The sequence below is a fragment of the Dactylosporangium maewongense genome (assembly GCF_039531485.1).
GTDB lineage: Bacteria > Actinomycetota > Actinomycetes > Mycobacteriales > Micromonosporaceae > Dactylosporangium > Dactylosporangium maewongense.
Genome location: NZ_BAAAQD010000016.1, coordinates 1 through 230,686, shown reverse-complemented (window position 1 = coordinate 230,686; position 230,686 = coordinate 1). Strand labels below are relative to the sequence as shown.

Annotated in this window: 184 protein-coding genes and 5 pseudogenes; 110 read left to right on the top strand and 79 right to left on the bottom strand. The window is 73.8% G+C overall.

Annotation, left to right across the window (positions count from 1 at the left end; all coding sequences use genetic code 11):
• The first annotated feature begins 9 nt into the window (after positions 1 to 9).
• From ABD332_RS35515 to ABD332_RS35505, 3 genes are all read left to right on the top strand, one after another.
• Positions 10 to 996: an ArsR/SmtB family transcription factor gene (locus tag ABD332_RS35515; protein ID WP_344507038.1), complete on the top strand. Its 987-nt coding sequence runs from the start codon at positions 10 to 12 to the stop codon at positions 994 to 996.
• A 7-nt stretch (positions 997 to 1,003) separates the two neighbouring features.
• The gene (locus ABD332_RS35510) at positions 1,004 to 1,654 is read left to right on the top strand and encodes a hypothetical protein (protein WP_344507037.1); all 651 of its coding nucleotides are present in this window, start codon (positions 1,004 to 1,006) and stop codon (positions 1,652 to 1,654) included.
• Between the two features lie 103 nt (positions 1,655 to 1,757).
• Positions 1,758 to 1,940, top strand: coding sequence for an antitoxin (locus ABD332_RS35505; RefSeq protein WP_344507035.1), 183 nt, complete (start codon positions 1,758 to 1,760; stop codon positions 1,938 to 1,940).
• A 314-nt stretch (positions 1,941 to 2,254) separates the two neighbouring features.
• Here ABD332_RS35505 and ABD332_RS35500 read toward each other — a convergent pair whose 3' ends face one another.
• Entirely contained in the window at positions 2,255 to 3,088 is an 834-nt protein-coding gene (locus ABD332_RS35500; protein ID WP_344507033.1) for a hypothetical protein, read from the bottom strand.
• Positions 3,089 to 3,197: 109 nt separating this feature from the next.
• Positions 3,198 to 3,941, bottom strand: coding sequence for a FadR/GntR family transcriptional regulator (locus ABD332_RS35495; RefSeq protein ID WP_344507031.1), 744 nt, complete (start codon positions 3,939 to 3,941; stop codon positions 3,198 to 3,200).
• Positions 3,942 to 4,070: 129 nt separating this feature from the next.
• Between ABD332_RS35495 and ABD332_RS35490 the strand changes: the two genes are divergently transcribed.
• From ABD332_RS35490 to ABD332_RS35440, 11 genes are all read left to right on the top strand, one after another.
• On the top strand, positions 4,071 to 4,589 hold the full coding sequence (locus tag ABD332_RS35490) for a flavin reductase family protein (protein ID WP_344507029.1): 519 nt from the start codon (positions 4,071 to 4,073) through the stop codon (positions 4,587 to 4,589).
• Between the two features lie 106 nt (positions 4,590 to 4,695).
• Positions 4,696 to 5,892 (top strand): acyl-CoA dehydrogenase family protein, encoded by a 1,197-nt coding sequence (locus tag ABD332_RS35485; protein WP_344507027.1) that lies wholly within the window; start codon positions 4,696 to 4,698, stop codon positions 5,890 to 5,892.
• A gap of 19 nt (positions 5,893 to 5,911) precedes the next feature.
• On the top strand, positions 5,912 to 6,766 hold the full coding sequence (locus tag ABD332_RS35480; protein WP_344507025.1) for a fumarylacetoacetate hydrolase family protein: 855 nt from the start codon (positions 5,912 to 5,914) through the stop codon (positions 6,764 to 6,766).
• A gap of 11 nt (positions 6,767 to 6,777) precedes the next feature.
• Positions 6,778 to 7,701 (top strand): VOC family protein, encoded by a 924-nt coding sequence (locus ABD332_RS35475; protein ID WP_344507023.1) that lies wholly within the window; start codon positions 6,778 to 6,780, stop codon positions 7,699 to 7,701.
• The gene (locus ABD332_RS35470; protein ID WP_425552342.1) at positions 7,698 to 9,731 is read left to right on the top strand and encodes an acetoacetate--CoA ligase; all 2,034 of its coding nucleotides are present in this window, start codon (positions 7,698 to 7,700) and stop codon (positions 9,729 to 9,731) included. Before ABD332_RS35475 ends, ABD332_RS35470 begins: the two co-directional genes overlap by 4 nt.
• A 52-nt stretch (positions 9,732 to 9,783) precedes the next feature.
• Positions 9,784 to 11,016 (top strand): vanadium-dependent haloperoxidase, encoded by a 1,233-nt coding sequence (locus ABD332_RS35465; protein ID WP_344507019.1) that lies wholly within the window; start codon positions 9,784 to 9,786, stop codon positions 11,014 to 11,016.
• Positions 11,017 to 11,098: 82 nt separating this feature from the next.
• On the top strand, positions 11,099 to 11,377 hold the full coding sequence (locus ABD332_RS35460; RefSeq protein ID WP_344507017.1) for a hypothetical protein: 279 nt from the start codon (positions 11,099 to 11,101) through the stop codon (positions 11,375 to 11,377).
• A gap of 11 nt (positions 11,378 to 11,388) precedes the next feature.
• Positions 11,389 to 11,895 (top strand): GNAT family N-acetyltransferase, encoded by a 507-nt coding sequence (locus ABD332_RS35455; protein ID WP_344507015.1) that lies wholly within the window; start codon positions 11,389 to 11,391, stop codon positions 11,893 to 11,895.
• Positions 11,896 to 11,902: 7 nt separating this feature from the next.
• Positions 11,903 to 12,208 (top strand): antibiotic biosynthesis monooxygenase family protein, encoded by a 306-nt coding sequence (locus ABD332_RS35450; RefSeq protein ID WP_344507013.1) that lies wholly within the window; start codon positions 11,903 to 11,905, stop codon positions 12,206 to 12,208.
• A 321-nt stretch (positions 12,209 to 12,529) separates the two neighbouring features.
• Positions 12,530 to 13,045, top strand: coding sequence for an RNA polymerase sigma factor (locus tag ABD332_RS35445; protein WP_344507011.1), 516 nt, complete (start codon positions 12,530 to 12,532; stop codon positions 13,043 to 13,045).
• Positions 13,042 to 13,638, top strand: coding sequence for a peptidase inhibitor family I36 protein (locus ABD332_RS35440; RefSeq protein WP_344507009.1), 597 nt, complete (start codon positions 13,042 to 13,044; stop codon positions 13,636 to 13,638). Before ABD332_RS35445 ends, ABD332_RS35440 begins: the two co-directional genes overlap by 4 nt.
• Before the next feature lie 70 nt (positions 13,639 to 13,708).
• Here ABD332_RS35440 and ABD332_RS35435 read toward each other — a convergent pair.
• A pseudogene (locus ABD332_RS35435) lies at positions 13,709 to 13,906 on the bottom strand (hypothetical protein); the annotation flags it as partial.
• An 86-nt stretch (positions 13,907 to 13,992) separates the two neighbouring features.
• On the opposite strand from ABD332_RS35435, the gene ABD332_RS35430 reads away from it, so the two are divergent.
• The 5 genes from ABD332_RS35430 (at position 13,993) to ABD332_RS35410 (ending at position 17,748) form a co-directional block, all read left to right on the top strand.
• The gene (locus ABD332_RS35430; RefSeq protein ID WP_344507007.1) at positions 13,993 to 14,400 is read left to right on the top strand and encodes a GntR family transcriptional regulator; all 408 of its coding nucleotides are present in this window, start codon (positions 13,993 to 13,995) and stop codon (positions 14,398 to 14,400) included.
• Positions 14,401 to 14,411: 11 nt separating this feature from the next.
• On the top strand, positions 14,412 to 15,302 hold the full coding sequence (locus ABD332_RS35425) for an ABC transporter ATP-binding protein (protein ID WP_344507261.1): 891 nt from the start codon (positions 14,412 to 14,414) through the stop codon (positions 15,300 to 15,302).
• Entirely contained in the window at positions 15,299 to 16,240 is a 942-nt protein-coding gene (locus ABD332_RS35420) for a transporter (RefSeq protein ID WP_344507005.1), read from the top strand. The genes ABD332_RS35425 and ABD332_RS35420 overlap by 4 nt, the downstream gene beginning before the upstream one ends.
• A 144-nt stretch (positions 16,241 to 16,384) precedes the next feature.
• Positions 16,385 to 17,008, top strand: coding sequence for a maleylpyruvate isomerase family mycothiol-dependent enzyme (locus ABD332_RS35415; RefSeq protein WP_344507003.1), 624 nt, complete (start codon positions 16,385 to 16,387; stop codon positions 17,006 to 17,008).
• A gap of 212 nt (positions 17,009 to 17,220) precedes the next feature.
• On the top strand, positions 17,221 to 17,748 hold the full coding sequence (locus tag ABD332_RS35410; protein ID WP_344507001.1) for a DUF3592 domain-containing protein: 528 nt from the start codon (positions 17,221 to 17,223) through the stop codon (positions 17,746 to 17,748).
• Positions 17,749 to 17,903: 155 nt separating this feature from the next.
• Here the strand turns inward: ABD332_RS35410 and ABD332_RS35405 are convergent, their stop codons facing one another.
• On the bottom strand, positions 17,904 to 18,380 hold the full coding sequence (locus ABD332_RS35405) for a hypothetical protein (RefSeq protein ID WP_344506999.1): 477 nt from the start codon (positions 18,378 to 18,380) through the stop codon (positions 17,904 to 17,906).
• A 117-nt stretch (positions 18,381 to 18,497) separates the two neighbouring features.
• Positions 18,498 to 19,334: a peptidoglycan-binding protein gene (locus ABD332_RS35400; protein WP_344506997.1), complete on the bottom strand. Its 837-nt coding sequence runs from the start codon at positions 19,332 to 19,334 to the stop codon at positions 18,498 to 18,500.
• 58 nt (positions 19,335 to 19,392) lie between these two features.
• Between ABD332_RS35400 and ABD332_RS35395 the strand changes: the two genes are divergently transcribed.
• Both ABD332_RS35395 and ABD332_RS35390 read left to right on the top strand, forming a co-directional pair.
• Entirely contained in the window at positions 19,393 to 19,941 is a 549-nt protein-coding gene (locus ABD332_RS35395) for a DinB family protein (RefSeq protein WP_344506995.1), read from the top strand.
• Positions 19,942 to 20,102: 161 nt separating this feature from the next.
• Entirely contained in the window at positions 20,103 to 20,609 is a 507-nt protein-coding gene (locus ABD332_RS35390) for an NUDIX hydrolase (RefSeq protein ID WP_344506993.1), read from the top strand.
• Between the two features lie 56 nt (positions 20,610 to 20,665).
• On the opposite strand, the gene ABD332_RS35385 is transcribed toward ABD332_RS35390, so the two are convergent.
• Positions 20,666 to 21,463 (bottom strand): IclR family transcriptional regulator, encoded by a 798-nt coding sequence (locus tag ABD332_RS35385; protein ID WP_344506991.1) that lies wholly within the window; start codon positions 21,461 to 21,463, stop codon positions 20,666 to 20,668.
• A 98-nt stretch (positions 21,464 to 21,561) separates the two neighbouring features.
• On the opposite strand from ABD332_RS35385, the gene ABD332_RS35380 reads away from it, so the two are divergent.
• Genes ABD332_RS35380 through ABD332_RS35370 form a run of 3 tightly spaced genes read left to right on the top strand, consistent with a single transcriptional unit; the run spans position 21,562 to position 24,271 of the window.
• The gene (locus ABD332_RS35380) at positions 21,562 to 22,539 is read left to right on the top strand and encodes an amidohydrolase family protein (protein ID WP_344506989.1); all 978 of its coding nucleotides are present in this window, start codon (positions 21,562 to 21,564) and stop codon (positions 22,537 to 22,539) included.
• Positions 22,536 to 23,948, top strand: a complete 1,413-nt coding sequence (locus ABD332_RS35375; RefSeq protein ID WP_344506987.1) for an amidohydrolase family protein — start codon at positions 22,536 to 22,538, stop codon at positions 23,946 to 23,948. The genes ABD332_RS35380 and ABD332_RS35375 overlap by 4 nt, the downstream gene beginning before the upstream one ends.
• On the top strand, positions 23,945 to 24,271 hold the full coding sequence (locus ABD332_RS35370) for a nuclear transport factor 2 family protein (RefSeq protein ID WP_344506985.1): 327 nt from the start codon (positions 23,945 to 23,947) through the stop codon (positions 24,269 to 24,271). The genes ABD332_RS35375 and ABD332_RS35370 overlap by 4 nt, the downstream gene beginning before the upstream one ends.
• Before the next feature lie 14 nt (positions 24,272 to 24,285).
• Here ABD332_RS35370 and ABD332_RS35365 read toward each other — a convergent pair whose 3' ends face one another.
• Positions 24,286 to 26,634: a putative bifunctional diguanylate cyclase/phosphodiesterase gene (locus ABD332_RS35365; RefSeq protein ID WP_344506983.1), complete on the bottom strand. Its 2,349-nt coding sequence runs from the start codon at positions 26,632 to 26,634 to the stop codon at positions 24,286 to 24,288.
• Positions 26,635 to 26,884: 250 nt separating this feature from the next.
• Between ABD332_RS35365 and ABD332_RS35360 the strand changes: the two are divergent.
• The 5 genes and pseudogenes from ABD332_RS35360 to ABD332_RS35340 form a co-directional block, all read left to right on the top strand.
• Positions 26,885 to 27,190 (top strand): annotated as a pseudogene (locus ABD332_RS35360) (TerD family protein); the annotation flags it as partial.
• Positions 27,191 to 27,466: 276 nt separating this feature from the next.
• Positions 27,467 to 28,117, top strand: coding sequence for an HNH endonuclease (locus ABD332_RS35355; RefSeq protein WP_344507259.1), 651 nt, complete (start codon positions 27,467 to 27,469; stop codon positions 28,115 to 28,117).
• Positions 28,118 to 28,132: 15 nt separating this feature from the next.
• Positions 28,133 to 30,748, top strand: coding sequence for a hypothetical protein (locus ABD332_RS35350; RefSeq protein WP_344506981.1), 2,616 nt, complete (start codon positions 28,133 to 28,135; stop codon positions 30,746 to 30,748).
• Between the two features lie 146 nt (positions 30,749 to 30,894).
• On the top strand, positions 30,895 to 33,540 hold the full coding sequence (locus ABD332_RS35345; RefSeq protein WP_344506979.1) for an AfsR/SARP family transcriptional regulator: 2,646 nt from the start codon (positions 30,895 to 30,897) through the stop codon (positions 33,538 to 33,540).
• A 58-nt stretch (positions 33,541 to 33,598) separates the two neighbouring features.
• Complete coding sequence (locus ABD332_RS35340; protein WP_344507257.1) at positions 33,599 to 34,591, top strand: hypothetical protein; 993 nt, start codon at positions 33,599 to 33,601, stop codon at positions 34,589 to 34,591.
• On the opposite strand, the gene ABD332_RS35335 is transcribed toward ABD332_RS35340, so the two are convergent.
• A complete protein-coding gene (locus ABD332_RS35335) occupies positions 34,564 to 37,224 on the bottom strand; it encodes an AAA family ATPase (protein ID WP_344506977.1) in 2,661 nt (886 codons plus the stop codon). The genes ABD332_RS35340 and ABD332_RS35335 overlap by 28 nt on opposite strands.
• 44 nt (positions 37,225 to 37,268) lie before the next feature.
• On the opposite strand from ABD332_RS35335, the gene ABD332_RS35330 reads away from it, so the two are divergent.
• The 3 genes from ABD332_RS35330 to ABD332_RS35320 all read left to right on the top strand — a co-directional run bounded on the left by ABD332_RS35330 (position 37,269) and on the right by ABD332_RS35320 (position 42,036).
• Positions 37,269 to 37,832 (top strand): hypothetical protein, encoded by a 564-nt coding sequence (locus tag ABD332_RS35330; RefSeq protein WP_344506975.1) that lies wholly within the window; start codon positions 37,269 to 37,271, stop codon positions 37,830 to 37,832.
• Entirely contained in the window at positions 37,829 to 38,329 is a 501-nt protein-coding gene (locus ABD332_RS35325) for a YceI family protein (RefSeq protein ID WP_344506973.1), read from the top strand. The genes ABD332_RS35330 and ABD332_RS35325 overlap by 4 nt, the downstream gene beginning before the upstream one ends.
• 125 nt (positions 38,330 to 38,454) lie before the next feature.
• Positions 38,455 to 42,036: a hypothetical protein gene (locus tag ABD332_RS35320; protein ID WP_344506971.1), complete on the top strand. Its 3,582-nt coding sequence runs from the start codon at positions 38,455 to 38,457 to the stop codon at positions 42,034 to 42,036.
• Positions 42,037 to 42,052: 16 nt separating this feature from the next.
• Here ABD332_RS35320 and ABD332_RS35315 read toward each other — a convergent pair whose 3' ends face one another.
• From ABD332_RS35315 to ABD332_RS35305, 3 genes are all read right to left on the bottom strand, one after another.
• Positions 42,053 to 43,573, bottom strand: a complete 1,521-nt coding sequence (locus tag ABD332_RS35315) for a sulfatase family protein (protein ID WP_344506969.1) — start codon at positions 43,571 to 43,573, stop codon at positions 42,053 to 42,055.
• A 69-nt stretch (positions 43,574 to 43,642) separates the two neighbouring features.
• The gene (locus ABD332_RS35310) at positions 43,643 to 44,770 is read right to left on the bottom strand and encodes a sensor histidine kinase (RefSeq protein WP_344506967.1); all 1,128 of its coding nucleotides are present in this window, start codon (positions 44,768 to 44,770) and stop codon (positions 43,643 to 43,645) included.
• A 1-nt stretch (position 44,771) separates the two neighbouring features.
• Entirely contained in the window at positions 44,772 to 45,425 is a 654-nt protein-coding gene (locus tag ABD332_RS35305) for a response regulator transcription factor (protein ID WP_344506965.1), read from the bottom strand.
• 120 nt (positions 45,426 to 45,545) lie between these two features.
• On the opposite strand from ABD332_RS35305, the gene ABD332_RS35300 reads away from it, so the two are divergent.
• Genes ABD332_RS35300 through ABD332_RS35290 form a run of 3 tightly spaced genes read left to right on the top strand, consistent with a single transcriptional unit; the run spans position 45,546 to position 47,588 of the window.
• Positions 45,546 to 46,415, top strand: coding sequence for an ABC transporter ATP-binding protein (locus ABD332_RS35300; protein ID WP_344506963.1), 870 nt, complete (start codon positions 45,546 to 45,548; stop codon positions 46,413 to 46,415).
• Positions 46,412 to 47,410 carry a transmembrane transport protein gene (locus ABD332_RS35295; RefSeq protein ID WP_344506961.1) on the top strand — a complete coding sequence of 333 codons (999 nt, stop codon included), beginning with the start codon at positions 46,412 to 46,414 and terminating at the stop codon, positions 47,408 to 47,410. Before ABD332_RS35300 ends, ABD332_RS35295 begins: the two co-directional genes overlap by 4 nt.
• Positions 47,411 to 47,444: 34 nt before the next feature.
• Positions 47,445 to 47,588: a hypothetical protein gene (locus ABD332_RS35290; RefSeq protein WP_344506959.1), complete on the top strand. Its 144-nt coding sequence runs from the start codon at positions 47,445 to 47,447 to the stop codon at positions 47,586 to 47,588.
• Between the two features lie 48 nt (positions 47,589 to 47,636).
• On the opposite strand, the gene ABD332_RS35285 is transcribed toward ABD332_RS35290, so the two are convergent.
• Positions 47,637 to 49,124 carry an MFS transporter gene (locus ABD332_RS35285; RefSeq protein WP_344506958.1) on the bottom strand — a complete coding sequence of 496 codons (1,488 nt, stop codon included), beginning with the start codon at positions 49,122 to 49,124 and terminating at the stop codon, positions 47,637 to 47,639.
• Positions 49,125 to 49,285: 161 nt separating this feature from the next.
• Between ABD332_RS35285 and ABD332_RS35280 the strand changes: the two genes are divergently transcribed.
• Positions 49,286 to 49,702, top strand: a complete 417-nt coding sequence (locus ABD332_RS35280) for a Fur family transcriptional regulator (protein ID WP_344506956.1) — start codon at positions 49,286 to 49,288, stop codon at positions 49,700 to 49,702.
• Between the two features lie 35 nt (positions 49,703 to 49,737).
• Entirely contained in the window at positions 49,738 to 51,960 is a 2,223-nt protein-coding gene (gene katG, locus ABD332_RS35275; protein ID WP_344506954.1) for a catalase/peroxidase HPI, read from the top strand.
• A gap of 53 nt (positions 51,961 to 52,013) precedes the next feature.
• Here katG and ABD332_RS35270 read toward each other — a convergent pair whose 3' ends face one another.
• The 3 genes from ABD332_RS35270 to ABD332_RS35260 form a co-directional block, all read right to left on the bottom strand.
• On the bottom strand, positions 52,014 to 52,967 hold the full coding sequence (locus ABD332_RS35270) for a hypothetical protein (protein WP_344506953.1): 954 nt from the start codon (positions 52,965 to 52,967) through the stop codon (positions 52,014 to 52,016).
• 79 nt (positions 52,968 to 53,046) lie between these two features.
• Positions 53,047 to 54,366: a condensation domain-containing protein gene (locus ABD332_RS35265; RefSeq protein WP_344506951.1), complete on the bottom strand. Its 1,320-nt coding sequence runs from the start codon at positions 54,364 to 54,366 to the stop codon at positions 53,047 to 53,049.
• Positions 54,366 to 54,692: a PadR family transcriptional regulator gene (locus ABD332_RS35260; protein ID WP_344506949.1), complete on the bottom strand. Its 327-nt coding sequence runs from the start codon at positions 54,690 to 54,692 to the stop codon at positions 54,366 to 54,368. The genes ABD332_RS35265 and ABD332_RS35260 overlap by 1 nt, the downstream gene beginning before the upstream one ends.
• Before the next feature lie 197 nt (positions 54,693 to 54,889).
• On the opposite strand from ABD332_RS35260, the gene ABD332_RS35255 reads away from it, so the two are divergent.
• Together ABD332_RS35255 and ABD332_RS35250 are read left to right on the top strand one after the other, a co-directional pair.
• Complete coding sequence (locus ABD332_RS35255) at positions 54,890 to 57,193, top strand: cellulose binding domain-containing protein (RefSeq protein WP_344506947.1); 2,304 nt, start codon at positions 54,890 to 54,892, stop codon at positions 57,191 to 57,193.
• Between the two features lie 178 nt (positions 57,194 to 57,371).
• Positions 57,372 to 58,172, top strand: coding sequence for a leucine-rich repeat domain-containing protein (locus tag ABD332_RS35250; RefSeq protein WP_344506945.1), 801 nt, complete (start codon positions 57,372 to 57,374; stop codon positions 58,170 to 58,172).
• A gap of 52 nt (positions 58,173 to 58,224) precedes the next feature.
• Here the strand turns inward: ABD332_RS35250 and ABD332_RS35245 are convergent, their stop codons facing one another.
• From ABD332_RS35245 to ABD332_RS35235, 3 genes are all read right to left on the bottom strand, one after another.
• On the bottom strand, positions 58,225 to 60,030 hold the full coding sequence (locus tag ABD332_RS35245; RefSeq protein ID WP_344506943.1) for a caspase family protein: 1,806 nt from the start codon (positions 60,028 to 60,030) through the stop codon (positions 58,225 to 58,227).
• Between the two features lies 1 nt (position 60,031).
• Positions 60,032 to 60,199 carry a hypothetical protein gene (locus ABD332_RS35240; protein ID WP_344506941.1) on the bottom strand — a complete coding sequence of 56 codons (168 nt, stop codon included), beginning with the start codon at positions 60,197 to 60,199 and terminating at the stop codon, positions 60,032 to 60,034.
• 134 nt (positions 60,200 to 60,333) lie between these two features.
• Complete coding sequence (locus ABD332_RS35235) at positions 60,334 to 61,437, bottom strand: hypothetical protein (protein ID WP_344506939.1); 1,104 nt, start codon at positions 61,435 to 61,437, stop codon at positions 60,334 to 60,336.
• A gap of 363 nt (positions 61,438 to 61,800) precedes the next feature.
• Here ABD332_RS35235 and ABD332_RS35230 point away from each other — a divergent pair, with 363 nt between their 5' ends.
• A complete protein-coding gene (locus tag ABD332_RS35230) occupies positions 61,801 to 63,015 on the top strand; it encodes a pectate lyase (RefSeq protein ID WP_344506937.1) in 1,215 nt (404 codons plus the stop codon).
• A 410-nt stretch (positions 63,016 to 63,425) separates the two neighbouring features.
• Here the strand turns inward: ABD332_RS35230 and ABD332_RS35225 are convergent, their stop codons facing one another.
• The 10 genes from ABD332_RS35225 to ABD332_RS35180 form a co-directional block, all read right to left on the bottom strand.
• A complete protein-coding gene (locus tag ABD332_RS35225) occupies positions 63,426 to 63,866 on the bottom strand; it encodes a DUF3592 domain-containing protein (protein ID WP_425552339.1) in 441 nt (146 codons plus the stop codon).
• Between the two features lie 162 nt (positions 63,867 to 64,028).
• Complete coding sequence (locus ABD332_RS35220; protein WP_344506935.1) at positions 64,029 to 66,458, bottom strand: tetratricopeptide repeat protein; 2,430 nt, start codon at positions 66,456 to 66,458, stop codon at positions 64,029 to 64,031.
• Between the two features lie 132 nt (positions 66,459 to 66,590).
• The gene (locus ABD332_RS35215) at positions 66,591 to 69,182 is read right to left on the bottom strand and encodes a helix-turn-helix transcriptional regulator (protein WP_344506933.1); all 2,592 of its coding nucleotides are present in this window, start codon (positions 69,180 to 69,182) and stop codon (positions 66,591 to 66,593) included.
• Between the two features lie 4 nt (positions 69,183 to 69,186).
• The gene (locus ABD332_RS35210; protein WP_344506931.1) at positions 69,187 to 71,307 is read right to left on the bottom strand and encodes an MMPL family transporter; all 2,121 of its coding nucleotides are present in this window, start codon (positions 71,305 to 71,307) and stop codon (positions 69,187 to 69,189) included.
• Between the two features lie 60 nt (positions 71,308 to 71,367).
• Positions 71,368 to 72,042: a C40 family peptidase gene (locus ABD332_RS35205; RefSeq protein ID WP_344507253.1), complete on the bottom strand. Its 675-nt coding sequence runs from the start codon at positions 72,040 to 72,042 to the stop codon at positions 71,368 to 71,370.
• 2 nt (positions 72,043 to 72,044) lie between these two features.
• Positions 72,045 to 73,106, bottom strand: coding sequence for a mandelate racemase/muconate lactonizing enzyme family protein (locus ABD332_RS35200; RefSeq protein WP_344506929.1), 1,062 nt, complete (start codon positions 73,104 to 73,106; stop codon positions 72,045 to 72,047).
• Positions 73,103 to 73,846, bottom strand: a complete 744-nt coding sequence (locus tag ABD332_RS35195; protein ID WP_344506927.1) for a serine hydrolase — start codon at positions 73,844 to 73,846, stop codon at positions 73,103 to 73,105. Before ABD332_RS35195 ends, ABD332_RS35200 begins: the two co-directional genes overlap by 4 nt.
• Complete coding sequence (locus tag ABD332_RS35190; protein ID WP_344506926.1) at positions 73,843 to 75,591, bottom strand: ABC transporter substrate-binding protein; 1,749 nt, start codon at positions 75,589 to 75,591, stop codon at positions 73,843 to 73,845. Before ABD332_RS35190 ends, ABD332_RS35195 begins: the two co-directional genes overlap by 4 nt.
• A 19-nt stretch (positions 75,592 to 75,610) precedes the next feature.
• Positions 75,611 to 76,597 (bottom strand): ABC transporter permease, encoded by a 987-nt coding sequence (locus ABD332_RS35185; RefSeq protein WP_344506924.1) that lies wholly within the window; start codon positions 76,595 to 76,597, stop codon positions 75,611 to 75,613.
• A 7-nt stretch (positions 76,598 to 76,604) separates the two neighbouring features.
• Positions 76,605 to 77,600, bottom strand: a complete 996-nt coding sequence (locus tag ABD332_RS35180; protein WP_344506922.1) for an ABC transporter permease — start codon at positions 77,598 to 77,600, stop codon at positions 76,605 to 76,607.
• Between the two features lie 285 nt (positions 77,601 to 77,885).
• Between ABD332_RS35180 and ABD332_RS35175 the strand changes: the two genes are divergently transcribed.
• Genes ABD332_RS35175 through ABD332_RS35165 form a run of 3 tightly spaced genes read left to right on the top strand, consistent with a single transcriptional unit; the run spans position 77,886 to position 82,743 of the window.
• The gene (locus tag ABD332_RS35175) at positions 77,886 to 79,838 is read left to right on the top strand and encodes an N-acetylmuramoyl-L-alanine amidase (protein ID WP_344506920.1); all 1,953 of its coding nucleotides are present in this window, start codon (positions 77,886 to 77,888) and stop codon (positions 79,836 to 79,838) included.
• An 8-nt stretch (positions 79,839 to 79,846) separates the two neighbouring features.
• Positions 79,847 to 81,139, top strand: coding sequence for a C39 family peptidase (locus ABD332_RS35170; RefSeq protein WP_344506918.1), 1,293 nt, complete (start codon positions 79,847 to 79,849; stop codon positions 81,137 to 81,139).
• Positions 81,140 to 81,150: 11 nt separating this feature from the next.
• Positions 81,151 to 82,743: a glycoside hydrolase family 10-like protein gene (locus ABD332_RS35165; protein ID WP_344506916.1), complete on the top strand. Its 1,593-nt coding sequence runs from the start codon at positions 81,151 to 81,153 to the stop codon at positions 82,741 to 82,743.
• Here ABD332_RS35165 and ABD332_RS35160 read toward each other — a convergent pair.
• Complete coding sequence (locus tag ABD332_RS35160; RefSeq protein ID WP_344506914.1) at positions 82,671 to 83,246, bottom strand: hypothetical protein; 576 nt, start codon at positions 83,244 to 83,246, stop codon at positions 82,671 to 82,673. The genes ABD332_RS35165 and ABD332_RS35160 overlap by 73 nt on opposite strands.
• Before the next feature lie 41 nt (positions 83,247 to 83,287).
• Positions 83,288 to 84,445, bottom strand: a complete 1,158-nt coding sequence (locus ABD332_RS35155; protein ID WP_344506912.1) for a lysylphosphatidylglycerol synthase transmembrane domain-containing protein — start codon at positions 84,443 to 84,445, stop codon at positions 83,288 to 83,290.
• Positions 84,446 to 84,682: 237 nt separating this feature from the next.
• Between ABD332_RS35155 and ABD332_RS35150 the strand changes: the two genes are divergently transcribed.
• Both ABD332_RS35150 and ABD332_RS35145 read left to right on the top strand, forming a co-directional pair.
• Positions 84,683 to 84,901: a hypothetical protein gene (locus ABD332_RS35150; protein ID WP_344506910.1), complete on the top strand. Its 219-nt coding sequence runs from the start codon at positions 84,683 to 84,685 to the stop codon at positions 84,899 to 84,901.
• A gap of 71 nt (positions 84,902 to 84,972) precedes the next feature.
• On the top strand, positions 84,973 to 86,061 hold the full coding sequence (locus ABD332_RS35145) for a glycoside hydrolase family 18 protein (protein WP_344506908.1): 1,089 nt from the start codon (positions 84,973 to 84,975) through the stop codon (positions 86,059 to 86,061).
• Positions 86,062 to 86,283: 222 nt separating this feature from the next.
• Here ABD332_RS35145 and ABD332_RS35140 read toward each other — a convergent pair whose 3' ends face one another.
• The gene (locus ABD332_RS35140) at positions 86,284 to 86,820 is read right to left on the bottom strand and encodes an SMI1/KNR4 family protein (protein ID WP_344506906.1); all 537 of its coding nucleotides are present in this window, start codon (positions 86,818 to 86,820) and stop codon (positions 86,284 to 86,286) included.
• A gap of 13 nt (positions 86,821 to 86,833) precedes the next feature.
• On the opposite strand from ABD332_RS35140, the gene ABD332_RS35135 reads away from it, so the two are divergent.
• Positions 86,834 to 87,334, top strand: a complete 501-nt coding sequence (locus ABD332_RS35135; RefSeq protein ID WP_344506904.1) for a hypothetical protein — start codon at positions 86,834 to 86,836, stop codon at positions 87,332 to 87,334.
• A gap of 56 nt (positions 87,335 to 87,390) precedes the next feature.
• Here the strand turns inward: ABD332_RS35135 and ABD332_RS35130 are convergent, their stop codons facing one another.
• Positions 87,391 to 87,894, bottom strand: coding sequence for an SMI1/KNR4 family protein (locus tag ABD332_RS35130; RefSeq protein ID WP_344506902.1), 504 nt, complete (start codon positions 87,892 to 87,894; stop codon positions 87,391 to 87,393).
• Between the two features lie 137 nt (positions 87,895 to 88,031).
• Here ABD332_RS35130 and ABD332_RS35125 point away from each other — a divergent pair, with 137 nt between their 5' ends.
• The 15 genes from ABD332_RS35125 (at position 88,032) to ABD332_RS35055 (ending at position 101,098) form a co-directional block, all read left to right on the top strand.
• Positions 88,032 to 88,541: a hypothetical protein gene (locus ABD332_RS35125; protein ID WP_344506900.1), complete on the top strand. Its 510-nt coding sequence runs from the start codon at positions 88,032 to 88,034 to the stop codon at positions 88,539 to 88,541.
• An 804-nt stretch (positions 88,542 to 89,345) separates the two neighbouring features.
• Positions 89,346 to 91,652: a transglycosylase domain-containing protein gene (locus ABD332_RS35120; protein ID WP_344506898.1), complete on the top strand. Its 2,307-nt coding sequence runs from the start codon at positions 89,346 to 89,348 to the stop codon at positions 91,650 to 91,652.
• A gap of 71 nt (positions 91,653 to 91,723) precedes the next feature.
• Positions 91,724 to 92,281, top strand: coding sequence for a Pvc16 family protein (locus ABD332_RS35115; RefSeq protein ID WP_344506896.1), 558 nt, complete (start codon positions 91,724 to 91,726; stop codon positions 92,279 to 92,281).
• A gap of 1 nt (position 92,282) precedes the next feature.
• Positions 92,283 to 93,707, top strand: coding sequence for a phage tail sheath family protein (locus tag ABD332_RS35110; protein WP_344506894.1), 1,425 nt, complete (start codon positions 92,283 to 92,285; stop codon positions 93,705 to 93,707).
• A gap of 8 nt (positions 93,708 to 93,715) precedes the next feature.
• The gene (locus ABD332_RS35105) at positions 93,716 to 94,159 is read left to right on the top strand and encodes a phage tail protein (RefSeq protein ID WP_344506892.1); all 444 of its coding nucleotides are present in this window, start codon (positions 93,716 to 93,718) and stop codon (positions 94,157 to 94,159) included.
• Positions 94,156 to 94,542, top strand: a complete 387-nt coding sequence (locus tag ABD332_RS35100) for a hypothetical protein (protein WP_344506890.1) — start codon at positions 94,156 to 94,158, stop codon at positions 94,540 to 94,542. Before ABD332_RS35105 ends, ABD332_RS35100 begins: the two co-directional genes overlap by 4 nt.
• Entirely contained in the window at positions 94,539 to 94,703 is a 165-nt protein-coding gene (locus ABD332_RS35095; protein WP_344506889.1) for a DUF6760 family protein, read from the top strand. Before ABD332_RS35100 ends, ABD332_RS35095 begins: the two co-directional genes overlap by 4 nt.
• The gene (locus ABD332_RS35090; protein ID WP_344506888.1) at positions 94,700 to 95,155 is read left to right on the top strand and encodes a hypothetical protein; all 456 of its coding nucleotides are present in this window, start codon (positions 94,700 to 94,702) and stop codon (positions 95,153 to 95,155) included. Before ABD332_RS35095 ends, ABD332_RS35090 begins: the two co-directional genes overlap by 4 nt.
• The gene (locus ABD332_RS35085) at positions 95,152 to 95,586 is read left to right on the top strand and encodes a phage tail protein (RefSeq protein WP_344506887.1); all 435 of its coding nucleotides are present in this window, start codon (positions 95,152 to 95,154) and stop codon (positions 95,584 to 95,586) included. Before ABD332_RS35090 ends, ABD332_RS35085 begins: the two co-directional genes overlap by 4 nt.
• 27 nt (positions 95,587 to 95,613) lie before the next feature.
• Positions 95,614 to 96,363 carry a CIS tube protein gene (locus ABD332_RS35080; RefSeq protein WP_344506885.1) on the top strand — a complete coding sequence of 250 codons (750 nt, stop codon included), beginning with the start codon at positions 95,614 to 95,616 and terminating at the stop codon, positions 96,361 to 96,363.
• Entirely contained in the window at positions 96,360 to 97,925 is a 1,566-nt protein-coding gene (locus ABD332_RS35075; protein ID WP_344506883.1) for a VgrG-related protein, read from the top strand. Before ABD332_RS35080 ends, ABD332_RS35075 begins: the two co-directional genes overlap by 4 nt.
• A gap of 20 nt (positions 97,926 to 97,945) precedes the next feature.
• On the top strand, positions 97,946 to 98,221 hold the full coding sequence (locus ABD332_RS35070; RefSeq protein WP_344506881.1) for a PAAR domain-containing protein: 276 nt from the start codon (positions 97,946 to 97,948) through the stop codon (positions 98,219 to 98,221).
• A complete protein-coding gene (locus tag ABD332_RS35065) occupies positions 98,218 to 98,673 on the top strand; it encodes a GPW/gp25 family protein (protein WP_344506879.1) in 456 nt (151 codons plus the stop codon). The genes ABD332_RS35070 and ABD332_RS35065 overlap by 4 nt, the downstream gene beginning before the upstream one ends.
• Entirely contained in the window at positions 98,673 to 100,577 is a 1,905-nt protein-coding gene (locus tag ABD332_RS35060; protein WP_344506877.1) for a putative baseplate assembly protein, read from the top strand. Before ABD332_RS35065 ends, ABD332_RS35060 begins: the two co-directional genes overlap by 1 nt.
• The gene (locus ABD332_RS35055; protein ID WP_344506876.1) at positions 100,574 to 101,098 is read left to right on the top strand and encodes a phage tail protein; all 525 of its coding nucleotides are present in this window, start codon (positions 100,574 to 100,576) and stop codon (positions 101,096 to 101,098) included. Before ABD332_RS35060 ends, ABD332_RS35055 begins: the two co-directional genes overlap by 4 nt.
• 57 nt (positions 101,099 to 101,155) lie before the next feature.
• Here the strand turns inward: ABD332_RS35055 and ABD332_RS35050 are convergent, their stop codons facing one another.
• Complete coding sequence (locus ABD332_RS35050) at positions 101,156 to 104,059, bottom strand: AfsR/SARP family transcriptional regulator (protein ID WP_344507251.1); 2,904 nt, start codon at positions 104,057 to 104,059, stop codon at positions 101,156 to 101,158.
• Positions 104,060 to 104,170: 111 nt separating this feature from the next.
• On the opposite strand from ABD332_RS35050, the gene ABD332_RS35045 reads away from it, so the two are divergent.
• From ABD332_RS35045 to ABD332_RS35030, 4 genes are read left to right on the top strand one after another with little or no spacing between them, the layout of a single operon-like run.
• Complete coding sequence (locus tag ABD332_RS35045) at positions 104,171 to 105,514, top strand: hypothetical protein (RefSeq protein ID WP_344506874.1); 1,344 nt, start codon at positions 104,171 to 104,173, stop codon at positions 105,512 to 105,514.
• Positions 105,511 to 107,790 (top strand): CHAT domain-containing protein, encoded by a 2,280-nt coding sequence (locus ABD332_RS35040; RefSeq protein ID WP_344506872.1) that lies wholly within the window; start codon positions 105,511 to 105,513, stop codon positions 107,788 to 107,790. The genes ABD332_RS35045 and ABD332_RS35040 overlap by 4 nt, the downstream gene beginning before the upstream one ends.
• Positions 107,787 to 116,936: a hypothetical protein gene (locus ABD332_RS35035; protein WP_344506870.1), complete on the top strand. Its 9,150-nt coding sequence runs from the start codon at positions 107,787 to 107,789 to the stop codon at positions 116,934 to 116,936. Before ABD332_RS35040 ends, ABD332_RS35035 begins: the two co-directional genes overlap by 4 nt.
• Positions 116,936 to 117,952: a hypothetical protein gene (locus ABD332_RS35030; RefSeq protein ID WP_344506868.1), complete on the top strand. Its 1,017-nt coding sequence runs from the start codon at positions 116,936 to 116,938 to the stop codon at positions 117,950 to 117,952. Before ABD332_RS35035 ends, ABD332_RS35030 begins: the two co-directional genes overlap by 1 nt.
• Positions 117,953 to 118,135: 183 nt before the next feature.
• On the opposite strand, the gene ABD332_RS35025 is transcribed toward ABD332_RS35030, so the two are convergent.
• Complete coding sequence (locus ABD332_RS35025; protein ID WP_344506867.1) at positions 118,136 to 118,795, bottom strand: GntR family transcriptional regulator; 660 nt, start codon at positions 118,793 to 118,795, stop codon at positions 118,136 to 118,138.
• Between the two features lie 16 nt (positions 118,796 to 118,811).
• Between ABD332_RS35025 and ABD332_RS35020 the strand changes: the two genes are divergently transcribed.
• On the top strand, positions 118,812 to 121,586 hold the full coding sequence (locus ABD332_RS35020) for an FAD-binding and (Fe-S)-binding domain-containing protein (RefSeq protein ID WP_344506866.1): 2,775 nt from the start codon (positions 118,812 to 118,814) through the stop codon (positions 121,584 to 121,586).
• Positions 121,587 to 121,648: 62 nt separating this feature from the next.
• A complete protein-coding gene (locus ABD332_RS35015) occupies positions 121,649 to 122,371 on the top strand; it encodes a class I SAM-dependent methyltransferase (RefSeq protein ID WP_344506864.1) in 723 nt (240 codons plus the stop codon).
• Between the two features lie 15 nt (positions 122,372 to 122,386).
• Here the strand turns inward: ABD332_RS35015 and ABD332_RS35010 are convergent, their stop codons facing one another.
• Genes ABD332_RS35010 through ABD332_RS35000 form a run of 3 tightly spaced genes read right to left on the bottom strand, consistent with a single transcriptional unit; the run spans position 122,387 to position 125,315 of the window.
• Positions 122,387 to 122,698: a DUF4387 domain-containing protein gene (locus ABD332_RS35010; protein ID WP_344506862.1), complete on the bottom strand. Its 312-nt coding sequence runs from the start codon at positions 122,696 to 122,698 to the stop codon at positions 122,387 to 122,389.
• Positions 122,698 to 124,053: an acyclic terpene utilization AtuA family protein gene (locus ABD332_RS35005; RefSeq protein ID WP_344506860.1), complete on the bottom strand. Its 1,356-nt coding sequence runs from the start codon at positions 124,051 to 124,053 to the stop codon at positions 122,698 to 122,700. The genes ABD332_RS35010 and ABD332_RS35005 overlap by 1 nt, the downstream gene beginning before the upstream one ends.
• Entirely contained in the window at positions 124,050 to 125,315 is a 1,266-nt protein-coding gene (locus ABD332_RS35000; RefSeq protein WP_344506858.1) for an MFS transporter, read from the bottom strand. Before ABD332_RS35000 ends, ABD332_RS35005 begins: the two co-directional genes overlap by 4 nt.
• Positions 125,316 to 125,418: 103 nt before the next feature.
• On the opposite strand from ABD332_RS35000, the gene ABD332_RS34995 reads away from it, so the two are divergent.
• Complete coding sequence (locus ABD332_RS34995) at positions 125,419 to 126,105, top strand: GntR family transcriptional regulator (RefSeq protein WP_344506856.1); 687 nt, start codon at positions 125,419 to 125,421, stop codon at positions 126,103 to 126,105.
• A gap of 6 nt (positions 126,106 to 126,111) precedes the next feature.
• Here ABD332_RS34995 and ABD332_RS34990 read toward each other — a convergent pair whose 3' ends face one another.
• The 5 genes from ABD332_RS34990 to ABD332_RS34970 are packed head-to-tail and all read right to left on the bottom strand — an operon-like array spanning position 126,112 to position 134,360.
• Positions 126,112 to 126,951, bottom strand: coding sequence for a hypothetical protein (locus tag ABD332_RS34990; protein WP_344506854.1), 840 nt, complete (start codon positions 126,949 to 126,951; stop codon positions 126,112 to 126,114).
• On the bottom strand, positions 126,942 to 130,169 hold the full coding sequence (locus ABD332_RS34985; RefSeq protein ID WP_344506852.1) for a hypothetical protein: 3,228 nt from the start codon (positions 130,167 to 130,169) through the stop codon (positions 126,942 to 126,944). Before ABD332_RS34985 ends, ABD332_RS34990 begins: the two co-directional genes overlap by 10 nt.
• A complete protein-coding gene (locus ABD332_RS34980; RefSeq protein ID WP_344506850.1) occupies positions 130,169 to 131,380 on the bottom strand; it encodes a hypothetical protein in 1,212 nt (403 codons plus the stop codon). The genes ABD332_RS34985 and ABD332_RS34980 overlap by 1 nt, the downstream gene beginning before the upstream one ends.
• Positions 131,377 to 132,510, bottom strand: a complete 1,134-nt coding sequence (locus ABD332_RS34975; RefSeq protein WP_344506848.1) for a caspase family protein — start codon at positions 132,508 to 132,510, stop codon at positions 131,377 to 131,379. The genes ABD332_RS34980 and ABD332_RS34975 overlap by 4 nt, the downstream gene beginning before the upstream one ends.
• Positions 132,507 to 134,360: a hypothetical protein gene (locus ABD332_RS34970; RefSeq protein ID WP_344506846.1), complete on the bottom strand. Its 1,854-nt coding sequence runs from the start codon at positions 134,358 to 134,360 to the stop codon at positions 132,507 to 132,509. Before ABD332_RS34970 ends, ABD332_RS34975 begins: the two co-directional genes overlap by 4 nt.
• Before the next feature lie 184 nt (positions 134,361 to 134,544).
• On the opposite strand from ABD332_RS34970, the gene ABD332_RS34965 reads away from it, so the two are divergent.
• Positions 134,545 to 135,102, top strand: a complete 558-nt coding sequence (locus ABD332_RS34965; protein ID WP_344506844.1) for a TIGR03086 family metal-binding protein — start codon at positions 134,545 to 134,547, stop codon at positions 135,100 to 135,102.
• A 54-nt stretch (positions 135,103 to 135,156) separates the two neighbouring features.
• On the opposite strand, the gene ABD332_RS34960 is transcribed toward ABD332_RS34965, so the two are convergent.
• Genes ABD332_RS34960 through ABD332_RS34950 form a run of 3 tightly spaced genes read right to left on the bottom strand, consistent with a single transcriptional unit; the run spans position 135,157 to position 137,106 of the window.
• Positions 135,157 to 135,594, bottom strand: a complete 438-nt coding sequence (locus tag ABD332_RS34960; protein ID WP_344506842.1) for a hypothetical protein — start codon at positions 135,592 to 135,594, stop codon at positions 135,157 to 135,159.
• A 42-nt stretch (positions 135,595 to 135,636) separates the two neighbouring features.
• Positions 135,637 to 136,062, bottom strand: coding sequence for an RNA polymerase sigma factor (locus tag ABD332_RS34955; protein WP_344506840.1), 426 nt, complete (start codon positions 136,060 to 136,062; stop codon positions 135,637 to 135,639).
• Positions 136,063 to 136,104: 42 nt separating this feature from the next.
• Positions 136,105 to 137,106 (bottom strand): ArsR/SmtB family transcription factor, encoded by a 1,002-nt coding sequence (locus ABD332_RS34950; RefSeq protein WP_344506838.1) that lies wholly within the window; start codon positions 137,104 to 137,106, stop codon positions 136,105 to 136,107.
• A 67-nt stretch (positions 137,107 to 137,173) separates the two neighbouring features.
• Here ABD332_RS34950 and ABD332_RS34945 point away from each other — a divergent pair, with 67 nt between their 5' ends.
• From ABD332_RS34945 to ABD332_RS34935, 3 genes and pseudogenes are all read left to right on the top strand, one after another.
• Complete coding sequence (locus ABD332_RS34945; protein WP_344506836.1) at positions 137,174 to 138,412, top strand: MFS transporter; 1,239 nt, start codon at positions 137,174 to 137,176, stop codon at positions 138,410 to 138,412.
• A gap of 63 nt (positions 138,413 to 138,475) precedes the next feature.
• Positions 138,476 to 138,988 (top strand): DUF7919 family protein, encoded by a 513-nt coding sequence (locus tag ABD332_RS34940; RefSeq protein ID WP_486303846.1) that lies wholly within the window; start codon positions 138,476 to 138,478, stop codon positions 138,986 to 138,988.
• Between the two features lie 55 nt (positions 138,989 to 139,043).
• Positions 139,044 to 139,166, top strand: a pseudogene (locus ABD332_RS34935) (transposase); the annotation flags it as partial.
• Positions 139,167 to 139,226: 60 nt separating this feature from the next.
• On the opposite strand, the gene ABD332_RS34930 reads toward ABD332_RS34935, so the two are convergent.
• The gene (locus ABD332_RS34930) at positions 139,227 to 139,673 is read right to left on the bottom strand and encodes a GNAT family N-acetyltransferase (protein ID WP_344506832.1); all 447 of its coding nucleotides are present in this window, start codon (positions 139,671 to 139,673) and stop codon (positions 139,227 to 139,229) included.
• Between the two features lie 30 nt (positions 139,674 to 139,703).
• Between ABD332_RS34930 and ABD332_RS34925 the strand changes: the two genes are divergently transcribed.
• From ABD332_RS34925 to ABD332_RS34905, 5 genes are all read left to right on the top strand, one after another.
• Positions 139,704 to 139,871, top strand: coding sequence for a hypothetical protein (locus ABD332_RS34925; protein WP_344506830.1), 168 nt, complete (start codon positions 139,704 to 139,706; stop codon positions 139,869 to 139,871).
• A gap of 111 nt (positions 139,872 to 139,982) precedes the next feature.
• The gene (locus ABD332_RS34920) at positions 139,983 to 140,729 is read left to right on the top strand and encodes a hypothetical protein (protein WP_344506828.1); all 747 of its coding nucleotides are present in this window, start codon (positions 139,983 to 139,985) and stop codon (positions 140,727 to 140,729) included.
• Entirely contained in the window at positions 140,716 to 141,237 is a 522-nt protein-coding gene (locus tag ABD332_RS34915) for a chlorophyll a-b binding domain-containing protein (protein WP_344506826.1), read from the top strand. The genes ABD332_RS34920 and ABD332_RS34915 overlap by 14 nt, the downstream gene beginning before the upstream one ends.
• Before the next feature lie 106 nt (positions 141,238 to 141,343).
• The gene (locus tag ABD332_RS34910) at positions 141,344 to 142,504 is read left to right on the top strand and encodes a DUF1996 domain-containing protein (protein WP_344506824.1); all 1,161 of its coding nucleotides are present in this window, start codon (positions 141,344 to 141,346) and stop codon (positions 142,502 to 142,504) included.
• Between the two features lie 50 nt (positions 142,505 to 142,554).
• On the top strand, positions 142,555 to 143,361 hold the full coding sequence (locus tag ABD332_RS34905) for an alpha/beta fold hydrolase (protein WP_344506821.1): 807 nt from the start codon (positions 142,555 to 142,557) through the stop codon (positions 143,359 to 143,361).
• 10 nt (positions 143,362 to 143,371) lie between these two features.
• Here the strand turns inward: ABD332_RS34905 and ABD332_RS34900 are convergent, their stop codons facing one another.
• From ABD332_RS34900 to ABD332_RS34890, 3 genes are all read right to left on the bottom strand, one after another.
• The gene (locus ABD332_RS34900; RefSeq protein ID WP_344506819.1) at positions 143,372 to 143,770 is read right to left on the bottom strand and encodes a hypothetical protein; all 399 of its coding nucleotides are present in this window, start codon (positions 143,768 to 143,770) and stop codon (positions 143,372 to 143,374) included.
• Between the two features lie 128 nt (positions 143,771 to 143,898).
• The gene (locus ABD332_RS34895; protein ID WP_344506817.1) at positions 143,899 to 144,474 is read right to left on the bottom strand and encodes a copper resistance CopC family protein; all 576 of its coding nucleotides are present in this window, start codon (positions 144,472 to 144,474) and stop codon (positions 143,899 to 143,901) included.
• Between the two features lie 91 nt (positions 144,475 to 144,565).
• Positions 144,566 to 145,942, bottom strand: a complete 1,377-nt coding sequence (locus ABD332_RS34890) for a carbohydrate-binding protein (RefSeq protein ID WP_344506814.1) — start codon at positions 145,940 to 145,942, stop codon at positions 144,566 to 144,568.
• Between the two features lie 174 nt (positions 145,943 to 146,116).
• On the opposite strand from ABD332_RS34890, the pseudogene ABD332_RS60180 reads away from it, so the two are divergent.
• From ABD332_RS60180 to ABD332_RS34865, 4 genes and pseudogenes are all read left to right on the top strand, one after another.
• A pseudogene (locus ABD332_RS60180) lies at positions 146,117 to 146,899 on the top strand (substrate-binding domain-containing protein); the annotation flags it as partial.
• Between the two features lie 76 nt (positions 146,900 to 146,975).
• On the top strand, positions 146,976 to 147,908 hold the full coding sequence (locus ABD332_RS34875) for a GGDEF domain-containing protein (RefSeq protein WP_344506809.1): 933 nt from the start codon (positions 146,976 to 146,978) through the stop codon (positions 147,906 to 147,908).
• Positions 147,909 to 148,035: 127 nt separating this feature from the next.
• On the top strand, positions 148,036 to 148,479 hold the full coding sequence (locus ABD332_RS34870; protein ID WP_344506807.1) for a hypothetical protein: 444 nt from the start codon (positions 148,036 to 148,038) through the stop codon (positions 148,477 to 148,479).
• A gap of 44 nt (positions 148,480 to 148,523) precedes the next feature.
• Complete coding sequence (locus tag ABD332_RS34865) at positions 148,524 to 149,024, top strand: GNAT family N-acetyltransferase (protein ID WP_344507249.1); 501 nt, start codon at positions 148,524 to 148,526, stop codon at positions 149,022 to 149,024.
• A gap of 101 nt (positions 149,025 to 149,125) precedes the next feature.
• Here ABD332_RS34865 and ABD332_RS34860 read toward each other — a convergent pair whose 3' ends face one another.
• Both ABD332_RS34860 and ABD332_RS34855 read right to left on the bottom strand, forming a co-directional pair.
• A complete protein-coding gene (locus tag ABD332_RS34860) occupies positions 149,126 to 150,112 on the bottom strand; it encodes a zinc-dependent alcohol dehydrogenase family protein (protein WP_344506805.1) in 987 nt (328 codons plus the stop codon).
• Between the two features lie 202 nt (positions 150,113 to 150,314).
• Positions 150,315 to 150,515 (bottom strand): hypothetical protein, encoded by a 201-nt coding sequence (locus ABD332_RS34855; RefSeq protein ID WP_344506803.1) that lies wholly within the window; start codon positions 150,513 to 150,515, stop codon positions 150,315 to 150,317.
• A gap of 440 nt (positions 150,516 to 150,955) precedes the next feature.
• On the opposite strand from ABD332_RS34855, the gene ABD332_RS34850 reads away from it, so the two are divergent.
• The 6 genes and pseudogenes from ABD332_RS34850 to ABD332_RS34825 all read left to right on the top strand — a co-directional run bounded on the left by ABD332_RS34850 (position 150,956) and on the right by ABD332_RS34825 (position 159,919).
• Positions 150,956 to 151,714 (top strand): SDR family NAD(P)-dependent oxidoreductase, encoded by a 759-nt coding sequence (locus tag ABD332_RS34850; protein ID WP_344506801.1) that lies wholly within the window; start codon positions 150,956 to 150,958, stop codon positions 151,712 to 151,714.
• Between the two features lie 23 nt (positions 151,715 to 151,737).
• Positions 151,738 to 152,127, top strand: a complete 390-nt coding sequence (locus tag ABD332_RS34845) for a MerR family transcriptional regulator (RefSeq protein ID WP_344506799.1) — start codon at positions 151,738 to 151,740, stop codon at positions 152,125 to 152,127.
• Positions 152,128 to 152,554: 427 nt separating this feature from the next.
• The gene (locus tag ABD332_RS34840) at positions 152,555 to 153,553 is read left to right on the top strand and encodes a multicopper oxidase domain-containing protein (protein ID WP_425552337.1); all 999 of its coding nucleotides are present in this window, start codon (positions 152,555 to 152,557) and stop codon (positions 153,551 to 153,553) included.
• Positions 153,554 to 153,576: 23 nt separating this feature from the next.
• The gene (locus ABD332_RS34835) at positions 153,577 to 157,503 is read left to right on the top strand and encodes a ThuA domain-containing protein (RefSeq protein WP_344506795.1); all 3,927 of its coding nucleotides are present in this window, start codon (positions 153,577 to 153,579) and stop codon (positions 157,501 to 157,503) included.
• Positions 157,504 to 157,553: 50 nt separating this feature from the next.
• Positions 157,554 to 158,769, top strand: a pseudogene (locus ABD332_RS34830) (OmpL47-type beta-barrel domain-containing protein); the annotation flags it as partial.
• Between the two features lie 187 nt (positions 158,770 to 158,956).
• Positions 158,957 to 159,919, top strand: a complete 963-nt coding sequence (locus ABD332_RS34825; protein ID WP_344506791.1) for a hypothetical protein — start codon at positions 158,957 to 158,959, stop codon at positions 159,917 to 159,919.
• 42 nt (positions 159,920 to 159,961) lie between these two features.
• Here the strand turns inward: ABD332_RS34825 and ABD332_RS34820 are convergent, their stop codons facing one another.
• Positions 159,962 to 160,675, bottom strand: coding sequence for a hypothetical protein (locus ABD332_RS34820; RefSeq protein WP_344506789.1), 714 nt, complete (start codon positions 160,673 to 160,675; stop codon positions 159,962 to 159,964).
• Positions 160,672 to 164,631, bottom strand: coding sequence for a CHAT domain-containing protein (locus ABD332_RS34815; RefSeq protein WP_344506787.1), 3,960 nt, complete (start codon positions 164,629 to 164,631; stop codon positions 160,672 to 160,674). The genes ABD332_RS34820 and ABD332_RS34815 overlap by 4 nt, the downstream gene beginning before the upstream one ends.
• 89 nt (positions 164,632 to 164,720) lie before the next feature.
• Between ABD332_RS34815 and ABD332_RS34810 the strand changes: the two genes are divergently transcribed.
• A complete protein-coding gene (locus ABD332_RS34810; protein ID WP_344506785.1) occupies positions 164,721 to 165,542 on the top strand; it encodes an NAD-binding protein in 822 nt (273 codons plus the stop codon).
• Here the strand turns inward: ABD332_RS34810 and ABD332_RS34805 are convergent.
• The gene (locus tag ABD332_RS34805) at positions 165,533 to 167,866 is read right to left on the bottom strand and encodes a glycoside hydrolase family 3 C-terminal domain-containing protein (protein ID WP_344506783.1); all 2,334 of its coding nucleotides are present in this window, start codon (positions 167,864 to 167,866) and stop codon (positions 165,533 to 165,535) included. The genes ABD332_RS34810 and ABD332_RS34805 overlap by 10 nt on opposite strands.
• 324 nt (positions 167,867 to 168,190) lie before the next feature.
• Between ABD332_RS34805 and ABD332_RS34800 the strand changes: the two genes are divergently transcribed.
• Genes ABD332_RS34800 through ABD332_RS34780 form a run of 5 tightly spaced genes read left to right on the top strand, consistent with a single transcriptional unit; the run spans position 168,191 to position 175,917 of the window.
• Positions 168,191 to 169,858, top strand: a complete 1,668-nt coding sequence (locus ABD332_RS34800) for a type 2 periplasmic-binding domain-containing protein (RefSeq protein WP_344506781.1) — start codon at positions 168,191 to 168,193, stop codon at positions 169,856 to 169,858.
• A 13-nt stretch (positions 169,859 to 169,871) separates the two neighbouring features.
• Positions 169,872 to 170,834, top strand: a complete 963-nt coding sequence (locus tag ABD332_RS34795; RefSeq protein ID WP_344506779.1) for an ABC transporter permease — start codon at positions 169,872 to 169,874, stop codon at positions 170,832 to 170,834.
• Positions 170,831 to 171,757 carry a carbohydrate ABC transporter permease gene (locus tag ABD332_RS34790; RefSeq protein WP_344506777.1) on the top strand — a complete coding sequence of 309 codons (927 nt, stop codon included), beginning with the start codon at positions 170,831 to 170,833 and terminating at the stop codon, positions 171,755 to 171,757. Before ABD332_RS34795 ends, ABD332_RS34790 begins: the two co-directional genes overlap by 4 nt.
• A 3-nt stretch (positions 171,758 to 171,760) precedes the next feature.
• Positions 171,761 to 173,659 carry a beta-galactosidase gene (locus tag ABD332_RS34785; protein ID WP_344506775.1) on the top strand — a complete coding sequence of 633 codons (1,899 nt, stop codon included), beginning with the start codon at positions 171,761 to 171,763 and terminating at the stop codon, positions 173,657 to 173,659.
• Positions 173,656 to 175,917 (top strand): glycoside hydrolase family 95 protein, encoded by a 2,262-nt coding sequence (locus ABD332_RS34780; RefSeq protein ID WP_344506773.1) that lies wholly within the window; start codon positions 173,656 to 173,658, stop codon positions 175,915 to 175,917. Before ABD332_RS34785 ends, ABD332_RS34780 begins: the two co-directional genes overlap by 4 nt.
• Before the next feature lie 14 nt (positions 175,918 to 175,931).
• Here the strand turns inward: ABD332_RS34780 and ABD332_RS34775 are convergent, their stop codons facing one another.
• Positions 175,932 to 176,324: a hypothetical protein gene (locus tag ABD332_RS34775; protein ID WP_344506771.1), complete on the bottom strand. Its 393-nt coding sequence runs from the start codon at positions 176,322 to 176,324 to the stop codon at positions 175,932 to 175,934.
• A gap of 73 nt (positions 176,325 to 176,397) precedes the next feature.
• Positions 176,398 to 176,835, bottom strand: coding sequence for a MarR family winged helix-turn-helix transcriptional regulator (locus tag ABD332_RS34770; RefSeq protein ID WP_344506769.1), 438 nt, complete (start codon positions 176,833 to 176,835; stop codon positions 176,398 to 176,400).
• On the opposite strand from ABD332_RS34770, the gene ABD332_RS34765 reads away from it, so the two are divergent.
• Positions 176,774 to 177,415 (top strand): SDR family NAD(P)-dependent oxidoreductase, encoded by a 642-nt coding sequence (locus ABD332_RS34765; protein WP_344506767.1) that lies wholly within the window; start codon positions 176,774 to 176,776, stop codon positions 177,413 to 177,415. The genes ABD332_RS34770 and ABD332_RS34765 overlap by 62 nt on opposite strands.
• On the opposite strand, the gene ABD332_RS34760 is transcribed toward ABD332_RS34765, so the two are convergent.
• The gene (locus tag ABD332_RS34760; protein WP_344506765.1) at positions 177,363 to 177,911 is read right to left on the bottom strand and encodes a hypothetical protein; all 549 of its coding nucleotides are present in this window, start codon (positions 177,909 to 177,911) and stop codon (positions 177,363 to 177,365) included. The genes ABD332_RS34765 and ABD332_RS34760 overlap by 53 nt on opposite strands.
• Positions 177,912 to 177,988: 77 nt before the next feature.
• On the opposite strand from ABD332_RS34760, the gene ABD332_RS34755 reads away from it, so the two are divergent.
• Complete coding sequence (locus tag ABD332_RS34755) at positions 177,989 to 178,729, top strand: ArsR/SmtB family transcription factor (RefSeq protein WP_344506763.1); 741 nt, start codon at positions 177,989 to 177,991, stop codon at positions 178,727 to 178,729.
• On the opposite strand, the gene ABD332_RS34750 is transcribed toward ABD332_RS34755, so the two are convergent.
• The 4 genes from ABD332_RS34750 to ABD332_RS34735 form a co-directional block, all read right to left on the bottom strand.
• Complete coding sequence (locus tag ABD332_RS34750; protein ID WP_344506761.1) at positions 178,726 to 179,160, bottom strand: MerR family transcriptional regulator; 435 nt, start codon at positions 179,158 to 179,160, stop codon at positions 178,726 to 178,728. The genes ABD332_RS34755 and ABD332_RS34750 overlap by 4 nt on opposite strands.
• Before the next feature lie 284 nt (positions 179,161 to 179,444).
• Entirely contained in the window at positions 179,445 to 180,485 is a 1,041-nt protein-coding gene (locus ABD332_RS34745; RefSeq protein ID WP_344506759.1) for a GGDEF domain-containing protein, read from the bottom strand.
• Positions 180,486 to 180,507: 22 nt separating this feature from the next.
• A complete protein-coding gene (locus ABD332_RS34740; protein ID WP_344506757.1) occupies positions 180,508 to 181,668 on the bottom strand; it encodes a methyl-accepting chemotaxis protein in 1,161 nt (386 codons plus the stop codon).
• A gap of 45 nt (positions 181,669 to 181,713) precedes the next feature.
• Entirely contained in the window at positions 181,714 to 182,991 is a 1,278-nt protein-coding gene (locus tag ABD332_RS34735) for a DUF1479 domain-containing protein (protein ID WP_344506755.1), read from the bottom strand.
• Positions 182,992 to 183,081: 90 nt separating this feature from the next.
• Here ABD332_RS34735 and ABD332_RS34730 point away from each other — a divergent pair, with 90 nt between their 5' ends.
• Positions 183,082 to 184,335: an ROK family transcriptional regulator gene (locus ABD332_RS34730; protein WP_344506753.1), complete on the top strand. Its 1,254-nt coding sequence runs from the start codon at positions 183,082 to 183,084 to the stop codon at positions 184,333 to 184,335.
• Positions 184,336 to 184,508: 173 nt separating this feature from the next.
• On the opposite strand, the gene ABD332_RS34725 is transcribed toward ABD332_RS34730, so the two are convergent.
• Positions 184,509 to 185,321 (bottom strand): universal stress protein, encoded by an 813-nt coding sequence (locus tag ABD332_RS34725; protein ID WP_344506751.1) that lies wholly within the window; start codon positions 185,319 to 185,321, stop codon positions 184,509 to 184,511.
• A gap of 87 nt (positions 185,322 to 185,408) precedes the next feature.
• Positions 185,409 to 186,206: a hypothetical protein gene (locus ABD332_RS34720; RefSeq protein WP_344506749.1), complete on the bottom strand. Its 798-nt coding sequence runs from the start codon at positions 186,204 to 186,206 to the stop codon at positions 185,409 to 185,411.
• Between the two features lie 159 nt (positions 186,207 to 186,365).
• On the opposite strand from ABD332_RS34720, the gene ABD332_RS34715 reads away from it, so the two are divergent.
• The 3 genes from ABD332_RS34715 to ABD332_RS34705 are packed head-to-tail and all read left to right on the top strand — an operon-like array spanning position 186,366 to position 189,188.
• Positions 186,366 to 187,577: a sensor histidine kinase gene (locus ABD332_RS34715; protein ID WP_344506747.1), complete on the top strand. Its 1,212-nt coding sequence runs from the start codon at positions 186,366 to 186,368 to the stop codon at positions 187,575 to 187,577.
• Positions 187,574 to 188,218: a response regulator gene (locus ABD332_RS34710; protein WP_344506745.1), complete on the top strand. Its 645-nt coding sequence runs from the start codon at positions 187,574 to 187,576 to the stop codon at positions 188,216 to 188,218. The genes ABD332_RS34715 and ABD332_RS34710 overlap by 4 nt, the downstream gene beginning before the upstream one ends.
• 4 nt (positions 188,219 to 188,222) lie before the next feature.
• A complete protein-coding gene (locus tag ABD332_RS34705) occupies positions 188,223 to 189,188 on the top strand; it encodes a hypothetical protein (RefSeq protein WP_344506743.1) in 966 nt (321 codons plus the stop codon).
• A 72-nt stretch (positions 189,189 to 189,260) separates the two neighbouring features.
• On the opposite strand, the gene ABD332_RS34700 is transcribed toward ABD332_RS34705, so the two are convergent.
• Entirely contained in the window at positions 189,261 to 189,695 is a 435-nt protein-coding gene (locus tag ABD332_RS34700; RefSeq protein ID WP_344506741.1) for a VOC family protein, read from the bottom strand.
• A gap of 93 nt (positions 189,696 to 189,788) precedes the next feature.
• On the opposite strand from ABD332_RS34700, the gene ABD332_RS34695 reads away from it, so the two are divergent.
• Positions 189,789 to 190,424, top strand: a complete 636-nt coding sequence (locus tag ABD332_RS34695; RefSeq protein WP_344506740.1) for a 2'-5' RNA ligase family protein — start codon at positions 189,789 to 189,791, stop codon at positions 190,422 to 190,424.
• A 4-nt stretch (positions 190,425 to 190,428) separates the two neighbouring features.
• Here the strand turns inward: ABD332_RS34695 and ABD332_RS34690 are convergent, their stop codons facing one another.
• Both ABD332_RS34690 and eno read right to left on the bottom strand, forming a co-directional pair.
• Positions 190,429 to 191,475: a class I SAM-dependent methyltransferase gene (locus ABD332_RS34690; RefSeq protein WP_344506738.1), complete on the bottom strand. Its 1,047-nt coding sequence runs from the start codon at positions 191,473 to 191,475 to the stop codon at positions 190,429 to 190,431.
• 97 nt (positions 191,476 to 191,572) lie between these two features.
• Entirely contained in the window at positions 191,573 to 192,844 is a 1,272-nt protein-coding gene (gene eno / locus ABD332_RS34685; protein ID WP_344506736.1) for a phosphopyruvate hydratase, read from the bottom strand.
• 124 nt (positions 192,845 to 192,968) lie between these two features.
• Here eno and ABD332_RS34680 point away from each other — a divergent pair, with 124 nt between their 5' ends.
• Positions 192,969 to 193,886 (top strand): MerR family transcriptional regulator, encoded by a 918-nt coding sequence (locus ABD332_RS34680; protein ID WP_344506734.1) that lies wholly within the window; start codon positions 192,969 to 192,971, stop codon positions 193,884 to 193,886.
• Positions 193,876 to 194,916, top strand: a complete 1,041-nt coding sequence (locus tag ABD332_RS34675) for a trypsin-like peptidase domain-containing protein (RefSeq protein ID WP_344506732.1) — start codon at positions 193,876 to 193,878, stop codon at positions 194,914 to 194,916. Before ABD332_RS34680 ends, ABD332_RS34675 begins: the two co-directional genes overlap by 11 nt.
• Here ABD332_RS34675 and ABD332_RS34670 read toward each other — a convergent pair.
• The 3 genes from ABD332_RS34670 to ABD332_RS34660 form a co-directional block, all read right to left on the bottom strand.
• The gene (locus ABD332_RS34670; protein ID WP_344506730.1) at positions 194,893 to 195,819 is read right to left on the bottom strand and encodes a hypothetical protein; all 927 of its coding nucleotides are present in this window, start codon (positions 195,817 to 195,819) and stop codon (positions 194,893 to 194,895) included. The genes ABD332_RS34675 and ABD332_RS34670 overlap by 24 nt on opposite strands.
• A 10-nt stretch (positions 195,820 to 195,829) precedes the next feature.
• A complete protein-coding gene (locus tag ABD332_RS34665) occupies positions 195,830 to 199,855 on the bottom strand; it encodes an NACHT domain-containing protein (protein ID WP_344506728.1) in 4,026 nt (1,341 codons plus the stop codon).
• Between the two features lie 132 nt (positions 199,856 to 199,987).
• Complete coding sequence (locus tag ABD332_RS34660) at positions 199,988 to 200,455, bottom strand: hypothetical protein (protein WP_344506726.1); 468 nt, start codon at positions 200,453 to 200,455, stop codon at positions 199,988 to 199,990.
• 224 nt (positions 200,456 to 200,679) lie between these two features.
• Here ABD332_RS34660 and ABD332_RS34655 point away from each other — a divergent pair, with 224 nt between their 5' ends.
• The 3 genes from ABD332_RS34655 to ABD332_RS34645 are packed head-to-tail and all read left to right on the top strand — an operon-like array spanning position 200,680 to position 213,978.
• On the top strand, positions 200,680 to 205,479 hold the full coding sequence (locus tag ABD332_RS34655) for an amino acid adenylation domain-containing protein (protein WP_344506724.1): 4,800 nt from the start codon (positions 200,680 to 200,682) through the stop codon (positions 205,477 to 205,479).
• Positions 205,466 to 208,690, top strand: a complete 3,225-nt coding sequence (locus ABD332_RS34650) for a non-ribosomal peptide synthetase (RefSeq protein ID WP_344506722.1) — start codon at positions 205,466 to 205,468, stop codon at positions 208,688 to 208,690. The genes ABD332_RS34655 and ABD332_RS34650 overlap by 14 nt, the downstream gene beginning before the upstream one ends.
• The gene (locus ABD332_RS34645; RefSeq protein ID WP_344506720.1) at positions 208,687 to 213,978 is read left to right on the top strand and encodes a non-ribosomal peptide synthetase/MFS transporter; all 5,292 of its coding nucleotides are present in this window, start codon (positions 208,687 to 208,689) and stop codon (positions 213,976 to 213,978) included. The genes ABD332_RS34650 and ABD332_RS34645 overlap by 4 nt, the downstream gene beginning before the upstream one ends.
• Here ABD332_RS34645 and ABD332_RS34640 read toward each other — a convergent pair.
• A complete protein-coding gene (locus tag ABD332_RS34640; RefSeq protein WP_344506718.1) occupies positions 213,945 to 214,835 on the bottom strand; it encodes an NAD-dependent epimerase/dehydratase family protein in 891 nt (296 codons plus the stop codon). The genes ABD332_RS34645 and ABD332_RS34640 overlap by 34 nt on opposite strands.
• A 7-nt stretch (positions 214,836 to 214,842) precedes the next feature.
• Positions 214,843 to 215,670, bottom strand: coding sequence for a helix-turn-helix domain-containing protein (locus ABD332_RS34635; RefSeq protein WP_344506716.1), 828 nt, complete (start codon positions 215,668 to 215,670; stop codon positions 214,843 to 214,845).
• 64 nt (positions 215,671 to 215,734) lie between these two features.
• On the opposite strand from ABD332_RS34635, the gene ABD332_RS34630 reads away from it, so the two are divergent.
• The 3 genes from ABD332_RS34630 to ABD332_RS34620 all read left to right on the top strand — a co-directional run bounded on the left by ABD332_RS34630 (position 215,735) and on the right by ABD332_RS34620 (position 218,868).
• Entirely contained in the window at positions 215,735 to 217,375 is a 1,641-nt protein-coding gene (locus ABD332_RS34630) for an FAD-dependent oxidoreductase (RefSeq protein ID WP_344506714.1), read from the top strand.
• Between the two features lie 157 nt (positions 217,376 to 217,532).
• Positions 217,533 to 218,393, top strand: a complete 861-nt coding sequence (locus ABD332_RS34625) for an SGNH/GDSL hydrolase family protein (RefSeq protein WP_344506712.1) — start codon at positions 217,533 to 217,535, stop codon at positions 218,391 to 218,393.
• A 34-nt stretch (positions 218,394 to 218,427) separates the two neighbouring features.
• Positions 218,428 to 218,868: a VOC family protein gene (locus ABD332_RS34620; RefSeq protein ID WP_344506710.1), complete on the top strand. Its 441-nt coding sequence runs from the start codon at positions 218,428 to 218,430 to the stop codon at positions 218,866 to 218,868.
• Between the two features lie 51 nt (positions 218,869 to 218,919).
• Here the strand turns inward: ABD332_RS34620 and ABD332_RS34615 are convergent, their stop codons facing one another.
• The 5 genes from ABD332_RS34615 to ABD332_RS34595 are packed head-to-tail and all read right to left on the bottom strand — an operon-like array spanning position 218,920 to position 224,197.
• On the bottom strand, positions 218,920 to 219,321 hold the full coding sequence (locus tag ABD332_RS34615; RefSeq protein ID WP_344506708.1) for a PPOX class F420-dependent oxidoreductase: 402 nt from the start codon (positions 219,319 to 219,321) through the stop codon (positions 218,920 to 218,922).
• 52 nt (positions 219,322 to 219,373) lie between these two features.
• The gene (locus tag ABD332_RS34610) at positions 219,374 to 221,089 is read right to left on the bottom strand and encodes a substrate-binding domain-containing protein (protein ID WP_344506706.1); all 1,716 of its coding nucleotides are present in this window, start codon (positions 221,087 to 221,089) and stop codon (positions 219,374 to 219,376) included.
• Positions 221,090 to 221,094: 5 nt separating this feature from the next.
• Positions 221,095 to 221,955, bottom strand: coding sequence for a carbohydrate ABC transporter permease (locus ABD332_RS34605; protein WP_344506704.1), 861 nt, complete (start codon positions 221,953 to 221,955; stop codon positions 221,095 to 221,097).
• Positions 221,952 to 222,896, bottom strand: a complete 945-nt coding sequence (locus tag ABD332_RS34600; protein ID WP_344506702.1) for a carbohydrate ABC transporter permease — start codon at positions 222,894 to 222,896, stop codon at positions 221,952 to 221,954. The genes ABD332_RS34605 and ABD332_RS34600 overlap by 4 nt, the downstream gene beginning before the upstream one ends.
• Positions 222,893 to 224,197, bottom strand: a complete 1,305-nt coding sequence (locus ABD332_RS34595) for an ABC transporter substrate-binding protein (protein WP_344506700.1) — start codon at positions 224,195 to 224,197, stop codon at positions 222,893 to 222,895. The genes ABD332_RS34600 and ABD332_RS34595 overlap by 4 nt, the downstream gene beginning before the upstream one ends.
• A gap of 318 nt (positions 224,198 to 224,515) precedes the next feature.
• On the opposite strand from ABD332_RS34595, the gene ABD332_RS34590 reads away from it, so the two are divergent.
• Complete coding sequence (locus ABD332_RS34590; RefSeq protein ID WP_344506698.1) at positions 224,516 to 226,744, top strand: glycoside hydrolase family 97 N-terminal domain-containing protein; 2,229 nt, start codon at positions 224,516 to 224,518, stop codon at positions 226,742 to 226,744.
• A 73-nt stretch (positions 226,745 to 226,817) separates the two neighbouring features.
• Here ABD332_RS34590 and ABD332_RS34585 read toward each other — a convergent pair whose 3' ends face one another.
• The 3 genes from ABD332_RS34585 to ABD332_RS34575 all read right to left on the bottom strand — a co-directional run bounded on the left by ABD332_RS34585 (position 226,818) and on the right by ABD332_RS34575 (position 229,282).
• Entirely contained in the window at positions 226,818 to 227,786 is a 969-nt protein-coding gene (locus ABD332_RS34585) for an anti-sigma factor RsbA family regulatory protein (protein ID WP_344506696.1), read from the bottom strand.
• On the bottom strand, positions 227,783 to 228,592 hold the full coding sequence (locus ABD332_RS34580; protein WP_344506694.1) for an MEDS domain-containing protein: 810 nt from the start codon (positions 228,590 to 228,592) through the stop codon (positions 227,783 to 227,785). The genes ABD332_RS34585 and ABD332_RS34580 overlap by 4 nt, the downstream gene beginning before the upstream one ends.
• Before the next feature lie 171 nt (positions 228,593 to 228,763).
• The gene (locus tag ABD332_RS34575) at positions 228,764 to 229,282 is read right to left on the bottom strand and encodes a glycosyl hydrolase (RefSeq protein WP_344506692.1); all 519 of its coding nucleotides are present in this window, start codon (positions 229,280 to 229,282) and stop codon (positions 228,764 to 228,766) included.
• Between the two features lie 237 nt (positions 229,283 to 229,519).
• Here ABD332_RS34575 and ABD332_RS34570 point away from each other — a divergent pair, with 237 nt between their 5' ends.
• On the top strand, positions 229,520 to 230,587 hold the full coding sequence (locus tag ABD332_RS34570) for a lysylphosphatidylglycerol synthase domain-containing protein (RefSeq protein WP_344506691.1): 1,068 nt from the start codon (positions 229,520 to 229,522) through the stop codon (positions 230,585 to 230,587).
• Positions 230,588 to 230,686 lie beyond the last annotated feature (99 nt).

Here is a 230,686-nt window from a genome sequence, read left to right as displayed (position 1 = left end):
AGGCGAAACGTGGGGTTCTGGCAGATCGGCACGGACGTGCTCGCCGGCAGCCGGTTCGTCGTGTCGCCGCTCGCCGAGACGGTCGCGTGCCTGTCCGCGCTCGGCGGCCAGCACGCGGTGTCGGCGCCGCAGCGGGAGTGGCTCGCCGCGCACCGGCCGGCGTTCGACGCCCACTACGCCGGCGACCCGTTCGTGCGGCCGTTCCTGCGCGCCGCGATCCGCCCCGGCTGGATCGCCGACTTCCTGGTCACGCCGCCGCAGACGCCCGGCGAGACGTTCCAGACCGAGCTCGCCCGGCTGCGCGCCACCCCTCCCGCGCTCGCGCAGGAGCACCTCGGCCTCGGCGACGCCGTGCCGGACGTGCTGCGCGCCGGCGACATCGCAGACCGCGCCGCCGACCTCGTCGAGTTCGTGTGGTCGCAGCTGGTACTGCCGGGCTGGCCCCGCCTGCGCCGCGTCTTCGAGGCGGACATCGTGTCCCGCACCGACCGGCTCAGCACCGGCGGGTGGGCCGCCGTCCTGGACGGAATGCGGCCCGGCATGCGCTGGCTCGGCGACGGGCGCCTGCAGATCAACACGTACGACTACGCGCCGCTGGACGTCACCGACGCCGCGCTGCTGTTCATCCCCACGACCGCCGCCCGCGGCTGGGTCGGCTGGGACGAGGCGGCCACCTCGTACTCCGTCATCTACCCGTGCACCGGCTGGCTCGCCGACACCGGCGCGACACCCACCGACGCGCTCGCCCGCCTCCTCGGCCCGCTGCGCGCCACCGTACTGACGCTGCTGGCCGCACCGCTGAGCACCACCCAGCTGGTCGCCCTGACCGGCACCGCCCTCGGCTCCGTCGGCGGCCACCTCCGGGTCCTCCTCGACGCCGGCCTCGTCACCCGACGCCGCTCGGGCCGCTCCGTCCTCTACTACCGCACCCCCGCCGGCGACGCCCTCCTCGACGCCGCGAAAACCCCGGGCGGACGCTCGCACGCGTCTGGATGATGGTGCCGTGACATGGACCGAGGAGACGCGGATCGGCCTCGAGGTGGCGCTGAACGAGGCAGACGTGCTGGGACTGCGGGTCTCGCCCGTGGACGACGCGGCGGAGCTGCTGCTGCACGTGTGCGCGCAGTCGGAGCAGACCGCGCCCGATCCGGACCCGCGCCGGGTGCTCCGCCTGCTGGGCGCGACCCGGATCCGGGTGCTGCTGCGCGAGGACCCGCACGGCGGGTACGGCCCGATGATTCCCCTGGCCGGCCTGGACGACGTGGAGGCGTTCTACGCCGCGCTCGGCGGCTGGTACTCGATGTACGGCTGGGAGTTCCTCGACCGCCCGGCACGGACCGCCGGCTGGCCCGCCGAGCCGAGCCTCACCGCCGACCTGCGCCCGGGCCCGGCGCCGCACACGCTGTTCTGGTTCACCGAAGGCTGGAAGGCCGGCGAGGGCACCGGCTACTGCATCGAGGGCACCGTCGAGTTCGCCGGCCTCGAGGTGACCCGCGCCGACGGCACGCCCGTGCCCGTCGAGGAGTTCACCGCCGACGCGCGCCACTACTGGGACGTGCTGTTCGGCCGGCGCGGCGCGCCCCCGCAGGCGCAGGTGGCCCCGGCCGCCGCCCTTTCCTGGCGCCAGCCCGTCCCCTTCGACGACGAGGACTGAGCCCCTGGGTGTTTCGCCACCCGAAAACCTGGCCGCGGATGCATTCGCCCGGCAGGTGGCGGGTAGAGGTCCACTCCGAACCCGTACCGCCGAGGAGGATGCGATGGGCAGCTTCATGGACCGGGCCAAGGATCTCGTCGGCAAGCACGACGACAAGGTCGACGAGGGCATCGAGAAGGCCGGCGACCAGGCCGACCGGCGTACCGAGGGCAAGTACACCGAACAGATCGAGAAGGGCGTCGACGCCGCGAAGCAGCGTACCGGTCAGGGCGACACCCGGCAGTGAGCCGGGCGCCCTGATCGCGGGGCGGGCGCGGGAGTCACCGCGGCCGCCCGGCGCACGCCGTTGGACGAGCCGGGTTGCCCGGTCGGGATCCGGGTCCGGTGAGGTGCGTGGCACCGGTGCCGGCAGACACCGGTGCCACGCGCGCGTCATGCCGTCCGGGGTCCTGGCTCCGGGTGGCCCGCCGGAGGGGGACGGCGGTGACGGATCTCAGTGAACGCCACTGGACTTGTGAGCCGATTGCGGCAGGCTGTCGGCGATCCGTCACGGCGCGAAGGTCCGGCCACCACACCGCCCCGGACGCCGGTGGTGGTGCGTCAGAAGTCGAACACCTCGAACACCTCGTCCGCCGGGACTCCGGCCCGCCCGGCCAGCGCCGCAACGGCGTCGCCGACCTGCTCGCGCCGGAGTGTGTCCAGGGCGAGCAGCGACGCGTGGATGGTGTTGAAGCGGCCCACCATGGTGAGCAGGATCTGCCGTGGGTCTGCGTTGTTCGCCGCGATCGCCCGTACCGCATCGGCGTATGCCTTGCATGCGACGGTGGCGGCGCGCGGGTGGTCGTCGGCCCAGTCGCGGAACGGGTTGTCGAGGTTCGCCGCGAGCCACGTGTCGGACTTGGCCCCGCGCAGCGCCGGCCGCACGCCGCCGCGACGGTGCCGCCGCCGCAGCCCGGCCGCTGCCGAGGCGCGCAGCCCGTCGACGGTGAGCACCCGCAGTCCGGGTAGGTCCGGCAGCGTGTCGGCGTCCAACCCGTACGCGCCGGAGAGCTCGACGACGGTGAGCCCGTCGAGCCCGGCCAGACCGGCGGCCCCATGGAGCTCTCCTGGCGGTCGTTGCCACCGTACGCGCAGCGACCGCAGCCCGGGCGGCGCTTCGCGAAGCCCCGCCACCGACACCGTGCCCGCACCCCGGAGGTCCGCCACCGGCACCTGGTCGAGACCGCTCGGCAGCACCGTGCCGACGCCGGCACCGTCGACCGCGAGCCAGAACCGGCCCGGCGCGAGGATCCTGTCGGGCAGGCCCGCGCCGTCGAGCGTGAGGCGCTGCAGCGCGGCCGGAAGCCGCACCAGCGAGACTGCCGGGCCGGACACCCGCAGACCGGCCAGCGCGGTGCCGCTCAGGTCCACTGTGGACGGTGCGTCCGTCCACACGAGCGTGTCGATGCACGGCCTGGCGGCCAGCTGCGCGGCGGGCCTGCTGTCGGCGCCGGACCAGGTCAGCTCGGTGCACCTGGGGAAGCCGTCCAGTGCGGCGGCCGGGTCAGCCGGTCGGGTCCAGGGCGGCGGGGGCGGTCATGTTGTGTTCGCGGATGAGGGCGAGGGCGCGGTGCTCGTCGCGGGTGGCGATGGCGTCGACGAGGGCGGCGTGCAGGTCGTAGCGGCTCTGGATGTACTCGGGGAGGGGCTGGTCGCCCAGGGGCTGCACGGCGAGGGTGTGCGACTCGATGATCTCGAGCAGGCTGAGGTAGAACGAGCGGAGCATGGCGTTGGGGGTCACGTCGGCGATGCGGGCGTGCAGGGCCCAGTTGGCGTGGATGAAGGCGATGCCGTCCAGGTCGGCGGCGGCGGCGCGCATGCGGTCCAGCTCGCGGCGCATGGCGGTGACGTCGGTGGGGTCGGCGTGGCGCAGGGCGTCCTCGACGAGGAGGGGGTCGAGGGCGTCGCGGAGGCGGACGGCGTCGGCGACGGAGGCGGCGTCCTCGTCAAGGGCGAGGACCGAGTTGCCGAGGCGGACGAGCGGTGACTGCCGGTTGGCGAAGAGGCCGCCGGTGCGGCCCGGGCGGACGTCGATGACGCCGCGGGCCTGGACGAGGCGCAGCGCCTCGTTGAAGGTGCCGACGGAGACGCCGCAGTAGACGCGGAGCTCCTCCTTCGTGCCCAGGCGGGCGCCGGGCTCGGCGGCGGCGGCGAGGGCGGCGAGCCGCTCGGCGGCCTGCTCGGGCCGGCGCGGGGCCGCGGCACGCTCCCAGTCGGCGCGGCGCAAGGCGGGTGGATCGGCAACCATCAGCGCCTCCAGCGTCGGTCGGACCCGTCCCGAAAAAACTACCATGCTGATTTAGCCCGGAACACTTGACGGGCGACCGCACCCGAACCAAGCTGGCTAAACCAGCATGGTGGTTTGAAGGGAGCGGTCATGCGGGATCAGGACTTCCGGGACCTCATGGCCGGCGTGTGCGCGCCGGTCACCGTCGTGACCACCGCCGACGGTGACGGCCCGCACGGCGCGACGGTCAGCTCGTTCGCGTCGTTGTCGCTGCGCCCGCCGCTGGTGACCGTCGCGCTGGACCGCCGCTCCGCGCTGCTGGCACGGATCCTCGGCAGCCGCCGCTTCGGGGTGAACGTGCTCCGCGACACCGACGACGACCTGGCGCTGCTCTTCGCCCGCCGCGACGCGGACCGCTTCGGCCAGGCCGACTGGCGCCCCTCGCATGGGCTGCCGCGCCTGGAGACCGCGGCCGGCTGGGCGGTCTGCGAGCTGTCGCAGGTCGTGGAGGGCGGCGACCATCTCCTGCTCGTCGGGCTCGTCACCCACGCCGAGTCGAGTGGCCTGTCGCCGCTGATCTACGGGTACCGCACCTTCGGCACCCACTCCCGCTTCGCGGCCCGGCCGAGACCCCCGATCGCCGACAGCATCGCCGCCTGCGCCCGCTAGCCCGGCGCACACCAGACAAGCACACCGAACAAGAGCGGCCCCGGCACACGCCGTACACAAGCCGCCAACGCAAAGAGAAGCAACCAACACCCCACAAGGAGCTTCGATGACCGCCGTGCACACCGAACCCGTCAGTGCCGCCGAACTCGTCGCCCGCGCGAAGGAGCTGCGACCGCTGCTGGAGCGCAACGCCGCCGCCGGCGAGCGGGACCGGAGGGTGGTCGAGGAGAGCATCCAGGCGCTCACCGACGCTGGCCTGTTCAGGATCGCCGTGCCGAAGCGGTACGGCGGCTACGAGACCTCCCTGCGCACGATGCTCGACGTGTCCGCCGCGGTCGCCGAGGCCGACGGCGGGACCGCCTGGGTGCTCACCCTGACCAACGTGTGCAACTGGATGGTCGGCCTGCTGCCGCGGCGGGCGCAGGACGAGATCTTCGGCGCCGACCCTGACGCGAAGGTCTCCGGTGTACTGGCACCGACCGCCACCACCACGAAGGTGGACGGCGGCTGGCGGGTCACCGGCAAGTGGTTCTACAACTCCGGCTCCTGGCACGCCACCTGGGCCGGTCTCGGCATCCCGATCACCGACGAGTCCGGCGAGGTCGTCGACCAGGGCCTCGCGATGATCCCGCGCACCGACCTGGGCCTGGAGGACACCTGGTTCGTCGCCGGGATGAAGTCCTCGGGCAGCAACTGCCTCGTCGCCGAGGACGTGTTCGTGCCGGAGCACCGGGTGCTGCTGGTCCCGCCCGCCATCAACGGCGAGTACCCCAGCGAGCACCTGGACGCCGAGGCGTTCTACCGCTCCGCGCTGGTGCCCGTCCTCGCGCTGGTCCTCGTCGGCCCGCAGCTCGGTATGGGCCGGGCGGCGCTGGACTACGTGGTCGGCAAGGCGCCCAAGAAGCCGATCTCGTACACCTTCTACACCGCGCAGACCGAGTCGGTCGGCTTCCAGCTGCAGATCGCCGAGGCGGCGCGGCTGATCGACACCGCGCACCTGCACGCGTACCGCGCCGCCGCCGACGTCGACGAGGCCGCCGCGCGCGGCGCGTACCCGGACTTCACGACCCGCGCCCGGGTGCGCTCCGACACCGGGTACGTCGCCGAGTGCATCACCAAGGCGATCGACATCCTGCTGTTCGCGCACGGCGCCGGGTCGTTCGCCGACGTCAACCTGCTGCAGCGGATCTGGCGCGACTCGGCCACCGCGGCCCGGCACGCCGTCGTGTCCCCGCAGGTCAGCTACGAGCTGTACGGCAAGGCCCTGCTCGGGGTCGAGGAAACCATCACCCCGCTCATCTGAACAACCTGGAGCTTCCGACATGCGCATCGCCAATCTCAAGGGCCGCCTCGTGCTGGTCACCGCCGACGGCACCGGCGCCGTCGACGTGGAACGGGCCAGCGGCGGCCGATTCGGCCCCGACCCGCAGGCCGTCTACGAGCAGTGGGCCGGCTTCACCGCCTGGGCCACCGAACCGTTGCCGGCCGGTGAACCGTTCGCCGTCGAGGACCTCGGCGCGCCCGCGCCTCGGCCCCGGCAGGTCCTCGCCATCGGCCTCAACTACTCCAAGCACGCCGCCGAGTCCGGGTTCGCCGTCCCCGACGCGCCCACGGTCATGTTCACCAAGTGGCCGTCGTGCCTGACCGGGCCGGTCACCACCGTCGAGCTGCCCGCCGGCGGCAGCACCGACTGGGAGGTGGAGCTGGTCGTCGTCATCGGCGCCACCGCCCGCAACGTGCCGCAGGAGCGGGCGTGGGAGCACGTCGCCGGCCTGACGGTCGGCCAGGACCTGTCGGAGCGGGTGCGGCAGACGGCCGGGCCGTCCCCGCAGTTCAGCCTCGGCAAGTCGCTGCCGGGCTTCGGGCCGACGGGGCCGTGGCTGGTCACGCCGGACGAGCTCGACGACCGCGACGACCTCGAGCTCGGCTGCTCCGTCAACGGTGAGGAGGTGCAGAAGGGCCGTACCCGCGAGCTGATCTTCTCGGTGCCGGCGATGGTGTCGAAGCTGTCGGCGGCGCTGCCGTTGCTGCCCGGCGACGTGCTCTTCACCGGCACCCCGGCCGGCGTCGGCATGGGCCGCACCCCGCCCCGTTTCCTCGCGCCCGGCGACGAGCTCGTCAGCTATGTCACCGGGATCGGCGAGCTCCGCCAGCGTTTCGTCGCCGCCACGAACTGAGAGGACCGCACATGGCTCTGCACCGGCTGACCCAGATCGTGATGGGCGTGCCAGACGTCGCGGCCACCGCCGCGTACTACGAGGACTTCGGCCTGACCCCGACCGGTGGTCATGCCTTCGCCACCGCGGACGGCGGGGAGCAGCTGCGCGTCGTGCACAGCGAGCGCCGCCGGCTGCTGCGGCTCGGCGTCGGCGCCGACGACCCCGACGACCTCGACCGCGTCGCGTCGTCGCTGGCCGCGCTGGACGTCGCGGTCGAGCGCACCGCGACCGGGGTCCGTGCCTTCGACCCCGGTAGCGAGGTCACCGTCGAGATCGGGATCGCGCCACGGTACGAGCAGCCGCCCACGCCCGCACCGCCGTACAACACGCCGGGGGTGAACGCCCGCGTCGGCGAGCGCGCACCGGGCATCCTGCGCGACCACCCGGTCCGGCCGCGCAAGCTCGGCCACGTCGTGCTCGGCTCGACCGACCAGGCGTTCTCGCAGCGGTTCTTCACCGACGGCATCGGCTTCAAGGTCAGCGACACGGTCCCCGGCCTGGCGGCGTTCCTGCGCTGCTCCACCGACCACCACAACGTGCTCGTGCAGCAGGCGCCGGTCGCGTTCCTGCACCACACCTCGTGGCAGGTCGACGACGTCGACGAGGTCGGCCGCGGCGCCGCCGCGATGCTGGAGAAGGACCCGTCGCGGCACGTGTGGGGGCTGGGCCGGCACCACGTCGGGTCGAACTTCTTCTGGTACCTGCGGGACCCGGCCGGGAACTTCTCCGAGTACTACTCCGACCTGGACTGCATCGTCGACGACGCGCTGTGGACGCCGCAGGTCTGGGAGGGCGCGCGCGGCCTCTTCCGGTGGGGCCCGCCTCCGCCGCCGTCGTTCCTGGCTCCCGAGGACCTCGCGGAGCTGATGACCGGCGCCCACCAGCCCGGCTGATGGAGCCGATCTGGAAGCCCGCCCCGGCGACGGTCGAGGCCGCCACCATCACCCGGTTCGCCCGCCACCTGACCGGGCGGACCGGGGTCGAGTTCGGCGGCTACCGCGACCTGTGGGAGTTCTCCGTGCGGCGGCTGCCGGAGTTCTGGTCCGCCGTCTGGGACTTCTTCGACGTCCAGGCCGACGGCACCCCCGGCACGGTCCTCGCCGGCGACGCTGTGCCGGGCGCGACCTGGTCCGCCGGCACGGTCCTTGCGGGCGACGCTGTGCCGGGCGCGACCTGGTCCGCCGGCACGGTCCTTGCGGGCGAGGCGATGCCGGGCGCGACCTGGTTCCCCGGCACCCGCCTCAACTACGCCGAGCACGCGCTGCGGCACGGCCTCCCGGACGCGGTCGCCGTCACGGCGGTCGCGGAGGACGGCACGACGAGCACCCTCACCTGGGGCGAGCTGCGCGGTCAGGTCGCCGCGCTCGCGCAGTGGCTGCGGCGGGCCGGCGTGCGCCACGGCGACCGGGTCGTCGGCTACCTGCCGAACACGCCGCACGCCCTGGTGGCGTTCCTGGCCACCGCCAGCGTCGGCGCGGTCTGGTCGGCGTGCGCGCAGGACTACTCGGCGCGGGGCGCCGCGGCCCGCTTCGCGCAGCTGGAGCCGGTGGTCCTGATCGCCGCCGACGGCTACCGGTGGAACGGCACGGCGCACGACCGGCGCGCCGAGGTGGCCGCGCTGCGGGCGGCCCTGCCGACGGTCCGCGCCACGCTCTGCGTCGGCGATTTCGACGCGGCGGCCGGTGAATCCTGGGAAGCGGTGGTCTCGGCGCCGGCGGAGCCGCGCTTCGACCGGGTGGACTTCGACGCGCCGCTGTGGGTGCTGTTCTCCTCCGGCACCACGGGACTGCCGAAGGGCATCGTGCACGGCCACGGCGGCGTGCTGCTGGAGCACCTGAAGCTGCTCGGGCTGCACCTGGACGTCGGACCGGACCGGCCGCTGTTCTGGTACACCAGCACCAACTGGATGATGTGGAACATCGTCGCGTCGGCGCTGCTCGTCGGCGCGCCCGTGGTCCTGTACGACGGCAGCCCCACCCACCCGTCGCCGGACCGGCTGTGGCGGATCGCCGCCGCGTGCCGGGTCGCGGCGCTCGGCGTCAGCCCCGGCTATCTCCTGGCGAGCGCCCAGGCGGGGCTCGCGCCCGGCCGGGACCTGGACCTGGGCGCGCTGCGGACCGTCGGCGTGACCGGCGCACCGCTGTCGGCGGCGTCCTACCAGTGGGTCCACGACCACGTCGGGCCCGGGGTGCAGCTGGCGTCGGTCAGCGGCGGCACCGACGTGGTCAGCGGCTTCGCCGGCAGCGCGCCCACGACACCGGTGTGGCCGGGCGAGATCTCCGCGCCGCTGCTCGGCGTCGCCCTCGCGTCGTTCGACCACCGCGGCCGGCCGGTCGTCGGCGAGGTCGGGGAGCTCGTCGTGACCCGACCGATGCCGTCGATGCCGCTGTACTTCTGGCGGGACCCCGACGGGTCGCGGTACCGGGAGGCCTACTTCGACGCATTTCCGGGCGTGTGGCGGCACGGCGACTGGATGCTGACCACGCCGCGGGGCAGCGTCGTGGTGTCGGGGCGCTCCGACTCGACGCTCAATCGGCACGGCGTGCGTCTCGGCAGCGCCGACATCTACGCCGTCGTCGACGGTCTCCCGCAGATCCGGGACTCGCTCGTCATCGGCGCCGAGCTCGGCGACGGCGCCTACTGGCTCGTCCTGTTCGTCGTCCTCGCCGGCGACGCCCCGCTCACCGACGCGCTCGTCGCGCAGGTGAAGGCCGCGATCCGGGCCCAAGCGTCGCCGCGGCACGTCCCCGACGACGTCATCGCCGTGCCCGCCATCCCGCACACCCGCACCGGCAAGAAGCTCGAGGTGCCCGTCAAGCGGCTCATCCAGGGCCATCCGCTGGAGCAGGTCGCCGCCCGGGACGCGATCGACGACTTCGCCGCGCTCGCCCGGTTCGCCGTGTACGCCGGAGGGCCGCGCTGATCGCTGGATTGCATATTGATCCGATCGGATTAGGCGGGTTAAGGTCTGCGGCATGCAGACATCGATGCTCTCCCGCCGCCTGCTGCTCGCCTCCGCGGGCGCCGGCGCCGTCGGCGTCCTCACGCTCCCCGGGCGCGCCGAGGCCGCCGGCGGCCGCGTGGACACCCTGCTGGAGTGGTACGACCTGACCGCCGCGACCGTCGGCGTCATCACCGGCCCGCAGCAGGTCACCAACAGCCGCACCTGGGCGGTCGCCTGGATCGCCGCCGGCCGGGCGGTCGCCGCCACGCGCAGCGAGCTGGCGCTCGCCGCCGCCGTCCACCACGCGCTCGTGACGATCACGCCGGCCGCCGCCGCGACCCTCGACGCGGCACTCGCCGCCACCGTCGCCCGGATCGGCGACCGGCACGCCGATCGGGCCGTGCGGGCCGGCGTCGACGCCGCCACGGCCGTGCTCGCCGAACGCGCCGGCGACGGCCTCGACCTCGCCTCGGTCAACCGGCCGTTCACCGTGCCGCCGGTCGCGCCGGGCGTGTGGCAGCCGACGCCGCCCGCGTTCGCCGCGCCCGTCCAGGCCGGCCAGGGCGACGGCCGGCCGTTCCTGGTCCGCGACGTCGAGCCCCTGCAGCCCGGCCCGCCGCCGGCCCTGACCAGCGCCGTGCACCAGCGCGACCTGGCCGAGATCCGGGCGGTCGGCGCCGCGGCCAGCACCGTGCGCACCGCGCAGCAGGCCGCCGTCGCCAGGTTCTGGGCACAGACGTCGCTCAACGGATTCACCGGCGCGCTGCGCACCACGCTCGCGCCGCACGGCTCGCACAGCGCCGCACGCCGCTCCCTGGCCGACCGGATCGCGCTCGTCGCGGTCTTCCACGCCGCCACCATCGACGCGCAGATCACCACGTACCGCGCCAAGTACCGCTACCTGGCCTGGCGCCCGGTCACCGAGATCCGCACCGGCGCGGTCGCCCCCGATCCGGCGTGGACGCCGCTGCTCGCCACGCCCGCGCACCCCGAGTACCCGAGCGGCCACACCACCTACGCGGGTGCCGCGCAGGCCGTCCTCGACACCCTGGCCGGCCCGCCCCGCGCGGCGTTCGACCTGACCAGCACCGCCGCACCCGACGTGACGCTGCGCTACACCTCCTGGCACCAGCTCACCCGCGACAACATCGACGCCCGCGTCTGGGAAGGCGTCCACTACCGCACCACCGACGAGACCGGCGCCACCGTCGGCCGCCGCGCCGCCCTCGCCGCACTGTCCCGCTGGCACGGCCGCACCCTGTAGCCCTCACGGTGTGGGCGCCGCCTCGCGGTGCCCACACCAACCGGCCCGAAGCCGGATCGGGCAGGCGGTACGCTCCGTGGCCATGAGCCTCGATCGACTCGCCGCGGCCGGTGCGGAAGGTCGCTGCCGGGCGCTGTGGAAGTTCGAGGATTCGCCGGACGTCCGCCAGATGCTCAACGACGTGCGACGTCATGGCCCCGGCCGCCTGCGCCGCGCCGCCTTGGACGCGCTCGCCGCTGCGATCAGCCTGGACGTGGGCTGGCATCGCCCGGTCTCGGCCGACGTGAGCGGGTGGCCGCTCCTCGCCTCGGTGCCCGGCACGGGCCTGACGACGTTGCCGGCCGGCGTGTACGAGATTTGAGCACACGCAAGATGTCATCCGATCACGGCATTCTCAGCGGTCGCATGGTCCGGTTGCGCCCAGTTGCTGAGGACGACTTGGATCTTCTTGCCGGCTGGTTCGGCGATCCGGGCTTCATCGACCACTGGGGGGATACGCCCCTCACGCGTGAGCAGGTGGCCGCGAAGTACATCGGACGGCGCCGACCCGAGGTTGAGTCCTTCATCGTCCTGACCGGCGACGCGCCGATCGGATACGCCCAGTACTGGCACGCCGGCGAGTTCGAGGGCGGGATCGACCTGATCCTCGAACCGCACGGGCGTGGACGCGGCTACGGACCTGACGCCGCCGACACACTGGCGCGGCACCTCCTGCAGCACCTGCACTGGACCCGCGTCACCGCCGACCCCGTTGCGACCAACGCCCGCGCGATCCGCGCATGGGAGAAGGCCGGGTTCCGTCGCGTCGGCCAGCACGGCGAGGCGCTCATCATGGAACGCCAACGTCAGTGGACAAGCACCGACCACTTTGGAATGTAGGTACAGGATGATCGCACGGACATGGCGGGGCTGGGCTTCGCCGTCGACGGCCGATGACTACCAGCATCATTACGAGACCGATGTCGCTGAGCACCTGGGACAGGTGCCGGGATTCCGCGGTGCGCGGCTGTTGCGCCGTCGCGACGGCGGGGAAGTGCTGTTCACCTCCATCACGTTCTTCGCGAACATGGACGACGTGCGTGCGTTCGCGGGTGAGGAGCCCGAGCGGGCCGTGGTGGAGCAGGCCGCCCGCAGTGCTCTGACACGGTGGGACGAGTTCGTGACACACGACGAGGTCGCCGTCGTCGTCTGACCATCGCGCGCTCGCTTCTGCCGCGGCGAAGGACGTGCTGACGGCGAGGTGGTGCGTGGACGGTTTTCCGGCTGTCGCGCGAGTACGTTGCGGGCGCGCTCGTGGGAGCGCCGGCAGCGAGGACGGAGACCGGATGGCGCAGGTGTGGGCACTGCTTGTGGGGTTGGTTGCGGTCGGGGTGCGGGAGGCCTTCGTAACGGTGCGGCATGTCTCGGCGGTGCGGGCCGCCGAGCGGGTGGCGCGGCGATCGCGGGGGAGGTGCGCGGTCAGGTGGAGTTGTACGGCTCGGGGCGCTGAGGTGGTCGTGGCCAGGCCGGAGCGGTGAGCCGGTACGAGGGTTACGAGGCGTTCTACAAGGAGGCGTTCGCCCGGGTGCTGTTCCGGGCGCTGTGCATCACCGGCAACAAGGAGCTGGCCTGGGACGTCGCTCAAGAGGCCATGTTGGTGATGGTGGAGAAGTGGGACGAGCGTCGCGGGCGCACGTTCGACGACAACCTCAGGTACGCCGCCGGGGTTGCCGGGAAGCAGGCGCTGAGTGCTCGGCGGCGCATCGCTGTCCAGGTCAAGACTCTCATCCAGCTTGGCGGGCGGCGGGAGACGTCCGCGGTGCCCTTCGACGTCGAGGTGGAGTTCGCGCACGACCTGATGGCTGCGTTGGAGGGGATGAGCGTTCAGGAGCGGGCGGTGGCGGTGCTGAGCGCATCCGGGATGAGTACCGGCGACGTGGCGGACGCGCTCAGGATCACGCAGTCGACGGTGCGCAGTCATAAGCAGAGGATCCGGCGGGGGCTGCACCTGCCGTCGGTTGTGCTTGCCCTGGGGGAGGGGGACGCGTGAAGGAGTTCGGAAGGCTGGCCCGAGAGGCCGAGGATCGATTCGCTGAGGCGGCGTCCATCGACGCGGTGGCCGGGATCGCCGACGTCATGCGCCGGCGTGCCGCGCACCGGCGCGCTGACGCGTTCAAGAGGGTCGCGTGCCTGGTGATGCTCGCCGGCATGCTGCTCCTGCCGGGGACGCGCCCCGCCCCAGGCACTGCTGCCGATGTGCAGCGCAAGGTGGACCTGTACCTCGCCGCGAATCCCGGGGGACGGCAGACGGGTCCGGGACAGGTCAGCTACAACAATGGTGCGGTGGTGATCACCGTGGCCGGCGGCAGCGCGGCCGACTGCCCGCTGGGCTCGGTGTGCTTCTACGATCGGCCCAACTTCGGGTATCCCCGGGGCGAGGTCCACGATTGCGGATGGCAGGACCTGTCGACGTTCGGCTGGCAGGACCGGATCGAGTCCGCGGTGTTCAACCGCTCACACGGGCTCGCACAGTTCTTCGACTCGGGAACGGCCCTGTTCTCGGTGGGCGTCGGGTATCGATCGGTGCCCGATGCGGGTACCGAGGCCAGGAACAGGGCAGATCAGGTGTATGTCCACTGCTGATGCGGCCATGCGACTCACGAGGTGATCGGGCGGGCTCGTCGCCGGACCGTGTGCGCTTCCACATCTGGTAGCCGAGCCAGAGGGGCCGGGCGCCGGCCCGCCTGGCGGCGGGCGTGGGGTGCACGACGACGATGTTGGACCGCTCGCACGCGTCGAGGCACCCGCTGACCCGCACCCTGCCTGCCCGTTGCCGGGCCACCTGCCCGGCGTGGTCCACGTCCGAGTGCTTGCGGGGCGAGCCGCAGCAGCAGTCCCGGCACACGGTCACCAGCGGTTGATTCATTGCCGAGCCTATGCCAGCACTCCTGCTGTCCTATAGTCTTAGTGTCGTAGTACAACAGAGAGGCGGCCGGCGTGATCGAGTTCGTGCTGGACGGCCGGTCGAAGGTCAACACCTATGTGCAGCTCGTCCAGCAGGTCAAACAGGCCCTGCGGGTCGGGATGCTGGTGCCCGGCGACCGGCTGCCGAAGGTCCGCGACGTCGCGCAGTCCCTGGCCATCAACCCGAACACGGTGCTGAAGGCCTACCGGGAGCTGGAGCTCGAGGGGCTCGCCGAGGGGCGGCCGGGGGTCGGCACGTTCGTCACCGGCACCCTCGCCGGCGACTCCCTCGCCAACCAGGCCGACCTGCGCACCGAGCTGCTCGACTGGCTGCGCCGGGCCCAGGCGGCGGGCCTGAGCGACGAGGACGTCAGCGCGCTCGTCGACACCACGATCCGCGCCGCGCGGCAGGCCGACGCCCTGCTGGAGGAGCTGGCATGAGAGGACACGAGATGGAGCACGTGCTGGAGGCCGACGGGCTCGGCAAGCGGTACGGGGCACGCTGGGCGCTGCGGGACTGCACCCTGCGGCTGCCGGCCGGCCGGGTCGCCGCGCTGGTCGGGCCCAACGGATCCGGCAAGTCCACGCTGCTGCACCTGGCCGTCGGCCTGCTGCGCCCCGACGCCGGCGCGGTGCGGGTCTTCGGCAACACGCCGTATGAGAACACCGCCGCCTTCGCCGACATCGGCTTCGTCGCCCAGGACACCCCGCTCTACCGCGACTTCACCGCCGACGACCTCGTCACCATGGGCGGCAAGGTCAACCGGCGGTGGGACGCCACGCTCGCCCGGACCCGGCTCGCCCAGGCCGGCATCCCGCCCCGGATCCCGGTCGGCAAGCTCTCCGGCGGCCAGCGCGCCCAGGTCGCCCTGGCCCTGGCCCTCGCCAAGCGGCCCCGGCTGCTGCTGCTCGACGAGCCCGTCGCCAGCCTCGACCCCGTCGCGCGGCGCGAGTTCCTGCGGACCCTGATGGGCGGCGTCGCCGAGTCCGGCACGACCGTGCTGCTCTCCTCGCACATCCTCACCGACCTCGAGCACTCCTGCGACCACCTCGTCGTGCTCAGCTCCGGCGCCGTGCAGCTGTCCGGCGCCGTCGACGACATCGTCGGCGAGCACCGGCGGCTGGTCGGCCCGCGGCACCACGGCGAGCCGATCGGCGGCGTGGCCGTCGTCGTCCGGGCCCGCCACACCGACCGGCAGTCGACGCTGCTGGTGCGCGTCACCGGCCGGGTCACCGACCCGTCGTGGACGGTGCACGAGCTGACCCTGGAAGACCTGATCCTGGCCTACCTGTCCGACCGCGTCACGGAGGCCACCCACGAGGCATGGGGAGTCGCGGCATGATCTGGCTGACCTGGCGGCAGCACCGCAAGCAGGGCCTCTACACACTGCTCGGGCTGGCGGCCCTCGCCGCGTTCATCGTGCCGACCGGCCTGGCGATGCGCCGCGACCTCGACCGGCTCGTCGGGCAGCGCTGCGCGACCGGCGGCGAGCTGTGCGACCGCGGGCTCAAACAGTTCATCGACACCTACAGCCCACTGCTCTACGTCGCGGTGCTGCTCCTGGCCGTGCCGCTGCTCTTCGGCCTGTTCTGGGGCGCGCCGCTCGTCGCCCGCGAGATCGAGCAGGGCACCCACCGCATGATCTGGACCCAGGGCATCAGCCGCCGGCACTGGGCCTGGACCAAGGCCGGCCTCCTCGGCGGCGCGGTCGCCGTCCTCGCCGCCGGCTACGGCCTGGGCATCGCCTGGTGGTTCGAACCCCTGGAGTTCCGCGAGAGCCGCTTCACCGAGATCTTCTTCGACGTCCAGGGCGTCGTCCCGGTCGGCTACACGCTGTTCGCGGTCGCCCTCGGCCTGTACGCCGGCACCCTGCTGCCGAAGGTCATGTCCGCGATGGCGGTCACCCTGCCGGCCTACATCGCCGCGCGGGTCGCCGTCGGCCTCTACGCCCGGCCGCGCTTCATGGCGCCGCTCACCCGCAGCCTCAGCATCGACGACCACGTCGACCTGATGGCCGGCACCTGGCTGATGTCGACGGAGGTGCGCCAGGCGGACGGCACCCGCGTCACCGGCGGCATGATGCTCTGCCGGCCGGAGGGCGACGGTGGTCTATGCGCCGCGGCCCGGGAGATGGGCCTGCGCCCGGGGGCCTACAACTACCAGGTATATCAGCCCGAGGGCCGGTTCTGGACCTTCCAGTGGATCGAGACCGGCATCTTCGTCGCGGCCGCCGCGCTGCTCGTCTGGCTCGCGATCCGCCGCGTGCGCCGCATCGCCTGACCCAATGAGCCAAAAGCTGACGGAGTGCTTGTATGCGAAGCCGCTCGTCTTCCCGGGGTGATGATCTGGATCGTCCTCGGATATCCGATCTCGTTGACGGCTGCGAGCAGCCACCAGCTCGTCGCCTGTCGGTAGCATCGAGCTATGACGATCGAGGATCGCCTCACGACACTCGACACACTCTGGTCGGTCTGGGCAGAACACGGGCGGGCGTTCACCGACGAGCAATGGTGCCGGCCAACCCGGCTTGGCACCTGGGACGTGCGGAGCCTGTACGCGCACGCCGGGTCATGGCCGTTCGCGTTCACAAGCCTGGTGGACCGGGTCCGGGATGCCGAACCCACGCACCCCACAGCTGCCGCGCTCCTTCGGGACTTCAACACCCCGGACGGGGTCGCCAACCGCGGGCGGGACCGGACTGCGGCCGGTGCCCGCGAAGATGCGGCCACGTACAGTACTGCGCAGATGATCGAGCAGTTCGCCAGCGCCGGACCGCGGGCGATCGCGACCGCGCGCCAGCTCGGCCCCATTGCCGTGGACTACTTCGGGTATGCGATTCTGCGCCTCGACGAAGCCGTCAGCATCGGCATCATGGAGGCGACCGTGCACCTGCTCGACCTTCAACGCGCGCTTGGTCAGCCGCCGAACGTGCCCCCCGACGGCTTGGCGCATACGACGGAGCTGCTCGCCGGGATGGCGCCGCCGGTCGACTTCATCGAGGCCGCGACCGGTCGGAGCTCGGTCCAGCTGTTCCCGGTCTTGACCTGAGCGGAACGGGCCGGCACGGCGGAATGGGCGTGCGTGGCCGGAGCGGCATGGCGCGCCGCGGAAGGACGGTCAGCGACCGGTCTCCGCAGCGTCAGCCACGATCTCGCGAACGACCCGTCCAGCCGCCGGTGCGTGTACCGCTCCACGGGAGGTGGACGAACGGCTCCGCCGCGGGCGCACCCTGAGCGTGGCGCAGGTGTATACCTCAAGACATGCGCTGGTTGATGGGGATCTGGGGCGCGTTCCTGGCGGTCGTGTTGGGGATGGCGCTGTGGCAGACGTGGGAGGACGCCCACGGCGGCGAGGCCGTCGCCACCGCGCAGCGGGTCGAGCAGCAGCCGCTCACCGTCGGCTCGGTGACCGTCGACCAGCCGCCGCGGTACGCCGCGGTGTTCGTCCTGCCTGACGGCACCCGGTGTGAGGCCACCACCAAGGTCTTCCCGGACCTCGACAACATCGCGGCCGGCGACACCGTCACCGTGCACTACTCGCGTTGGCAGCCATGCGACAACGTCCGGCGGCCCGACCAGTGGCATCCGACGCTGGCCGGGGTGCTCACCGTGGGTATCGCCGTGCTGGTCTTCAGCGGGACGGTGTTCGCCGCGCTGATCAGCCGCGCCCGGGCCCGCGGCAACGACCCGGACGCCACCTCGGAGAACGACGGCCCAGGCTTCGAGACGGGACCCGAGGATCACGGGCAAGCCGGGTTCCTGCGGAAGCTCCCGGGTTGGCGCTCGTAGGGCCGGCCGGCGCCGATGTCCACGAACGGCGTCCTGCTCGGCGTCCTGCGCCAGGGCGGACGTCTGGCCGCCAAGGTCCTGCACGACCTCGGCATCAACCTGGCCGACCTCCGCTGCCGCACGCCGGCTGAAGGCGAGGCGCCGGCGGCGAGGGGTCAGCGGATCTTCGGGCAGTACCGCTGCGCGGCCTCGACGCCCTTCTCCAGGAGGGTGACGGCGTCCCCGGAGGAGGGCTTGGTGTACCACGTGTCGACCGCGTCCAGGTACTGCTCCAGGGCAGCCCGCTGGCCGGCGTCCGGTGACTTCGCGACCTCGGCGCGGGCCGCCTTGCTCAGCCGCGGGACCATCTCCTCGAGCTTCGCCTTCAGCTCGGCGGCCTTGGTCGTGTCGCCCTGGTTCGTGGCGGTGACGTACTGCCCCCACGTGCTCGTCAGGATCAGCCGCTCTGGCGCGTAGACGTCGTCGATCGCCTGGCACACCGACGCGACGGTGACGCTGGGCGCGGTGCTCGCGGCGGGCGCCGTGCTCGCGGCGGGTGAGGTGACGTCGGGGGTGCCCTCGCAGCCGGCGGCGAGCGTCGCCGCGGCGGCCAGGGTGAGAGCCAGGGCGGTCAGTCTTCGGCGCGTGTGCAAGGCGGACTCCCCGTGGTTGTGGATCTCGACAGGAGGAGGATGGCACACACGCCTCGATATGACCGCACCGAAACAACGGCCGACCCGGCGATGGGTCGGCCGTTGTTGTCGTGACGGCTACCGTCGTGACTTCTCCCACCACGTGAACGCCACTCGATAGGCGGACGGTGTGTCGTCCGCAGCGTGGTTGGCCAGGCCGTTCTTGCCGAAGTAGTAGTCGTGCACCTGGTTGGCCGCCCCCGTGGCCAGGTCGGTGTCGGAGATTGCGACGGCGTGGATGTGGTACGGCCAGTCTCCCTGCGACGGATTGCGCAGCCAGGCGGCGAACCCGACGGTCCGGAGCGCCTGGACGGTTTGCCATCGTTGCGTGGTGCTCAGGCTGGCGACCGAGATGTCCACCGCTCCGCCTGCGTCATGTGTACCGGCGGAGCTGGGGTTCGCCGACGTGTAGGACCCCTGGCTGAGCGTGATGCTCCAGGACAGCTTGGCATCGGCCGCGGCGAGCATGTCGCGGGTCCTGGCGTTGACCCGTTCGCCCCCGTACGAGCTGGTCCGTGAACCGGTGTTGATCGGCCTGGTGACCGTGTACCGGCCGCTGCCGAGCGTGGTCAGCGACGACGGCCCCGGATATCCGTTGGCGTCCAGGCCCGAGTATCCGAGTGAGCGCTGCCAGGCCGCATACGCCGCGACGGTCGAGGTGCCGTAGTGCCCATCGACCGAGGCTGAGGCCAGGAAGCCCTTCGCCGACAGCGCCCGTTCGACCTCCAGCACGCTCGCCGCCGCGCCAGGAGTCTGCCCGGTGCCGCTCTTCGGCGGGTCGACCTGCGCAGCGAGCATGACCTGCTCCATGTCGACGACCGGCAGCGCCGCGGCGGCCGGTCCGCCGAAGGGCACGACGACCCCGAGCAGCGCGAACACCACCGCCCCACGGGACAGCACGGCGGAAAGGTTCATGGCGAGCTCCGATCCAGGCATCGACGGCAAGTGATGAAAAGAAGCTACAGGATCATCGATGCGTATGGAAGAAACCTGCGGAGCGGCGAATGTCGATATTGTGTGCGACGTGGCGACCGACGCGTTCTCGACCGCGACCGAGCGAGATGCTCTGTGCGGCTTTCTCGACCAGGCGCGAGATGCGTTGATCCGTAAGGTCGACGGCCTGTCCGACCAGGATGCGCGCATGGCTGCGACCGTGAGTTCTCTGTCGTTGCTGGGTCTGCTGAAGCACTCGGCTGTCTGGGAGCGTAGATGGTTTCAGATCATCTTCGCGGGCCGAGACTTTCCGGACGAGTGGCCGACGGTGGCGGACGAAGGCCAGGACGCCACGTTTGCTCTCAGCGGCGATGACACGGTGGAGAGCGTTGTGGCGTACTACCTGGAGCAGATCGCGGTGTCCCGGGAGATCGTGGCCGGCGTCGACCTCGAAGCGCGATGCGCACGGTCGGACCTGGTTGACGAGAACCTGCGTTGGGTGGCAATGCACCTGATCCAGGAGACAGCGCGACACGCCGGCCACGCCGACATCATCCGCGAGGCCATCGACGGCAGTCGTGGACTCTGAGCCGCAGCCGACGCCGGCACGGTGCCAGCGAACTCGTCGACAACCGTGCCGTCGGCGCCGGCCGGTCGGCGCCGTGGTGGTGTAGCGGACTCGCTGGCCGTGTTCAGCTGTGTCTCTCGCCGATCATTGCGGTACCACGCGCACGGAATCAGGAGTCCGCCATGTCGCTGAACCTTCGAGCCTCCGCCCGCGCGATCATTCTCGACGAAGAGGACCGCGTGCTGCTTTGCCGGTTCGTCTTCCCCCACCCGGCGGTCCCGAACGGGGCGCAGGCCGTCTGGGCTGCTCCGGGTGGCGGCATAGAACCAGGTGAGGACGGGCTGTCCGCGCTGCGCCGCGAGCTGCGAGAGGAAACCGGCCTGGTCGCCGCCATCGATCCGCCGCACGTCTGGCATCAAGTAGTCGTCAGCGCAGATCATGCGCCCCGCTTCGACGGCGTCGTCAACGACTACTTCCTCGTCCGTGCCACCCACTTCGAGCCTCAGGGCCAGTTCACCGACGACCAACTCGCCGCTGATGAGCATCTCGCCGGCTTTCGTTGGTGGCGGCTCTCTGAGATCGCCGACTACACCGGGCCCGACCTGTTCTCGCCCCGTGACCTTGCCACACCGCTGACCGACCTGCTCACCTTCGGGACACCCTCCGCCCCGGTCGCACTCGGCTTATGAAGAGTCGTCGTAGCGCAGGGCGTCCAGGTGGGTGACCGGGAGCCCGGGGCCGGTGGTCAGGCGGCGAGCTGGCGGGAGATGGCGCGGGCGACGGCCTGGACGGCTGGGATGTAGGACGACGTCGTGAAGCCTGGGCTGGGGGCGACGACCGACACCGCGGCGACAACGCCTGACGGGCCGCGGACGGGGGCGGCGACGGTGCTCATCGGCCACGGGGAGCTCTGGCGGGCGTACGCGTAGCCGCCGCGGCGGATCTCGGCGAGGGCGCGGCGCAGGTCGGCGGGGGAGTGGATGTCGTCGCCGCCGTCGTCGGGCAGGAATGCGGCGATCGCGTCCTCCTGCACCTGCGGCGGGGCCTCGGCGAGCAGGACGAGGCCCACTCCGGTCGAGGTGAAGGGCAGGCGGCCGCCGATGCGGTACCGCACGGGGCTGGCGTCGCGGGCGGACAGGCGCTCCACGAGCAGCGCCTCGCCCTCGTCGCGGACGGCGAGCAGCACGTGCTGGCGGGTCACGTGGAACAGGTCTTCCAGGTAGGGCATGGCGACGGCGCGCAGCCCGTGCCCGCGCGGTGCCAGCGACGCGATCTCCAGCAGGCGCAGGCCCACGACGAAGCGGCCGTCGGCGAGCCGCTCCAGTGCCCCGACGTCGACCAGGGCGCGGGCCAGGCGCAGCGCGCTGCTGCGCGGGAGGCCGCTGCGACGGGCGAGGTCGGCGAGCGGCAGGGAGCGGTGGTCGGCGTCGAACGCGCCGAGCAGCGCGAACGCCCGCTCGATCACCGCATCCCCAGGCCTGGCGGCTGGTGACGCGGCCGGTGTTCCACTCACCGGCACGGCCGGTTCCGCTGGACGGGTCACCGACCTACCGTCGCACACGGCTCCGGCGAACGCGAAACCTCGCGAAACCTCGCGAAACCTCCGGACGCCGAACCGGACAGCGGAACGAGGACTACCAGATGGCATCCACCGGTCTGATCGACTTCCACGCCCACTTCGTGACCGGCGAATACGTCGCCGTCGCCCGCGCCGCCGGGGTCGAGCAACCCGACGGGATGCCCGGCTGGCCGGCCTGGAGCGCGGAGGCGCACCTGGAGCTCATGGACCGCGGCGGTATCGGCAGGTCGTACCTGTCGATCTCCTCGCCGGGCGTCCACTTCGGTGACGACGCCGCCGCGCGTGCCCTCGCCCGGGACGTCAACGAGTTCGGCGCGGCGGTGCGGTCGCGGCGGCCGGAGCGGTTCGGGCACTTCGCGGCGCTCCCGCTGCCGGATGTCGACGGCGCCCGGGCCGAGGCCGCGTACGCGCTGGACACGCTCGGCGCCGACGGCATCGTCGTGGAGAGCAACCACCACGGCATGTACCTGGGCGACGGCCGGCTCGAGCCGCTGTGGGAGGACCTCGACCGGCGCGGCGCGCTCGTCTTCGTGCACCCCACCTCGCCGCCGCACGCGGAGTCGGTCGCGCTGGGACGGCCGCGGCCGATGCTGGAGTTCCTGTTCGACACCGCCCGGACCGCCGCCGACCTCGTCTTCAACGGCGTACTGGTGCGGTATCCCCGGATCCGGTGGCTGCTGACGCACGGGGGAGGGGTGCTGCCGCTGCTCGCCGACCGCATGGACATGTTCCGCGCGGCGTTCCCGATGGGGGCCGCACCCGACGCGCCCACCGTGACGAGTCAGCTGCGGCGGCTCTGGTACGACATGGCCGGCACTCCGTTCCCGCGGCAGATCCCCGCCCTCGACGCGGCGTTCGGCACCGGTCGGCTCGTCTACGGCAGCGACTACTGCTGGACGCCCGCCGCCGCGGCTCTCGCCCAGATCGCCGCCGTCGACGCCGCACCGCCGCCGCCGGACGCGGACACAGACACGGACACGGACACCTGGCGCGACCTGACCACGCGCAACGCGCACGAGCTGACCGGCGGCGCGCGGTGACCGCGCCGCTGCTGCTGCGTCGCGGCACCGTCGTCGACACCCGCGACGGCTCGCTGCGGCCGGGCACCGACGTGCTCGCCGACGGCGGCGTCATCACCGCCGTCGGCGAGGACCTCGAGGCGCCCCGCGGCGCCACCGTGGTGGACGTCTCCGGCCGGTACGTGGTCCCCGGGTACAACGACATGCACGCCCACCCGCTGGGCCACGGCGATCCCGCCCCGACCCTGGAGCTGATGCTCGCGCACGGCATCACGGGCTTCCGCCAGATGCACGGCGACCTCGGCCTCCTGCGCGCCCGGGCCGCCGGTGAACTGCGCCTGCCCGCCGCGGCGCCGGCGCTGCTGGCGATGCCGGGGCCGCTGCTGACGATGCTCAACACCGGCACCGCCGAGCAGGCCGCCGCGACCGTCCGCGAGCAGGTCGCCGCCGGCGCCGACTTCGTGAAGTCCGCCGCGATGTCGAAGGAGCGCTTCTTCGACGCGCAGGCCGAGGCGCTGCGGCTCGGCGTGCCGATCGTCGGGCACCTGCCCGCCGGGATCGACGTGCTGCGCGCCTCCAGCATCGGGATGAAGTCCGTCGAGCACTTCGGCTCCGGCCTCGGCGTCCTCGCCTGCTGCTCCACCGACGAGCCGGCCCTGCGCGAGGCCTCCGGCGCCCGTTCGCGGCTGCGGCTGCCGCCGGCCAGGCTGCCGTTCATGGACCGGGTCGTCGCGGCGGTCATGCGGCGGGTCGTGCTCAACCCGGTGCTGCTCAACAAGGCCGAGGACGTCGAGATCCTGGACCGCGCCGTGCGCACCTTCGACGAGCACCACGCGCACGACCTCGCCGCGCGCTTCGCCGCCGACGGGACCTGGCACGTGCCGACCCTCATCCGGCAGAAGACCAGCAAGCTCTGCGACGACCCGTCGTTCGCCGCCGACGAGGACCTGCGCTACATGGCGGCCGCGACCCGCAGGACGTGGGACCGCGTCGCCGCGCGCTTCGGCAGGTTCACCCTGGCGCAGCGGACGACTCTCGCCGCCTCGCACCGCTACGAGTACCGCATGGCCCGCATCTTCGAGGAGGCCGACGTGCGGATGCTCGTCGGCACCGACTCCTCGGGCGCGGTCTGGGTCGTGCCCGGCGCGGCGTTGCACGACGAGATCGACCTGCTCGGCGAGGCCGGCATCGCGCCGCTGCGCCTGCTGCGGATGCTGACGCTGGACGCCGCGTCGTTCCTCGGTGCGACGGCGACGATGGGCACTGTCGAGCCGGGCCGTAACGCCGACCTCGTGCTCCTGGACGCGAACCCGGTCACCGACGCCGCGCACCTGCACCGCGTCACCGGCGTCGTGCGCGCCGGCACGCACCTGTCCGCGGCGCACCTGGCCGCGACGAAGGACCGCCTCGCCGGGACGGTGGTCACGTGAGCGACGTCGCCGCGGCCGGCCAGGTGGTGCTTCTGGAGCGGCAGGCCCGCGACCGCGGCTGGTGGGACCAGATGCGCGCCTGCTACTGGCCGGACTCGACGGCCGCCCTCAGCTGGTACACCGGAGACGGCCCGGGCTTCGTCGACGCCTCCCGGGCCATGGCCGCCGCCGGCAACGCCAGCGTGCACCGCCTGTCGCCGCCGGTCGTCCAGGTCGTCGGCGACCGGGCGTTCGCCGAGGTCCCCGCCGCGATCGAGGTTCGCACCGACGCCGGCCGGACCGTGGCCTTCTACGCCGACACCCTGCGCTGGCTGTCCGGCTGACCACCGGCGGCGGCTCAGCGGTCGGCGGCGGTGAGGGACTGCTGGCGGGCCAGCAGGGCGGACACGCTCTCGGCGGTCATCGGGCGGGCGAGGTGGTAACCCTGGCCGACGGTGTACCCGAGCTCGCGCAGCACAGCCGCCTGCTCGGCGCTCTCGATGCCCTCGGCGACCGTGTCGAGGCCGAGGGTGTGGGCGAGCTGGACGACGGCGCGGGCGACCGCCTGGCGGGCGTTGACGGCGGCGGGCTGGCCGTCGTCGATCTCGACGCCGTCGACGAAGGACTTGTCGAGCTTGACGATCGCGGCGGGGAACGCGCGCAGCAGGCTCAGCGACGACTCGCCCGTGCCGAAGTCGTCCAGCGCCAGGCGGATGCCCATGCGGTCGAGGTCGTACAGCGTCCGCGACACCTGCTGCCCGCGCAGCACCGCGGACTCCGTCACCTCGAGGACGAGCCGCTCGCAGGGCAGGCCGCTGTCGGCGAGGGCGGCGGTGACGTCGGCGACGAAGTCGGGGTCGTGCAGCTGCCGCGCGGAGACGTTGGCGGCGGCCCGCTGTGGCGCGTCCGGCCCGAACTCGGCCAGCCACTTCGCCGCCTGCCGGCAGGTCTCGCGCAGCACGAACCGGCCGAGCGGGACGATCAGCCCGGTCCGCTCCGCCGCCGGGATGAACTCGGCGGGGCTGATGACGCCCCGGGTCGGGTGGTGCCAGCGGACGAGGGCCTCGACGCCGACGAGCCGGCGGTCGTCGAGGCGCAGGATCGGCTGGTACAGCACCCGCAGCTCGCCGCCGTCGAGGGCCCGCCGCAGTTCGCCGCCGAGCTGCATGTGCGCGAGGACGGGCTCGCCCATGCCGTCGACGTAGCGCACGAAGCCGGCCTTGCCGCGTTGTTTCGCGGTGTACATGGCGACGTCGGCGTCGCGCAGCACCGCGTCGACGGTGGCACCGGGCCGTACGGCGGCGATGCCGATGCTGGCCTGCACCAGCAGCCGGTGTTCGCTGATCGGTTGGTCGAGCGCGGCCAGGATCCGGGCGGCGAGGTCCTCCGGGTCGGCGCCGGGGCCGGTGAGCAGCACCGCGAACTCGTCGCCGCCGACGCGCACCGGCAGGCCGGCGGTGCCGACCTCGGCCTGCAGCAGCTGCGCGACGGAGACCAGCAGCCGGTCGCCGACGCCGTGGCCGAGCAGGTCGTTGACGGCCTTGAAGTCGTCGAGGTCGACCAGCAGCACCCAGGCCGGGTCGGGGGAGGTCAGCGCCGTCGCGATCCGGCCCCGGAAGAGTGCCCGGTTGGCGAGGCCGCTCAGGGCGTCGTGGCTCACCTCGTACCGCAGGCGCTCCTCCTGGTCGCGCATGTCGGCGAGCAGCCGCGTGTTGTCCTGGAACGTGAGGTACTGCCGGGCCGTGACCAGCGCCGTCACCAGCACGGCGGCGATCACGACGACGCGGCCGGGCCACTCCAGCGGCGCGCCGAACGCCATCGCGACCAGGGGCAGGTCGACCGCGACCACCGCCAGGTAGGGCAGCCACTTGCCGCTGCGGGCGCTGTCGCGGCGCAGCCCCAGGTTGGCCCGCCACTGCGCCGCGACGCCCAGCGTGGCGAGCACCGGCGTCAGCGGCATCACGACCGCCTGCGCGGGCACGGCGGCGATGAGCCCGAACCGCACGGCGAGCACCGCGACGATCCCGGCGGTGACGCCGCCGCTGGCCGCGATGAGGCGGATCGCGGTCCGGTCGACGGGGCCGCCGGCGACGTAGGACACCTTCGTCGCGGCGCCGACCGCGGCCACGAACGCGAGCCCGACCAGCACCATCGCCTGCCGGCTCCACGGCTCCCGGGCCGACAGCATAGGCGCCAGCCCCGCGTACCAGAGGACCGCCGCGCAGCCGAGGAACCCGATCGTGCGGTCCAGCAGCATCCGCCACCACTCGACGCCGCCGGTCGGCATCACCGGCACCCGGGCCACCGCCCACAACGCGGCCAGGAACCCGATCCCGACGCTCACGGCCGCGAGGACCGGCATCGTGCGCGTGTGGGCCTCGTCGGCGTGCGTGAGCATGTCCAGCGCCAGCCATGCGTACCCGATGGTGATCAGCGCCATGGCGCCCCGCAGCCCGCGCCAGAACCGCCGTGCGACGGGGTCGAGGCCGCCGCCGAGCAGCATGTGGTGCACCGACGCGGTGGCCAGGACCCCACCGACCGGCACGAAGACGTAGGCGAACGCCTCGGAGTCGACCCAGCCGGCGAGGAACGCGGCCCACCAGACGGTCCCGAGCAGCAGGACGGCGACGGCCGCCTGCACGTACCGCCACGCGGCCACCCCCGCCACGGGACCGGCCGACGGAAGCGCCTCCCGCGTCACGGGCACGAGACTATCCTGACGGTTACGTACCTGATCTCACCCGAACGTTCGAGGTTCACCGATTTGCGCCCCCCGTCACGGTCAGCCGGTCGTCACTGTGCGACGGTGGATCCCCTGACGGACAGGTTGGCGGCCCGCCCAGTCCTTCCGCCTGGTCGTCCAGCCGTAGCACCCCGCCCCGGCGGGCCCGGCGTCACGGGACGCCGGACCCGCTGCCACCGGACCCGCACGATCGTCGGGCCCCGGCTCGGCCGTTCGGTGCCTGACGATGCACGCAACGGACGGGGGCCATCGCACGGCCACCATCGTGGTCGACCTCGGGCGGCTGCCGTCCGACGTGCACAAGGTGGTCATCGCCGGATCCATGGACGCGGGCACGTTCGACACCGTGCCGGGGCTGAAGGTCACCGTCACCGGGCAGCACGGCCGCGAGCTGGCGAGCTTCCCGATCCAGGACGTCGAACGGGTCGCGGCGGTCGTGTTCGGCGAGCTGTACCGGCGCGGCGACGGCTGGAAGTTCAGGGCGGTCGGCCAGGGCTGGGACTCCGGGCTGGCCGGGCTCGTGACGGGCTACGGCGTCACCGTCGACGAGGACGACGACGGTGACGCAGGTGCACCCGACAGCGTGGCTCTCCTCGCTGCATGGCGCACCAAAGCGGCCGAGGTCCTGGCCTCCTCCGGGCCGAGCGGGCCTGACTGGGACGCCCTGTGGGCGGAGCTGCGCCGGCACCGCATCCCGGAGAGCGACGGGCGGGAGGCCCTGCGGCCGGCGGCGCTGCACTACCTGCACCGAGTGCTGACGTTCGCGTTCGCCGACGACCTCATCGAGCAGCACGAGATGGACGAGTTCGAGGAGGCGGTCCGGGAGCTCGGCATCGCCGATCCCGCCGTCGTCGAGATGCGCCGGCGGATGCAGCGCGGGCTGGAGATCGGTCTCATCAGCAACGGCGAGGTGCCGAGGGTCGAGCACACCAGGCTCAACCTCGGAGACGGCGAGGTCCTGCACCTGGAGGAGCCGGCGGTGTATGTGCGGGAGGCGGAGACCGGGTTGCGGCGCAGCACCGGCAAGATCATTGCCACCAACGCGAAGTTCCGCTTCGTCGGCGGCGCCGGCGCCGACCTGCCCTGGTCGAGGATCGTGGAGGTCCGGCCCGAGTACACCAACATCGTGATCTCGACGACCGCCAGGCGGGGCTCTGGCATCTACGAGGTCAGCGACCCCGAGTACGTGGCGGCCGTGCTCACCGGCGCGATGCGGAAGGCGAGACGCACCGCCGTCACACCGGCCCAGCGCGACTCCCGGTCGGTGCCGGCCGCGGTGCGGACGGAGGTGTGGCAGCGCGACGGTGGCGCGTGCGTGGAGTGCCAGGCCACCGAGTACCTGGAGTTCGACCACGTCATCCCGTGGAGCCGCGGCGGCGCGACCAGTGCCGGCAACCTGCAGTTGCTGTGCCGCCGCTGCAACCTCAAGAAGGGCGCCCGCATCTGAGCGTAGGGTGTCGCAATGACTGCCGGGGAGCTGGCCGACGGCTCGCTCGAGGAAGCGGAATCGGCCTGGCGGCGGGCCGCTGCGGACACCGACACCGCCCTGGCCGGCGGTGGGGTGGCGCCGAGCCTCGTCGACGAGATCCGGCACGGCCTGGTCGTGTCCAGCCTGCTGAGCATGGCCGAGAACGTCCCGGCGCACCTGGTGGAGCGGCTCGTCGCCGCCGGCCTGTGGTCCGCCCCGCGCGGCGTCGCCCACGCCGACCGGCTGAGCTCGCCCGAAGGGCGGGCCGGCCTGCTCAACCGTCTGCTGCCGCACCTGGACCCCGGCGAGCGCCCCGCCGTCGCCGCCCGGATCCTCGACGGCCTGGCCGGCTCCGTCGGCAGCTACCGCGCGGACCAGTACACCGCGATGGCCGCCCACCTCGCCCCGGACGAGCTGGACCCGGTGGTCGCCGCCGCCCGCGCCATCGACCCGCCGGACTACCGGGTCCGGGCCCTCGCCGGCGTGGCGCCCCGCCTGCCGGAGCCACGGCGTGCCGAGGTCGTCGCCGAGGCGTTCGCTTCTGCCCTGCTGGCGCGGTACCCGTCGCAGCAGGCCGACGCGCTGTCCGCGGTCGCGCCGCACCTGTCTCCCGCGCAGCTCGCGAGCGCCCGCGCCGCCGCCGGCGCTGTCGAGGAGGGCGAGCACCGCGTCGGCGCCCTCGCAGGCGTCGCCGCCCACCTGCCCGAGCCCGACCGCACCGCCGTGCTGAGCGTGGCCTTCACCACCGCCGACGCGCTCGGCGACGCCGGCGCCAGGGCCAGGGCACTGAGCGCCCTCGGACCGTACGCGCTGGACGAGGCCCTGGACGAGGCATTGGACGCGGCGACGGCCGCGGCGTCCGCGACCGCGCTCGACCGGCTGGCGCCGCACCTCCGCGAGGACCAGATCGAGGTCGCCTTCGCCGCCACCCTCGCGCTCGGCTGGACCGACCGTGCGTTCGTGCTCCGCCGGCTGGCACCGCGCCTGTCGCCCGGGCAGCTCGACCGGGCGCTCGCCGCGGCCGACGCCATCACCTCGCCGAGTTCGCGATTCGACCTGTACTGCACGCTCGCGCCGAGCCTGCCGCCGGAGCGGGTGGCCCAGCTCCTGGAGGCCGCCGGCGAGCTGCGCGGCGACCACGACCGCCGCGACGCGTGGAGCGGGCTCGCGCCCTACGCGCCGGAGCCGGCCGGCCGCGACGCGCTGACCCGCGCCCTCGCGGTGACGACCGCCATCCACAGCCGGATCCACCATGCGCACGCGGTGGCGGCGCTTGTCCCGTTTCTGCCCGAGGAGCGGCGGTCGGCGGCCGTCCGGCGGCTGCTGGGCGGCGACGCTTCCGGCGACCGGTTCCGCGCCGCAGCGGCCGCTTCCCTCGCAGCGGCCTTCGCCGAGCCCGGGAGCTGGGCCGATGCGCTCGTCGCGCTCATCCCGCACCTACCGCCCGACCTGCGGGCCGGCACCGCCGCCGACGCGCTGCGCGAAGGCCGCCACCGGCCGGGCGTGGCGATCCGGCTCCTGCCGCACCTGACCGCGGACCTGCGGACCGCCGCGGTGGGCAAGGCGCTCACGCGGGCGCTGCACGCGGCGCAGGAGGAGTACGGCAGCGCCGAGTCCCTGCTTCTGCTCGCCCCGCACCTGACCGTCGGGCAGCTGCGCAGTACCGTCGACGCCGCCGCCGCGGTCAGGACCGAGCGCGTCAGGACCGAGGTCCTGGCGGGTCTCGCCCCGCACCTGCCCGCCGAGCTGCTGCTCGTCGCCGCCGCCACGGCCGGCCGGGTCCGGTCCGCGTCGCTGCGGGCGAAGGCCCTGACCGCGTTGGCGCCGCACCTGCCCGCCGGGGAACGCGCCGCCGCGCTGGAGCAGGCCCTCGCCGCCGCCCGGGGCGACCGTTCCGAGGTCGACCTGCTGGCCGGTATCGCGGCCCACCTGCCGCCCGAGCAGCGGCCGGCCGTCGCGGCGAGGGCCACGGAGCTGGCCCTCGCCCTCGCCGCGCCCGACAGCCGCGCGAAGGCCCTGGCCAGGGCCGTCCGGCACCTGCCGCCCGAGCGGCGGGAGGCGACGATCGCCGCCGTGCTGGCCGGGGACGGCCCACGGCCCCCGTCGGTGCTGCTGGCCGCCCTGGCCCCGTACCTGCCCGCCGACCTGCAGCGGCAGGCGGTCGCCGCGGTCGCCGCGATCCGCCACCCGGAGACCCGGGCACAACGGTTCGTCGAGCTGGTGCGGCGGCTGCCGGACGAGCTGCTGCCCGACGCCGCGGCGGCCGCCGGTGCCGATCCGAACCGGTTCTGGCGCGCCGAGCTCCTGGCCCGGCTCGCCGATCGGCTCACCCCGGAGCTGCTGGCCGCCGCCCTGCCGGCCGTGGGGCGCGGGCGCTTCCCGGCGCAGGCGTTCGCCGGGCGGGCGCAGGCGCTCGTCGACGCCGATCCGTCGCCGGAGCGCGTCCGGCTCGCGGTCGAGGTGCTGCGCCGCGCGCTGCCGGAGCACCGGACCTACGGCTCGCTCGCCGCGATCGGCGCGCTCGCCAGCACCATCGTCCGGGTGGGCGGGCCCGGCGCGGCGCAGGGGGTGCTCGACGCGATCGACGAGGTGCAGGCGCGGTGGCCGTAGCCGAGCCTGCGGCGACGAGGTCCGCATAGCGCATCGGCGCGGCCGGCGCAGGCGGACTTGCGACAGACCGCCGCCGCAACCGCGGGGCGGTGCTGGTCGTCTGACCCGACGTCCGTGTAAACGATCATTCGGGTAGGTGTACGACCATGGCAGATCCGCGGTTCGGGGTCCTGGGACGGCTGGAGGTGACGATCGCCGGCGACCAGGTGGACCTCGGCGGCCTGCGCCCGCGGATGCTGCTCGCGTTGCTGCTCAGCACCGGTGGGCAGGAGGTGCCGTTCCACCGGATCGTGGAGGTGCTGTGGGGCGCCGAGCCGCCCGCGACCGCGCTCGGCACCGTCCACAGCCACCTCGCCCGGCTCCGGCGCGCGCTCGAACCCGACCGGCCGCCGAGGTCGCCGTCGCGGGTCCTGGTGCGGGTCGGCGGCGGGTACGCGGTGCGTCCGGCACCCGGCGCGTTCGACGCCGACGTGTTCAGCGCGCTCGCCGCCGAGGGGCAGGACCTCATCGCGAACGGGCAGCTCGAGCCGGGGCGGGCCGCGCTGGACCAGGCCCTCGGGCTGTGGCGCGGTGGCGCGTACGCCGACTTTCCCGACGCGTCGTTCGCCCTGGTCGCCGGGCGCCGCCTCGAAGAGGTGCGGGTCCAGGCCCGGATCGGCCGGGTGACCGCCGACGTGGGTCTCGGGCGGCACGAGGCGGTGATCCCCGAGCTGTCGGGGCTGGCCCGCGAGCACCCCGGCCGGGAGCAGCTCTGGCAGCTGCTGGCGGTCGCGTTGTACCGGTCGGGACGCCAGGTCGACGCCCTCGACGTGCTGCGGGAGGCCCGCGAGACGCTCGCCGGCCGGTTCGGCGTCGACGCCGGGCCGGGGCTGCGCGGTCTGGAGACGGCGATCCTGCGGCACGAGCCGCTGGCCTCCGGCGGTCCGGTCATCGAGGTCACCTCCGACGTACCGCCGCAGGACACGGACTTCGTGGGGCGCGCCGCGGATCTGGTGGCCGTCGCCGACCTGCTGCGGTCGGCGCGGGTCGTCACCGTGACCGGCCCGCCGGGGGTCGGCAAGAGCCGCCTGGTGCTGGAGTACGGGCAGCGGCACGCCGACCTGACCGGGATCCCCACCGTGTGGTGGCCGGAGGAACCCGGCCCGGCGACCCGGCTGCTCGTGGTCGACGGCGCGCCCAGCCCGCGGGACGTCGCCGCCGCCCTGGAACGCGCCGCCGCCCCCGGGCTGCGGGTGCTCCTCGCCGCCCGGGAGCCGCTCGGCGTGCCCGGCGAGGCGCTGCTGGAGCTGGCGCCGCTGCCGGTCGGCGAAGCGGTCGACCTGTTCCTCACGCGGATGCCGGGCGCCGCCGCGCGGGCGCCGGGCACCGCGGACCGCCGGCTCGCCGCCGCGGTCTGCGCCGCGGTCGGGTGCCTTCCGGCGGCGGTCGAGCGGGCCGCGACGCTGTCCCGGGCGCTGCCGCTGGCCGTGCTCGCCGCGCACCTGCGGGAGGACCCCACCGCGCTGCTGGGGCCCGCCACCGACCCGCTCGGCGGGGCGCTCACACCGGCGGACGCGACGCTGCTCGGGCAGCTGTCGGTGTTCGAGGGCGGGTTCGACCTCGACGCGATGGACGCCGTCGCACCGGGCCGGCGCGGCCGGCTGCCGGGGCTCGTCGACCGGTCGCTGATCCAGGTCCACCGCGACGGCGGGACCGCGCACCGCTACCGCATGGGCCGGCCGCTGCGCCAGTACGCCAGACACCTCCTCGACGAGGACGAAGGCGCCCGCGCCGTCCGCCGGCACCGGGAGTGGGCACGGCGCATGGCCGCCGAGGCCGCGACCGGGCTGCGAACCGCCGCCGCTGACGACTGGCTGCGCCGCCTGCACGCCGAGCGCCGCAACGTGCGGGCCGCGCTGCGGAGCGCGCTCGCCGACGGGGACGGCGCCGCGGCCGTCGACATCGCCGGCGGGGTCGCCTGGTACTGGTTCCACGACGCCGCCACCGCGGAGGGCACCGCCTGGCTGCGGGCCGCGCTCGCCGCGGGCGGGCAGGACAGGTCGGCGACCGGCCAGTCGGCGCGCAGCCGGGCACTGCTCGGCCTGTCGGCGCTGCGGTCGATCGCCGGTGACGTGCCCGACGCCGTCGCCCAGGCGCACGAGGCGGTGTGGGACGCGGAACGCGCCGGCCACGACTACCTGCGCGCCGACGCGCTGTGCTGCCTGTCGTTCGTGGCGGCGGCGTCCGGCGACGCGACCTTCGCCGGCGAGGCCGCCACCCGGGCGCACCGGGCCGCGGAGCGGGTCGGCTGGCCGGACCTGCTCGCGCAGGGCCGGATGGTGTCCGGGCACGCCCGGTACCTGGCCGGCGACCTCACCGGCGCGGCGGAGCTGCTCACCGAGGCCCGCCACGCCGCCCGCGACTGCGGCTACGGCTGGGTGGTGACCGTGGCCAGCTGGCTCGGCGTCGAGGTCGCCCTCGACCAGGCCCGCTACGACGACGCCCGGCACGCCGCGCTGCGGCTCACCAGCCGCCTCGACGACGCCCCGACGGTGAGCTCGTGGCTGGTGACGTCGCTGTCGCTGGCCCGCGCCCTGACCCTCACCGGCGACGGCGAGGCGGGCGCGCTGCTGTGGGGCGCGGTCACCGGCATCGGCCGGCGCGTCGGCCTCACCGCCCAGGCCATCGGCCGCGCCAACGCCCACCGCAACCGCCACGGCGCCCCGGCCCCCCGCCACGCCGACGCCTACGTCCGCGGCCTGGACATGTCCCGCACCGAGGCCGGCGCCCTCATCGCCACCCTCACCCCATGACGGCGCGGCGCCGCCACCCCTTGGCATCTTGCGGGCGTCGCGGAGAGAATGGGTGGCGATGTTCGTGTGCGGGGGTTGCGGGGCCGAGCTGACCGTGCCTGTGTCGGAGGTCGCGCTGCCGGTCCAGGCCCACCAGCACATGTCGCATGAGCTGCTCGGTGTACTGATGGAGCCCGGCACGTTCGCCGTGGATCCGGGCTCGCCCGGACCGCCCTGGCCGAGCGGCGGGCACGTGCCGGCGGTGCTGCCAGGCGGGCCGCACGGCGCGGTCCTCCTCGCTCCCGGCGACGTCCGCGGGACCGTGTTCAGCGACGTTGCCGCCGACGGGGGGTGCTTCGGCCCCGACGGCCGGGACGGACCCAACCTGGAGTGCGAACGCTGCGGCCGGCTGGTCGCGACGCGCATCGACGACTGCGGCCACTGGCAGGCGGTGTGGCTCGACCCGCGGGCGGTGCGCCGCGTCAGCGGCGCCGATGCGGCGGTCCTCACCTGGGACGACCTGCGGGTGCGACGGCCCGGCGTCGGCCCGGTCGAGCAGCGCGGCTGGTGGAGTCCGCTGTGGTCGGCCGCGTTCGCGGCGGCGGTGGCCCGGCTGCTGGCGTTGTCAGGCGGTGTGCCGGTGGCGGTCCAGGACCCGACGGTGGCGGGGCTGTTGCGGCCGGTGCTCGCGGCGATGCTGCCGGACGGCGCGCCGGTGAGGACGCTGACGCTGGCGGGGCCGGGCCTGCCGACCGGCGCCGTGGACCTCGCGCTGGTGCCACGGCACCCGCAGACCGGCGCGGTGTGGCCGCTGCCCGGCGAGGGTGACGGTGTCCCGCTGGAATGGGATGTGTGGGCACACCTGGCGTACCGGCCGAGACGTGGACCGGTCGCGCTGCCCGCGGCGGAGCGCCGTGACGACCCGGCGCCGTTGCTGCCGCACACACCGTTCCACCTCGACCGGAGGGTGTTCGTGGCGACGCTGGGGCGGCTGCCAGAGGTGCGCGAGCCGTGGCTGCGGGCGGTGTACGACAAGGCCCTCGGTTACGGGCGTTTTCCGATGCTGTGGTGAGCGGGCCAGCGGGCGACGAACTCGGTCCGGTTGGTGCACTGGGTCTTGGCGAGGATGCTGCGCACGTGTGACTCGATGGTGCGCTCCGACAGTACGAGGCGGGCGGCGATCTGGCGGTTCGTGAGCGCCTCGGCGAGCAGGCCGGCGATCTCCCGCTCGCGGGCCGTCAGCGGATCGGCGCTCGTGGAAGACCCGGCGGCCGCGGCCGGGCCGGGCATGCCGAGGCGGGTGGCGAGGTCCGCCGCGTCCCGGGCGAGAGCCGCCGCCTCGGGCCCGGCGGGCAGGACCCGGGCCAGGGCCAGGCCGGTGAGCGCGAGGTCGGCGCGGGCGCCGATCGCCCGGTTGCGGGTCAGCGCCTCGCGCAGCAGCTCGACGGCGCCGGTGGTGTCGCCGGCCACCGCCGCCAGCTGGCCGAGGAAGCGGCTGACCGTGCCGTGGAAGAAGACCGTCGCCGTGCCCAGCGCGCCCGGGAACGGGCGGAACGGCAGCAGCTGGCGGTGGACGATCTCGGCGGCCTCGGCGTCGGCGAAGTGCTCGATCAGGCCGGTCAGCTGGGTCAGGACGGCGGGCCAGGCGGGATGGTCGGCGGGCAGCGGCAGCCGGGCGCGCAGCCGGTCGTACACCTCCCGGGCATCGGTGAGGGCGCCGGTCAGCAGCGCCACGTTGGCGCGCTGGACGTCGATGAGCGGATCGAGGGGCGCGCCCGCGAACGCCGCGTCGAGCCCCTCCGGCAGCGCCGACGGGTCACCGCGGAGCACGGCGACGTGCACGCCGTGGGCGAAGTGCATCACGTTGGCGCTCGGGTCGCCGGACGCGAGCGCGATCGCCGTCGCGTGGCGGCTGTGCGCGACCGCGTCGTCGAACCGGCCGGCGAGCGTCGCCCGGCTGGCCAGCATCCGGTTGCGGTGCCACTGCAGCACAGGCAGCGGCGATCGGCCCGCCAGGTCCTCGATTGCCGCGGCCGCGGACTCGACGACGTCGAGCCGGCCGGTGAGGTACCCGCACTGCATCCGCCACTCGTGGCCGATGAGCGCCGCCAGGGGCTGCCCGAGCGCCTCGGCCCGGTCGGCGACGAGGTCACCGAGGCGGAGCCGCTCCGGGGTGTCGGCCGGGTCGACGAGGGTCATCTCGCGGGCCCGGGCGGCCTCGATCTCCGCGTGCGGGTCGCCGCACGCCGACGCGAGCACGAGCGACTCCCGCGCGGGCGCCGCGGCCTGGCCCACCTGTCCGGCGTCCGCGGTCATCACGGCCAGCTGCGCCAGCACCCGGGCCCGCAGGCCGTCGCCGAGGTCCGGGTACGCGAGGGCCCGCTGGCACAGCCGCGTGACGACGCTGCCCGCGTGCGCGTACGTCACCCCTTGCAGCACCAGGGCGCCGGCCGCGACGAGGTCCCCACGGCCCGCCTCCGCCGCCGACCCGGCCGCGTCCACGCAGTGGTCCAGGCACCGGTCGTAGCGGCCGGCGAGGTACTCCGCCTGCGCCAGCTCGACGAGCAGCTCGGCCCGCTCCGCCGGCGGAAGCTCCACAGTGGACGCGGCGGACAGGTGGGCGGCCGCGTCGTCGTACGCGTGCGCGGCCCGGGCCTGCGCCGCCGCCCGCCGCGACCAGGCCGCCGCCGCACCGGGCACCCCGGCCTGCCGCCACAGCGCCGCGATCCGGGCGGCCGGCACCGCGCCCCGCCCGCCCGCCGCGGCCGGCGACGCGGTCGCCGACTCGAGCGCGACGGCCGCCGACCGGGCCAGCTCCCGCAGCGCGGCCGGCTCCAGGCCGGCGACGATCGTGTCGCGGACGAGCGCGTGCGCGAACCGGTACCGGTGCTCCGGCGGTGCGACGATCAGCAGGCCGGCGTGCCGGGCGGCGGTGAGGAACCCGTCCACCGGCGTACCGGCGACGACCGTGAGCAGCGAGTCGTCGACCTCCTCGCCCAGCACGGCCGCGGCCTGCACCGCGGCCCGCTCCTGCGGGCTCAGCGTGGCCAGCAGCGTCCGCACGACGGCGGGCAGGTCGCCCGGCCCCGACCCCGCCCCGACGGCCGCCACCAGCAGCGGCAACCCGCCGGTCCGGGCCAGCACGCCCGGCGCCGCCGCGGCGTCGACGAGCCGCGCCACCTCGTCGAGGGTGAAGGGTGACAGCGGCACCCGCACCGCACCGTACCGGGCGAGATCCGCCAGCCGGAGCGCCACCGCGTCGTGTGAGGGCGACCGGACCGTGCCGACGACCGTGACACCGGCACCCGCCGCGCCCTGCGCCACGTGCCGCAGCAGGTCCAGCGACGCCACGTCGGCCCAGTGCAGGTCCTCCAGGAGGATGAGGGGCGGACCACCGGCGAGGACCGTGTCGCTCAGCCGGGCGAGCGCCGCGAACCGGGCCGAGGCCGCGGCGGTGGGCTCGAAGGGCGCCTGAAGATCGGGAGCGACGGCGCCGGGCAGGACCGCCCGCCACGGCCACAGCGGCGGCGCCGGCTCGGCGGGGCAGTAGCCGCGCACCGCGGTCGCGCCGGCCTGCCGCAGCGCCCGGTCGACCAGCGTCGTCTTGCCGATGCCGGCCGGGCCGTCGACGAGCACGACCCCGCCCGCCTCGAAGGCGCCGGTGAGCGCGGCGAGCTCCCGGTCCCGGCCGACGAACGTGGACACCGGCACAGTATCGCGGTTCAGTGGCGGGTTCAGTGACGGTACGGATGTCCGCCACGCCGCCCGCCGCGATCCTCGACCGCATGAACATCACCGTGCAGACGGTCCCCGACCCGCACCCGGTCGACACCGCGTGGGTCGACGAGGCCCTGGCCACGACGGCGACCGCCGAGGCGATCATCGGACGCCCCGTCGGCGGCGGCGACGGCATCATGATCGCGGCGTCCGGCGAGGGTCGGTTCGAGATCGTCGAGGCCCGTCGCGGCAAGGGCCCGGCGCCCGCCAGGTACATGCAGGTCGTCGCGTTCGACGGGCCGCGGACGGCGCAGTGGGCCGCCGCCGAGGAACGCGCCGCCACCCGCCTGTGGCCCGCCGTCCGCGACCTCCCGGGCATCGTCTGGACCGTGCGGCTGCGCGCCGCCGGCAACGCCGTGACGATCGTGACGCTCGCCGAGTCCGCCGACGCCATCGACGCCGCCGTCCGGGCGGTCATGTCGACCCCGCTGCTGCCCGGCGAGGACCCGGCGCTGCTGACCGGCCCCGACCGGATCGGCGTCTATCACCTCGTGCACGCCGACCTGCCGCTCACGCCCGTGGGGAGCCCGGCATGACCACCACGACCATGACGGGCACGTGGACGGTCGCGACGCCGCTGCGCGCCGGCTTCGCCGCCCGGAACTTCGGGTTCCGGACCGTGCACGGCACGATCGCGGTGACCGGCGGCACCGTCGAGTTCGACGCCGGCGGGCGTCCCGTGCGGCTGGAGGGCACCCTCGACCCGGCGTCGATCGACACCGGCAACCCGCGGCGCGACAAGGACCTGCGCGGCAGGCGCTTCCTCGACGTGGCGCACCACCCACGGATGGAGCTGACCGCCGGGCACATCGAGCCGGCCGGCGCCGGATGGCGGGCGAAGGCCGTGCTGCGGGTCGCCGGCGCGGAAGCTCCACTGTGGATCGACGGCACCCTGGACGGCCTGTCGGTCACCGGCACCGCCCGGCTGGACCTGCGCGACGTCGGGATCAGGGCGCCCGGGTTCCTGGTCGGCCGGCACGTCGCGCTGACGATCTCGGCGCGGCTGGTCAGGCCGGCGGCTGAAGCGCCGTAGCCACCGCACGGAACACCCCGGCCGCCGCCAGATACACGATCCGGCTGGCCGACTGGCGACAGCGCCGCCGCGGGGAAGGCGCACATAGTGAAGCCCACACAGGCTCGGACCGGGGGGACACGGCAATGGGACAGGTGGGTTTCGCGGCGGGGTTCGCGCAGAACACGACGTACGGGACGGTCGAGGTCATCGTGCCGTGGCCGGCGGGCGGGTTCGCGCTGTACTGGTTCGACCGGGGCGCCGGGCGGTGGAGCGGGCCGTGGCCGTGCGTGCCGCCGTCGGCGGGGGTCGTCGACTCGGTCAGCTGGCACGAGGGCGACTACCAGAGCCAGGACGGCGAGCACAACAACTACGAGCTGGTGACGGTCGAGTCGGGCCGGACCGTGCACTGGTTCCGGGACAACGGGCCGCCGAACCGGTGGACCCGCGCCCGCGTCGGGCTGGGCGGCGACCTGGCCGACGCGGCGAGCGCGACGCTCACCCGGACCCGCTGGGCGCCCGTCGACGGGGACAGCTCTCCGCGGCACAACCTGCTGCTGGTCACCGCACCCCGCACGGGCGGCGGGATGTATCGGCAGCACCAGCTCATGACGCTGCACTCCACGGTGTACGACTGGACCGGCGGGCCGTTCGAGGAGATCGTGCGGCTGTACGCCGTGAGCGCCGACACCGAACCCGTCACCGGCCCGTTCGACGGCGTCGGCTGGGTGCTCGGGACGGTCGGCACCCACGAGACGGACTTCGAGGACAACTACCGCGGCCGGGAGATGTACGTCGCGGTCCGCGGCGACGGCACGCTGCGCACGTTCGAGGCGAACCAGTACCCGCAGGACATCGGCCGCGGGGTGCGGGGACGGCCCGCGATCATCCAGAGCGACCGCGGCCGCTCCGACCCGTGGATGGGCTTCGGCCGGCACGGCAACTACGAGCTGTTCGCGCCGTCGCGGACCGGCGGCATCCGGCACTTCTGGCGGCCGAACCCCGGCTACGAGCACGAGAACAACGACTGGGCCGAGGCCGGCACCGTCGGCACCGGGTTCTACGACGAGGTGTCGGTCGTGCAGCTGCGCGACGAGGACAAACCCGACGGCGACAGCAGCGCGCCGCTGTGGCTGTTCGCGCGGTGCGACGGCCAGTCGTGGGTGGACCTGTTCCAGCAGCGGCACATCGGCGACGGGTTCCGCTGGGAGCAGCTGCCGACCCTCGGCGACCCGGCCCGCCCGCAGGTGCGGCTCAGCGTCGAGGAGGACTTCGTCGTGGTGTCGCCGCTCAAGCGCGGCGAGGTGCGGCGGATCCGGTACACGTGCTTCGCGGGCAGCCCGATCATCTGGCTGTCCTCGGAGCCCGATGTCTGGGTGTCGTACACGGGGGAGGCGCTCCGGGCACAGATGCGCGCGTCGACGGTCCGTACCCGGGGCGAGGCCGCGGCGGAGGAAGGCCTGGACACGTTCGAGCGGACCGGTCACCTGGACACGCCGCTGCTGACCGCCGGCACCGTGGTGCGGGTCTGGGGCACCACCGACCCGCAGGCCGACCCCCGTGTGACGCCGCCGCCGCGGGCCGAGGTGGCGTACGTCATCGCGACGGGCCGGCCCGGGAACCTCGTCGACGAGGGCGGCGTCCACGCGTTCCCCGAAGCGGACCGGGTCCGCCTCGAGGTCACGAACGACGCGCGGCCGGTCTGCCTCATCGCCGAGATCGGCGAGGGCGCGCCGGCCGAGCACCGCCCGTACGGGCACACCTACCACGCGTTCGACACCTGCGCGGGCCGCCTCGTGCTGGGCGAGCTGCGGCAGGCGTGGCAGGAGGAGCTCGTCCAGGCACCCGGCCACGAGCTGCGCCCCGGCGCCACGTACACCGTGATCGTGCGGGTCATGGACACCCGCGGCTACTGGTCGGAGACGGTCGCGCCGGTGACGCTGCGGCAGCGGCGGGTCGACGTCACCGTCGACCGGGTCGAGATCGTCGCGTCCGGCGACTCCGGCGCCGCCGACGGCTGGTTCAGCGCCGAGGTGTACTCGGGGCTGGTCCGGCAGGGCGTCGTCGAACGGGTCCGGCGGTGGCAGTTCGGCGACGAGGACAACTGGGCGGAGCTGGAGGCCGGCGACGTCTTCGGCACCGGCGGCTCGCTGCACGCCGCCGGGCCGCCGTGGACGGCGACGATCGGGCCCGGCCCGGCCGCGGTCCGCCCGTTCGGGGTGCGGCTGGAGATCTTCGACGAGGACGGGCTGTTCGAGCCCGACGAGCACGCCAGCGGCGCCTGGGAGACCGAGGACGACCGGCCGGTCGTCGACGCGCCGTTCACCGTCCGCACCGACCGGGAGCCGTCCTACGCCACGGCGTCGGCGACCGGGCGGTACACCATCGCCTACGTCAGCCCGCCCGGCCAGCCGGACCGGCTCGACTGGCGGGCCGCGCAGGTCGACACGAGCGCGGACCTGCCCGCCGGGGCGGACTACGACGGCGACGGCGTCCCCGACCGCGGCGTGTGGCGCCCGTGGCCCGGCGCGTGGGTGATCGAGCCGTCCAGCGGCGGTCTGCGGGTGTACGACCTCGGCGGCCCGGGCGACCTGCCGGTGCCGGGCCCGTACGCGGCCACGCCCGAGGCCGAGCCGGCGGTGTGGCGCTCCGGCGTCCTGCGCACCCTGGCGGAGCCGTCCGGGACGCCGCTGGCGGACCTGACGCCGCACCGGGTCGGGGTCCTCGCCGCCTCCCTCGACGCCCTCGTCGCGGCGCTGCGCGCGGAGGGCCGCGACGCGTCCGCCGCCGAGGCCGAGCTCGCGCTGGTGGAGGGCACCGCCTATGCGACGGTGGCGCTGTGGCTGACCCGCGCCCAGGCGGCCCACCCGGCGGACATCCCGGCGCAGCTCGCCGCCGCCGGCAACGCGTGGGAGGTCGCCTCCCGGCTCGCGACGTCGAGCGCCGTGACCCCGGAGCGGCTGCGGATCCTGGTGGCGCAGCTCGACCTGCTCGCGCGGCTGCTCGCGTTCGGCTCGACCGACTCGTCGGCCGGCGTGCGCGCCGCCACCCTCGCCCGCGAGCTGCACGCCCGGATCGGCGGGCACGAGCTGGAGATCGCCCGGTCCTGGTCCAACCAGGCGCTGACCCACCACGAGGTCGCGTTCCACCCCGCCCAGCCGCACCCGCAGGAGGAGCTGGCCGCGCAGCGGGAGGCGGCCGGGCACGCCGCCGACGCCTACGCGGAGGCGCTGCGCGGGCCGCTCGACCCCGCGCAACGCCTCGCCGTCGCCCGCGAGCTGGACCGGGTCGCCCGGCTGCGGGTCTTCGGCTCCGCCGACTCCGCGCCGATGGCCCCGATCCTCCAGGTGGGCCGCGCGATCTACCCGGGCCTGCCCGGCGACCACCGTGCGGACCTCGGCGCGTCCTACACCAGCGAGGCGCTCACCCACCACGAGGTCGCGTTCCACCCGCAGCAGCAGCACGCGGCGGAAGAGCTCGCCGCCCAGCGGGCCGCCGCGAGACAGGCCGCCGAGCGCTACTTCGACCTGCTGCCCGCCGCCCTCGGCACGCTGCCCGACGGTGACGTGCGGGTGATCGCCGGCAACCTGCGGCAGCTCACCGGCCTGCTCGCCTTCGGCCTCGACGACGCCGACACCAGCCCGGCCGCGTCGTGGGCGCGGGCCGCGGTGGGCCGCGCCGCCGACCTCGCCGCCCAGCTCGACGGGCACCTGACACCCGCGGGGTGACCGGCCGCCGCGGGTGTCAGGCGGTCACGTGGCCGGCGGTCCAGCAGGCCTCGTGGGTGTGGCAGTCGCGCAGCCGCTGCAGCGCGGTGTGCAGGGCCGCGCGCCGGGCCGCGGGCAGCTGCGCCGCGACGTTGTTCAGCTGGTACGGGTCGGCGAGCCGGTCGTAGTACTCGCGCTCGCCGTTGGCGTACTCGACGTAGGTGTAGGACGCGGTGCGCAGCGCCTCGTAGGTGGTCGGCCTGCCGTCGCGGGCGGTCTGGGCGTCCGGGTCGTCGGCGGCGGCGTCCGGCCCGTGGTGCTCGATCAGCGACGCGGTGCGCCAGTTCGCCGCCGGCTGGCCCTGCAGCAGCGGGACGATGCTGCGGCCGTTCACGTCCGAGGCGACGGTGCCGCCGGCGAGGCGCTGGAAGGTCGGCGCCAGGTCGATGTTCTGCACGATCTCCGTGCGGGTGCTGCCGGCGGGGACGGCCGGTCCGGCGATGACGAGCGGCACCCGGACGTCGGTGTCGAACGCGGTCTGCTTGCCCTGCGCCAGCCGGTACTCGCCGAGGTGGAACCCGTTGTCGGAGCTGAACACGAAGTACGTGTTGTCCGCGACGCCGCTGTCCTCGAGGGTTGCCCGCAGCTTGGCGATCAGCCGGTCCACGGCCTGGACCGACTGCGCGCGCTTGCGGAAGTCCGTGTCGATCTTCGTCTTCTCGGCCGCGGTCAGCGGGTCCTGGCCGGCCAGCCAGGTGGGCGCCCCGGCGGGCAGCGCGTCGAACGCCGGGGTCCGCGGCGCCGTGAGCCCCGGGAACGCGTCGAGGTCCTGGGGTGCGGGGGTGAACGGCGCGTGCGGCGCGAACGTCGAGACCTCCAGCACGAACGGGGTGTTGGCGGCCGCGTTGCGCTGGATGAAGGAGCTGCCCTTGCGGGCGAGGACGTTGGTCAGGTAATCCGCGGGGGTGGAGCCGTAGTGCACGACGGCATGGTTCTCGTTGAGGTCGTAGTTGTACTCGGCGTAGCCGTTGCCGGCGACGTCCCACTCGGACCAGCCCGGCGGCACGTACGGCAGCGCGCCGCCCTGTGTGTCGGCGGGCAGGTAGCCGTTGAGGTACTTGCCCATCATGGCGGTCGCGTAGCCCTGTGCCCGCAGTGCGGTGGCGTAGGTGCGTTCCTCGTTGCCGCGGCCCTTGAAGACGCCGAATCCGCCGTCGGCGCCGCCGTTGGTGAAGACGCCGGTGTCGTGCGGGAACTTGCCGGTGAAGATCGACGAGCGGGAGGGGCAGCACAGCGAGTCGGTCACCGTGTAGTTGGTGAACGTGACGCCGTCGCGTTGCAGCCGCTGTACCTGCGGCAGGAACTGAACCAGGTTCCACGCCAGGTCGTCGGTGAGGACGAAGACGATGTTGGGCGGCGGGGCGGCCTCGGCGGCCTCGGCGGTGCGGCCCGCGGAGGCGACCGCGGCAGAGGCGGCGGCCGCGAGCAACGCGGCCGCGGCGGCGATCAGAAGCCGTGGACGTCTGGGAAAGAAGCGCATGACGCCATCGTCATGCATGTCTATTAATCCTACCTGCAAAATAGTGTTCGAGTTCTGTAAAGGTTCATAGACGTCGATTCGGAACAGTCAGGTGCGGAACGACGGGAAGGTCACCTCGACGACGAGGCCGCCGCCCGGGCGCGGGTGGGCCTTCAGGGTGGCGGCGTGCGCGGTGGCGATGGCGCGCACGATGGACAGGCCGAGGCCGTGGTGGCCGTCGTCGGCGGTGCGCTGCATGCGCTGGAACGGCTCGAAGAGCCGGTCGACCTGATCCGGCGGGACGACCGGGCCGGTGTTGGCGATCGCGAAGCTCACCCGGCCGACGAGCGCCCGGACCGCGACCTCGACCCGGCCGCCCGGCGCGTTGTAGTGGATCGCGTTGTCGCAGAGGTTCACGACGAGCCGGGCGACGAGCAGCGGGTCGCCGTAGATGCGGGCGGGCTCCAGCGACGGCACCGCCCGCAGGCCGGCGCGGTCGAGGTCGCCGGACCGCTCGGCGAGCGCCTCGGTGACGATCGCGGCCAGGTCGAAGGGCTCGTCGCGTGGCTGGTCGTGCTCGCTGCTGGACAGGGTGAGCAGCGACTCGAGCAGGCGCGCACGGCCGGCGCTGATCTTCATCAGCCGCTGGAAGTTGGCCCGGAACGCCTCGACGTCGGCGTCGGGGTCGATGAGCGGCTCCTCCAGCAGCGCGTGCTCGACGGTCAGCGGGGTGCGCAGCTCGTGCGCGGCGTTGGCGACGAACCGCTTGTGCGCGTCCAGCGACGTCTCCAGCCGGCCGAGCAGGCCGTCGACGGTGTCCGCGAGATCCTTGAGCTCGTCGCGGGGGCCGGTGACGGCGAGGCGCTCGTGGACGTTGCGCTCGGAGATGTGCTGCAGCCGCTCCGCCATCGTGCGCACCGGGCGCAGCAGCCGCCCGGCGATCAGCCAGCCGAACGCCAGCGACAGCGCCGTCATGATGGCCAGGGCGACGGCGGGCACGGTGAGCAGCGAGCTCTGCTCGTGCACCGGGCCGAGGATGTCCGGCCGCGCCAGCGGGCCCTGCCCCGGCACCGGCGGCGGAGCCGGCGCCTTCTGCGGCAGGAAGCCCCGGACGTCGCCGTCGAGGCCCTGGGCGATGCTGTACATGATGACCAGCAGCACCGCGCCGGACACGACGGCGACCAGGCAGATGACCAGGGTGAGGCGCCAGCGGAGGCGGTTCGGGCCGTTGCGCATCTCAGATCCGGTATCCGGCCCGGGGCACGGTCTCGATCAGCGGCGGGTCGCCGAGCTTCGCGCGCAGCCGGTTCATCGTCGCCTTCACCGTGGTCGTGAACGGGTCGGCCGCCTCGTCCCACACGCGGTCGAGGAGCTCCTCGGCCGACACGACCCGGCCGCGGCAGGTGAGCAGGTACTCGAGCACCGCGAACTCCTTGGGGCTCAGCGTCAGCCGCTCGCCGGCCCGCGCCGCGACGCGCTGCGCCGGGTCGAGCCGCAGGTCGCCGTGCGTCAGCACGGGCGGCGTCGCCGGACGTGACCGCCGGCTGACCGCCCGGACGCGGGCGACCAGCTCCGCGTAGGCGAACGGCTTCGGCAGGTAGTCGTCGGCGCCGAGCCCGAGCCCCTCGACCCGCTCGGCGATCGTGCCCGAGGCGGTCAGCATCAGTACCCGGGCGGGGGAGCCCTGCGCGACGAGCGTGCGGCACACCTGGTCGCCGTGCACCCCCGGCAGGTCACGGTCCAGGACCACCACGTCGTAGTCGACCACCGACGTACGCTCCAGCGCGGCGCCGCCGTCATAGGCGACGTCGACCGCCATGCCCTCGCGCCGCAGCACCCGCGCCACCGAGTCGGCCAGCTCCGGTTGGTCCTCCACCACCAGCACCCGCATCGGCAGAAGGTTAGCCGCGGCGCGGTCACAGCCCGGTCACAGCCGCGCGGACCGTCCCGTGACCGTCCGGCGCCTAGAACTTGACCTCGACACGATCCCATCGAGGACTAGGAGCCGGCGATGACAGCGGTCATCGAAACCCAGGCACTCGGCAAGCGCTACGGGCACGTTACGGCGCTCACCGACTGCACCCTCAGCATCCCGGAAGGGCGCGTCGTCGGGCTGGTCGGCCCGAACGGCGCCGGCAAGTCGACCCTCCTCGGGCTGGTCTGCGGGCTGATCGCACCGAGCGCCGGCAGCATCGCCGTGCTCGGCAACCCGCCCGCCGCCAGCGCGGCGCAGCTGGCCCGGGTCGGGTTCGTCGCGCAGGACGCCCCGATCTACGGCAGCCTCACCGTCGCCGACCACCTGCGCCTCGGCGCCCGCCTGAACCCGCGCTGGGACGCCGCCCTCGCCGAACGCCGAATCCGGCAGCGCAACCTCGACCCTCGGCAGAAGGCCGGGCGGCTCTCCGGCGGGCAGCGGGCACAGCTCGCCCTGACCATCGCCGCCGCGAAACGCGCCGACCTGCTCATCCTCGACGAGCCCGTCGCCGCGCTCGACCCGCTGGCCCGACGCGCGTTCCTGCAGGACCTGCTCGACTTCGTCGGCGAGCTCGGCGTCAGCGTCGTGCTCTCCTCACACCTGCTCGGCGACCTGGAGCGGGTCTGCGACCACCTCATCGTGCTCGCCTCGGCGCGCGTCCAGCTCAGCGGCGACGTCGCCCAGCTGCTCGGCGAGCACCAGCGGCTCACCGGCACGCTGCCCGGGTTCGACCGGCTGCCCGCCGGCACCGAGATCATCCATGCCGAGCAGAACACGATGGTCGTCCGCACAACCACCCCGATCGACGGCGCAGACCGCGTCGACCTCGAGGACCTCGTCCTCGCCTACCTCACCCGCGCCGCCGGCTTCGACGGCGCCCCGATGCTCGCGGAGGCGCAACGATGACCTGGGTTACGTGGCGGCAGTTCCGCGTGCAGGCGGTCGTGACCGCGGCCGCCCTCGCCGCCCTCACCGTCTACCTGCTGGTGCTCGGGTTCAGCATTCGCGCCGCGTACGACGCCGACATCGCCGCCTGCACCCCTGCCACGTGCAGCACGGCGGTCGAGCACTTCACCAACACGTACGACGCCCAGGTCGGCCTCGTCGGCGCGCTGCTGCTGGCGATCCCCGCCCTCGTCGGCATCTTCTGGGGCGCCCCGCTGGTCGCCCGGGAGCTGGAGGAGAAGACCGACAAGCTGGTCTGGAACCAGAGCGTCACCCGGACCCGCTGGCTCGCGGTCAAGCTCGGCCTCCTCGGCGCCGTGGCCGTGCTCGCCAGCGGCCTGCTCAGCCTCCTGCTCACGTGGAGCGCCAGCCGCTACGACCAGGTGACCGGCGACCGCTTCGCCGCGCTCAACTTCGCCGCCCGCAACGTCGTGCCCGTCGGCTACGCCCTCTTCGCGTTCACCCTCGGCGCCGTCACCGGCCTGGTCGTGCGCCGCACCCTGCCGGCGATGGCGATCACCCTGGCCGTGTTCGCGCTGGTACAGGTCGCGGTGCCCAACGGCGTCCGCCAGCACATCATGCCGCCGGTCACCGAGACGGTGACGGTGGACGCGGCGGTCATGGAGCGCATCAACGGCCTCGGCATCAGGGGCTCCGAGGGCGCGTTCCTCACCGGGTACAGCGCGCCCGGCGTGTGGTCGCTCAGCGAGGAGATGAAGCTGTTCAAGCCCGATGGGTCGCCGTACCTCGAGGCCGATGCCGTGCCCTGCATGGCCGCCGGCAGCTTCGCGAAGGCCAAGGCCTGCACGGCGAGCCAGAACCTGCACTTCTCCTACGTCTACCAGCCGGGCTCCCGGTACTGGCCCTTCCAATGGATCGAGCTGTCCGCCTACCTGGTCCTGACCCTGCTGCTGAGCGCCCTCGGCTTCCTGTGGATCCGCCGGCGCCGCACCTGACGCCTTCCGGACAGGCGGCGCACGTGGATTGCAGGTGGGTTGCAACGACGGCTTCGAGGACGTGCACACCCCCGTCGAGGTCGCCTACGTCACCGGCGCCGCCGGCATCCTCGCCGCCCTCCTCGCCGCCTTCATCGTCCTTCGCATCACCACCTGGCAGGACAACGCCCGGCCCTGACACCGTCGTGTTCGAGCTCGACCAGGAGCAACCGACGGGCCGGGTTGGTCAGTGTGGTTGTTCCGGGGCTGGGGACTGGGTCGGGGACGGCGACGGGGACGGGGCTGGGGTGCGGGGGAGCAGCACGGACACCAGGAGGCCGCCGACCGCGATCACGAGCAGGACCACCAGCGACGCCGCGTACGGGTGGGCGCCGGGGTGAGCGGCGGACACGATCACCGAGCCGGCCAGGGCGGTGCCCAGGGACGAGCCGAGGTTGGACACGGAGCGGGACATGCCGGAGATGTCGCTCTGGTCGTGGTCGGGGAACGAGGACTGCACCAGGTTGACGGACGCGGTGAGCATGGTGCCGAGGCCCAGGCCGGCGAGCAGCAGGCCCGGGACGGTGCGCCAGATGCCGGTGCCGGCGGCGACCAGGGCGAGCAGGGTGGCCATGCCGGCGACGGTGAGGACGAAGCCGGCGATGATCAGGGTGCGCTGGGTGCGGTTGCGGGCGAAGCGCTCGGCGGCCGCCGACGAGGCCAGGATGCCGGCGGTCGCTGGGGTGAGCACCAGGCCGGTCATGACGGCGTTGTAGCCGAGGGCGTCCTGCAGGTACACGGCGGTGACGAAGAACGTGCCCTGCATGACCAGCCACTGCACCGCCTGCGTGCCCAGGCCGAGGTTGGCGGCGCGGTCGCGGAACAGGCGCAGGTGCAGCAGCGGCTCGCGGCCGCGGCGCTCGGCGCGGTGCAGGTGCCAGGCGAACGAGGCGAGCGTCAGCGCCCCGAGGGTGAGCGTCGGCCAGACGGGTGAGATGCCGCCCTCGTCGATGACGACCCGGCCGGCGACGACGACGTCCGAGCGTGCGGCGCCCCAGCCGTACGTGGTGGACAGCAGCACGCCGAGCACCACGAGCAGCAGGCCGGCGGCGGACAGCAGCGCGCCCGTCACGTCGAAGGACGGCGCCGGGCCGGTGCGGGCGGGGGCGGGCAGCCGGCGGATCAGCACGATGATCCACGCGATGACGATGACCTGCAGCAGGAACGACGCCCGCCAGCTGAACAGGCTGGTGATGAGGCCGCCGATGAGCGGGCCGGTCGCGGCGCCGAGCGCGCCGGCGCCGCTGACGACGCCGAAGTACCGCGCCCGGGTCGCGAGGTCCGGGGCCATGACGGTGACGAGGATGTAGATCGGCGGGATCATCAGCGCCGAGCCGACGCCCTCCAGCAGCGCGTTGCCGAGGATCATGACGCCGAGTCCGGGGGCGAGCGCGGCGAGGAGGGCGCCGGTGCCGTACAGCAGCAGCCCGGCGACCAGGCAGCGCTTGCGGCCCCACACGTCGGTGAGCTTGCTGCCCGGGATCATCAGGGCGGCCATGGTGAGCGTGAACAGCGTGATGCTCGCCTGGACGCCGAACACCGTGGTGTCCAGATCGCGGGCCATCGGTGCGATGGCGACGTTCATCGCGGTGCCGGCGTAGCTGCAGATGAACTGGGCCAGGGCGAGGGGCAGGATCATTGCCCGTGCGACGTCCGCGGACGGGGGGTTCGGCACCTGTCGATCGTCGGGTGTGCGGGGGCCGGCCGCGCCATCCGCGCGGGATGACCGGACGGCGCGTCCGCGGGGTCCGCGGCGTCTCATCCGGCAGGATGAAGTGCAGGGACACTCCCGGTGAAAACTTGAACTGTTCCAGACTAGTGGTCTATGTTGATCGTGTGACGTTCGACTTCGAGGCGCAGTTGCGGGCGGCCTCGTTGCGGGTGACGAAGCCGCGGCTGGCGGTCCTCGCCGCCCTGCACGAGCACCGGCACGTCGACACGGACACGGTGATCACCCTCGTGCGCGCCGAACATCCCATGGTCTCCCACCAGGCGGTCTACGATGTTCTGCGGGCGCTCACCGACGCCGGTCTGGTGCGGCGCATCGAGCCGGCCGGCAGCATCGCCCGCTACGAGTCCCGGGTGGCGGACAACCACCACCACGTCGTGTGCCGTTCGTGTGGCGCGATCGCCGATGTCGACTGCGCCGCCGGCCACGTTCCTTGTCTCACCGCCTCGGACGACCACGGCTACGTGGTCGACGAGGCGGAAGTCGTGTATTGGGGCACCTGCCCCGACTGCGCTTCGAAATGATTCGGTCCGTTCGGACGAAAGACGGAAGGAAGACCATGAGCGACACCCAGGCCACGGCAGGCGGCTGCCCAGTCGCGCACGGCAGCGAGAGCGAGAACCCGGCGATCGACTCGCCGACCCCGAAGACCGGTGGACGTCCGCGCACCAACCGCGACTGGTGGCCCAACCAGCTCGACCTTTCCGTGCTGCACGCCCACTCGTCCAAGGGCAACCCGCTCGGGGCGGACTTCGAGTACGCCAAGGAGTTCCAGAAGCTCGACGTCGAGGCCCTCAAGCGCGACATCACCGAGGTGCTGACCACGTCGCAGGACTGGTGGCCGGCCGACTTCGGGCACTACGGCGGCCTCATGATCCGGATGAGCTGGCACGCCGCCGGCACGTACCGGATCCACGACGGCCGCGGCGGCGCCGGCGACGGCGGGCAGCGCTTCGCCCCGCTCAACAGCTGGCCCGACAACGCCAACCTCGACAAGGCCCGCCGGCTGCTGTGGCCGGTGAAGGCCAAGTACGGCCAGAAGATCTCGTGGGCCGACCTGCTCGTGCTCGCCGGCAACGTGGCCCTGGAGTCGATGGGCTTCAAGACCTTCGGCTTCGGCTTCGGCCGCGCGGACGTCTGGGAGCCCGAGGAGATCTTCTGGGGCCCCGAGGACACCTGGCTCGGCGACGAGCGCTACGTCGGTGAGGCCGAGATGGCCTCCGAGGTCGGCGCGGCCGAGATGGGCCTCATCTACGTCAACCCGCAGGGTCCCCGCGGCAACGCCGACCCGCTCAACGCGGCGTACTTCATCCGGGAGACGTTCGCCCGGATGGCCATGAACGACGAGGAGACCGTCGCCCTCATCGCCGGCGGCCACACCTTCGGCAAGGCGCACGGCGCCGGCGACGCCGACGAGCACGTGGGCCCGGAGCCCGAGGGTGCCCCGCTGGAGTCGCAGGGCCTCGGCTGGCTGAGCACCCACGGCAGCGGCAAGGCCGGTGACACGATCACCAGCGGCCTCGAGGTCACCTGGACCGACAAGCCCACCGAGTGGAGCAACCGCTTCTTCGAGATCCTGTTCGGCTACGAGTGGGAGCTCACCACGAGCCCCGCCGGCGCCAAGCAGTGGGTCGCCAAGGACGCCGAGGCGATCATCCCGGACGCGCACGACCCGTCCAAGAAGCACAAGCCCACGATGCTCACCACCGACCTCTCGCTGCGGGTGGATCCGGTGTACGAGAAGATCTCCCGCCGCTTCCTCGAGAACCCCGAGGAGTTCGCGCTCGCGTTCGCCAAGGCCTGGTACAAGCTGCTGCACCGCGACATGGGTCCGGTCAGCCGCTTCCTCGGCCCGTGGGTCGCCGAGCCGCAGCTGTGGCAGGACCCGGTCCCGGCCGCCTCGGGCCAGCTCGTCGGCGACGCCGACGTCGCCGCGCTCAAGGCGAAGGTCCTGGACTCCGGCCTCAGCGTCGCGCAGCTGGTCTCCACCGCGTGGGCGTCGGCGGCGAGCTTCCGCTCCACCGACAAGCGCGGGGGCGCCAACGGCGCCCGCATCCGCCTGGAGCCGCAGCGCAGCTGGGAGGTCAACCAGCCGGCGCAGCTCGCCGAGGTCCTCGGCAAGCTCGAGGGCATCCAGCAGGAGTTCAACGCCGCGGGCGGCGCGCAGATCTCTCTCGCCGACCTCATCGTGCTGGCCGGCTCGGCCGCGGTGGAGAAGGCGGCGAGCGACGCGGGCGTAGAGGTGACCGTGCCGTTCCGGGCGGGCCGCACCGACGCGAGCCAGGAGGAGACCGACGTCGAGTCGTTCCGCGTCCTGGAGCCCCGCGCCGACGGCTTCCGCAACTACCTGCGCCCCGGCGAGAAGACCCAGCCGGAGATCCTGCTCGTCGACCGCGCGTACATGCTGGACCTCACCGCACCCGAGATGACCGTCCTCGTCGGCGGCCTGCGGGCGCTGGGCAACAACGTCGGCGGCGCCGCGCACGGCGTCCTCACCGACCGCCCCGGCGTGCTCACCAACGACTACTTCGCCAACCTGCTGTCCCCGGGCACCAAGTGGAAGGCGTCGGAGTCGCAGGAGCACGTCTACGAGATCCAGGACGTGTCGACCGGCGACGTGAAGTGGACCGCCACCGCGGTCGACCTCATCTTCGGCTCCAACTCGCAGCTGCGCGCCCTCGCCGAGGTCTACGCCAGCGCCGACGCCCGCGACAAGTTCGTGACCGACTTCGTCGCGGCCTGGACGAAGGTCATGGAGCTGGACCGCTTCGACCTGTCCTGATCCTGTACTGAACCCTTGTCGGGCCCGGTCGCCGCGTGCGGCCGGGCCCGGCTTCACGGCTGGGGATCGTCTCCGTCTACCGGTGACGCCGCGTCGTCCGGTTGTGCAGCTTGTTCAGTGCCGGCCCGGCGGAGCGGGGCGCCGTCGGTGGTGGCGAGCCGGTGGGCGAAGATGCCGCCGCCGGCCGTGACGGCGAGGATCAGCGGCACGGAGTACATCGGGCCGGGGAACATGCCGACGTCCTGCAGGGTCGCGGCGATGCCCGCGTTGAGGCCGCCCAGCGCCGCGATCGCCGCCACGACCGGCAGCCCCCGCCAGGCCCGCCGGCGAGCCGTCGGCACCAGGCCGAACAGGAGGATGACCGCGGCCGTGCCGGCACCGGCCAGCAGCGGCAGGCCGGTGAGCGACGGGGCGGCGAGCGACGGTGGCGGCTCGTAGTAGCAGCAGCCCTCGCCGGAGTCGGGCGAGCCGAGCCGGTGCCACGCGCCCCGCACGTCCCGGTAGAGCAGCCCGTCCCGCCCGTCGGCGACGAAGACCACGTGCCCGCCCGGCACGGCGTGCACGACCAGCGACCGCGACGACAGGTGCTGGGCCGGGTCGCCGAGTCGCGGATACTTCGCGCCGAGTCTGGTGTACGCCTCGCCGCTCACCTCCCATACCGTGCCGAACGTGGTGCCGCCGTCGGTGCTCTGCTCGACCCGCAGCGCGTCACCCGGCACCCGGTAGCAGAGGTCCTGCTGGCATTGCCGGGCCTGTGGCGTGCCGGCGGCGACCTCGCCCTCGATCCACTCGACGGCCTCGCCGGAGTCGTCGACCCGCCACGCGGTCGTGCGCTCGTGCCGCAGCACGTGGACCACCACGGTGCCCGGCGCCGAGTCCAGGACCGCGGTCACCTCGCCGAGCTCGTCCGCGTGCTGTCCGGCGGTCCCGGACGTGCACGACCACAGCAGCCCCGACAGCAGCACGCCGCCGAGCAGGACGACCAGCACTTGCCCCCGTCTGTTCATCTGCCCAGAATCCCAGCGATCGACAACGCTCAGGCCACACCCCAGCCACGATCGCGCGCACCAACGATGCCGACGCGAGCTAGACGGCGGCGGCGACGGCGATGGTCTGCATGGCGCGGACCCAGGACTCCGCGAGGGCCGGGGCGAGGTGGTGGGTGTCGAAGACGATCCGCACCAGCAGGGCGTCCACGGTGTCCTCGACGTTCACCATGAGCGGCTCGTGCGGGTCGTCGCGGGCGACCGGCCAGTCGAAGCGGGTCGCGGCCAGCGCGGACGCCATCTGCGGCAGGGTCACCGCGGAGGGCGGTGCGGAGCGGTCGCCGGTGCGGCGGTCGTTGAAGAGCACCGACAGGTCGATGGCGGTGCCGCGCTCCCGCTCCACGCCGGCGACGGTGGCGGCGAGCTGCAGGGGGTCGAAGCTGGCGTACTTGTAGGTCGACAGGACCGCGCCACGGACCCGGTCCAGCAGCGTAGGGAACGCGGCGCCGAGCGCGTCGACGACGAGCAGGCCGGCCTGGTTGACGGGGCACACCACGTCGGCGAGGCCGGGCCAGAAGCGGTTGCCGACGATCGGGCGGATCACGACCGGGTCGACGCCGGTGACGCGGGCGGTCGCCGCCGCGAACACCGCCAGGAGCACGGTCGCCGAGTCCACGCCGTGCCGGTCAGCGAGGGTGCCCAGCGCCAGCCGGAGCGCGGGGGAGTGCAGCAGTCCCTCGCGGTAGCGCGGCTCGCACCTGTCGGCGGACTCCGGCACGGTACGGGCGGGCACGGTCAGCAGGGTCCGCCGCCAGTACCGTAGCGCCGCCTCGTTCTGCCGGCGGCCGGACGGGGAGCGCTGCCGCCGCACCTGCTCGAGGGGCTGCATGCCGGCGACCGGGGCGGGCTCCCGCCGGGTCACCTCGTCCATCATGACGGCCCCGCCGAGCGCGTCGGTGACGAGGTGCGTGACAACGGAGACCTGGTGGGTGAGCGCGCCACGGTGCCGCACGACGCCGACCCGCAGCGGCCAGTCCTTGACGTAGTCGTAGTCCCAGGCCCGGAACCAGTCGAAGACGGCGCCGGCGAACTCCAGCGGGTCCGCGTCGTCGGGCGCGTCGAAGACCTCGATCGTGAAGGACCCGGACGCCGACACCTCCTGCCGCACCGCCCCGTCGGGCAGGAAGCGCAGCCGGGTGCGCATCGTCTGGTACCGCCCGATCGTGTACCGCAGGTCGTCCACGATGTCGTCGAGCGTGGTGCCGGGGCGCAGGGTGCTCGGCCCGCCGATCGGGATCCAGCTGCGCTGCCGCTGCATCGCCAGCCAGATCTCCTGCTGCCCCCACGACAGCTCGTCTTCGCCGGCCCCCTCGCCGGCGAAGTCGAACCGGACCAGCTCCGCCGCCACGAGCTCGGTCATCACGCGCTCACCGCCAGGCGGGCCCGCAGCCGGCGGTCGGCCGCGGCGGCGTTGCGGTGCAGGCGGTCGGTCTCGGCGCTGAGCAGGTCGAGACCCGGCGTGGTGAGCCGGTAGTAGCGCCGCAGCCGCGAGGCGACGACCTCCTCGTGGTCCACCTCGATGAGCCCGTCGCCGCGGAGCCGGTCGAGGATGCCGTACAGGGTGCCGGGCTGCAGGCGGACCCGGTCCTCGGAGATGCGTCGCACGTCCTCCAGGACGCCGTACCCGTGCTGCGGCTCGCCCGCCAGCGCGGCCAGGATCAGGAACGTCGGTTCACGCAGCGGCATGACCGGCAACACCTTTCAGCGGGAACGGGGGAGCTGCCCGACGCTAACACCGTCGATGCGTGCGCGGCCGATACAAAAACCGATACAGCGCGCGGCCGTATCGCGGCCCGTAGCGCCGGCCGTATCGCCGGTTCACCTCGCGGTACAAACGCCGCCGCTGAACCAATAGATGCACATCCACATACTGGAGGCATCGCATGCACGTGGGAACCGGAAAGCGTCGAGCACTCGTGGCGGTGGCCGGGCTGGTCGCCGCCCTCCTGCCCGCCGCGGCCGCGCACGCCGCACCGTCCACCTTCACCCCCGCCGCCACGTACAACGGCGGCGGCACCCGCTACCTCAGCACCCAGGTCACCGCCCCCGAGGGCCAGTACCAGGTGGCGACGAACCTGTGGAACCCGGCCGTCAGCGGCGGGTTCACGATGAACTACGACACCGCCACCACCGGGTTCTCGGTCACCAACTACACCGCCAACTCGTACTTCGGCACCGACCCGAACACCGGTCCGGCCTGCACCAACGGGACCGACCCGCTCGACCCGAACTGCGACTGGGCCGGCACCGGCGACCCGTGGGTCAACCCCAACTCCGGCGTGCGCGACCAGTACGCCACGACCGGCGGCACCGCGCCGTTCGTGGCGCAGCAGCCGCCGAACGACGGCGTCAACCACACCACCGGCACCGCCAACGAGTTCAGCCACCAGATCCACGCGCCGGCCGCGTACCCGAGCATCATCTCCGGCTGCCACTGGGGCACCTGCTCGCCGTCGGGCACGACCCCGGCCGGTGCGCCGTTCCCGAAGCAGACCGCCGGCGTGGCCCGGATGGACTCGGTCTGGAACATCACTGTCCCGGCGACCCCCGGCGGTAACGAGGCCTGGGACGCGTCCTACGACATCTGGTTCGACTCCAACTGCCGCCCGCAGCCGAGCACCTGCGCGACGCAGGGCAGCACGCTGCCGACGAACCCGCAGCTGCTGAACAACCCGGGCCAGAACGACGGCGCCGAGATCATGATCTGGGTGAACAACCAGGGCTACGTGAACGCCCAGCCCGGCGACGCGCAGAACCCGACGGCGTACGCCGCCCACGCCGGCAAGATCCAGCCGGCCGGCATGCCGCTCCTCGTCGACGTGAAGATCCCCGGCATCCGCACCACGGTGAACGGCGTCGCGACCGACACCACGTTCGACGTGTGGGGCGGCCGCGTCCGCAGCTTCGACAACGGCGTGCGGTGGAACGTCATCTCGTTCGTCGCCCGTACCAAAGGCACCGGACTCGTCGGTGACCCGGCCGTGCCCGGCACCGTCCCGGCCAACGGCGGCTTCGACAGCCACATCTTCACCAAGTACGCCGCGAGCCTCGACGACATGGGCATCTACTGCTCCACCGACCCCGGCTCGCCGATCACCCCCGAGCAGACGATCTGCCTGGAGCCGAAGTGGTGGGTCACCTCGGTGCAGGCCGGCTTCGAGATCTGGAACCTGCCGCAGACCTCGACGCTCGCCACGACCAAGTTCAGCGTGAACCCGGTCGCGGTCAGCGGCGGCATCAACACCGGCGGCCGGGCCACGCCGGACGGCACGCCGCTCGTGCACTGGGACGACGTGTTCACCATCAACGCGACCGGCTGCACCCCGGCCACGAGCGCCACGTGGACGATCGTCGGGCGCAACTACAACACGACCCCGCCGACGGAAGGGTTCCGGCTCAACGGCACCCTCACCCACGTCGGGTCCGGCAACTACACGGCGACCGGCGTCGGCCCGCTGCGCAACCCGGCCGCCGGCTACGTCCTGCACGACGAGGCGCAGGTCATCATCACGATCGTGTGCAACGGCGTCACGTTCACCAGCACCGGCAACCTCTTCATCGACCCGAGCGGGAAGGTGTCCAACACGGCCGGTTCGCCGATCAGCGGGGCGACGGTGACGCTGTACCGCTCGGCGACGCAGACCGGCACGTACACCGCCGTCCCCAACGGCAGCACCACGATCATGTCGCCGCGCAACCGGGCGAACCCGTCGCTCACCAACGGCTACGGCTTCTACCGGTGGGACGTCTCGCCCGGCTGGTACAAGGTGCGGGTGACGAAGGCGGGGTGCACCGCGCCCGGCAGTTCGCAGACGTTCGTGGAGTCGCCCGCCAAGCAGGTGTCGGCGAACCTGCCGCCGGTGACGAACCTGGACCTGACGATGTACTGCGGTGAGCAGTCCACGCTGCCCGCCACCGTCGTCGTCCGTCCGCCCGGCGTCCGCCCGGTCAGCCAGGGCGGCTACTGCGCCGACGTGTACGTCACCAACAACACCGGCGCGGCGAAGGAATGGTTCGCGACCTTCGCGATCCCGGCCGGCCAGCACATCAGCCAGACCTGGAACATGGTCCTGACCCAGCAGGGCGCGACCGCCGTCAACGCCCACGCCGACCCCGCCAACCCCTGGAACAAGTTCCTCCAACCCGGCCAGACGACGAACGACGTCGGCTTCTGCACCGGCCCGTAAGGCAAGCGCGGGCCCGTCCCTCACCCCGAGGCGCGGGCCCGCCCCGCCCGCCGCTCGCCAGGATCGCGCTGGTACGACAAGCTCCACGTCCCCTCCGACGACCAGCCGCATCCGACGGCCACCTGAACGCGCCCCCAGCCGCCGGCCAGGACGCCGGTGCCATCGATATGCTCCCCTGATGGGCGCAGACGAGGTCATGCCGCACGTGTTCCCCAACCGGTTCGCGGACGCGGTCGGACCCGCTGGGGGTGGGCCCGACCGGGACAGGTGCTTGTGCACCGGTTACCCCGACGAGACGCAGCCGGCGACCGTCTCCTTCCACGGGGATCGGCAGGACACCTCGGCGGCCGGCTGGCGGCATCTGTTGGCGCTGATCGATGAGGCGGCGGCGGACGGGCGGACGGTGTTCAAACCGTTCGTGGAGCTGAGCGCTCCCGAGCGGCGGCAGATCGTCACGCTGCCGCCGGCGATCGCGAAGCTGACCGCGGTCAAACATCTGGTGCTGTACGGCACGAACCTGGTGCGCATCCCACCGGAGATCGGGGCCATGACGAGTCTTGAGATGTTCGAGCCCTACACGTCGCACCGATTGCACTGGTACCCGTACGAGCTGACCAGATGCGCGAAGCTTGCCGACAGCACGGTGAGCACGCGGGCCCTGTACGGCAACTTCAAGTACCGGTCGCCGTTTCCGGCGCTGCGGCCGCTGACCGGCGCCGGGGATGTGGACCTCGCAGTGCTCGACCCGGGTGTGTGGGGTGCCGACGCGGTGCGGATCTGCAGCGTCTGCGACGGGCCGGTCGACCGTGAGCTGCGCCAGGTCTGGATCTCTCGCTGGGTCGGCACCGACGTGCTGCCGTTGCTGGTCAATGCCTGCTCTGCGAGGTGTGTGGCGGCGCTGCCGGAGCCGCACAGCGGCTACGTCTCGACCCCGCACACCGGCGGCCCCGACGTCGTGCAGCCCGCCGCCGAGTGGTGAGGTGACGTCCGCGAATCGCTGACCCGGCGAGCTTGGCTGACGGATGTGTCGTTCAGGGGCGGGTGCGGTCCGGGCGGTGGTCGCGGACGTCGAGCGTGCGCATGTTGGGGCGCCAGCTGTCGCCGCCGAACTGTTCCAGGGCGGCCATCAGGCGGCGGGCGCTCCACACCGACAGGGCGAGGTTGCGGACCACGATGCTGCTGTCTCGGGCCGTCATCAGCCACGGTGAGTGGACCTGGCTGTCGGGCGCCAGCCGGTCGGCGATGTACAGGATCCGCCGGCCCGGCAGGCGGGTGCGCCACGGCAGCACGGCCACGTATCGCATGCCCGCCCACGGGTACTTGGTGGTGCGGAACGGGCCGGCGATCTCGATGCCGTCGGCGCCGACGCCGATGGTGCGCCAGGGTTTTTCGAACACCAGGCGGGCGAACAGCACCGCGACGGCCACGGTCACCAGCACGGCGGTGAACCAGTCGACCGTGGCGGCCAGCAGCGCCCCCACCGCGATCGTGAACAGGCGGCCGCCGAGCCGGTCCACCGGCGCCGGGAACCGCTTGACCCGGTCGTCGATCTCGTCGACGGTCAGCACCTTCCGGCCGGCGGCGGCGCTCAACGCGTGCGCGACCTGCGCGGCCGGGGCGTCCACGTCGTTGAGCGAGCACAACGTGTCCCACGCCTTGACCGTGGTCGATTTCGACGTCGTCGGCCGGTCGTCCTTGCCCGTGGTGATGGTGCTCGACGTGGTTGTGGTCTCGGTCGTCTCCGTCCGGATCTCCACGTCGTACCGCGGGAACAACAGCAGCGAGCGGGACCTCCGCAGGCGGACGCCGAGGATCTCGTCCCAGCTGTGCTGACGGTCCCAGAGCAGGCTGCGGTGGGCGATGCCGTTCGGCGTGATGCGCAGCTGCGTGGTGATCCAGAACAGTCGGTAGAGCGCGACGAGAACCCCGATCATGGCGATGACCAGCCCGGCGATGCCGGTGTCGCGATCACCTTCGGACAGCGCCACGGCACACGCGAACGTCAACGTCACCGTCCAGGCGACCTGCCGCATCCGCTCCCGGATCAGCTCGGCCGGCGCCCGGAACGTCGTGCCCCCGCTGGCGAGCTGGTCGGGCTCGACGGTTCCCTCGTAGCGGGCGTTGCGGAACAGTCCGACCCGGTCGATGGCGCCGCTCTGGTTGATCCGCGGCTGTCCGAGCACCGCGCGGAGGTGCTGGAACACGGCGGTGATGGTCAGCGTCGGCTCGCCGTTGTCGAGGCCCTGGCGGACGGCGCGGATCAGCGCCCCGGTGAAGAGCGTGAACCGGCCCTCGACGTCGACCGGGTTGGCGTGGAAGTTGGCGTCACCGGACGACAGGATGGCCACCCCGTCGGCCTCCTGCAGGTCGGACTCGTTGTCGCCGTCGCCCATCAGCGGCAGCGCCGCGCCGCTGTAGCAGCAGTCGAGGATCAGGATCCGGTACCGCGCCCGGCTCTCCAGGATCAGGCTCCGGATGTGTTGCACGTCGATCGCCGTCGCCGGCAGGTCGTCGGGATCGGTGTCACCGACCTGGAGGTAGAGACCCCGCAGCCGGGGGTCGCGCTGACCGTGCCCCGAGAAGTAGACGACCAGGACGTCCTGCGCCTCGTCCGCGGCCCTGCGCACCGGGCCGGTCACGTCCCCTGGCCGTTGCGGGTTGATCAGCACCTGGCAGTTGCCGGTCTTGAGACCGCCGAGGGCAGGCGCGGTGAACGCCTCCGCCAGTGCCGCGACACCGGCCGAGACGGTTGGCAGGTCACTGATGTCGGGATGCGCGTAATGCGCGTTGCCGACCAGGACCACCCGGCTGTCGTCCGGGCTCGCGAGGCGCGCCATCTCAGCCCGCCGCGCCGGCAGGCCGCTGGTCGTCCGTTCCGTCGCGCCGGTCGAACTCGCGGAGCGCGTCGACGGCACGGTCGATGTCGGCGGGCGTGACACCGGGACCGCTGATCTTCACCGCGTCGCCGGAGTGGTGGGTCAGCTCCAGCGTGGTGACCTCGCGCACCCGGGACAGGTACAGGCAGAATACGTTCCGCTTGCGCGGGTGGCCCTTGGCGCGAGTGAGAAATAGGCGATTGTGCGTAGTGCCGGAGACGAAGGCGGGGTGCACCGCGCCGCCCGAGCGTGCCGAGGGCGAGGTTACGCGTGGGGGCTCAGCATGGTGAACAGGACGAGGAACGCCGCTGCTGCCAGGGCGGCGGACAACAGCAGGAGGAACCAGGCTCGGCTCCGGCGGGCCGGTGCAGCGGGGATCGCACCGGGCGTGCCGCCGCCGGCTTCTGGTGCCGGGCGGGACTGCGGCTGCGTGGTTACCAGTGCGGGATCCGCCGCCGGCCCGGGGCCTGCGGTCCGGACAGCGAGGTAGGCCGGCGCGGGCACCGAACTGCCGAAGCGCAGGCGGGCGGTGGCGGCGGCAGCGGCCCACCCGATGGTCGAGGTCACCAGCGGCAGCGCCACAAGGTAGAACACGGCCTGGTTGCCGAGGTCGTCGGCGACGATCTGGGCGGTCGTCCATCCGTCGCTGGGATCGTGCCCGGTGGCGCCGACGACCGCGACCGCGAGGACCCCGTACAGGTAGACGGCCAGGGCGGCGGTGACGGTGGCCAGGCGTGCGGCGCGCCGGCCGACAGCGGCGCCGCCGCCCCACAGCGTGGCGCCCGCGCCGACCAGGACGGGCGTCAGGACGATCAACCACGGGTGGTGCGGGATCGGTTTGAGCCACTCCTCGAACGTGAACCCACCGACCGCCAGCCAGGCCGCGGTGACGAGCAGGGCGCCGACCAGCCCGGGGCCGGCCACACCCGGGCGGCGAAGCAACACGCCCCCGCCGAGGACGTAGCCGACCAGGAGCAGCAGCAGGATCAACGCCCCGGCCCAGGTCCAGCCGTCGGTGTGCAGCCGGTAGTGCACGTGTGTGGCGACGTACAGCCCGCCGGCGCCGGCCGCGGCGGCCGTCATGGCCGCGAGGGCCGCGGCCGCGGGCCCCCAGGGCGGCACGACCACCGCGGCGGCGACGCAGCCGAGGGCGAAGCGCCAGCGCCGGGCCCGCCCGTCGAGGCGGTCCAGTTCGCCGATCATCGCCTGCCCCCACTCCTGCCGCTGCTCGGCCAGCAGGCCGACCGCCCAGCCCAGCAGTCGGGCCGGCGGGTCCCCGCCCGTCCGGCCGTCCGGAGCGACCAGGAAGCGGCGCCGGACCAGGGCCACGGCGACACCCACCACGAAGACGAACAGGATCGGACTCATGACGCCCCGCTCTGACGCAGGCAGGGACGCGGCGCGCCCCGGACGGCCCCGGCGACCGTGCGGCCGCCGGCGCGCGGGACGCTGACCGCATGCGCGGACAGGGCTCGCACGGCCACGAACTCTACTCAGGCAGCGGTGAGCTGCAAGACTGCTAGGGATGATCGCCGGCGAAGGTACGGACCCGCTTGTCGGTGTGCCAGTCGGTCGGGGGTCGGGACCCTGGAATTTTCACGGTTGGTCACACCGATAAACGGGTGAAACCGGACATCCGATTGCCTCGACATCGACTCGTCTCTACGTTCCCAGGAAAGCGCTTTCCCGACCTGATCGGGGAGCGGTCCACTCTCGGAAGGTGAGACACGGATGAGACGACCAGTCGCCGTACGGTGGCTAGCTGCGGGAGCCGCCGCGGTCGCAGCCGCCGGTGTCACGCTGACGCTGCAGATGCCCCAAGCCGCGGCAGCCGACAACCTGAGCCTCAGCGCCGGCGCCGACGGCTCCAGTAAGGCCGACGGCACCAGCTACGGCAATGTCAAGGACGGCAACACGAGCACCTACTGGTCGCCGAGCGGGTCGACCGGTTACGTCTCGATCAAGTGGGGCAGCGCGACGACGGTGTCGTCGGCGGTCATCCGGCAGGCCTCGGGCGGCGGCTCCATCGGCGCCTGGCGGGTCCTGAACTACGACACGAGCGCCGTCCTGGCCAGCGGCAGCGGCAGCCCGAGCACCATCAACTTCTCGTCGGTGTCGCTGAAGAAGCTCACCTTCGAGATCACCAGCGCGTCCGGCACGCCGCGGATCGCCGAGTTCGAGACGTACGCCAGTGGCGGCTCGAACCCGACGCCGACCTCGACCGGCGGCGGCAACCCGACGCCGACCCCGACCTCGACCGGTGGCGGCAACCCGACCACGTCGTGGCCGGTGTCGCAGGGCAACGTGAAGATCTCCGGCACGGTCAATGTCTCCGGCACGTTCGACGGCGGCATGAAGACCTACTGCTGCATCGGTGACGGTGGCCAGTCGGAGAGCCAGGACCCGATGTTCAAGATCGCCAACGGTGGCACCCTGCAGAACGTGATCCTGGGTTCGCCCGCCGGTGACGGTGTGCACTGCGAAGGCACCTGCACGCTCAGGAACGTGTGGTGGAACGACATCGGTGAGGACGCCGCCACGTTCAAGGGCACCGGCGGCGGCACCTCGTACGTGATCGGCGGCGGCGCCCGGTCGGGCTCCGACAAGACGTTCCAGCACAACGGCAACGGCACCGTGAGCATCAGTGGCTTCTACCTCAAGGGCACCGGCAAGCTGTACCGGGCGTGCGGGAACTGCTCCAGCTCGTACCAGCGGCACGTGCGGATCGACAACGTGATCGTCGACGACGTGGACATGGTCGCCGGCATCAACTCCAACTGGGGCGACACCGCGACGATCACGCGGGTCACGGTCTACAACGGCTCCAGCACCACGGTGTGCGGCAAGTACAAGGGCGTCAGCAAGGGCTCCGAGCCGACCTACCTCGGCGAGGGCTGGAACGACGCCAACTGCAAGGTGAACAAGAGCGACATCACCTACAAGTGACCTGACCGGCCCAGGGGCGCCCACCGGACCCAGGGGGCGCCCCTTCGCCGTCGACGGCCGGTCAGGCGTCGGTCTTCGTGAGTTCGACGTAGTCGAACTCGGCGTAGCCGACGCCGAGTCGACGCGTACCCGTACGTTGCCGGTCAGCCCGCGCCGGGCCAGGCCCAGGACCCGCACGTCGACGTCGTTGTCCTCGCCGCCGACGACCCCATCGGGGAATGCGCATATGAACCTCACCTTGGCGGAGGTGGGAAACCGGCCCAGGCCGGACCAGTCACTTGGGAGCGCTCCTAAGTTGTCCGATGATTGTCCGGTACCCACATCACCGTCGACCGTTTCGAAACCCCCGCCAACGATCGGCACGAACGTCCCGGGCAGCGCCGAACTTGCACCTGCCGGTCGATCGGGTCTCACGCCCGCCGGCGCCCACGAAACAGGGTTGAGGGAAGCGCCGTGGCGACCCAGATGCCGAGGCCGCCGACCAGTGTCATGAAGCCGGCCGGTAGCAGAAGGTAGCGGGTGGCGAGGTTCGAGTCGTCGGTGTTGCCGTCGCTGGTCACGAACTCGTCGGGATGCTGCGGGTCGACCCAGATCCGCAGCATCGGACCAGGCGGTTCGGCGCACCCGCCGCTGCCGCCGCATCGCGTCTGGGCCGAATACCGCACGCCGTTGTAGGTGTACGCCAGCCTTATGTAGTCAGCGGCCGCCGTGCTGCGCTGCTGTGTGGACCAGCCGGTGACCGAGGCGTCGACTGGCACTCCGGTGGCGCGTAGCCGTTCGGCCTTGTCGTGGTTCCACGACAAGAGGACCGGCGTCCCGGCAGCGAGCGCCAATCCCGCAATGAGCAACACGACAGCGAGCGCCAGCAGTCCCCGGTCCGGCCGTCTCCGTTGATCGCCTCGGCCGTTCACCACGGGACAGACTGCCACAGCACAGGGCCGCGAACAACGCCATGATCGACCTCCTGCCGAAGGGCGGTCGCCGCCGGGGTGGAGGTGGTGGGCACCGGCGGGTCAGCCGGTGCCCACCGGTTCGTGCTGGGCGTCCAGTCCGCCCGCCGCGCCCCGGGCCCACGCCCGGGCGACGCGCTCGTCGCCCAGGTGCCGCCGGACCACGGCGAGGTCACGCGCCTGGCAGGCCCGCTCCACCGGGTCCATGAGCACGCGTGACACCGCGGAGATCGCGCCGAAGAGGCCGGCCGCGCGTTCCAGGTCGTGTTCCACGATCGCCACGCCCGCCAGGCCGGCGAGCGAGCGCACGACCCCGTCACGGTCGGCCTCCGCACGGTTGAGGGCCAGGCAGCGTCCGAAGCACTCCCTGGCGCGTTGCAGGTCGCCGGCGGCGAGCGCGGCCCGGCCGAGGTGGGCGACCGCGGTCGACACGCCCCACGTGCTGCCGAGCTCGCCGAAGAGCTCCAGCGCCCGCGCGAAGCGCTCCTCGGCCGCCGCGTGGTCGCCCTGGACCAGGCCGGCGAGGCCGAGGTGGTCGAGGGTGATGACGGCGCCCCACGCGTGGCCGAGACGGCCGAAGATGGTGTGCGCCGCCTCGAACAGCGCCTCCGCGCCGGCCGGGTCGTCGAGCGCGAGCCGGCCCTCGCCCAGATGGTCCAGCGACCAGGCGATGCCCTCGTCGTCGCCGAGCCCGCGGTACAGCTCCAGGCTCTCCTCGAACAGGGTGAGCGCCTGCCGGCCGGAGCCGGACGCCTGCAGCATCACGCCGACGCCGTGCAGCGCCTCCGCGATCCCACGCGGGTCGCCGAGCCGCCGGCACAGGTTGAGGCTCTCGCCGAAGCAGGCGCGGGCCAGGAGGTGGTCGCCGCGGTCGACGGCGATCCAGCCGGCGCCGTAGAGCACGCGCGCGCGGACCGCCGGGTCGTGCTCGCCGGTCAGGTGCAGCGCCAGGGTCGTCCACCGGCCCGCCTCGGTGTGGTGCGAGCGGATGTGCCAGAACTTCCACAGCGCCGCCACGAGCCGCAGCCCGCCCTCGGCGTCGTCGCTCTGCACGTGCCACTCCAGGGCGGCGCGCAGGTTGTTGTGCTCGGCGTCCAGGCGGCTCAGCCACTGTTCCTGCGCGGCGCCGCCGAGCTGCCCGTACGCGATCTCGGCCAGGTCGAGGAAGTAGCGGGCGTGCGCGGCGCGGATCCGGTCCTCCTCGCCGGACGCGGCGAGCCGCTCCAGGGCGTACTCGCGGATCATGTCGAAGAAGACGGCGTAGCGCTCGCCGTCGCCGCGGACCTCCTGCCGGACGAGGTTCTTGTCGGCGAGGCCGGTCAGCCCGTGCAGGATCGCCCCGGGCCGCTCGCCGTCGAGGCCGGCGACCTGTTCGGCGCTGGCGACGGTGCAGCCGCCGGTGAAGACCGCCAGCCGTGCGAAGAGCCGCTGCTCTGCCGGGTCGAGCAGGTCGTAGCTCCAGTCGATGGTCCGCCGCAGCGTCTGCTGCCGCTCCGGCAGGTCCCGCGGCCCGTCGGTGAGCAGTGCGAGGCGGTCGGAGAGGCGGGACAGGATCGCCGGCGGGCTCAGCAGCGTGATCCGCGCCGCGACCAGCTCGATCGCCAGGGGCAGCCCGTCGACGCCGGCGCAGATCGCGGCGACGTCGGCGGCGTTGGCGTCGGTGAGGGCGAAGTGCGGGTCGACGGCGTGGGCGCGTTCGACGAACAGCTCGACGGCGGCGGCGCGGGCGGCCGTCTCCGCGGTCAGCGCCGGCCCGTCGTCCGCCAGCCGCAGCGGCGGCACGGGAAACAGCCGCTCGCCCCGCAGGTGCAGCGGCGCCCGGCTGGTGGCGAGGACCCGCAGCTGCGGGCCGGCCGACAGCATCTCCGCGACCAGCCGCGCCGCGCCCGGCAGGTGCTCGCAGTCGTCGAGCAGGAGCAGCAGCCGCCGGGTCCGCAGGTGGTCCAGCAGCGCCATGCCCAGCGGCGTGCCGGGCACCTCACGGACGCCGAGGGCGGTGGCGATGCTCGGCACCAGCAGCGCCTCGTCGCCGAGCGGGGCGAGCGCCACGAAGTGCACGCCGTCGGGGAACAGCGGGCGGACCTCCGCCGCGACCTCGACGCTGAGCCGGCTCTTGCCGATCCCGGGCGGGCCGACGAGCGTCAGCATCCGGCTGTCCTGCCGCAGCAGCTCGGTGCGCACCGCGGCCTGCTCGTGGCCGCGGCCGATGAGGCGGGTCGGCGGCGTCGGCAGGTTGGTGGGGGAGTCGCGGTCGTCGACCCAGTCGGCCTGGCGGCGGGCCAGCCCGATGAACGCGCCCTGCCGCTCGGGCGCGATGTGCAGGCACTTCGCGAGCCGCTCGGCCAGCTCGCGCGACGGCCGGCGCTCGTCGGTCTCCACCTTGCGGATGGTGATGACCGAGTAGCCGACCTGGCTGGCGAGGTCCTGCTGGGTCAGGTCGAGCGCGCGCCGCCGGGTCTTCACGAGCTGCCCGAACGTCGCGTCGACGGTCACCGTCCGCCCCCAGATGTCATCGTTTCGTCGCCGCGCGGCCGGCCCGCACGATGGCGCGGTCAGGCAGCACGACGAAACATGCTCGGCACACAGTGGCTGGGCGGTATGCGCAGCGTCATGAGTGGCGGCCACTCAGATTCGTGGCGGCGCACCACTCAGTTCGTTGCGGCCGTGCAGGCCGAGCTTGAGATAGACGCGGGCCAGGTGGTTCTCGACCGTGCGGAACGACAGCGTCAGCCGCTCCGCGATGTCCCGGTTGCTGAACCCGGCGGCGGCCAGGGAGGCGATCTCCCGCTCCCGCGGGGTGAGCCGGTGCTCGGCGTCGACCGCGGCCAGCAGCGGGGTGCGCAGCCCCGGGCAGCGTGCCGTGCAGGCGGCGACGGCGGCGGCGAGCCGGTTGACGTCCCGGACGGAGCCCTTCACCGCCCACGCGGCCGCCGCCGCGTCCGCCGCATACACGGTGAACCCGAGCTCGTCGAAGCGTCGGGCCGCCGCCTCCAGCCCGGGGCCGTCGCCGCCGGCCATCGCCCGCACGAACGCCGCGACGGCCTCGCCGAGCGGCCACCCGGGTGGGACGTCGCCGAGGATCGCCGCGGCCTGCCGGGCGCCGCCGAGCCTGGCCAGGTCGTTGCAGAGCACGACGCCGGGCAGCAGCGCGCCCCGGTCCCACCAGTGCCTGGCCCGCGCCGCGAGCCGGTGCCGGGCCCGTTCCGGGTCGCCGGTCAGCGTCTCGTGCCAGGCGAGCGCCCGGTCGATCTCGTAGTGGTACAGCTGCACCTGCCGCTGCTCGGGCCGGGTCGCGGCCAGCTCCGCCGCGATCGTCGCCGCCCGGGCCGGGTCGCCCTCGTGGACGGCGACGAGCAGCCCGATGGCGAGCACCCAGCCGAGCCCGATCGGCGAGCTGACCTGCCGGAAGTAGGCGGCGGCCTCGATCGCGTGGCCGCGGGCGGCCTCGAGGTCACCGGCTGGCAGCTCCAGGCTCGCCAGGCCAGCCGTGATCCAGGCGAGGCCGTGCGCGTCGCCCTTGCCCGCGGCGGTCCGCAGGACCGTCTCGCCGAAGCGCCGGGCGTCGGCGACGTGGCCGGCGTCGGTCGTCACCCGCACGCACAGCCCGGCGAGACCGGGCAGGACGCCGATGTCCTGGTGCGCGCGCTCGGCACTGGTCGCGAGCCGGTGCGCGCGGCGGGCCAGGCGGATCGCCTCCGGGAACCGGCCGGCCAGCATGTACGCCAGACCCCCGGCCGCCGACGCCTGCAGGGTGAGGGCACCGTCAGCGCCGAGGACCGGCTCCAGCAGGGCCAGTGCGTCGTCCGGGGCGCCCGACGCGGCGAGCAGCATGCTGCGCTGCGTGGTGAGCGCCGCCCGCCACTGCGGGTCGGTGACCACCGTCCCGGCCCGCTCCAGGGTGGCGAGGGCCTCGTCGAGCCGGCCGGCGCCCCACCCGAGGTAGAACGCCCGGGCGAGCGCGGCGCCGGCCCGGTCCTCGTCGGTGTCGGCGGTCGCGGCGATCCGGTCGAGGACCGCGTAGCCGTCGCCGGACCGCCCCGCGTCGAACTGCGCCGCCGCCAGCAGCAGCCCCGCCTCCGCCGCGCCGGTCGCCTGCCACGCGTGCCTGGCCAGGCGTTCCCGGACGGCGACCCGGGCCCGCAGCAGGGTGGCGAGGCGGGCCGCCTCGGTCATCCATGCCGCGTTGACCGGCCCGCCGCCGGTGAGCCGCCACACCGCCCAGCGCAGCAGGTCCTCGCGGCGCCGCGCGCCGGTGCGCTCCCACAGGTCGGCGAGGGTGCGGCTGTGCCGCAGGCGGACCGACACGGGCAGGGTCGTGCGCAGGATCTCCCCGTACAGCGGGTGCGCGAGCGCGGCGTGCGTGCGCCGGCCGTCCTGCCGGACAGTGATCAGCCCGCGCCGTTCGAGCCCTTCGACGGCGTCGTGGTCGCTCAGCCCGTACACCTGCGAAAGACCGAGCTGTCCGGCGATCGCCAGCAGCTCCAGGGCCAGCCGCTCCTGCCGGCTCGTGCTGCGCAGCCGGGCGTTGAGCAGGTCCGTCAGCCGCGGCGACGCGGCCGGCAGCTGCCGCAGGTGCCACAGGCCGTCGACGACGGCGAGCGCGCCCGACTCCACCGCGTCGGTCAGCAGCTCGTGCACGTACAGCGGGTTGCCCGCCGACAGCCGCTGCACGTGCGCGACGGTGATGCTGGAGACCGGCCCGTCGAGGACGGCGGCGACCAGCTCGGCGACGCCCGCCGCGGTCAGCGGGCCGAGGTCGACGCGCTCCAGCCGCCCGGTGCGCATGAGCGCGGTGACGAACGCGGGCAGCTCGACGCCGGCCCGGACGGTGGCGACGACGTCCAGGAGACCGTTGGCGACGATCTGGTGCACCGCGGCCGCCGACATCGGGTCGAGCAGGTCGACGTCGTCGACGAACAGCAGCCCCCGCCCGTGCCCGGGGACCAGCGCCCGCAGCACGGCCGCGACGTCCTTCGGCGGCTGCGCCGGCAGCAGCGGGCCGAGCGCGCCGAGCGGCAGCTCCCGCGCCGCCTCCGACGCGTGCACCCGCATGGCGTGGTGCCCCTGCCGGCCGGCGGCGGTGACGACCTCGTCGGCGAGCCGGCTCTTGCCGATGCCCGCCGGGCCGATGAGCAGCGCCCCGCCGGGCTCCACGCCGGTGATCGTGCGTTCGACGACGGCCCGCTCCGGGTCGCGGGCCACGAACGGCCGGCGCATCGTCCTACCTCCCGCTTGTCACGTCCCTGTGAGGCAAGCTCCCCCGTGAGCGAAGTGTGCCACCCGGCTTCAAGCCCGGCCGCCACCAGTTCGCGGTGCCGAGCAGCGACATGGTGGCGGGCAGCAGCAGCCCGCGGACCACGGTGACGTCCAGCAGCACGGCGACGGTCATGCCGACGCCGATCTCCTTCACCGCGATCAGGTCGCCGAGCGCGAAGCCGAGGAAGACGATGCCGATCGCCAGGGCGGCCGTGGTGACGACGGGACCGGTCGCGGTGATCCCGGCGAGCACCGCCCGGTCGTTCGCGGCCCGGTCGTCGCCAGTGCGGGCGTCCCACTCCTCCTTGATGCGGGCGAGGAGGAACACCTCGTAGTCCATCGACAGGCCGAAGATGAACACGAACAGCAGCAGCGGCGTGGTGATGTCCAGCGCGCCCCACGGCTCGAACCCGAGCAGCGCCGACCCCCAGCCCCACTGGAAGACGGCGACGAGCGCGCCGAGGGTGGCGACGAGCGTGAGGACGTTCATGCACAGCGCCTTCACCGGCACCACGACCGAGCGGGTGAGCGCGAAGAGCAGGATCGCGGTGGCGACGACGATGACCGCGATCGCGATCGGCAGCCTGGACCGGGTCGACTCGCGCGCGTCGATGAGCTCGGCGGCGGGGCCGGCCACGAGCACCGGCACCTGCGCGTCGATGGCGCGCACCTGGCCGACGAGGCGCTCGCCGGACCCGGCCGGGTGCAGGTCGACCACGGTGACGCCGGCGGGCAGGCCGGTGCGCAGGTCGAGCTCGGCCTCGCCGGTCAGGGCGCGGATCCGCTCCAGCACCGGCACCACCGGCGCGTCGCCGGCGCCGCCCTCGATGAGGACGGTGACCGGCTGGGTCGTCCACTTGGCGAAGTCGCGCTCGACCGCCTCGTATGCGAGCCGCTCCTCGCTCTTCGTGGGCAGCGACCGGGCGTCGGAGTTGGCGAGGGTGAGGTGCAGCAGGGGCAGGCTCAGCAGGACCAGCCCGGCGGTCACGCCGAGCGCCACGGCCGCGGGGCGTCGCTGCGCGGATGCGGCGAGCCGCGCCAGGACTCCGGGTCGCTGTTTCCGCGTCGGTACCGCCAATGCCGGGATCCTCCGGTGCGCGACCGCGATCAGGGCCGGGACCAGCGTGAGGCCGGCGGCGGTGGCGAGACAGACGACGAGCGCGCCGCCGAGCGCCATCGCGGCGAGCAGCGGCTCCGCGAACGCGAACAGCCCGGCGAGCGCGGCGCCCACGGCGAGCCCGGAGACGAGCACGGCCCGCCCGGCGGTCGCGACGGTCGTGGCGAGAAGGTCCGGCAGCGCCGCCTTGCGGTTCGCGGCGCGCTCCTCCCGGAACCTGGTGAGGACCAGCAGGCTGTAGTCGACGGCGAGGCCGAGCCCGAGGAGGGTGACGACGTTGACCGCGTACTCGCTGACCGGCACCGCGCCGGCGAGCCCGGCCAGCGCGAGCAGCGTCGCGGCGACCGTGCCGAGCGCGGCGACCAGCGGCAGGCTGCCCGCCACGATCCCGCGGAGGACGACGGCGAGGACCCCGTACAGCACGACGAGCGCGACCCCTTCCCCGATCGCGGCGTCCTTGACGGCCTGCTCGCCGAATGTCCGCTCGGCGAGCAGCTCCCCGCCGACGAGCACCCGCGGCGCGTCGATGCGGCGCAGCGCGGCCTTGACCTTGTCCGCGACGGCGAGTGCCTCCTCGTCGCTCAGGCTGGGCTTCAGTTCGACGGTGACGAGTGAGCTCTGATTGTCGCTCGACACCTGGCCGGACCCGGCGGTGTAGGCGTCGGTGACCTTCGCGACCCCGGGGATGGCCCGGATGTCGAACATGACCCGGCTGGCGTTGTCGACGAGCGCGGTCGCGTTGAAGTCGCGCCCCGAGATGACCGCGACGACCCGCTCACCCTCCGGCGCGAGCCGGTCGATGCGCTCCCGCGCGACCGACGACTCGACGTCGGGGCGCAGCCCGTCCACCGACTGGGTCCGGTCGTAGACCGTGCCCCCGAACACCGCACCGGCCAGGGCGATCACGGCCCAGACGGCGAGGACGAGCATCCGGTGGTCGGCGGTCCACCGGCCGAGCAGTGCGAGCACCGCAGCCTCCTTGCGCTGCCGACATCCAACATCGACATCGACCGAACCGCAATAGGCGGATCACACGCGGTGCGCGCCGGCCAGGGTCTCGGCCCGCTCCGGTGGCATCGGCTCCTCGACGACCGCGTGCCGTCCCTGCGACGCGTGGATCAGGTGGCCGGGCGTCACCACGATGCCGACGTGGTGGGCAAGGCGGCCGGGGCGGGCGAAGAAGTACAGGTCGCCGGGGCGCTCCTCGCCGGCCGGCACCGCGACCGTGGCGGCCTGCTGCTGGTGGGCGTCGCGGGGGAGGCTGACGCCGAGGCGCCGCCAGACGAGGTGGACGAGACCGGAGCAGTCGATGCCGTGCGTCGACAGGCCGCCCCACACGTAGGTGACGCCCAGCAGGCGCCGGGCCTCGGCCAGGACGTCCTCGCCGGTCGGGGGCTTCGCCGCCGGTGCGGGGGCCTGGTCGTCCGGGGCGGGTGCGGTGGTCAGGTGGGCGGTGCGGATCCAGCCGGGGTAGTCGTGCTGGCCGGGGAGCGTCACCCTGGACCAGCCGTCGGGGCGGCTCTCCTCGACGACGACCCGGTCGCCGAGGAGGGCCTGGGTCACGACGTCGCTGCTGGTCTGCTCGTCGGGGGTCATCGCCGCGACCCAGGCGGCGAGGTCGGGCTCGTCGCGCAGGGCAGGTGCGTCGCAGGGGCGGGTCTTCGATGGCTCGGCCCACAGGGTGGCGACCGGCACGCGGATCACGTTCAACGCTGCTCCAAGGACAGGCCGAGGCCGGGGGCGTCGGGGAGGTGGACGCGGTCCCGCTCGTAGACGGGGCCGCCCTGGACGGGGGAGGACGACAGCCACCAGGCGGCGTCGAGGTCGGAGACGGCAGTGGTGCCGTAGGCGGCGACGAGGCTCGCGGCCGCGCCGACGCCGACCTGGGTCTCCATCATCGAGCCGACCAGGGTGCCCATGTCGTGGGCGGCGGCGAGGTCGAGCAGGGTGCGGGCGGGGCCGATGCCGCCGCACTTCGCGAGCTTCACGTTGACGAGGTCGGCGGCGCGGCGGCGGATCACCTCGACGAGGTCGCGGACGCCGAACACGGCCTCGTCGGCGAGGATCGGCACGCCGACGCGGTCACTGACCCAGGCGAGCCCGTCGAGGTCGTGCCGGGAGACGGGCTGCTCGACGAGCTCGACGTCGAGGCCGGCGTCCTCGATGCCGCGGATGACGGTGACGGCCTCGCGCGGGGTCCAGCCCTGGTTGGCGTCCAGGCGCAGCACCACGTCCGGACCGACCGCCTCGCGCAGCTCCCGGACGCGCGCGAGGTCCCCGCCGACGCCGACCTTGACCTTCAGCACATGGAAGCCTTCGGCGACCCGGGCGTGGGCGGCGTCCACCAACGAACCGGCGGAGAGGGTGACGTCGGTCGGCACCGACGTGGCGGTGCCCCCGAGGAACCGGACGAGGGGAAGGCCGAGGCGGCGCGCGGCGAGGTCGTGCAGGGCGACGTCGACGGCAGCCTTGGCGCCCTCGTTGCGCTGGGCCGCCCGCTGCACGAGCCGCGTGTTGCCGGTCAGGTCGTCGGCGTCGCGACCGGTGATCAGCGGGCCCAGCAGCTGCTGGACGCAGGCCTCGGCCCCGGCGACGGACCCGCCGGTCACCTGCCACACCTGCGGCGCCTCGCCGTAGCCGCTGCACCCGTCGCCGTCGACGACCTCGACGATCAGCGACTCGGCGGCGGTGGCGCGGCGCAGCGCGGTGACGAACGGCGTGTGGAACGGCGCCGACACCCGGTGCGTGCGCACCTCCTTGATCGTCACTGGCGCTCCTCCCAGGCGGTTCTCGACACGTGGGCGATGACGGCCGCGGCGTCGGGCACGCCGGTCGTGCAGACGGCGACCACGTAGGGCGGCGCGTCGGGCGGCAGCACCACGCCCGCGCTGTGCCGCACCCCGTCGACCCAGCCGCTCTTGTACGCGACCCGGACCCCCGCGGGCACCCCGAGCGCGAGATCCTCCCGGAGCTCCTGCCCGGCGAGCACGTCGAGCATCTCAGCGCACGCCGCGGGTGAGGCGACGGTCCCGGCGAGGAGCCCACCGAACAGCAGGGCGAGGTCGGCCGCCGTGACCGTGTTGGTGATCCCGGCCGCCTCGGCGGCGGCGTCCTCGATGCCGCGGCCGGTGACGCTGCGGGTCGCGCCCGCCACCCGCCACGCCTCGGCGACGGCGGGCAGGCCGACGAGGGCGAGGAGGAGATTGGTCGCGAGGTTGCCGGACCGCACGATCATGCGGCGGGCCAGCCAGCGGGCCGGCGCCGCGCTGCCGAGGCGGTCCCAGACGTCGTGCTCGTTGTCGTAGCCGGGGTCGCAGCTGTACGAGGAGCCGGTCGCCGACGTGAAGGTGTTGGCGACCGGCACCGGCCCGTCGAGGTCGAGGGTGCCGGCGTCCGCCGCCCGGTGGAGGGCGACGAACACCGGCACCTTCATCATGCTGGCCGCGTAGTGGGGCACGTCCGCCAAGCGTGCCTCACCGGCCAGCGCCACCGACACAAGTCCCGTCACTGCTTCACGTAGGCGTTGGTGACCGCGACGCTGCCCCAGATCGAGTCGATGAACAGGCCGCCGACCTTGGAGCCGTGGAGGGTGAACATGACGTCGACGTACAGGGGCACGACCGGCGCGTGCTCCAGCATGATCTTCTCGTCGAGCTTGCCCCACTCGGCGCCCTGCTCACCGACAGGCATCGCCAGGATGCGGTCGAACTCGGCGTTGAGCGCGGGCGCGTTGAGGTAGGACGCGCCGTTGTTGCTGCCGCCGTCCTTGATGGCGCGGCCGTCGTAGAGCACCGGCAGGATCGACGCGCCGCTGGGCCAGTCAGCGCCCCACGAGCCGATGTACAGGTCCCACGGGTTGTCCTTCTTCTTGGTCTCGTCGAGGAACGTGTCGGCGGCGATCGGCTTCAGCGTGATCTTGAAGCCGGCCTTCTCCAGGTTGCTCTTCAGGGTGGTGCTGAGCTCCTGGTTGCGGGAGTCGTCGGGGAAGCCCAGGACCAGCTCGACGCTCTTGCCGCCGAGCAGCTCCTTCGCCTTCTCCGGGTTGCCGCTCTTGCCGGCCGGGTAGGCCTCGTAGTTCTTCCAGCCGATCGTCGCCGGCGGCATGAGCGTGGTGACGGCCCGCGCGACGGTGTCGCCGCCGAGGGTCTTGACGATGCCGTCGCGGTCGATGACGGTGTTGAGCGCCTGGCGGACCTTCAGGTCGGTGACCCGGTTGTTGTTGATGGTCAGCGTGTACTCGCTGGGCGTCGGCTCCTGCAGGGTGCGGGCCTTCAGCGCGGGGTCGCCGACCACCTTGGACACCAGCGAGGCGTCGACACCGTTGAACGACACGGCGGCCGCGTCGGCGCCGCTGTCGGCGATGATGCGGTTGGTCTGGGTGACGATGTTGGCGCCGAACTCGTAGACGTAGCTGTCCGGGTACTGGTGGCGCATCGCGTCGGTCGCCGGGTCCCAGAACGTGTTGCGCTCGAACGTGAGCCGGGTGCCGGCCTCGTTCTTCGTCAGCTTGTAGGGGCCGGAGGAGAACGGCTGCTTGTCGTAGTCGGTGCCGGTGTCCTTGGCCGGCGGCACGGGCGCGGTCGCCGGCAGCGACGCCGCGAACGGCAGGTCGCAGTGCGGCTTGGCGAAGGTGAGCCGCAGCGTCTTGGGGTCCGGGGTGGTGAGGCCGGGCGGCAGCGCCGTCTTGTCGGCGGCGAAGTTGAACTTCGTGTCGAACTGGGGGGAGTCGGCGAGCCACTCCTGGATGTAGGTCGGGCCACCGGTCAGCGCGAGGTCGAAGGAGCGGGCGATGCCGTAGGCGATCTCCTTGGACGTGATGGCGCTGCCGTCCTCGAACTTCACCCCGTCCTTGATCTTGAACTCCCAGGTCTTGCAGTTCTTGTCGACGTCGGTGCCGGGCGTCTCGGCCAGGTCGCCGACGAGGACGACCTTGCCCTTGCCGTCGTCCTTGTACGTGGTGAGCCGCCGCGCGTAGAGCTGCGACGCGGTGAGGCCGACGAAGGAGTACACGCGCTGCGGGTCGAGGTGGGAGACCTTGCTCTGCCGCAGGACGGTGACGGTGCCGCCCTTGCCGGCGCCGGGGATCTCCGCCGCCGGGCCCTTGGAGTCCTTCGGGTCGGTGGCGATCGAGCCGCTCGCCTGCCGGTCGGTGTCGGGCTGGGCGTCGTCGTCGGTCCGCTTGTTGTTGCTGCACGCGCCGAGCCCGGCGATGAGCGTGAGCAGTACCAACGCTGTCAAAGGTTTGCGTGGCATGGTGGCCTCCCTGGTCGTTTCACCGCAACCGGACCCGTGGGTCGATGAAGGTGTAGAGCACGTCGACGACGACGTTGGCGACGACGATGAACGCCGCCGCGAGCAGGACGGTGCCCATGATCGTCGGCAGGTCGCCGTCCTTGACCGCGTCGATCGCGGTGCGTCCGAGCCCGCGGAGCCCGAACGTGGTCTCGGTGATCACCGTGCCGCCGAGCGCGGCGCCGATCTCGACGCCGGCGGTGGTGACCAGCGGCGTGATCGCGGCCCGCAGCGCGTGGCGGCGGATGACGGTGCGGGACGGCAGGCCCTTGGCGTGCGCGGTGCGGACGTAGTCCTCCGACAGCGTCTCCAGCATCTGTGCGCGCGACAGCCGGGCGTAGACGGCGGAGAACAGGAACGCCAGGGCGCACCACGGCAGGATCAGCGCCGTCGCCCAGTCCCACGGGTTGTCCAGGATCGGCGTGTACCGCGGATACGGCAGGATCTTCAGCGTGTAGACGAAGACGAGCAGCAGGACCCCGCCGACGAAGTACAGCTGCAGCGAGGCGCCGGTCAGTGACACGCCGATGGCGAGCCGGTCGAACACGGTGCCGAGGCGCAGCGCCGACAGCATGCCTAGGCCGATGCCGACGGCGAGCCACAGCACCGACGCGGGGACCACGATGCTGAGCGTCACCGGGATGACCCGCACGATCGTCTCGGTCACCGGCTCGCTGTTGACGTACGAGTACCCGAGGCATGGCGCGTCGCAGTAGCCGCCCTGCGCGGCGCCCAGGTCCCGGCCGGCGAAGATCCCCTTCACGTAGTGCAGGTACTGCACGTACTTGGGGTCGTTGAGCCCGAGCTCGTCGCGGACGCGCTCGAGGCGGGCCGCGTCGCAGTTCTTCGGGCACATCGCGGTCGCCGGGTCGCGGGGGAGCGCGAAGAACATCAGGAACGTCAGCACGCTCACCGCGAACAGCGTGAGCACCGCCAGCAGGATCCGCCGGATCAGGAAGTTGAGCATCGCGGGCCTACCGGGTAGATCTCGGGTCGAGCGCGTCGCGGACGGCGTCGCCGAACAGGTTGAAGGCGAGGACCAGCACGAAGATCGTCACGCCGGGGAAGAACACGTACGCCGGGTCGGTCTGCAGGTAGTTGAGGCTGCGGAAGATGGTGCGCCCGAAGTCGGGCGTCGGCTCCAGCATCCCGATGCCGAGGAAGGACAGGGCCGCCTCGCTGGTGATGTACGCCGGGATCGACAGCGAGAACACGACGATGATCGGCGCCCACAGGTTCGGCAGCAGTTCCTTGAACAGGATCCGCGGGGTCCGGGCGCCGGTGGCCCGGGCGGCCTCGACGAACTCGCGTTCCCGCAGCGACAGCACCTGGCCGCGCACGAGGCGGGCGGTGCTGGTCCAGCCGAACGCGGCGAACAGCCCGATCAGCACGACGACCCGGAACCAGCCCGGCACCGCCTCGCGCGGGCCGTAGAAGGCGAGCTCCAGGGGCCGGATCAGGGCGAGGGTGAAGATGAGGAACGGCAGCGCGAGGGCGACGTCGGTGATCCAGTTGATGATCGCGTCGACCCAGCCGCCGAGGTAGCCGGAGATGATCCCGGTGAGCACGCCGAGCGTGGTGGTGACCAGCGCCGCGGCGAACGCGATGCCCAGCGAGGTGCGCATCCCGTAGACCATCTGGATGAACAGGTCCCGGCCGAGGCCGGGCTCGAGGCCGAACCAGTGGGTGCCCGTGACACCGCCGGCCACCCCGTACGGCATGCCGAAGCGGTCCAGGTCGTCCTTGAACGAGTCCAGCGGGCCGATCCCGTACACCTTCTCGATCAGCGGCGCGGCGAGGCCCACGACGACGAGCACCGCCGACACGACGCCGCTGGCCAGGGCGGTGCGGTCGCGGCGCAGGCGCAGCCAGACCGCCTGCGTGAGCGACCGCGCGGCGATCCCGCCGGCCGGCTCGCGGTCCACGGCCGGCGGGTCCACCCGCTCCGATTCCAGTGGTACGACGCTCATGACGCCACCCACCTCCCCGGCATCGACGACATCGACTGTAGGTAACCGTCGACGTGCGACGTACCAGTGAAGGTAATCTACAAACCTTTCGCCGTCACTGGTCCGCTGTAACGGATCTGCATACCTTGCTGTCCGTTCTTGTTCATACTGTTCCGGACAAATCGGTCGAAATCGCTCCGCGATCCCGTAGGTTCCCTACGCTTCGAGGCAACTCGCCGTTAGGGATTGACGGCAAAGATTGCTATGCGTCACGCTGTGCCCAGCCATCCGCAGTCAGGAGGTTCGATGCGCCTTAGCCGCAGGTCCTTCATGCTCGGCGCCGCGGTCGCCCTGGTGTCCACCGCCACCGCGGTGCCCGCCGCCCCCGCCGCCGCCGCGCCGGCCACTCGCCAGGCCGCATACGCCGACGCCTCCGCCACCTGGGGCGTCCCGGTCGGCGTCCTGCTCGCCGTGTCCTATCTGGAGTCCCGGTGGGACACCAACCGCGGCGCGCCCAGCACCAGCGCCGGGTACGGCCCGATGCACCTCACCGACGCCGCCGCTCTCACCACCACGGCCCAGCCGCACCACGACACCGGTGACGCGCGCGGCGACGACTCCCGAGCCCCGAAGACCGTCCCGGCCGTCACCTCCGGCGCGGGCGGCCCGGCGCTGCAGACCCTCGACCGGGCCGCCGAGCTCACCGGCGCGTCGGAGACGGCGCTGCGCACCGACCCGGCCGCCAACATCAACGGCGGGGCCGCGCTGCTCGCCCAGTACCAGCACGACGCCGGCGCACCCGGCGGCGCTGCCAGCGACCCGGCCGCCTGGTACGGGGCCGTCGCGAAGTACAGCGGCGCCGACACCACCGACGCCGCGGCCGCGTTCGCCGACGAGGTGTACGCGACGCTGCGGGACGGCGCCAGCCGTACCACCGACGACGGCCAGCTCGTGACGCTCGCCGCGCAGCCCAGGATCAGCCCCGTCACGACGTGGCTGGACCGGCTCGGCCTGCGCCGGCCGCCGGCCCGCCCGGACGGCCTCGAGTGCCCGGTGGACATCTCGTGCGAGTGGATCCCCGCACCGTACGAGCAGTTCGGCGACGGCGACTACGGCAACCACGACCTCAGCGACCGCCCGGCCCGGCAGCGGATCGAGTACATCGTCATCCACGACACCGAGGCCAGCTACGACACCACGCTGAAGCTCGTGCAGGACCCGACGTACGTCAGCTGGCACTACACGCTGCGCTCCGTCGACGGGCACGTCGCCCAGCACGTGAAGACCAAGGACGTCGCGTGGCACGCCGGCAACTGGTACGTCAACGCCAAGTCCGTCGGGCTGGAGCACGAGGGCTACGCCGCGCAGCAGGGCGCCTGGTACACGGAGGCGATGTACCGCTCGTCGGCGAAGCTCGTGCGCTACCTCGCGGCGCGCCTGGCCATCCCGCTCGACCGGCAGCACATCATCGGCCACGACAACGTGCCGGGGACCGTGCCGTCGACGGTGAGGGGCATGCACTGGGACCCGGGCCCGTACTGGGACTGGAGCCACTACTTCGACCTGCTGCACGCGCCGTTCGTCCAGTTCGGCACGCCGCGCACCGGCCTCGTCACGATCGACCCGGACTACGGGCAGAACCAGCTGCCGTTCACCGGGTGCACGGGCACGCCGGACACCCCCTGCCCGGCGCACGGCTCCTCGTCGGTGCTGCTGCGCACCGCGCCCGCCGCGGACGCGCCGCTGCTCAGCGACATCGGCCTGCGCCCCGGCGGCGAACCGGCCACGATGCAGGTCTCCGACCACGGCGCCCGCGCCGCCGCCGGGCAGACCTACGCCGTCGCCGACCGGCAGGGCGACTGGACCGCGATCTGGTACCTCGGCCAGAAGGGCTGGTTCCTCAACCCGCCGGCACGCCCAGCGGCGAAGTGGTCGACCGGCCTCGTGGTCACCCCCAAGGCCGGCAAGACGACGATCCCGGTGTACGGGCGCGCCTACCCGGAGGCGACCGCCTACCCGGCCGGCGTGCCGGTCCAGGCGATCACGCCGCTGCAGTACACCTTCGCCGCCGGCCAGCGCTACACCCTCGGCGGCATCGTGCCCGGCGAGTACTACCGGGCCGTGACCTTCGACGGCTCCTCGCCCGGCGACTGGACCGTCATCCGCGGCCAGAACCGCTACGCGCAGGTCCAGTTCGGACACCGGGTCATGTTCGTGAACCTGGACGACGTGCAGATCCTGCCGTCGTTCCTTCCCTAGGAGCGGTCATGAGACGAACGTTCGCCATCGTCGTGCTCGCCGTCGCGTCGCTGCTCCCGGCGGCGCCCGCGGTGGCCCACCCTGGGCCCGTCCAGCACGACGAGCAGATCACGTTCCATGCCTGGCAGAGCTTCCCGCAGTGGCTCAGCGGCAGGAGCGAGGGCACCCGGGCGGTGCCGGGCCGCAAGCCGTTCCTCACCATCGGCGGTGCCGCGGGGACCGCCGACGGCTGGGACTACGCGACCTGGACCTCGCCGGTGCAGCGCGTCGGCTTCGGCGCCAGCGAGCTCGTCGCGTCCTGGAACGCCGACACCCCGGCCGGGACCTGGCTGCAGGTCGAGCTGGAGGGCACCTACACCGACGGCCGGGCGACCCCGCGGTACGTCATGGGCAAGTGGGCGAGCGGTGACCAGGACATCCACCGCGCCACCGTCGACGGCCAGAGCGACGGCGTCTCGTCGATCTGGACCGACACCTTCTCCATCGACGACGCCTCGGCCGGCGTGCTGCTGCAGTCCTACCGGCTGCGGCTCACCCTGTACCGCAAGGCGGGCACGACCGCGGCGCCGCGCGTCTACCTCGCCGGGGCCATGGCCTCCAACGTGCCGGACCGCTTCACGGTCCCGGCCAGCGCCGGGCACATCGCCTGGGGCCGGGAGCTGGCGGTCCCGCGCTACTCGCAGAACATCCACGAGGGCCATTACCCCGAGTACGACAACGGTGGCGAGGCCTGGTGCTCGCCGACGTCCACGGAGATGGTCGTCGAGTACTGGGGCAAGCACCCCCGCCCGGAGGACCTCGCCTGGGTCGACCCCACCGACCCGGACCCGCAGGTCGACAACGCGGCCCGCAGCACCTACGACTACACCTACGAGGGCGCCGGCAACTGGCCGTTCAACACCGCCTACGCGGCCACCTACGGCCTCACCGGCATCGTGACCCGGCTGCACTCCCTCGACGAGGCCGAGCGCTTCATCGCGGCCGGCATCCCCGTCGTCACCTCGCAGTCGTTCCTCGCCACCGAGCTGACCGGCGCGAACTACTCCACGTCCGGGCACCTGTTCGTCATCGTCGGCTTCACCGCCACCGGTGACGTGATCGTCAACGACCCGGCGTCCTCGTCGAACGACGCGGTCCGCAACGTCTACAGCCGCACCGAGTTCGAGCAGGTGTGGCTGCGCACGAAGCGGTACCGCGCGAACGGCACCGTCGCCTCCGGCAGCGGCGGCATCGCCTACCTGATCGCCCCGTCCACCGCGCACTGGCCGCGGGTCCCGGGCTCGTCCAACTGGCTCTCGTGAAGGTGACCCTGATGTTCGCCCGTCTTTCCGCCTTACTCTGCCTGGCCGCCGCGTTCGTGGCGACCGCACCCGCCTCGGCCGCGGTCGCCACCGAACCGGTGGTTTGCGTGACGGACCCGGCCACGCCGAAGCACCAGATGCGGGCGATGTGGATCGCCAGCGTCGTCAACATCGACTGGCCCTCCGCGCAAGGCAAGACCGAGGCCGAGCTGAAGGCCGAGTACGACGGCTGGCTCGACCTCGCCGAGTCGCTCAACTACAACACCGTCATCGTGCAGGTCCGCCCGCACGCCGACGCGTTCTGGCCGTCGCCGCTGGAGCCGTGGTCGCAGTACCTCACCGGCGTCGCCGGCCAAGACCCCGGCTGGGATCCGCTCGCGTACCTCGTGTCCGAGGCGCACGCGCGCAACCTGGAGTTCCACGCCTGGTTCAACCCGTACCGGGCGAGCATGCCCGCACCCGGCGGCGCCGGCACCGACGTGTCGAAGCTGCCGGCCAACAGCCCGCTGCGGGTCCACCCCGACTGGGCCGTGCCCTACCCGGTGAACAACGCCGCCGGCCGGCTCTACTTCAACCCCGGCATCCCCGAGGCGCGCGCCTTCGTCGAAGACGCCGTCATGGACGCGGTCACGAAGTACGACATCGACGGCGTGCACTTCGACGACTACTTCTACCCGTACCCCGCCGCCGGCCAGGACTTCGGCGACGACGCGACGTTCGCCCAGTACGGCGCCGGCTTCGCCACCAAGGCCGACTGGCGCCGCGACAACATCGACCAGCTCATCCGCGAGCTCGACGGCCGCATTCACGCCGCCAAGCCGTGGGTCCGCTTCGGCGTCAGCCCGTTCGGCATCTGGCGCAACAAGGCCGCCGACCCGCTCGGCTCCGACACCAACGGCACCCAGTCCTACGACGCCAACTCCGCCGACACCCGCAAGTGGGTGAAGGAGGGCTGGGTCGACTACATCGTGCCGCAGGTGTACTGGAACATCGGCTTCGCCGTCGCCGACTACGCGAAGCTGGTGCCGTGGTGGGCGGACGTCGTCGCCGGCACCGACGTGCAGCTCTACATCGGCCAGGCCGACTACAAGGTCGCCGCCGCGGGCCAGCCCGCCGCCTGGTTCGACCCCAACGAACTGTCCAACCACCTCACGTTCAACCGCCAGTACCCGCAGGTCCTCGGCGACGTGCACTTCAGCGCCGTCCAGGTCCGGGCGAACCGGCTGGGGTCCGAGACCATCCTCGCCGCCGAGCACCACACCCGCCCGGCGTTCCCGCCGGCCTGGGGTCCCGCCAAGCCGCTGCTCTTCCCGGTCATCACCGGCGCCCGGCGCACCTCGGCCGGCACGGAGCTGCGGTGGCGCCCCACCGCGAACGGCGCCGGCCCGTTCGCCGAGGTCACGTCCTACGGGGTGTACCGCCTCGACGGCACGACCGCGGCCCGCGCCTGCGACCTGGCCGACGCCACGAACCTGATCGCCACGGTCCGCGGCACCTCGTTCACCGACACGACCGCCGAACCCGGCAAGCACTACACGTACGTGGTGACGGCGCTGGACCGCCGCTGGCACGAGAGCCCCGCCAGCCCGCCCCGCTGGATCTGACCGCACACCGTCAGGCCCGTACCTGGTCGCCGGACCGGGTACGGGCCTGACGCTTGCGACAATCTGCCGGCGGCGGGCAACCCCACCATCGCGGACGGGTTCGTCAACCGGTTCGCGATCAGCACCTCGATGACCTGACCATGCGTAGCGACGGCCACGTCCCGAACCGGGCAGGCCTGGTCGATGACACCCGCGATGTCCAAAACGGCGCGAGAAGTGCGGATCACGGGCGAGGACGGATCACGCAGCCGCGGTTCGCACAGCGCGACAAGCACCTTGAAGTACTTCGCGGTCTCGTCCAGCGGGAACGCCACGCGCGTCGCGTCGGCCGAGCCGTCGGGCTGCGCCTGGTGGTCGGCGTAGAGGTGCTGCGGCGCGAAGACGTAGAACGGCGAGCACCGATCGACACTGGGCACGACGACCCGGGCGAACTCGAACGGCACCGGCATGTACCAGTCGGCGGACGGCCGGCACTTCTCCCCGTTCCCGCTGGGGTAGGTCACCCGCCGGTGGGTTGCTGCCGGGGCGGCGCAGGACGACCGCTTCACGGTGACCGGTCCGGGCGGGGGCGGCGCAGGACGACCGCGGCGGCCCCGCCGAGCGGGATGAGCAGCCAGCACGACAGCAGGCGGTAGAGCAGGACGGCGGCGGTCGCGGCGATGGCGGTCGCGCCCGACGCGGTCAGGCCCGCGACCAGAGCGGTCTCGATCACGCCGATGCCGCCCGGGGACAGCGGCACCTGCCGGACGATCTGGACGCCGAGGTAGATGCCGGCCAGCGCGGGCAGCGCCACCGGCAGGCCCAGCGCATACGTGCAGGCGGCCAGGCAGCACAGGTCGGTCACCCAGTTCGCGGCGGCGTAGGCGATGACGGCCCACCAGTCGCGGGCGCGCAGGCCGGCACCCGCCCGCCACGCCTCCCGGGCCGAGGCGAGGAGGCGCTGCACGTACCGGCGGATCCGGCCCTTCGGCGGGGGCCTCCGCGGGTCGGCGGGCTTGGCGTCGATGAGGCGCCGGCCGAGGACGATGACGGCGGCCGTCAGGGCGACGATCCCGGCCACGATCGCTAGAGGACGCCAGGTCAGGGACGTCGTGGTGCCGTACGCGGCCAGGGCGGCGCCGCCCGCGACGTACATGAGCGCGAGGCCGCCGATCGAGGCGAGCCCGGACACGATCGCGGTGACCGCGCCGAGCTCCTTGGGGGCGCCGGCGCGCTCGTACTCGCGGATCGCGTAGCCGGTGGAGACCGCGGCGCCGGCCGGGACCGAGATCGAGATCGCGGTGCGGGCCAGGGTGATCGCCAGCACCCGGCGACGGCGGATCCGGACGCCGAGCGCCGAGAACAGGTACTGCTGCTGCCCCGCGAACGCGGCGACCGACCCGGCCTGCAGCAGCCCGGCCAGGGCGACCCAGCCCCACGAGGCATTGCTCAGCGAGTTGAGCAGGTCCTGCGGGTCGGGGAGCCGCCCGCGCAGGCCGATCGCCGCCAGCACCACCACGGAGACGACGACGAGCAGCAGCCGCAGCCACCGGCTCCGCCAGGTCCCGGTCGCCATCTCCTCGGGCGCCGCCACGTCGTTCTTCTGCTCGGGCACCGCCACGGCGCTGCGCGCCGTCCTCTGGCCGGGTGTCGGGGCCGTCTCCTCGTCGGGTACTGCCAGGTCCTCGGGCGGTGTTGCTTCCTCGGGCGGTGACGACGGCATGATCCGATCTTTGCAAACGGCCCGGCCGGACCTGCCCGCACCCCCGCTGAGCAGCACCGGCGGCCACGATCGTCGCGCGGATGTGTCCGATCAGGCAGCCGCCCACGGCCCGCGGGCGACCACGGCCCTGTCGAGAAGCCGAGTGTTGCATCGATTTAGCTGAGGTCGCCGGGCACGACGCCGACATAGGCTCGGCGCCATGCACATGACAGCACCCGAACGCTGCCGACCGGTGCCATGACGGCACGCGTCTTCGTCGTCGTGTTGGGCGAGCAGGACTACCGATACGGCACCGGTGAGCTGCGCCTCCGGGTCGAGTCCGTCGACCGCGCCGGCCCCATCGAGTTCGACGGCGAGCCATGGCTCCAGGTCCGCGGCGTCCGTCTGCGCCGCGACGGCACCGAGGTGGGCCGGCTCCAGGTCCTCGTCCGCGCCGCGCGACTCCCCGCGGTGTAACGCTTTCGCTCCGTATATCGCTGCGGGCCGCGGCCGTGTACAGCCGTCGATCCAGTGTTTACCTTCTTTGCATGCGCCGAATACTCGCTGTGCTCGCCGCGCTACCCATCCTGGTCACCGCCGTGCTTGTCGCGCTCGCCCGGCCGGCGGCCGCGGCGGTGACGCCACCGCAGATCTACGGCGCGTGGCACTGCGGCAACGACTTCTGCACCTGGGGCACCGCCCGGACCGTGGCGGCGTTCGACGCCCAGAACCACTGGCTGGTCGACCGCGGCGACGGCCGGCCGTCGGTCAACGTCGTGGTGCTGAGCTTCGTCGACCCGGGGAAGCTGCTGAACCTCACCGACGACGCCACGACGGTGGCCGGCGTCCCACGCGGCATGACCCCGGAGATCGTCGGCTACTTCACCGGCCGCGGGATCCGCGTCATGCTGTCGATCGGCGGCATCACCTACACCGACGCGTGGAACGCGGCCCTCACCTCGAACGCCGCCCAGCTCGGCCGCAACGCCGCCGCCGTCGCCCGCCGGCTCGGCGTCGGCATCGAGATCGACTACGAGGAGAACACCGCCCCCAACCTGACCGGACTGCAGGCCTTCATCGACGCGTACCGCGCGGCCCTGCCCTACGACGCGTCCGGCGCCGACCCGGCGGCCCGCCTGACCATCGACGTCGCGGCCGGCGACCGGTGGCTCATCGCCCTCAACCGCAAGGCCACCGCAGACTGGCTGCGCACCGACCGCCCGGTCCTCGACTACGCCAACGCCATGGTCCCCTCGAAGCAACCGTCAGCGAGCGCGGCGATCGCCAACTGGCAGGAACACATCGACGGCAAACCCACCTACAACCCGGTGGTCCCGCCGCTCGCCCCCGCCAAGTTCACCGGCGGCCTGTACGTCGCCCAGGGCAGCCGCCCACTGCCCGAGTGCACCAGCTACGCCACGTCGCTGCAACGCTCCACCGGCACCTTCGTCCAGTCAGCCGCCCCGAACGGCGCCGGCACCACCGCCGGCCTGCTCGGCTACATGTTCTGGGCCGCCGAACGCCCAGCCACCCGCGGCATCGGCACCGTCCCCCCGAACACCTGCGAAGGCGGCATCGGCGCCGGCGCCACCGCCTACCAGATCCCCATCCCCTTGCCCCCACTCCGCCAGACCTGACCCACGACGGGGGCACGTGCGCGCGACCGGAGTCACCACCGGAGAGGGGGCCAGGTGGTGCCCCCGGTCGCGCCGCGTGCGTCGTGCTCGGCGTGGCCGTTGAGGGTCCAGCAGGTATGTCCGCTATTACGGATCGGTCGGCACCCGAATCGGCCGAACAGCTGGCAACCCGTCCGTCCGCCGTGCCGTCCTGTTTCGCAGCCGGGTCGGATGACGCGAGTCCTACTCCCACTCCACTCCGCCGTCGACGATCTGGTAGCTGTTGTCCAGCCACGGTGCTCCACCCAGCAGCGCGGACCGGAGCTCGCTGTAGAGCTCCTCAAGACCTGTCCATGACCCCATCGCGTCCTCGCCGTTCTCGGGCTCCCAGAGAAAGGTTCGACCGGTGTCCACGTCTGGGGTGTGGTCGACGACCAGGTAGCCGCCGCACCGGTCGGCAGCGAGCGGCACCCAGTGCACGACCCATGCCTCCGGGTTGGATGCGCGAGCGGTTGCCCTCAGGCGACTGGCGTCACCCGCGACACGGGCCGCGTTGGTGAGCCAGTAGGTCGGCGCCAGCTGGAAGCCGCCCATCTCCTCCGTTGCCCCGTTGTGCCAGAGCAGGGTGCTCGCGACCTCGGGCAGAAGCGCGAACCCGAGCCGCGACTCCAGCTCCTGCAGCTGCTCCTGGCTCGCCGGGGGGTGCAGCAGGGACAGTGTCCGGGGTGCGTTCGCGGCGAGCCACTGGTCGAGGTCGGCGAGGATCACGGCAACCGTCACGGTTTCAGATGATATGCCCGGGGGGTGGTGGTCGCTGCTGCAGACGGCGGCCTTGCTGGAGAACCTCGCGACGACGATGTACGACGCCGCCCGGAAGTTGTCCGTGGAGTCCGGCGTGCTCGACCTCTGTACCAGGGCCGCAGCCATCCACACCGAGCATGCCCGGGCGTTCAACGAGGCGGCCCTGCTGGTCGTCCAGGCGCTGCTGACCGCGGGCCAGCCGTTCCCGCCCGACCCGGTGAAGCTGCCCGCTCCGGCGCTCGCGGCGGGTGTCGCGCACGCAATGTTCCCCGTCGACCGCGCCTCTCCCGCCGGCGAGGGGCGGTGTGACGGCCACCCGCCGGGTGCTCCCGCTCGGCGTCGCGGGGCTCGGCGCGGCGGAGACGGCGGGGATCGGCTGCTGGTCTGGGACGTGGTTGCGGACGCGGTGACCGCGGTCGTGGTGTCCGACGCGAGTTGCGTGGCGTTCGGGGACGCCGCCGGCGGTCCGGTGCCGGTGACCGAGTCCCCTTGATCGGACGACTGCATGTCACAGAGCGACGACACGACCCTGACGATGCGCGCTCGGCGTCAGCCGATGTACTCGCTGAAGCTGTCCCAGACCACATCGGGGACCATGCCGGTGGTGAGGTCGCCGTCGTTGAGGTCGTAGACCTTGCCGTACTGGTCCCGGGACCGATCGCAGCACAGGTAGTGCAGGTGCCGCCAGCCGTACCCGCCGATCTCGAGCCAGAAGCCGACCTTGCGCATCGACGCGATCGACGCCTTGTGCTCCCAGTCCGGAGCGTCCTCCTGCTCCGTGACGGCCCGCTCGTACAGCCCCGCGGTGGCCGCGAGCGCCGTGGAGAACCGGTGGACCTCCCAGCCGTACGGGTCCGGAGCACCGTTGGGGGCCAGGGTCCACAGGCCGCCACCATCGGTACGGACGAATTCGGCGTAGTCGGCGGGGATCTCGACCGTCTCGGCACCATGGATCGCGACGATGAGCGCGGTCAACTCGCCGGGAAGAGCGAGGGACGTCGCCCGCTCGACCGGCTTGTCGTCCCGGACGAGGCGCGGGTTGACACTGATCATCCCGCCGAGAATACGCCTCGCGGGACGGACCCGGCCCGGGCTCCCGGACCGGCATCTGCTGCCCCTGCACCCGCCGGTAGGCGGACGCCGGTTGCGTCGGCGGTCGCCTACGGCCGCCGACGCGTAGCCTGAGCCGCATGCCGACTCACAGATCGATCGTCGATGCGCAGATGCGCACTGAGATCGCGCAGGTACTGGCAGATCTGGGCGAATCGCTACTGTTGCACCGGGTGGCCGGCGGAGCGGGGAGTCGTGCGTTGTATCTGCTTCGCTCCCTCGCCGACTTGGATCACGCGCTCCGGGCGGGGAAGCCGTCGGACTCCTACACGGTCTTCGTCCGGCCTGAATTGTCCTACCGTGGACAGGCGTCGTCCGCCCTGTTGGAACTCGCTCTCGCTCAACTTGTCGGGGATGCCGAGCTCGTGTTCGGGGTCCTCGCCGCGGACGGCCCCGAGCTCCGCGACGACATGGTCGCCTGGGCGCCGGACCCGGACGCCGTGGCCGATCTGGTCGACTGGTTCGCCGAGCACGACGGGGCCACGATCGCGTTCGGTCCGTATCCGCCGTTCTGCAGCGATGATCCTGCGGTGAACCTGCAGGGCTACCTTCCTGACCCAGACGGCACGATTCGCGTCGGCGCCTATTGAGACTTCCGCGGATGGGCGGATATTTCGGTTTCGCGACAGCAGCCCATAGCGACGCAGCGGCGGCGGGACGGCCCGGCCTGGCGCACCTTGCCGAAGGTCCTACGAGACCGTGCGGGGCTGGGCTGACAGACGGACCTGGGTCCAGCCGCTGGGGTCTACGGTGCCAGCGACGGTCAGGTCCGTCGACTTGCCGCCGAGGCCGACACGGTGACGGTCTGCGTCGCGGTCTGCACGCTGAACTGAGCATCGAGCAGGACGGCGCCGCCGGGGGTCAGTACCGCACGGTCTCGTAGGAGTCCGGCCCGACGCACCAGGCCCGCAATCCCCACGGGCCTGGTGCGTCGGCGCAACACGGGCCGCCGACAGCGGGCGGTCACCGCACCAGACATCGCCGGCATCACGCGGACCCTCGACGCCGACCTCACGCCGCAGTGCCATCCACCCATCATGCCTGTGTGCGGTGGACGGATACTGGCAGGGATGGGTGTCGGCCTGCACGTATGAGGGCGAGTGGCGCGACGCCGTGGTGCGGTCGCTGCTCACGCTCAAGGCGCTCACCTACGCGCCGACCGGGGGGATCGTGGCCGCGGCGACCACCTCGCTGCGGGAGAAGCTGGGCGGCGTGCGCACCTGTCGACCGCCCTGGCCGCCACGGAGGCCCGCGCCGAGGAAGGCCTCAAGTAGCGCTTCTCGTCGTTGCTGTGTGTCACGGTCATGTACCCAAACACGCAGGATCCCCCGGATCCGTTCACTGTCTGTACGATCTGTGGCGATCGATGGCCATTCGACGACGGGGCAGACGACATGGACGACGACCAGAGCAGCGAGCGGCCGGCGCCGAAAGCGCCTGACGCGGCCGGCACGGATGAGGCCGCAGGCGCGCCGGAGGCGGTGGACCGTGCGCCGGCCGCTGCCGGTACACCGGAAGCCGCCGGGACACCAGCGGGCAAGGGCCGGCGGAGGCGGTGGCGGAAGGTCCTGCTCAGGTCGGCGCTCGTGCTCGCCGTCATCGCCGGGCTCGGGCTGGTTGGGGGCACGTACTACTACGACAGCGTCGCCATGCCCAGCGACATCACCATGGATCGGGTGACGACGATCTACTACGCCGACGGCACGACGCCGATGGCGCGGATCGGTTCGGTCAACCGGACGCTGGTCACGTTCGGGGACATCCCCGTCGACGTGCAGCACGCGTTCGTCGCGGCGCAGGACCCGACGTTCTACACCAACAGCGGCGTCGACTACTGGGAGGCGGCCGGCGCGGTGTGGAACCATGTCGCCGGCGACGGCCGGCACGGCGGGTCGACGATCAGCCAGCAGTACGCGCGGCGCTGGGCCGAGCTCGAAGGCACGTCGTTCGCGCGGAAGGCGCGCGAGGCGGTCATCGCGACCAAGCTCAACCGGCAGTACAGCAAGGACCAGATCCTCGAGCAGTACCTGAACATCATGTACTTCGGCCGCGGCGCGTACGGGGTGCAGGCGGCGGCGCAGGCGTACTTCGGCAAGTCGGTGAAGGACCTGACGGCCGCCGAGGGCGCGGTGCTCGCCGGGCTCGTCGACAACCCCGAGGGCGACGGCAAGGGCAGCCCGTTCGACCCGACGGTCGACGCCGAGCGGGCCCACGAGCGGTTCGACGAGATCAAACGGCAGATGGTCGAGCTCGGCTTCGTGACGCCGGCCGACGCGGACCAGAAGCTGGCCTACCCGGCGAAGGTGCTGACCGCGGCGCAGGCCCGCGCGGACGCGACCAAGGTGGCCGGCGGCATGGACAAGCCCGAGGGCCTGATCGTCCACCACGTGCTCGGCGAGGTGGCGGCGCTGACCGACCCGAAGACCGGGCAGCCGCTGTACGAGGACGCCGCGCCCGACGGCAGGAAGCACTTCGACCGGCTCCGCAACGGCGGCCTGAAGATCGTCACCACGATCGACAGGACCGCACAGCAGATCGCGGTGCGCGAGGCCGGCCGCAACGCCGAGTCCAACATGGACAAGCAGCCGGCAAACCTGCAGGCCGCGCTCGTCGCGATCGAGCCCGGCACCGGCGCGGTCAAGGCCTACTACGGCGGCGACACCGGCAACGGCGGCGACTACGCCGGCTCCTATGCCGACCCGGTGCTCGGCGACGGCACCGACAGCTGCTGCGGCGGGCACCCCGCCGGCGCGTCGTTCGACGTGTACACCCTCGCGGCCGGCCTGAGCGCCGGATACTCCATCGACTCGTACTGGAACGGCGAGTCGCCGCAGGAGTTCCCGGGCAGCGGCCGGACGAGCCGCAACCCGATCAGGAACGCCGGTGAGAACCCCACGGCGGCGCCGGCGTGCAGCTCGGGCTCGCCGAAGTGGTGCACGCTCAGCGAGGCCACCGTCATGGCGCTCAACACGCCGTACTTCGCGCTCGCCGCGGCGGCCGGCCCCGCGAAGGTGATCGACACGGCCCACGCCGCGGGGATCGGGAGCATGTGGGCCTCCATCGACGGCAGGTTCGTGAAGGTCGACCTGGCGAAGGCGCCGGGCAAGGACGTCTTCCCGAAGTACTTCAACACGGAGGTGGGCCTCGGCCAGTACCCGGTGACCGTGCTCGACCACGCCGCCGGCATGGCCACGTTCGCCAACCGCGGGGTCGCCACGAAGGCGCACTTCCTCAAGGAGGTGTGGACCGACGGCAAGAAGACCTACGGCGAGGTCGTCAACCCGAAGCGGATCCCGGGCTTCACCGAGGCCATGGCCGACGACCTGAACGCCGTCCTGCAGGGCGTGCCGAAGCGGTACGGCCTGCGCACCCACGACGACCGCCAGCTCGTCGGCACCGCCGGGGCGTGGCAGCTGGCCCAGACCACCGACAACGCGCACGCGTGGATGGCCGGCTACGCGGCCTCCGACCCCGCCAGGAAGTCCAGCGGTCTCGCCGTCGCCGTGTGGGTCGGCAACAAGAGCGAGGAGCAGAAGATCGTCGACCGGGACGGCAGGGCGATCATCGGCGGCACGCTGCCCGGCGCGATCTGGCGCGACTTCCTCGACGCCGCGCTGACCGCGCTGAACGTCCCTGTCGCCACGTTCCCGCCGGCGACGCACACCGGCGACAAGGTGCTCGGCACGGGGGTGAAACCGTAGCGGCGTTAAGCCGGCGATGACTCGTCGATGAGGGGTGGGGTGCATGCTCACCCCGTGACGAGGTCCGGTCGGTGGCGCCGGTGATCGCCGAGGTGGGGCGGGCGCTGAGCGCGTTGCTGTACGAGGAGCTGGGCCGCGAGGTCCAGCTGTCGCTCGACGCGCCCGTGGGGGACATGTCGGTGCGGGTCGACGTGTCCCTGTTCGACCTCGCCGAGGACGTGACGCGGCGGCAGCACGGCGCGGTCCGCCTGCACGACGAGGACGGGCGGGTCGTCGGGGTGCGGCCGCCGCCGCGGTACATCGTGCTGTCATACGCCGTGACGGCCTGGGCGGTCGACCCGCTCGCCGCGCACGGGCTGCTCGACGCGGTCCTCCAGATGGCCCTGCGCCATCCGGTGCTGCCCCCGGAGCACCTCGCGTCCATCGCGGAGCCCGTGACCATGGCGCTGCGGGATGCGCCGCCCGGGCTGTGCGCCGGACTGGGCATCCCGCTGAAAGCGGCCGTGTGCCTCGCCGTCACCGTCCCGGTCACCCCCGACATGGCGCGGCCCGTGGGCCCGCCGGTCGGGACCGGGCTGCGGCTGAGCATCGCCGACCCACAGCACCGACCGGCTCTGACGGAGGCATGACGTGGCACCCAGCTATCTCGCGCCCGGCGTGTACGTCGAGGAGATCGAGGGCGGGAGCCGCCCGGTGGCGGCGATCGGCACCTCGGTCCCCGCGTTCGTGGGCCTCGCCGAACAGGGGCCGTTCAACACGCCGACGATGGTCGCCGACTGGGCCTCGTTCCGGCGGACCTTCGGCGACTTCGTGGCCGGCACCTACCTGGGCCACGCGGTCTACGGCTGGTTCCTCAACGGCGGCGGCGACTGCTACATCGTGCGCGTCGGCGCCGGCCGGATGGAGCTGCCGTCTGCCACCGCCGGCGCCTACCGGTTCATCGCCAACGACGGGCAGACGGCCGACCGGATCAGCGTCGAGGTGACCCACGACGATGTGCGCGTCTACCTGGACGACCGGCTCACGGAGACGATCGGCAGCGTTCAGAGCGTCAACGAGACATCGCGCCTCATCCACGTCGAGTCCGGCAACTGGCGGGAGAAGGCGCGCCCCGGCCGCTTCCTGCTGCACGCGGACGCGCCCGACCTGCACGCCGACGACTTCGTCGGCGACGCGGCCGACCGGACCGGGCTCGGCGGCCTGGAGTCCGTGCAGGACGTGTCGACGGTCGTCGTGCCCGACCTGATGGCGCTGTACCAGCGCGGCGACCTCGACCTTGACGCGGTGAAGGCCGTTCAGCTGGGGATGATCGCGCACTGCGAGATGATGGGCGACCGGATGGCGGTGCTGGACCCGCCGCCGGGGCTGTCGCCGATGCAGGCGCTGGAGTGGCGCCGGGACGCCGCCGGGTTCGACTCGAAGTACGCCGCCCTCTACTACCCGTGGATCCGGGTGTTCGACCCGGTCGAGGGGCGCACGCGGTCGGTGCCGCCGAGCGGGCACATCGCCGGGGTCTGGGCGCGCACCGACGCGACCCGGGGCGTGCACAAGGCGCCCGCCAACGAGGCGATCCGGGGCGCCGTCGACCTCGACGTGCGGCTGTCGGCGAGCGAGGTGAGCCTGCTCAACCCGGTCGGGGTCAACGCGCTCATGGCGCAGCCGGGCCGGGGCATCCGGGTGTGGGGCGCCCGCACGATGTCGTCGGACCCGGCCTGGCGGCACCTGAACGTCCGGCGGCTGTTCAACCACCTCGAACGCTCGATCCTGTACGGCACCCAGTGGGCGGTGTTCGAGCCGAACGACGCGGAGCTGTGGGCCAAGGTGCGGCGCACCGTCGCGGCGTTCCTCACGGAGCAGTGGCGCCGGGGCGCGCTCTTCGGCCGCACCCCCGACGAGGCGTTCTTCGTCGTCTGCGACGCGAGCAACAACCCGCCCGAGTCCGTCGACAGCGGCGCGGTGATCTGCGAGGTCGGTGTCGCGCCGGTACGGCCGGCGGAGTTCATCGTGTTCCGGCTGGCCCAGTCCGCGTCCGGCGCGGCGTTCCTCGAGGGGTAGGCGCGGTCATGGCACTGGCGGACTACGACGCGGCGCTCGGGCACTCGTTCGGCCTGGAGATCGACGGGATCGTCATCAAGCAGATCTCCGAGGTGCGCGGGCTGAAGATGGAGCACGACGTCATCGAGGTCAGGCAGCACACCGCCGACGGGCGCTACGTGGTGCGCAAGCTGCCCGGCCGCAGCCACGGCGGCGAGCTCACGCTGGTGCGCCCGCTCACGGCCGACAACGGCTTCGAGAAGTGGCTGCAGGCGGCCAGGTTCGGCCGGATCGGCGAGGCCCGGCGCGGCGGCGCGGTCATCGTGTACGACCAGGAGGGCAGCCCCCTGAAGCGGTACCGGATCAGCGGCGCCTGGCCGCGCAGCCTCGAGATCGGCGCGTTGCGGGCGGGGGACCCCGGCGTGCTCACCGAGACCCTCATCGTCACCTACGAGCAGATGGAGGTCGAGTGAGCGCGCCCACCGGCCTGCGGACCGAGTTCCCCTTCGAGCTGCCGCGCGGCTACGTGGACCCGGCCGGCGTGGTGCACCGCGACGGCGTGATGCGCCTCGCCACCGCGCGGGACGAGCTGGTGCCGCTGCGCGACGACCGGGTGCGGGAGAACCCGGCGTACCTGACGGTGGTGCTGCTGGCCCGGGTCGTCGTGCGGATCGGCACGGTGACCGACATCCACGCGGGGCTGGTCGAGGACCTGTTCGCCGTCGACGTCGCCCACCTGCAGGACCTGTACCGGCGGCTCAACACCGACGGCCCGCCGACCGCCTCGGTGACCTGCCCCGGCTGCGGCACCGGGATCGCCGTCGACCTGTCCGGCAGCCGCCTGGGGGAATCGTGACGTACGCGGCCGACCGGCTCCACGAGGAGACCGCGTACCTCGCCTACCACTTCCACTGGTCCCTGGACGCGATCCTGGACCTGGAGCACGCAGACCGGCGCCGCTACGCGACCGAGATCGCGCGGATCAACACCCGGCTGAGCGCGGGCGGCGCGCGGTGACCGGCCCCGCCACGCACCGGGACCCGAGGGCGCTCGCCGGCGCCGGGCCGTCCGTCGTCGACCCGCGGCCGCCGGCCGTCCTGGCCGTCCCGGCGGTCCGGGTACGGGTGGCGCCCGGCGGCAGCCGCCGCATCCCGCTGCCCCTGGCCGTGCCCGCGCCGCCGCCCCCGCCGCGGCCCGCGGTGTTCGAGCCCACCGGCGCCGCACCCGTCACCCGCACCGCGGTGTTCCCGCCGCCGGCGGCCTTCCCGGCGCCTCCCGCGCCCGCCGAGCGGGTCGTGGTCTTCCCGGCGTCGTCCGCCCCGCCACCGGCGCCGGGCGCCGCCGCGCCGCCGGCCCCGCCGCCGGACCTCGACGCGCTCGCCGCCCGGCTGCTGGATCCGTTGCTGCGCAGCATCACCGCGCGGCAGCGGGCCGAACGCGACCGCCGTGACGGGCACGGCCGCCGGTGAGCGACTGGAGCGACGACTACGCGGTGTACTTCGTCGTCAGCATCGACGACGAGAGCCTCGGCGCCTTCGACAGCTGCGAGGGCCTGGGCGCGGAGGTCGTCGTCGAGGAGCGGGCCGAGGGCGGCAACAACGGCTGGGTCTGGCAGCTGCCGACGGGGGTGCGGTACTCCAACGTGCGGCTGTCCCGCCCGGTCACGCCGGACAGCGCGAAGCTTGCCCGGTGGTTCACCGGCGCGCCCGGCGGCGTGCGGCGGGCCACCGCGGTCATCGAGGCGCGCAGCGCGTCGGGGGCGGTCGTCGCCCGCTGGGCGCTGCGTGACGTGCTGCCGGTGCGCTGGAGCGGCCCGCGGCTGGACCCGGGGCGCGCCGCCGTCATCACCGAGACCGTGGAGCTCGCCCACCACGGCTTCATCGGCTCCTGGGCAGGCTGAGATGACCACGGCCGGAGGTGGGTGCGTGTGACGACGCCCGTCAGCCTGAGCACCGTCCACTCCGGACACCCGTCGGCCGCGGCGCCCGCCGGTCTGCAACGGGCCTACCTGGAGCTGCGTGAGCCGGCGCCGGGCGGGACCCCCGGCGCGCCCGGCGACGCGGTGCTCGGCGTCATCGAGTTCCAGTTCAACCCGACCGAGCTGATCGTCACCAAGCACACCCGGTGGCGCCGCGACCCGCAGCGCGACGCCCGGCGCAGCGGACCGCCGCAGTTCACCGGCGCCGAGCCGAGCCGCCTGCAGGTCGAGATGTTCTTCGACGCCACCGATACGATGGACGACCGGGTCGTCGCGGCCGTCGAGCGGCTCTTCGAGTGCTGCGTGCCGACCGAGCGCAGCCGCGCGGGCCGGCGCGGATCCCCGCCGTGGGTGCTGTTCCACTGGGGCGGCACGATGAGCTTCCCCGCGTATGTCAGCAGCGTCACCGCCAGGTACAGCCTCTTCACCCCGGACGGCACGCCGGTGCGCGCCACCTGCGCGGTGACCCTGGAGGAGCTGTCCACGGAGGCGCCGTCCGGGCTGCGGCGGGCCGCGCCGCCGGGCGAACGCGTCCACGTCGTCGCCGCCGGTGACACGCTCACGTCGGTGGCGTTCGAGGCGTACGGCGACCCGGCGGCCTGGCGGCGCATCGCCGAGGCCAGCGGGATCGACGACCCGCTGCGCCTCACGCCGGGCACGCGGCTGGTGATCCCCGGGCCGCGGGGCGGTGCGCCGTGACGTTCCTGATCGAGGTCGACGGGGTCGCGCTGCCCGACGACGTGGCGGCGATGCTGACGTACGCACGGGTCGACGACGACACCGGGCTGCCGGCGATGTTCACCCTCCGGTTCGGCGACCCGCAGCAGGCCGCGCTCGACAAGGCCGGTCTGCGCATCGGCGCCGAGGTTTCCGTCCGCGTCCCGGTGCCGGGGCGGCCCGCCCGGACGCTCACCGACGGTGAGGTGACCTCCGTCGAGCGCGAGTTCGGGCCGAGCGGCACGACCACCGAGGTGCGCGGGCTGGACGCCACCCATCGGCTGCAGGGCGCCCGGCGGGTGGTCGCGTACCTCGGCATGAGCGTGTCGGAGATCGTCGCCGCGATCGCCGCGCGGGCCGGGCTGCGCGCCGTGCCGGTCGCCGAGACCGGCGCCGCCGCCCGCGCCGTTTGGGACGGCCAGCTCAGCCAGGACGACGTCACCGACTGGGAGTTCCTGCTGCGGCTCGGCGACCTGTTCGGCGCGCGCCCGGCGGTCGTGGCCGGTGCGCTGCACTTCGCCCCCGCGGACGACGGCGCCGAGCCGCTGCCGCTGGCGGCCCGGTCGCTGCTGGCGCTGCGGGCCACCCGCAGCCGCCCGGCGGCCGGTGCCGTGGCCGCGCACGCGTGGGACCTGACGACGAAGCGCGCCGTGCAGGCGACGGAGCCGGTGCCGGGCGCGCCCGGCGGCGTCGAGCAGCGGGTCGGCGGCGTCGCGCACCGGCCCGACCTGGTGCGCGTGGCGGCGGGGGCGGCCGCTGCCGGCGGCGCCGCGGCCGTCGAGCTGGAAGGCCTCGCCGAGGGAGACCCGGCGCTGCGGCCCGGCGTCGCGGTCGAGCTCGTCGACGCGGGCGAGCCGTTCGAGGGCCGGCACGTGCTGACCGGCGTGCGGCACACGTTCGACGCGCAGGCCGGCTACACGACCGCCTTCACCGTCGCCCGCCCCACCCCGGCACCGCGGCCGCCCGGCCCGGTGCGCGGCCTGGTCCCGGCGGTCGTCGGCGACGTGCGCGACCCGCTCGGCCTGGGCCGGGTCCGGCTGATCCTGCCGTGGCTCGCGCCCGGCTACACCACCGGCTGGGCGCGCACCGTGCAGCCGGGCGCCGGCCCGGGCCGCGGCGCGCTGGTCCTGCCGGAGGTCGGCGACGAGGTCCTCGCCGGGTTCGCGGGCGACGACCTCGACGCGCCGTACGTCGTCGGCGGCCTGCACAACGGCGCCGATCCCGTGCCGCAGCTGTCGCGGGAGCCGGTCGACCCGGTGAGCGGCGCCGTCGCGGTCCGCGGGTTCGTGTCCCGGCACGGCCACCGCGTCGAGCTGATCGAGGACGGCGGGGTGCTGATCGCCACCGCCGGCGGCGCCGCGACGGTGCGCCTGGACAGCGTCACCGGCGCCGTCCACGTCAGCGGCCGTGGCGTGACCCTCGACGCCGGCGCCGGCGACCTGACCCTGCGCGGCCGGCGGGTCAGCGTCGAGGCGGACGCGGACGCCGAGATCACCGCGAACGGGCAGGCCGTCGTGCGCGCGGCCGTCATCAGGCTCAACTGACCACCGGAAGGAGAGGGGCGATGCGTCCCGCGGCAAGGATGGGTGACCCCACCGGGCACCCCGGCGTGCTCGTGGGCGGGGCACCGACCGTCCTCATCGGCGGCGCGCCCGCCGCCCGCCAGGGCGACCTGCACGTGTGCTCGTTCCCGCCGCCGGCGGTGCACCCGCCGTCCCCGGTGGCGACCGGCGCGCCCACGGTGCTCATCGGGGGCCTGCCGGCGGCCCGGTCGGGCGACATCACGGCATGCGGCGCGCCGATCGTGACCGGTTGCCCGACCGTCCTGATCGGCGGGTGAGGGCCGTGCACGCGGGGCAGCAGGGCCACGTCGGCGCCGGATGGGCGTTCCCGGCCGGCCTCGACGCGCTCGGCACGGTCGCGCTCGCCGGCGGCGACCGGCAGATCGAGCAGAGCATCCGGCTCATCCTCGGCACCGCGCCCGGCGAGCGGCCGATGCGCCCCGACTTCGGCTGCGCGCTGCACGAGCTCGTGTTCGCGCCCGCCGACGCGTCGACCGCCGGCCGGGCCGCGTACGAGGTGCGCCGCAGCATCGAACGCTGGGAGCCGCGGATCGCGCTGCACGACGTGACCGTCGGCTTCGAGCAGGCCGAGGCCGGCATGTTGACGATCACGCTGCGGTACACGGTGGTGGGCGAGCGCGACCCGCAGGCCGTGGCCGTGCCGTTCCAGTTGTTCCCCGCCGACGCGCCGGACCCCGCCGCGGCGGCGCCCGAACCGGAGGGCCGCTGATGCCCACGCCCGCACCCAACCTCGACGACCGCGACTTCCAGAGCCTGCTGGACGACGCGCTGCGGCACGTCCGCGCCCGCTGCCCCGAGTGGACGGCCACCCAGCCGTCCGACCCGGGCGTCACGCTGCTGGAGGCCGTGGCGACCCTCGTCGACCAGCTGATCTACCGGCTCAACCGGGTGCCGGAGCTGCACGAGCGGCGGCTGCTGGAGCTCATCGGGATCGTCCCGTACCCCGCTCAGGCGGCGCGGACCGAGGTGACGTTCCTGCTGTCGGCGCCGCAGCGGCAGCCCGTGCGGGTCCCGACCGGCACGCAGGTCACCGCGGTGCGCACCGGCGACGAGCGGCCGCCGGTCTTCACCACGACCCGCGAGGGCGTAGTCCTACCGGCGGCGCTGGCCTACGTCCTGACCGCCGCCGGCGGCCCGCTCAGCGACCGGACGGCCGAGCTGACCAGCGGGGTCGGCGTGGCTGCCTTCGGCGACCCTGCGCGGCCCGACGACGCGCTCTACTTCGGGCTCGCGGCCCCGGCCGCGAACGCGGCGCTGCTGCTGCAGCTCCGGTTCGACGCCCCCGGGTACGGCATCGACCCCAACCGGCCGCCGATCGTGTGGGAGGCGTCCACCGACGAGGGCTGGCTCGCGTGCGACGTGGAGGCCGACGGCACCGGTGGGCTCACCCGGGACGGCGACGTGCTGCTGCACGTGCCGACGAAGCACCGCGACCGGGTCCTGATCGACCGCCGCGCAAGCTGGCTGCGGGCCCGCCTCCTCGGCCACGAGACCGGTTACGTCAATCCGCCGGTGATCCGCGCCTGCTCCGCCGTCGCGGTCGGGGTGACCGTGACCGCCGCGCACGCCGACGTCATGGACCCCGAATCCCTCGGTGTCTGCGAGGGCCGGCCCGGCCAGCGGTTCCGGCTCGAACGCGGCCCGGTCGTGGCGGGCTCGGGCGTGATCGAGGTCGACGAGGGCGACGGATGGCAGGCGTGGCCGGAGGTCGCCACGTTCGCCGACCTGGACGCCGAGCAGCGGGCGGTGCGCGTCGAGCACGACGAGGTGGTGTTCGGCCCGGCGATCCGCCAGTCGGACGGGTCGATGCGGCAGTTCGGCGCCGTCCCGCGGCGGGGCGCGGTGGTCCGCGCCGCCGGGCACCGCCGTGGCGGGGGTCGCCGCGGCAACGTCGCCGCCGGCACGCTGACCGTCCTGCGCGACGCGATCCCGTTCGTCAGCCGGGTGACGAACCGCCGGCCGGCCGCCGGTGGCGTGCCCGCGGAGAGCGTCGCCGAGGCCGCAGCGCGGACGCAGATCCACCTGCGGACCAGGGGACGCGCCGTCACCGCAGAGGACTACGAGGTGCTCACCCGGGAGGCCGCGCCGGAGATCGCCCGGGTCCGGTGCATCGGCGACGAACAGGGTCTGGTGCACGTCGTCGTTGTGCCGGCGGTCACTGCCGGCACCACGCCGCGGCTCGACGACATGCGGGTCGACCGCGACATCACGCAGCGGATCGCGGAGTACCTGAACCAGCGCCGCTGCATCGGCGCCCGGGTCACCATCGAGTCGGCCAGCTACGTGGGTGTCACGGTTGTCGCGGCGATCCGGGCCCTGCCCGCGACGGATGTGGAGCTGCTGCATGCGGCGGCGGTCGCGGCGCTGGAGCGCTACCTGGACCCGCTGTGCGGCGGACCCGCCGGCACGGGCTGGCCCTTCGGCCGGGCCGTCGGCCACGGCGAGCTGTTCGCGCTGCTGCAGCCGCTGCCCGGCGTGGACACCGTGGACCATCTGGCCCTGCACGCCGCCGACGTGCTCACCGGCGAGCGGCTGGCGGCGCAGGACCGGGTCGACGTGCCGCGCAACGCGCTGGTGCTGTCCTTCGCCCACCAGGTGCGGGTGGTCGTGTGACATCGCCGGGCTCGCCGCATCCCGTGGCCGCCTTCCTGCCGGCGGTCCTCGCCGAGGACCGGTTCGTGGCGGGCGTCGCCCACGGCATCGACGACCTCCTCGCGCCGGTTCTGCTGAGCATCGACACCCTGGCCGAGTACCTGGACCCGCGGCTCGCGCCGGACGACTTCGTGGACTGGCTCGGCTCCTGGCTCGGGATCGTGCGCGACCCGGCGGTTCCGGCCGAGCGGCGCCGGAAGCTGCTTGCGAACGCCGTCGACCTGTACGGGTGGCGGGGCACTGTGTGGGGTCTCGAACGGTTCCTCGCCCTCGCGACCGGCGGCCGGGTGGAGGTGCACGACAACGGCGGCTGCGTCATCGAGGAGGAGGCGGTCGGTCAGTGGTCGGGCCCGGTGCGGGTCCGCGTGTTCGTGCCGGCGTCGGCGGGCCTGGACACCGCCTGGTACGAGCGGGTCGTGAGCGACCAGGTGCCGGCACACCTGCGGGCGGCGGTCGTGATCGAGATCGTCGGCGAGTGGTAGCGGGGCCAGGCGTCGATGCGTCGTAGCCGTGCTGTTCGTGCCCACCGCGACGCGGCCTCAGCGGATCGGGGTGGCGTCGAGGGAGGCGAGGACGTGGGCGTACTCGCGCCTGGCCCGGGCCGCCGCCGCGAGGTTGCCCAGCTGCCGGTAGCCGTCCACGACGAGCCGCCAGCCGGCGTCGCAGTACCGGTCGATCTGCACGCAGCGCTCGGCCGCGGCGACCGCGTCGGCGGTCTCACCCGCGGCCAGCAGCGCCGTCGCGAGCTCCGTGGCGGCCTCCGCGGCGCGCCGGCGCAGCACCTCCCGCTCGTGCACCACCCACTCCGCCGGGCCGTCCTCCGGCAGCAGCTCACCGCCGTAGGCGAACAGCGCCTCGTGCAGCGCCGCCGCCCTGGCGTGGCCGTCACCGGCGACGGCCGCCCGGCGGGCCTCGCGCAGCGCCGCGGCGAAGCTGCCGATGTCGCTGTAGCCGCCGGGCGGCAGCGTCAGCTCGTACGCGTCGCCGTCGCGGGACAGCAGCCGCGGCTCCGGCGGCAGGACCGCCCGCAGGCTGGACAGCGTGACGTGCAGGCTCCGCGTCGCCGAGGCGGTGGCGACGCCGGGCCACAGCGCCTCCAGCATCGTCTCCCGGTGCAGCGGCCGGCCGGCGTGCATCGCGAGGAGCCGCAGCGCGACCCGGGTCCGCGGCTTCACCCCGGCGAGGTCGAGCTCCCGGCCGTGCAGCCGCAGCTGGAACCCGCCGAGGCAGTACACCTCGACCGGCGGTGCCTGCACCGCCGTGGCCGGGTCGCCGCCGGGCCGCTCGCCGAGCCACCGCAGCACCGCCGCGGCCGGCAGCCCAGCCTCGACCACCCGCGCGATCCCGGCGCCCTCCTGCCCTCCGCCGCCGCGCCTGGCGTTGCTCGTCTCGCGGCCTCCACGCCCGGCGGCAGTAGCTTCCGTGGGGCTGCTGCCGCCGTTGGTGTTGGGGTCAGTGGTGGCGCGGGAGGCGGCCGCGGCGGCGAGGGCGGCCGCGGCCGGGACTCCGGCGTCGCGGGCGAGGCGTTCGGCGCGGGCCGCGCTCGCCGGGCCGTCCGGGTCGCCGGCGGCGGCCTGCGCCACGCTCAGCAGCGACTCCGCCCACGCCCGCAGCACCGGGGCGTCCAGCGCCGTGCAGTGCCGCAGCAGCTCGGCAGCGTCGTCGGCGGCCGGGACCGGCGTGCCGACCAGGCAGACGAGCGCCTGCGCGAGGGCGGCGCCCCAGCGGTCGCCGTCGCGGTCGCACTCGGCGACGGCGGCGCGTGCCTCGGTCAGGCCCTGCGCGGTGCCGTCGAACGCGCCCAGCGCCCGGGCCATCCGCACGATCCACGGCTGGCCGGCCCACTCGGCGTCGGCGGCCAGGCGGTCGAGCTCGCCGCGGGCGGTCGGCCACGCGCCGGCGACGTCCAGGCAGGCGTGCAGCAGCCGGACCCCGAGGTCGGCGACGCCGACGCCCACCGGCGGGTCGGGCGGCAGCGCCCGCCGGGCGCCGTCGGGGTCACCCGCGAGCAGCCGCGCGGCGGCCCGCACGAGCGGCTCCCGCGTGGCGGCGGCGACCTCGGCGAGGGCGCGGCGGGCCGCGGCCCGCAGCTCGCCCGCGTAGTGCCCGGGCAGGGTGGCGCCGCCGGGCGCCCACAGCGCGGCGAGCCGGCGGACCGCCCGGCAGAGGCCCCGGCCCTGCTCGTCGAAGAAGTGCTCCTCGGCGGCGCGCAGGCACAGCACCGCCGCCTCGATCCGCCCGCGGGCCAGCAGGTGCCGGCCCTTCGCCAGCATGAGCCACGGGTCCTCGGCGACCAGCCACTCCGGCAGCAGGTCCTGCCACGGCTCGGTGCCGTCGCCGGGGTCGTCGGCGGCCCGCCCGCCGAGCCGGTCCAGCAGCGCCCGGACCTGGTCCCAGTCCTCGGCGCGGGCGGCGGCGCGCACCGCCTCCACGAGCGCGCCCTCCTCGGCGAGGAGCGTCGCGGCCCGGGCGTGCAGGGCCCGCGCACCCGCCTCGCCGAAGCGTTCCGCGAGGGTCACCGCCAGGTGGGCGCGGAGCACCTCGTGGTAGCGGTAGCTGCGCCCGCCGTCGGTGCTGGCGGTGAAGGCCTGCCGCCGTTCCAGCTCGGCGAGGTGCTCCCGGCTGCCGCCCCCGTCGTCGAGCAGCCGCTCGCACCGCTGCGGGGTGAGCACGTCGAAGACGCTGGTGCGCAGCAGGAACTCCCGCAGCGGCACCGGCAGCTCGGCCAGGACCGTGTGCGCCAGGTACGCCCGGGTCAGCGCCTGCCGGCCGTCCAGCGCGGCGACCGCGCGGCGGCGCTCGACCAGCGGCCGGTTGTGGGTCGACAGGTGGAACATGTGCAGTCCGGCGGCCCAGCCACCGAGGCGGCGGGCGAGGGCGGCGACGTCGTCGGGTGGGAGCGGCTCCCGGTACACCTCCCGCAGCAGCCGCTCGGCCTCCCACGAGCGGAACCGGAGCTGCTCGCCGTCGACGATGCTCACGTCGGCCAGCTCGTAGCGGGCCAGGTTCAGCCCCGGCATGCGCCGCCCGGCGGCCAGGACGTGCAGCCAGGACGGCGCCCGTACCAGCAGCGTCTCCAGCGCCTGTTCGGCGTCGGGCGCGGCGAGCCGGTGCAGGTCGTCGACGATCACCAGCGTCGGCGGCCGGTCCTCGCCGCCGAGCGCGGCCGCGAGGGCCTGCGGCTCCTCCGGCAGGTGCGCCGCACCGGGGATCGCGGCGCGCATCCGGCGGGCGACGGCCGCGGCGCTCGCGTCGGCCGGGTCGACCCGCCACCAGCCGACCGGTCCCTCCCAGCGGGTGGCGTACTGGGCGAGCAGGGTCGTCTTTCCCGCACCGGCCGGCGCCACCACGAGGGCGAGCGGCCGGGTCCGCAACGCCGCGAGCTCGTCGAGCAGCCGCCCCCGGACCAGGCCCAGCCGCTCGGCGCTGTGCAGGCCATCCATCACCGCCACCGGTCTCCGTCCGTCGGAACGCCGATACCAACCGTGTCCGCCGTGAGCTATACAAGCGGTACGCGGCCAGATGCGGAAGGTGTCAGACGGAAAGGTGTCCCCTTGGACGCGGTACACATCCGAGTGACGGAGACCGCGGAGGGCATCGACCGGCTTCGCCGCGAGATCGCCGCGTGGACCGACCGGCGCCGCGCCCGCGACCCGCGCCGGCAGTTCCACACGGCATTGACCAGCATCGACGACACCCTCGGCGGCGCCGCCGAGCGGGTGGCCGCCGCGTTCCCGGCCGCCGCGACCGGCACCCCCGGCGAGATCTTCGACGCGTGCCGCCGGTTCGAGGGCCGCGCCGCGCTCGTGCGCCGCCTGTGGAGCTGGTACGCGGCCAAGTTCGACCAGCGCGACGACCCCGCCCACCGCCGCGCGCTCGCCGCCGCCGACGAGGTCGCCTGGAGCGTCCACGCCGGGCTCGTCCGCGGCGCGCTCGCGCACGGCCTGCCCGTGCCGCCGTCGCCGGCGCCGCTGCCGTTCCTCGACCCGGTGCAGGCACCCGAGGCGACGCTCCGCGACGCGCCACCGGCCGCGCTGCGCCCCGACAGCGCCGACGACCTCCTCGCGGTGCTCCTCGTCAGACTCCCGGTGCCGACCGTGGCGCTGCCCGCGGGTGCCGCCTGGGCGCCGTGGACCCTGGTGCTGCTCGGTCACGAGGTCGGGCACCACCTGGAGCACGACCTGCTGCCCGGCGGGGCGCTGCGCGACCGGGTCCGCACGGCCGTCGGCGCGGCCGGCGGCGACGACGCGGCGTCGTGGGGCGGCTGGAGTCACGAGCTCTTCGCCGACCTGGCCGGGCTCGTCACGATGGGCGCGGCGTCGGCGGAGGCGCTGCTGCCGTTCGAGCTCGGTGGCGGCCCGTCGATGCTGGACCGAGGCCGCGGCAGGTACCCGGCGCCGCTGGTCCGCCTCACCGTCCTGTCCGCGCTCGCGGACCGCCTCGGCCTGCCGCCCGTCGGCGTCCCGCTGGGCGACCCGCCCGCCACCGACCGGCGCGCCGCCGCGATCCGCCGCGACCTGGGCCGCGTGACCGGCGTCGTCGACGCGCTGCTCGGTCCGCTGTGTGGGCCGGTCGGCCTCACGGACCTCGCCGGCTTCGACCCGTCCGAGCACCACCCGGGCGGCGCCGTCGACCTGCGCGCGGGGCTGCTGCTGCGCGGCGACGGCGCGGCGGGGGAGTCCGGCCCGCGGGCCGTGCTCGGGTACGCCGCCGCCGGCCACGTCGCCCGTTCGCGGCTCACCGACCCTGCCGCGGTGCGCCGCCTCGCCGACACGACCCTCGACGTGATCACCGCCTGCGCCGAGCCCGGCCTGCGCGACGCGGGTCCGGCCGCGCCCGCCGGCTCCGCCGTGCTAGCCGCCGAGCTGGCGGCGCTGCTGCTGCGGGACGAGCCGTGACCGCGCTGCGGATCCTCGTCGACGTCGCCCGCGACCCGGCCGGCGACGGCTGGACCGTGCGCCTGACGAGCACCGGGCAGCCCGGCTGGTCATGGCCGGCGCCGGGCGCGCCGCCGCGGCGGATGCGGGCGGGCACCCACGCGGGCCGCCGGGTCCCGCTGCCGGACCCTGAATGGTGCACGGGCGGGCCCGACCACTCGTTGTGCTGCGCCGCGACGGCCGAGTCGGTGGCCCGGGCGGTGGCCGCCATGGCCGTCCGCGTCGGCGCCACGACCGGCGCCGCCCTCGGTGGCCTCCTGCACGCCGCGCTCCTCGGCCCGGCCGGCCCCAGTGCCCCCGGTGCCGGCGGTGGCGCGGCGTGGGCGGCGATCGGGGACCTCGTCGCGCTGCACCCGGGCGCGCCGCTGGAGCTGGCGCTGCGGTGGCCGGTGGGGGACGCCGACCTCAGCGGGCTGCCGTGGGAGCTGCTGCACGACGGGCGGCGGTTCCTCGCCACGTCCGCCGGTGGGGCGCCCGTCGCCGTCACCCGGGTCCTCGCCGGCACGCGGGGCACGGCCGAGCCGCTGCGGGTGCCCCCGCGGGTGCTGTTCGTCGTGGGGACCGCCGCGACCGACCTGCGGGTCCGGCCCGGGGCCGAGATCGCCGGGCTGCTGCGTGCCGTCCGGCAGGCGGGCGCCCGCATCCACTACCGGATGCTGCACGACGCCAGCCCCGACCGGCTCGAGGCGGCGATGGAGACGTTCCGGCCCGACGTCGTGCACATCATCGCCCACGGCGGGACCGGGCCGCACGGGCCGTACATCGTGCTGTGCGCGGACGACCCGAGGGTCAAGGAGGAGCAGCGGTACGCCGCGCAGCTCGCCGAGCAGCTCACCGTCGGTGGCCGGAAACCGCCGGTGGTCGTGCTCAGCGCGTGCGAGACCGGGGCGCTGCACGTGCCCGGGCCGGGGATGGCGACGCCGTTCGCTGCCGACCTCGTCGCCGGCGGCGTGCCGGTCGTCGCCGCGATGGCGGGCATGGTCAGCGACCGGGCATGCCGGCTCTTCACCCGCCGCTTCGGCCAGGCGCTCGCCGCCGGCACCTCGATCGTCGCCGCGACCGCCGAGGCCCGGCGGCTCACGTTCGCCGCGGACGCCGCCGGCGGGCTGGACTGGGCGCTGCCCGCGGTGTTCCTCGCCGACGAGGACGAGCCGCTGCCCATCCGCGCCGGCGACGGCGGTGCCGGCCTCGCGGCGGGCTGGATCAGCGCGTACGGCCTCGAGGAGGACCCCGTCTTCTGCGGCCGGGAGAACGTCCTGTCCGCGTTCCTGCCGCTGCTCGCCGGTCCGGGCGGCCGCCGCACCGGCTGGGAGTCCGGGCGCGACGAGCCGCGCCGCGGCGCCCTCGCGATCTGCGCCGAGCCGTCCGCCGGGGTCGGCAAGACCCGCACCCTGCGCGAGATCGCCCGGCAGGCGCTGCTCGACGGGCACCTGCCGGTCCTTGTCGGCACCGGCGGCGGCGACCTCGTCGCGCCCCGCAGCCACGCCACCCTGTGCTCCGCGGTGTCCAACGGCATCGAACAGGTCCGGCTGCACCTGGGGCTCACCATCGACGAGCTGACCGAGTCCGCCGGCCTCGCCGACGTGCTCGCCGGCACCGCCGACGCCGACCCGGCGCTGCTCAACCCGACCGTGCGGCGCCTCGTCGGCCGAATGCCGCTCGCCGCCATGCGCATGGCGCTGCAGCTGGACCTGGCCGCGCTGCTCGCCGACGCCCGGCGGCGCTGGCCGCACCTGCGCGGTGGCCGGGCCGTGCTGCTGCTCGACAACCTCGACCAGACCGCGCAGGACGTGCTCGACGCGCTGCTCGGCGGCGGCATGCTCGGCGAACACGGCCTCGGCGACGAGCAGGAACCCCTCCCCGTCGTGCTCATGATCAGCGCACCGCGGATCGTCGACGACATCCGGCAGGGCCGCCAGCGGGGGCGCTGGCTCGCCCACGTCGACCTCGCCCCGCTCAGCGACGCCGGCGACGAGGACCTGTTCGCCTACGAACAGGTCATGCTGCACCCGTTCCTGGGCCAGAAGGCGCCCGGCTTCACCGACCGGCCCTGGGCCGTGGACCGCACCCTCACCCCGGAGGAGGCCGCGCCGATCGTCGTCACCTGGCGCCGGTACATGAAGGGCCTGCCGTACAACTTCGTCGAAGGCGTCGTGTTCCCGCTCGCCATCGAGATGTCGTTCCACGCGAAGTACGTGCTGTCCGCCGACGACGACGTCACCGCGGCGGGCCTGTGAACCCGGACCAGCCCGACATCTCGGCCGCCGCCGCTCGCGACGAGGACGCCCGTGTCGCCGCCGCCCGCGAGGCTCTCGCTCGTGAGGCCGCCGCCCGCGACGCCTACGACCGTGCCTCCTCCGCCTTCTCTGCCGCCATCGGTGGCGCCGTTGCCCGTGACGTCGCTGCGCGCATCTCGGCCGTCCACGACGCCCGCACTCCAGATGCGGCTGCCGGCGACACGGAGGCCCATGACGCGGGCGGTCGTGCTGTGAGCGCCCGTAGTACGGGCGGCGGTGACGCGGGCGGTCGCGGTACGGGCGGACTGGACGCGAGGGCGCTCGACGCGGGGCTCGCCGCGCGCATCGAGGCCGACCGGCGGGACCGGATCGCGCGGATCGGCGCGGAGGCCGTCGCGTGGCTCGCGCTCGCCCCCGAGTGGACCCGCCGGGTCGCCGCGGCCGCCGGGTTCCCCAGCCTCGACGCGGTGCTGACGGAGGCGGTCGAAGCCGGCTGGTGCGTCGCCGAGCGGCACCGCCTCGACCGCCGCGGCGCCCTGGTCAGGGCCCGGCTGCTCGCCACCACCGTCCGCGAGCTCCCGGCGGCGACGACCCCGTGGCTGCGCCGGCAGCTGTGCGCCGAGGTGCTCGCGGCCGTGCCGCAGATCGGCTCCGACGCCACCAAGGCCACCCTCCTCGCCCAGATCGCCCGCGGCCTGCCCGGCGAGCTGACCGCCGACGCCCGTGCCGTGGCCGCCGCGGTCATGGACCCGGCCCAGCGCGCGTACGCCCTGGCCGTCACCGGCGCCGACCCGTCCACAGTGGACCCGCTCGGCGCGGAGGACCGGCTGCGGGTCGCGGCCGTCCTCGGCGACGCCGCAGGCGTGGCGGCGGCCGCGGTGGAGTGCGCGGCACCGTACGCGGAACTCGTCCAGCTGGTCGGCGACGTCGCACCCGCCGTCCTCGCACCGGCGGTGGCCAACCTGGAGGCGGGTCCGCCGTCCACTGAGGACGATCCCGCCGACCGGGCCGCGGTGCTCGCCGCCACGGGAGAGCTGCTGCCGGCGTCCTCCGCCGAGCTGGCGCAGGCCCGGGTCGAGGCGTCGCTCACCGGTGTCCACCCGTCGATCGGCGCCCTGATCCTGGTCGACCTCGCCGCCCTCGCCGCCGCCCGCGGCCGCCCCGACGACGCGCTCGCCTTCGCCGAACGGATCCTCGACGAGGGCCTGCGACTGGAGGCGTACGCCGCCGCCGTCCGCGCCCACCCGCCCCTCGCAGCCGCGGTCGCCGGCATCGCCGAGCCGGTCGCCCGCGCCGCCGCCGAAACCGCCGAACCAGGCCAGGAAGGCTGCGTCGCGCTCGTCGAGACCCTCGCCGGCGCCGGTGCGGGCGCCGCCGCCGAGAGCCTGGCGACCCTGTTGACCGACCGGCGCGGCCACCCTGACGCGATCGCCGCACTGGCCCGCGCCGCCGTCGCGCTGCGCATCGCCGGCCGGGTACGGGCCGCCGGCCGGATCGTACGGGCCATCGGATCCGCCGTGCTGCCGGACGACCGTACCGTGCGGGCGACCGCCAAGCTGCGGTCCCTGCCGGCCCTCGCGCCGCAGGAGGCCGCGCGGGTTGCCGAGGAGGCACGGATCGCGGCCGAGGAGGCCGAGGAGCCCGACGCCGCAGTGCTCGCCCGCCTGCTGCCCTACGTGGCCGACGCCGGCGCGCCCGCGCTGCTGCGCCGGGTGCTGGAGCTCACCGCGCCCGCCGGGAGCGACGCCGGGTTCTGGATGCCCGACGCGGCCCGCCCCGACGTGCTCGCCGCCCTCGCCGCGCAGCACGGCACGGCGTGGCTGCGGGCGGTGTCCGTCACGGCCGCGGGCAGGGTACGGTCGCCGGAGGTGCAGGCGCTGGCCGTACCGGCGACGCTGCGGCAATGGGCGAACCTCGCCGGGACCGCGCAGGACCCCTCCGGCGCCGCGACCGCCCGGCGCCTGGAAAGCGCGTGCAGGCCGCTGCTGGAGTCCGGCGCCGTCGGCGAGGCCCTCGGCTGGGTCGAGACCGCGCGGCTGCTGCTGCCGGTCATCGGCGGCGAGCTGGAGACGAGCGTGCTGCTCGTGTCGCGGCGGGCGGAGCTGGCGCAGCGGCGCGAGCAGGACCGCCGGCACCTGGAGCGGTTCCTGGTGCGCCGCGGGCCGGTCGAGGAGTTCGACCAGCTGCTCGCCGAGCCCGACGACGGCGGCCGGTGGGCGCTGCACTACCTCGGCCAGGGCGGGATCGGTAAGACGACGCTGCTGCGGTACCTCACCGCCCGCCTCGCGCCGGAGCGCGGGATCATCACCAGCCGCGTCGACTTCGACCACCTCGACCCCGACTACCCGCTGCGCCGCCCCGGCCAGCTGCTGCTGGAGCTGCTGCAGGAGCTCGGCGCGCACGCGACCGCCGGCGGCGCCGACACGTTCTTCCGCCGCGTCGACCGGCAGCTGCGCGACCTGCGCCACTGGGCGCCCGACGACACCGCCCTCGACGCCCTCGCCGCGCTCGACTCACCCGCGATGCTCGCCGCGATCGAAGGCTTCTGCGAGTTCCTCCGCCTGCTGCCGCGCCGCGTCGTGCTCGTCCTGGACACCTGCGAGGAGGTCGCGAAGTTCCGCCCCGAGGCGGGCCGGATGCCGCAGCTCGTCGCGATGTTCACGCTCCTGGAGCGGATTCACGCGGCGGTGCCGTCCGTGCGCGTCGTTCTTGCCGGCCGCCGGCCACTGGTCCGTGCCTCCGCCGCCGGCGTTGCGCCGCTGCCGTCCGGGCAGCCGTACCTGCGGGTCGCGGAGGTGCGCGGGTTCAGCCGATCAGAGGCTTCGCAGTACGTCACCGACCGGGTCGGCCTCACCCTGGCCGCCGCGGACCTCGACCGGCTGCTCGCCCTGTGCCCGGAGCCGGTCCCGCGGTCCGGCGAGGTCCGGTACAGCCCGTTCGACCTCGCCCAGCACGCCGCCGCCGTCCGCGAGGACCCCGGTTACCTGCACGCCACGGCGCAGCTGGGGGCCGACCCGTACGTCGAGCACCGCATCGTCCGGCGCCTCCGCGAACCCGCCCGCGGGCTGCTCGCCGCCGTCGTCGCCCTGCGCCGCTTCGACCGTGAGATGCTCGAGGCCGCCACCACTGCGCCGCACCGCGACCGGCTGGCCGAGGCATGGTTCGAGCTGGCCGCCACGGAATGGCTCGAGTACCGCGTCCATCCGCCGCTCGACACGCCCTTCCTGGAGGTGCACGGCAGCCTGCTGGACCGGCTCGAGCGGTACTTCGAGCGGTACCCGCAGCACCACGAGCGGCTCGAGGCGCAGCGGGCGCTCGGGCTGCGCCTGCCCGGCCTCGTCGACACCCGCCCCCTCGACCGCCTGCGCGTCGAGCACGTCGACGCCGCCCTCAGGTGCGCACCCCCGGACCGCGCGGCGACGCTGTGCGACTCGCTGGCCCGCAGGGTGGTGTCGGAGCAGGCGTGGGGCTGGGCGGAGACGGTGTTCGCGCGGATCCTCAGTACCGACGGCGCGCTGGCCGACGTTGCGCATCCCGCGACGGCGGGCGCCCGGGCCCTGTACGCCGCGGCCGCCGGAAAGATCTCGGCCGCCACCCCGCTCGTCCCGATCTGGACGGAGGTCGCCGACGCCGTCGCCACCGACCCGGGGGCGGGCTGGCTGCGCCTGCGGGCCGAGCACGCCGCCATCGGGCGCGGCGCGGACCGCCGCCCCGCCCTGCATGCACTCCTGGCCGCCGCGTCGGTGGCGGTGCCGGCCGGCACGCCCCACATCGACCCCGCCCCGCCACCGCCGGGGGGCACTCCCGCCGCCTCGGGCGGTGGCCTCGGCGGCGGCCTGGGCCTGGCGTACCACGGCGGCGGCCTGGTGGCCGGCGCCGGCGGCGTCCTTGGCCGGGGCGCCGATGGGCGGTCCCTTGGCGGCACGAGCGTCGGCACCGGCCTGGGGGCGGCCGGCGGTGGTTCGACGGTCGGCGGCGTGGCGGGTGGTAGTGGTGGCGTCGCTGGAGGTGTTGGCGGCTCGGGTCGGGGTGGTGTCGGCGGTACGATCGGTGGCGTCGGCGGGGCTGGTTTCGGCGAGGCCCTCGGCTGGGTCGGCACCGGCGGTGTGGGGGGCACCGGGGGAGCGGGCTTGCAGCCCACATCGCCGCAGCCCACACCGTCGCTGGTCGTGTCGGAGATGCCCGGCATCGGGACGGCCGTGGGCGCGACGCTGGGCATCCCGCCGGGGACGGCCGCGGGCTCGGTCCTGGGCCGCTGGGCACCCGGCAACGCTCCGGAGCCCGGAACCTCGCAGGACGGCGGGTCCCGCACCTCGCCGGGCGGTGCGGCTGGTGTCAGGCAGGGCGCTGCGGTGGGCGCTCTGGAAGGGCGCGTGGCCGGCAGAGCACCTGGTGAGCCGTCCGGGCGTGACGTGCGGCAGGCCGTTGCGCCGGGTGGGGCGGTGACGAGTGGGCCTGGTGAGCCGTCCGGGCGTGACGCGCGGCAGGCCGTCGCGCCGGGTGGGGCGGTGACGAGTGGGCCTGGTGAGCCGTCCGGGCGTGACGCGCGGCAGGCCGTCGCGCCGGGTGGGGCGGTGACGGGTGAGCCTGGTAGCGGGTTCCGTGGCCCGCTTGACGGCCGTCGATCCGGAGATGGCACGCCTGGCGAGACGGGCGCGGCCGGCGCGGCACCCGGACAGCGCCTGACGAGTGAACCGGGCAGGCACGGTGCTGGCGGTGCAGGCGGGGCGGTGGTGCGGGCGATCGCCATCGCGGTGGGGGACGACGGGGCGGCCGTGGTGGCGGGGGATGCGGCTGGGACGTTGCGGGTGTGGGACTTCGGCAGCGTGCGGGCGGTGACGCCGCCGCGGCGGGCGCATGCGGGGGCGGTGCTGTCGGTGGCGGTGCTGCGGCTCGGCGGGCGGCCGGTGGCGGTGAGCGGTGGGACGGACGGGTGTGTCCGCTGGTGGCCGGTCGAACCCGGGCCTGCCGCGGACCTCCCGGTCCTGCGGGGCGCGGGTGCGGTGACCGGGCTCGCCACCGTCGACGGTGCCGGTGGTCCGGTGGTGGCGGTGCTGCGGGACGGCAGGGTCAGGCTGTGGCCCGCCGGGGCGCCCGACCATCTCGCTCGTGAGGTGATCGTCCCGGGGCCGCCCGTCACCGCTCTCGCGGCCGTCGAGTCAAGTCAAGCCACGGCGGGTGCGCCTCAGGACACTGTGGACAGTGGTGGGGCGGTGCTGGTGGTTGGGGCCGGGTCGGGGGTGGTCCGGGTCGATCCGCGGACCGCGACGGCCGGGGCTGCGAGCAACGGTGCCGCTGCCGTGCATGCCGTCGCCGTCACGAGCGCTGATGGGTGGGCGTCGCTCGCCGTTGTCGCGGCCAAGGACGGGGCCCGGGTGCACGACCTCGGTGTGGGCGGCGGCGTGCGGAAGCTGGCCGGTGCGGAGGTGCTCGTCCACGCCTGTGCGGTCGCGCCCGACGGCAGGTGGTTCGCGACCGGGGACGCCGACGGGGCGGTGCGGTTGTGGGACGCGGCGAGCGGGGAGCCGTTGCGGGTGTTGCGCAGCGGCGGGGCGGTGCTCGCGTGCGCGGTGGCGCCCGACGGCACGTGGGTCGCGGCCGCCGGCGGGGACGACGCCGCCAGGCTGTGGGACGCGGCGACGGGGCGGCCGCTGGCGGAGTTGGGTGGGCACGAGGGCGGGGTGTGGGGGTGCGCGGCAGGGCCCGACGGGACGTGGGTCGTGACCGCCGACGGTGCCGGGGTCCTGCGCCGGTACGCGACCACCGGTGGCCCGCCCGTCTGGGAGTTTCCGCACGGCGGCGGGCTGCGAGGGTGTGCGGTAACCCCGGACGGGAGAGGGGTCGTGGTGGGTGCGGCGGGCGGGGCCGTACACCTGCATGACGCGCAGACCGGGGCGCTGCGACGCACGCTTGAGGGCCACGCGGGCGGGGCGTGGGCGTGCGCGGTCGCGCCTGACGGCAGGTGGCTGGCGACGGCCGGCGCAGACGGGACGGTGCGGCTGTGGGACGCGGAGACCGGCGCGCCGCTGCGCACCCTGACCGGTGCGGTCGGGCCGTTGTGGGACTGCGCGGTCGCGCCCGACGGCAGGTGGCTGGCCGCCGCGGGCAACGACGGCGCCGTCCGGATCTGGTCCGCGACGGGCGCACCCGGGCCCGTCCTGACCGGTCACGCGGCCGGGGTGTGGGGGGTGGCGATCGCGCCCGACGGCACCTGGCTCGTCGCGGGCGGGCGGGACGTGCGCGCCTGGGACGCCGCGACCGGACGGCGTCGGCTCGCGTTGTCGGGTGCGGTACCGGAAGCGGGCCCCGCCACCGCCGTCGCGGCCGGCACGCTCGACGGGCGGCCGATCGCGCTCACCGGCGCCACCGACGGCCGCATCCACGCCTGGGACCTGCGCGCCGGGGTGCCGCTCGGGGCGCCGATCACCGGGCACGACGCCGCGGTGACCGCGATCGCCCTCGCCACCGTCCGGGGCAGGACGGTCGCGGCGACCGGCGCCGCCGACGGCGCGGTCAGGTTCTGGGACCTCGCCGAAGGCTGGCGTCGGGCCCGGCTGCTGCTCGGCGACGCCCTCGCGGCCGTGTCCGCCCGGCTGGACCAGATCGAACGGAGCCCGGACCGCGACGTGCGCGCGCTCGGCGTCGGCCGTGCGCAGGTCGACGAGCTGGCCGCCCTGGCCGAGGCGTGCGGGGCAGCCGCGTACGCCCGCATGCTCCGCGCCCGCCTCGCCTGGCTCTCCGGCGACGTCGACGAGGCGGACCGGCTCGCCGGGGAGGCCCTCGCCGCGCTGCCGGACGACCCGTCGGCGCCGCTGGATCCGTTCGTCGGCGCGGACTGGGACGCGCCCGCCGTCACCGCCGACCGGGTCCGCCTCGAACTCGCCCGCCTCGCCGGCCGACCCGTCCCGAAGCCGGCCCGCCCACCGGGGGAGCCGGACCGGTCGGTGACGGAGCCGGACCGGTCGCTTGCGGTCTCGGACCAGTCGCCGGCGCATCCAGAAGCGCCGCTGACGGAGCCGGACCGGTCGTCGGAGGAACCGGACCGTCTGCTGGCGGAGCCGGAGCGGATGCTCGCGCGGGCGGACCGGGTGCTGCTGCTCGACGCCGCGGGGCGGGCCGGTAATCCGGACGCTGACCGGCTGGCCTCGATCACGCTGCTGCACATGCTCGCCCACCGCGTTGTCGACCGCGGCACTGTGGTGGCGGTCGAGCAGGCGCTCGGCACGACCGTGACGCCGCCCGCGACGGTCGCCGCGCACGAGGCGGTGCCGCCGCTGCGGGTCGCGCTCGCCCGGGCCTGGGGTGCCCTCGGCGGCGCGGCGGAGGCGCGGGCCGCGCTCGACCGGGGGCGGGTGGCGGACCGGCCCACCATGGACGTGTTCGACGACGCGCTGCTCGACCTGGCCGTGCTGCTCAACCGCGACTGGGGCAGGCACCTCCGGCAAACGTCGACGTCCCAGGCTGCGGTCCGGGCGCGGATCGTGCTCGACCCGTCCGCGGTCAGACCCCCGGACCCGTACCCACGGGAGCGCGAGAGCCCTCCGCCGCAGGAGTGGTGGTGGCGGCACCGTAACCAGCCTGACGCCGCGGCCCGGCGGGCGCTGCTGGACGCGGCGCTGTTCGGCGGCGACGAGCCCCCGGCGCTGGACTGGCTGGAGCCGGCCCTCGGCGCCCGCCGGATCGCGGAGATCGCCCTCGAGGAGGGGCGGCTCCTCGCCGTGTACCGCCCAGCGGCCGGCCAACGCCTGCTGCGATGGGCGGCCGACCGGTTCGCCGTGCTCGGTGAGCAGCCGCAGCCGGCGTCGGGACACTCGGTCCAGGCGCCCGTCGCAGACCCGGTGCCGGCGCCCCCCGCGTCGCCGGTGGTGCCGGCGTGGGCCGAGCGGTGGGCGGTCCGCTCGCAGAACTGGCGGCCGCTGACGACCACATGCGGGATCCTTGCGCTCGGGTTCCTCGTCGCGTTCGGGTACGGGCTGGGATTGGCGCTGCTGCCGGTCGCGGTCGCGCTCGCCCTCGTGCCGGCGGCGAGCATCGGGTTGGACTGGTTGTGGGAAGGGCTGCCCCGGTGGTCCCGCACCTGGCGCAGGACGCCCCGGCGGGTCCTCGTCAGCCTCCGCGTCGGCCTCCCCGGGCCCTGGGTGAACAGCCAGCCGCGAATGCTGGTCAGCGCCGAGTGGAAGGACCCCGCGGCAAGCGCCCGGGTCGCCGTGCCGTTGCGGCAAGGGGCGGACGCCGACGCTCCGGGATGGCCGCGCCGGCGAGCCCGCCGGGCGGCAGCGGTCCTGGCCGCGGCGGATCGGGCCGGGCTGCCGGTGCCACTGCACGTCCTCCCGTCCGACGACGGGGTGGCCTGGGAGGTGCCGCTGGCGCAGGGTGCTGGGGTCCTGCTCGACACCCGCAGGATCTGGGAAGCTCAGGGCGCGACCCTGCCGGCGGATCCGGGCTGGACCGTGCTGGCGGGGCCGATCCGGCGGACGCTGCTGCGCGAGACGATGGCGGCGCTGGACACGGTCGGGGCACCCGGCGCCGTCACGACCGGGCTGCTGGCCGTCGCGGGGCTCGCCGTCCTCGTCGACGGGCAGCCCCGCATCACGGTCGAGGCGCTGACCGTGCACCCGGACGACCTGCCGATGGACCGGCTACGGCTGGTCCTCGTCATCGCCGACGCCACCGAGCCCGGACCGGACAACGCCCTGCTGCGCAGGTGCTGTGGCGACCTGATGCGGGCCGGGGCGGCCGCCGTGGTGCTCGTGCCGGCGATGCCGCTGCAGCATCTCGGGCCGGTCCTCGCACCGTTCGCGGCGCTCACGGACGTGCCGGCGGCAGGCGCGGGACCGGCGGACGACTCGGCGTCAGGCGCGGGACCTGTGGACGACTCGGCGTCAGGCGCGGGACCGACGGACGGCCCGGCGGCAGGCGCGGAGGTTACGGACGGCCTGGCGGCGGATGGCGAGGCGGCGGCGGTGGGCGGCGAGGTCGCGGCGGGTGGCGAGGTCGTGGCGGGTGGCGAGGTCGTGGCGGGTGCGGGGCTCACTGGGATCCCGGCGGCGGTGCGGGCGGCGCGTGAGGAGTTGGCGCGGCGGACCGATCGGGCGTACGCGGCGGAGATGACGTTCTTCCAGGTGCAGACAGGGAGCGAGGCGTAATGGGGTTCTGGTCAACGGTGCGCACCACGGTGCGGCGGCCCGCGGAGCAGCTGGTGTTCGCGGCGCTGCCCGCCGAGGGGGCCACGCCGCTGGTGCCGCGGCAGGGGTACGTGCGGGTGTGGCTGTCGCAGATGTTCCTGCAGCACCGCTCGACGCTGCTCGCCGACTGGGTGCCGGCCGCGCACACCAGGGTCGGGATCACGGCGGGCGGGCGGACGACGCACGACTACGGGCGGGTGCTGCGGCCCGAGCCGGGGCAGCTCACCGACGGCGTGCGGCTCAACTTCGCGCTCACCGACCTCGTGCCGTACGAGGGCGGCGAGATCGAGGTGACCGCGGTGCTCTTCGGGCTGCAGTCCGGCAACCATCTCGACGTGGCCGTGGACGTGCTGTCGCTCGTGTCGCTGCTGCCCGTGCCCGCGCTGCCGGTCGCGGCGAAGGTGTCCGAGAGCGCGCGTGACCTGGTCGTGCGTTCGGACGGGCGGGTGCATCTGGATCTGCATCAGACGTTCAGCGCGGACGGTGGTGGTGGCGCCGTCGTCAGCCCCGGCCACCTGGCCGTCGTCCTCGCCGCGCAGCGCGACCTCGCCACCGCGGACCTGCGGGTCGTCGGCGACCGGTTGCACGTCGTCCGGGATGGGGCCGTGGTGCCACTCGCCGGCCACGACTTCATGCTGCTGCGCCTCGAGTGCCGCACCGTACGGCCCGACCTGAGTATCCCCGACGCCGACCGTGCCTGGGCCGCGGCGGTCCACGCCTGGAGCGAGGGCGACGACACCGCCGCCGACGGCTACCAGCGCGCCGCCCGCGCCGCGGTCCTGCTGTCGCCGCTGCTGTGTGACGGCGACCGCCGCCGCGTCGTCGCCGCGATCGCCGCGCAGTGGCAGCAGCTGCGCGACCAGGCGCAGGGGCTGACCGCCGACGCCGTCCCGGAAGGCCTGGACGCGCTCGTCCGCCGCTGGTCGCCGGACACCACCAGCGACCCCATCACCCCCGCCGAGGCGTTCGCCATGTGACACCGGGACGAAGGCCCGCTTCAGTGTTCCCGCCGAGGCCATGTGACGGCTGGATGAAGGCGGGTCTGTTCAGCGGCGGATGGTCAGGCCACCACATGGGGGAGACCCGTCGCGGCAGGCTGCCCGAGCGGTCTTGCTCCTGGTCGGGTGGCAGGTTCGTACATTGGCGGAAAACGGGAGAAGTCAGGCAAGGTTGGCGACGAGGAGGGTGCCGGTCGCCTCGAGGTGGGTGCGCATGGCGGCTTCGGCGGCGTGGCCGTCGCGGGCGATGACCGCGGCCACGACCGGCTCGTGCTCGGCGTGGATCTGGGCCAGGGTGCGGCCGCTGGCGGTCGTCGGCGGGCCGAGCAGGGCGGTGGTGGAGCGCAGCTGGGCGACGATGGCCGCGGCGCGGGCGTTGCCGGCGGCGTGCAGCAGCAGATCGTGCAGCGCCCTGTCGGCCGGCCAGAAGGCGGCTTCGTCGCCGCGCGCCGCCGCGGCCGCCATGGTGTCCAGGGCCGCCCGGATCGCCGCGTGCTGCTCGTCGGTCGCGAGGGTCGCCGCTTTCCGCGCGGCGGGCGGCTCCAGTGCGAGCCGGATCTCGATGATCTCCTCGACGTCGTGGGCGGTGGGCAGCAGGACGCTGAAGCCGCGGTTGCGCCGGATCGCGACCAGGCCCGCCTCGGCCAGGCGGAGCATCCCCTCCCGGACCGGGCTGCGGGAGACGCCGAGCAGCTCGGCCAGCTGATACACCGAATACGTCGCGCCGGGCACGAGCTCGCCGGCCGCGATGCCGTCGCGCACCGCCTGGGCGACGGCGTCGGCGAGGGAGGGGGCCTCGGAGGGAAGTCGCAGCGACGGCATGAGTAACATGTTACCTATGACTGACGTGGTGGCGGCGCTGGAGGCGGCCGGGCTCGAGGTCCGCGCGGACGCGGGCACCCGTGGCATGTACTCCTCGGACGCCTCGCTGTACCGGATCCCGCCGCTCGCCGTGGTGCGGCCGCGGCACGTGGACGAGGTCGCCGCGGCCCTCGCCGTGGCGCGGGAGGCAGGCGTGCCCGTCACGTCCCGCGGCGCCGGCACGTCGGTGGCCGGCAACGCCGTCGGCCGGGGCATCGTCCTGGACTTCTCCCGCCACCTGAACCGGGTCCTCAGCGTCGACCCGGAGGCGCGGACCGCGGTCGTCGAGCCCGGCACCGTGCACGCCGTCCTGCAGAAGGCCGTCATGCCGCACGGCGTGCGCTTCGGCCCCGACCCGTCGACCCACCCGCGCTGCACCATCGGCGGGATGATCGGCAACAACGCGTGCGGCTCGCGCTCCCTCGCGTACGGGCGGACCTCCGACAACGTCGCCGCCCTGAAGGTGCTGACGGCGGCGGGGGAGGAGCTCGTCACCGGGCCCACGGTCACCGGCGCGCAGGCGATGGTCGACGCCGTGCGCGCCGTCGTCGGCAAGCACCTCAAGACCGCCAGGACGGAGTTCGACCGGTTCGGCCGCCAGGTCTCCGGCTACGCGGTGCAGCACCTGCTCCCCGAGCGCTTCGACCTCACCCAGGCGCTCGTCGGCTCCGAAGGCACCCTCGCCGTCATCACCGAGGCGACCGTGAAGCTCGTCGTCGACGCGCCGGTCCGTGTCGTCGTGGTCCTCGGCTTCCGCGACATCGTCGCCGCCGGCGAGGCCGCCCCGGCCGTCGTCGCGCACGGCCCCACCTCCTGCGAGGGGCTCGACTCGCGACTGCTCGACGTGCTGCGCGCCCGCCGCGGCCCGGCCGCCGTGCCGCCGCTGCCGGCGGGCGGCGCGTGGCTCTTCGTCGAGCTGGCCGGCGACGACCCGGGCGAGGTTTCGGCGCGTGCCTCGAGGCTGGCAGCCGATGGGATCGCCCCGGAAGCGTTGGTCGTCACCGACCCGGTGGTGCAGGCGCAGCTGTGGCGGATCCGGGAGGACGGCGCGGGGCTCGCCGGCCGGGCCCCCTCCGACCGGCCCGCGTGGCCCGGCTGGGAGGACGCCGCCGTGCCACCCGCGCAGCTCGGCGCCTACCTGGCGCGGTTCGACGAGCTCGTCGCGTCGTACAAGATGACGTCGGCGCCGTTCGGGCACTTCGGCGACGGCTGCATGCACGTCCGCCTCGACTACCCCCTCGACGAGCCCGGCGGCACCAAGGTCCTGCGCGACTTCCTCACCGACGCGGCCAAGCTCGTCGGCGAGTTCGGCGGCTCGCTCTCCGGCGAGCACGGCGACGGGCGGGCCCGCTCCGAGCTCCTGCCGCACATGTACTCGGCGGACGCGATCGCCCTGTTCGCCGGGGTCAAACACGCCTTCGACCCCGGTAACCTCCTCAACCCCGGTGTCCTCGTCGACCCGGATCCCGTCGACGCCGATGTGCGACCGGCGGGCCGCTTCCCGCTCAAGGGGCTGGCTCTCGCGTACCCGCACGACGGCGGCGACCTCGCGCAGGCCGTGCACCGCTGCACGGGCGTCGGCAAGTGCCGCGCCGACAACTCCGCCGCCGGCGGCGTCATGTGCCCGTCCTACCTGGCGACCCGCGAGGAGAAGGACTCCACCCGCGGCCGGGCCCGGGTGCTGCAGGAGGTGGTCCGCGGCGAGCTGACCTGGTCCGACCCGTCCGTGCACGACGCCCTCGACCTGTGCCTGTCCTGCAAGGGCTGCGCCTCGGACTGCCCGACCGGCATCGACATGGCCACCTACAAGTCCGAGGTGCTGCACCAGACGTACCGTGGACGGCTGCGGCCACGCTCGCACTACACCCTCGGGAAGCTACCTCTCTGGGCGCGCCTGGCGGGGTGGACGCCGCGGCTGGCGAACCTCGGCATCCGCCTGCCCGTGCTGGGCGGGTTCTTCCTGTGGCTGGCGGGCGTCGACAAGCGCCGGTCCGTGCCCCGCTTCGCCCGCCGCCCGTTCCGGCGCACCTTCAAGCCCGAGACCAGCGAGCTCAAGCCGGTCGTGCTGTTCGCGGACTCGTTCTCCGACGCGTTCTCGCCGTCCGTGGCCGCCGCCACCGTCCGGGTCCTGCGCGCCGCCGGCTACGAGCCACGCCTGCCGTCCGGGTCGGTGTGCTGCGGCCTGACCTGGATCACCACCGGCCAGCTCGACTCCGCCCGCAAGATCCTGACGCGCACCGTGGCCGCGCTCGCCGCCGACGCCCGCGCCGGAGTGCCCATCGTCGGCATCGAGCCGTCGTGTACCGCCGTGCTCCGCTCCGACATCCACGAGCTGCTGCCGGACTCCCCGGACGCGCCCGTGGTCGCCTCGTCGGTCCGCACCCTTGCCGAGCTGCTCGCCGAGACCCCCGGCTGGACCCCGCCCGACCTGTCGGACGTCGAGGTCGTCGCCCAGCCGCACTGCCACCACCACGCCGTCCTCGGCTGGAAGGCCGACGCCGACCTGCTGGCGTCCACCGGCGCCAAGGTCCGCCGCCTCTCCGGCTGCTGCGGCCTGGCCGGCAACTTCGGCGTCGAGATCGGCCACTACGACGTGTCCGTGGCCGTCGCCGAGCAGCAGCTGCTGCCGGCCCTGGACGCCGCCCCTTCCGCGGTCGTCCTCGCCGACGGCTTCTCCTGCCGCACCCAGGTCGCCGACCTGCGCGACCGTCCCGCCGTCCACCTGGCCGAGCTGCTGGACCCATCGCGCTGACCGATGGCGGCCATCGCTCATTGTCGTTTTTCGTCGACGCGGGCGGCGCTTACGGTGGATGCGTGTTCGACTACGACGCCGAGCTCCGCCCGCACACCGCCCACCTGCGCGCCGCCGCCGCGGTGGGCACCCGCGACCGGGTGCTCGACGTCGGCTGCGGCACGGGCCAGACGACCCGCGCCGCGGCCCGCGCCGCCACCGCCGGCAGCGCGCTCGGCGTCGACATCTCCGGCCCGGCGCTCGCGACGGCGCGGACGCGCAGCGCCGGCCTGAGCAACATCGCGTTCGAGGAGGCGGACGCCGCGGTGCACGCCTTCCCGCCCGCCCAGTTCGACGTGTGCCTGAGCCGCTTCGGCACGATGTTCTTCGCGGACCCGGCGGCCGCCTTCACCAACATCGCCCTGGCCCTGCGCCCCGGCGCGCGCCTGGCCATGCTCGTCTGGCAGGCGGCCGACCGCAACGAGTGGTCGACCGTGGTCGGCGAGGCGCTCTCGGCCGCGCCCCGTCCCGCCGCGTTCTCCCTGGCCGACCCGGCCTCGACGGGCACCGTCCTGACCGCCGCGGGCTTCACGGACATGGTCTTCACCGACGTGCACGAGCCGGTGTACTACGGTCCCGACCCTTCGGCTGCCTTCGACGCCGTCATGTACCTCGAGCGGGCCGCCGGCACCGACCCGGACCCGTCCGCCCGGCGCCGCCTGCACGAGGCCGTCACCGCGCACGCCACCCCCGCCGGCGTCACGTTCGACTCCCGCGCCTGGCTGATCACCGCCCACCGCACCTGACGCGGGCGCCCGGCGCTACCCGTCGCCGGGCAGGGGGAGCAGGGCGAGCGGGACGTGGTGCTGGCCGGCGTGGATGTCGCGGTCGTGCAGGCTGCCCTGCGAGACCGGGCGGGGGAACGAGATCTTCACGACGTTGAGGGACGGGATGTGGAAGATCTGCACGGTGGCCGGCGGCACCCCGTACAGGCGGGCGATCACCGGCGCGTCGACGAAGGCGACGGCGGCGAACCCGGCCTCGTCGCGCATGAAGAGCTCCATCGTCACCCAGAACGGGCCGGCGTTCTTGGAGCGCACCTCGATCGCCAGGTCGCCGACGGTACGGGACATCACAAGGCCTCCGGGAAAGCGATGCGGAACAGGCTGGTGGGGGAGTCCACGGCGACGACGTGGTTGAGGGCGAACTCGTAGGTGGCGCCGCGCTCGGTCTCGGCGGGTGACGTCGCGAACGCGAGGCTCGGCAGGTGCTGCATGTCCGGCGTCGGCAGGTGCAGCATGAGCGGGTTCGCCACCTTCGCGATCGCGGTGGCGGTCGCCTGGTCGGCGGCGTTGACCAGCAGCATCACGCCGACCTCGCGGGGCGGCCGGGTGTCGGGGTCCAGGGGGCCGAGGACCGCGTCGAAGCCGTAGAGGCGGATGTCGAAGGAGTAGCCGTCGTGCAGGCCGAGCGTCTGCGCGACCCGGTCGGTGAGGACCTTGCGCAGCAGCGCCGCCCACGTGGTGATCTGGCCGAGTATGTGCGGGTCGCGGATCGCGGTGAACGACATCGTCTGGTAGCCGGTGACCCGCGCGCCTTCGAGCTTCACGGTGTACTGCGCGGCCGGCTCGAAGCGGGAGCCCTCCACCCGGACCCGGCGGTGGTCCAGGGCGCGGTACGTCGCGCCGGCCACCTCCAGCGTCCCGGCGGGCTCGCGCATCGAGAACGGGTTGGCCGTCTCGTACAACATGTGCGCCGCGACCGACGTGGGAGTGCACGCCACCGCGGGGTCGAGCGGCTCGATGGTGAAGCCGGTGGCGTCGACCGTGGCGAGGACCCCGCTGGAGCGCGGGTCCGTGGTGCACTGCGCGCCGCACTCGACGATCTTCGCGGCGTGCCAGGCGGGGCCGGCGGGCAGGCCGCGCATGAGCGGGACGGCGGCGGCGAGCGCGGTGTCGGTGGCGCGGCCGGCGAGCACGACGTCGGCGCCGGCGGCGAGCGCCTCGGCGATCGGCTCGTGGCCCATCATGGCGACGATGTGCGCGCAACTGTCCAGGGTCGCCGCGTCGAGGTCGCCGGCCGGCGGCAGCGGCCGGATCCTGCCCTGGTCCAGGAACGCGCCGAGGTCCGCGGCCCGCTGCTCGCTGTAGATAGTGGCCACCCGCAGGGACAGGCCTTCGGCCGCCAGGACGTCGCGGGTGATGCCGGCGACCCAGTCGACGCCGGCGTCGGTGCCGCTGGTGCCGCACGAGCCGATGATCAGCGGGATGCCGGCCGTGGCCACCGCGCGCAGCAGCGGGCGCAGGTCGCGGGCCACGGCCGCGGCGGCGGTCTTCGCGGTGCCGGTGCCGAGGTAGTAGGGCCCGGAGTCGGTGGAGCCGCCGTCGAGGGCGATCACGTCGGCGCCGAGCTCCAGCCCGCGGTCGATGATCTCGGGCGGGAACCCGGAGCCGAGCATGCCGGACGGCACGAGGATGCGGACGGTCACATGATCTCCTGTTCTGCGGGGGTTGCTCCGGTACGCCGCTCCAGGTGCTGGAGCCGGGCGATCACGGCGATGGCGAGCGATGCGAGGACCGCGATGTCCAGCAGCATCCCGGCCCAGCCGGTCAGGTCGACGACGGCGCCGATGAGCGCCGGTCCGCCGAAGCCGCCGAGGTACCAGGTGACCGCGTACAGCCCGGTGTAGGTGCCGAGGACCCGGCTGGACGGGGCCAGGTTCCACAGCGCGACGATCGCGTTGATCGTGAACGCGGCGGCGCCGGCGGCCGCGACGCAGAACACGACGACCGTGCCGGTGGCGGTCTGCACGACGGTGCCGGCGGCCAGCGCGACCACGAAGACGACCATGCCGGCGGCCATGGTGCGCAGCCGCCCGAAGCGCTCGGCGGCGAGCGCGGCCGGGTAGCAGGCGAGCAGGTACGCGACGCCGCTGGGCAGGGTCAGCCCGCCGGCCTCGCCGCGGGTGAGGCCGAGGGCCTGCATCCCGTACGGCGTGATGAGCGACCGCGAGGCGAACCACGCCCCGCCGAACAGCAGCACGGTGACCAGCAGCAGGAGCCGCCGCCGGTCGGGGTCGCGGACCAGCTCACCGAGCACCTGACGGGCTTTCGTGTCGGTCCGTGCCGAGGTTTCCGCGGCCTGATACCCGGGGGATCGGCTGTCGCGCACCTTGGCCACCAGGACCGCCGTGGCGACCAGCATGATCGCGGCGGGGATGACGAACGCGCCCTTCGGGTGCTCGTCGACCACGAGCAGGCTGATCAGCGACGCGACGATGATGGTCAGCGAGGTCGCGATCTTCACGGCGGCGGTCGCCCGGCTGCGGCGCTCCGGGGCGATGAAGTCCGGGACCAGCGACTCGGCCAGGGGGCGGGTGCTGTTGGCGACCAGCGCGTACAGGAACATCACCGCCACCAGCGCCGCCAGCGACGTCGCCCAGGGCAGCAGCAGGAAGATCAGCGCGGCGAGGGGCATGCCGACCGCGATGTACGGCATCCGCCGCCCCCACCGCGTCCGCGTGTTGTCCGACCGGTTGCCGATCCACGGCTGGACGAACATGCCCACCAGGTTGTCCGCGCCCATGAGCAGGCCCACGACCGCCGCGCTGGACACGTGCTCGCGCAGCAGGGCGGGCACCTGGTTGTCGTAGAAGTTCCAGGTCGACTCCTGCGCGAAGAGCGCCAGGGCGACGAAGAACGTGATGCCGCGGTCGGACACCGTGCCGTCGCGGACCTTCGGTTCGGCCATGCCGTGCCTCCTTGGGGGTGTCCGGCGTCACGCTAATTTGCTATAGCAAAACGGTCAACAGTTGCAACGGTCGTACGTGATGGCATGCGCTAGAGTGCGTGGCATGCCCGCCGAGACGCTCGCCGACCAGGCGTACCGCCACGTCCGCACCGCCATCGCCACCGGCGAGCTGGCGGCGGGGGAGAAGGTCACCGAGCGTGGTGTGGCGTCCCGCCTCGCGATCAGCCCGACCCCCGTCCGCGAGGCGCTGCGCCGGCTGGAGCTCGACGGGCTCATCGAACGCATCGGCCCGCGGACCGTGCTCGTCGCCGCGATCCGCGACGCCGCCGTCGACGACCTGACCGAGGTGGAGATCGGCCTGCGCGGCCTGGTCGCCCGCTTCGCCGCCAGGCACGCCACCACCGACCAGCTCGACGCCCTGGACGCGATCCTCGACCGCGCCGACGACCTGCTCATCCTGCTCAAGGACCGCCGCCGGCACGAGCAGCCCACCGACCGGCACCTCAACGCGCTGCTGGACACCATGCAGGAGTTCAACGACACGGTCGACGCCTGCGCGCACAACCCCGTGCTGATCCGCATGCTCGACCAGAGCCGCGTCTTCTCCCGCCCGCAGCGCCGCGAGCTGCTGCTGCGCCGGGTCGCGGAGGACGAGTCGTTCGGCCTCGAGCGGTACACCAGCCACCGCGCCCTCGTCAGGGCCCTGCGCGCCGGCGACTCCGCCACCGCCGAACGCATCGCCCTCGAGGACTCCCAGGGTGGCCTGGCCGCCCTCCGCGACGGCCCCTGACCGGCCTCAGGCGCAGGCGGCGGCCGCTGTACCGGTGGCGAAGCGCCCCGCGTCGATGCGGGCCACGATGTGGTTCATCAGCTGGAAGGCGATGCGCAGGTCCGCCTGCTCGACGTAGGGCAGGTCCGTGTCGGCGGCCCGCAGCCGGTCGCCGTACCCCGCGACGAGCTCCTTGCGGGTCGACGCCGGATGGATGCCTTCGGCGGTCTGCGCGCTGTCGGTCACCGACACCGCGAACACCGTCCCGTCCCGGCCGATGAGCACGGTGAGCGCCGGGAACCCGGCGTTTTCGGTGACCAGCGTCGTGCAGGTGCCCGTCCGGCCGCTCTCCTGCATCAGCGGGAACGGGGACGCGGCGCGGGCCTGCGCCTCGGTCATGCCCAGCTTGAGATCGCCGATGCCGTCGGCGCGGACGACGACCGAGAAGCCGGGCTCGTCGGGTGCCACCGTCATGCCCGCCTCCGGGAACAGCGTCGCGAGCCGGCGGGCGTCGACGCCCTCGTGCTGCCGCAGCGACTCGTAGATGAACGCGCCGTGGCTGGTCTCGCCCCACGCGATGTCCTGCCAGCGGCCGTCCTTCCACGCGAAGAAGGCCTCCTGGGTGCCGTGCACGCCGATCTCCGGCCCGGCGAAGCGGACGAACGCGAACCCTTCGCGGCAGTACGACGCCCGGATGGCGTCGGCGTGCTCGATGCTCTGCAACGCCGCGCCCTGCTCGCCCACGCACTGTGACGCCTGTGTGGCGGCGGGCGCCGGCGGCGAGGAAGAGCCATCGCATGCCGCGAGCGCGAGGACCGGGACGAGTGCGACGAGGATGCGCTGGGCGGAGGCCATGGTCACCTGCACGGGGGCTCGTAGGGCGTGGACGGGATGTAGGCGCGCCACTGCTCGGCGGTGACGAGATCGCCGGTGGTCGAGCAGATGCGGGCGATCAGCCGTTCGGGGTCGAACAGCCGCAGGGACAGGGGATCGCGGCCGCCCGCACCGCCCAGGATGCCGACGTCGACGGGGGTGTCGCCGCTGACGTCCCAGACGTGGACGCCGTCGCCGTTCACGGTCAGCAGGTGCCGCCCGTCCGAGCTGTAGGCCAGGTCGTCCGCGGCGACGTGCGCGAAGGTCGCCGGCTCGGCGGTGCCGCGCAGGTTCCAGACGGTCAGGCCCGCCCCGGCGACCGCGACCGACCCGCCGCCCGCGGCGAACGCGACGCCGGCCGCGTCGCCCGTGAACCGCAGCTCCCGCCGCCGCTGCGGGCCGCCGATCGTCAGGTCCCAGATCTCGAGCCGGCCTCCGTCGCCGGCGCCGGCCAGGCGACGCCCCGACGGGTCGAAGGCGACGCGCGTCATCCGGCCCGGACCGGTCGCCAAGGTGACCGGGTGCTCCAGCGGGCGCGCCGCTCCCAGGTCGAACACGGTGAGCGTGTCGTTGGCGACCGCCAGCCACCGGCCGTCGGGGCTGACCGCCAGCCCGTGCACGCCCGGGGTCCGGTTCGCCCGCTCGTCGCGCCGGGTGAGCGTGTCGCCGTCGACGTCCCAGACGGTGATCCAGCCGTCGCGGCCGGCGGTGACGACGACCGCGCCGGAGGCGGACACGGCGACGGCGGACTCGCCCGTGTCGACCCGTGGCCGGTCGCTGACCGGCGCCGTCGACAACAGCCTCGGCGGCCGGTCGGGCGCGACCGCCCACAGCCGCACCTCACCGGTGAAGTCGACGGTCGCCGCCCGGTGATCGGAGCCGCCGACCGCGGTGCCCTCGACCGTCTCGGGCAGCACCGGTCCCTGAGCCGGGCAGGCCGGCGCGAGCGTCCAGAAGTTCACCCTGGACCCGGCGGAGCGGACGAGGAACCGGTTGCCGGCCGTGAACATGACGGGCCCGCCCGTCTCCGGCGCCGCGATGCACGACGGCACCCGGTCGTAGGAGAAGTCGTGGAACTCGTTCGGGCTGACCCGCACGAGGACCGGCTTGCCGGTGCGGGCGTCCCAGCTCGCCATCGTGTTGTCGGCCGGGCTGAACACCGCGGCCGTCGCGAACCCGGCCGGCCGGTGCGCCAGCTCCTCGCCGGGCGGCCCGAGGTGCCACAGCAGCAGCCCGGACCAGGAGTCGTCGACCACGAGGGCGGACCCGTCGAGGCTCGTGGACAGCGGGGTGAGCATCCGCGGCCGGCGGGTGTCGCTCCCGGCGGGAGGCTTGGGTGCGGGGATCTCCCAGCGGCGGAAGGCGTCCCGGGTGTCCACGGCGGCGAGCGCCGACCCGCCGACGACGAGCACGCCCCGCGAGGTGAACAGCAGCGCCGGCACGGCGGGCCCGGCCGGCAGGAACTGGTGCCAGACCTCGGTGAGCGGCGCGCCGGCGGTGAGGTCCCACACCCGGACCGCGAGGTCACCGGTCCGCTGCAGCAGGGTCGCCGGACCGAAGCCGGCCGCGAGGTACCGGCCGTCGGCGGAGAACTCCAACGCGGTCACCCGGTGCCCCTGGTGCACGACGCGACCGGCGGGCCCCGCCGGCGACCGCACCTCGACCCCGCCGTCGGCGTCGGCGATGGCGATCAGCTTGCCGTCGCGGCTCGTCGCGACGTTGGTGACGGTGCCACCGGCCTCCGGGAGGACCCGCGTCACGCGGTGCTCGCCGAGGCGTGCGGTGTAGATGCCGCCCGCCGCGGCGACCATCACGTAGTCACCACCCGGCACCGCCCGCACGGCCTGGATCTCCCCCGGGAAGGTGAGCGTGCCGCCGGTCGTGGACGCGTCGAGGACGGACCGCAGCGCCTCAGGGGTCGGCGAGATCCGGTACGCGGCGGCGGCCAGCTGGCGGGCCAGGTTCGGGTCGTCCGCCATCAGCTTCTGCGCCTGCTCCGCCACCGCCCGCGACGACGCCATCCGCCGGGTCCGCTCCGCCTCGCGGCTCTGGACGAAGTACACCGTCGCGGACACGGCCAGGACCAGCGCCACGACGGCCGCCAGCGCGCCGCTGACCCGCTGCCAGTTCGGGTGGTACAGCGTCCGCCATGCCTCGCCGACGGTCCGCACCGGGTGGACGTCGGGGCGGCCGTCCACCGTCTTCGGGCCGCCCGTCCGTGGGATGATCGCGACGAGCTTGGCCCGGCGGGCGGCGTCGAGTTTCGCGTCCAGACCACCGACGTCGCCGAACGTGCCGCCGGCGGTGAGCCTGCCGGTCACGGCGAACGGCCGGCGCGACGGTCGCAGCCAGCGCGCAGCGGTCATGACCGGCCGCCACAACCGCGCCAGCACCGCCGATCGGGACGGCGGGCCCAGCACGGCGGCGAGCAGCACCGCGAACGCGGCGCCCGTCGAGTCGCCGACGACGTGCAGGCAGGGCTCGCCCGGCACGGTGAGCCGCCACACGACGCACGGCGCCGACTCCCGGCCGGCGGTCGCGTGGCGCCAGGCCGCGGCGATCGACCCGGCGAACGCGTCGTCGCCCCGCAGGAACGCCGTCGCCGCCGGGTCCGGGTACAGCCCGGCCGGGCCGCCCGGGATCAGCACGATCTCCAGCGTGCCGGCGACGCCCTCGCTCCCGTGCCGGCCCTGCCGCTCGAACAGCACGGCCATCCGCTGCGCCGCGCGGCGGGGGCGCAGCGCCTCGGCGGCGAGCAGCGCCTGCAGCACCACCCACGAGCGCACCGCGCCGCCCGGGAGCGGCTCCACCAGCTCGGCGATCCGCTGGGCCGCCGGGTGCCGGTGCGCGGTCGGCATCGTCTCCGGCATGATGTGGGTGTCCCGCCAGTACGCGACGGCCGCCGCGACATCGGCGTCGGTGCGCCCGGCGGCGGCGAGCGTGACCTGCGCGACCGCCACCGCCGCCCGGCGGAGCGCGGTGCGGTCCGCGGCGTGTCGCGGGGTCTTCTCGTCGAGCAGGCTCAGCAGCCCGGACTCCTCGTCGAGCCAGGCGTCGACGCGTCCGGGCTCGGTCCGTGCGGCGGCGGCACACGCCGTCCACCAGCCCGTGACAAGATCGTGGAACAACCGGGTCGGCGACTCGGGCGAGTCGACGTCGTGCCGCGCCCGGACGATCCGCGCGATCTCCGCGGCCGGGTCGGGCGCCGGCATCACAACTCCAGGAGCCTGGTGATGAGCTGGCTCGTCGCGGGCTCGGCCACCTCCGCGACCGCCGTCCACGCGTCGAGGGTCTCGCGGTCGGACGCCGCGTCGACGGAGTCGCGGACGATGTCGGGGTCGAGCTCCGTGAACGGCTCTGCCAGCTCCTGCACCGTCCACGGCAGGTTCGTGGCGAATCCGGGCAGGTCGACAACGGCCACCGGCGTCCCGAACCGCTTGGGCCGCACCGGCGCGGCGATGGCGGTGCGGCCACCGGCGCGGACCGCGTACCGGATCAGGAAGCACCGCACGCGGGCCGAGGGCGCGGTGATCTCGACCTCGAAGCGGCGGTCGGGCGTCTGCCGCAGCCGGATCCGGATGGTGCCGCGGGGCGACACGAACGTGTGGACGGTCTGTTCGGCCGCGGGGGCGGCGGCGAGCACCAGCTCGCTCGTCCGCCACGCGGGCAGCGCGATGACACCGGGATCGAAGCCGTCCCAGGCATCGCTACCCCACACGTCCTCGTCCTCGGCGAGCCAGGTGACCGCAGGGTCGCCCGCACTTTCAAGCATCGTCCGGCTCATGTCGCAGCGACGGACCTGCCGCAGCAGCTCGCGGAACGCTGCGGTCGGCGGCGTGCTGCCGGTGTCCCGCACGGCCGCCACCAGCGCGAGCGCCGACAGGCGGAGTCTCGGCACGACGAGGGCGAGGGCGCGCTCAGTGAGTCGCGCCAGCTCGTCGAGGCGATCTCCGGCGTCGGGGCGGCGCTGGAGCACGGCCGCGCGTAGCGCGAGGACGTCGGGGTCGTTGCCGGGCCGGTCCGCCACAGCCGCCGCGGTCGCGTCGTCGCCGAGCTGGAGGGCGGTGAAGCCCAGCAGCGCCACGCCCAGCGTCGGCAGGTTCGCCAGGTCGCCGCGGAGCACGTGGACCGCGGCGTCGGGCCGGCCGCGTTCGACGAGGGCGATCGCGGCGCTCGTCGGGTCGCGGACGGTCTGCGCCGGGCCGGCGAGGCGGGTGTCGCGGGACCCGGGACCGACCACGACGACCTCGTCGAAGCTGTCGGGGCCGGTGGGCAGTGGCACCGAGACGGCGTACGTCCCGGGCGGCAGCGTGATCGGCTCGCCGGTGCTGCCGGTCGCCACCACCTTCAGCCGGCTGTCGCGGACCGTCACCGGCAGGGCGACCCCGTCCATGTCGACGACCAGCGTGCCAGGTTCCGTCATCGCAGCGTCACCGTCTTGTGTGCCTTCGGCGGAGCGACCTGCACCGATGCCACCGTCTCCGGCGCGAACTGCGGGTGCGGCGGGTCGAAGGCCACCGCCAGGGTCCAGATGCCCGCCGGCACCGGCACGTCGATCACCGGCAGCGGGCGGCGTTCCAGGGCCTGGACGTCGCCCTCGAAGATGCGCGCGGTGCAGCCGACGGCGTGTTGGGCGGCGGCGGGGTCGACGAACAGCGTCACCGGCACCGACGGCACCTCGCACTCCAGGAACGCGACGTCCGACAGGTGCGAGCCGCCGACCATGACCGTCTGCTCCTCCGCGCCGAGGGCGGCCAGCTCATGTGCCCGCCGCCGCAGGTGGCGGTGCAGCGACTCGGCGGTCACGCCCCACCGCTCCTCGTCGCCGTCGAGGCGGGTGCGGGCGTCGAGGTCCAGGCACTCCAGCAGGGCCCGCACGAAGACGCTGCCCACGCCCGACTGCCAGGCCGCCGTCCCGGGCGCCGCGGCGAAGAAGATGGGCCGGTGGGCCGGGCCGGTGCCGCGACGCCGTTCGAGGGTGATCCTGCCGCGCAGCGGGCCCGCGTAGTCGTCCAGGCCGTGTGCCGGCACACGGCAGGCGTCGACGAAGTACCACTGGCGGGTCGGGCAGCCGTCGAGGCTCAGCCCCTTCCGGACGCCGGCGACGTCGACGGCCGCGTCGAACGGGTCACCGATCGCGCCGGCGTCACGCAGCAGGACGATCGCGCCGTCGTCGGTCTCCTGCACGCCGTGTCCGCAGATGTACAGGACGGCGACGTTCTCCGGCGACGACCGGCAGTCCCGCGCCCACTCGTGCAGCGCCTGGTGCACGGCCGCGCCGTCGGCCCGCGGCACGGTGTCGCCGCCGGAGACGTATGGCCGCTCGTCGTCGGTCGGCGCGAGCAGCAGCCGGATGCTGCCCAGCCGCCGGTCCCCGCCCGGGTACCGGTCGCGCATCCACCGGGCGAACAGGTCCGCCGACGTCGCGCCCGACGGCAGGTCGTCCAGGTCGGACAGTGGCCGGAACGGGTACTCCGACACGCCGATCACCAGCACGTGCGTCGCGGGTCCGGGGGTGTCGTCGCGGAACCAGCACGGCAGCGGCGCGGTCATCCCGCGGTCACCCGCCCGCCCGCCATGATCCGGTCGAGGGCGCCGGCGATGACGGTCAGGCCGGCCTGCGCGCCGAACCCCCACGCGGCGACGGTCACGTAGTCGCGCCAGCCGCCGAAGGCCTGGTCGAAGTACAGCGTGCTGAGCCCGGTCCAGACGGTGACGACCGCGATGGCGGCGAACACGAGCACGTTGCGGACCCGTCGCGACCGGGCGACCCGCCGGGCCGTCGCGGCCGCGCCCTCCCGCGCCTCGGCCAGCGCGAGTGCCGGGTCGGGCGGCACCGGCGGCAGCGGCACGGGCCCCGGTCCGGGGCCGGGCACGCCGGATGCGACGAGCCGCTCGCGGGACTGCAACGCGTACAGGACGACGGCCGGCGCGTCGAGGCGCTCACCGATCCGCAGCCCGGTGTACGCGGCGCCGTCGGCCGCGGCCCACATGTCCTCCAGGACCGCGTCGACCGTGGCGGCCGCCTCCGTCAGCGACCGCAGGTCGGTCGCGTCGCGCTGGGCGGGCTTCAGCCGCCGCGCGAGCGCCCGCAGGCCGTGGACGGCGGTGGCGTCGGCGGGCCAGGCCCGCAGGGCGACGGTCGTGGCGTCGATGTCGGCGATCAGCTGCGGGACCGTGTCGACGTCGTCGATCGGCCGGCCCCGCAGCAGTGCCCCGGCGTGCGTGACGAGGGCCGGCAGCCGGCCGGCCGCCGCCTGCCCGGGCCTGGCGTCCCACGGGGACGGCGGGTCGCCCGGCGTGCCGGCGACGGCCTGCTCGGCGACGGTCAGCGCGGCGAGCCGCTGGGCCGCCGCCGGCCACGCGTCGACGAGTTGCCGCAGCGCCGTCATGACGTCGAGCTGCGCCTGGAACGGGCCCTCGTCGGCGGTCAGCTCGCTGAACCTGCGGCTGAGCTTCGACAGCTCCGACCGGACCGCGGCGAGCCGCGCCTGCAGGGCGGGCAGGAACGAGTAGGCCCGCCACGGCGCGTTCGCACCGGCCTGGCGGAACCGCTGATGCGCGGCCGCCGCCTCCGCCTCGAGCAACCACGACTCCTCGACCGCCAGCGACACCGTGCTGAGCCGGCCCGCCTGCCACGCGGTCACCAGCGCGAGCGCGACACCGGCGAGCAGGACGAGCAGCGGGAACACGAAGTCGTCGGTGCTGCGCAGCGTCAGCGCCACCTCGCCGGCCGCGTCGTCGTCCGGTGCCAGATCGATCGTCCCGGTGTAGTCGCCGGCCCGGGTGGCGCCCGCGAAGGCGAGCTCGACGTCGTGCCGCCCCGCGTGGCAGGTCGCCTGCACGGTCACCGCGCCGCCGCCCGCCGACGCGAGCCCGCCGACCGGGATCGTCGCATCCCCGGGCGGGCACGAGACGCCCTGGGCGAGCGGCAGCGTGGCGCCGCTGAGCCCGGTCACGGACGGGCCTCGCGACGACGTCACCCGCCACTCGGCCACGAGCGGCAGCCACCCCACCGTCTCCGGGCCGATCTCGTACGCCCGCCGGGCGACGACAGTCGGCGTCCCCGGCGCCCGGGCGACGGCGACCAGGAAACCGGACGCGCCGTCGTCCCCGGCCGGCGTGACGGTGAAGACCGCGACCCCGCCCGGATCGAGGTGCGCGCTCGTCGGTGCGACGGTGGCGGCGCCGGTCCCGCCGTCCCCGGCGACGCTTCGGATGTCGACGGCATACGGTACGCCGGCGTTGTTCACGACCGCCGCCCGCGCCGGGTTGCCGGGCCGCAGCCGCAGCACCGTCCCGTCGAGGAACTCCACGTCGGCGCCGTCGGCCAGCGCGGGCGGCGGAGCCATCGATCCGACCAGCAGCATGACCGCCGCGACGATGCCGGCTTTGCGCAGCACGTGCCCTCCCATCCCGGGTGACCGGTTGTGGTTACCCTGTCACGGTCGATGGCCGGCGTGATCGTCCGAGCGGATGCGGTGCCCGGCCGATCGTGCCTCGACGCACCTGGACCACCGGCCCCCGAACGGCTGCCATCTCGTCGATGGGCCGACGCCGGCAGGTGGGACGGGTTAGCGTGGCCGGATGACTGCAGCGGAAGAACACCGGAGCATCGCCGGCACGTTCACCGACCGGGTCCGTGGCGTGCCGGCCGGCGGCTGGGACCGACCGGCACCGTGTGAGGGCTGGGTGGCCCGGGACGTCGTCGGGCACCTCGTCGAATGGCTGCCGGGGTTCCTGCGCGCCGGCGCGGGCATCGACCTGCCGAAGGGGCCGCCGGTCGCCGAGGACCCGGTCGCCGCCTGGCAGGTGCACACCGACGCCGTGCAGGCGCTGCTGGACGACCCGTCCAGCGCCGACCGGATGCTGTCCAACCCGCACATCGGCGAGCTGCCGGTCGCCACGGCGATCAGCCAGTTCTACACCTCCGACGTGTTCCTGCACACGTGGGACCTGGCCCGCGCGACCGGCCAGGACGAGCGGCTCGACCCGCAGCGCTGCGCGGTGATGCTGGAGGGCATGCTGCCGATGGACGAGGTGCTGCGCAGCAGCGGCCACTACGGCGCGCGGGTCGAGGTCCCCGCCGACGCCGACGCGCAGACCCGGCTGCTGGCCTTCATCGGCCGCGACCCTTCCCAGTAGTCGATGCCGCCCGGCCGGTCCCGGTGCGGGCCGAGACCGGCCGGGCGGCCGGATTCAGTTGAAACTCTGCTGCCACACTTCGGCGTCGACCGCGTCGTGCCAGCGAGTGAACCCGCAGGCCCAGGCCACCGGATCGGTTAACGGCGGGCCACCGAAACGCGGCTCGCCGGAGACCATCAGCCGCGATCCGATCCCGAAAGGCGCCACTTCCAGGCTGACGCCGCCCGTCGGATTCGGCAGTCCGACGGTGACGCTTTCGGCTGAGCCGCCCCGGAACCATCGGTGAACCTTGAACGTCACCGGAAGAAACATGCCTGTCGCGGCATCGGTGGCGCCGATTCCGGTCACCGACCCGTCGAACGCGAAACTGCGCCGGGCAAGTGACTGTGCCGAATACGCCTCGACACAACTCTGGCTCGCTGAAGTGCCCGCGAAGACGTCGCCGCGACGCGCGCCGGACGGTGACCCGGGCGCCGACGTCGACTCGGCCACCGGCGGCGAGCCGGGCCCGGACGGTTGCTGTGGCAGGCAGCCTCACCCGCACATACACCGCCGGGCGACCCAGCACGCGGGCGATCTCGGTGGGCGTGAGCCCTTCCACCGCGACGAGACCGAGAATGTCTTGATCCTCGGGGCGCAGGCGGTCAAAGGCGGCGGCGACGGCACCATCAGGGTCAGGCGCCTCGGTCGCCGCCGAGGTGGTCCCCGTCGCGAGGACCCGAGCCGGTCATAGCGGCGCCTGGAGCGCGCATGGTTCGCCAACGTCCGGCGGGCGATACCGTACAGCCAGAGTATGGTCTCTTCACCGTCCGGCATGTCCTCGACGCGCCGCCAGGCGGTCAGGAAGACGTCCGCGACGACATCCGAGGCATCCTGCACCGAGTCGGTGCGGCGCAGCGCGTAGGCAAAGATTGGCTCATAGTGGGCGGCATATGCTCGCTCAAACCGGGCCGATCGCATACCCGCTCCATGTCCACCAACACCCCATGCGTTACACCCGCCTCACAAGCTTTTCGGTACGGCATCCGCCGGCGCTGTGACGAGCGCGTCGCCGAGCGGGGTGCGGTGGTAGAGCACGGAGCGGCCCGAGCGGGCGCGGTGCACGAGGCCCGATCGGTGCAGGACGGCGAGGTGGTCGCCGACGGCGCCGGTGGCCATGCCGTACGCCCGGGCGAGCTGGCTCGTGCTGGCCGGGTCGCCGAGGGTGGCCAGCAGCAGCGCCCGGGACCGGCCGAGCAGCGCCGACAGGTGCGCGGGCGGCTCGGGCGGCCCGTGCTCGAGCAGCGTCCCGACGCCGCGGGCCGGGTAGACGATCGCCTTGGGCCAGGGATCGTCGGCGTACACGGCGATCTCCGGCCACACGAACACCGACGGGACGAGCAGCAGCCCGTGCCCGCCGAGCGCGATCTCGCCTCTGCTGCGGACGTGCAGGTCGATGCCGCCGTCGCGCCAGCGGACCTTCCGGTGGAGCCCGGCGAGGGCGGCGGCCCAGCCCGCGCGGCCGAGCTCGCCGACGCGGTGCACGACGTCGCGCTCGCACAGCAGCCGCAGCCGTGGCCAGTCGTCTTCGAGCAGCGCCGTCCACGCCGCGGCCAGCACGTCGGCGAGCCTGTCCAGGGCGTCCGGCGCCGCCAGCACCGCCCGCGCGGCGTTCGACACGTCGCGGCGGTGCCGCAGATAGAAGTCGATCTCCGCCCGTACGCCGTCCGCCGGCGCGGCGCGCATCGTGGCGAGGTCGTCCTCGATGGTCTGCAGCCGCGGCGGCGGGGAGAAGAACGTCGCGCCTGCCCGCGGCGTGTGCAGCGCGTCGATCGCCGCGAGCCCCGCCCCGTGCCGCCCGGCCAGCTCCGTGAACCGCGGCCGCAGCCGGGCCAGCCACGCCTCCGGCACGCCCTGCGGGTGCGGGCTCTGCAGGGCGCGGATCAGGTGGTGCAGCTCGAAGACCGGCGACAGCGCGAACCTGGTGCGCACCAGGTCCTCCGCACCCACCACGAACCGCAGCACGCCCTCGACCTTACGCCGTGTGGCGAATCATTCGTGCCGTCTCCCGCTCGCCCGCAGGCTGGTGCGCATGACTGTCGTCGACCGCCCGGCCACGTACCGCGAGGTGTTCGCGGAGCCGTCGTTCCGTGCCCTGTTCGTCGCGCGGACCCTGGCGATCGGCGCGAACTCCCTGCAGATCTTCGCGCTGTCCGTCCTGGTCTACACCGGCACCGGCTCCGCGCTGCTCAGCGCGCTCGCCTTCGGCGCGGGATTCCTGCCGCAGGTCGTCGGCGGGCTGCTGCTCGGGTCGCTGACCGACCGCCTGCGCCCGCGGCCGCTCATCGTCGCCGGGTATGCGGTCGAGGCCCTCCTCGCGGCCGCGCTCGGCCTGCTCGACCTGCCGGTCGCGGCGAGCCTCTCGCTGGTCGCCGTGGTCGCGTGCGGCACGCCGGTGTTCGCGGGCGCGGCGGCCCGCGTCATCGCCGACCAACTGACCGGCGACGCGTACGTCCTCGGCCGCTCCGTGTCCAACATGTCGTCCTCCGCCGCCCAGCTGCTCGGCCTCGCGGGCGGCGGCGTCGCGGTGGCCGCCGCGGGACCCCGCCACGCGCTGCTCTTCGCCGCCGCCTGCCACGTGGCCGCCGCCGTGCTGGTCCGCTTCGGCCTCGGCTCAGGCGGCGGAGGTGTCCGTTCCCGTGGCGGTGCCGTCCATTCCCGTGGCGGCGCTGTCAGGGACAGTCTGGCCGGGGCATCGGCGTTGTTCGGTGACCGCACCATCCGCCGGCTGCTGCTCGCCCAGTGGCTGCCGTCCGCGTTCGCCGCCGGCGCCGAGGCCCTCCTCGTCGCGTACGCCGGCCGCCGCGGCTTCCCACCAGGCTCCGGCGCCGTCCTCATGGCCGCCCCCGCCGCCGGCATGCTCCTGGGCAACTTCGTCGCCGGCCGCTTCCTCCGCCCCACCCTGCGCGAACGCCTCGCCGGTCCCTTCCTGCTCCTGCTCGGCACCCCACTCATCGCCGTGCTCGCCGCCCCACCACTCCCGGTCCTGGCGGCGCTGCTCGTCATCGCCGGGACGGGCTTCGCGTACGGCCTCGGTCTGCAACGTGCCTTCCTCGCCGCCGCCCCCGAAGCCCGCCGCGGCCAGCTCTTCGCCCTGCTCTCCACCGGCATGATGGCCCTGCAGGGCCTCAGCCCCCTGCTTCTGGGCACCGTCGCGGAGTTGACTTCCCCGGCCCTGGCCATCGCGTCCGCCGGAGCCGCCACGGTACTGGTAGCGCCCCTACTGCTACGCGGCCGCCCCAGTGACATCCGAAGCCAATCGAAGCGCTAAAGACTTGACTGCGTGCCCCGAAGTGATTGATTCCATCAGGGCTCCTCGTGAGCGTGACGAAGAATATCTGCTCCGAGTCTTCGAAATGGAGATCACGCCGGCGGCAACCCATCCGTCAACGAGACGCGAGGCCTCCACCCCTGTGAGTTCTGCCCGTCGGACACGAATATCATCGCCGATCCGCGGCCAGACGGGCGGCCCTGGCTTGCGTTCCGTCAGATCAGGGTGCCGGCCCGGCCGGGCGTGATGTTCGCGGCACCGGCGCTGATCTGGCATTACGTCGCCGCGCACGACTACCGGCCGCCCGCGGAGTTCGTCGAAGCGGTGCAGCGTTACGACGCCGGCTGGGCCACCGAGCCGAGCCCATGGATCCCACTCGACGCGGAGCGCTACGTGCTGAGCCGCGACCCCAGGACCGTCAGGATCCTCTGTGGGAGCTGTCGTCGGGCGTTCGAGTTGTACTACACCCCGGTCGGGGCTGAACGCAACGCACCTACGCTGGCCAGCCAGCAGCTCAGCCAGCAGTGTCCCGACCACGACGGCAAGGAGTGGGAATTCTGGGACAAGATCCGCTGAGGGTGCATCGGCGTGCCTACGTGATCACCGATGTCGATGCCGCCAGCGTGGCCGGATGCTCCGGCCGTGGCGGTACCCCTCAGACCTGACCGACGAGCAGTGGGCGCTGGTCGGGCCGCTGCTCCCAGCGCCCAAACGCGTTGGTAGGCCAGAAAAGCATCCACGAAGATCCATACTTGCTCCGGCGCCGTCCGGCATCCGTTCAGCGTGGCGTGCAATCACGACCTGCCCGGACGCGTCACGATAGCCGCGGGGCTCCGGTGTAGCGGAAGGTGTTGGAGGCGCGGCGGGTGAAGCCGAGTCGTTCGTACAGGCGGATGGCGGAGACGCGGTCGGGGCGGGATGTCAGGTCGACGCTGCGGGCGCCTTCGGTTTCGGCGAGGCGGAGGGCTTCGCGGATGAGTGCGGCGCCGGCGCCGTGGCCTCGGGCGGACTCGTCGACGACCACGTCCTCGATCCTGGCGCGCAGGCCGGTCGGGACGGGGAACGTGACCAGCGTCAGCACGCCGACGATCCTGCCGTCGACGCAGGCGGTCAGGATGTGGTTGCCCGGCCAGATGAGGAGTGCGTCGAGGGCCGCGGCGTCCAGCGGCGCGGCGGAGGCGGACAGCTGGGGCAGCAGGCGGGCGAATGCCTCGACCGTCTCTTCGGTGGCGGCGGCAATGCGCTCGACAGCAACGTCCATGGCAGCACTCTAACGACGGACGGTCCGGTGGTGACGGCGACCGGCCACCAACCCGAGGTCTCCCACGTGGTGACGGCGCCGGTCCCGCCTTCGGCGAGCGCACCACCGTCGGCGATGTCCAGGGTCCACCACGGGGTGAGGCTGCTGACCAGAACCAGCGCCCCGGCCGCGGGCACCAGCCAGACCCGCCAGCGCTGAAAGCTCACGGCACCGCCCCCGATCCGGCACCCGGCCGATGCGACCGACCATACGCGCGCGGCCGGCCGGCATGTGGGGATACGACTGGAGGTCCTGGCGTACGTTGGGGGCGTGGGCGGGGAGGCGGAGGCGCGGCAGTTGTTCGACGCGTTCCGGGACGAGCTGTGGGGGCAGCGGCACTGGGACAGCGACTTCACGCCGGCACCGCATGAGCCTGACCTGAAGCTGCGGGAGCTCGTCGACGGGGCGGGGGTGGCGGCGGTACCGGAGGCGATCGGCGCGCTCGGAGACGAGACGCTGCTGGTACACCTGCTGCCGATGCTGCACGAGGACCGCCTCAGCGTGTCGGAGCGGAACGCCGTCATCGCGGCCTTCGCGAACTACGGCGAACGAGGGAGGGCACTGATCGGGGGCGAAGGGGCCGTGCGGCGGATCGAGGACGCCGACGACGCGTTCCTGCGCGGGCGGATCGAGACCACGCTGGGCGGCGCGTTCGACGCGTACGCCGGCATCCTGCTGGTCGAGCCGGCGGCGCACGCCGCGTTCCAACTGGCGTGGATCGATCGGGCGTACGGTGCACCCGTCACCGCGACGCGCGTCGCCTGGATCCGCGGGCTCGGCTTCGCCGGCGAGGACCTCCTGGCCGAGGTCGCGCGGCCGGTGCAACGGCCGCTCGAGGGGCTGCGCATCGAGTGGGACTGCGGCCGGCCCGGCAAGCACCACCCGGCCCGCGCGGCCCGCGCCGCGGCCGCCGGCCTGCCCTCGCTCGCCAACGGCTGGCTCCGCCACGAAGCCCACGCCCAAGCTGCCCGCATCCATCTCGACAAGGTCCGGGCCGCCACCGATGCAACTTCCTGACTACCTGCCCGGCCAGGACGCGCCGCTGGTCGACGCGATGCCCTGGCTGGAGGACGAGCTGTTCTGGCCCGCGTTCCTGTTCGCCGTCGGCCACGCGGGCTCGGCACCCGAGGCGTTCGGGGTGGACCCGGCCGACCTCGAGGCGCTCCTCGACGACTTCGAGCGATCGGACCTGTGGCCGGTGTTCACCGTCCCGATCGGCCGGGGCGTCCTGCACCTGATCGTGCGCAACTTTCCCGGCGATCCTGGCCTCGACTGGCTGGTCGACGCCGAGATCGGGGCCGCCGCGCGCCGCCTCGCCGCCGAGGACGGCGGCGACAGCCCGGGGCCCGGCCTGCCGTGGGGACTGCTGCCCACCGACCCGGTGAACCTGCTCCTGGCACTGCCGACGTTCGGCGAGGGCGGCGACCCCGACCCCGTGGCGGCCGCCCTGTGGGCCGTGGGCGCGACCACGTCGGTCGACGAGCTGGCCGCCGAGCTGTTCGCCCACCGGTTCTACGGCCGCTAAATTCGGGTCGTGGATTAAGGTTGCTTTAGATCTCTGTCGGGCACGGGGCGGCGGCGCCTACGATCACGGCGGTCGTGCACCGTCCGCGCTCGTGGGGAGTCATCCGTTGTCGTACGCGTCGAACCACGGCGTTCCCTGGCGGCTCGGCCGGAGCAAGGTGGTGATGGCTGCGGCGGGCCTGATCGTCGTCGCCGGCGCGGTGGCGGTCTACCTCGCCACGTCACCCGGATCCGCGAAGCCTTCCACCGTTGCGGATGCGTCGCCGGTACCGGCGGAATCCGGCGCACTTGTCGCCGCAGCGCCAGCACCGTCGGGGTCCGCGGCGGCGGCCACGAGTGCGAGCGCTGGAGCGTCGAAGTCCGCCACCGGCAAGGCGCCCGCGACCGGGTGGATCCCGGTGGATGCCGCGGCGTGGAAGGCGCAGGTCGACGCGTACCAGGCGCTCAAGACCGACCCGGTGCCGGCGGGGGTGGGCAACCTGCCCGAGTTCCGGGCGGACTGCCAGTACAGCCACTCCCTGGCCGACGACCCGATCGTCTTTCCCGGGCTCGCCGGCTCGTCGCACATGCACTCGTTCGTCGGGAACAAGGCCGTCACCGCCGACACGACGCCCGAGGACCTGACGAAGTTCACGGCCACGACGTGCAAGCCGGTCCAGGACCACTCCGCGTACTGGGTGCCGACGCTGTACGACGCCGCGACGAACAAACCCGTCGAGACCACCGGCTTCCGGGTCTACTACCGGTCGCTGATGAACACGTCGGCCGGTCAGCTGCCGATGCCGAACGGTCTGCGGATGATCAGCGGCGACGCCACGAAGCGGCAGCCGACGCCGCGCGGGGCGCAGGGCCAGTTCTACTGCGCCTTCTACGGCCCCGGCGACCTCGACGGCGTCGCGCGCAGCACCAACGGCAACTGGCCCATCTGCGGCGGCGACGCCACGCTGCACTTCATGATGCAGTTCCCGGACTGCTGGGACGGCAAGCACCTGGACAGCCCCAACCACAAGGACCACGTCAAGCACGGCTCGGGCAACGCCTGCCCGGCCAGCCACCCGGTGAAGATCCCGGCGATCACCTTCGACATCCAGTACGGCGCGAAGGGCACCCAGCAGGGCTACTACCTGTCCTCGGACAAGGAGGGCAGGAGCGCCTCCTCGATGCACGGCGACGCGTTCGTGATGTGGGACGCCGCCACCATGAACAAGCGCACGAAGAACTGCATCCTGCAGCGCCGTACCTGCGACAACAACGGCTACCAGCAGTAGGGCGGCGGCATCCGTTAGGCTCTCCTTACTTCGCCACAGGGGGGATGGCCGTGCCGTTCGTGAACGTCGGTGCCGTGACGCTGCACTACGAGGAGTCCGGCAGCGGCGACGCCGTCGTGCTGGTCGCCGGCACCGCCGCGCGCGGCCGCACGTGGCGGCTGCACCAGGTGCCCGCGCTGGTCGCCGCCGGCTACCGGGCGATCACCTTCGACAACCGGGGCGTGTCGCCGAGCGACCCGGCGAAGACCGGGCTCACCGTCGACGACCTGGTCGCCGACACGGCCGGCCTGATCGAGCGGCTCGTCGGCGGGCCGTGCCGGCTGGTCGGCTCGTCGATGGGCGCGCACGTCGTGCAGGAGCTGCTGCTGGCCCGGCCCGACCTGGCCACCCAGGCGGTGCTGATGGCGAGCCGGGGCCGCCCCGACGCGATGTCCCGGGCTCTCGCCGCCGCCGAGCGCGCGCTGTACGACGAGCGCGTCCGCCTCCCCGGCGTGTACGACGCGACGACGCGCGCGGTGCAGAACCTGTCGCCGAGCACGCTGCAGGACGAGCAGGCGGTGCAGGACTGGCTCGACCTGTTCGAGATGTCCCCGGCCGACGTGACCGACGCCGGCCTGCGCCCGCAGCTCGACGTTGAGCTCGACACGGACCGGCTCGCCGCGTACCGGCGGATCGGCACCCCGACGCTGGTGCTGTCGTTCGCGGACGACGTGATGGCGCCGGCGGCCCGCGGCCGTGAGCTCGCCGACGCCATCCCCGGCGCCCAGTACGCCGAGATCCCCGCCGCCGGCCACTACGGCTACCTGGAGCAGCCCGACGCCGTCAACGACGCGATGCTGACGTTCTTCAAGGGCTGAGCAAGGCTGATCAGCGCACCACCAGCTGCACCAGCAGCAGGTGACCGGAGTGCGTCTCGACCTCGAACATGCCGGTGGTGTCGGCGCGGAACTCCAGCGTCGCCGGCCGGCCCGCCTCCAGCACGGCCTTGCGGTCGTAGCCGTGGACGTGCAGCTCGTCGGGCACGTCGGAGGTGACGGTGAGCCGGATCGTGCTGCCCTTGCCCACCTCGACCCGGCCGACGGGCGGCTCGACCCGGCCGCCGGTGATCGACACCGTGATCGACCGGTCCTGTGGTGGTGTTTCGCCGGTACCGCCGCGGAACAGCACCCAGGCGACGACGCCCGCGGCGATCAGGATGGCGACGGCGACGAGCCGGAAGACGGCGTCGCGCGACCGGGCGGGCGCGACCTCGGTGGTGGTGGGCACGGCGGGTTCCTCACGGGAGCACGGCAGGGCAGGGCCCGGAGCGCCGCACACCGGTAGCCCGTCCCGGCCGCCGAGCCGGAGATGCGGACGGGCGTAAGCCTAACGGCCCGCCCGCGTCCCGGCGAGGGTCACTTGATGCGGCGCCGCCGCTGCCAGACCGCGATGCCGGCGGCGACCACCGCGGCCGCGCCCAGCGCCGCCCACAGCAGCCCGGCGTTGCCGCCGCCGTCGTCCTTGGCGGCCGGCTCGGCGGCGGCCGGCGACGGTGCCGCACTGGAAGGAGCGGCGGACGGCGAGGGCGAGGGCGACGGCGCCACGCTCGTCGGGGCCGGCGCGGCGTTGGTGAACGTGAACCTGCCCTCCAAGGGGTGTCCGTCGCCGGCGGCCGTGCGCCACACGACCGTCACCGGACCCGGCGGCAGCGGCCGGACCGCCTGCGTGAGGGTCTTGTTCACCGATCTGGGGGTGCCCTCGCTGTACGAGACGCCGTCGGCACCGGTCACCTCGACGGTGCTCGCCTGCTGCTTCACCATCTCCGTGAACGTCAGCGTCACCGCGGCGACCGGCGTGCTGACCGTGGCACCCGCGGCCGGGTCGCTCTTGGTGAGCGTCGTGTGAGCCCACGCCGGGGCCGGCGGCAGCAGGATGAGGAGCGTCGCCGCGGCGGCGGCCAGGGTCGCGCGGAGCGTCGCGTGCAGTCGCATGCGCCAATCCTGGCACGGGGCGCGGCGCGGACGTGGAAGCCGGTGGTCACAGCGGGCCGCATCCACTGTGACCACCGGCGCTCATGGGGTACTACCTGCGGAAGACGAACCAGTCGACGTTGACGAAGTCGGCCGGCTGGCCGCTGCTGAAGCGCAGGAACACCGTGTGCCGGCCGGTGACCTGCGACGTCAGGTTGCCCGGGATCTCGCGGAAGCTGCTCCAGCCGCCGGTGTTGGCGACGGCGAAGCTCGCGACCGGCGCGTTGCCGACGTTGTCGAGGCGGACCTCGACGGTGCCGCTGACGCCGCCGGCGGCGCCGGAGGAGACGCGGGCGAGGAAGTCCTTCGGCGTGGTGGTGCCGAAGTCCACGTTGTCGTAGCGGGCCCAGTCACCGTTGGCGAGGTACCCGATCTGGTCGCTGCCGGGCACGACGCCGGACTGCGCGTTGTAGGACTCGGCCTGGATGGTGCTGTAGGCGCTGCGGCCGCCGCCGGTCTGGGTCGCGGTCGGGGTCGGGGTGGCGGTCGGGGTCGGGGTCGGGGTCGAGCCGCCGCCCTTGGTGTACACGGCGACGTAGTCCACGAGCATCGGCACGCCGGACGCGGTGCTGCCGGTGGGGGTGGAGTAGCCGGCGACGCCGTTGGGGAACGAGCCGCCCATCGCGACGTTGAGCAGGATGAAGTAGCCCTCGTGACTGGTCATGCCCGACCAGTACGAGCCGACCTGGTTCTGGTTCACGGAGAAGAACTGGACGCCGTCGACGTACCAGCGCAGCACCTGCGGGCTGACGCTCGCGTCCCACTCGATCGCGTACGTGTGGAAGTTGCCCTGGCAGGCGCTGGCCGGGCAGGTCCGGGTCCCGCCGAGGCCGGTGGTCTCGTTGCAGGGGCCGCCCGGGTTGACGCCGCAGTGCAGCGTGCCCCAGACCTGGTTGACGCCGTTGACGTTCTCCATGATGTCCAGCTCGCCGATGCCCGGCCAGTTCCAGTAGTTGCCCCGGTACGGCGAGCCGAGGGCCCAGAACGCCGGCCAGTAGCCCGCGGCGGCGGCACCGGAGACGTTCGGCATCTGCAGGCGGCCCTCGATGCGCATGACACCGCCCGACGGCGGTTTGAAGTTCGTGCGGCGCGTCTCGATGCGGGCGGACGTCCACTGCCCGGAGCCGGACCTGATCGGGGTGATCCTCAGGTTTCCGGAGCCGTCGAGGGCGACGTTCTGCGTGCTGGTGGTGTAGCTCTGGATCTCGCCGGTACCGAAGTTGGCGGGCCCGCCCGCGTACTGGGTGCCGGTGGTGAAGAGCCAGTTCGTCGACGACGGCAGGGTGCCGGCCGAGCCGGTGAAGTCGTCGCTCCACTGCAACGTCCAGCCGGACGGGGTCGACGGGACGGCGGCGTAGGCGTTGACGGTGACGGCGGCGGTCGCCACCAGGGCGGCCGCGAGGGCCAGGGGGCGCACAGCAGGGGGCATTGGCGGAAACCTCCAAGAGCGTGGGGTGTCTCGTGAGAGCGCTCTCAAGCTTTGTAGCGAGCGTGCGATCCTGGTGTCAATGACTGTTTCCGCTGTTCAGAGTCTTAACAGAAGCGACTGTCACGCGGCGGCGCTTCGCCGGAGAGAGCGCTCTCTCTGCTGGTCGCGGAGCGGATGGGTGCGCGGCGCAACCGGTACCGCAACCGGTCCCAGATCCGGTGTTCCCGCCCGGTTCGACGAATGCCGCCGCCACGGTTGCCGATACGGAGGGCGGAGGTGGCTGGTATGGGCGCGGGCGACGGTGCGGTGATCGGTGTGCTGTCGCCGTTCGTCGGCGGCGCCTACTACGGCACGATCCTCGCCGGGATCAGCGCGGCCGCCGCCGCGGCCGGCAGCCGAACCGTCGCCGTGCAGACCCTCGACGCCGCCGCGGACATCGCCGTCAACGGGGGCACGCCGACGTTCACCGCGCCGGTCGCCTGGGACCACATCGCCGGATTCGTGGTCCTCGCCGACGCCGTCACCGGCGACTACCTCGACCGGCTCCACGCCGCCGGGAAGCCCGTGGTGCTCCTCGGGCACCGCGCCGGCCGACCCGACCTGACCGCCGTCGTCGCCGACAACGGCGCCGGCGTCCGCGACGCCGTCACGCACCTCATCGAGCACGGGCACCGCAGGATCGCGTTCACGGGGTACGTCGCCGCCTCCGACATCGCCGAACGGCACCACGCCTACACCGGGACCCTGCTCGCCCACGGCATCGAGCCCGACCCCGCGCTGTTCCTGCCCGCCACCGACAACCTCGAGAGCGGCGTCGCCGGGGTCGACCCGCGGGCCCTGCGCAACACCGCGACCGCGATCGTGGCGGCCACCGACCGCAACGCGACGGGGCTGCTGACCGCGCTGACCGCCGCCGGGTTCGCCTGCCCCGACGACCTCGCGATCACCGGCTTCGACGACATCGAGGTCGCCGCGTATCTCAACCCGAGCCTCGCCAGCGTCCGCCAGCCGCTGACCGTGGGCGGCCCGCGCGGTGGACCTGCTGCTGCGCGCCGTCGCCGGGGCGCCGCTGCCGCCGGGCGCGCAGCGGGTGCCGACCGCGTTCGTGCCCCGCGGGTCCTGCGGCTGCTCCGACTCGGTCCTGCGGCTGCCCCCGCCGGTCGCGGATCCCGGCCCGGCCCGGCTCACCGAGCGCCTCGCCGCGCTGCTGCCGCCGGGTGCCGTACGGACGGGCGAACACCTCACCGTCCTCGCCAAGGCCGTCGACTCGGTCGTCGACCTGGCCGGCGCGGCGGCCGCCGGGCGACCCCCGGACCACGCCGGCGCGACCGCCGCGCTGCTCGCGCTCTACGCCCTGCAGGCCCAGCCGGAAGGCCTGCGGATCGTGGCCCGCGCCGTGCAGGAGTACGTCCAGCAGGTGCCCGCCGCCGACGTCGCCACGGCCCGGCGCCTCGACGGCTGCGTCCAGGAGCTGATCCTCGCCGTCGTGCGGGTCCGGCAGGTGGCCAACTTCGGCGACCGGTGGCGGCTGCGCTCCACGGTCGGCGCCCACTACGACCTGTCGATGGCGCTGCTCTACAACCGCCGATCCGACCCGCGGGACCTCGCCGTGCTGTTCCTCGACCTCGACGGCTTCAAGCAGGTCAACGACCGCCTCGGCCACGCCGCCGGCGACGAGCTGCTCGTCTACGTGGCGGAGCGCATCCGCCGGTCGCTGCGCACCGGGGACATGGCCGCCCGCTTCGGCGGCGACGAGTTCGTGGTGTTCCTGGCGGAGGCGGAGCGACTGGACAGCATCGCCGACCGCCTCCGGGCGTCGATCGCCGCGCCCTACACGGTCGCCGGCCAACTCGTGCGGATCGGCGTCAGCATCGGCTGCACCCCGTGCGGCGACCGCGCCACCGCCGACGAGATCCTCTCCGCCGCCGACACCGCCATGTACCAGGCGAAGACCGCCGCCCGCTGAGGACGCTACCCGCCGCCGAAGCCCCGACAGGTACCGTCCTCGTGCACAATGGCGACACCACCAGCAACGGGCGTCGTTCGAACCAACCCGGGTGGACCGGGCATGTGCGGCCAGCGGAGGCGTCACCGTGCGGGAAGAGCATCCGATCGACAGCCTGGTTGTCGTGGTCGAAGGAGAGGCATCCGATGCGGTCAAGGCCGCGCTGCGTTCGTCGGCGGACGAGCTCGCCGGCCGCCGGTCTTGGCTTCTCGGACCGCCTGAATTCTGCGATGAGCCGGGAGGGGTAGTCGGCGCCCGCGTTTCTGGATTGGCGCTGTACGTCCACTCCACCCTGCCGCCGTGGGGCGAGGAACTGGACGGCCAGGTGCGCCGGGCCCACCTGGAAGAAGTGAACGAGGTGATGGGGGAAGTCGGCCGGATCTCGGAGCGGCACGACGTGTCGTTCGATGTCTACTTCGGCCCGGAGCTGGTCGGATCGGTCGAGGACGGTCGTGTGGACGACTCGCTCCTGATCGGACTCGTCGGCGGCTGGGAGGCCGCCATCGACGGATCCGAAGGCCACAGCTCCTGAAAGCTGCGGCTCCATCGACGTCACCGGGGTGATGCGGTCGCCGTCTGGCGGGTGAGCTGGATCGGGCGACCGTCGGCAGGAACGTCGGCGTGCTGACGCTCGTCACCTTCCCCGTCCCGACCGGCCTGCGCGCCAGGATCGAGGACGTCGTCGTCGACGAGTCCGCCCGAGGCCACGGCGCCGGCGCCGCACTCATCCGCGAAGCCCTGCACCTCGCCGAAACCGAAGGCGCCCGCAGCGTCGACCTGACCATTCGGATGCGCCGCTCAGGACACGGGCAGAATCGGATCATGTTCCGTTTCGGTATCCAGGACTACCGGCCGCGCTGGTACAACGGCCGTGACGGCATCGTCGCGGCGCACGGTGCGCGCCTTGCCGGGCTCGAGCTTCTCGAATGGACCGGCGGTGACATGGCCGACGGCAGCATCGCTGTCGGACTCGACTTCGGGCTGGCCTGTTTGGTCATCTTCAACGCGCTCGACGAGAACGGGCTCGAACACCATCCTCCAGGGCCGAGCTACCGGCGCCACCGCCTCGGGCCGTAGCCGGTGGACTCGCGCGCTGCGGGCTGGGACGGCCGTGCAGTAGCAGGGGCGCCACCAACGAGCTGGACAGCTGACCGCGGGCGGTTCACCTCCGAGACACTTCAGGCGAACGTGAACAGGACCTTTCCGCTGCGTCCCGGTGTCATCGCGTGTTCGATCGCCTCGTGGTACTCGTCCAGGCGGTAGGTCGCGTCGACCGGGACGGTCAGGTCGCCGTCGGCGACGAGGTCGTTGAGTGCCCGGTAGGTCTGCTCGATCTCGGTGCGTGGAGCGTGGCGCAGCCAGTTGAGCAGCCAGAACCCGGTGTGCGTCACCTCGTTGAAGATGAGGTCGTGGGCGCGGACGGCTGGGGGCGCGTCGGTCGCGTAGGCGTAGCTGACGATCGTACCGCCGAACCTCAGCGCCGCGGCGAGGTCGGCGACGGTTCGGCCGGCCGTGGCGTCCAGGGCGAGACCGAGCTCCGCGCCGTCCAGTGCGTCCGCGATCTGCGCGGGCAGGTCGTCCCCGGCGACGATCACCCGGTCGCCGCCGGCGTCACGCACCGTCTCGGCGGCGGCCTCGCGCCGCACGAGGTTGAGCGTCTTGAAGCCCCGCAGCCGGGCGAGGGCGATGACGCACAGCCCGACAGCGGAGTTGGCGGCGTTGAGGCCGACCCAGTCGCCGGGAGCCAGCGTGGCGAACTTGTGCAGCAGCAGGTACGCGGTCGCCGGGTTGATCGGCAGCATGGCGAGTTGCAGCGGGTCGCCGTCCTCCCGGATCGGCACGACGTTGCGGTACCCCGTGGTCACCTGGTCCGCCCAGGTGCCCTGCTCGTAGTTGGGCAGAATGACCACCTTCCGCCCAACCAGGTGCTGGCCCGCGCCCCCGCCGGCGTCGATCACCCGACCCACTCCCTCGCCGCCGAGCGGGCTCGGCAGCGACGGCCGCATCCCGTAGTCACCACGGACGAGCAGCAGGTCGGACGGATTGACCGGTGCGGCCTCCATCTCGACCAGGACGTCGTCGGTCCCCAGCGCCGGGTGGTCCGTGCGCTCCAGCGACACGGACCGGCGCGGATCGCCGTACGACGTGACAAGCAACTGCGACATGAGACCCCCAGGCCAACTGTGCGCTACCTCGACGGCATGCCCCGCCAAGACAACGGCATGCCGCGAAAGCGGGTGATCCACGCCGTCCATGGACGCCGAGGGTGGCAGCCCGGCCGAGCATCCCGTTCTGGGTTCTCCGTCGAGACCCTTCGGGTGGATGTCATCGATCGGCCGCCGCCATCATGAGCGTGTCGGGGATGCCTCAGGGGTCGGGCGTGGCGATGGTCAGTGCGGCGACGGCGCGGGTGCGTTCGTCGGGTGGTAGGTGCCATGCGAGGCCCGCGATGGCGTGTGCCTGCCAGTAGGCGTCCTGGATCGCGTCGGCCGCGGCGACCGCCTGCCATCCGCCCGCTGCCGCGTCGCAGCACGTCCATGACGACGTCCTGCACCGCGATGTCGCCACCCGCGGTGGGCAACCGTGCGGCGGCCATGAGCCGCCCGACGGGAGTCGACGGCTGCCGCTTGAAGAACTTCACGATGCACCACCTCCGCCAACCGCACCGCTCGGCCGTCGCCGTCCAGGCCGCATGATCATGCCAGTCCTGTCCGTCCGTGCCAACCAGGTCATCCGGGTTCGGCGAGGACGGCGAGCATCCTCCGCATCGCCGGTCAGCGGACGTCGACGGGTTGCAGGCCGATCCTGACCAGGTTCGCGAACCTGCCGTTCAGGTAGGTGCGCTCGTCGATCACCTCGACGGCGACGTGCGCTGCGTCGGTCTGCTTCACGAGCGGCAGTATCGCACTTGTCTGGTGCCCGCGGAGTCCGCACGAGCGGGCACCGGGCGCCGCTCGCCGCAGCGGCGTTGACCTTGCCGTAGGCGGCAGGGTTGCACGATGACCGCCATGGACACCACCGCATCGCAGAGCGCCAGGGTCGTCGCCGTCACCGGGGCCGGCACCGGCATCGGGCGGGCCGCCGCCCGCGCCTTCGCCGTCGAGGGCGCCCACGTGGTGGCGATCGGCCGGCGAGGCGAACCGCTCAGGCAGACCGCCGCCGGGCACGGCCGGATCACACCGCTGCCCGCCGACATCACCGCCGAGGACGGGCCCGAGCGGATCGCCCGGTCGGTGACGGAGCTGTTCGGCCGGCTCGACGTGCTGGTCAACAACGCCGGCATCGTCCACGGCGGCGTCCTCGGCAGGTTGACCCCGCAGCAGATCGCGGCGCAGGTCGCCACCAACCTCGTCGCGCCGATCCTGGTGACCCAGGCCGCACTGCCGCTGCTGGAGGCCTCCGGCGGGGTGGTGGTCAACGTCAGCACGTCGGTGGGGCAGCGGGCCTGGCCCGGCAACTCGGTGTACGCCGCGACCAAGGCCGCCCTGGAGCTCCTGACCCGCAGCTGGGCGGTCGAGCTGGCACCCCGCGGGGTCCGGGTGGTGGCGGTCGCCCCCGGCGCGATCGACACCCCCATCGGTGAGCACCAGGGCCTGACGCCCGAGCGGATGGCCGCAGTCCGGGAATGGCAACTGGCACACACCCCGCTGGGCCGGATCGGCCGCCCGGAGGAGGTGGCCTGGGCGATCACCCAACTGGCCGCACCGGCCGCCTCGTTCGTCACCGGCGTGGTGCTCCCGGTCGACGGCGGAGCGGTCGTGGCGTGATAAGAGTGGCCACGGAGGTGGGGATGGTGCGGATCGGTGAGCTGGCCGAAGCGACCGGGACGACCGCTCGTGCGCTGCGGCACTACGAGCAGGCCGGACTGATCTCCTCCGAGCGCGCCTCCAACGGTTACCGCGTGTACGACGAACGGGCCGCGGTGCGGGTCCGCAACATCCGCTATCTGCTGGCCGCCGGGCTCACCCTGGACGACGTGCGCGTGTTCCTGCCATGCCTGGACGGCGATGTCGCCGCCGCGCCGCCCTCGCCCACGGGCCTGCGCGTCGCGCACGACCGGTTGGCGGTCCTCAACGAGCGGATCGCCGCCCAGACCGACGCCCGCGACCGGCTGGCGGCCGCACTCCGGAGCGTGGCTGTCGCCGGCTGCCTGAAGTGGCCGATCGGCGGCCAGCAGTAAGGTTGGCGAGCGCGCCGGGCAAAGGCGGATGGGAAAGTCCGTTACCAGCACCTGCTGCTGACTACCGCAAGGTATGAGCCGGTTCGAGTCCGGTAGCCCGGCGCGCCCGACCTGCCGCCCGGATTCCGCGCAGGTGTCGACCGGGTTGCCGGGGTTCGCCGGCTGCTGGCTAGGACAAGATTTTACATATCCCGGTGTCCGGTTCGTGCACTACAGTGACTTCTGTTCATAGAGTGCCTTCTTTATAGATACAAGTCTTTACTTTTGCTCGCCCCGTACATAAGTTGGCAGTTAATCGACAGAAGTCGATTGATGTCTCGTGACGGGGAAGCCGGGTGGTGATCGACCCTGCCCGGCGCACGGCCCCTCGCGAGAGAGCGGAGGGGGATGGATGTTCCGTCGACGTACGTCGCGCAGATCGATGCTGGTGGGAGGTGCTCTGGCGGCGTCGGCGGCCGGGCTCGGCACCGCGCTGACGCCCGCGCTCGCCCGTTCCCCGCAGCAGGGCTTACCCGCGCTGGCCGTGGGGGCGACCCGCAAGGTGACGATCTACGCCGAGGCGCTGCCGGGCAACCTGTACGGCTACGGGCTCGCCCCCGGACAGGCCACCGTCCCGGGGCCGACGCTGGAGATGTACGAGGGCGACACGCTCGAGGTCACCCTGGTCAACACGACGAACCAGCGGCTGTCGATCCACCCGCACGGCGTCGACTACAGCACCGAGTCCGACGGCAGCCCGCTGCACGCCTCGTTCAACAACCCCGGCGAGACCAGGACCTACACCTGGCGCTCGCACGAGATGACGGCCGCGGCGGGGCGGCGGTTCATGCCCGGCAGCGCCGGCTACTGGCACTACCACGACCACGCGATGGGCACCGACCACGGCACCGGCGGCGTGGCGCGAGGGCTGTACGGCGCGCTGACCGTCCGCCGCCGCGGCGACATCCTGCCCGACAAGCAGTTCACCGTCGTGTTCAACGACATGCAGATCAACAACAAGGTGGCGCCGGACACGCCGATGTTCGAGGCGAACCTCGGGCAGCGGGTCGAGTGGACCGCCATCGGACACGGCAGCCTCTTCCACACGTTCCACCTGCACGCCCACCGGTGGGCGGACAACCGGACCGGGATGCTCGAGGGCCCCGCCGACCCGAGTCTCGTCATCGACAACAAGGACCTCAACCCGGGCAGCTCGTTCGGGTTCCAGGTGCTCGCCGGGGAGGGCGTCGGGGCGGGCGCGTGGATGTACCACTGCCACGTCCAGGCCCACTCCGACACCGGCATGGCCGGCCTGTTCCTGGTGCGCAACGCCGACGGCAGCATGCCGCCCGGCGCCCAGGAGGCCATCGACCGTTTCCACGGCCACGCGCACGACCCCGCCGCCGCAGCGGCAGCCCAGCCGCACAGTCACGTGCACGGCGGCTGACGACCCACCGACGAAGGAGCCTGATGAGGTTCACCCAATGGCGGCGCACGGTCGCCGCCACCGTCGCGCTGACCCTGCTGAACACCGCCCAACCGACCTTCAACGCCCAAGCAGAAGCCGCGCCGGCCGCCGAACAGCCGAAGGTCCTGCTGTTCCACGGCCCCGCCACCGAGCAGCTGGACCCGGTCGCCCGCGCTGCCGAAGAGATCACCGAGGTAGGAGCCGACAGTGGCATCGAGGTGACCGAGTCGGAGAACCCGGCCGTCTTCACCGCGGACAACCTCGCCAAGTACCGCGGCGTCGTCTTCCTCTCCGCCGCCGGCGCGGTGCTCAGCCGTGACCAGGAGACGGCGCTGCAGGCCTACGTCAAGGCCGGCAACGGATTCCTCGGCATCGGCGACGCCGCCAAGGCCCAGCCGGACTCGACCTGGTTCACGGGGCTCATCGGCACCCGCCCGGTCGGGGCGATCCCCAACGCGCTGCCCGTCAGCGCCGTGACCGCCAGCGCCGAGAACCCGCCGAACGAGACGAAGGAGAAGCTCACCGACGGCAACTCCGGCACCAAGTGGCTGACGTTCGCCACGACCGGCTGGGTGGCGTACCAGCTGAGCACCCCGACGGCCGTGAACGGCTACGCGCTCACGTCGGCCAACGACTTCCCCGGCCGTGACCCGAAGGACTGGACCCTGCAGGGCTCCACCGACGGGCAGACCTGGGTCGACCTGGACCGGCGGACCGGGCAGACGTTCGCCGAGCGGTTCCAGACCCGCCGGTTCGACATCACCAACACCACGGTGTACCCGCGGTACCGGCTGAACATCACCGCCAACAGCGGCGAGCCGAGCATCCAGCTCGCCGACCTGCGCCTCTTCGCCGGTGCCGCCGAGCCGCCCGCGCCGCCGGTCGTGCAGGCCGGCGTGGTGGACGTCCTGGACCGGCAGCACCCGGCGACCGCGTCGCTGCCGCTGAAGCTGACCCGTTCCGACCGCTGGTACAACTGGGAACCGAACCCGGTCGGCACCGTGCACACCGTCGCGCAGGTCGAGGAGTGGAAGCACGTCGCCGGTGCCGGCGCCAACGGCCCGTTCCACCCGGTGTCGTGGTGCCGCGACTACGACGGCGGCCGGTCCTTCTACACGGGCATGGGCCACACCGAGGGCAGCTACGCCGAGCGGGACTTCCGCGCCCACCTCGGCGGCGCGCTGCGCTGGACCACCGGCGTCGAGCGCGGCGACTGCCAGGCGACGATCGCCGCCAACTACCGCGTCGAGCGGCTCACCGCTGCGAACCAGACCGGGCAGCTGGACCAGATCGGCGAGGCGCACGGCCTGACCGTCGCCCCGGACGGGTCGATCTTCTACGTCGGCAAGGCGGCCTGCCCGAGCGGGCCGGTCGTCGACTGGGCCAACCCCAATGTCGGTCTCGGCTGCGGCACCATCCACCGGTACGACCCGGCGGCGAAGACCGTGAAGCTGCTGACCACCCTGCCGGTCATGGGCAACCGCGGCAGCGGCTCGGAGCTGGTGAAGAACGAGGAGGGGCTGCTCGGCGTCGTCGCCGACCCCAGCTTCGCGCAGAACGGCTGGCTGTACGTGTACTGGATGCCGCACGCCTCCATCAACCGGGAGACCAGGATCGGGCAGCGGACGATCTCGCGGTTCACCTTCGACAAGGCGGCGCAGAGCATCGACCAGGCCACCCGCAAGGACCTCATCCAGTGGCCGGTGCAGATCCACAGCTGCTGCCACGCCGGCGGCGGGATGGCGTTCGACGAGGCCGGCAACCTGTACGTCGGCTCCGGCGACAGCAACTCCTCCGAGGGCTCCAGCGGCTACTCCGGCAACAACTGGACCGCCGAGTTCGCGGGCACGTCGTTCCAGGACGCGCGGCGCACCGCCGGCAACACCAACGACCTCAACGGCAAGATCCTGCGCATCCACCCGGAGCCCGCCGGCACGTACACGATCCCGTCCGGGAACCTGTTCGCGCCCGGCACCGACAAGACCCGCCCCGAGATCTACGTGATGGGCGTACGCAACATCGCCCGGCTGCAGTGGGACCCGGTCCGGAACTGGCTCACCGCCGCGTGGGTCGGCCCGGACGCGGCGGCGCCGAGCCCGACGCTCGGCCCGGCCAAGTACGAGACGGCGACCATCATCACCGAGGCGGGCAACCACGGCTGGCCGTACTGCATGGGCAACGGGCAGCCGTACCGCGACCGCAGCGACACCGACGCGACCGTCCTCACCGGCTGGTACGACTGCGCCCACCCGCGCAACACCTCGCCCCGCAACACGGGCCTGGTCGACCTGCCGCCGGTGAAGAACAACATGATCTGGTACTCGCCGGACGGCGGCGGCCCGGTCTTCCCCCTGCGCGCCGACGGCAGCGGCGTCCCGACGTACGTGGCGGCCGACGCCACCTACACGCAGCCCTACCTGCGCGGCGGCGGGCAGGCGGTCATGTCCGGCCCCAGCTACCACCGTGAACTGGTGAACCAGAGCAGCGGCGTCGCGTGGCCGGCGTACTGGGACGGCAAGTGGTTCATCGGCGACGAGTCCAACGCCAGCAACCGGATCGCGGTCACCGTCGACCCGGCCGGGGTGGCCGCGGCGGCGCCGCCGGTCTTCGCCGAGTCGCTGCGCGCCATCATCCCGTCCGGCAGTGGCGACAACCGGCTGCAGAGCTGGATGGACGCGAAGTTCGGCGCGGACGGCGCCCTGTACATGCTCGACTACGGCGGCGGCTTCTTCAGCCTGCACCCCAACCAGAAGCTGATCCGGGTGGCGTACCAGGGCGGCCCGGCGACCCCGGTGCCGGCGGCGAGCGCGGTGGCGGTGCACAACAAGCCGCTCACCTACGCGTTCAACGGCCTGCGCTCCGGCGGCGTCTCGTGGCGCTGGGACTTCGGCGACGGCGGCACGTCCACCGAGGCGAACCCGCGGCACACGTATGCGAAGGTCGGCTCGTACACCGCGAAACTCACCGTCACGTACGCCGGCGGGGCGACGGTCGAGGTGCGCACCACCGTCGACGTCGACTGTGCCGTGCCGGACAGCGGCGCCACGGTCCGCCTCGGCGACACCGACACCGGCGTCGCCAACCGCACCGCCGGCGGGCACTGCACCGTCGACGACCTCATCGACGACGAGAGCACCTGGGCCGACCACGACGGCTTCGTGCGGCACGTCTCCGCGGTCGCCGACCGCCTGGTGGCCGCCGGGGTGCTCAACGGGCGGGAGGCGGGGACGCTCACCCGTACCGCGGCCGCCGGACCGATCGGACGGACCGGCAACACCGGCTATGACGCGATCTTCGACGGCACCCCCGAGTCGCTGCGCGGATGGGTGCAGGCGCCGTCGGGGCAGTTCGTGCTCCAGGCCGACGGGACGCTGCGCACCGACGGCGGGCTCGGGATGCTCTGGTACGGCGCCCGCGAATTCGGGGACTTCTCCTTCAAGCTCCAGTTCCGGGACATGGCCCTGGGGACGGCCCGCGCCAACAGCGGCGTCTTCGCCCGGTTCCCCGACCCGCGGACACCCCTGGAGCAGCGGCCGGCGGGCAGCTGCGGGACCGTCGGCTCGGCCCGCACGTCCCAGGCCTGGGTCGCCATCTACTGCGGGCACGAGATCCAGCTGTACGACGGCGACACCGGCGAACCGCAGAAGACCGGCTCCATCTACAACTTCGACCCGGTGCCGGCGACCGGGGGCGCGACCGCGAAAGGTGTGTGGAACGAATATGAGGTCCGCGTCGTCGGGCAGCACTACACGATCGCGCGCAACGGCGTGGTGATCAACGAGTTCGACAACACGCCCGGCAAGCAGTCCTCCCGCGCCGGCGACCCGTCCACGGATCTGCGGCAGTTCACCAGCGGCTTCCTCGGCCTGCAGAACCACGGCACGACCGACGTCATGGAGTTCCGCAACCTGCGGGTGAGGTCGCTGTGATGGCGCGTCGTGTGCTTCTGAGCGTGCTTCTGGCGCTGCTGCCGATGCTCGTGGTCGGCCCTTCGCCCGCACGTGCCGCCGACCAGGTCCTCACCTGGACGACCGACGGGGAGATCACCCGGTACAAGACGGCGCCCACCGAGGCGGTGGCCGGGCCGGCGACGATCGTGTTCGAGAACAGCGCGGCGACCGGCAACACCACCGGGATGCCGCACACGCTCACCTTCGACACCTCGACGGAGGGGTACAACCACGACGTCGGCGTCAACATCCTCGCCAACCCGTTCGACGCCGGCAACGGCCGGCACGAGGTCGCCGTCACGCTGACGCCCGGCCGGTACCGCTACTTCTGCTCCATCCCCGGGCACAGCCTGATGGTCGGCGAGCTCGTGGTCACCGGCGGCGGCGGTGGGGACACCACCCCGCCGACGGTCACCGCGACCGTCACCGGCACCTTCGCCAAGACGGTCACGGTCACCGCGACCGACAGCGGGTCAGGGGTGGCGTCGGTGGAGTACCAGCTCGACGACACCGGCTTCCAGCCGTACACCGCGCCCGTGGTGGTGACCGCGGTCGGCGACCACTCGGTGCAGTACCGCGCCACGGACGTCGCCGGCAACACGTCGGCAACCGGGTCGGTGTCGTTCAGCGTCACCGAACCCGGGCCGGTGGACACCACGCCGCCGACCGTGACCGCCGTGGTCGCCGGCGACGGCACCAGGTCCGCGACGGTGACGGTCACCGCCACCGACAGCGGATCCGGGGTCGCCACCGTGGAGACGCAGCTGGACGGCGGTGCCTGGGTGCCGTACACGGCGCCGGTCACCGTCACCGCCCCGGGCGCGCACATGCTGCACCACCGCGCCACGGACGTGGCCGGGAACCGCTCGCCGGAGGGGATGGTGATGTTCACCGTCACCGAGCCGCCGGTGGAGGACACCACGCCGCCGACCGCGACCGCGACGGTGACCGGGACCAGCCCGGCGACCGTCACGATCACCGCGACCGACAGCCAGTCGGGGGTCCGCTCGATCGAGTACGCCCTCGACGGCGGGGCCTGGACGGCGTACAGCGCTCCGGTCGTCGTCAGCGCCGCCGGCACGCACAGCGTCGCCTACCGGGCCACCGACCAGGCGTCGAACGTCTCGGCCCCGCAGACCGTGACGTTCACCGTCGTGCCGCCCGGCACCGACGCCTGCCCCAACTCCGACGACCGGCCGACGGTCGTCATCGGCGGGGTCGACTCCGGGGTCGCCAACGTCGACACCGGCGACGGCTGCACCGTCAACGACCTGATCGCCGAGCACGCGGGCTACCCGTCCCACGCCGCCTTCGTCCGGCACGTCGACGCCGTCACCGCGCCCCTGGTGACCAGCGGCGTGCTCACCCGCCGGGACCAGGGCGCGATCGTGCGCGCCGCCTCCCGTTCTTCCGTCTCATGAGGAGCCGTTCCATGCGTCGTTCTGTCATCACGGTCGCCGCCTTGTCGCTCGTCGCGGTGTTCGCCACCCCCGCGGCGCAGGCGAACGCGGGCCTGATCACGTACTGCGTCGGCACCGGCGGCGCCGTGACCGTGCCCAACGACCTCTACGTGCCGGCGGGGGAGTCCTGCTCCCTGGAGGGCACGACGATCACCGGCAACGTCCAGGTGGCGGCCGGCGCCAACCTGGTCGTCTCCGGCGGCACGATCAGCGGCGAGGTCCGGATCGCCGCCGACGGCTACCTGGACGCCACCGGCACCAGCATCGGCGGCCAGGTCGTGCTCGCCGCCGGCGGGTTCGGCGTGTACCTGCGCCAGGGCAGCAGCGGCACGGTGACGGTGCGCCCGAAGGGCACCGCCACCGTCGAGGGCTTCCTGTTCGTGGAGGGCACGAAGGTCAACGGCAGCGTCAGCGTCAACGTCGGCGAGGCCCGCCTCGACCAGCTGACCGAGGTCACCGGCAACGTCAGCAGCAGCGGCGCGTACTACACCGACGTGCACGACTCGTTCGTCGACGGCACCCTGTCGGTGCTGAACAACTCCACCGGCAGCGTCGTCTGCGGCAGCGCCGTGAAGGGCAAGGCGACGTTCGCCGGCAACCTCGGCGGCGTCCAGCTCGGCCCGAACGGCACCCTCGACGGCTGCGCGTCCGGCGGGTACTGGGGCCGCGACGTCAGCATCACCAACACGACCGGCGGGGTGTCGCTCGAGGACAACATCATCAGCGGCCAGCTCCAGCTCGGCGGCAACACCCCGGCGGCGCGGGTCGGCGCCGACAACCGCATCCGCGGCGGCGTGACCGGCGAGCAGTCCCAGGCCGCGGCCCGCGCCTCGCTCGTCGCCGCCGACCGCGTGTCAGTGGGTGAGACCCACGCGACGACCCGCCGCACCGGCGCCGTCGACGAGGCGGTCGCATCGGGCCCCGCCGACCTCTGACGCACCATCGGGAAGGGCCGCGGGCATCGCGCCCGCGGCCCTTCAGCCGAAGGCGACGCTCGCCGCCGCCGGCACGTCGGTGACGGCGGCGGTGTAGCGGAACACCTTCAGGCGGCGGCTGCGGATCGTCGCGCCGATCTGGATCGAGGCGGTGTCGCGGGCGCCGGCGGCGATGTCGGCGACCAGGCAGAGGGTGTGCACGCCGCGGATCTGCAGGGCGTCGGTGCGGTAGAACACCCAGCGCGGGTCGCTGGTGCCCTCGTTGAGCGCCTCCAGGGTGACGTCCTGGCGGGTGTAGGTGACCTGACGCTCGGTGCCGCCGCCCGCGCCCGCCTCGAGGTTGGCGCCGGGGACGCCGAGCTTCAGGGTCGGGCTCAGCGTCACCTTCCGGCTGACCGGGACCGGCTCCGCGGCCGTGCGCGGCCGCATCGACCAGGCGACCGGCGGCTCGCCCGCGGCGCCACCGTCGCGGCGGAGGCTGATATCCACCCAGGCCGACTCGAAGGGCTCGCCGTCGTCGTGGGTGAAGCTGGTCGTGATGGTGAGCAGATGGAAGGTGGACCCGGTGCGGGCCCGCAGGAACGGCCGGGTCTGCTCGTCGACGGTGTCGACGGTGAGCGGCAGGACGACGGGCAGGCCGACGGCGAGGCGGCCGGTCCGCGGTGCGGGCGGGTCGCCGGGGCCGAGGACGGGTCGCTCGTGCGGGTCCAGGCGGACGGCGTGCAGCGGCGCCTCGGGCAGTTCCACGATGGTCATTCGTCGTCCTCACGCCCGGTCATCGGGTGATGTCCTCCGGTCAGGTAGAAGGCGCCCCAGTCCCGGTACTCCGGGTGGTGCCGCCGCGTCGCCAGCTGGGCGGTGCGGAACGCGTCCGCGACGGTGGCGCCGCCGTGCAGCGCGCCGTAGAGCGCGGTGAAGAACGTCGTGCTCGCGTCCGCCGCGACCACCCACAGCGTGCCGATGACCGCGTGCGCGCCGGCCGTCAGCAGCGCCGCCGACAGTCCCCGCAGGTTGTCGCCGGGGTCGATGCGCCCGAGCGACGTCTCGCAGGCGCCGAGCGTGACCAGCTCCAGCCCGCGCAGGTCGAGGGGCACGATCTGGTGGGCGAGCAGCCGCCCGTCACCGCCGTCCGCGGTCGACAGGAACACGGTCTGGAACATGGGCGCGTCGGCGTCGTGCCGGCCGTGCGCCCGCAGGTGCACCCAGCGGCGCTCCCGCAGCGCGGCGAGCACCGCCGCCGGGGTCGCGGCGGCGTCGAGGACGGGGTCGACGCCGAGGATGGCCCCGATCGCGTACCCTTCGGCCGCCGACGAGGCCAGGGTCGGCAACGCCGGCTGGTCCTCGTAGCCGAGGGCGAACACGGCCGCCCCGTCGCGGCGAGGCCCGGTGCCCGCGACGTGGAACAGCTGGGCGAGGTTGGCCAGGTAGCTCACGGCGAACCGGTCGGCCAGCGGCTCCCCGTCGGCGCCGGCCAGGTGCAGCGGCGCGAAGTGCAGCGCGCCGTGCGGGTTGACGAGCAGCCGGGCGATCCCCGCGTCGCGCAGCTCGCCGGCGGCGTCGTGCACGGCGCGCAGCGCCCAGGCGTCGAGCCGAGCGAGCTGCTCGGCACCGTCGCGGCTGACCGGGCGCGGGGCGGGCTCCTCCTGCACGGCACGGCGGACGGCGTCGACCTGAAACCCGAGGTGCGGCACGTGGACGCGTTGCCGGCCGTCGTGGCCGAGAGCGATGACCGGCTCGGCGAGGTGCGGCGCGTCGCCGACGGTGATGCTCAGGTGGCACCGGTCGCGGGTGAGCAGCAGCCCGTACATGGCGGATCGCCCGTCGTGGGCGCCGTCGTAGAGCACCAGCAGCGCCGTCCGCGCGTCAAGGGCTGCGGCGACGTCGCCCAGCGCCGGGGCCGCGCCGGAGGAGCCGTGCGGGGTGACCGCGGCGAGGATCTGCCGCTCGGCCGCCCGCCGCAGGTTGGCCAGCGCGCCTGCGGGGTTGTCCGTCGCCGAGGTCTCGTAGTCGCTCGTGTACGCCGTCAGCGTCAGCCCGGCGTCGATGTGCTGCTCCGGCGCGGTGGCGGGCAGCAGCGCGGCCCGGGAGACCTCCTCGGCGAGCATGGCCCGCAGCGGCGGGTCGGGCGTCCAGCCGGTCGTGCCGCCGGTCAGCTGCGCGGCCGTCCGTCGCCCCTTGGCCGCCAGCAACAGCTGCAGCACCACCTCGACGTCGAACTCGTCGCGCGTCGCGGCCGGCAGCAGGAGTCCGATGAGGCTCTGGATCGCGGCCGGTCCGGCCTTGGGCGCCGCCAGCTCCAAGCGCAGCGCTCCCGCCGCGCACCACCTCGCGACGGCGGGCAGGTCCACCGGGTGGCCGTCGCGCACCAGGTCGGTGGCGCAGGTGACGGCCCGCAGGACCTCGCCGGCCACGGGCACGGCGGCCGCGGCGTCGGCGGCGGCCAGGAACCGCATGACGGCCGCCGGGTGGTCGCCGTCGCGCTCGTGGGCGAGCCCCTGACCGAGCAGCAGCTGTCCCTCGACGAAGCCGTACGCCTCCGCGCGGGCGACCGTCGCCGATGGGGCCGCCGCCCGCAGCGCGGCCAGGGCACGCAGCCCCGTGGCGTCCTCGTCGTGCCGCACCGCGGCGACGGCCAGCAGCGTCAGCGCGGCGGGCGACCGGTCCGCCAGCACCTGTTCCTGCGCTTCCCGCAGCCGCTCCGGCGAGTCGAGCACCGTCCACAGCGCCGGTGGCGTGCCGGCCCGTGCCAGCAGGGCGAGAGACCTGATGTAGTGGGCGGTCCGGCGGTCCTCGTCCTCCCAGACGACGGCCAGGTCCCGCTGCCGGTCGAGCAGCCGCAGCGCGCGGGCCGGGTCGGTCCGCTCCAGCACGGCAGAGGCCGCGGTGGCGGCGTCCCACGCGTGGACGGGCCGGACCGTGTACGCGTCCCAGCCGGTTTCGAGCCGGTCGACCAGGTCCGCGACCGCCGGGTCCACCGCACCGGTGGCGCGGGTGAGCGTGGCGGCGACCGCGAGGCGCAGCGGGACGTCGTCGGCGGGCAGCGCCGCGAGGGCCCGCCGGCAGACGTCGGCCACCTCCGGTCCGGCGGCCGGGCCGCCCAGCCGCTCCCGCCAGTCGAGGGCCTCGCCGAGCGCCTTCAGCACCGGCCCGCGCCGCTGCGGCGTGACCAGGAGCAAGGCGGCGCGCAGGTCGTCCGCGGCGGCCGTCAGCGCCTCGACCGGGTCGGGCCAGCGCAGCGGCGGCGGCTGCCGCTCCGGCCCGGGGCCGAGCGTCTCGGCGACCGCCAGCTTGAGCCCGGGATCGGGGTCGGCGGTGTACGCGCCGGCCACCCAGTCCTGAAACGCCTGGGCGTGCAGGCCGTCCGGGCCGCGCCCGTAGCAGTCGAGGACGAGGGCGCCCCGTCGCTGCAGCACAACGCCGCGGGCCTGCGGCAGGCCGAGCCCGTCGGCGAGGTCGAGTGCCTCCCGTGCGGCGTCGCCGGCCGCCGCGTAGAGCCGGATGTCGCCGCCGCGCTGGAGCAGGGCGTGCGCCTCGACGATCAGGTTGGCGTCGGCCTGCAGCAGCACGAACCCGGACTCGCGCCGGTCCGCCACGCCGGACCGGTGGGCGCCGCGGACGGCGGCCGCGGCGACCCGTCCGAGCCGCCAGGCCGCCACCGGATCGGCGCCGACGAGCTGGAAGGCGGCGTCGGCCTCCGACGACAGCAGCTCGATCGAGTACGCGCCGGCCTCGCCGCGCTGCCGGGCGATGTCGCACGCTTCGTCCAGCGGCACCTCGCCGCTCGCCACCGCCGCGACGATCGCGTCGAGGCCTGCGGCCGGCCGCACCGAGCGCAGGAACTCCAGGGCGGCGAGCCGCTCCGGCAGGTCCGGGTCGTCCGAGGGGGTCGCCTCGATCGAGCGCCGGGCCGCGTTGATCGCGTCGTCCAGGTCGGCCGGGTCGTCGCAGTGGTCCGCCCGCGTCCCGAGCGCCAGGGCCAGGTTGAAGAGCCTGCCCGCGTACACCGGACCGGCCGGCTCGGTGCCGTCGACCGCGGACCGGGCGGCCCGCACCGCGCCGTCGATGTCGGCCTGGTCGCCGGCCTGGTCGCCGGCCCGGTCGCCGGCGCCGACGAACCGCGTCCGCAGCACGTTGGACAGCAGCGACAACAGCCGGAGCCGGCCCGGACCGTCCGCGTCGCTCGCCGCAGCGGCGGACCGGAAGGCGTCGGCGGCGGCGTCGAGGTCGTCGCGGGCGAGGTCGCGCCCATACCGGCGCCAGAGCGCCTCGCCGAGCTCGCCGAGGTACTGCCACCGGTAGCGGTGGCCCGGCGGCGTGGCCGCCACCGCCTGCCGCGCGGCGGTCACCGCGCCGTCGACGTCGCCGCCGGTGAGCGAGGCCCTGCTCAACGCCGCCAGCATGCGCGGCAGCTCGGGGTCCGCCGGGTCCGCGGCGGCGACGGCCCGCGCGGCGGTGTCGACCATGGCGGCCAGGTCGGCGGGGTCGCCGTGCTCCTGAAACCGGGCCTGCAGGCAGAGCCGCAGCAGGGTCAGCCGGGCGGCGAGCTCGGGGTGACCGTCCACAGTGACCGCGACCGCCCGCCGGAGCGCGTCGGTGGCGGCGTCGAGGGCCTCCGGCCGGTCCGTCCGCCAGTACTCCGCGAACGCCGCCGTGCCCTCGGCCACGAGCGTCTCCGCCGGGTCCCCGACGTCGGAACGTGTCCGCTCAGTCACGATCACATTCTCGGCGGTGCATCGACGTTCGGGCAATGCACCGGAGCGACTTCCGTTGGATACGCTGTTTCCCTTTAGGGAGGGTGCGGATGCGGTACGTCGTGATCGGGTGCGGCAACGTCGGGATGGAGCTGGCCGGGCGGTGGTCGGCGGCGGGGCACCACGTCGTCGGGACCACCACGTCGCAGCGGCGGGTCGCCGAGGTCGGAGCCGTCTGCGCCGACGTCGTCGTCCTGCGCGGCAGCGACGAGGACGCGGTCCGGCGGGCGACCCGGGACGCGGATGCGGTCGTGCTCACCGTCAGCCCGCGGGTCAGCCGAGCGTTCGACGCCCGCGAGCGGGTCGCGGAGTACGCCGACACGCTCACCGCCTCGGCGGCGACCGCGGCCCGCGTGCACCCGCGGGTCGTGTTCACCAGCTCCGTGTCCGTCTACGGCGCCGGTGAAGGGGCGGTGGTCGACGAGGAGAGTCCGCTGACCGTCAGCGACGACGCGTCGCCGCGCAACTTCATCGCCGCGGAGCGTGCCGTGCTGGGCGGCGACAACGGCGCCGTGGTGAGGATTCCCGACGTGTACGGGCACCCCCGCGACCTCGACTACCCGTCGCGGGTCAGGATGGCGCACGAGCTGCTCGGCGGCAGCGTGCCGTTCGCGCCGGACGCGCTGCTGTACCGCATCGACTACCGCGACGCCGCCGCCGCGCTGGACCTGGTCGTGTCGGCGGGGCTCGCGGGCGTCTACAACGCGGTGCCCGACGCGGTCCTCCCGCCCACGAACCGGGAGGCGTTCGGCGCGATCTGCGCCGCCGAGGGCCGGCCGGACCTCACCTACCGGAGCGAGATCTGGACCCCGGTCGTGCCGGTGTCGTCGGCGAAGCTGCGCGCTGAAGGCTTCGCCTTCACCTACTCCTGAACCGTCACGGTGCGGCTGGTGGTGGGGCCGGTGTGGAACGTGTACTTGCCCGGCGGGGTCACGAAGCCGCCGGACCAGTACGCGAGCGCCGTCAGCGGCACGTCGAAGCGGACCTCGCGGGACTCGCCCGCCGCCAGCGGCACCCGCTCGAAGCCGACCAGCTTCCGCGCCGGCGCCGGGACCGGCCAGCAGTCCGGGGTGACGTAGGCCTGCACGACCTCGTCGCCGGCGCGGTCGCCGGTGTTGGTGACGGTCACCGTGGCGGTCAGGCCCGCCTCGGCCGCCACGCCTGACTCGGCCGGCGTGACGTCGAGGGTGTGGTTGAAGGTGGTGTACGACAGGCCGTGGCCGAACGGATACAGCGGCTCGCCGCGGTGGTACTGGTAGGTCCAGCGGGATCCGATGATGTCGTAGTCGGCGGGGTCCGGCAGGACGGTGTCCGCGCGGTACCACGTCTGCGGCAGCCGGCCGCCGGGGTTGTGAGCGCCGAGGAGGGTGCCGGCGACGGCGGTGCCGAGCTCCTGGCCGGCGTGTGAGGTCCACAGGATCGCCGGCACGTGCTCCTGCGCCCAGTCGATCGCGTACGGGTAGCTGGACACCAGCGCCAGCACCGTGTGCGGGTTGGCGGCCGCGACCGCCCGCAGCAGCCGCTCCTGCTCCGGCGGCAGGGCGAGCGAGTCGCGGTCGACGGTCTCGCGGCCGTTGATGTGCGGGTCGTTGCCGAGCACCACGACGACCCGGTCCGCGGCGCGGGCGGCGGCGACGGCCGCGTCCACGCCGGACGTCACCAGCTCCCGGACGAACCGCAGCGCGCCGTCCGTCGCGCCCGCGACCAGGCGACCGTCGGGGCCTTCGCTCACGTACCGGCCGAGCGCGTTGGACCAGAGCAGGAACTCGCCGGGTCCGGCGGGGTGCAACTCCCACAGCTCCCGCACCACCCACCCGTCGGGAGTCACCGCGGTGGCGGCGACCGCGTCGTCGTCGCCGACGGTCAGGTAGCGGCCGGAAACGGTGTCCTGCAACGTGTGCACGGCGACCGGGCACTGCACGCTGGTGCCCCAGTCGTGGTGCGCGAAGACCGTCCCCTCGCCCAGCGTCCCGTCCGCGCCGAGGTGCCGTCCGTCCGGTGTGGACAGCCTGACGTGGTCGGCACCGTCCACGGTGGATGCGGCGCCGAGGGCCGACGCGACGGTGACCGCGTAGGGGAGGGTGCCGCTGTACCAGTCGGTGAGCACCCGGTCGCCGAGGTGCCCGATGACCGCGACGTGGCCGGGATCCGCCCACGGCAGCGCGCCGGGGGAGTTCTTCAGCAGCACGATCCCCGCGTGGGCGGCGCGAGCGGCGAGCCGGGCGTGCGCGTCGCAGGCGATGACGTCGCGGCGGATCCCGCTGTACGGGTCGTGCGCCGGGTCGAACTCGCCGGTGCTGGCCCGCATCCGCAGGATCCGGCCGACCGCGGCGTCGACGTCGGCCTCCGTGATCAGACCCTGCCGCAACGCCGACGTGAACCGGGCGATGGTCGGACCGCTGTCGGGCCCGTTGTCGGTGTAGCTGTCGACCCCGGCGCGCAGCGCGGCGGCGTGCGACTCGGCGTGGCTCGTGAAGTGGCGCTCGGTCTCGACGAGGTTCGACGGTGCCTGCGCGTCGGAGCACACCACCAGGTCGGGCGCCGCCGCGCGCAGCACCGACTCGAGCAGCGGGTGCACGTGGTTCGGGACGCCGTTGACGAGGTTGTAGGCCGGCATCACCCCGGCGGCCACGCCCGCGCGCAGCGGCGCGAGGAACCCGGGCAGCTCGTACTCGTGCAGGACCCGCTCGGGGACGGTGACGTCGACCAGGTCCCGGGCGGTCTCCAGGTTGTAGGCGAGGAAGTGCTTGAGGACCGGCGCGGTCCGCCACACCTCGGGGTGCGGGCCGCGCAGCCCCGTGCAGAACGCGACCGCGAGCTCGGCGGTGGCGAACGGGTCCTCGCTGTAGCCCTCCTCGTTGCGCCCCCACCGCGGGTCGCGCAGCGGGTTCACCACCGGCGCCCACACGTTGAGCGAGGCCCGCCGATGCGGCTCCGGCGGGTCGTGGTGGAAGGCGCGGACCTCCGCCGAGGCGGCCTCGCCGACGGCGCGCACGAGGGCCCGGTCCCAGCTCGCGCCGAGCCCGACGGCCTGTGGGAAGACGGTGGCCCGGCCGAGCCAGGCGACGCCGTGCAGCACCTCGCAGCCGGTGTGGAACGCGGCGATCCCGAGCCGCGGCACGGCCGGCTGCGACTGGTGCAGCATCGCGATCTTCTCCGCCAGGGTGAGCTGCCGCAGCAGGTCCGGCTGGGTCATGGGTCCCCACTCTGCAGGAAGACGGGCGCTGTCGAAGCGCTTCGATGATCGGCCGCCTGGCGGCGGCTGTCAAACGACACGAAACTTTCACGCTCCGTGGCACGGTTCGCGCGGTGGGACGGGGGTCGGCGTCGATGTCCTTGTCGGACGCCGATCGATGCCCTACGGTCTGGCAGTCGAACGTCGTCGAAGCGCTTCGACAGCGCCCAGCAGCACCTCGGCAGCACTTTGACGGCAGTCCGTGCGCACCGTGCCCGATCGCCCATCGTGCACCTCGATCACCCGGAGGGTGGAACCACCATGCAAAGCGGAGCGACCCCGGGGATGAGCCGGCGAAGCCTGCTCACCTCCGCCGCCGTCATCGCGGCCGTGCCGCTGCTCGACGCCTGCGGCAGCCCCAAGGAGAAGGCCTCGGGCACCACCGGCGAGGGCGACCTGGCCAAGGCCCTGCCCGCCCACGCGGCGAGCGACCTGGTCAAGCCCGACATCCCCGTGGTCGCCGGCGCCAACGGCGCATCCACCGACCCGGCGTTCCTCGCCTATCCGGCCAACCCGCCGAAGACCGTCACCGGCCAGGTCGGCAAGGGCGGCACGTACGTGACGATGACCCCGCTGTGGGGCGCGATCCCGCCCTCCAGCGGCAACGCCTACTACGACGCGGTCAACAAGGAGCTCGGCGCGACCGTGAAGCTGCAGCCGGCGGACGGCAACACCTACGCCGACCTGCTACCGCCGCTGTTCGCCGCCGACAAGCTCCCCGACTGGATCAACATTCCGACGTGGACCATGACGAAGCTCAACTTCGGCGAGGCGGTCCGCACGAAGCTGGCCGACCTGACCCCCTACCTGGCCGGCGACAAGATCAAGCAGTACCCCAACCTCGCCGCGCTCTCCACCAACGCGTGGGTCGCCGGGGTGTGGAACGGCAAGCTCTACGGCCTGCCGATCTACTCCTCCAACGCCGTCATCGCCGGCATGTACTACTACCGCAAGGACCTCTTCGACAAGGCCGGCGTCTCCGCCGACGTCAAGAGCATCGCCGACCTCGAGGCCGTCGGGAAGGCGCTGACGAACGCGAGCGCCGGGCAGTGGGCGTTCGACGACCTGTTCGGCAACGACGCCGCCTACATCTGCCAGCTCTTCGGCTTCCCCGCCACCGGCTACCCATGGGCCGCGGACTCCGCCGGCAAGCTGCAGCACCGGTACGAGACGGAAGGCATCGTCGAGGCGCTCAACTGGCACGCCAAGATGGTGAAGGCCGGCTACCTGCACCCCGACGCTGTCGCCAACAACAGCCAGAACGGCAAGCAGCGCTTCTGGAGCGGCAAGGTCGCCGTCTGCGCCGACGGCACCGGCGCCTGGAACGGCGACGACGCCAAGTCCGGCGCGGCCGCCACCCCCGGCTACAACCGGCAGGCGTTCAAGCTGTTCAGCGCCAACGGCGGCAAGCCCACCGTCGACCTCGGCAACGGCGCGGGCATGTACAGCTTCCTGAACAAGAAGCTCAACGACGGCCAGATCAAGGAGCTGCTGGCGGTCGCCAACTACCTCGCCGCGCCATACGGCTCCGCCGAGTGGCTGACCGTCAACTTCGGCACCGCCGGGACCCACTACACGATGACCGACGGCAACCCGCTGCTGACCGAGAAGGGCAGCAAGGAGATCGCCACCACCTACCAGTTCCTCGCCGGCCCGGCGTCGGCGAGCACCGTGCAGTCCGGCGCGGTGCAGGTGACCAAGGACGCCGCCGCATGGCAGGCCGACATGGTCAAGTACGTGGTGAAGCCTCTGTTCTACGGCATGAACGTCAGCGAGCCGGCCCAGTTCTCCTCGCTCAACCTGCCGATGATCGACACGATCACGGACGTGAAGCTCGGCCGGAAGCCGATCTCGGCGTGGACCGACGCGGTCGCGAGCTGGCGCAAGCAGGGCGGCGACGACCTGCGCAAGTTCTACGACGGCATCCGCGAGAAGTACGGCACCGGCAAGTGAACGCAGGGACCCGGTGACGCTCACCAGGCCGGCCGCGGTGACGCGGCCGGCCACCGTCGCGCGGCCGGAGAAGCAGTGGCGGATCCGGCTGCGCCGCGACCGTTCACTGCTGCTCATGACGCTGCCCGCTGTCGCGCTGCTCGCGGTGTTCGCCTACGCGCCGATGTTCGGGCTCGTCACCGCGTTCCAGAGCTACGACATCTACTCCGGGTTCTGGTACAGCCCGTTCGTCGGGTTCGACAACTTCGAGCGGCTCCTCACCGACTCGATCTTCTGGCACGCGCTGAGCAACACCCTCGTCATCAGCGCCGTGCAGCTCGTCCTGTACTTCCCGGTGCCGATCGCGCTCGCCCTGGTGTTCAACGAGGTCACCAACGCCCGGATCCGCTCGTTCGTGCAGTCCGTGGTGTACCTGCCGCACTTCTTCTCCTGGGTCCTGGTCGTCACCGTCTTCCAGGAGATGCTCGGCGGCGCCGGCGCGCTCAACACGATGCTGCGCCGGCACGGCTGGGCGACCTGGGACATCATGACCAACCCCGACGCGTTCAAGTACCTCGTCACCGCGCAGGCCGTGTGGAAGGAGGCCGGCTGGGGCATCATCGTGTTCCTCGCCGCGCTCGCCGCCATCGACCAGAACCTGTACGAGGCGGCCGCCGCCGACGGCGCCGGGCGGTGGCGCCGGCTGTGGCACATCACGCTGCCCGGCATGCGTGGCGTCATCATGCTCATGCTCGTCCTGCGCCTCGGCAACGCCCTCACCGTCGGCTTCGAGCAGATGCTGATCCAGCGGCAGGCCGTCGGCCGGGACGCCTCCGAGGTGCTCGACACGTTCGCCTACTACTACGGCGTCGTCAACAACAACTTCAGCTACGGCGCCGCCGCCGGCCTGTTCAAGGGCGTCCTGTCACTGATCCTGGTGCTCGCCGCCAACAAGCTCGCACACGCCTTCGGCGAGGACGGACTGTACCGGAAATGACCGCTGTCACCCCGAGGCGCCGACACGCCGGACCCGTCTGGGAGGAGCCGCCGACCGCGGCCGGCAAGGCCGGCAAGGGCGTCGTGCTGCTGCTCGTCGTGGCGGTGATCCTGGTGCCGCTGTACTCGATCGTGCTCACCAGCTTCTCCACCCAGGCGGCGATCAACGAGGCCGGCGGGCTGGTCACGGTGCCGGCGGAGCTGACGGTGGAGGCGTACCGGCAGATCTTCACCAACCAGCTCGTCACCCACTCGCTCCTCGTCAGCCTCGTCCTCACCGTCGTCGGCACGGCCCTGTCGATGGTGGTGACCGTGCTGTGCGCCTACGGGCTGTCGCGGCGAGGGTCGCTCGCGCACCGCGGCATCCTGCTGTTCCTCGTCGTCACCATGTTCTTCAGCGGCGGGCTCATCCCGTCGTTCCTCGTCGTCACCGCCCTGGGCGGCTACGGCGAGTACTGGACGATGGTCCTGCCGGCCGCGGTGTCGGTGTTCAACATCCTGGTGATGCGCGGCTTCTTCAGCAGCACCGCGCCGGAGCTCATCGATGCGGCCCGCATGGACGGCGCGGGGGAGTGGCGCATCCTGTGGTCGGTGGTGCTGCCGACGTCCCGGGCGGTGACCGCCGTCATCGCCCTGTTCTACGCCGTCGGCTACTGGAACTCGTTCTTCAACGCGCTGCTCTACCTGCCCGACAACGGCAAATGGCCGCTGCAGATGATCCTCTACACCTACACGCTGCAGGGCAGCGCGATGCCCGGCGGCGGGGTCACCGGCACCGGGCAGTACGCCGGCCATCAGCAGATCGCCCAGCTGTCGCTGCAGATGGCGGTCGTCACGCTCACCCTCATCCCGATCGTGGTGGCGTACCCGTTCGTGCAGCGGCACTTCACCAAGGGCATGCTCACCGGCGCGATCAAGGGCTGAGCGGTGCCGGGACTGCACGACGTCACGCGCGGGCGGCTGCTGTACGGCGGCGACTACAACCCCGAACAGTGGCCGCCGCACGTGTGGGCCGACGACGTGCGGCTCATGCGGGAGGCCGGCGTCAACCTCGTCACCGTCGGCGTCTTCGCGTGGGCGGCGCTGCAACCCGCCCCGGACCGCTACACGTTCGACTGGCTCGACACGGTCCTGGACCTGCTGCACGGCGGCGGCATCAGCGTCGCCCTCGCCACGCCGACCGCCTCACCGCCGCCGTGGCTGGGGCACCGGCACCCCGACACGCTGCCGCAGGGCCCCGACGGCATCCGCCGCCTGTACGGGTCGCGCAACCAGTACTGTCCGTGCGCCCCCGCGTACCGGTCCGCCGCCCTGGAGATCAGCGACGCGGTCGCGGCCCGATACGCCCGGCACCCCGCGCTGCGCCTGTGGCACATCGGCAACGAGTACGGAACCGTCTGCCACTGCGGGCACTGCGCCGGCCGGTTCCGCGGCTGGCTGCGCGACCGGTACGGCGACCTCGACGGCCTCAACGACGCGTGGGGCACGGCCGTGTGGTCGCAGCGGTACGGCGACTGGGCGGAGGTCCTGCCGCCGCGGCGCGTCCAGTACGTCATCAACCCCCTGCAGGACCTGGACTACCAGCGCTTCTGCGACGACATGCTGCTGGAGTGCTTCACCGCCGAACGGGACGCGGTCCGCGCCCACAACCCGGCGGTCCCGGTCACCACCAACTTCATGGACCTCTACCGGCACACCGACGGCTGGCGCTGGGCTGCGGCCGAGGACCTCGTGTCGCTGGACACGTACCCGGACCCGAACGACCCCGCCGCCGCGATGCGCGCGGCGATGTCGAAGGACGTCGTGCGGTCCCTCGGCGGCGGGCCGTGGCTGCTGGCCGAGCAGTCACCGGGCGCCGCCAGCTGGCGGCCGGTCGCCACCCCGAAACGCCCGGGCCTCAACCGGCTGTGGTCGATGCAGGCCGTCGCCCGCGGCGCCGACGGCGTCCTGCACTTCCAGTGGCGCGCCTCCCGGCAGGGCGCCGAACGCTTCCACGGCGCGATGCTCCCGCACGCCGGCCCCGACTCCCGGGTGTTCCGGGAGATCTGCGCGCTCGGCCGGGAGCTCGCCGGGCTGTCCGGGGTCGCCGGCACGCCCGTGTCCGCGGACGTCGCGATCGTGCTGGACTGGGACGCGTGGCGGGCCGTCGAGCTGGACCACCTGCCGCACGCGGAGTTCCGCTACACCGACCGGCTCACCGACTACTACGCTCCACTGTGGAGCGACAACGTCACGTGCGACTTCGTGCCGGGCACGGGCGCGCTCGGCGGCTACCGGCTGGTGCTGGTGCCGAACCTGTACCAGGTGAGCGCCCGCACCGCCGCGCACCTGGCGTCCTACGTCGCCGGCGGCGGGACGCTGGTGGTGGGGCCGTTCAGCGGGGTCACCGACCCGTCCGAGCGGGTGTACACCGGCGGCTGGCCCGGACCGTGGCAGGACCTGCTCGGGGTGCGGGTGGAGGAGCACTGGCCGCTGGACGCGCCGATCGCGGTGACGTCGTCGTCGCTCGGCGACTTCACCGCGACGATGTGGGCGGAGTGGACCGAGGCGCGCGGCGCGGAGACGGTCGCGGCGGTCGCCGGCGGCACCCTGGACGGGCGGCCCGCGGTGCTGCGCAAAAGCTTCGGGGCCGGGACCGCCTGGTACGTGGCCACGATCCCGGCGCCGGACGCGATGCGCCGGCTGCTGCGTCGGGTCTGCGCCGAGGCGGGGGTGGCGCCGGTGCTGCCGGACCTGCCGCCGGGCGTGGAGGCGGTGCGCCGCGGCGACCTGGTGTTCCTGCTGCACCACGACACCGGCGAGGTCGAGATCCGGCGGGCGTCGTGAACCGGCACCTGCTGTCGTCGCCCGCGCCCGCCGCGGAGTTCCACGACGGGTTCCCCCTCGGCAACGGCCACCTGGGCGCGATGCTGCACGGGCGGCCCGGCACCGAGTGGATCGACCTCAACGCCGACACGTTCTGGTCCGGCGGGCCGCTGCCGGCCGCGCCCGGGCCCGACCCTGGTGTGCTGCCCCGGCTGCGGGAGGCGATCGCCGCCGGGGACCACGCGGCCGCCGAGACCCTGGCCGGGCAGCTGCAGGGGACGGCGTGGACCCAGTCCTACCAGCCCCTCGGCCGCATCGAGTGGGACTACGCCGCCGCCGACGACGTCACCGGGTACGGGCGCGAGCTGCACCTCGCCGACGCGCTCACCGTCACCGGCTACGACACGGGCGGCGACCCTGTGCGGCTCGCCGCGTTCGTCTCGGCGCCCGACGGCGTGCTGGTCGTGTCCGCGACCGGACCCGGCACCCTCGCCGCGGCCGTGCCACCGCGGCTGCGCACGCCGCACCCCGTGACGCCCGCCGTCGTCGACGCCGGCGCCGGGCCGTGCCTGGTGTGGACCGGGCGGGCGCCGGCGCACGTGCTGCCCAACTACGTCCCGGCCGACCCGGGCGTCGAGTACGCCACCGACCCCTGCGACGCCGACGGCACCGTCGCCGCCGGGATGGGCTTCGCCGTCGCCGCCGCCGTCCGGCACACCGCCGGCGAGACCCGGCTCGTCGCCGCGGCCGCCACCGGCTTCCGCGGCCCATTCGAACGGCCCAGCGCCGACCTCGCCGCCATCGCCGGCGCGGCCCTCGCGTCGGTGACCGCCGCGCTCGGCGTGCCGACGCCGGTGCTGCGGGCGCGGCACGTCGCCGACCACCGCCGGTACTACGACCGGGCCGACCTGGAGCTCCCGTCCGTCGACCGGTTCTTCCACCTCGGCCGGTACCTGCTGATCGCCGGCTCCCGCCCCGGCACGCAGCCGCTGAACCTGCAGGGCATCTGGAACGCCGACGTGCGGCCCGGATGGAGCAGCAACTGGACCACGAACATCAACGCGCAGATGAACTACTGGGCCGCCGAGCCGACCGGCCTCGCCGACCTGCACGAGCCGCTGCTGACGCTGACCCGCGACCTCGCCGCCGCGGGCACCGCCACGGCCTCCGGGTATTACGCCGCCCGTGGCGCCGCCGCGCACCACAACACCGACCTGTGGCGCTTCACCGCGCCCGTGCCGGGCGACCCGCAGTGGGCGAACTGGCCGTCGGCGCTGCTGTGGCTGTCCGCCCACGTCTGGGACCACCACGACCACGGCGGCGCCGCGGACGTGCTGCCCGTCCTCGAGGCCGCCGCCAGGTTCACCCTCGACATGCTCGTGCCCGACCCCACCGGCGCCCTGGTGTTCAGCCCGTCCACGTCCCCGGAGCACCACTTCCGGCACGCCGGCGGGCACGCCGCCACGTCGTGGGGCTGTGCGCTGGACCAGGAACTCGCGCGGGAGGTGCTCACCCGGTACGCCGCCCTGACGGGCTCCGCCGAGGCGGTCTCGGCCCTGCGGGCGCTGCGACCCGTCCAGGTCGGCACCGACGGATGTCTCCTGGAGTGGTACGACCAGCGCCCACCCCGCGAGCCCGGGCACCGGCACCTGTCACACCTGTACGGCCTCTACCCGGGCACCCGGATCACCGAGACCGGCACGCCCGCGCACTTCGAGGCCGCCCGGCGGGCGCTGCTGCTGCGGCTCGCGCACGGCACCGGGCACACCGGCTGGAGCCGCGCCTGGGTGCTGTGCCTGGCCGCCCGGCTGCGCCTCGCCGCCCTCGCCGAGCAGACGCTGACCGCGTTCGCCACCGACCTGTGCTCCGCGTCGCTGCTGAGCCTGCACCCGGACGCGGGCCGCGCCAGCGGCTGGATCTTCCAGATCGACGGCAATCTGGGCGTGGCCGCCGGCATCGTGGAAACCATGGTGCAGAGTCACGCCGGCGCCGTCAGCCTCCTGCCGGCGCTGCCCCCGTCGTGGCACACGGGCCGCCTGCGCGGTATCCGCTGCCGCGGCGGTCACGTCGTGGACCTTGCCTGGTCCGACGGGCGCCTCTCGGCGGCCCGGATCGTCGCCAGCCGCACCGGCCCGCTCGTGGTGGAGCTGCCGTCACGGCTCGCCGTCACGACCGCGGCCGGCGACCCGGTGCCCGTGACCGGCGCGCCCGGCGCCCCGGCGGACAGGTCACGGGTGCGGTGGCCGGCCCTCGCCGGCCAGGAGTACCGGCTCGCCTGACGGGTCGGGTGGTCTCAGGCCGACGGCCAGGCGGGCGGGGGCGGGGCCTGGGTGGGGACGACGGGGCTGCCGGGCGGCACGGGCCGCGGCGGGAACGGGGGCTGGCCCGGCACCGCGAACGGCACCGGCGGGGCGGCGGCGTCGCGCCGGCCGCCGATGGCGCACGCGGCACCCGCGATCATCAGCCCGATGCCGGCCAGGATGAAGTTGGTCGCGATGGTGAGGTCGCCGCCGGACAGCTCACCGCGGCAGTTCTGCGCATCGCCCTGCCGCGCCGGCGGGTAACACGTCCACTGCGCGTTCTTCGTGTCGTCGGCCTCGGCCATCGAGCCGAGCGTGCCGAACGCGATGGCGAACGTGCCCGCGATGATGAACAGGATCTGCATGGCCTTGGCGCCTGCTGACATTCCCGCGACCCTAATGCAAACCGCCGCGCACCGCTGCCCGCCTCGGGGGACGGCGGCGTCCTGCCGGGCGCCGTCAGCTCGCGTACGCGTCGATGCGGGCCAGGAGGTCGCGCAGGGTGTGCCGCTCCGCGGCGGTGAGGTCGGCGAAGACCGGGTTGTCCTCGGCGGTCCGGGTCATGAGGCGCTCCCGCAGGGCCTGACCGTTTCCGGTCAGCGTGATCGCGCGGGTGCGGCCGTCGCCGACGCCCGCGTCGGGGCCGCTGCGGCGCTCGATCAGGCCGCGGGTGACGAGACGGTTGACCAGGTTGGTGGTGTTGGAGCGGTCGGCCCAGATGCGCTCGGCGACGGTGCTGACCGGGACCGGGGTGCCCGGCTCCAGCGCGAGCAGCGCCTTCGCCTCGGCACGGGAGAGCCCGAGTTCGTTCAGGCGGGACGCGGTCCGGGACGACGTGCGGCGGCTGGCCGCGGCCGTCGCCGGGCGGCACCCGGTCCTGCACGTCCTGCTGAACAACGCCGGCGTCACGCTGCCGCGGCGGCAGGTCACCGCGGACGGGTTCGAGACGACGTTCGCGGTCAACCACCTGGCGCCGTTCCTGCTGACGGCGCTGCTGCTGCCGCAGCTGCGGGCGGCCGGCGCGGCGCGCGTGATCGGCGTGACGTCCGCCGCGCACCGGGCCGGCCGCATCGACTTCGACGACCTGCACGGGGCTCGCCGGTACAGTCAGCACAAGGCCTACAACCAGTCCAAGCTCGCCAACGTCCTGTTCGCCCGCGAGTTCGCCGCGCGCGCCGAGGGCGCGATCAGCGCCGTCGCCGTGCAGCCCGGGTTCGTGCGCACGGCGATGGTGCCGCCGTTCCCGTTCAACCTCGCCGGCTTCCTGCGGTCGGAGCCGGAGCGGCCCGCCCGTGCCATCGCCGCGATCGCCACCGCGTCCGACCTCGCCGCCGGCAGTGGTGCGGTGTTCGGCGGCGACGGCCGCCCGGTGCGGCTCACGGGCCGGGCCGCGGAGCCGTCGACCGCCCGCCGGCTGTGGGACGTCAGCGCCGAGCTGACCCGGCCCGCCGGATCGCGGCCGAGCCGAGGTCGTTGAGGATCGTCAGGTCCGCCGCCCCCAGCCGGGCGTCGGACATGATGACGACCACGACGTAGTGACCGGCGGCCGCGACGAAGTACCCCACGTAGCGGTCGCCCTCGTCGTAGTTGCCGGCGAACAGGGCCATGTCCGGCCCCAGGTGGTCCACGGCGACCGGGTGGAATCCGTTGTCACCCCCGCCGACACCGCAGCGGTCCAGCTGTGCCTTGAGCTCCGTCACGTACGAGCGGGCGCCGTCGCCCCGGTAGCGCGCGACGTTCTCGTACACCCGGAACCGGTCGCCGTAGTCGGCCGCCTGGCTGTGGCCGGCCACCGGGTGGGGCACCGGCGTGTCCGCGCACGGCTGCGGCAGCAGCGGCCACGCGAAGCCGGCCTCGACCGGCCCGGGCAACGCGCCACCGAGATCGGCCGGCTGGAGCATGACGCGCTGCGGCACCAGCCGGGGCGCTTTCGGTGCCGCCGCCGCGACCTTTTCCGTCGGTGCTTTCTGCATACCCGTACAGATGCCGCGGGCGTCCCGTTCGTTGCGTCGCTTGACAATAGGCAGGTAAAAACCTGCATAATGGGGCCGTGGACCTGGTGTTCAAGGCCCTGGCCGACCCGACCCGCCGGAGCATGCTCGACAGCCTGCGCCGGCAGGACGGGCAGACGCTGAGCATGCTCTGCGCTGGCCTGTCGATGGCCCGCCAGTCCGCCACGCAGCACCTGCAGCTGCTGCAGGACGCCAACCTCGTCACCGTCGTGCGCCGGGGGCGCGAGAAGCTGCACTACCTCAACCCCGTGCCGATCCACGAGCTGCAGCGCCGGTGGATCGCGGCATACGAGGAGCCCCGGCTGCGCACCCTGGACGCCGTCAAACACCTCGCGGAGGGAAGTCCGATGAAGACCGAGATTCCGACGTACGTGTACGTCACCTACATCAAGGCCACCGCTGAGCAGGTGTGGCACGCCCTGACCGACGCCGACCTGACCGCCGAGTACTGGGGGCACGCCAACGTCTCCGACTGGCAACCCGGCTCGACGTGGGAGCACCGCCGCACCGACGGCTCCGGCGTCGTCGACGCGGGCGGCACGATCCTGGAGGCCGTCCCGCCGACCCGCCTGGTCATGACGTTCGACAACTCCACCGTCACGTTCACCGTCGAGCCGAGCCAGGACATCGTCCGGCTCACCGTGACCCACGAGAAGCTGGCGACGAAGGAGGACCTGGACGCGATCTCCCTGGGCTGGCCCGCCGTCCTCGCCAACCTCAAGTCGCTGCTGGAGACCGGCCGGCCGCTGCCGCAGGCCCCGTGGGAGATGCCCGCCTAGCGGGTCTGCGGATCCCTGCCGATCGTCATGAACGGAAACGGGCAGTCGGCGCAGCTGCAGTTGGTCAGGCTGTCGCAGCGGGCGTCGACGACCTCCGTGAGCGTGGCCCGGATCGCGGCGAGGTCGGCGATCTTCGCGTCGACCTCGGCGATCTTGTCCAGCGCGCGCTGCCGGAGGTCCGGGGTCGGGTGCCGGCGGCTCCCGGCGTCGAGCAGGTCGGCGACCTCGTCGAGGGTGAACCCGAGCCGCTGCGCGGCCTTGATGACCGTGAGCAGCGCGACGGTGTCCGGCGGGTACAGCCGGTGCCCGCCGTTGGTGCGGACGGGGTCGGCGAGCAGCCCGCGGCGCTCGTAGTACCGCAGCGTCTGGATGTTCACACCGGCCTGCTCGGCGACCTCGCCCGAGCGCAACCCCGCCTGCTCCTGTGGCATGGTTGGAGCGTAAACCCGTACCCAGGTACCGGATGCAACCAGCCACGGAGGTCGGGGCGATGGTGGACGAGGGACGAGGACGGGCGAGCCGTGAGCTCGTGTATCACAGCCCGGATGCGCTGATCCCGCCGCCGTGGCCGCCGCAGGAGGGCTTTGATCCGCCCGGTCCCGGCGATGCGTCCGGCATTCGTGAGCCCCGCCGGCCAGGTCCGCGCGACGGCGGACCCTCGACAGGTGGAGCGCTGCTGGCCTCCGAGCCGATCGACCACGGGTAGGGGGCCGGGTCAGGGCGCGCGGCGGGCGCGCTTCGCGGCGTACAGGGCGGCGTCCGCGCTGGTGTACAGGTCGCGGGCGGTGTGTGCCTGGCTCGGGGCGTGCGCCGCGCCCGCGCTGATCGACACCGGCACGACCCGCCCGTCGGGGAGCGTCAGCGGGCGGGCGCGCACCGCCTCGACGAAGTCCTTCGCGCGGGCGACGGCGATGTCGAAGGAGCAGCCGGGCATCAGCACCGCGAGCTCGTCGCCGCCCAGCCGGGCCACCACGTCGACGGCCCGGCACCGCTCGCACAGCGTCGCCGCGATGTGCGTGAGGGCGTCGTCGCCGACGGCGTGGCCGTACGTGTCGTTGATCTCCTTGAACCAGTCGACGTCGATGAGCACCAGCGCGGTCTCGGCGGCGTCGCGGTCGACGGCGCGCTGGACCGCGTCGTCGAGGATCCGCCGCGTCGCCAGGCCGGTCAGCGGGTCGACGTCCGCCAGGCGCCGCAGCCGGCCGACGAGCCGGTCCTGGGCGACACCGGCCCGGGCGAGCGCGGCCGCCATCAGCGTGAGCGTGCTGCCGACGAACGCCAGGTCGAGGGCAGCGTCGCCGGCCGGCAGCAGCGACAGCGCGACGACCGCCTCACCGGCGAGCGCCGCGGCGGTGACGGCGACGACGCCCGGGATGCGCAGGTGGACGGCGGCGAAGAGGACCGGCAGGTAGAAATACAGCAGCCCGGTGACGCCGGCGTTGCCCGTGCCGAGGTCCAGCAGGACGATCGAGCCGCACCCGATGACGGCGGAGGGCATCTGCAGCAGCCCGACCGCCCGGCGCGCCCCGGCGAAGAGGAGCACGGCGCACACGGCGGCGAGCGCGGCGCCGAGCGTGGTGAGCACCGGCTCGACCGCCCGCGGGCCGAGGACCGCCTCGCCGACGTAGATGACCGACGGCGTCGCCGCCAGCAGGCCCGTCGCCAGGTTGCGCTCGGGGCCGCCGCGGCGGGGCCCGGCGGCCCGCAGCACGGACCTGACGCGCGCGGCAGCCGTCACACCGTCCGAAGCCGTCACACCGTCAGATGTCTTCACGCCTTCAGATGCGGAACGTGGCGACGACGGTCCGCAGCTCCGACGACATGCGCTCCAGCTCGGCGTTGAGGCGCAGCGCGCCGGAGACGCCGTCCTGGGTCGTGCGGGCCGCGTCCGCGACGCCCGTGATGCTGCGGGCGATGTCCGACGAGCCCGTGGCGGCGGCGCTGACGCTGCGGTCCATCTCCGCGGTCGTCGCCGCCTGCTCCTCGACGGCCGCCGCGATCGTCTGCTGATACTCGTTGATCTTCGAGATGATCCCGGTGATCTGCCCGATCGCGTCGACCGCGTTCTGCGTGTCCAGCTGGATCGCCTCGACCCGGCGGGAGATGTCCTCCGTCGCCTTCGCCGTCTCCTGCGCGAGGTCCTTCACCTCGCCGGCGACGACCGCGAACCCCTTGCCGGCGTCCCCGGCGCGGGCCGCCTCGATCGTGGCGTTGAGCGCGAGGAGGTTCGTCTGCTCGGCGATCGACGTGATCACCTTGACGACGTTGCCGATCTCGGTGGACGACTCGCCGAGCCGGGCCACGGTCGCGTTCGTCGACGTGGCCGCCTGCACCGCGTCGTCGCCGACCCGCACCGCCTGCGCCGCGTTCTGCGCGATCTCCCGGATCGACGCGCTCATCTCGTTGGACGCGGTGGCGACCGTGTCGACGTTGCGCGACACCTGCTCGGCGGCGGTCACGATGCCCTGCGCCTGGCTGCTGGACTGGTTGGCGTTGCGGGCGAAGCCCTGGCTCACGTCGCGCAGCTCACCGGACGCGCCGGACAGCGCGTTGGCCGACGCGTCCAGGGTACGGACGACGCCGTGGATCGACCCGGTCGCCTGGTTCAGCGCGTCGGCGATGAGCCCGAACTCGTCCTTGCGGTTGAGGTCGAGCCGGCGGGTCAGGTCGCCGGTGACCATCGCGTCCAGGTGCGCCAGGACCTTCCCGGCAGCCTGCAGCAGCGGCCGGATCCCGAGGTACGCCGCGAACGCGTTCATCACGGTCAGCACGGCGATGAACGCGACCGCCGTGCCGAAGCCGATCTCGACCGCCCCGGTCGCGTCCAGGAGCCAGAAGCCGAGGGCGCCGACGCCGATGGTCGACACGGCCTGGCCCATGACCCCGACGAACATGATCGACCGGGCCGGCCGACGGGTCTGCTGGAAACTGTCCGGCACAGCGCTCTCCTCCGCACGACGTAACCCTCGGCGGATCGGCAACATTCAGCCCGCGTTGAGGAAATCCAGCCCGAGTCCTCGCCGGCCGATCTCGTTCAGGTCCGCCTCCTGGAAGCGGTTGGGCCAGTCCTTCTCGTAGTGCTCGGCGGGGAAGTCGCCGGGGCTCTCACCGGTGCGGAACGACTCGCGGACCGACGCCGCGTACCGCTCGTTGCGCGGGCACCAGGGAGCGGCCGGGATGTACATGACGTTGCCCCAGCCGCGCTGCGCCTCGACCGGCGCCACGCTGTGGATCATGTCGCAGTGCCACCAGACGGAGTCGCCGGCCTTCACGTCGGGGATGCCGGACAGCGCCTCCATGAGCGGCGCGTGCCATTTGTGCCCCGCCGGGAAGACCTGGTTGACGGTCACGCCGCACATGTCGTCGTCCGGCACGTCCGGCAGCAGCGGGCGCAGCATCAGGTACGCCATCGCCTCCGGGATCGGCACGGTGTGCAGCACGCCCTGGTCGTGGTCCATGTCCGACAGTGCCGTCCAGCCCTGGAACGTGCGGAACGCCGAGCACATCGTCGATCCGGGGTACTGCGGCCCGGCGGTGCGGTGGGCGGCGTCCCACGGGTCGTACTGCTCGACGCCGCCGTCGAACAGGTGCCGGAACGCCTGCTGGTAGGCCTGCGTCATCCACAGGTCCAGGGTGCCCGGGTCGAGGTGCGTGCCGAGGCCGGCGGAGTCGGCGCCCTCGGGCCGGCGGCGGATCCGGTCGGGGTAGAGCGAGTCGCGCCCCGGGTCGAACCACCGCACGCCGTCCGACTCGTGCTTCCACTGGCCGTTCAGGAACGCCTGCACCGTGGCCATGCGCTCGCTCTGCCTGGCCTGCATCTGGGCCGGGGACCAGTAGATCGGGTAGATCTCGGGCTTGGAGCCGACGCTGCCGAAGAAGTCGTCACCGGGGCCGCGGTACTGCTCGAAGAACCGGTTGCTCTCCACGTAGTCGACGATGTCGCGGTCCCAGCCGAGGGCCTGCTCCCTCTCGAAGTGCCCGCGCACGACGAGGCAGCCGCGCCGCTTGAGGCGGGCCAGGTCGGCGGGGGAGACGGCGCCGGCGGCGATGTCGGCGTAGTCGATCACCGGCCAGATCGTCTCGCCGCGCCGGCGGGCCGCGGCGATCTCGTCGACGGCGTCCTGCACGCGGCGCTCGACGACGGCGAACACCTCCTCGACGGTCCGGCCGGACGCGGCGATGCGCTCGCGCAGGGCCGTCTTGATCTCGCGGGTCGCCGCCCTGAGATCGGCGGGCGTCTCCTCCCAGTGCGGCAGTGCCACGGTCGTCCCCTTTCTAGGTAGGTGTCTTTACTTGTAGTACTGTACGACCGGACGTACTTCCAGGCAAGGCTCCTGACTAGAATGCGGTTCGTGGATCTGGTCCGTTCGGTGACCGACGAGCACGTGCTGCGCGCACTCATGGAGCACCGCCGCCTGACCAGGGCGGAGCTCGCCACGGCGATCGGCATCTCGAAGCCGACGGCGGGGGAGAGCGTGCGCCGCCTCGAGGAGCGCGGCCTGGTGTCCGACACCGGCGAACGCACCCCGGGCGGCCGCGGCCGTGGCCGGGTGGGCTCCTACTACGCGCTCGCTCCGGGCGTGGGGCTGGCCCTCGCGGTCACCATCGCGCCGGAGGGGGTCGTGGCGGCGTGCCTGAACGCGCACGGCGACACCCTGGCCCGCGACACCCGCCCGATCGGCCGCCCCGCCCACCCCGATCAGGTCGCCGCCGCCCTGCGCGCCGCCGTCTCCGCGGTCTCGTCCGCCGCGTCGGCGTTTGCGGCCGATGTACCGGCGGCCGGGGCCACCTCTGCCGCCACCGCGTCTGATGCTGGCGGCGCGCCCGGCGCCGTCGGTGCGTCTGGCGCGGCCGGTGCGCCTGGTGTGCCTGGTGCGTCCGGCGGTGCCGGTGGCTCCGGCGGCGGTGGTGGCGGGCCGGTGCGGGTGGCCGTGGTCGGCGCGGCCGACCCGGTGGACCGGGCGACCGGCCGGCTGGTGCAGCTGCCCGACGCGCCGTTCCTCGTCGGCGAGCTGGATCCCGTCGCCGTCCTGACCCCGTTCGTGGCCGGGCCGGTGATCGTCGACAACGACGTCAACTGGCTCGCCCGCGCCGAACGCGACCGTGCCGGCGACCGCGGCGACTTCGCCTACCTGTACCTCGGCGAGGGCCTCGGCTGCGCGATCGTCAACGACGGCGAGATCCGCCGCGGCCGGACCGGACTGGCCGGCGAGATCGCCCACCTGGTGACCACCGGACCGCAGGGCCGCGCCGTCCGCTTCATCGAGCTGTTCGCCGAGCTCGGCCTGCGCCGGGACGGCTCCACCGCCATCGACGTCGACCGGCTCCTGGACCGCTGCACCCCGGGCTCGCCGGCCGCCACCGCCGTGTGCGACGCGGTCGCCGGCGTCGTCGCCGCGACCGTCGCCCTCGCCGACCCGCAGGAGGTCGTCATCGGCGGCACGTGGGGGCCGGCGCTCATCGAAGGCATCCGCGCCGCGACCGCCCGCACCCCCCGCCCCGTCGACCTCCGCCCCGCGACCGTGACCACCGACCCGGTCCTGACCGGCGTCCGCGCCGAGGCGCTCGCGGGCCTCCGCGCCGCCATCACCGCCGCCGCGCTGTAAGCGCTGGGTGTCGCCGGCTGCCCAGCCCGCGAGAAGGAGGCGCTCGCTGGCCTCCGGTCCGCTATCACCGCCGCCGCGTTGTAGGAGCCGTCACCGCTGCTGCGCATTGGGGCTGCACCGCCGCCGCGCCTGCACGTGGCTGCCATCTCGTCGTGTGCGTTCCCGGCCGGTTGTCAGAGGGTGTCGCGCAGGAGCAGGACGGGGCAGTCGGCGCGGAGCAGGAGGTGGTGGTTGACCGGGTCCAGGGACGGGGCGGAGCCGGCGTCGAGCACGACGAGCTGGGCGCTGCGGGACGCCGCCACCAGGACGTCCGCCGGGTTTCCCGTGGTGAGCTCGACCTCCACCGGCACCGTCGGGAACAGCGTCCGCAGGCGGGTGACGGTCTCGCTCACGTCGGCCCGGACCAGCGTGCCCAACCCGGCCGGAGAGGCTTTCGCCGGCGTCGGGGTCGGGGCGCGGACCGCGACGAGGGCGCAGCCGCGCCGGTGCGCCTCCTCGAAGCCGGCGGCGAGGACCCGATCCGCTGCCGCGGGGTCGGCGATGCCGGCGACCACCGTCCCGATCGCGGTGTCGGCGCGGCCCCGGACCACGACGACCGGGCCGGTCGCGTACGTGGCGACGTGCACCCCGACCGACCCCAGCAGCGCCGACGCGAGCGCGCCGCGGCCCTGCGAGCCGACGACGAGCAGCGCCGCCGACCGCGTCTCGGCCAGCAGCACGTCACCCGGGGCGCCGGGCAGTGCGCTGCCCCGCACGTCGAGCGCTGGCCGGCCGCCGCGGGCGTCGGCGACGGCAGCAGTGACCACGGCCCACGCCCGCTCGCGGCCGCTCACGTCTGGGCCGGTGGGCGTGCCCGGCTGGCGGTGGTGGACGGACACGACCCGCAGCCGTGCGCCGGTCCGCGCCGCCTGGCTCGCCGCCCAGCGGACGGCCCACGCCCCGCCCGCCCCGCCGTCGGTCCCGACGACGATGTCGTTGTGCTCCATCGGTGCTCCAAGGTGGTGGCGGCGGTTGGCTCCTTCACCCTCGCCGGTGACAACCGGCAGCGGCAGGGCCGAAGGTCCCGTGCCGCGTCACCAGCCGCCGTCGATGAACGCCGCGAAGGCGGGGTCCGGGTCCAGGGCGGTGCCGACGTTCGCCGCGACCACCACCGCGAGGGCGAGCGCCACGACCGCGAACAGCACGCCGTGCGCGGCGAGGACCCGGCGGGCCGGTCCCGAAGGCCCGCGGCGCCGCCAGAGCACCACGCCGACCGACAGCAGGCCCGCGGCGACGACCGCGGCGATCACCGCGATCACCCAGTGGTAGAGCGCGTAGTCGTCGATCATGCGGGCCAGCGCGGGCGACGGTGCCTGGTGTGCGTGCACGACGCCGGTCAGCTGCTGCCGGACGTCGGACAGCACGGCGGCGAGCGGGGCGTCGGGCGGGGTGTCGACGAGCAGCGGCAGCAGCGACGCGAACGGGGCCGCCGCGCCCTGCAGGTTGGCCATCACGAGCACCAGCGCCGCCAGCGCGAGCCCGGTGACGAGGACGCCGCCGAGGAGCAGCCGGCGGCGCGGAGCGCCCACGTACATCCGCCACAACCGCACACCGAGCGGCACCAGCACGGCGAGCAGCACCGCCGCGATGACCGCCTTGGCGAGGTGGTAGCGCAGCCAGTAGTCGGCGATCCGCCGCATCGCCGGGGTCAGCTCGCCGCCGCCGGACCCCCAGAACCCCGCGAACGCCCCGCGGACCGCGCCGCGCAGTGCGCCCTCACTGGTGTAGTCGCCGCCGGCGAGGTGGGCCGGAGCGACGACGAACAGGACGACGAGTGTCGCCGCCGCCGCCACTGTACGGGCGGGCCGTAGCCGGCCATCGGTGCTGCGCAAGGTGTGTCCTCCGGTCTCGTTCGGTCGTGTGACTCGACGGTATGAGCGGGCCGCGGGCGCTCCCTCGGCCGCGTGGACGATCCGCGCGCAACTTTGGATTCCTTTCGCCGGGACCACCCGCGCGGCGGTCTAGGGTGGGTCTGCGAACGGGAGGTGATCATGGAACTGCTGCGCAGGCCGCGGGTGGCCGACGCGCTGCTGGCCTGCGGGCTCGCCGTGGCGATGGTCCTGCTGCGGCAGAGCGCCGGCCCGCCGGACTGGCCGCGGGCGCCGTTCTCGCCCGCCGACCCGGTCACCGCCGCCGTGCTGTGGGCGCTGCTCGTCGCGCAGGCCGCGCCGATGCTGTGGCGGCGCACGCACCCGTGGGCGGTGATGGCCGCGGTCAGCGTCGCGTACGTCGCGTTCGAGCTCGTCGACCCCGCCATCAGCTTCCGCGACGGGCTGCCGCTCGGGTTCGGGGTGTACGCCGTCGCCCGGTACGCGCCGCCGCCGGCGAGCCTGCTGTCCGTCGCCGTCGCGGGGCTCGCCATGTTCGGCCACGACCTGCTGCTCCGGCCGATCACCGGCCCGCCGCTGCCGCCGGCGCTGCGCCCGGGGGTCATCGAGGTCACGGTGGCCGTCGGGCTGGTGGCCGGGCTGTGGCAGCTGGGCAGGTCGCAGCGGCACATCCACTCCGACGCCGCCGCGCTGCGGGACCTGACCGCGCTGCTGCGCGCCGAGCAGCAACGCAGCGCCGCCCGCGCCGTCACCGCCGAGCGCGCCCGCATCGCCCGCGACCTGCACGACCTGGTCGCGCACCACGTCAGCGCGATCGCCGTGCAGGCACGGGCCACGGCCGAGGCGCTGCCCGAGGACACCGCGCTCGCCGGCCGCGGCGTCGCGGGCATCGGGACCGCCGCCGACACGGCGCTGCTGGAGATGCGCCGGCTGCTGCGGCTGCTGTCGGACGACGACGCGGCGCGGGACCTCCTGCCGGAGCCGTCGCTCGCCCACCTGCGGCAGCTGACCGGCGTCGCGGCCGCCGCCGGGTGCGAGGTCGACCTGGAGGTGTCGGTCGGCCCCGACGTCCCCGCCGCCGTGCAGGTCTCGGCGTACCGGGTCGTCCAGGAGGCGCTGACCAACGCGCTGAAGCACGCGGGTCCCGTGGCGGTGCGGGTGGCCGTACACCAGCGGAAACACCAACTGGAGGTCGGCGTCGTCAACGATCCGCCGGTCGCCGGCCACCAGCCGATGCCGGGCGCGGGGCTCGGCCTGATCGGGATGCGGGAGCGGGTCGCCCTGTTCGGCGGCACCCTGTCGACCGGCCCGCTGGCCGACGGCCGCTGGCGGGTCGAGGCGACATTCCCATGGGAAGGGGAGGGCGGGCCGTGACGGTCACCGTGCTCATCGCCGACGACCAGGACATGGTCCGCGCCGCGCTGCGCGCCATCCTCGACCGGCGGCCCGATCTCGAGGTCGTCGGCGAGGCGGCCGACGGCGAGCGGGCCGTCGCCCTCGCCGCCGAGCTGCGCCCAGACGTCGTGCTCATGGACGTGCGCATGCCCGGCCTGACCGGCGTCGAGGCGACCAGGCGCATCCTCGGCGCGGCGGTGCCGTCGAAGATCCTCGTGCTGACGACGTTCGACCTCGACGAATACGTGCAGTCCGCGTTGCGGGCGGGGGCGAGCGGCTTCCTGCTGAAGAACGCGTCGCCCGAGCAGCTCTGCGACGCGGTCCGGGCCGTCGCGGCGGGCAACGCGGTGCTCGCGCCGGCCGTCACCCGCCGCATCGCCGAGGCGTTTCAGGCGCCGCCGGCGAAAGCGGCGGTCGACGGCCTCACCGCCCGGGAGCTGGAGGTGCTGGTGCTGGTCGGGCGCGGGCTGTCCAACGCGCGGATCGCCAGGACCCTGGACCTGTCGGAGTCCGGCGTGAAGAGCCGCGTCAACCGCATCCTCACCCGGCTCGGCCTGGAGAACCGCGTCCAGGCCGCGCTCCTCGCCCGCGAGGCCGGCCTGCTCGACGAGCTACCCTGACGCGATGCCCATCGATGAGACGCTCGGCGTCCTCGCGCACCGCGGCGGGCTCGTCGTGCGGCGGCCCCAGCTCAGCGTCGGCATCGTCGGCGCCGTCTCCCGCACCACCGGCCTCGAGGTGGAGCTGCTCGCCCGCCGCCCACTCGACCGGCGCGGCGCGACCGAGCGGCAGGCCGGCATCCGCGCCGGACGGGACGGCGTCGTGCCCGCGCCGCGGCGCCTGCTGCCGGCGTACGACGAAGGCCTCGACCTCCGCGTCGGCCGGCTCGACCCGGACGGGCGCGCGCACTGGGTGTTCGGGTCGCGCACCAGCTCCAGCAGCGGCGACCACTCCGGCGGCACCCACGGCCCGAGCCTGCGCACGACGGTGCGTTTTCCGCCACTGTACGACCATGCCTCGCTCGTCCTGGCCTGGCCCGAGATCGGGTTCCCCGAGTCCATTGTGGACCTTCCGCTGCCGCCGCGGGACGCGGTGGAGCGTGGCACGGTCCCGATCTGGGACGCACCGGTCGACGCCGGGCCCGTGCCTGACTCGCTGCGCCGCCGCACGCACGACGCGCCGCACCCCGGGCCGGCGGTCGAGGCGGGCCGGATCGTCGCCGGGCCGCGGGTGCTCAGCCGCGGCGCCGACGCCGTGGTCGCACTGACCCGCCTCACGGCCGTCGACGGGGTCCTGTCGGCGGAGGTGCTGAGCGTGGCCCGGGGCCCGCGGGCGGGCGCCATGTCCGTGGTCCCCGGCCCCGGCCGCCCACCGGGCCTGCCCGGCGCCACGGTCGCCGTCGTCCACGACGGGGAGGCGGTCTGGGCGCCGCACGGCAGCGGCGGGTCCAGCGGCGGCCCCGACGTGTTCCGGTCCCGGATCGAGTTCGTCCTGCCCGACCCCGGCGGCTCCGAACTCGGCCTCGTGGTCGCGTGGCCGGCCGCCGGCCTGCCCGACGTCCTGGTCCCGCTGCCGCTCGACGCCCGCTGAGCCCCACGGCGACCGGGTCGAGCAGCAGACCTCCTACGCGGTCGCCGTCGCCAGGCTCGCCGACGGCTGACCTCAGACGACGCAGAACTCGTTGCCCTCCGGGTCGGCCATGAGGACGTGGCTCGGCACGCCGCCGACGGCCGCCTCCCGCACCACCGTCGCGCCCGCCGCGACCAGCCGCTGCACCGTCGCGGTGACCGCCGGCCACCGCTGCTCCTGCGGCCGGTCCCGGCCACCCACCTTGAGGTCGAGGTGCAGGCGGTTCTTGACCACCTTCGCCTCCGGCACCTTCAGGAACGTGAGGCTCGGCAGGACCCCTCGCGGATCGTGCAGGTAGGCCGCGTCACCCCACTCCTCGGGCGGCACCTCCCACCGGGTCAGCCACTCCTCCCGGCTGGCGAACCCCTCCGGCACCGGCGCGTCCACGTACCCGAGCGCCTCCCGCCAGAACGCGGCAAGGCGCCCCGGGTCGGCGCAGTCGACCGTGACTCCCCAGACGACAGTCATGCACCATCGATACCGCACTCCGCCACGCCGCGCCCGGTGAACCACCGGACGTGCGACCCTGGATCGGGCTTCCGGACGGGGAGAAGGCGGAGGATGGAACGGTTCATCACGGCGGAGCGGACGTGGGCCGAGCGCAGCCGCTGGCACGTGTACGTGCTGCCCGACCTCGACGCCGACCCCGGCCTGCGGCGGCTGGTGCGGCAGAGCGGCGAGGTCCTGGAGCGGTACCCGGCGGCGATGTCGATCGTGCCCGACCCGTGGCTGCACGCCACCATGCAGATGGTCACCGGTCTGGCCGGCGACGACGTCGGCGAGGCGCGGCGGGCGGCGCTGATCGGGGCGCTGCACGACGAGGTCGGCGCGCTCCCGGCGTTCACCGCGACCGCCGGCGCCGTGCAGGCCGGGCGGGTGGGTGTCGCGGTCGACCTGGACCAGGACCTGCCGGGTGAGCCGTTCGCGGTGCTCGGCGATCGGGTCCGGGCCGCGATCCGGGCCGTGTTCGGCGACGACGGACTGCGGTACGACCCCGGCATCCCGCACATCAGCCTCGCCTACGGCACGGGCGCCGCCGACTCCGGCGAGATCCAGGAGCACCTGCGCCGGACGGTGCGGCCAGCCAGGGCGCGGCTGACGGTCGGGGCGGTCTGGCTGCTCGACGTCGTCCAGGACGCGGCCCGCAGCCAGTACCGGTGGCACGAGCCGCTGGCCCGGATCCCCCTGCGGGGCTGAGCCGCTACGCGACGGTGCGGCGGACCGCGACGGCGTGGAAGCGGTGCGGCGGGTCGTCGTAGCTGGTCAGGAGCCAGCCGGCGGCGGCCGCCGAGGCGCGCAGGACCGGCTCGGCGAGGGGCTCGTCGGGGCGCAGGGCGCGGCCGTGCCGGGCGGCGAGCGCGGCCCGGCCGGACGGGTGGAAGAGCACCAGCTGGCCGCCGGGCCGGGTGACGCGGGCCAGCTCGGCCAGGCCGGCGGCGGCGTCCGGCAGGTGCGTGATGAGCCCGGCGGCGAAGACGCCGTCGACGGTGGCGCCGGCGAACGGCAGGTGACGGGCGTCGGCGAGCAGCAGCGACGCGTGGCAGGCGCGGGCGCGGTCCGCGGCGGCGGCGAGCATCTGCGGAGTCAGGTCGACGCCGATCACGGTGCCGTGCGGGCCGGTGGCGTCGCGCAGCGCGGGCAGGGCGCGACCGGTGCCGCAGCCGACATCGACCACCGTGTCACCCGGGGCGAAGCCGGACTGGGCGACCGCGGCCACATAGGCGGGCAGGTCGTCGCCGAACCTGGTGTCCCAGGTCGCGGCCCGGCCGGCGAAGAACGCCTGGGACTCGCTGCGGTGCCACACGTCGCCGTCGACCAGCCGGGCGTCGAGGTGCCGCAGCACCGGCCACGCGGCGTCGTGCAGGTCGATGACGGCGTCGGTGTCGTCACCCCGGAATCCACCGGAAGCGCTGGAAGCGCCGGTGGTGGCAGCCGGTGGCGTGCGCACCCAGACCGTCAGGTGCCACGACGCGGCGGGGAGCCGGCGCCGCCAACCTGGTCCGTCGGCGATGACGACGGTGTCTGGGGTTCTGGTGTACCAGCCGTCGCGGTCGCTCGTGCAGGCCGCGGCGGTCAGCCGGACGCAGTGCCGCCCGCCGGCGTGCAGGTGGGCGGCGAACCGGTCCGCGAACTGGGCGGCGCGGCCGTCACCGCCGTCGACGACCACCCTGGCCGCCCCGCGGGGCAGGGCCGCGGCGAGGTGCCCGAGCACGGTGTCCCAGCGGCGCCGCTGGTCGTCGGCGGTCATCCATCCATCATGCAGGTGCGGGAAGGTCGCCGGTAGAGGACGGTGTAGATGCGAGCCGGAAGACCGGCATCTGCTGGCAGATGCCGGTCTCGCAATCTTACGAGGCGGCCCGTCCCGCGTAGCGGGCGCTGCTGCCCAGCTCCTCCTCGATGCGCAGCAGCTGGTTGTACTTGGCGGTCCGGTCCGACCGGGACAGCGAGCCGGTCTTGATCTGGCCGCAGTCCAGGCCGACGGCGAGGTCGGCGATCGTCGTGTCCTCGGTCTCGCCGGAGCGGTGCGACATCACCACCCGGTAGCCGGCCCGCTGCGCGGTCCGGACCGTCTCGATCGTCTCGGTCAGCGTGCCGATCTGGTTGACCTTGACGAGGACCGCGTTGGCGTAGCCGCCGTCGATGCCGGCGCGCAGGCGGGCGGGGTCGGTGCAGAAGACGTCGTCGCCGACCAGCTGGAGGCGGTCGCCGGCGCGGGCGGTGAGCCGCGTCCAGCCGTCGATGTCGTCCTCGGCCATCGGGTCCTCGATGGAGGTGATCGGGAAGCGCTCCGACAGCTCGACGAGGTACTCGATGTGCTCGTCCACCGACCGCTTGCGGCCCTCGCCGGCGTAGTCGTAGACGCCGTCGCGGTAGAACTCCGAGCTGGCCGGGTCGAGGCAGATCGTGATGTCGGCGCCCGGCCGGTAGCCGCTGTCCTCGACGGCCCGCAGCACGAAGGTGAGCGCCTCCTCGGCCGTGGCGAAGTCCGGCGCGAAGCCGCCCTCGTCGCCCACGTTGGTGCTGTGCCCGGCCGACGCCAGGGACCGTCGCAGGGTGTGGAAGACCTCGGAGCCCATCCGGACGGCCTCGGCGAAGGTCGGCGCGCCGACCGGGGCGATCATGAACTCCTGGAAGTCGAGCGGGTTGTCGGCGTGCGCCCCGCCGTTGACGATGTTCATCATCGGCACCGGCAGCAGCCGCGCCCCGACCCCTCCGACGTAGCGGTACAGCGGCTGCCGGTGCGCGGCCGCGGCGGCCTTCACCGTCGCCAGCGACACGCCGAGGATCGCGTTGGCGCCGAGGCGGCGCTTGTCCGCCGTGCCGTCCAGCGCGATCATCGTCTCGTCGACCAGCGCCTGGTTCTCCGCGTCGAGGCCGGTCACCGCCGCGGCGAGCGGGCCGTTGACCGCGGCGACGGCCTCGGTCACCCCCTTGCCGTGAAACCGCGCGGGATCGCCGTCGCGCCGCTCGACCGCCTCGTTGGCGCCCGTCGACGCGCCCGACGGCACCGCGGCCCGTCCGGTCGCACCGTCGGCGAGGACCACGTCGACCTCCACCGTCGGGTTGCCCCGGCTGTCCAGCACCTGCCGTCCGATGACCCGGCTGATCGCCGTCATCGATCCACCTCCCGTGTTTCGTCGCTTGCTCGACCGGGCCCAGACTGGCAGACGGCGGCGGCCTTGCCACCGCGACGATCAACACGTTGACCTGTACCCCAGGGTCCGGGTTTAAGGTCGCGGGATGCGGGTGGGTGAACTGGCGCGCCGGACCGGGACGACCGTGCGGGCGCTGCGCTACTACGAGTCCGCGGGGCTGGTCGTCCCGCGGCGGCTGAGCAACGGCTACCGCGAGTACGAGCCGATCGCGGTCCGGCTCGTCGAGCAGATCCGGCAGCTGACCGCGCTCGGCCTCACCGTCGAGGAGACCCGCCCCTTCGTCGACTCGATCGTCGGCGGCGCCGACGACACCGACGTGTGCGCCGCCGCGCTGGCGACCTACCGCAGCACCATCGCCACCCTGCAGGACCGCATCGGCAGGCTCACCGCGCAGCGCGACGCGCTCAACAGCCGCCTCGACACCGCCACGGCACGCGTCGCCACCGGCGCCTCGTCGCCCGGCGCGGACCCGTCCCGCCTCGTCGGCGACCGCCTGCCGGGCCTCACGTTCTACTGCACCGACGGCCGCCCCGTCGACCTCGGCGCGCTCGGCCCCGGCCGGACCGTCATCTTCGTCTACCCGCTCACCGGCCGCCCCGGCGTCGACCTGCCCAAGGGCCTCATCGAGGTGCACGGCGCCCTCGGCGGCACCGAGCAGGCGACCTGGGTGCGCGACCACCACGCGGAGCTGCGCAACGCCGGCGTGGACCGGGTCTTCGGCCTCTCCGCGCAGTCGACCGGATACCAGCGCGAGCTCGTGCACCGCCTGCGGCTGCCGTACCCGCTGATCCCCGACCCCCGGATGACCCTCGCCGCCGCGCTGGAGCTGCCGACCTTCACCGCCGGCGACATGACCCTCTACGAACGCCTCACCCTCGTCGTGACCGACGACGCCGTCGAACACGTCTTCCACCCGATCCCCGAACCCGCCTCCCACCTCCTCGCCGTCATGCAGTGGCTCACCAGATCCTCCCGGTCTGGTAGAGAAGGGCATGGCCATTGACGGACGACTCGCGCGGCAGCTCAGCGAGGCGCTGCTGGACGCCTTCAGTCCCGAGCGTCTCGACGAGATGCTGTACTACCGGCTGTCCAAGCAGCGGGCCCGGATCACCATGGCCGACAACCTGGAGACGCGGGTCTTCCACCTGATCAGGGCCGCCGACTCGGAGGGCTGGCTGGACCGTCTCGTGGTCGCGGCGCGCCAGTCCCGGCCGGAGCACGCCGGTCTGCGGCAGGTGGCGGAGCTGCGGTCCCTGACGCCCGGCACCGGCGGGTTGGAGACGATCCTCAGCGCCGGCGACGTCGACATTCACCCGGCGCCGTGGCGGACGCGGCTCGGGGTCCTCGAAGGACAGGTCGGTCTGGTGGAGATCGCCGGCGATCCGGCCGGCACGTGCTTCCTCATCGGCCCGGACCTGTGCATGACCAGCCACCACGTGGTCGCCGCGGCGCGGCGCGACGAGGTGCGGATCGTGTTCGACCACAAGCGGGACGCGGCCGACCAGGAGGTGTTCGCCGGCACCGCGGTCGAGCTCGCCGACGACTGGCTCGCCGCGTCGGCCCCGAACAGCCCGTCCGAGTGGTCGCGCGGCGGCGGCACCGAGCTGCCGGACCGCGCCGAGCTGGACTTCGCCGTGCTGCGCCTCGCCGAGCCGATCGGCGAGATGCCCGTCGGCGGCACCGGCGAACCGGCCTCGGCCGACCGCGGCTGGATCGACGTCGCCGGCCGCCGTCCGCCGCGCCCCGGCGACGGCATCGCCGTGCTGCAGCACTTCGGCCGCCGGCCGCTGCAACTGCGCTTCGGCAAGGTGACCGAGGTCAACGCCAACGGCACCCGCCTGCGCCACACCGCCGACACCGACGGCGGGTCGTCGGGGTCGCCATGCTTCACGCTGGACTGGCGGCTCGTCGCGATCCATCAGGCGGGCGACCCCGCCACCGAGTCCTGGGAGGCCCGGACGGGCAACCGCGCCGTGCCCGTCCTGCCTGTACTGGGCCTGCCGGCGGTGTCAGCACTTCTCCGTCGGCGCTAGGCTGCTCACCTGCACGTCGGCGACGGTGCCGTCGGCACGCCGGACCCGGACGGCGCCGGGCGTGCCGGACTTCAGCAGGGTCCCGCACACGATCGACTGGTCCTGCGACGTCACCTTCACCAGCGGCGAGGCGGGCTCCGCCGCCGGCATGAACCAGGTGAGCCCGATCGCGACGACGAGCGCGCCGAGCGACGCCGCGGACGCCCGGGCCGCACCGCGGAGCCGCCGGCCGATCGCCTCCGGCAGGCCCTGCTGGGCGGTGTACCAGGCGAGCAGGTCGGCGTCGTCGGCGATGGTGCGGGTCTCCGGCTGTCCGTACGCCGCGCGGTACGCCTGCTGGATCGCGACCGCGGCCGCCCCGACCGCCACCACGACGGCGACGGCGGTCCACGCCTTGCCGGCCACGTCCAGTGCGGCGACCTGGTCGGCGCCGAGACTCACGCCGACGATGCCGAGCACCCCGAGCAGCGCGGTGGTCCCGGCGATCCACTTCTCGGCTCCCGCCTTGAGCCGGTCGACCCGCCCGGCCTGCGCGATCCGGTACGCCTCTGCCGCCTCGGCGAGATACGGGTCGTTCGCCGGCCGGAGCGTCACCGTGCCGTCCTCCGCGACCTCGGCGTGCCCGGTCCACGTCCGTCCGCAGCCCTTCGGCGGGGACGCCGGCTGCCCCGCGTGCTCCTGCCCGCAGGTACAGGCGAACCCGGCCGTGACCGAGGTGGCCGGGTCCGGGTCGAGCCCTTCGAGGTCGGTGGCGCGCAAGGAGACGGTGGCCGTGCACGCGTGCCGGCACACGGGGCACGGCCCGGCGAGCCGCAGCGTCGACCCGACCTGGCTGCCGTGCCACTGCCGCAGCTGCGCGTCCAGCACGGTCACCCGCGCGGCACGGTGGGACAGCTCCGTCATCCGGACTCCTTCACAGGTAGGAATGCCTGCGGATCGCGGCGAGGGTCGGCGCGACCTCGTTGAGCGGCGGGATCTCGGCGTCCTCGTCGACGTCGTCGCCCGCGTCGGGTGGTTCGGCGGGAAGCCCGAGGACCAACGCCGGGACGACTGCGTCGGGCAACGAGCCCCCGGGGCTGGATCCGTCCCACTCGTCGTCGTCCCAGTCCTCTTCGTCCATGTCCCACTGTTCGTGGGACCAGCGCTGGAAGTCGGCGAAATCCTGGTCGGAGTCTCCGCGGTCCCACAGTTCGTCGTAGGAGACGATGCCGAGATCCGCCGGGCGGTTGAGCTCCTCCAGCGTGCCGATCATCCAGCCGTCGAGGTACCGCCCGGAGTCCGCGGCCTCGCCGGAGTCGGGGAACGTGGTCAGGTAGTCCCGGAAGTCCTCGTCCTCGAAGTCGTGCGGCGGCAACGGAACCGCCCCGTCGAGGTCGGTGCCCGGCCGGACGTCGTCGGGATGCTCGTGCGCCGCCAGGAACACGGCGCCGAGGTCCAGGTCGGTGGCGGCGAGCAGTTCCTCGCTTACCTGCAGCTGGTCACAGCCGCCGAGTCCGATGTCGGTGAGGGCCGGTAGGTGCGCGACGGCCCCGATGTCGACGAGCCGCGTCGACCCGGACACATCCAGGAACTGCAGCTGCTCCATACGCTCGATGCCGCTCAGGTCGACGACCGACGACCGGCGCAGCGTCAGCGACCGCAACCTGACGCAGTCGGAGATTGCGAGCAGATCGTCATCGTGAAAGTCCTCGATCGTCAGGTCGGTGAGCCAGGAACGGGAGAGCCATTCGGTGCGCCAGTCGACCCGGACACCACCGGCCAATGTCAGCGCCCGAATCGACACCATGCTCAGCGCGTGGACGTTCCAGAGAATGACTGGACCTCGGATGGTCAGCGTCGTGAGTTCGATGAACTGGAGGAACGCCATGCAGTTGACCTTGGCGAGGGGCAGACGGTCGGCGAAACTGAGCGTCAGGCAACGGATCGTCGCGTTCTGAAGCCTGTCATCCGGGTCGAACCGATGCAGCTCGTGAAGCTCAACCTCGGATGCCAACACGGTCGGAAGCCAGTCGAGCGCCATGTCGGCCGGCCACGCCGGGAACCTCAGCGACCTGACGCGGGCTTGTGCGACGTGGCCGGCGAAGTCTGCGGTGATCACGTCCGGCACGAAGTGCAGGTCGAGGTTGAGCTCGTACGGAATGAACGGCAGGACGGTCTGATCGCGGACGACGACCGCCGTAGTCATGAAGCTCGGGATCGCCTGCAGCACCATCATGCCGTACTTGCCGGGGGTGAACCCGCTCCACGCGTCGACGAGCTCCTGCGCCAGCTCGTGCCCGAAGCGCTGGGCCGCGGGGACCAGCGCCTCGATCGCGCGCTCGCTGCCGATGCCGACGATGGCCCGCACGCACAGGGACGCGGTGGCGGCGTCCTGCACCGTGTGCTGCAGCACGCGCCGGAGCAGGGGCAGCGCGGTCTGTCCCATCGCGACGACCGACTTCACCTCGTCGCGGCTGAGGGGTGGGATGCGCTGCTCCAGGTAGGCGGTGGCGCGCTCGTAGCTCTCCCGCTCCACCACCACGGACATCTCGAAGCACTCCGCCAGGAACTCGCGCAGCGGGGACCGGCCGGACGAGACCGAGTCGTCGGCGACGATCGCGTCGACGATGCCGTCGGTGAGGCGCCGCCACTCGACGGCGGACGTCTTCGAGGCCCAGCCGACCGCCATGCTGATGACGCCCTGCCAGTCTGCGTCGCGGACGTGGTCGAGCATGATGCGGGTGGAGCCCCCGGAGACGAGGTGGCGGGCGGCGAGGAACTCCTGGAAGGTGCGGTGGACGAAGTCGATCGTGCCCGGGGCCGGCTCGCGGAGCACGCCGGAGCGCTCCAGCAGGTCGTGGAGGATCTGCCCGCCGGTCCAGTCGACGCCGCGGAGCATGCCGGCGACCAGGCCCAGCTGGCTGCGCACGTCGTCGCGGGGCGCCTCCGAGAGGCCGGAGACGACGTACCACTGGGCGAGGGACTGCAGCACGGCGGTGCGTTCCTCGGCGCCGACGCCGGTGGGTTCCACGCCCTTCTCGTGCTCACGGCGGCCGAGCATCATCTTCAGGGCGTCCTCGTACAGCGTGATGCGCTGCTTGGGCAGGCCGCCGGGGCTTTTGTAGTTGAGAGCGCAGATGACCGCGCAGAGCAGGGGCGTGCGGGCCAGGTCGCGCAGTGTCGGCGACCCGTCGATCTCGACGACGAGGTGTGCGGCGCGGGCCCGGTGGGACTCGTGCTGGTCGGGCGGGAGCCGCTCCAGCGTCGCTCCGTGCCAGTCGTAAATGAACCGGAAGATCTCGCGGAAGCTCATCGTGGTCAGCGTGAGCGGGGTGAAGCGGTCGAGGTCGTAGGTGCCGCCGCGGGCCGCGGCCGGGCGTGAGGTGACGACCAGGGTGTTGTGCTGCTCGGTGACGGCGTGCCAGGTCAGGTCCTCCAGCCAGGCCTGGACCGTCGCGCGTTCGTCGGTCCGGACCTCGTCGAGGCCGTCGATCAGCAGGACCGCCCGGCCCTCCTCGAGGACCTTGGCGACCCAGCCGGCCGGCTGGCGCGAATGCAGGGACGCCCCGGCGACCTCGCGGGTGAGCTCCTCGATGGTGGGCAGGGTGCGCTTGACGTACCGCCGCAGCCGGACGAACAGCGGAATCCGGCCGTGCCAGGGATGCAGGTCACCGCCGGGCAGCTCGCCGCGGGCCATGCTGACGGCGGCCCACTGCAGGACGGTGGTCTTGCCGGAGCCGGCCTCGCCCTCGATCAGGACCAGCCGGCCGGCCGTCTGCAGCGCCGCGTCCACGGGCTGCGCGTCGTAGCCGACGGTGCCCTGCGCGGTCGGGCGCGGGACGGTGGCCTCGAGGGTGACGTAGGCGGTGGTCAGGCTGTAGCGGCGGACCTCGGTGAGCAGGTCGATGCCGAGGACCTCGAGGGTGTCCAGCGTCCGGGTGACCATGCGCAGGTACTGGACGGCATAGCTGTCGTTGGGGCGGCCCGAGTCCTGGTCGCGCTCCTGCGGCATCCGGCTGATCGCCATCCGGATCGTCGCGGCGGCGCCGCCCGACGCCGCCAGGTCGTGCAGGCCGGCGAGCGTCAAGCCGGGCTCCGCGAGCGCCGCCTCGGCCAGATAGGAGACGATCGCGCCGATCAGCGGCTGGAAGGGCGGGAGGCTGGTGGGACCGTGGTCCCAGGCCGGGCGTCGCCGGTCGGACTGCTCGGTCAGCAGACGCAGCAACAGATCCGGTTCGGTGCGCATCTCCGCGGTGATGGCCGGCCCGGCCAGGCGGAGCGTCGTGGCCACCGCGAAGGTGACCGCGTCGACGATGTCCACTACCTGCGTCGACATGAGCGGGATCAGATGGAGCACCTGGTCCTCGACGTACTCCAGCAGGAGGTCCGTGACCTCCCACAGCTCGCGCCGGACGACGCGGGCGGTGGCGGCGGTCGACCCCGCGGCCGCGAGCGCGTCGACGGACCGGGCGGCGAGGACCTGCCCGTTGCCGGGGTCGTTGAGCAGCAGCAGCGTCCGCACCAGGTCGGCACCGAGATTGCTCTCGATGCGGTCGTGAACGGTGCGCTTCCGTCCGACCGGCACCCGGCCCGACCGGCCTCGGCCCGCGTAGTCGTGTCCGGTCCCTTCGGCGAGCAGGGCGCCCTCGAGGGCACGCTGCTCGGCCTTCCGGTCGACCACGTGCGGGTGCCGCTCCGCCCACCTGGACAGCAGGGTCGCGCGCGGGACCCGCTTGAGCGCGGCGGCGACGAGATCCGGCAGCCAGCCCTGATCGTCGGCGTCGGTGATGACCCGGAACACGACGTCGTCCATGCCGACCACGTCGCCGACCATTCGGGCGAGCTTGATCTCCAGGTCGTACCAGAGCATCTGCTCGAACGGGCTCCGGGTCGGGAACGCGTCCAGCATCGCCTCGGCGAGGTCCTCGGAGCTCTTGCCCGAGAGGGACGGGACGGGCATCACGCTCCTGGGCGGCATTCGACCGGACCGATGTAGCGCGAGTATAGGACCGGCGACGGTCGGTCACGCGCGATCGGCCCGGCGCCGTCCGGCCGGACTCAGCTGTCCGTCCGGCCGACCGGCGCCACCCGGTCATGGGCGGGTGGCGAGCTGGCGGTGGAAGGCGCGGCGCAGGGTGGTGAAGGAGTCGCCCTCGTCGGCGAGGGCGCGGGGGAGCTTGGCGGCGAGGGTGTCGACCAGGCCGGCGATGTCGTCGTCGGGGTGGTGGGCGGTGATGGTGAGGCGGGCGCCGGAGCGCTTGGCGGGGACCGCGGGGGCGGTGGCCGGGTCGGTGAAGTAGCCGGCGGCGCGCAGGCGGGCGGTGAGGTTGTAGGCGACCTCCGGCCGGCCCGCGCCGACGCAGCGGATGGGTGCCTCGCTGCGGCTCACGACCGGCAGGTCGACCTCGGCGGCGAGCTTGTTGAACAGGCGGATGAGGTACAGGAGGCGGTCCTGGCGCTCGGTCACCTCCTCGGTGCGGTGCAGGTGCACCAGCCCGCGCCGTACGCCGTCGGAGATGAGCTCGTCGAACGTCTGCAGCATGTCGTCGGCCTTCGCCATGGTCGCCCCTTCACCCAGGTGGTCCGTGCCGGGGACCATCGGTGCCCCGGGCGCCGGCATGAGCCGACGTGATCCGCCCCACCGCGCCCCCGGACCCGAAACGCGAGGGTGATCAATGGGGCATCGGTGACCGTGCGTGCGGTTTCGAAGCACAGATAGATGCGGCATGATTTCCCGGTAGGCAACGCTGCGGCATCGGTGCCGCGGGCGGGGGAGGACCGCGCGTGTCTCATCGTGTCCATGTCGCGTTCGAGGAGCAGGCTCGGCGCACTCCCGACCGGGTGGCCGTCATCGCCGGGCAGGTCCGGATGCGGTACGCGGACGTGGCCGACCGCGCGAACCGGATCGCCCGTGAGCTGCGCCGCGCCGGCGCCGGACCCGGCGAGCTCGTCGGGGTGTGCCTGGGCCGGGACGAGCACCTGCTGCCGGCGCTGCTGGGCGTGCTGAAGACCGGCGCCGCGTATGTGCCGATGGACCCCGCGTACCCGGCGGAGCGCCTCGAATACATCGCCGCCGATGCCGGCGTGAAGCTGATCGCGACGACCACGGCGACGGCGAAGGGCACGCTCGCGGTCGACGAGATCGGCGCCGACGCCGACAGCACCCCGCTGGGAGGCGAGGGCGACGAGGGCGACGGCAGCGACGCGGCGTACGTCATCTACACGTCGGGCTCCACGGGAAGGCCCAAGGGCGTCGTCGTCGAGCACCGCAACACGATGAACCTGCTGCGCTGGGAGGCGGCCGCGTACACGGCCGAGGAGCTGCGGGGCATGCTCGCCACCGCGTCGATCTGCTTCGACCCGTCGATCACCCAGCTGTTCCTGCCGCTGGTCACCGGCGGCACCGTGATCCTCGCCGAGAACCTCCTCGCGCTGCCCACGCTGCCCGCCCGCGCCGAGGTCACCACCGTCTACGGCGTGCCGTCCGCCCTCAGCGTCCTGCTCCGCGAGCCGCTGCCGGACGGCGTGCGGGCCGTGTTCGCCGGTGGTGAGCCGCTGACCCGCGGGCTCGTCGACCGGATCTACGCCAACCCCGGCGTACGGCGGGTGCTCAACCTGTACGGCCCCACCGAGTGCACCACCACCTGCGCGGTCGCGGAGATCGGCCGGGACGGCACCGACGAGCCGCCGATCGGGCGCCCGATCGCCGGCGCGGTGATGGAGGTCCGGGACGCCGCCGGCCAACCCGTGGCGGACGGCGAGCTGGGCGAGCTGTGGATCGGCGGCCCGGTGGTCGCCCGTGGCTACCTGGGCGACGACCAGCGAGGCGCGTTCGTCGTCGAAGCGAGCGGCCGGATGTACCGCACCGGCGACCTGGTCCGCGGCGCCGGCGGGGTGCTGCGCTTCGCCGGCCGCGCCGACGACCAGGTGAAGATCCGCGGCTACCGGGTCGAGCCGGGCGAGGTCGAGGCCGTGCTGGCGCGCCACCCGGCCGTCCGCCGCGCGTGCGTGCTGGCCGTCGCCGACGCCGATGGGGTCAAGCACCTGGTCGGGCACGTGGAGGCGGCCGGCGCCGACGAGCGGACCCTGCGCGCCTGGCTGCGCCGGCGGGTGCCGGACCACCTGGTGCCGACCCGGATCGGCGTCGCCGACCGGCTGCCGCTGGGCCCGAACGGCAAGGTCGACCGGGCCGCCCTGCCCCCGCTGCCGCCCGGCCGCCCGGCGGGGACCGGCTTCGTCGCGGCCCGTACACCCGCCGAAACCACCATCGCGGCGATCGTCGGTGACGTGCTCGGCATCGCCGGGGTGGGCGTCGAGGACCGCTTCACCGACCTCGGCGGGCACTCCCTCGCCGCCGCCCGTGTCTGCGCCCTCGCCGGCCGCGAGTTCGGCACCACGGTCGCCCTGGCCGACTTCCTCGCCGAGCCCACCGTCGCCGCCCTCGCGGCCCTGGTCAACGGCGGCCGGAGGCCCGCGGCGGCGCCGGTCCGGCACGAGGGGCGGGCGGAGTATCCACTCACCCCGACCCAGCGCGAGCTGTGGACGCTGCGGCAGATCAGCCCGGTGCCGTCCGTCACGACGGTCGCGTTCCGTGCCCGGCTGACCGGCCCGGTCGAGCCGGCGGCGGTCAGGTCGGCGCTCGCGGCGCTGGTCGCCCGGCACGAGGTCCTGCGCAGCCGGATCGTCGACCGTGTCGGGGCTCCGGTAATCGTTGTCGGCGTCGGTACGGCGGTGCCGCTGGCCGAACACGACCTGCGCGACCAGTCCCCGGCGGCGCGGCGGGCACGGTCCGACGAGATCGCCGCCGCGGCCGCACGGCACGCCTTCGACCTGTCCGGGACCGAGCCGCTGCTGCGGGTCGACCTGATCCGGGTGTCCGCGGAGGAGTCGGAGCTGGTCGTCGTCAGCGACCACGTGGCGTTCGACGGCTGGTCGACCGGCACGTTCCTCACCGAGCTCGCCGCGGACCTGGCCGCGCCCGGCAGCGTCGCCCCGCCGCCGGTGCAGCTGGGCGACGTCGCGCTGATGGACACCGCCCCCGGGAGACAGCCGGACGCCGCGGGGAACCGGTGGCGGGACGAGCTGGCGGGCGCGTCGCCGCCGGGCGAGCTGTTCACCGGCAGCGGCGGGTTCCGGGGCGAGCGGCTCACCCGGCCCGTGCCGCCGGACGTCGTCACCGGGCTGGCCGAGGTGTGCGCGGCGAGCGGCGCCGCACCGTTCGCCGGCTGGCTGACCGCTCTCGGCCTGCTCCTCGCCGGCCTCACCGCACGGGCGGACGTCCTCGTCGGCGCGGTCGTCGCCCGCCGCGCCGGACCCGAGCTCGACGGCGTCATCGGCCCGCTCGTCGACGTCCTGCCGGTCCGCCTCCGCCTGGACGCCGCCGCCACCGTCCGCGACACGATCGCCGCGGCCTCGGCGACGACCGCCCGCGCGCTCGACCGGCCCCGGCCGTCCACCGAGGATCTGTTCGAGGCCGTCGGCACCCAGCCGCGCGGCGCGATGATCACCCCGGTGGTGCTGTCGGCGCAGCCGGCCGGCCTGCCGGTGCGCGTCGAGCGGGGCGGGGTCCGCCTCGAGCTGCTCGGCGAGCTGAGCTGCGGCGGCGCGCAGAACCCGCTCACCGTCTTCGTCAACGAGACCGCCGGCGGCGCCGAGCTGCAGCTGGAGTACGACCTCGACCTGACCGACCGGGCGGCGGCGGCCGCGTTCGCCGACCGGCTGCTGCTGGTGCTCGCGGAGCTGACCGCCGACCCCGACCGCCCGCTGACCCGGGTCCCGCTCGTCACCGCGGCCGAGGCGGCGGACCTGCTGGGCCGGGCGGCCGGCCCGCCGCTGCCCGCGGACGCGCCCGCGACCGTGGTCGACGCGATCGCCCGGCAGGTCCGGCAGCGCCCCGGCGACGTCGCCGTCGCCGGCGCGGACGGCGAGCTGACCTACCGGCAGCTGTGGGACGCCTCGGCCGAGGTCGCGTCGGTGGTGCGCGGGCACGGCGGGGTCGTCGGCGTGTGCCTGCCGCGCGACCACCGGCTGCCGGCGACGCTGCTGGGGGTGTGGCGGGCCGGCGCCGCCTACCTGCCGCTGGAGCCGGAGCTGCCGGCGGAGCGCCTCGCGTGGCTCGCCGCCGACGGCGGGGTCCGGACCGTGCTGTGCCGCACCGCGACCGCCGCGGCGGCGTCGGCGGTGACCGGCACCCAGGCGCTCGACCTCGACGAGGTGCCGTCCGCCCCCGAATCAGCCGCCGATGTACCGCTGCCGCCCGTCACACCCGGCGACCTGGCGTACCTGCTGTACACGTCCGGCTCGACCGGGACACCCAAGGGGGTGGCGGTCGCGCAGGGCGGGCTGGCGTCGCTCACCGAGGCGCTGCGGCTCGAGCCCGGCATCGGGCCGGGCGACAGGATGCTCGCCGTCGCCACGGTCAGCTTCGACACCTCCTGCGCGGAGATCTGGGCCACGCTCGCCGCGGGCGGCGCCTGCGTCGTCGTGGAGCGCGACAGCGCCGTCGACGGGCACCGGCTCGGCGAGCGGATCGCCGAGCACCGGATCAACCTGATGAACGTGCCACCGACGATGCTCCGCACGCTGCTCGCCGCGCGCTGGACGGGCGCGCCGGACCTGCGGGTGTGGGCCGGCGGCGAGGCCCTCGACCCCGCGCTGGCCCGCGACCTGCTGCCCCGGGTCGCGCAGCTGTGGAACGTCTACGGCCCGACCGAGGGCACGGTCCTCTCGGCCGTGCACCGCGTGACCTCGGTCGGCGACACCGTGCCGATCGGGCACCCGATGCGCGGCGAGCGCCTGTACGTGATGGACCCGCTGCACCGGCTGGCGCCGCCCGGTGTCGCCGGCGAGCTGTGGATCGGCGGCGGCGGCCCCGCGCTCGGCTACCACCGCCGGCCGGAGCTGACCGCCGCCGCGTTCGTGCCCGACCCGTTCGTGCCCGGCGGCCGCTGCTACCGCACGGGCGACCTGGTCCTGTGGCGACCCGGCGGAGACCTGGAGTTCCGCGGCCGGCGGGACCATCAGCTGAAGGTCCGCGGGCACCGCGTGGAGCTCGGCGAGATCGAGGCGGCGCTGCGCGACCACCCCGGCGTCACGCACGCCGTGGTCACCGTGCGGGGCACGGGCGCCGAGGCGCATCTGGTCGGCTACCTCACCGGCACCGCCACCGGCGAGCAGGCCGCCGGAGAGCTGCGGCGCCGGCTGCCGGAGCACCTGGTGCCGCACCGGTGGGTGGTGCTCGACGCACTGCCGGCGCTGCCCAGCGGCAAGGTCGATCTGGCCGCGCTGCCCGACCCGGACGACACCCGGCCGCACCGGCCCGCCGAGTCGATGATGGAGCAGCTCGTCGCCGACGTGTGGACGCAGGTCCTCGCCACGGACCGGATCGGCGCCGACGACAGCTTCTTCGGCCTCGGCGGGCACTCGCTCGCCGCGACCCGCGTCGCCGGCCGGCTGCGCGACACGCTCGGCTGCGCGGTGCCGGTGCGGCTGCTGTTCGACCATCCGGTGCTCACGGACTTCGCCGAGCGGCTGGAGCGCCTTGTCATGGACGAAATTCGGGGGAATGACTATGACCTTGTCTGAGCAGGACACGCTGCGCGCTCTCATGGAGCGGCGGGTCGCGGCCGCGCGGGCCGCCGCCGCGGACGCCGCGGCCGGGTCCGAGCCGGAGATCCCGCGCCGGGCCGACCCGGACGCGCCGCAGCCACTGTCGCCGTCGCAGCGCCGGCTGTGGTTCAACGCCCAGTTCGAGCACAACACGTCGATCTACCACGTGCCGGCGGTGCTGCGGCTGACCGGCCCGCTCGACGCCGACGCGTTGCTGGCCGCGCTCCGCGACGTCGCCGCCCGGCACGAGGTCCTGCGCAGCGTCGTCGTGCCGGCCGACCTGGTCGCGGTCGCCGTGCCCGCCGACCGGATCGAACTGTCCATCGTGGACGCGACCGAGGCGACGCTCGCCGAGTCGCTGCGGCTCGAGGTCAGCCGCCCGTTCCAGCTCGACCAGGAGCCACCAATGCGGGCCGCGCTGTTCCGCCTCGCCCCGGAGCACCACGTCCTGCTGCTGACCGTGCACCACATCGCCACCGACGCCTGGTCGCAGGACCTGATGCTGGACGAGCTCGGCGCCCTCTACGCCGCCCGCCTGCACGGCACCACCTCGCCGGCGCCCCCGCGCCTGCAGTACGCCGACGTCACCGAGTGGCTGGCGGCCCGCCCCGCCGACGACCACGTCGGCTGGTGGGTGCAGCGCCTCGCCGGGCTCGCCCCGGTCCTCCCGTTCCCGGTGGACCGGCCCTACCCGGCGGTCGCCGACTGGACCGGCGGCTACGTGCCGCTCACCGTGCCGCCGGCGCTCGCCGCACGGATCCGCGCGGCCGCCCGCGACGGGCAGGCGACCCCGTTCATGGTGCTGCTCGGCGCGTGGCAGGCGCTGCTCGGCCGGCTCTGTGGCAGCGACGACGTCGCCGTCGGCGTGCCCGAGTCCGGGCGGCACCACCGCGCGACCGAAGGCGTCGCCGGGTGCTTCATCAACACCCTCATCATGCGGACCGACCTGGCCGGCGACCCGACCGGCCGGCAGCTGCTCGACCGGGTCCGCGAGACCACCCTGGAGGCGTTCGCGCACGCCGAGGCGCCCTTCGAGCGGGTCGTCGAGGCGGTCGCGCCGGAGCGCTCGACCGCCACCACGCCCATCTTCCAGTCGATGCTGTTCCTGCTGGAGACGCCGCAGCGGGACCCCGTCCTGCCGTCGGTACGGGCGCAGCGCCTGCCCTCCCCGCTGGACTCCAACAAGTTCGACGTGAGCCTGTCGCTGACCGGCCGCGACGGCGGATACGACGGCTTCATCAGCTACCGCAAGGACGTGTTCGACCAGGCCGCCGTCCAGCGGTGGGCGCGCTGGCTCCTGGCGCTGCTCGACGGCATGCTGGCCGACCCGGACCGGCCGCTGTCCCGGCTCGACCTGCTCGCCGACGCCGAGCGGGCCGCGCTGCTCGCTCAGGGCACCGGGCCCGACCTGCCCGCGGGCGCGCCCGCGACCGTCCTGGACGCGGTGCTCGCCCAGGCCGCGGCGCGCCCCGACGCGGTCGCGGTCGACGCCGGCGACGGCACCCTGACCTACGGCGACCTGGCCACCGCCGCGAAGCGGATCGCGACGGCGCTGCGGCGCTGTGGCTCCGGGGACGCCGAGGGCTCCGGACCGGTCGGGATCTGCCTTCCCCGCGACCGCCACCTGCCGGCCGCGCTCGTCGGCGGGTGGCTGGCCGGGTCACCGTACGTGCCGCTCGAACCCGACCATCCGGTCGAGCGGCTGCGCTACCAGCTCACCGACTCGGGCGCCGGCGTCGTCCTCGCCGCCGCCGAGACGCTCGACGTGGCGCGCCGGATCGCCGAAGGCACCGGAGCCGTCGTCGTCGACCTCGCCGCCGCCCTCGCGACGGAGCCGGGCGAGCTGCCGCCGGTCGGGCCGGGCGACCTCGCGTACATCATCTACACCAGCGGCTCGACGGGCCGCCCCAAGGGCGTGGAGCTGACCCACGGCAGCCTCGCCGCGTTCGTCGCCGCGCAGTGCGAGCTGATGCCGGTCGCCCACGACGACGTGATGCTCGGCCTGACCGCGCTCTCCTTCGACGTCGCCGGCCTCGAACTGTGGGTCGCCCTCGGCCACGGCCTGCGCCTCGCGCTGCTCGAACGCGGCGTCGCCGTCGACGGGCACCAGGTGGCGCGGCGGATCACCGAGGCGGGGGTGACCGTGATGACGGCGACGCCGACCACGTTCCGGATGCTCGTCGCCGCGGACTGGCGGGCGCCGCGGGTGCGGGCCGTCGCCATCGGCGAGGCCGTCGACCCCGTCCTCGCGCGGGAGCTGACGGCCCGGCTCGGCGAGTTCTGGAACGGCTACGGCCCCACCGAGACCGCCGTGACGTCCACCATGCACCGGGTCATTGCCCCCGTCGGCGACACCGTGCCCATCGGCACCCCGATGGCGGGGGAGTGGGTGTACGTGATGGACCCCAACTCCCCAGCTGCCGGGCGGCTCGCGCTGCCCGGGACCGTCGGCGAGCTGTGGATCGGTGGGGCCGGCGTGGCGCGCGGCTACCGCGGGCGGCCCGACCTGACCGACGCGGCGTTCGTCGCCGACCCGGTGCGCCCCGGCGAGCGCTGCTACCGGACCGGTGACCTGGTCCGCTGGCGCACCGATGGGCTCCTCGATTTCCTCGGCCGCCGCGACCACCAGGTGAAGGTGCGCGGGCACCGCATCGAGCTCGGCGAGATCGAGGTGCGGCTGCGGGCCGCGCCTGGCGTCGCCGAGGCCGTGGTGACCGTCGCCGGCGGCGCCGACCCGCACCTCGTCGGCTACGTCGTGCCGGGACCCGGGTCGGTGGTCGACCCGCCCGGCCTCGAGACGCTGTTACGGGCGGCGCTGCCCGAGTACATGGTGCCGCGCCGCTGGATGACGCTGCCGTCCCTGCCGGTCAACGGCTCCGGCAAGGTCGACCGCGGCGCCCTGCCCGAGCCGCACGACGAGGTCCGCGAGCGGGTCGCGCCGCGCAGCGACGCCGAACACCTCGTCGCCGACGTGTGGGGCGCGGTGCTGCACCGCGACGACCTGTCGGTGCACGACAACTTCTTCGCCCTCGGCGGGCACTCGCTGTCCGCGACGCTCGTCGTCGGCCGGCTCCGCGACGCGCTCGACCTGCCGGTGCCGGTGCGGCTGCTGTTCGAGCAGCCCGTCCTCGCGGGCTTCGCCGTGGCCCTCGAGTCGCTGCTGCTGGCCGAGGTGACGCAGGCGTGACGGTCACCGACAACCAGCGCTCGCTCATCCGGCAGCGCCTGGCAGCGGCCCGCGCGGTGACGAGCCGCGCCGCCGCCCACACCGCCACCAGGATCCCCGCCACCGATCCGGGCGTTCCCGCGCCGCTGTCCCCGGCGCAGGCGCGGCTGTGGTTCATGCACCAGCTGGAGCCCGACAGCGCCGCCTATCACGTCACGGCCACGGTACGGCTGACCGGCGCGCTCGACGTGGCCGCCCTGACCGCCGCGGTCCGCGACCTGGCGACGCGGCACCACGTGCTGCGCAGCCGGTTCGTGGACCAGGACGGCACCCCCACCGCGGTCGTCGGCGCCGCCGGCGACGTGCCCGTCGAGACGGCGGGCACGCTCGACGCGTTCCGGGACCGGGCGTTCCGGCTCGCCGAGGAGCCACCGATGCGGGCGCTCATCTGCCGCACCGGCCCGGACGAGCACCTGCTGCTGCTGGTCGTGCACCACATCGCCTTCGATGCGTGGTCCGTCGACCTGGCCCTGCGCGAGCTCGCCGACCTCTACGCGGCCAGGGTGGAGGGCCGGCCCGTCCCGGCCGCGCCCGCGGTGCAGTACGCCGACTACGCCCGCTGGCAGGGCGGCCGGGAGTCGTCCACAGTGGACCTCGACTGGTGGGTCGAGCGGTTGCGGGGCCTCGCGCCGGTGCTGGACCTGCCCGCCGACCGGCCCCGCCCGCCCGTCGCCGGCGCCGAGGCCGGGCAGGTGCCCGTGGAGGTGCCCGCCGCGCTCACCGCCCGCATCGACGGCCTCGCCGCGGCCGGCGGCGCGACCCCGTTCATGGTGCTGCTCGCCGCCTGGCAGGCGCTGCTCGCCCGGGTCTGCGGCACCGACGACGTCGCCGTCGGCGTCCCCGCCGCGGGCCGGCACCACCCGGACGTCGAGACGATGATCGGGTGCTTCATCGGCACGCTGGTGCTGCGCACCGACTGCTCCGGCGACCCGACCGGCCGCCAGCTGCTGGCCCGCGCGCGGGAGACCGCGATCGACGCGCTCGCCCACGCCGAGACCCCGTTCGAGCGGATCGTCGACCGGCTGCAGCCCGAGCGGAACCTCGCCACCACCCCGATCTTCCAGGTGCTGCTGAACGTCCTGGAGCAGCCGCCCGCGCCGATGCGCTTCCCCGGCCTCGACGCGCACGTCGTCGACCTGCCGATCCGCACCACGAAGTACGACCTCAACCTCGCGCTGTCCCGCACCGCCGACGGCTACCGCGGCTCGCTCGTCCACCGCGCCGAACTGTTCGACGACGACACCGCCCGCCGCCTCACCGGATGGTTCCTTGCGCTGCTGGACGGGCTGACCGCCACCCCCGACGTGCCGGTCGGCCGGCAACCGCTGGAGCCGGGCGCGCTGTCAGGACCGGCCGGCCGCCGCGTGTCGTACACGATGGAACAGCCACTCGATCAACTGATCGCGCGCCACGCGGCGCTCACGCCCGACGCGACCGCGGTCGTCGCCGCCGACGGCAGCCTGACCTACGCCGAGCTGGACCGGCGCGCGGGCGTCGTCGCGGCGCGGCTGCTCGCCGGCGGGGTGCGGCCGCAGGAGCCCGTCGCCGTCCTGACCGAGCGCGGCGTCAGCCTGCCCGTCGCGATGCTCGGCGCGCTGAAGGCCGGCGCCGCCTACCTCCCGATCGACCCCGGCTACCCGGACGGGCGGGTGGCGGACATCCTCGACGCGGCCGGCGCGCGGTTCGTGCTCACCGAGGCGGCCTTCGCCGGCCGGGTCGCGGACCGCCGGGCGCTCGTCGTCGCGGACCTCGCGGGTGAGCCGGCGCAGGCCGTGCGGGTGCCGATGGACCACCTCGCGTACGTCATCTTCACGTCGGGCTCGACCGGGAGACCCAAGGGCGTCGCCGTCGAGCACCGGCACATCGCGCACTACCTGCACGCGGTCGCCGACCGCATCGGGCGGCACGCGTCCTACGCGCTCGTCTCCACCCACGCCGCCGACCTCGGCATGACGAACCTGTTCGGGGCGCTGACCACCGGCGGCGTCGTGCACCTCGTCGACCGGGAGACCGCCACCGACCCGGAGGCGTTCGCCGCCTACCTCGCCGCGCACCCGGTCGACGCGATGAAGCTCGTCCCCAGCCACCTGGAGCTGCTCGCCGCGCACGGCGACCTCGCCACCCTGCTGCCCCGCGCGCAGCTCGTCCTGGCCGGCGAACCATGCCCGTGGGAGCTGATCGAGCGCATCGAGCGGGTCCGCCCCGACCTCGGCGTCCAGGTCCACTACGGCCCGACCGAGACCACGGTGTCGGTGCTCGGCTGCGACGTGCGCGAGATCCCCGCCGGGCGCCGCCACGGCATCGTCCCGATCGGCCGCCCGTTCCCGAACGTGGAGTGCCTCGTCACCGACCCGGCCGGCCGGCCCGTGCCCGCGGGCGTGCCGGGGGAGCTGCACATCGGCGGGCCGGGCGTCGCCCGCGGCTACCTGCACGGGCGCGACGACCGGTTCACCGGCGACCGCTACCGCTCCGGCGACCGCGTCCGGGTCGACGCGCACGGCCTCGTGCACATCCTCGGCCGCGTCGACGACCAGGTGAAGATCCGCGGCTTCCGGGTCGAGCTCAACGAGGTCGCCGCCGCCGTCCGCGCCGTCCCCGGCGTCGGCGAGGTGGTCGTGCTGCCCGTCGGCGAGGCGCACACGCGGCGGCTCGCCGCGTGGGTCACGCCCGCGACCGCCGACACCGGCGTGATCCGGGCCGCGCTGCGGGACCGGCTGCCCGACTACATGGTGCCGTCGGCGTTCGTCGCGCTCGACCGGCTGCCGCTGACCGCCAACGGCAAGGTCGACCGGGCCGCGCTGCCCGCCCCCGCGGCACCGGCGGCGGCCACCCGCATCGCGCCGTCGACACCGACGCAGGTGCGGGTCGCGGCGGCCTGGGCGCAGGTGCTCGACGACGCCGACCCCGGGCTCGACGACGACTTCTTCGCCCTCGGCGGCGACTCGTTCAAGGCCGTCCGCGCGGTCCGCGCCATCGACCCGCAGCTGCGCGTCATCGACCTCTTCACGCACCCCACCGTGCGCGAGCTCGCCGCGTACCTCGACGGTGACACCGGATCGTCGGGGCTGCTGCACCGCCTGGCCGGGCCCGCCACCGGCACGCTCACCGTCGTGTGCGTCCCGTACGGAGGTGGCTCCGCCGCCGCGTACGGGCCCCTGGCGACGGAGCTGGCGCAGCGGATCCCCGGCGCGGCCGTCCTCGCCGTCGAGTTACCCGGGCACGACCCGGCCCGCCCCGACGAGCCGCCGCTGCCGATGTCCGCGCTCACCGACCGGATCGTCGCGGACCTGCCGCCCGGGCCGGTGCTGGTGTACGGGCACTGCGTCGGCTCCGCGGCCGCCACCGAGCTGGCGCTGCGCCTGGAGGCCGAGGGCCGGGACGTGGTGGGGCTCGTCGTCGGCGGCAGCTTCCCCGCCGCGCGGCTGCCCGGCCGGGTCACCGCGTGGCTGCACCGGCGGATCCCCGCCACCTGGTGGACGTCGGACCGGGCGTACCGGGACTTCCTGCGGACCCTCGGCGGCCTCGACGACGACACCGGGCTTGATACTGGACTGGACACCGAAACGATCCTGCGCGGACTGCGGCACGACGTCGACGAGGCGCAGACCTGGTTCACCCGCGAGCTGACCCGCCCCGACCGGCGCCGGCTCCGCGCGCCCGTCCTGTGCCTCATCGGCGCCCGGGACCGCTCCACCGAGCTGTACGAGGAGCGCTACACCGAGTGGGGCGCGTTCGCCGACCGGGTCGCCCTCGCCGTCCTGCCCCGCGCCGGGCACTACTTCCTCAAGCACCAGGCCGCGCTGGCCGCCGACCGCATCGCCGACGCCACACGGGACTGGGGGGAGGGGCGGCCACCGGAGCCGGTCAGCACCGCGGTCGCCGGCGGGCGGGCCCGCCGCGACCTGCGCGACTTCTACCTCATGGCGGCCGGGCAGACCGCGTCGCTGATCGGCGCGGCGCTCAGCTCGTTCGCCCTCGGCGTCTGGGCCTACCAGCAGCACGGGCGGGTCGCCGACTACGCGCTCGTCACCATGCTGGCGCTGCTGCCCTCGATCCTGCTGCTGCCCCTCGGCGGTGCCGTCGCCGACCGGCTCGACCGGCGGCGCATCATGCTCGCCTGCAACGGTGCCGGCGCCGCGGTCATGACGGCCGTCGTGACCCTTCTCGCCCTGGGCACGCTGGAGATCTGGACCGTCGGGCTCCTCGCCGGGCTGCTGTCCGCGATCACCGCGTTCCACCGGCCCGCGTACCTGGCGGCGGTCGCGCAGCTCGTGCCGAAGCCGTACCTCGGGCAGGCCAACGCCCTGGCCAACCTCGGGCCCGGCATCGGCATGCTCATCGCGCCCCTCGCCGGCGGCGCGCTCATCACCGCGCTCGGCATGCCGTGGGTCGTCGCCGTCGACGTGGTGTCGCTGCTCGTCGGCGTCGGCACCCTGCTCGTCGTGCGGCTGCCCGACCGGCTGTTCCGCCGGCAGGAGGAGGCCTTCGCCCGCGCCATCGCCGGCGGCTGGCGGTTCCTCGTCCGGCGGCGCCCGCTCATGATCATGATCGGGTTCTTCGTCGTCGAGAACTACCTGGCCATGCTCGCCCTCGCCGTCACCGTCCCCACCGTGTACGGCTTCGGCGGCACCACCGCCGTCAGCGTCGTCACCACCTGCAGCGGCATCGGCGCGGGCCTCGGCGCGCTCGCCATGGTGCTGTGGGGCGGCGCCGAACGCCGCGCCACCGGCATGGTCGGCTTCGTCATCGGCGTGGGTCTCGGCGCGGCGCTCGTCGGGCTGCGGCCGTCGACCGCGGTCGCCGCCGCCGGCAGCCTCGTCTGGTACGCCTCCCTGACGATCCTCAACGCGCACTGGCTCGCGATCATCCAGGTCAAGGTCGGCCTCGAGCTGCAGGGCCGGGTCCTCGCCACCAACCAGATGCTGGCGGTCGCGATGACCCCGCTCGCGTTCCTGACCGCGCCGCCGCTCACGTCCCTCGTCACACCGCTGCTGCGCCCCGGCGGCGCGCTCGCCGGGACCGTCGGCGAGGTGGTGGGCGTCGGCGCCGACCGGGGCGCCGGGCTCGTCCTCGTCGCGTGCGGGGTGCTCCTCGTCGTGTGGGGCGCGCTCGGGCTCGCGTACCGGCCGCTGCACCGGATGGAGGACGACCTGCCCGACGTGTCCGCCGGCGCGGAGATCCCCGACACACTCGACGAGGTGCAGGACGCGCTGCTTCAGCGGGAGTTGGCGGACCGCCAGGCGACGTAGTCGGCGACCGCGGCGGCGATGTCGAACTCGGGCTTGAAGCCGGTGTCCTCGGTGAGGCGGCTGATGTCGAGGTACGGGTGGGCGCCGCCGCCCCCGGGCCGCGCCTCCGCCTCGAGCGCGTCCGCGACCTCCCGGTAGGTGAACGGTCGGCCGCTGGACACGTTGTATGTGTCGTGCCGCAGGCTCGGGGCGGTCATGAGCAGGGCGATCGCGCGGCCGGCGTCCGGCGCGTAGCAGGTGTCGCCGCCGTCGCCGGCGTGCAGCGGCGGCGGCTCCTCGCCGCGCAGCACGGCGCTGATGTACGGCGGGATCGGGTTGAACGGCGACTCCGGGTCCATGAGCGGACCCCATGTGCTGCCGATCCGCAGCAGCACGGGCTGGACGCCGGTGCCCTGCAGGGCGTGCGTGACGACCGGCTCGAGGGCCTTCTTGAACGCGACGATCAGGTGCGGCAGGTGCGCGGCCGGCAGCGGCAGCTCCTCGTGCCAGGGGATCTCGGGCCGGCCGATGTACACGCCGATGCTGCTCGCGACGGCGAACCTGCGCACCGCCCGCGTGCGGGCCGCGTCGAGGGCGTTGAGCAGCCCGGCCATGTCCCTGCGGAAGTACGCCACCGGATCGTCGCCGGGGATGGAGCCGGCGAGGTGGACGATGCCGCTGATCTCGTGGCGGCCGGCGAGGGCGAGGAACGCGTCGCGGTCGGTGACGTCGAGGGCCTCGACGGTGACCCGGCCGGCGAGGAACGACGGCACCTCCGCCCGCCGGTGCGCGGTGACGACGACCTGGTGCCCGAGGTCGGCGAGCGCGCGGGCGGTGTGGGCGCCGATCATGCCGAGCCCGCCGGTGACGAGGATCATGGCTTGATCAGATCCCGCGGGCGCCGGCCGGGTCTTGAACGAATCGCGCACGGCCTCGGAGGAACGGCTCGTAGGACGCGGTGTGGTCGTGGCCGCAGCAACAGCGGTCGACCTCGCCGCCGAGCAGGTCGCGCGGGGTCAGGCCGGTCAGCCGCAGGCACTCCCGGCTCAGATGCGCCTGGTCCGCGTAGCCGAGGTCGGCCGCGAGGCCCGCGACGCCGGCCGCGCCCGACTGGGCCAGCGCCAGGAACCCCTGGAACCGCAGCGTGCGCTGCAGGACCTTCGGACTCAACCCGACCGCCCGCAGGCAGCGGCGGCGCAGCTGGCTCACCGACAGCGCCAGGTGGCCGGCGACGGCGTCGACGGTGACCGGCGACCACGGCATCAGCGCCCGCACGGCCTCCCGTACCAGCGGATCCACGCTCGCATCGCCGCGGAACTCACGCAGGAGGTGGCGCTGCAGCAGCGCGAGCGCCCGCTCGGGCGTCCGGGCGCCGGCCATCGCCTCCGCGAGCCGGTCGGCGGTCCCGCCCCACAGGTCCGCCAGGCCCGGGCGCTGGTCGAGCAGCTCGTCGATGGCCACCGGCAGGGGCGGCGGGGTCCCGGGCAGGAACCGCACACCCACCACCGTGGTCCGCGCCGGGATCACCTCGACCTGCGGACCGGTCAGCGGGCCGAGCAGGTGCGGGCGCCCGCCGATCGGGAAGTGCAGCTCCACGCCGCCGGCCGGCAGGTGCCGCTGCGCGTACGCGACGTCGCCGGTGCGCTGGACCCACACCGTCCGGACGACGTGCGCCAACGCGGCCACCGGCGGGTGCTCGACGTACGACTCCATCACCCGCCATCCTCGCACTCCGGTATCTTGCTGCGACGTCCGCCCGCTACCAGGAGGCATGCACATGAGCTCGGTCCCAGTTCCCGACGCGCAGACGCGGTACTCGTCGCGGCGGGCCGGCGCGCCGGACGAGGCCCAGGCGTGGCCGGCGTTCGGGGCGGAGGACCGCGCGCTGCTGGAGGCGGCCGGGGAGGTGGTCCGCCCGTCGCCCGGCGAGGTGCTGTGGGAGGGCGGCGAGCCCTACGACCTGTACGTCGTGGAGACCGGCGGGCTGTGCCTGGTGGACCGCCGCGACGACCGGGTCGTGGTCGTCGTGGAGCCCGGCGACTTCGTCGGCGAGCTCGGCATGCTGATGGGGCAGCCGGCGTTCCTCGCCGGGGTGGCGATGCCCGGCACCACGCTGCTGCGGGTGCCCGTCGAGGAGCTGCGCCGGCTGATCGCGACCACCGTGGACCTGGGCGACCTGCTGATCTCCGCGTTCGACGCCCGGCGGCGCATGCTGAGCCGCTGGGGCGAGGGCGGCCTCGTCCTCGCCGGCGACGACGACCACCACCTGCGCCGGCTGCGAGAGTTCGCCGCGCGCAACCACGTCCCGTTCCGGGTCGTGCTGCGCTCCGACCCGTCCGCCTGGGACGAGGTCGCGGCGGCGTGCGCGCTGCCGGAGCAGGGTGCGGCGGTGGTGACCGGGGAGGGGCGGGTCCTGACCGACCCGAGCCCCCGCGACCTGGCCACGGCCGTCGGGCTCGACCTGTGCGGGCTGCCCGAGGGGGCACGGTGCGACCTGCTGGTCGTCGGCGCCGGGCCGGCCGGTCTGGCCGCCGCCGTCTACGGCGCCTCCGAGGGCCTCGACGTCGTGGTCGTCGAGGACGTCGCCCCCGGCGGGCAGGCCGGCACCTCGTCGCGGATCGAGAACTACCTGGGTTTCCCGCGCGGGATCGCCGGCGGCGAGCTGGCCCGCTCGGCGATGCTGCAGGCCGTCAAGTTCGGGGCGCGGCTCGTCTCGCCCCGATCCGTCACCGGCCTGACCCGTGACGCTGACGGGTTCCGGGTCAGGCTCGACGACGACACCGACGTGGCCGCCCGCGCCGTGGTCATCGCCAGCGGTGTCCGGTACCGGCGGCTGACCGTCCCCGGCGTCGCCGACCTCGAGGGGCGGGGCGTCTCGTACGCGGCCACGGAGATCGACGCGCGCGCCTGCCTGGGCCGCGACGTCGTGGTCGTCGGGGGCGCCAACTCGGCCGGGCAGGCCGCCCTGTTCCTGGCCCGGCAAGCCGGTCACGTGCACGTCCTCATCCGCCGCGACGACCTGACCGAGACGATGTCGGACTACCTCGCGCAGCGGCTCCTGCACCACGAGCGGATCACCGTCCACCCGCGGTCGGAGCTGACCGGCGCGCGCGGCGGCGACCGGCTCACCCACCTCACGTGGCGGGACGGGGCAACCGGACGGGAGGTCGAGGTGGCGGCCGGCGGGCTGTTCCTGATGATCGGGGCGCAGCCGCGCTCCGCGTGGCTGCACGACGTGGGCGTCGAGCTGGACGAGAAGGGGTTCGTGGTGACCCGCGGCGCGTTCGAGACCTCGGTGCCGGGGCTGTTCGCCGTCGGCGACGTCCGGGCCGGTTCGGTGAAGCGGGTCGCCTCCGCCGTCGGCGAGGGCTCGGTGGTGGTCTCGGCGGTGCACGCGTACCTGGCGGCCACCGGCTGATCGTGGCTTGACATCGATCGCAGTGGACCAGAGACCGCCGGACCGTGCCGGCCGGGCGCCTGAACACGTTCGCACAACCATCGCCAGCCATTGACCGATGTCGCTGTAGCTGGCAGAATTCGGTCCCCGCGCCATCCCTTCCGCCAGGGGGACCGCCATGAGACTGGCCCTGCTCGCCACCGCGCTGCTGACATCCGGGTTGGTGCTGAGCACCCCGGGCCCCGCCCACGCCGCCGCGCCCACCGGACGGTACGTGGCGCTCGGGGACTCGTACACCTCCGGACCGCTGATCCCGGACCAGGTCGACCTCAACTGCGTCCGCTCCAACCGCAACTACCCGTCGCTGGTCGCCCGCGCGATCGGCTCGGCCGCCCTCGTCGACGCCAGCTGCGGCGGCGCCACCACTGCCGACATCCTCAACCCCGGGAAGGGCACCCTCGGCCTGCCCGTCCCCGCCCAGATCTCCGCCGTCACCGCCGCGACGGCGCTGGTCACGATCGGCATCGGCGGCAACGACATCGGCTTCACCGGCATCGTGACGGCGTGCGCCCAGGACGGCGTCGGCGACCCCTTCGGCACGCCTTGCCGTGACCGGTACACCGCCGGCGGCACCGACCAGCTCCAGGCCCGGATCGCCGGCACGGCCCCGAAGGTCACGGCCGTCATCCAGGCCGTGCGGGCAGCCGCGCCCGCCGCCCGCATCGTCGTCGTCGGCTATCCGGCGATCGTGCCCGACCGCGGCTACGGCTGCTGGCCGGCGGTGCCGTTCGCGTTCGGTGACGTGCCGTACCTGCGCGCGGTGGCGAAGTCGCTCAACGCGATGCTCGCCCAGACCGCCGCGTCGAACGGCGCCGAATACGCCGACACCTACACGCCGTCGGTCGGCCACGACGTCTGCCGCTCCAAGAGCGTCCGCTGGGTGGAGGGGGTCGTCCCGGAGAACGCCGCCGCCCCGTTCCACCCCAACGCCGCCGGCGAGCAGGCCATGGCCACCGCCGTCACGACCCGCCTCGCCTGAGCGTGCCCCCGTCGTTGCCCATATGCTCGGCGACATGACGATCAAGCGCATGGACAACGTCGGCATCGTCGTCGACGACCTCGACGCCGCCGTCGCGTTCTTCACCGAGCTCGGCATGGAGCTGGAGGGGAGGATGCCGATCGAAGGCAGCTGGGCGGGGAAGGTCGTCGGGCTCGACGGCATGCGGAGCGAGATCGCGATGATGCGGGTCCCGGGCGCCCCGGGCCGGCTTGAGCTGGCGACGTACCACAGCCCGAAGTCGATCACCCCCGAGCCGGCGGTCACCCCGTCGAACACGCTTGGCCTGCACCGCGTCATGTACGCCGTCGACGACATCGAGGACACCCTCGCCCGCCTCCGCCCGCACGGCGCGGAGCTCGTCGGTGAGGTGACGCGCTACGAGGACGCCTACCTGCTGTGCTACCTCCGCGGGCCGGGCGGCATCATCCTCGCGCTGGCCGAAGAGCTGAGCTGAATCCTCACGCCGGCCGAAGAGCTGAACTGGGCTGGGCAGAGCTGAGCCGCATCAGCCCTGCAGGGTGATCCGCAGCATGACCCGGTCCCGCCGGCCGAGGGTGGCGAGCCGTTCGACGAGCATCACCAGGCGGTACTCGAGGCCGTACTTGCGCCGGACCAGGCCCGTCATGCGGGCGATCTCGCGCTGGTCGGTGACGATCTCGGCGGTGCCCTCGACCGGCGGGGTGCTGACGTGGACCTTGCCGGTGCGGGTGCAGGGGACCAGCCGCACGTGAGGGTCGCGGCGCAGGCGCTTGACCTTGTAGCTGGCGGCGAGGGTGGTCACGACGAGGGCGTCGCCGTCCGGGGTGATCCACACGGGCGTGGCGACCGGGGTGCCGTCCTTCCTGAACGTGGTGAGCGAGACGCAGCGCTGCGCGCCGAGCGACGCCGTCGTGGAGCCCTGGGTCATCCTCTCGGGGTACCCGGAGACGACCGGGTGATGCGCGTCGCCGCGGCGGGGATCAGGTGGGGCTGAGCCGCCGGCCGTGGGCGATGACGGGGTGGACGCCGGCGAGGGCGAGGTCGTCGCGGAGCTCGGAGCGGACCCGGGCGTCGACGAGCAGGAGCGCCCCGGCGGGCATGACCTGGTGCTCGCCCCGCCGGTGCCACGCGGTGTGGTCCGCGAAGCAGACGACGCGGTCGGTGACGGGCAGGACGGCGCGGTTGAGCTCGGCGGTCTCCTCGTCGACGTTGGCCGGGACGCCGGCGTCGTCGGTGCCGTCGAGCTCGATGAACGCTGTGTCGAGGTGAAACGCGTGCAGCGTCCTGGCGGCGAGCGGGCCGGTCAGCCCCTGCGTGCCGGTGACCACGCCGCCGGTGAGCACCAGGGTCTGGTCGCGGCGCTGGTGCTCCTGGAACGCCTGGGCGACCGGCAGCGAGTAGGTCACCACCGTCAGGTCCGGCACCGTCGCCAGGTGGTGGGCGAGCAGCGTCGAGATGGGCCCGGCCGGCAGCGCGACGGTGGTGCCGGGCGCCACCATCCTGGCCGCGTCGGCGGCGATCGCGGCCCGGGCGAACTGCCGCGCCATCACGGCCGAGCGGAGCGGCTTCTGGCCGTGGCCGGCCGCCGGGCGGCGGACGGCGCCGCCGTGGACGCGGGCGACGAGGCCGGACGCGTCGAGCATCGTCAGGTCGCGGCGGATCGTGCCGGTGGAGACGCCGAAGAGGTCGGCGAGGCGGCGCAGCTGTGCGCCGCCGTCGCGGTTGACGATTTCCAGGATGGCGAGTTGCCGTGTCGAGGCCAGCATCGATGCGACCCCCAGGGTCCGAGGTGTGGCAACGTTGTCAGGATCGGGTGGAAGGTGGGACTGGCGGTGCAGGGTGGTGCCGCGGGCGATCAGCTGGGTCGGCAGGATGACCCACCGCGGCGGGCCGGTGTAGCCGTCGAGACGCTCCAGCAGCAGGCGCGCGGTCTGCCGGCCCATGTTCTCCGCGTCGTGGGCGATGACCGTGACGCCGAGGATGTCGCCCATGTCCAGCTCGTCGAAGCCGACGAGCGCCGGCGGCGACGGATGCCCGTGCAGGGCGCGCAGCGCGCCGGTGGTGATGCGGTTGTTCGTGGTGAAGACGGCGGTCGGCGGCCGGTCGAGCCGCAGCAGCGCGGTCACCGCACGCTGCGCGGTGTCCATGTCGTGGGCGCCCTCGACCAGGTGCTCGCGCCAGTCCGGGACGCCGGCCGCCGCCAGCGCAGCACCGAACGCGGTGACGCGCTCCCGGTGGGTGCTGAGCCGGGACCGGTCGCCCACGATGCCGATGCGGGTGTGCCCCAGCGCCAGCAGGTGCGCCGCCGCCTGCCGGGCGCCGTCGCGGTTGTCCAGCAGGACCGCGTCCGCGGACAGGCCGACGGGCGGGCGGTCGACGAAGATGAACGGCGTGCCGTGGCGGCGCTCGACCGCCAGATGGTCGTGCGTGGGCAGGGTGGAGGCCAGCACCAGCGCCCGGACGCGCCGCTCCAGCAGCGCCTCGGTGAGCTGGTGCTCGGACTGCGAGGTCTCGTCGATGTTGACGGTGACCAGCTGCAGGCCGTGCGCCCGGACCTCGCGCTCCAGCCCGCAGGCGAGCCGGGAGTGGAACGGGTTGCCCAGGTCGCCGCCGAGCATCCCGATCAGCGTCGAGGTGTCGCCGCCGCGGCGCAGCTCCCTGGCCGTGCCGTCATCGGGACCTCGGTCACGGGACAAGCCTTTCAGCCCTTGGTCGAGCCGAGCGCCAGCCCGGCGATGAACTGTTTCTGCAGCGCGACGTACACGATGAGGGTCGGGATCGCGGCGATGAGGGCGGCCGCCGCGATCATGTTCTGGTTGGCGACGAACTGGCCCTGGAGATTGGCCAGGGCCGAGGTCACCGGGCGCTTGTCGCCGGTGGAGATGAGCGTGATGGCCCAGAAGAAGTCGTTGTAGATCCAGGTGGTGAGCAGCGTGGCGAGGGCCGCGAGGGCCGGCCGGCACAGCGGCAGGGTGAGCCGCCAGAACCGGGTCCACACGGTCGCGCCGTCGACGACCGCGGCCTCGTCGAGCTCCTTCGGCAGCGTCCGCATGTAGTTGCTGAGGACGAAGACGCAGAACCCGAGCTGGAACGCGACGTTGATGGCGATGAGTCCGAGGTAGGAGTTGTACATGAGGCCGCTCTCGCTGACCCAGTGCGGGAGCGGGATGGCGAGGTACAGGCGGAACAGCGGCGTGATGATGACCTGCTGCGGCAGCAGGTTGCCGGCGGTGAACAGGATGAGGAGAGGGATGTTGAACCGGAAGCGCAGCCTCGACACCACGTAGGCGAACGAGGCCGCCAGCAGGAGCGTGAGCAGCACCGCCGGCACCGTGATGACCAGCGAGTTGAGGAAGAAGTGCCACATGTCGGACTGGGTCCACGCGGCCTGGAAGTTGGCCAGGGTCAGGCTGCGGGGCAGGGACACGTAACCGTGCTCGTTGGTCTCCGCGATCGGGCGGAGCGCGACGTACAGCGCGAACAGCACCGGCGTCACCCAGAGCGCCAGCATGACGAGCATGAACGCCTGCGCGGCGACGCTACCGAGCCGGGAGGGCTTCATCGCGGGGACTCCTCACGGCGGAACGCCTGGTGGAGAAAGATCGTGATCGGGATCAGGGAGATGGCGAGCAGGATGACGCCGAGGGTGGAGCCGAAGCCGATGCGTTGGGTCTCGCCGACGATGTTCTGGGTGACGGCGACGGACAGCAGTTCGAGGCCTTTGAGCGGGTTGCCGCCGGAGGTGATGTACACGAGGTCGAAGGCGCGCAGCGACTCGATGACGGTGACGACCATGACGACGATGTTGATGGGGCGCATGGCGGGGAAGACGACCCGCCAGAAGGTCTGCCAGGCTGACGCGCCGTCGACGAGGGCGGCTTCGCGTAGGGCTGGGTCGACGGCTTTCAGGCCGGCGAGGTAGAGGATCATGACGTAGCCGGCCTGTCGCCAGCTGGCCTCGACGAGGAGGGCCCAGAGGTTGAGTGACGGGTCGCCGAGCCAGTCGATGAGGTTGTCGTCGCCGGTACGGCCGAGTAGCGAGTTCACCAGTCCGAAGTTGGGTGAGTAGATGAGCTCCCAGATGATCCCGATGAGGGCGAGGGAGAGCATCACGGGCAGGAACAGGATGCTCTGGTAGATCCTGGAGCCGCGGATGCCGCGGTCGATGACGACGGCGAAGAGCATGCCCAGTGGGGTGGCGAAGCATGCGAAGACGAGCAGCCAGATGATGTTGTGCCGCACGGCCGGCCAGAAGTCGGGGTACGTGGTGAACGCCTGCTCGTAGTTGCGGACGCCGTTGAGGCAGCCGGGCTGCGGGATGCCGGGCACGGAGGGCAGCGAGTCGCAGGACTGCAGCTGCACGCCGCCGACGCCGGTCCACTTCGTGAACGACAGCCCGACCGAGGCGAGGGCCGGGCCCCAGATGAAGACGACGTCGATCAGCAGCGGGATGCCGAGCATCGCCGCGACGACGAAGCCGTCGCGGCGGGCGAACGCGTTCACTTGGTGAAGATCGTCTTGGCCTGGTCCTCGGCGCTCTTCTGGATCGACGCGATCGTCTCAGACGTCGGACTGTCCACAAAGGTCTGGATGAGCTTGATGACGGCGGTGGCCATGTCGGGCACGGTGTCACGGTCCATGAACTGGGACACGTTCTTGCACTTGGCGATCTCCGCGACGGACTTCTTCTGGATCTCGTTGTAGGTCGGCGCGACCAGACCGTTGGCGAGCCCGACGTCCCAGTGGTCGGTCTCCAGGAACTTGGTCTCGGCGGCGGCAGTGCCGATGTACTCCAGGACGGCCTTGGCGGCCGCCGTGTTCTTGCCCTTCTTCGGCAGCATGAAGCCGTCGGTCGGGGCGTCCATGTAGTACTGGCCGTGCTCGGGGTTGATCGCCGGGTAGGGGAAGAAGTCCAGGTCGGCGAGGTTCGCGGGGGAGTAGTTCGCGGCGACCTGGTTGGAGCCCTGGAACATCATCCCGGCCTGCTTGTTCTCCAGGGCCTTGGCCGCGTCCTGCCAGGTCCGGCCGTTGGCGCCGTTCTGCAGGTACGGCATCAGCTCCCGCCACTTGTCGAACACGGCGGTGACGCCCGGGTCGGTCCACGGCACCTCGTGCTTCATGAGCTTGATGTGGTAGTCGTAGCCGTTGACGCGCAGGTTGATGATGTCGAACGTGCCCAGCGCCGGCCAGCCGTCCTTCTCCGCGAACGCGAGCGGGATCAGCCCGTCGGTCTTCATCTTCTTGCACAGGTTGATGAAGTCGTCCCAGGTCGCGGGCACCTGGTAGCCCTTCGCGGCGAAGACGCTCTTGTTGTAGAAGACGACCCACGGGTAGTTGTACAGCGGCACGAGGTAGTGCTTGCCGTCAATGCCCTTGGAGAGGCTGCGGGCGGCGTCGTTGAAGTTGCCGCCGATCTTCTCCCACACGTCGTCGATCGGTGTGAGCAGGCCCTGCGCGGCGAAGAACTGCAGCCGGTAGCCGGCGAACCAGGTGGCCAGGGAGTCCGGCGTGCCCTGCAGGTAGCTGCTGATGTTGTTCTGGAACGTGTTGTGGTCGGTGGTGTTGACCGTGATCGGCACCTTCGTCGCCGACGTCGCGGCCGCGCACAGCGCCGCGAACGCCTGCTTGGTGGCGTCGTCGGAGTAGTTGGACCCGAACGTGATCGGGTCCGTGGAGGAGCCGGTGGCGGCGGGCGCGTCCGCGTCGTCGCCGCAGGCGGACAGCAGCGCGGAGGCGCCGAAGAACGCGGGTGCCGCGGCGAGGCCCCGCAGGGCGGCACGGCGGGACAGCCGGAAGTCGGTCATGGGACTTCTCCAGGGGGTGAGGGGGTGTTGGAACTTGAAACGGGCATTCAACAAGTTCCAACTCGGTGACTCAAAAGTCACCACAGCAAATCGACAACATGTCATCGTTGTCAAGCGGTCGGAGAAGATCGACTTCGACGAATTTGGCGTGGCAAAGCCGATCCTTGACACTGCCATGATCAAGATGTTCAATGTCCGCAGAGTCGCGCATGTATCAACGTAAGTCAACGCCGCCGTGGTTGACAACGTTGACATCCGATGCGACGCCCAGCTCGCCCCCGTCCGAGGTTCCGCCAACCCCTTCCGGAGGACGACCCCATGCGACATCACAAGTCCCTGCTCCGCGGCACGCTCGTGCTCGCGGTGCTGACCGCCGGCACCGCGTTCGCGATGAAGCCCGCGGCGGCCGCCACCAGCTGGACGGTCACCGGGCCGTCCGCCGGCTCCCCGACGTCGGCCCAGGTCACGCTCAACGACAACGGGACCGTGAGCTTCTCCGTGGCCAACCAGGGCCGCACGATCCTGTCCCCGTCGGCGATCGGCATCGTGACCGGCGCCGCCGACCTGACGAAGGGCCTGACCTTCACGACCCGCACCAGCCGGACCGTCACCGAGGCCTACTCGATGACCACCGGCAAGCAGCGCAACCGGTCGACGACCTACTCGGAGTCGACGCTGTCGTTCACCGGCGCCGGCGGTGCCCGGCTCGACGTGGTCGTCCGCGCCTCCGACACCGGCGCGGCGTACCGGTACGTGCTGCCCGGCAGCGGGACCGTGACCGTGCAACGCGAGGCGTCGTCCTGGACCGTGCCGACCAACACCAACACGTGGCTGGTGCCGTCACACCGCGAGGACCAGGGCTACTGGTTCCAGACGACCGCCGGCGCAGCGGCGACCGCCACCTTCCGCAACCCGGCACTGTTCGACGTCGCCGGGACCTACGCGCTGGTCGCCGAGGCCAACCTCGACGGCCGGTACGCGGCGATGAGCCTGGCGCACCAGAGCGGCTCCGGCACCTACACCGCCTCGCTCGGCAGCGCGATCACCACCAGCCTGCCGCTGTCCACGCCGTGGCGCACCGCGGCCGTCGGCTCGCTGGCCAGCGTGACGACCTCGACCATCGTCGACGACCTCTCCGCGCCGTCCCGGGTGGCCGGCACGTCGTGGGTCAAGCCCGACACCGTCACCTGGTCCTGGCTGACCGAGCACGCCAGCCCGTCGGACGCCAACCGGCAGAAGCAGTACATCGACTTCGCCGCCCGCAACGGCTGGGGCTACGTGCTCATCGACGAGGGCTGGCAGTCCAGCTGGGCGCCGGACGTGGTGTCGTACGCCAGGGCCCGCAACGTGCAGGTGATCCTGTGGTTCAACTCCAACGCCCTGTGGACCTCCCAGCAGCGCGAGCAGTGGCTGCCGCTGATCAAGAGCTGGGGCGTGGCCGGCGTGAAGGTCGACTTCTCCTTCGAGTTCACGCAGCCGACCCTGCAGTGGTACGACGCGATCCTCGCCCGCACCGCGGAGCTCCAGCTGATGATCAATTTCCACGGGTCGGCGACCCCGCGCGGCATGCAGCGCACCTGGCCGCACGTCATGACGGCGGAAGCGGTGCACGGCGCCGAGCAGTACCTGCGCGCCGGGCTCAACACGATCCTGCCGTTCACCCGCAACGCGATCGCCAGCATGGACTTCACGCCGGTCATCTTCAGCCCCTACAACCGGGACACCACCAGGGCGCACGAGCTCGCGACCGCGATCGTCTTCGAGTCCGGCTGGCAGCACCTCGGCGACAACCCGGAGAGCTACGAGTCGCAGCCCGAGGCGATGCGGATCCTCAACCAGCTGCCGACCGCCTGGGACGAGACCCGCCTGCTCGGCGGCAGCCCCGGCCGGGAGGCGTACTTCGCCCGGCGCAACGGCGGCACATGGTACCTCGGCGGCATCTCCGCCATCGCCGCCAAGACGTACCAGACGCCGCTGTCATTCCTCGGCGCCGGCCAGTGGTTCCTGGAGACCGTGCGGGACAACGGCGGCAACCTGCTGCGCGAGACCCGGACCGTCACCAGCGCCGACACCCTGTCGGTGCCGCTGCTGGAGCGGGGCGGGTTCGCGTCGGTCGTCTGCCCGTACACCGCCGGCATGACCACCTGCGGGACCCCGCTCAGCGGCTCCGTCATCCGCGGCGTGCAGTCCGGACGCTGCGTCGACGTGCCCAACAACACCACCACCAGCGGCACCCCCGTCCCGCTGTGGGACTGCAACGGCGGCGCCAACCAGCGATGGGTGGCGACGGGTTCGCGGCAGCTGCAGGTGTACGGGACCAAGTGCCTGGACGTGGTGGGCGCGTCGACCGATGACGGGGCGGCCGTGCAGATCTGGGACTGCAACGGCGGCGCCAACCAGCAGTGGACGCTCAACAGCAACGGCACCATCGTCGGCACCGGCTCCGGCAAGTGCCTCGACGCGTTCGACAACGGCACCACCAACGGCACCAAGCTGATCATCTGGCCGTGCAACGGCGGCACCAACCAGCAGTGGACGAGGAGCTGACCTCCCCGTCACGACCCCGGCCGGGCCACCACCGGCCCGGCCGGGATCGACGCGGGCCCGTCTGCCGGCCGGCTCAGCCGGTGTACGGCGGGCCGGCGGTCATGCGGACCGTGTAGCCGGTCGCGGCCCGGTGGAGCGTGATGTGGCTGCACGACTGGTGGGCGATCCACAGCCCGAGCCCGGCCGACGTGGTGCTGTTCGTCGGCAGCAGGCCGGCGAACGGGTTCCTGGGGCCGGGCCCGCCGTCCTCCACCGAGACGACCATGCGGCCCCGGCCCGCCCAGATCCGCATCCGGACCGGCGGCAGGCCGTGCACGTATGCGTTGGTGACGATTTCGCTGACCGACAGCACCAGCTCATCGACCGGCCGGCCGGCCAGGCCGTCGCCGGCCGAGGCCGCGGCGGTGCGGACCGCGGCGCGCGCCTCCAGGGGCCGCGGGTCGAACAGGTCCGCGACCGGCGGCGCGTGCTCGATCGGGTCGGTGACGGCCGGCCGGTCCTGCAGCAGGAACTCCTCGGGGGAGACGTACTGCGGGCTCGGCACGTGCCGGTCGTGCGGCAGCGCGGTGCGGGGGTGGGTGCGGTCGACGTCGGCGAGGACGGCCGGCGGGGTGGTGCGCTCGTCGTAGGCGCACATGCTCCACAGCGGGAACTCGTCGTAGGCGTGGTTGATCGCCGACTCGTACCGCGCCCATGCGTCCCAGGTGGCGCCGAACTGCGCCGCGGACAGCTCGCCGACGATGCGGATCTGGCCGGCGCCGGCGCCGGCGTGGTCGGCGAGGAGGTTGCGGTAGGAGCGGATCGCCCCGACCGGCCGGGCGTAGACGTCGCCGCCCTCCAGGAACGTCACCGGGCACCCGGCCGGCAGGGCAGCGCGGACCAGCTGGGCGTTGCGCTCGCCGAAGGCGACCATGGTCGGCTCGCCGGCCGCGACGCCCCCGAGCAGGAACGGCAGCACGACCGCCAGGAGGTGCTCGTCGGAGTCGTAGCGGATCGCCTCGTGGAAGTAGCCGGTGTGCCCGGCCGCCGCGCCGGTCCTCACTGGACCCGCTCCACCCGGACGCGGCCCGCGCCGACGATGGCGGCGAGCTCGGTGACGGTGCCCAGCGACGTGCGCAGGACCGCGTCGGCGCCGGCGCGCTCCGCGTAGCGGTGCAGGTGCAGCAGCGCGCGGTGGTCGATGAACCGCAGGCCGGCGGCGTCGAAGACGATGGTCCCGCCGGTCGGCTCGGGCCGGACGTGGGCCAGGGCGGCCGGGAACAGCTCCTCGGCGGCCACGTCGAGTTCGCCGGAGAGGATCGCGGCCGGCCCGTCGGGCGGTCCGGCTCGCAGCGTGAAGGACACGCCGCCGGCGTTGCTCGCCGGGTGCAGGCAGGCCAGCTCGGCGATCGCTCGGTCGCCGAGGACGCCGCGGTCGAACCCGCACACGGCGTGCACCGGGGCGGTCGCGATGAAGCGGTCGACGAGCGCCTCGTAGGCGGCGAACACGGACAACAGGTCGGGGGTGGCGACGAGCGGCGTGCAGTCGGCGACGACCCGCAGCCCGGCGAAGCCGTCGACCACCGCGGTGGCCGACGCGACCGTGAAGGTGCCGACCTGCGCCGGCGGGTCCAGCGGCTGCCCGACCTGGTACGTCTCCTCCAGCGGCACGAACCGGACCGCGCCGGGATGCGCCAGCGCTGCCTCGTCCAGCCAGCCGCCCAGCCCACCCGGGCCGTCGGCCCGCGCGTACCAGATCCGCTCACCGGCGGCGAGACCCTCGGCGAGGAACGTCCTGGCGGACGCTTCGAACTGCCGCTGGTCCTCATACGACCAGCAGGAGTGCTTCGCCGCCACTGCCGCCGTCACCGGGTGCGCCGCCCAAGCCTCATGGTCGTAGCATAGCCGCAGATCACTGACCCTCCCGCGGGCGCGGGACGGCCGGCGCCTTCAGCCGAGGGGCCACAGATGGTCAGGGGTGCCGTTGCCGTCCCACCGCGTGACCTGGCCGCCGTACTGGCTCCTCCAGGGGCGAGCGGCTCACGGCCGGGCGTGGTGCGGGCAGGCGTGGTGCTTGAAGTCGCCGACCTCGTCGAGGGTGATGACGTGCGGGTCCGCGTACACGCGGCGCAGGAACTCCAGGGAGTTGGCCTGGCCGTTGGTGAGGAAGCCGCCACCCCAGGTGACGAAGTAGCTCCAGTCGGCGTGGTAGGCCCGCGTCAGCGCCGGGTCGGGGATCGAGCCGACCTCGCCCAGCGCGACGAGCTTACGGTCGCCGCCGAGGCCGCGCAGCCGGTCGTAGACCGCGCTCACCGGCCCGTGGTCGCCGGCCTGCGGGTAGGAGTCGAAGGTGAGCACGTCGGCCGGGTCGTCGAAGCCGGCCACGTATCCGGTGCCGGAGAACCCCGGCACGGTGTCGGCGACGGTGACACCTTGCAGAGTGCCGCTTTCCGCCTCATAGGTGGTCGACGCGGTGGCCGCGGAGGCGGGCGGGCCGGCGACGGCGACGGTGGGCAGCACGAGGGCCGCGGCGAGCACGATCGAGATATGAGGCCGCACAGAACGCTCCCGAGATCCGACACCACCGATCAGGATCGATCGGGGTCGAACCGTATGGGTGAGTTTTCCGGACGGTCAAGGTGGGCGGAAGGATGGTCCGAAACGCCGCACGGATCGCATGAAAGTCACAGCGATCGATACATTGCCGCCGTGGCGACAGCGGGTGGCTGCGGCCTTGATGTCGACGCGACTCGTCGCGTTCAACCGGTCCTCATCTCGCCGGCGCACTGTACGCGCATGTGGCTGCGGGAGTGGCGGCGTTGGCTGGGGGTCGCCCTTACCGTGGCCGCGGCGGCGGTGGCGTTCATGCTGCTGCGCGGGTCGCTGCCCGCTCCGGGCACCGTGCTGCGGTCGCTGCTGGCGGCCCAGTGGTGGTGGCTCGCGGCGGCACTGCTGGTCCAGGCCGGTTCGGTGCTCATGTACGCGGTGCAGCAGCGCCACCTCCTGGCCGCCTACGGCGGCGCGATGTCGACCGGCCGGGCGGTGGGCGTGTCACTCGCCCGCACCGCCCTGTCCACGGCGATGCCGGCCGGGGGCCCGGTGTCGACCGCGTTCGCCGTCCGCCAGTTCCGCGCGCACGGCCTGACGAGCGCGGCCGCCCTCGCCACCACGGTCCTGGCCAGCATCCAGGCGAGCGCGGCGATCGTCCTCGTCTACCTCGCCTGGTGCGCGGTGGCCGTGTCCACCAGCGCGACCGGCCTCCTGGCGGTGTCGGCCGCCGGGGCGCTGCTCGGCGCGGCCGCGGTCGTGCTCCGCCGCCGGCTCCGCGGCATCCGGCCACGCACCGTGCCGGAGCACCCCGGCGCCCCGCCGGCCGGGGACAGGCGTGCCCTGATCCACACCCTGGTCCGCCTCGGCGTGGACACGACCCGGGCCTGCTGGTCGCTGCCGGCCAGGTGCTGGCTCACCGCCGGCGGCGCGGCCGCCGCGCGCAGGGTGTGCGACCTGGCGTGCTTCGTCGCGGTCGCCCAGGCGTTCCGCCTCGACACCGGCACGATGGCGCTCGTCGGCGCCTACCTGACCGGGCAGCTCGTCCGCCAGATCCCGCTCGTCGCCGGCGGCGCCGGCCTGGTCGAGGCGAGCCTGCTCGCCTCGCTGGTCGCCGCGGGCGCCGGCGACTCCGCGGCCGCGGCGGCCGCCGTCCTGACGTACCGGCTGCTGTCCTGCTGGCTCATCGCGCTCGTCGGGCTGCCGGTCGGGGTGGGCCTCAGCGCGACCGGGCAGCCCGCCGCCCTGCTCCAGCGCCCTCGCGGCCTGCGCTCCCGCCTGTCCGCGCCGCTGGCGGTGGGCGACGGCAGCGCCTAATTGGCGGCGGGCGGCGGTAGTGCCTAGCGGCTCGGCGGGGGGCCGCTCGGGCGCGGGCCGCCCCCGCCGCCCCGGCCCCCGCCCGGGGGGGCTCCCGGC

Excerpts from the sequence above, each read along its gene's own strand:
- ABD332_RS35505 (WP_344507035.1), top strand. The coding sequence starts at position 1,758 with ATGGGCAGCTTCATGGACCGGGCCAAGGATCTCGTCGGCAAGCACGAC.
- ABD332_RS35495 (WP_344507031.1), bottom strand. The coding sequence starts at position 3,941 with ATGGTTGCCGATCCACCCGCCTTGCGCCGCGCCGACTGGGAGCGTGCC.
- ABD332_RS35490 (WP_344507029.1), top strand. The coding sequence starts at position 4,071 with ATGCGGGATCAGGACTTCCGGGACCTCATGGCCGGCGTGTGCGCGCCG.
- ABD332_RS35485 (WP_344507027.1), top strand. The coding sequence starts at position 4,696 with ATGACCGCCGTGCACACCGAACCCGTCAGTGCCGCCGAACTCGTCGCC.
- ABD332_RS35480 (WP_344507025.1), top strand. The coding sequence starts at position 5,912 with ATGCGCATCGCCAATCTCAAGGGCCGCCTCGTGCTGGTCACCGCCGAC.
- ABD332_RS35475 (WP_344507023.1), top strand. The coding sequence starts at position 6,778 with ATGGCTCTGCACCGGCTGACCCAGATCGTGATGGGCGTGCCAGACGTC.
- ABD332_RS35465 (WP_344507019.1), top strand. The coding sequence starts at position 9,784 with ATGCAGACATCGATGCTCTCCCGCCGCCTGCTGCTCGCCTCCGCGGGC.
- ABD332_RS35460 (WP_344507017.1), top strand. The coding sequence starts at position 11,099 with ATGAGCCTCGATCGACTCGCCGCGGCCGGTGCGGAAGGTCGCTGCCGG.
- ABD332_RS35455 (WP_344507015.1), top strand. The coding sequence starts at position 11,389 with ATGTCATCCGATCACGGCATTCTCAGCGGTCGCATGGTCCGGTTGCGC.
- ABD332_RS35450 (WP_344507013.1), top strand. The coding sequence starts at position 11,903 with ATGATCGCACGGACATGGCGGGGCTGGGCTTCGCCGTCGACGGCCGAT.
- ABD332_RS35425 (WP_344507261.1), top strand. The coding sequence starts at position 14,412 with ATGGAGCACGTGCTGGAGGCCGACGGGCTCGGCAAGCGGTACGGGGCA.
- ABD332_RS35420 (WP_344507005.1), top strand. The coding sequence starts at position 15,299 with ATGATCTGGCTGACCTGGCGGCAGCACCGCAAGCAGGGCCTCTACACA.
- ABD332_RS35415 (WP_344507003.1), top strand. The coding sequence starts at position 16,385 with ATGACGATCGAGGATCGCCTCACGACACTCGACACACTCTGGTCGGTC.
- ABD332_RS35410 (WP_344507001.1), top strand. The coding sequence starts at position 17,221 with ATGCGCTGGTTGATGGGGATCTGGGGCGCGTTCCTGGCGGTCGTGTTG.
- ABD332_RS35400 (WP_344506997.1), bottom strand. The coding sequence starts at position 19,334 with ATGAACCTTTCCGCCGTGCTGTCCCGTGGGGCGGTGGTGTTCGCGCTG.
- ABD332_RS35395 (WP_344506995.1), top strand. The coding sequence starts at position 19,393 with ATGCGTATGGAAGAAACCTGCGGAGCGGCGAATGTCGATATTGTGTGC.
- ABD332_RS35390 (WP_344506993.1), top strand. The coding sequence starts at position 20,103 with ATGTCGCTGAACCTTCGAGCCTCCGCCCGCGCGATCATTCTCGACGAA.
- ABD332_RS35380 (WP_344506989.1), top strand. The coding sequence starts at position 21,562 with ATGGCATCCACCGGTCTGATCGACTTCCACGCCCACTTCGTGACCGGC.
- ABD332_RS35355 (WP_344507259.1), top strand. The coding sequence starts at position 27,467 with ATGGACGAGTTCGAGGAGGCGGTCCGGGAGCTCGGCATCGCCGATCCC.
- ABD332_RS35350 (WP_344506981.1), top strand. The coding sequence starts at position 28,133 with ATGACTGCCGGGGAGCTGGCCGACGGCTCGCTCGAGGAAGCGGAATCG.
- ABD332_RS35345 (WP_344506979.1), top strand. The coding sequence starts at position 30,895 with ATGGCAGATCCGCGGTTCGGGGTCCTGGGACGGCTGGAGGTGACGATC.
- ABD332_RS35340 (WP_344507257.1), top strand. The coding sequence starts at position 33,599 with ATGTTCGTGTGCGGGGGTTGCGGGGCCGAGCTGACCGTGCCTGTGTCG.
- ABD332_RS35330 (WP_344506975.1), top strand. The coding sequence starts at position 37,269 with ATGTCCGCCACGCCGCCCGCCGCGATCCTCGACCGCATGAACATCACC.
- ABD332_RS35325 (WP_344506973.1), top strand. The coding sequence starts at position 37,829 with ATGACCACCACGACCATGACGGGCACGTGGACGGTCGCGACGCCGCTG.
- ABD332_RS35320 (WP_344506971.1), top strand. The coding sequence starts at position 38,455 with ATGGGACAGGTGGGTTTCGCGGCGGGGTTCGCGCAGAACACGACGTAC.
- ABD332_RS35315 (WP_344506969.1), bottom strand. The coding sequence starts at position 43,573 with ATGCATGACGATGGCGTCATGCGCTTCTTTCCCAGACGTCCACGGCTT.
- ABD332_RS35310 (WP_344506967.1), bottom strand. The coding sequence starts at position 44,770 with ATGCGCAACGGCCCGAACCGCCTCCGCTGGCGCCTCACCCTGGTCATC.
- ABD332_RS35305 (WP_344506965.1), bottom strand. The coding sequence starts at position 45,425 with ATGCGGGTGCTGGTGGTGGAGGACCAACCGGAGCTGGCCGACTCGGTG.
- ABD332_RS35300 (WP_344506963.1), top strand. The coding sequence starts at position 45,546 with ATGACAGCGGTCATCGAAACCCAGGCACTCGGCAAGCGCTACGGGCAC.
- ABD332_RS35295 (WP_344506961.1), top strand. The coding sequence starts at position 46,412 with ATGACCTGGGTTACGTGGCGGCAGTTCCGCGTGCAGGCGGTCGTGACC.
- katG (WP_344506954.1), top strand. The coding sequence starts at position 49,738 with ATGAGCGACACCCAGGCCACGGCAGGCGGCTGCCCAGTCGCGCACGGC.
- ABD332_RS35270 (WP_344506953.1), bottom strand. The coding sequence starts at position 52,967 with ATGAACAGACGGGGGCAAGTGCTGGTCGTCCTGCTCGGCGGCGTGCTG.
- ABD332_RS35265 (WP_344506951.1), bottom strand. The coding sequence starts at position 54,366 with ATGACCGAGCTCGTGGCGGCGGAGCTGGTCCGGTTCGACTTCGCCGGC.
- ABD332_RS35260 (WP_344506949.1), bottom strand. The coding sequence starts at position 54,692 with ATGCCGCTGCGTGAACCGACGTTCCTGATCCTGGCCGCGCTGGCGGGC.
- ABD332_RS35255 (WP_344506947.1), top strand. The coding sequence starts at position 54,890 with ATGCACGTGGGAACCGGAAAGCGTCGAGCACTCGTGGCGGTGGCCGGG.
- ABD332_RS35250 (WP_344506945.1), top strand. The coding sequence starts at position 57,372 with ATGGGCGCAGACGAGGTCATGCCGCACGTGTTCCCCAACCGGTTCGCG.
- ABD332_RS35245 (WP_344506943.1), bottom strand. The coding sequence starts at position 60,030 with ATGGCGCGCCTCGCGAGCCCGGACGACAGCCGGGTGGTCCTGGTCGGC.
- ABD332_RS35235 (WP_344506939.1), bottom strand. The coding sequence starts at position 61,437 with ATGAGTCCGATCCTGTTCGTCTTCGTGGTGGGTGTCGCCGTGGCCCTG.
- ABD332_RS35230 (WP_344506937.1), top strand. The coding sequence starts at position 61,801 with ATGAGACGACCAGTCGCCGTACGGTGGCTAGCTGCGGGAGCCGCCGCG.
- ABD332_RS35215 (WP_344506933.1), bottom strand. The coding sequence starts at position 69,182 with ATGCGCCGGCCGTTCGTGGCCCGCGACCCGGAGCGGGCCGTCGTCGAA.
- ABD332_RS35190 (WP_344506926.1), bottom strand. The coding sequence starts at position 75,591 with ATGCCACGCAAACCTTTGACAGCGTTGGTACTGCTCACGCTCATCGCC.
- ABD332_RS35185 (WP_344506924.1), bottom strand. The coding sequence starts at position 76,597 with ATGCTCAACTTCCTGATCCGGCGGATCCTGCTGGCGGTGCTCACGCTG.
- ABD332_RS35180 (WP_344506922.1), bottom strand. The coding sequence starts at position 77,600 with ATGAGCGTCGTACCACTGGAATCGGAGCGGGTGGACCCGCCGGCCGTG.
- ABD332_RS35175 (WP_344506920.1), top strand. The coding sequence starts at position 77,886 with ATGCGCCTTAGCCGCAGGTCCTTCATGCTCGGCGCCGCGGTCGCCCTG.
- ABD332_RS35170 (WP_344506918.1), top strand. The coding sequence starts at position 79,847 with ATGAGACGAACGTTCGCCATCGTCGTGCTCGCCGTCGCGTCGCTGCTC.
- ABD332_RS35165 (WP_344506916.1), top strand. The coding sequence starts at position 81,151 with ATGTTCGCCCGTCTTTCCGCCTTACTCTGCCTGGCCGCCGCGTTCGTG.
- ABD332_RS35155 (WP_344506912.1), bottom strand. The coding sequence starts at position 84,445 with ATGCCGTCGTCACCGCCCGAGGAAGCAACACCGCCCGAGGACCTGGCA.
- ABD332_RS35150 (WP_344506910.1), top strand. The coding sequence starts at position 84,683 with ATGACGGCACGCGTCTTCGTCGTCGTGTTGGGCGAGCAGGACTACCGA.
- ABD332_RS35145 (WP_344506908.1), top strand. The coding sequence starts at position 84,973 with ATGCGCCGAATACTCGCTGTGCTCGCCGCGCTACCCATCCTGGTCACC.
- ABD332_RS35135 (WP_344506904.1), top strand. The coding sequence starts at position 86,834 with ATGCCCGGGGGGTGGTGGTCGCTGCTGCAGACGGCGGCCTTGCTGGAG.
- ABD332_RS35130 (WP_344506902.1), bottom strand. The coding sequence starts at position 87,894 with ATGATCAGTGTCAACCCGCGCCTCGTCCGGGACGACAAGCCGGTCGAG.
- ABD332_RS35125 (WP_344506900.1), top strand. The coding sequence starts at position 88,032 with ATGCCGACTCACAGATCGATCGTCGATGCGCAGATGCGCACTGAGATC.
- ABD332_RS35120 (WP_344506898.1), top strand. The coding sequence starts at position 89,346 with ATGGACGACGACCAGAGCAGCGAGCGGCCGGCGCCGAAAGCGCCTGAC.
- ABD332_RS35105 (WP_344506892.1), top strand. The coding sequence starts at position 93,716 with ATGGCACTGGCGGACTACGACGCGGCGCTCGGGCACTCGTTCGGCCTG.
- ABD332_RS35070 (WP_344506881.1), top strand. The coding sequence starts at position 97,946 with ATGCGTCCCGCGGCAAGGATGGGTGACCCCACCGGGCACCCCGGCGTG.
- ABD332_RS35060 (WP_344506877.1), top strand. The coding sequence starts at position 98,673 with ATGCCCACGCCCGCACCCAACCTCGACGACCGCGACTTCCAGAGCCTG.
- ABD332_RS35050 (WP_344507251.1), bottom strand. The coding sequence starts at position 104,059 with ATGGATGGCCTGCACAGCGCCGAGCGGCTGGGCCTGGTCCGGGGGCGG.
- ABD332_RS35030 (WP_344506868.1), top strand. The coding sequence starts at position 116,936 with ATGGGGTTCTGGTCAACGGTGCGCACCACGGTGCGGCGGCCCGCGGAG.
- ABD332_RS35025 (WP_344506867.1), bottom strand. The coding sequence starts at position 118,795 with ATGCCGTCGCTGCGACTTCCCTCCGAGGCCCCCTCCCTCGCCGACGCC.
- ABD332_RS35020 (WP_344506866.1), top strand. The coding sequence starts at position 118,812 with ATGACTGACGTGGTGGCGGCGCTGGAGGCGGCCGGGCTCGAGGTCCGC.
- ABD332_RS35010 (WP_344506862.1), bottom strand. The coding sequence starts at position 122,698 with ATGTCCCGTACCGTCGGCGACCTGGCGATCGAGGTGCGCTCCAAGAAC.
- ABD332_RS35000 (WP_344506858.1), bottom strand. The coding sequence starts at position 125,315 with ATGGCCGAACCGAAGGTCCGCGACGGCACGGTGTCCGACCGCGGCATC.
- ABD332_RS34995 (WP_344506856.1), top strand. The coding sequence starts at position 125,419 with ATGCCCGCCGAGACGCTCGCCGACCAGGCGTACCGCCACGTCCGCACC.
- ABD332_RS34985 (WP_344506852.1), bottom strand. The coding sequence starts at position 130,169 with ATGCCGGCGCCCGACCCGGCCGCGGAGATCGCGCGGATCGTCCGGGCG.
- ABD332_RS34980 (WP_344506850.1), bottom strand. The coding sequence starts at position 131,380 with ATGACGGAACCTGGCACGCTGGTCGTCGACATGGACGGGGTCGCCCTG.
- ABD332_RS34975 (WP_344506848.1), bottom strand. The coding sequence starts at position 132,510 with ATGACCGCGCCGCTGCCGTGCTGGTTCCGCGACGACACCCCCGGACCC.
- ABD332_RS34965 (WP_344506844.1), top strand. The coding sequence starts at position 134,545 with ATGACTGCAGCGGAAGAACACCGGAGCATCGCCGGCACGTTCACCGAC.
- ABD332_RS34955 (WP_344506840.1), bottom strand. The coding sequence starts at position 136,062 with ATGCGATCGGCCCGGTTTGAGCGAGCATATGCCGCCCACTATGAGCCA.
- ABD332_RS34945 (WP_344506836.1), top strand. The coding sequence starts at position 137,174 with ATGACTGTCGTCGACCGCCCGGCCACGTACCGCGAGGTGTTCGCGGAG.
- ABD332_RS34930 (WP_344506832.1), bottom strand. The coding sequence starts at position 139,673 with ATGGACGTTGCTGTCGAGCGCATTGCCGCCGCCACCGAAGAGACGGTC.
- ABD332_RS34915 (WP_344506826.1), top strand. The coding sequence starts at position 140,716 with ATGCAACTTCCTGACTACCTGCCCGGCCAGGACGCGCCGCTGGTCGAC.
- ABD332_RS34895 (WP_344506817.1), bottom strand. The coding sequence starts at position 144,474 with ATGCGACTGCACGCGACGCTCCGCGCGACCCTGGCCGCCGCCGCGGCG.
- ABD332_RS34890 (WP_344506814.1), bottom strand. The coding sequence starts at position 145,942 with ATGCCCCCTGCTGTGCGCCCCCTGGCCCTCGCGGCCGCCCTGGTGGCG.
- ABD332_RS34860 (WP_344506805.1), bottom strand. The coding sequence starts at position 150,112 with ATGTCGCAGTTGCTTGTCACGTCGTACGGCGATCCGCGCCGGTCCGTG.
- ABD332_RS34850 (WP_344506801.1), top strand. The coding sequence starts at position 150,956 with ATGGACACCACCGCATCGCAGAGCGCCAGGGTCGTCGCCGTCACCGGG.
- ABD332_RS34845 (WP_344506799.1), top strand. The coding sequence starts at position 151,738 with ATGGTGCGGATCGGTGAGCTGGCCGAAGCGACCGGGACGACCGCTCGT.
- ABD332_RS34835 (WP_344506795.1), top strand. The coding sequence starts at position 153,577 with ATGAGGTTCACCCAATGGCGGCGCACGGTCGCCGCCACCGTCGCGCTG.
- ABD332_RS34825 (WP_344506791.1), top strand. The coding sequence starts at position 158,957 with ATGCGTCGTTCTGTCATCACGGTCGCCGCCTTGTCGCTCGTCGCGGTG.
- ABD332_RS34820 (WP_344506789.1), bottom strand. The coding sequence starts at position 160,675 with ATGACCATCGTGGAACTGCCCGAGGCGCCGCTGCACGCCGTCCGCCTG.
- ABD332_RS34810 (WP_344506785.1), top strand. The coding sequence starts at position 164,721 with ATGCGGTACGTCGTGATCGGGTGCGGCAACGTCGGGATGGAGCTGGCC.
- ABD332_RS34805 (WP_344506783.1), bottom strand. The coding sequence starts at position 167,866 with ATGACCCAGCCGGACCTGCTGCGGCAGCTCACCCTGGCGGAGAAGATC.
- ABD332_RS34800 (WP_344506781.1), top strand. The coding sequence starts at position 168,191 with ATGAGCCGGCGAAGCCTGCTCACCTCCGCCGCCGTCATCGCGGCCGTG.
- ABD332_RS34790 (WP_344506777.1), top strand. The coding sequence starts at position 170,831 with ATGACCGCTGTCACCCCGAGGCGCCGACACGCCGGACCCGTCTGGGAG.
- ABD332_RS34775 (WP_344506771.1), bottom strand. The coding sequence starts at position 176,324 with ATGTCAGCAGGCGCCAAGGCCATGCAGATCCTGTTCATCATCGCGGGC.
- ABD332_RS34760 (WP_344506765.1), bottom strand. The coding sequence starts at position 177,911 with ATGCAGAAAGCACCGACGGAAAAGGTCGCGGCGGCGGCACCGAAAGCG.
- ABD332_RS34750 (WP_344506761.1), bottom strand. The coding sequence starts at position 179,160 with ATGCCACAGGAGCAGGCGGGGTTGCGCTCGGGCGAGGTCGCCGAGCAG.
- ABD332_RS34725 (WP_344506751.1), bottom strand. The coding sequence starts at position 185,321 with ATGGAGCACAACGACATCGTCGTCGGGACCGACGGCGGGGCGGGCGGG.
- ABD332_RS34715 (WP_344506747.1), top strand. The coding sequence starts at position 186,366 with ATGGAACTGCTGCGCAGGCCGCGGGTGGCCGACGCGCTGCTGGCCTGC.
- ABD332_RS34705 (WP_344506743.1), top strand. The coding sequence starts at position 188,223 with ATGCCCATCGATGAGACGCTCGGCGTCCTCGCGCACCGCGGCGGGCTC.
- ABD332_RS34700 (WP_344506741.1), bottom strand. The coding sequence starts at position 189,695 with ATGACTGTCGTCTGGGGAGTCACGGTCGACTGCGCCGACCCGGGGCGC.
- ABD332_RS34695 (WP_344506740.1), top strand. The coding sequence starts at position 189,789 with ATGGAACGGTTCATCACGGCGGAGCGGACGTGGGCCGAGCGCAGCCGC.
- ABD332_RS34690 (WP_344506738.1), bottom strand. The coding sequence starts at position 191,475 with ATGACCGCCGACGACCAGCGGCGCCGCTGGGACACCGTGCTCGGGCAC.
- eno (WP_344506736.1), bottom strand. The coding sequence starts at position 192,844 with ATGACGGCGATCAGCCGGGTCATCGGACGGCAGGTGCTGGACAGCCGG.
- ABD332_RS34680 (WP_344506734.1), top strand. The coding sequence starts at position 192,969 with ATGCGGGTGGGTGAACTGGCGCGCCGGACCGGGACGACCGTGCGGGCG.
- ABD332_RS34675 (WP_344506732.1), top strand. The coding sequence starts at position 193,876 with ATGGCCATTGACGGACGACTCGCGCGGCAGCTCAGCGAGGCGCTGCTG.
- ABD332_RS34670 (WP_344506730.1), bottom strand. The coding sequence starts at position 195,819 with ATGACGGAGCTGTCCCACCGTGCCGCGCGGGTGACCGTGCTGGACGCG.
- ABD332_RS34665 (WP_344506728.1), bottom strand. The coding sequence starts at position 199,855 with ATGCCCGTCCCGTCCCTCTCGGGCAAGAGCTCCGAGGACCTCGCCGAG.
- ABD332_RS34660 (WP_344506726.1), bottom strand. The coding sequence starts at position 200,455 with ATGGCGAAGGCCGACGACATGCTGCAGACGTTCGACGAGCTCATCTCC.
- ABD332_RS34650 (WP_344506722.1), top strand. The coding sequence starts at position 205,466 with ATGACCTTGTCTGAGCAGGACACGCTGCGCGCTCTCATGGAGCGGCGG.
- ABD332_RS34640 (WP_344506718.1), bottom strand. The coding sequence starts at position 214,835 with ATGATCCTCGTCACCGGCGGGCTCGGCATGATCGGCGCCCACACCGCC.
- ABD332_RS34635 (WP_344506716.1), bottom strand. The coding sequence starts at position 215,670 with ATGGAGTCGTACGTCGAGCACCCGCCGGTGGCCGCGTTGGCGCACGTC.
- ABD332_RS34630 (WP_344506714.1), top strand. The coding sequence starts at position 215,735 with ATGAGCTCGGTCCCAGTTCCCGACGCGCAGACGCGGTACTCGTCGCGG.
- ABD332_RS34625 (WP_344506712.1), top strand. The coding sequence starts at position 217,533 with ATGAGACTGGCCCTGCTCGCCACCGCGCTGCTGACATCCGGGTTGGTG.
- ABD332_RS34620 (WP_344506710.1), top strand. The coding sequence starts at position 218,428 with ATGACGATCAAGCGCATGGACAACGTCGGCATCGTCGTCGACGACCTC.
- ABD332_RS34615 (WP_344506708.1), bottom strand. The coding sequence starts at position 219,321 with ATGACCCAGGGCTCCACGACGGCGTCGCTCGGCGCGCAGCGCTGCGTC.
- ABD332_RS34605 (WP_344506704.1), bottom strand. The coding sequence starts at position 221,955 with ATGAAGCCCTCCCGGCTCGGTAGCGTCGCCGCGCAGGCGTTCATGCTC.
- ABD332_RS34595 (WP_344506700.1), bottom strand. The coding sequence starts at position 224,197 with ATGACCGACTTCCGGCTGTCCCGCCGTGCCGCCCTGCGGGGCCTCGCC.
- ABD332_RS34590 (WP_344506698.1), top strand. The coding sequence starts at position 224,516 with ATGCGACATCACAAGTCCCTGCTCCGCGGCACGCTCGTGCTCGCGGTG.
- ABD332_RS34570 (WP_344506691.1), top strand. The coding sequence starts at position 229,520 with ATGTGGCTGCGGGAGTGGCGGCGTTGGCTGGGGGTCGCCCTTACCGTG.